At 61.9% G+C, this 223,238-nt stretch carries 225 protein-coding genes (1 of these 225 cut by a window edge); 117 read left to right on the top strand and 108 right to left on the bottom strand.

Translation table 11 applies throughout. The features are described 5' to 3' along the window. From O3300_RS03980 to O3300_RS03960, 5 genes are all read left to right on the top strand, one after another. Positions 1-587, top strand: partial view of an MFS transporter gene (locus O3300_RS03980; protein ID WP_305052113.1) — the 3' end only. Its footprint begins 628 nt before the window's first position; the window shows 587 of its 1,215 coding nt (coding positions 629-1,215); its start codon lies beyond the left edge, outside the window; its stop codon occupies positions 585-587. Positions 588-600: 13 nt separating this feature from the next. Then, on the top strand, positions 601-996 hold the full coding sequence (locus tag O3300_RS03975) for a DUF5071 domain-containing protein (RefSeq protein WP_305052112.1): 396 nt from the start codon (positions 601-603) through the stop codon (positions 994-996). Positions 997-1,136: 140 nt separating this feature from the next. After that, the gene (locus tag O3300_RS03970; RefSeq protein ID WP_305052111.1) at positions 1,137-2,009 is read left to right on the top strand and encodes a hypothetical protein; all 873 of its coding nucleotides are present in this window, start codon (positions 1,137-1,139) and stop codon (positions 2,007-2,009) included. Positions 2,010-2,088: 79 nt separating this feature from the next. Continuing rightward, entirely contained in the window at positions 2,089-2,415 is a 327-nt protein-coding gene (locus tag O3300_RS03965) for a hypothetical protein (RefSeq protein WP_305052110.1), read from the top strand. A 98-nt stretch (positions 2,416-2,513) separates the two neighbouring features. Further along, positions 2,514-3,155, top strand: a complete 642-nt coding sequence (locus O3300_RS03960; RefSeq protein WP_305052109.1) for a CatA-like O-acetyltransferase — start codon at positions 2,514-2,516, stop codon at positions 3,153-3,155. On the opposite strand, the gene O3300_RS03955 is transcribed toward O3300_RS03960, so the two are convergent. After that, positions 3,152-3,910 carry a helix-turn-helix domain-containing protein gene (locus O3300_RS03955; RefSeq protein WP_305052108.1) on the bottom strand — a complete coding sequence of 253 codons (759 nt, stop codon included), beginning with the start codon at positions 3,908-3,910 and terminating at the stop codon, positions 3,152-3,154. The genes O3300_RS03960 and O3300_RS03955 overlap by 4 nt on opposite strands. A gap of 85 nt (positions 3,911-3,995) precedes the next feature. On the opposite strand from O3300_RS03955, the gene O3300_RS03950 reads away from it, so the two are divergent. Beyond that, positions 3,996-4,763 carry an alpha/beta fold hydrolase gene (locus tag O3300_RS03950; protein WP_305052107.1) on the top strand — a complete coding sequence of 256 codons (768 nt, stop codon included), beginning with the start codon at positions 3,996-3,998 and terminating at the stop codon, positions 4,761-4,763. Here O3300_RS03950 and O3300_RS03945 read toward each other — a convergent pair whose 3' ends face one another. Next, positions 4,764-5,405, bottom strand: coding sequence for a LysE family translocator (locus O3300_RS03945; RefSeq protein WP_305052106.1), 642 nt, complete (start codon positions 5,403-5,405; stop codon positions 4,764-4,766). Between the two features lie 105 nt (positions 5,406-5,510). Beyond that, on the bottom strand, positions 5,511-6,593 hold the full coding sequence (locus tag O3300_RS03940) for a YeiH family protein (RefSeq protein ID WP_305052105.1): 1,083 nt from the start codon (positions 6,591-6,593) through the stop codon (positions 5,511-5,513). Positions 6,594-6,698: 105 nt separating this feature from the next. Here O3300_RS03940 and O3300_RS03935 point away from each other — a divergent pair, with 105 nt between their 5' ends. The 3 genes from O3300_RS03935 to O3300_RS03925 are packed head-to-tail and all read left to right on the top strand — an operon-like array spanning position 6,699 to position 8,756. Continuing rightward, on the top strand, positions 6,699-7,601 hold the full coding sequence (locus O3300_RS03935; protein WP_305052104.1) for a LysR family transcriptional regulator: 903 nt from the start codon (positions 6,699-6,701) through the stop codon (positions 7,599-7,601). A gap of 50 nt (positions 7,602-7,651) precedes the next feature. Beyond that, positions 7,652-8,224 carry a helix-turn-helix domain-containing protein gene (locus O3300_RS03930; protein WP_305052103.1) on the top strand — a complete coding sequence of 191 codons (573 nt, stop codon included), beginning with the start codon at positions 7,652-7,654 and terminating at the stop codon, positions 8,222-8,224. Positions 8,225-8,231: 7 nt separating this feature from the next. After that, on the top strand, positions 8,232-8,756 hold the full coding sequence (locus O3300_RS03925) for a GNAT family N-acetyltransferase (protein WP_305052102.1): 525 nt from the start codon (positions 8,232-8,234) through the stop codon (positions 8,754-8,756). 34 nt (positions 8,757-8,790) lie between these two features. On the opposite strand, the gene O3300_RS03920 is transcribed toward O3300_RS03925, so the two are convergent. Next, positions 8,791-10,179, bottom strand: coding sequence for a methyl-accepting chemotaxis protein (locus O3300_RS03920; RefSeq protein WP_305052101.1), 1,389 nt, complete (start codon positions 10,177-10,179; stop codon positions 8,791-8,793). 321 nt (positions 10,180-10,500) lie between these two features. Here O3300_RS03920 and O3300_RS03915 point away from each other — a divergent pair, with 321 nt between their 5' ends. Further along, positions 10,501-10,764 (top strand): DUF378 domain-containing protein, encoded by a 264-nt coding sequence (locus tag O3300_RS03915; RefSeq protein ID WP_218965320.1) that lies wholly within the window; start codon positions 10,501-10,503, stop codon positions 10,762-10,764. Between the two features lie 183 nt (positions 10,765-10,947). On the opposite strand, the gene O3300_RS03910 is transcribed toward O3300_RS03915, so the two are convergent. Both O3300_RS03910 and O3300_RS03905 read right to left on the bottom strand, forming a co-directional pair. Then, positions 10,948-11,355, bottom strand: a complete 408-nt coding sequence (locus O3300_RS03910) for a cytochrome c family protein (protein ID WP_305052100.1) — start codon at positions 11,353-11,355, stop codon at positions 10,948-10,950. A 167-nt stretch (positions 11,356-11,522) separates the two neighbouring features. Then, the gene (locus O3300_RS03905; RefSeq protein ID WP_289897765.1) at positions 11,523-12,401 is read right to left on the bottom strand and encodes an EamA family transporter; all 879 of its coding nucleotides are present in this window, start codon (positions 12,399-12,401) and stop codon (positions 11,523-11,525) included. 330 nt (positions 12,402-12,731) lie between these two features. Here O3300_RS03905 and O3300_RS03900 point away from each other — a divergent pair, with 330 nt between their 5' ends. Both O3300_RS03900 and O3300_RS03895 read left to right on the top strand, forming a co-directional pair. Then, on the top strand, positions 12,732-13,241 hold the full coding sequence (locus tag O3300_RS03900) for a hypothetical protein (RefSeq protein WP_305052099.1): 510 nt from the start codon (positions 12,732-12,734) through the stop codon (positions 13,239-13,241). Between the two features lie 112 nt (positions 13,242-13,353). Next, positions 13,354-13,806, top strand: coding sequence for a hypothetical protein (locus O3300_RS03895; protein ID WP_305052098.1), 453 nt, complete (start codon positions 13,354-13,356; stop codon positions 13,804-13,806). A 29-nt stretch (positions 13,807-13,835) separates the two neighbouring features. Here O3300_RS03895 and O3300_RS03890 read toward each other — a convergent pair whose 3' ends face one another. Beyond that, positions 13,836-14,996 (bottom strand): IS30 family transposase, encoded by a 1,161-nt coding sequence (locus O3300_RS03890; RefSeq protein WP_305052097.1) that lies wholly within the window; start codon positions 14,994-14,996, stop codon positions 13,836-13,838. 809 nt (positions 14,997-15,805) lie between these two features. Here O3300_RS03890 and O3300_RS03885 point away from each other — a divergent pair. The 7 genes from O3300_RS03885 (at position 15,806) to O3300_RS03855 (ending at position 19,410) form a co-directional block, all read left to right on the top strand. Then, positions 15,806-16,201 (top strand): hypothetical protein, encoded by a 396-nt coding sequence (locus O3300_RS03885; protein WP_305052096.1) that lies wholly within the window; start codon positions 15,806-15,808, stop codon positions 16,199-16,201. A gap of 58 nt (positions 16,202-16,259) precedes the next feature. After that, positions 16,260-16,547: a hypothetical protein gene (locus O3300_RS03880; RefSeq protein WP_305052095.1), complete on the top strand. Its 288-nt coding sequence runs from the start codon at positions 16,260-16,262 to the stop codon at positions 16,545-16,547. 298 nt (positions 16,548-16,845) lie between these two features. Beyond that, positions 16,846-17,178: a DUF6572 domain-containing protein gene (locus O3300_RS03875; RefSeq protein WP_305052094.1), complete on the top strand. Its 333-nt coding sequence runs from the start codon at positions 16,846-16,848 to the stop codon at positions 17,176-17,178. A gap of 115 nt (positions 17,179-17,293) precedes the next feature. After that, complete coding sequence (locus O3300_RS03870; protein ID WP_305052093.1) at positions 17,294-17,704, top strand: hypothetical protein; 411 nt, start codon at positions 17,294-17,296, stop codon at positions 17,702-17,704. 215 nt (positions 17,705-17,919) lie between these two features. Beyond that, a complete protein-coding gene (locus tag O3300_RS03865; RefSeq protein ID WP_305052092.1) occupies positions 17,920-18,234 on the top strand; it encodes a hypothetical protein in 315 nt (104 codons plus the stop codon). Positions 18,235-18,351: 117 nt separating this feature from the next. Further along, on the top strand, positions 18,352-18,768 hold the full coding sequence (locus O3300_RS03860; RefSeq protein WP_305052091.1) for a hypothetical protein: 417 nt from the start codon (positions 18,352-18,354) through the stop codon (positions 18,766-18,768). Between the two features lie 228 nt (positions 18,769-18,996). Next, positions 18,997-19,410 carry a hypothetical protein gene (locus O3300_RS03855; RefSeq protein ID WP_305052090.1) on the top strand — a complete coding sequence of 138 codons (414 nt, stop codon included), beginning with the start codon at positions 18,997-18,999 and terminating at the stop codon, positions 19,408-19,410. Between the two features lie 82 nt (positions 19,411-19,492). Here the strand turns inward: O3300_RS03855 and O3300_RS03850 are convergent, their stop codons facing one another. Both O3300_RS03850 and O3300_RS03845 read right to left on the bottom strand, forming a co-directional pair. Beyond that, positions 19,493-21,352, bottom strand: a complete 1,860-nt coding sequence (locus O3300_RS03850) for a phytase (protein ID WP_305052089.1) — start codon at positions 21,350-21,352, stop codon at positions 19,493-19,495. Between the two features lie 17 nt (positions 21,353-21,369). Further along, positions 21,370-23,907, bottom strand: a complete 2,538-nt coding sequence (locus O3300_RS03845) for a TonB-dependent receptor (RefSeq protein WP_305052088.1) — start codon at positions 23,905-23,907, stop codon at positions 21,370-21,372. Positions 23,908-24,212: 305 nt separating this feature from the next. Here O3300_RS03845 and O3300_RS03840 point away from each other — a divergent pair, with 305 nt between their 5' ends. The 6 genes from O3300_RS03840 (at position 24,213) to O3300_RS03815 (ending at position 31,253) form a co-directional block, all read left to right on the top strand. Then, positions 24,213-25,121 (top strand): GGDEF domain-containing protein, encoded by a 909-nt coding sequence (locus O3300_RS03840; protein WP_077404925.1) that lies wholly within the window; start codon positions 24,213-24,215, stop codon positions 25,119-25,121. Beyond that, complete coding sequence (locus O3300_RS03835) at positions 25,121-26,146, top strand: AraC family transcriptional regulator (protein ID WP_305052087.1); 1,026 nt, start codon at positions 25,121-25,123, stop codon at positions 26,144-26,146. The genes O3300_RS03840 and O3300_RS03835 overlap by 1 nt, the downstream gene beginning before the upstream one ends. Before the next feature lie 264 nt (positions 26,147-26,410). Further along, positions 26,411-27,805: a class I SAM-dependent methyltransferase gene (locus O3300_RS03830; protein WP_099667840.1), complete on the top strand. Its 1,395-nt coding sequence runs from the start codon at positions 26,411-26,413 to the stop codon at positions 27,803-27,805. Continuing rightward, a complete protein-coding gene (locus O3300_RS03825; RefSeq protein ID WP_099667841.1) occupies positions 27,805-29,148 on the top strand; it encodes a sensor histidine kinase in 1,344 nt (447 codons plus the stop codon). Before O3300_RS03830 ends, O3300_RS03825 begins: the two co-directional genes overlap by 1 nt. Before the next feature lies 1 nt (position 29,149). Further along, a complete protein-coding gene (locus O3300_RS03820; protein WP_305052086.1) occupies positions 29,150-30,247 on the top strand; it encodes a hybrid sensor histidine kinase/response regulator in 1,098 nt (365 codons plus the stop codon). After that, positions 30,240-31,253 (top strand): response regulator, encoded by a 1,014-nt coding sequence (locus O3300_RS03815; protein ID WP_251348576.1) that lies wholly within the window; start codon positions 30,240-30,242, stop codon positions 31,251-31,253. Before O3300_RS03820 ends, O3300_RS03815 begins: the two co-directional genes overlap by 8 nt. A gap of 76 nt (positions 31,254-31,329) precedes the next feature. Here O3300_RS03815 and O3300_RS03810 read toward each other — a convergent pair whose 3' ends face one another. Further along, positions 31,330-31,857 (bottom strand): SRPBCC family protein, encoded by a 528-nt coding sequence (locus O3300_RS03810; protein WP_077404908.1) that lies wholly within the window; start codon positions 31,855-31,857, stop codon positions 31,330-31,332. A gap of 227 nt (positions 31,858-32,084) precedes the next feature. On the opposite strand from O3300_RS03810, the gene O3300_RS03805 reads away from it, so the two are divergent. Together O3300_RS03805 and O3300_RS03800 are read left to right on the top strand one after the other, a co-directional pair. Further along, complete coding sequence (locus O3300_RS03805; protein WP_305052085.1) at positions 32,085-32,870, top strand: DNA/RNA non-specific endonuclease; 786 nt, start codon at positions 32,085-32,087, stop codon at positions 32,868-32,870. Between the two features lie 20 nt (positions 32,871-32,890). After that, positions 32,891-33,145, top strand: coding sequence for a hypothetical protein (locus O3300_RS03800; protein ID WP_077404902.1), 255 nt, complete (start codon positions 32,891-32,893; stop codon positions 33,143-33,145). Between the two features lie 15 nt (positions 33,146-33,160). On the opposite strand, the gene O3300_RS03795 is transcribed toward O3300_RS03800, so the two are convergent. The 4 genes from O3300_RS03795 to O3300_RS03780 form a co-directional block, all read right to left on the bottom strand. After that, positions 33,161-35,512 carry a M28 family metallopeptidase gene (locus O3300_RS03795; RefSeq protein ID WP_305052084.1) on the bottom strand — a complete coding sequence of 784 codons (2,352 nt, stop codon included), beginning with the start codon at positions 35,510-35,512 and terminating at the stop codon, positions 33,161-33,163. Between the two features lie 170 nt (positions 35,513-35,682). After that, positions 35,683-38,559 (bottom strand): pitrilysin family protein, encoded by a 2,877-nt coding sequence (locus tag O3300_RS03790; RefSeq protein ID WP_305052083.1) that lies wholly within the window; start codon positions 38,557-38,559, stop codon positions 35,683-35,685. A 249-nt stretch (positions 38,560-38,808) separates the two neighbouring features. Beyond that, positions 38,809-39,795, bottom strand: a complete 987-nt coding sequence (locus O3300_RS03785; protein ID WP_305052082.1) for a diguanylate cyclase — start codon at positions 39,793-39,795, stop codon at positions 38,809-38,811. 101 nt (positions 39,796-39,896) lie between these two features. After that, positions 39,897-40,802, bottom strand: a complete 906-nt coding sequence (locus O3300_RS03780; protein WP_305052081.1) for a sensor histidine kinase — start codon at positions 40,800-40,802, stop codon at positions 39,897-39,899. 282 nt (positions 40,803-41,084) lie between these two features. Here O3300_RS03780 and queE point away from each other — a divergent pair, with 282 nt between their 5' ends. From queE to O3300_RS03740, 8 genes are all read left to right on the top strand, one after another. Next, positions 41,085-41,720 carry a 7-carboxy-7-deazaguanine synthase gene (queE, locus tag O3300_RS03775; RefSeq protein ID WP_034785949.1) on the top strand — a complete coding sequence of 212 codons (636 nt, stop codon included), beginning with the start codon at positions 41,085-41,087 and terminating at the stop codon, positions 41,718-41,720. A gap of 10 nt (positions 41,721-41,730) precedes the next feature. After that, the gene (gene queD / locus O3300_RS03770) at positions 41,731-42,177 is read left to right on the top strand and encodes a 6-carboxytetrahydropterin synthase QueD (RefSeq protein ID WP_034755997.1); all 447 of its coding nucleotides are present in this window, start codon (positions 41,731-41,733) and stop codon (positions 42,175-42,177) included. After that, entirely contained in the window at positions 42,170-42,679 is a 510-nt protein-coding gene (gene tadA, locus O3300_RS03765) for a tRNA adenosine(34) deaminase TadA (RefSeq protein WP_305052080.1), read from the top strand. Before queD ends, tadA begins: the two co-directional genes overlap by 8 nt. 245 nt (positions 42,680-42,924) lie before the next feature. Beyond that, on the top strand, positions 42,925-45,288 hold the full coding sequence (locus O3300_RS03760; RefSeq protein ID WP_305052079.1) for a TonB-dependent hemoglobin/transferrin/lactoferrin family receptor: 2,364 nt from the start codon (positions 42,925-42,927) through the stop codon (positions 45,286-45,288). Positions 45,289-45,349: 61 nt separating this feature from the next. Next, a complete protein-coding gene (locus O3300_RS03755; protein WP_289914645.1) occupies positions 45,350-46,504 on the top strand; it encodes a hemin-degrading factor in 1,155 nt (384 codons plus the stop codon). Between the two features lie 163 nt (positions 46,505-46,667). Further along, positions 46,668-47,585, top strand: coding sequence for an alpha/beta fold hydrolase (locus tag O3300_RS03750; RefSeq protein WP_251348585.1), 918 nt, complete (start codon positions 46,668-46,670; stop codon positions 47,583-47,585). Between the two features lie 37 nt (positions 47,586-47,622). Next, on the top strand, positions 47,623-48,540 hold the full coding sequence (gene ldcA / locus O3300_RS03745; protein WP_305052078.1) for a muramoyltetrapeptide carboxypeptidase: 918 nt from the start codon (positions 47,623-47,625) through the stop codon (positions 48,538-48,540). Between the two features lie 14 nt (positions 48,541-48,554). Beyond that, positions 48,555-49,733: a DUF418 domain-containing protein gene (locus tag O3300_RS03740; protein ID WP_305052077.1), complete on the top strand. Its 1,179-nt coding sequence runs from the start codon at positions 48,555-48,557 to the stop codon at positions 49,731-49,733. Here the strand turns inward: O3300_RS03740 and O3300_RS03735 are convergent. Beyond that, positions 49,730-50,446, bottom strand: coding sequence for an SOS response-associated peptidase (locus O3300_RS03735; RefSeq protein ID WP_305052076.1), 717 nt, complete (start codon positions 50,444-50,446; stop codon positions 49,730-49,732). The two genes, O3300_RS03740 and O3300_RS03735, sit on opposite strands and share 4 nt — an antisense overlap. A gap of 144 nt (positions 50,447-50,590) precedes the next feature. Here O3300_RS03735 and O3300_RS03730 point away from each other — a divergent pair, with 144 nt between their 5' ends. Beyond that, positions 50,591-50,812, top strand: a complete 222-nt coding sequence (locus tag O3300_RS03730) for a hypothetical protein (RefSeq protein ID WP_305052075.1) — start codon at positions 50,591-50,593, stop codon at positions 50,810-50,812. Between the two features lie 13 nt (positions 50,813-50,825). On the opposite strand, the gene O3300_RS03725 is transcribed toward O3300_RS03730, so the two are convergent. The 6 genes from O3300_RS03725 to O3300_RS03700 form a co-directional block, all read right to left on the bottom strand. Further along, positions 50,826-51,071: a hypothetical protein gene (locus tag O3300_RS03725; protein ID WP_289914652.1), complete on the bottom strand. Its 246-nt coding sequence runs from the start codon at positions 51,069-51,071 to the stop codon at positions 50,826-50,828. Between the two features lie 72 nt (positions 51,072-51,143). Then, a complete protein-coding gene (locus tag O3300_RS03720) occupies positions 51,144-51,461 on the bottom strand; it encodes a hypothetical protein (protein WP_289904860.1) in 318 nt (105 codons plus the stop codon). 242 nt (positions 51,462-51,703) lie between these two features. After that, the gene (locus O3300_RS03715; RefSeq protein WP_305052074.1) at positions 51,704-51,910 is read right to left on the bottom strand and encodes a hypothetical protein; all 207 of its coding nucleotides are present in this window, start codon (positions 51,908-51,910) and stop codon (positions 51,704-51,706) included. Between the two features lie 101 nt (positions 51,911-52,011). Next, on the bottom strand, positions 52,012-52,581 hold the full coding sequence (mntP, locus tag O3300_RS03710) for a manganese efflux pump MntP (protein WP_070218395.1): 570 nt from the start codon (positions 52,579-52,581) through the stop codon (positions 52,012-52,014). Between the two features lie 192 nt (positions 52,582-52,773). Then, positions 52,774-53,628 (bottom strand): undecaprenyl-diphosphate phosphatase, encoded by an 855-nt coding sequence (locus O3300_RS03705; RefSeq protein ID WP_099667861.1) that lies wholly within the window; start codon positions 53,626-53,628, stop codon positions 52,774-52,776. A gap of 76 nt (positions 53,629-53,704) precedes the next feature. Then, on the bottom strand, positions 53,705-54,325 hold the full coding sequence (locus O3300_RS03700; RefSeq protein ID WP_305052073.1) for a LysE family translocator: 621 nt from the start codon (positions 54,323-54,325) through the stop codon (positions 53,705-53,707). A gap of 172 nt (positions 54,326-54,497) precedes the next feature. Here O3300_RS03700 and O3300_RS03695 point away from each other — a divergent pair, with 172 nt between their 5' ends. Next, a complete protein-coding gene (locus O3300_RS03695) occupies positions 54,498-55,385 on the top strand; it encodes a LysR substrate-binding domain-containing protein (protein ID WP_305052072.1) in 888 nt (295 codons plus the stop codon). 15 nt (positions 55,386-55,400) lie between these two features. On the opposite strand, the gene O3300_RS03690 is transcribed toward O3300_RS03695, so the two are convergent. Together O3300_RS03690 and O3300_RS03685 are read right to left on the bottom strand one after the other, a co-directional pair. After that, a complete protein-coding gene (locus tag O3300_RS03690) occupies positions 55,401-56,264 on the bottom strand; it encodes an alpha/beta hydrolase (RefSeq protein ID WP_305052071.1) in 864 nt (287 codons plus the stop codon). 97 nt (positions 56,265-56,361) lie between these two features. Beyond that, positions 56,362-57,003 (bottom strand): hypothetical protein, encoded by a 642-nt coding sequence (locus tag O3300_RS03685; protein ID WP_305052070.1) that lies wholly within the window; start codon positions 57,001-57,003, stop codon positions 56,362-56,364. A 162-nt stretch (positions 57,004-57,165) separates the two neighbouring features. Between O3300_RS03685 and O3300_RS03680 the strand changes: the two genes are divergently transcribed. After that, on the top strand, positions 57,166-57,594 hold the full coding sequence (locus O3300_RS03680; RefSeq protein ID WP_305052069.1) for an SMI1/KNR4 family protein: 429 nt from the start codon (positions 57,166-57,168) through the stop codon (positions 57,592-57,594). On the opposite strand, the gene O3300_RS03675 is transcribed toward O3300_RS03680, so the two are convergent. From O3300_RS03675 to O3300_RS03665, 3 genes are all read right to left on the bottom strand, one after another. Beyond that, a complete protein-coding gene (locus O3300_RS03675; RefSeq protein ID WP_099667867.1) occupies positions 57,591-57,923 on the bottom strand; it encodes a hypothetical protein in 333 nt (110 codons plus the stop codon). The genes O3300_RS03680 and O3300_RS03675 overlap by 4 nt on opposite strands. Positions 57,924-57,949: 26 nt before the next feature. Continuing rightward, positions 57,950-58,636 (bottom strand): hypothetical protein, encoded by a 687-nt coding sequence (locus O3300_RS03670; RefSeq protein ID WP_305052068.1) that lies wholly within the window; start codon positions 58,634-58,636, stop codon positions 57,950-57,952. A 98-nt stretch (positions 58,637-58,734) separates the two neighbouring features. Then, positions 58,735-60,405, bottom strand: coding sequence for a DUF6138 family protein (locus tag O3300_RS03665; protein ID WP_305052067.1), 1,671 nt, complete (start codon positions 60,403-60,405; stop codon positions 58,735-58,737). 397 nt (positions 60,406-60,802) lie between these two features. On the opposite strand from O3300_RS03665, the gene O3300_RS03660 reads away from it, so the two are divergent. Next, complete coding sequence (locus O3300_RS03660) at positions 60,803-61,495, top strand: DUF3334 family protein (RefSeq protein ID WP_289897809.1); 693 nt, start codon at positions 60,803-60,805, stop codon at positions 61,493-61,495. 59 nt (positions 61,496-61,554) lie between these two features. On the opposite strand, the gene O3300_RS03655 is transcribed toward O3300_RS03660, so the two are convergent. The 3 genes from O3300_RS03655 to O3300_RS03645 all read right to left on the bottom strand — a co-directional run bounded on the left by O3300_RS03655 (position 61,555) and on the right by O3300_RS03645 (position 63,335). Further along, positions 61,555-62,001, bottom strand: coding sequence for a GNAT family N-acetyltransferase (locus tag O3300_RS03655; RefSeq protein ID WP_305052066.1), 447 nt, complete (start codon positions 61,999-62,001; stop codon positions 61,555-61,557). A gap of 63 nt (positions 62,002-62,064) precedes the next feature. Beyond that, positions 62,065-62,727, bottom strand: coding sequence for a hypothetical protein (locus tag O3300_RS03650; RefSeq protein ID WP_305052065.1), 663 nt, complete (start codon positions 62,725-62,727; stop codon positions 62,065-62,067). A 65-nt stretch (positions 62,728-62,792) separates the two neighbouring features. Then, positions 62,793-63,335, bottom strand: coding sequence for a DUF2939 domain-containing protein (locus tag O3300_RS03645; protein WP_305052064.1), 543 nt, complete (start codon positions 63,333-63,335; stop codon positions 62,793-62,795). 223 nt (positions 63,336-63,558) lie between these two features. On the opposite strand from O3300_RS03645, the gene O3300_RS03640 reads away from it, so the two are divergent. The 5 genes from O3300_RS03640 (at position 63,559) to O3300_RS03620 (ending at position 69,247) form a co-directional block, all read left to right on the top strand. Continuing rightward, complete coding sequence (locus tag O3300_RS03640) at positions 63,559-65,157, top strand: ABC-F family ATPase (protein ID WP_034756044.1); 1,599 nt, start codon at positions 63,559-63,561, stop codon at positions 65,155-65,157. Between the two features lie 137 nt (positions 65,158-65,294). Further along, positions 65,295-66,428, top strand: coding sequence for a quinolinate synthase NadA (gene nadA, locus O3300_RS03635; protein WP_289904874.1), 1,134 nt, complete (start codon positions 65,295-65,297; stop codon positions 66,426-66,428). Then, positions 66,425-67,291 carry a carboxylating nicotinate-nucleotide diphosphorylase gene (gene nadC / locus O3300_RS03630; protein ID WP_305052063.1) on the top strand — a complete coding sequence of 289 codons (867 nt, stop codon included), beginning with the start codon at positions 66,425-66,427 and terminating at the stop codon, positions 67,289-67,291. Before nadA ends, nadC begins: the two co-directional genes overlap by 4 nt. Next, on the top strand, positions 67,291-68,049 hold the full coding sequence (locus tag O3300_RS03625) for an ABC transporter substrate-binding protein (RefSeq protein WP_305052062.1): 759 nt from the start codon (positions 67,291-67,293) through the stop codon (positions 68,047-68,049). Before nadC ends, O3300_RS03625 begins: the two co-directional genes overlap by 1 nt. 115 nt (positions 68,050-68,164) lie before the next feature. Further along, positions 68,165-69,247 (top strand): TIGR03118 family protein, encoded by a 1,083-nt coding sequence (locus O3300_RS03620; RefSeq protein ID WP_305052061.1) that lies wholly within the window; start codon positions 68,165-68,167, stop codon positions 69,245-69,247. A 55-nt stretch (positions 69,248-69,302) separates the two neighbouring features. Here O3300_RS03620 and O3300_RS03615 read toward each other — a convergent pair whose 3' ends face one another. Beyond that, positions 69,303-70,196: a neutral zinc metallopeptidase gene (locus tag O3300_RS03615; protein ID WP_305052060.1), complete on the bottom strand. Its 894-nt coding sequence runs from the start codon at positions 70,194-70,196 to the stop codon at positions 69,303-69,305. A 165-nt stretch (positions 70,197-70,361) separates the two neighbouring features. Here O3300_RS03615 and O3300_RS03610 point away from each other — a divergent pair, with 165 nt between their 5' ends. After that, positions 70,362-71,255 carry a GNAT family N-acetyltransferase gene (locus tag O3300_RS03610; RefSeq protein WP_305052059.1) on the top strand — a complete coding sequence of 298 codons (894 nt, stop codon included), beginning with the start codon at positions 70,362-70,364 and terminating at the stop codon, positions 71,253-71,255. 4 nt (positions 71,256-71,259) lie between these two features. Here the strand turns inward: O3300_RS03610 and O3300_RS03605 are convergent, their stop codons facing one another. Next, positions 71,260-71,958 carry a DAPG hydrolase family protein gene (locus O3300_RS03605; protein WP_180278785.1) on the bottom strand — a complete coding sequence of 233 codons (699 nt, stop codon included), beginning with the start codon at positions 71,956-71,958 and terminating at the stop codon, positions 71,260-71,262. A gap of 107 nt (positions 71,959-72,065) precedes the next feature. Between O3300_RS03605 and O3300_RS03600 the strand changes: the two genes are divergently transcribed. Beyond that, complete coding sequence (locus O3300_RS03600) at positions 72,066-72,740, top strand: TetR/AcrR family transcriptional regulator (RefSeq protein WP_305052058.1); 675 nt, start codon at positions 72,066-72,068, stop codon at positions 72,738-72,740. Here O3300_RS03600 and O3300_RS03595 read toward each other — a convergent pair. The 7 genes from O3300_RS03595 to O3300_RS03565 form a co-directional block, all read right to left on the bottom strand. Then, positions 72,703-73,383, bottom strand: a complete 681-nt coding sequence (locus O3300_RS03595) for a DNA alkylation repair protein (RefSeq protein WP_305052057.1) — start codon at positions 73,381-73,383, stop codon at positions 72,703-72,705. The two genes, O3300_RS03600 and O3300_RS03595, sit on opposite strands and share 38 nt — an antisense overlap. A 198-nt stretch (positions 73,384-73,581) precedes the next feature. Next, complete coding sequence (locus O3300_RS03590) at positions 73,582-74,358, bottom strand: peptidylprolyl isomerase (protein ID WP_034756072.1); 777 nt, start codon at positions 74,356-74,358, stop codon at positions 73,582-73,584. Between the two features lie 116 nt (positions 74,359-74,474). Continuing rightward, positions 74,475-75,254: a peptidyl-prolyl cis-trans isomerase gene (locus O3300_RS03585; protein WP_077404793.1), complete on the bottom strand. Its 780-nt coding sequence runs from the start codon at positions 75,252-75,254 to the stop codon at positions 74,475-74,477. Positions 75,255-75,366: 112 nt separating this feature from the next. Continuing rightward, positions 75,367-75,669 (bottom strand): BolA family transcriptional regulator, encoded by a 303-nt coding sequence (locus tag O3300_RS03580; RefSeq protein WP_251348613.1) that lies wholly within the window; start codon positions 75,667-75,669, stop codon positions 75,367-75,369. Next, complete coding sequence (locus tag O3300_RS03575; RefSeq protein WP_099411909.1) at positions 75,666-76,295, bottom strand: septation protein A; 630 nt, start codon at positions 76,293-76,295, stop codon at positions 75,666-75,668. Before O3300_RS03575 ends, O3300_RS03580 begins: the two co-directional genes overlap by 4 nt. A gap of 75 nt (positions 76,296-76,370) precedes the next feature. After that, the gene (gene msrB, locus O3300_RS03570) at positions 76,371-76,772 is read right to left on the bottom strand and encodes a peptide-methionine (R)-S-oxide reductase MsrB (protein ID WP_034756083.1); all 402 of its coding nucleotides are present in this window, start codon (positions 76,770-76,772) and stop codon (positions 76,371-76,373) included. A 9-nt stretch (positions 76,773-76,781) separates the two neighbouring features. Beyond that, positions 76,782-78,224 (bottom strand): YdiU family protein, encoded by a 1,443-nt coding sequence (locus tag O3300_RS03565; protein WP_305053129.1) that lies wholly within the window; start codon positions 78,222-78,224, stop codon positions 76,782-76,784. Positions 78,225-78,485: 261 nt separating this feature from the next. On the opposite strand from O3300_RS03565, the gene O3300_RS03560 reads away from it, so the two are divergent. Continuing rightward, positions 78,486-80,138, top strand: coding sequence for a 3-(methylthio)propionyl-CoA ligase (locus O3300_RS03560; RefSeq protein ID WP_305052056.1), 1,653 nt, complete (start codon positions 78,486-78,488; stop codon positions 80,136-80,138). Positions 80,139-80,144: 6 nt separating this feature from the next. On the opposite strand, the gene O3300_RS03555 is transcribed toward O3300_RS03560, so the two are convergent. From O3300_RS03555 to O3300_RS03540, 4 genes are read right to left on the bottom strand one after another with little or no spacing between them, the layout of a single operon-like run. Then, on the bottom strand, positions 80,145-81,671 hold the full coding sequence (locus O3300_RS03555) for a chemotaxis protein CheW (RefSeq protein ID WP_305052055.1): 1,527 nt from the start codon (positions 81,669-81,671) through the stop codon (positions 80,145-80,147). Continuing rightward, positions 81,658-82,191, bottom strand: coding sequence for a chemotaxis protein CheD (locus tag O3300_RS03550; protein WP_289910059.1), 534 nt, complete (start codon positions 82,189-82,191; stop codon positions 81,658-81,660). The genes O3300_RS03555 and O3300_RS03550 overlap by 14 nt, the downstream gene beginning before the upstream one ends. Then, positions 82,188-83,012, bottom strand: a complete 825-nt coding sequence (locus tag O3300_RS03545) for a protein-glutamate O-methyltransferase CheR (protein WP_099667882.1) — start codon at positions 83,010-83,012, stop codon at positions 82,188-82,190. Before O3300_RS03545 ends, O3300_RS03550 begins: the two co-directional genes overlap by 4 nt. Positions 83,013-83,015: 3 nt before the next feature. Further along, a complete protein-coding gene (locus tag O3300_RS03540) occupies positions 83,016-85,016 on the bottom strand; it encodes a PAS domain-containing methyl-accepting chemotaxis protein (protein ID WP_251348618.1) in 2,001 nt (666 codons plus the stop codon). Positions 85,017-85,643: 627 nt separating this feature from the next. On the opposite strand from O3300_RS03540, the gene O3300_RS03535 reads away from it, so the two are divergent. Continuing rightward, positions 85,644-87,731 (top strand): 3-hydroxyacyl-CoA dehydrogenase NAD-binding domain-containing protein, encoded by a 2,088-nt coding sequence (locus O3300_RS03535; RefSeq protein ID WP_305052054.1) that lies wholly within the window; start codon positions 85,644-85,646, stop codon positions 87,729-87,731. A 45-nt stretch (positions 87,732-87,776) separates the two neighbouring features. Here O3300_RS03535 and O3300_RS03530 read toward each other — a convergent pair whose 3' ends face one another. From O3300_RS03530 to O3300_RS03520, 3 genes are all read right to left on the bottom strand, one after another. Next, positions 87,777-88,625, bottom strand: coding sequence for an alpha/beta fold hydrolase (locus O3300_RS03530; RefSeq protein WP_305052053.1), 849 nt, complete (start codon positions 88,623-88,625; stop codon positions 87,777-87,779). A 107-nt stretch (positions 88,626-88,732) separates the two neighbouring features. Then, the gene (locus O3300_RS03525) at positions 88,733-89,131 is read right to left on the bottom strand and encodes a VOC family protein (RefSeq protein WP_289904888.1); all 399 of its coding nucleotides are present in this window, start codon (positions 89,129-89,131) and stop codon (positions 88,733-88,735) included. Positions 89,132-89,232: 101 nt separating this feature from the next. Continuing rightward, a complete protein-coding gene (locus tag O3300_RS03520) occupies positions 89,233-89,526 on the bottom strand; it encodes a DUF2798 domain-containing protein (RefSeq protein WP_305052052.1) in 294 nt (97 codons plus the stop codon). 97 nt (positions 89,527-89,623) lie between these two features. On the opposite strand from O3300_RS03520, the gene O3300_RS03515 reads away from it, so the two are divergent. Next, positions 89,624-90,529 carry a LysR family transcriptional regulator gene (locus tag O3300_RS03515; protein WP_305052051.1) on the top strand — a complete coding sequence of 302 codons (906 nt, stop codon included), beginning with the start codon at positions 89,624-89,626 and terminating at the stop codon, positions 90,527-90,529. Here O3300_RS03515 and O3300_RS03510 read toward each other — a convergent pair. Further along, positions 90,526-91,275, bottom strand: a complete 750-nt coding sequence (locus O3300_RS03510) for a nucleotidyltransferase domain-containing protein (RefSeq protein WP_305052050.1) — start codon at positions 91,273-91,275, stop codon at positions 90,526-90,528. The genes O3300_RS03515 and O3300_RS03510 overlap by 4 nt on opposite strands. A gap of 193 nt (positions 91,276-91,468) precedes the next feature. On the opposite strand from O3300_RS03510, the gene O3300_RS03505 reads away from it, so the two are divergent. After that, a complete protein-coding gene (locus tag O3300_RS03505; RefSeq protein WP_077404762.1) occupies positions 91,469-91,669 on the top strand; it encodes a hypothetical protein in 201 nt (66 codons plus the stop codon). Between the two features lie 97 nt (positions 91,670-91,766). On the opposite strand, the gene O3300_RS03500 is transcribed toward O3300_RS03505, so the two are convergent. After that, positions 91,767-93,467: an MFS transporter gene (locus tag O3300_RS03500; protein ID WP_099667890.1), complete on the bottom strand. Its 1,701-nt coding sequence runs from the start codon at positions 93,465-93,467 to the stop codon at positions 91,767-91,769. A gap of 233 nt (positions 93,468-93,700) precedes the next feature. Between O3300_RS03500 and O3300_RS03495 the strand changes: the two genes are divergently transcribed. The 4 genes from O3300_RS03495 (at position 93,701) to O3300_RS03480 (ending at position 96,862) form a co-directional block, all read left to right on the top strand. Then, entirely contained in the window at positions 93,701-94,879 is a 1,179-nt protein-coding gene (locus tag O3300_RS03495; RefSeq protein WP_289897828.1) for an acetyl-CoA C-acyltransferase, read from the top strand. A 125-nt stretch (positions 94,880-95,004) separates the two neighbouring features. Continuing rightward, positions 95,005-95,307, top strand: coding sequence for a Dabb family protein (locus O3300_RS03490; RefSeq protein ID WP_289897829.1), 303 nt, complete (start codon positions 95,005-95,007; stop codon positions 95,305-95,307). A gap of 64 nt (positions 95,308-95,371) precedes the next feature. Then, on the top strand, positions 95,372-96,373 hold the full coding sequence (locus tag O3300_RS03485) for an NADP-dependent oxidoreductase (RefSeq protein ID WP_369812259.1): 1,002 nt from the start codon (positions 95,372-95,374) through the stop codon (positions 96,371-96,373). A gap of 60 nt (positions 96,374-96,433) precedes the next feature. Further along, positions 96,434-96,862, top strand: a complete 429-nt coding sequence (locus tag O3300_RS03480) for a GNAT family N-acetyltransferase (RefSeq protein WP_289897831.1) — start codon at positions 96,434-96,436, stop codon at positions 96,860-96,862. Positions 96,863-96,921: 59 nt separating this feature from the next. Here the strand turns inward: O3300_RS03480 and O3300_RS03475 are convergent, their stop codons facing one another. The 9 genes from O3300_RS03475 to O3300_RS03435 all read right to left on the bottom strand — a co-directional run bounded on the left by O3300_RS03475 (position 96,922) and on the right by O3300_RS03435 (position 106,516). Next, entirely contained in the window at positions 96,922-97,932 is a 1,011-nt protein-coding gene (locus O3300_RS03475; protein WP_099408562.1) for a ribose ABC transporter permease, read from the bottom strand. Between the two features lie 173 nt (positions 97,933-98,105). Next, positions 98,106-99,605 (bottom strand): sugar ABC transporter ATP-binding protein, encoded by a 1,500-nt coding sequence (locus O3300_RS03470; protein ID WP_305052049.1) that lies wholly within the window; start codon positions 99,603-99,605, stop codon positions 98,106-98,108. Between the two features lie 82 nt (positions 99,606-99,687). After that, positions 99,688-100,623, bottom strand: a complete 936-nt coding sequence (locus O3300_RS03465; RefSeq protein WP_077404737.1) for an ABC transporter substrate-binding protein — start codon at positions 100,621-100,623, stop codon at positions 99,688-99,690. A gap of 64 nt (positions 100,624-100,687) precedes the next feature. Further along, positions 100,688-101,638, bottom strand: coding sequence for a transaldolase (gene tal / locus O3300_RS03460; protein WP_305052048.1), 951 nt, complete (start codon positions 101,636-101,638; stop codon positions 100,688-100,690). Between the two features lie 2 nt (positions 101,639-101,640). Next, the gene (xylB, locus tag O3300_RS03455; RefSeq protein WP_369812281.1) at positions 101,641-103,125 is read right to left on the bottom strand and encodes a xylulokinase; all 1,485 of its coding nucleotides are present in this window, start codon (positions 103,123-103,125) and stop codon (positions 101,641-101,643) included. Between the two features lie 32 nt (positions 103,126-103,157). Beyond that, positions 103,158-104,165: a LacI family DNA-binding transcriptional regulator gene (locus O3300_RS03450; protein WP_305052046.1), complete on the bottom strand. Its 1,008-nt coding sequence runs from the start codon at positions 104,163-104,165 to the stop codon at positions 103,158-103,160. Positions 104,166-104,374: 209 nt separating this feature from the next. Continuing rightward, positions 104,375-105,112: an NRDE family protein gene (locus tag O3300_RS03445; protein ID WP_070253757.1), complete on the bottom strand. Its 738-nt coding sequence runs from the start codon at positions 105,110-105,112 to the stop codon at positions 104,375-104,377. Continuing rightward, positions 105,103-105,393: a DUF4936 family protein gene (locus O3300_RS03440; protein WP_289897836.1), complete on the bottom strand. Its 291-nt coding sequence runs from the start codon at positions 105,391-105,393 to the stop codon at positions 105,103-105,105. Before O3300_RS03440 ends, O3300_RS03445 begins: the two co-directional genes overlap by 10 nt. A 7-nt stretch (positions 105,394-105,400) precedes the next feature. Beyond that, positions 105,401-106,516, bottom strand: a complete 1,116-nt coding sequence (locus O3300_RS03435) for a folate-binding protein YgfZ (protein ID WP_305052045.1) — start codon at positions 106,514-106,516, stop codon at positions 105,401-105,403. 176 nt (positions 106,517-106,692) lie between these two features. Here O3300_RS03435 and mltG point away from each other — a divergent pair, with 176 nt between their 5' ends. Genes mltG through O3300_RS03420 form a run of 3 tightly spaced genes read left to right on the top strand, consistent with a single transcriptional unit; the run spans position 106,693 to position 109,386 of the window. Then, positions 106,693-107,679: an endolytic transglycosylase MltG gene (gene mltG, locus O3300_RS03430; protein WP_305052044.1), complete on the top strand. Its 987-nt coding sequence runs from the start codon at positions 106,693-106,695 to the stop codon at positions 107,677-107,679. A 21-nt stretch (positions 107,680-107,700) separates the two neighbouring features. Then, complete coding sequence (gene tmk / locus O3300_RS03425) at positions 107,701-108,342, top strand: dTMP kinase (RefSeq protein ID WP_289897839.1); 642 nt, start codon at positions 107,701-107,703, stop codon at positions 108,340-108,342. A 15-nt stretch (positions 108,343-108,357) separates the two neighbouring features. Next, positions 108,358-109,386, top strand: a complete 1,029-nt coding sequence (locus O3300_RS03420; RefSeq protein WP_305052043.1) for a DNA polymerase III subunit delta' — start codon at positions 108,358-108,360, stop codon at positions 109,384-109,386. 63 nt (positions 109,387-109,449) lie between these two features. Here O3300_RS03420 and O3300_RS03415 read toward each other — a convergent pair whose 3' ends face one another. Further along, on the bottom strand, positions 109,450-109,803 hold the full coding sequence (locus O3300_RS03415; RefSeq protein WP_305052042.1) for a hypothetical protein: 354 nt from the start codon (positions 109,801-109,803) through the stop codon (positions 109,450-109,452). A gap of 209 nt (positions 109,804-110,012) precedes the next feature. Here O3300_RS03415 and O3300_RS03410 point away from each other — a divergent pair, with 209 nt between their 5' ends. The 6 genes from O3300_RS03410 (at position 110,013) to O3300_RS03385 (ending at position 113,811) form a co-directional block, all read left to right on the top strand. Beyond that, positions 110,013-110,399, top strand: coding sequence for a VOC family protein (locus tag O3300_RS03410; RefSeq protein ID WP_305052041.1), 387 nt, complete (start codon positions 110,013-110,015; stop codon positions 110,397-110,399). Between the two features lie 86 nt (positions 110,400-110,485). Further along, a complete protein-coding gene (locus tag O3300_RS03405) occupies positions 110,486-111,265 on the top strand; it encodes a TatD family hydrolase (protein ID WP_077404693.1) in 780 nt (259 codons plus the stop codon). A 16-nt stretch (positions 111,266-111,281) separates the two neighbouring features. After that, positions 111,282-111,932: an ankyrin repeat domain-containing protein gene (locus O3300_RS03400; protein WP_305052040.1), complete on the top strand. Its 651-nt coding sequence runs from the start codon at positions 111,282-111,284 to the stop codon at positions 111,930-111,932. A gap of 256 nt (positions 111,933-112,188) precedes the next feature. Further along, positions 112,189-113,112, top strand: a complete 924-nt coding sequence (locus O3300_RS03395) for a methyltransferase domain-containing protein (RefSeq protein WP_305052039.1) — start codon at positions 112,189-112,191, stop codon at positions 113,110-113,112. 100 nt (positions 113,113-113,212) lie between these two features. Then, complete coding sequence (locus tag O3300_RS03390; RefSeq protein ID WP_092708370.1) at positions 113,213-113,461, top strand: hypothetical protein; 249 nt, start codon at positions 113,213-113,215, stop codon at positions 113,459-113,461. Between the two features lie 152 nt (positions 113,462-113,613). Continuing rightward, positions 113,614-113,811 (top strand): hypothetical protein, encoded by a 198-nt coding sequence (locus tag O3300_RS03385; protein ID WP_305052038.1) that lies wholly within the window; start codon positions 113,614-113,616, stop codon positions 113,809-113,811. Between the two features lie 60 nt (positions 113,812-113,871). Here the strand turns inward: O3300_RS03385 and O3300_RS03380 are convergent, their stop codons facing one another. Continuing rightward, complete coding sequence (locus O3300_RS03380) at positions 113,872-114,990, bottom strand: phospholipase A (protein ID WP_251348638.1); 1,119 nt, start codon at positions 114,988-114,990, stop codon at positions 113,872-113,874. A gap of 284 nt (positions 114,991-115,274) precedes the next feature. Here O3300_RS03380 and fusA point away from each other — a divergent pair, with 284 nt between their 5' ends. Further along, positions 115,275-117,383 (top strand): elongation factor G, encoded by a 2,109-nt coding sequence (gene fusA / locus O3300_RS03375; protein ID WP_289904905.1) that lies wholly within the window; start codon positions 115,275-115,277, stop codon positions 117,381-117,383. 3 nt (positions 117,384-117,386) lie between these two features. On the opposite strand, the gene O3300_RS03370 is transcribed toward fusA, so the two are convergent. Genes O3300_RS03370 through O3300_RS03355 form a run of 4 tightly spaced genes read right to left on the bottom strand, consistent with a single transcriptional unit; the run spans position 117,387 to position 122,058 of the window. Continuing rightward, positions 117,387-118,556, bottom strand: a complete 1,170-nt coding sequence (locus tag O3300_RS03370; protein WP_305052037.1) for an HlyD family efflux transporter periplasmic adaptor subunit — start codon at positions 118,554-118,556, stop codon at positions 117,387-117,389. Positions 118,557-118,577: 21 nt separating this feature from the next. Further along, positions 118,578-120,047, bottom strand: a complete 1,470-nt coding sequence (locus O3300_RS03365) for an efflux transporter outer membrane subunit (protein WP_305052036.1) — start codon at positions 120,045-120,047, stop codon at positions 118,578-118,580. A 5-nt stretch (positions 120,048-120,052) separates the two neighbouring features. Continuing rightward, positions 120,053-121,627, bottom strand: coding sequence for a DHA2 family efflux MFS transporter permease subunit (locus O3300_RS03360; protein ID WP_305052035.1), 1,575 nt, complete (start codon positions 121,625-121,627; stop codon positions 120,053-120,055). Then, positions 121,624-122,058: a MarR family winged helix-turn-helix transcriptional regulator gene (locus tag O3300_RS03355; protein WP_305052034.1), complete on the bottom strand. Its 435-nt coding sequence runs from the start codon at positions 122,056-122,058 to the stop codon at positions 121,624-121,626. Before O3300_RS03355 ends, O3300_RS03360 begins: the two co-directional genes overlap by 4 nt. 130 nt (positions 122,059-122,188) lie before the next feature. Here O3300_RS03355 and O3300_RS03350 point away from each other — a divergent pair, with 130 nt between their 5' ends. After that, positions 122,189-122,719, top strand: a complete 531-nt coding sequence (locus tag O3300_RS03350; RefSeq protein ID WP_305052033.1) for an SRPBCC domain-containing protein — start codon at positions 122,189-122,191, stop codon at positions 122,717-122,719. Between the two features lie 256 nt (positions 122,720-122,975). On the opposite strand, the gene O3300_RS03345 is transcribed toward O3300_RS03350, so the two are convergent. Then, on the bottom strand, positions 122,976-124,163 hold the full coding sequence (locus O3300_RS03345; protein WP_305052032.1) for a hypothetical protein: 1,188 nt from the start codon (positions 124,161-124,163) through the stop codon (positions 122,976-122,978). A gap of 122 nt (positions 124,164-124,285) precedes the next feature. Further along, a complete protein-coding gene (locus O3300_RS03340) occupies positions 124,286-125,191 on the bottom strand; it encodes an alpha/beta hydrolase (RefSeq protein WP_305052031.1) in 906 nt (301 codons plus the stop codon). A 140-nt stretch (positions 125,192-125,331) separates the two neighbouring features. Here O3300_RS03340 and O3300_RS03335 point away from each other — a divergent pair, with 140 nt between their 5' ends. After that, positions 125,332-128,532: a PAS domain-containing protein gene (locus O3300_RS03335; RefSeq protein WP_305052030.1), complete on the top strand. Its 3,201-nt coding sequence runs from the start codon at positions 125,332-125,334 to the stop codon at positions 128,530-128,532. On the opposite strand, the gene O3300_RS03330 is transcribed toward O3300_RS03335, so the two are convergent. Genes O3300_RS03330 through O3300_RS03315 form a run of 4 tightly spaced genes read right to left on the bottom strand, consistent with a single transcriptional unit; the run spans position 128,529 to position 136,995 of the window. Then, on the bottom strand, positions 128,529-131,411 hold the full coding sequence (locus O3300_RS03330; protein ID WP_305052029.1) for a PAS domain S-box protein: 2,883 nt from the start codon (positions 131,409-131,411) through the stop codon (positions 128,529-128,531). The genes O3300_RS03335 and O3300_RS03330 overlap by 4 nt on opposite strands. 7 nt (positions 131,412-131,418) lie before the next feature. Continuing rightward, a complete protein-coding gene (locus O3300_RS03325; RefSeq protein WP_305052028.1) occupies positions 131,419-132,609 on the bottom strand; it encodes a hybrid sensor histidine kinase/response regulator in 1,191 nt (396 codons plus the stop codon). After that, positions 132,606-133,484 (bottom strand): protein-glutamate O-methyltransferase CheR, encoded by an 879-nt coding sequence (locus O3300_RS03320; protein ID WP_305052027.1) that lies wholly within the window; start codon positions 133,482-133,484, stop codon positions 132,606-132,608. Before O3300_RS03320 ends, O3300_RS03325 begins: the two co-directional genes overlap by 4 nt. A 28-nt stretch (positions 133,485-133,512) precedes the next feature. Then, on the bottom strand, positions 133,513-136,995 hold the full coding sequence (locus O3300_RS03315; RefSeq protein ID WP_305052026.1) for a response regulator: 3,483 nt from the start codon (positions 136,993-136,995) through the stop codon (positions 133,513-133,515). A 282-nt stretch (positions 136,996-137,277) separates the two neighbouring features. Between O3300_RS03315 and O3300_RS03310 the strand changes: the two genes are divergently transcribed. Further along, on the top strand, positions 137,278-137,730 hold the full coding sequence (locus O3300_RS03310) for an Hsp20/alpha crystallin family protein (protein WP_289904919.1): 453 nt from the start codon (positions 137,278-137,280) through the stop codon (positions 137,728-137,730). Between the two features lie 102 nt (positions 137,731-137,832). On the opposite strand, the gene O3300_RS03305 is transcribed toward O3300_RS03310, so the two are convergent. Continuing rightward, the gene (locus O3300_RS03305) at positions 137,833-139,179 is read right to left on the bottom strand and encodes an MFS transporter (RefSeq protein WP_099667920.1); all 1,347 of its coding nucleotides are present in this window, start codon (positions 139,177-139,179) and stop codon (positions 137,833-137,835) included. 217 nt (positions 139,180-139,396) lie between these two features. Between O3300_RS03305 and cyoA the strand changes: the two genes are divergently transcribed. The 7 genes from cyoA to O3300_RS03270 all read left to right on the top strand — a co-directional run bounded on the left by cyoA (position 139,397) and on the right by O3300_RS03270 (position 146,180). Beyond that, the gene (cyoA, locus tag O3300_RS03300) at positions 139,397-140,380 is read left to right on the top strand and encodes a ubiquinol oxidase subunit II (RefSeq protein ID WP_251348654.1); all 984 of its coding nucleotides are present in this window, start codon (positions 139,397-139,399) and stop codon (positions 140,378-140,380) included. A gap of 84 nt (positions 140,381-140,464) precedes the next feature. Continuing rightward, entirely contained in the window at positions 140,465-142,468 is a 2,004-nt protein-coding gene (cyoB, locus tag O3300_RS03295) for a cytochrome o ubiquinol oxidase subunit I (protein ID WP_251348655.1), read from the top strand. Continuing rightward, entirely contained in the window at positions 142,461-143,099 is a 639-nt protein-coding gene (gene cyoC / locus O3300_RS03290) for a cytochrome o ubiquinol oxidase subunit III (RefSeq protein WP_086144570.1), read from the top strand. The genes cyoB and cyoC overlap by 8 nt, the downstream gene beginning before the upstream one ends. Beyond that, positions 143,096-143,482, top strand: coding sequence for a cytochrome o ubiquinol oxidase subunit IV (gene cyoD, locus O3300_RS03285; RefSeq protein ID WP_099667923.1), 387 nt, complete (start codon positions 143,096-143,098; stop codon positions 143,480-143,482). The genes cyoC and cyoD overlap by 4 nt, the downstream gene beginning before the upstream one ends. After that, positions 143,479-144,321 (top strand): SURF1 family protein, encoded by an 843-nt coding sequence (locus tag O3300_RS03280; RefSeq protein ID WP_369812258.1) that lies wholly within the window; start codon positions 143,479-143,481, stop codon positions 144,319-144,321. Before cyoD ends, O3300_RS03280 begins: the two co-directional genes overlap by 4 nt. Continuing rightward, complete coding sequence (locus O3300_RS03275; protein WP_289914753.1) at positions 144,305-145,654, top strand: ATP-binding protein; 1,350 nt, start codon at positions 144,305-144,307, stop codon at positions 145,652-145,654. Before O3300_RS03280 ends, O3300_RS03275 begins: the two co-directional genes overlap by 17 nt. Then, the gene (locus tag O3300_RS03270; protein ID WP_034788474.1) at positions 145,644-146,180 is read left to right on the top strand and encodes a response regulator transcription factor; all 537 of its coding nucleotides are present in this window, start codon (positions 145,644-145,646) and stop codon (positions 146,178-146,180) included. The genes O3300_RS03275 and O3300_RS03270 overlap by 11 nt, the downstream gene beginning before the upstream one ends. 13 nt (positions 146,181-146,193) lie before the next feature. Here the strand turns inward: O3300_RS03270 and O3300_RS03265 are convergent, their stop codons facing one another. The 13 genes from O3300_RS03265 to O3300_RS03205 form a co-directional block, all read right to left on the bottom strand. Next, positions 146,194-146,952 carry a hypothetical protein gene (locus tag O3300_RS03265; RefSeq protein WP_305052024.1) on the bottom strand — a complete coding sequence of 253 codons (759 nt, stop codon included), beginning with the start codon at positions 146,950-146,952 and terminating at the stop codon, positions 146,194-146,196. A gap of 259 nt (positions 146,953-147,211) precedes the next feature. Continuing rightward, positions 147,212-147,394 carry a hypothetical protein gene (locus O3300_RS03260; protein WP_305052023.1) on the bottom strand — a complete coding sequence of 61 codons (183 nt, stop codon included), beginning with the start codon at positions 147,392-147,394 and terminating at the stop codon, positions 147,212-147,214. Between the two features lie 98 nt (positions 147,395-147,492). Then, positions 147,493-147,981 carry an N-acetyltransferase gene (locus tag O3300_RS03255; protein WP_305052022.1) on the bottom strand — a complete coding sequence of 163 codons (489 nt, stop codon included), beginning with the start codon at positions 147,979-147,981 and terminating at the stop codon, positions 147,493-147,495. Positions 147,982-147,998: 17 nt separating this feature from the next. After that, positions 147,999-148,505: a hypothetical protein gene (locus O3300_RS03250; protein ID WP_305052021.1), complete on the bottom strand. Its 507-nt coding sequence runs from the start codon at positions 148,503-148,505 to the stop codon at positions 147,999-148,001. Between the two features lie 163 nt (positions 148,506-148,668). Further along, positions 148,669-149,034, bottom strand: a complete 366-nt coding sequence (locus O3300_RS03245) for a hypothetical protein (protein WP_305052020.1) — start codon at positions 149,032-149,034, stop codon at positions 148,669-148,671. A gap of 25 nt (positions 149,035-149,059) precedes the next feature. Next, a complete protein-coding gene (gene phnE / locus O3300_RS03240; protein WP_305052019.1) occupies positions 149,060-149,863 on the bottom strand; it encodes a phosphonate ABC transporter, permease protein PhnE in 804 nt (267 codons plus the stop codon). Then, positions 149,860-150,672, bottom strand: coding sequence for an ABC transporter permease (locus O3300_RS03235; RefSeq protein ID WP_251349215.1), 813 nt, complete (start codon positions 150,670-150,672; stop codon positions 149,860-149,862). The genes phnE and O3300_RS03235 overlap by 4 nt, the downstream gene beginning before the upstream one ends. Positions 150,673-150,689: 17 nt before the next feature. Next, positions 150,690-151,502 (bottom strand): phosphonate ABC transporter ATP-binding protein, encoded by an 813-nt coding sequence (locus tag O3300_RS03230; protein ID WP_099667935.1) that lies wholly within the window; start codon positions 151,500-151,502, stop codon positions 150,690-150,692. A gap of 67 nt (positions 151,503-151,569) precedes the next feature. Then, positions 151,570-152,448 (bottom strand): putative selenate ABC transporter substrate-binding protein, encoded by an 879-nt coding sequence (locus O3300_RS03225; RefSeq protein WP_305052018.1) that lies wholly within the window; start codon positions 152,446-152,448, stop codon positions 151,570-151,572. Between the two features lie 26 nt (positions 152,449-152,474). Continuing rightward, the gene (gene selD, locus O3300_RS03220; protein WP_305052017.1) at positions 152,475-153,539 is read right to left on the bottom strand and encodes a selenide, water dikinase SelD; all 1,065 of its coding nucleotides are present in this window, start codon (positions 153,537-153,539) and stop codon (positions 152,475-152,477) included. A gap of 45 nt (positions 153,540-153,584) precedes the next feature. After that, the gene (gene mnmH / locus O3300_RS03215) at positions 153,585-154,676 is read right to left on the bottom strand and encodes a tRNA 2-selenouridine(34) synthase MnmH (RefSeq protein WP_305052016.1); all 1,092 of its coding nucleotides are present in this window, start codon (positions 154,674-154,676) and stop codon (positions 153,585-153,587) included. A gap of 66 nt (positions 154,677-154,742) precedes the next feature. Then, a complete protein-coding gene (locus tag O3300_RS03210) occupies positions 154,743-155,432 on the bottom strand; it encodes an LrgB family protein (protein ID WP_289904934.1) in 690 nt (229 codons plus the stop codon). After that, a complete protein-coding gene (locus O3300_RS03205; RefSeq protein ID WP_305052015.1) occupies positions 155,429-155,887 on the bottom strand; it encodes a CidA/LrgA family protein in 459 nt (152 codons plus the stop codon). Before O3300_RS03205 ends, O3300_RS03210 begins: the two co-directional genes overlap by 4 nt. Positions 155,888-155,990: 103 nt before the next feature. Between O3300_RS03205 and O3300_RS03200 the strand changes: the two genes are divergently transcribed. The 7 genes from O3300_RS03200 (at position 155,991) to O3300_RS03170 (ending at position 163,430) form a co-directional block, all read left to right on the top strand. Continuing rightward, entirely contained in the window at positions 155,991-156,899 is a 909-nt protein-coding gene (locus tag O3300_RS03200) for a LysR family transcriptional regulator (RefSeq protein WP_305052014.1), read from the top strand. A 26-nt stretch (positions 156,900-156,925) separates the two neighbouring features. Continuing rightward, the gene (locus O3300_RS03195) at positions 156,926-157,750 is read left to right on the top strand and encodes a glutaminyl-peptide cyclotransferase (protein ID WP_305052013.1); all 825 of its coding nucleotides are present in this window, start codon (positions 156,926-156,928) and stop codon (positions 157,748-157,750) included. A gap of 39 nt (positions 157,751-157,789) precedes the next feature. Beyond that, positions 157,790-158,686 (top strand): hypothetical protein, encoded by an 897-nt coding sequence (locus O3300_RS03190; RefSeq protein ID WP_305052012.1) that lies wholly within the window; start codon positions 157,790-157,792, stop codon positions 158,684-158,686. Then, on the top strand, positions 158,683-159,330 hold the full coding sequence (locus O3300_RS03185; RefSeq protein ID WP_099667940.1) for a hypothetical protein: 648 nt from the start codon (positions 158,683-158,685) through the stop codon (positions 159,328-159,330). Before O3300_RS03190 ends, O3300_RS03185 begins: the two co-directional genes overlap by 4 nt. 287 nt (positions 159,331-159,617) lie before the next feature. Beyond that, positions 159,618-161,636 carry a ferritin-like domain-containing protein gene (locus tag O3300_RS03180; protein ID WP_305052011.1) on the top strand — a complete coding sequence of 673 codons (2,019 nt, stop codon included), beginning with the start codon at positions 159,618-159,620 and terminating at the stop codon, positions 161,634-161,636. Further along, positions 161,636-162,562 (top strand): DUF692 domain-containing protein, encoded by a 927-nt coding sequence (locus O3300_RS03175; RefSeq protein ID WP_289905580.1) that lies wholly within the window; start codon positions 161,636-161,638, stop codon positions 162,560-162,562. The genes O3300_RS03180 and O3300_RS03175 overlap by 1 nt, the downstream gene beginning before the upstream one ends. Beyond that, complete coding sequence (locus O3300_RS03170) at positions 162,552-163,430, top strand: DNA-binding domain-containing protein (RefSeq protein ID WP_305052010.1); 879 nt, start codon at positions 162,552-162,554, stop codon at positions 163,428-163,430. The genes O3300_RS03175 and O3300_RS03170 overlap by 11 nt, the downstream gene beginning before the upstream one ends. A gap of 65 nt (positions 163,431-163,495) precedes the next feature. On the opposite strand, the gene O3300_RS03165 is transcribed toward O3300_RS03170, so the two are convergent. The 9 genes from O3300_RS03165 to O3300_RS03125 form a co-directional block, all read right to left on the bottom strand. Next, the gene (locus O3300_RS03165) at positions 163,496-163,744 is read right to left on the bottom strand and encodes a DUF3297 family protein (RefSeq protein WP_010398340.1); all 249 of its coding nucleotides are present in this window, start codon (positions 163,742-163,744) and stop codon (positions 163,496-163,498) included. A 109-nt stretch (positions 163,745-163,853) separates the two neighbouring features. Beyond that, the gene (locus O3300_RS03160) at positions 163,854-164,255 is read right to left on the bottom strand and encodes a GFA family protein (RefSeq protein WP_251348675.1); all 402 of its coding nucleotides are present in this window, start codon (positions 164,253-164,255) and stop codon (positions 163,854-163,856) included. An 11-nt stretch (positions 164,256-164,266) separates the two neighbouring features. Beyond that, positions 164,267-166,039 carry an ABC transporter ATP-binding protein gene (locus tag O3300_RS03155; protein ID WP_289904943.1) on the bottom strand — a complete coding sequence of 591 codons (1,773 nt, stop codon included), beginning with the start codon at positions 166,037-166,039 and terminating at the stop codon, positions 164,267-164,269. Further along, the gene (locus tag O3300_RS03150; RefSeq protein ID WP_305052009.1) at positions 166,036-166,590 is read right to left on the bottom strand and encodes a hypothetical protein; all 555 of its coding nucleotides are present in this window, start codon (positions 166,588-166,590) and stop codon (positions 166,036-166,038) included. The genes O3300_RS03155 and O3300_RS03150 overlap by 4 nt, the downstream gene beginning before the upstream one ends. Next, positions 166,590-167,111, bottom strand: a complete 522-nt coding sequence (locus O3300_RS03145) for a MauE/DoxX family redox-associated membrane protein (RefSeq protein WP_289904945.1) — start codon at positions 167,109-167,111, stop codon at positions 166,590-166,592. Before O3300_RS03145 ends, O3300_RS03150 begins: the two co-directional genes overlap by 1 nt. Continuing rightward, positions 167,105-167,971, bottom strand: coding sequence for a hypothetical protein (locus O3300_RS03140; RefSeq protein WP_305052008.1), 867 nt, complete (start codon positions 167,969-167,971; stop codon positions 167,105-167,107). The genes O3300_RS03145 and O3300_RS03140 overlap by 7 nt, the downstream gene beginning before the upstream one ends. Continuing rightward, positions 167,953-168,966 carry a RimK family alpha-L-glutamate ligase gene (locus O3300_RS03135; protein ID WP_305052007.1) on the bottom strand — a complete coding sequence of 338 codons (1,014 nt, stop codon included), beginning with the start codon at positions 168,964-168,966 and terminating at the stop codon, positions 167,953-167,955. The genes O3300_RS03140 and O3300_RS03135 overlap by 19 nt, the downstream gene beginning before the upstream one ends. A gap of 64 nt (positions 168,967-169,030) precedes the next feature. Beyond that, positions 169,031-169,216 (bottom strand): hypothetical protein, encoded by a 186-nt coding sequence (locus O3300_RS03130; protein WP_099376727.1) that lies wholly within the window; start codon positions 169,214-169,216, stop codon positions 169,031-169,033. Positions 169,217-169,421: 205 nt separating this feature from the next. Then, entirely contained in the window at positions 169,422-169,607 is a 186-nt protein-coding gene (locus O3300_RS03125) for a hypothetical protein (protein WP_251348681.1), read from the bottom strand. A gap of 307 nt (positions 169,608-169,914) precedes the next feature. Between O3300_RS03125 and O3300_RS03120 the strand changes: the two genes are divergently transcribed. From O3300_RS03120 to O3300_RS03110, 3 genes are all read left to right on the top strand, one after another. Next, positions 169,915-170,289, top strand: a complete 375-nt coding sequence (locus O3300_RS03120; protein WP_305052006.1) for a hypothetical protein — start codon at positions 169,915-169,917, stop codon at positions 170,287-170,289. A 7-nt stretch (positions 170,290-170,296) separates the two neighbouring features. Then, positions 170,297-170,626 carry a hypothetical protein gene (locus O3300_RS03115; protein WP_305052005.1) on the top strand — a complete coding sequence of 110 codons (330 nt, stop codon included), beginning with the start codon at positions 170,297-170,299 and terminating at the stop codon, positions 170,624-170,626. An 85-nt stretch (positions 170,627-170,711) separates the two neighbouring features. Then, positions 170,712-172,184 (top strand): serine hydrolase, encoded by a 1,473-nt coding sequence (locus O3300_RS03110; protein ID WP_305052004.1) that lies wholly within the window; start codon positions 170,712-170,714, stop codon positions 172,182-172,184. A 5-nt stretch (positions 172,185-172,189) separates the two neighbouring features. Here O3300_RS03110 and O3300_RS03105 read toward each other — a convergent pair whose 3' ends face one another. Continuing rightward, positions 172,190-173,536 (bottom strand): S41 family peptidase, encoded by a 1,347-nt coding sequence (locus tag O3300_RS03105; RefSeq protein WP_305052003.1) that lies wholly within the window; start codon positions 173,534-173,536, stop codon positions 172,190-172,192. Between the two features lie 105 nt (positions 173,537-173,641). Further along, a complete protein-coding gene (locus O3300_RS03100) occupies positions 173,642-174,232 on the bottom strand; it encodes a type 1 glutamine amidotransferase family protein (RefSeq protein WP_305052002.1) in 591 nt (196 codons plus the stop codon). A 217-nt stretch (positions 174,233-174,449) separates the two neighbouring features. Here O3300_RS03100 and O3300_RS03095 point away from each other — a divergent pair, with 217 nt between their 5' ends. Next, positions 174,450-176,102 (top strand): phosphoethanolamine transferase, encoded by a 1,653-nt coding sequence (locus O3300_RS03095; RefSeq protein ID WP_305052001.1) that lies wholly within the window; start codon positions 174,450-174,452, stop codon positions 176,100-176,102. A 66-nt stretch (positions 176,103-176,168) separates the two neighbouring features. Here the strand turns inward: O3300_RS03095 and O3300_RS03090 are convergent, their stop codons facing one another. Next, positions 176,169-176,942: a ferredoxin--NADP reductase gene (locus O3300_RS03090; RefSeq protein ID WP_035818959.1), complete on the bottom strand. Its 774-nt coding sequence runs from the start codon at positions 176,940-176,942 to the stop codon at positions 176,169-176,171. A 233-nt stretch (positions 176,943-177,175) separates the two neighbouring features. Then, complete coding sequence (locus O3300_RS03085) at positions 177,176-178,315, bottom strand: acyltransferase (protein WP_305053127.1); 1,140 nt, start codon at positions 178,313-178,315, stop codon at positions 177,176-177,178. A 270-nt stretch (positions 178,316-178,585) separates the two neighbouring features. On the opposite strand from O3300_RS03085, the gene O3300_RS03080 reads away from it, so the two are divergent. Continuing rightward, the gene (locus tag O3300_RS03080; RefSeq protein ID WP_305052000.1) at positions 178,586-180,091 is read left to right on the top strand and encodes an anion permease; all 1,506 of its coding nucleotides are present in this window, start codon (positions 178,586-178,588) and stop codon (positions 180,089-180,091) included. Between the two features lie 18 nt (positions 180,092-180,109). Here O3300_RS03080 and O3300_RS03075 read toward each other — a convergent pair whose 3' ends face one another. Together O3300_RS03075 and O3300_RS03070 are read right to left on the bottom strand one after the other, a co-directional pair. Beyond that, complete coding sequence (locus O3300_RS03075) at positions 180,110-180,757, bottom strand: hypothetical protein (RefSeq protein WP_305051999.1); 648 nt, start codon at positions 180,755-180,757, stop codon at positions 180,110-180,112. Between the two features lie 243 nt (positions 180,758-181,000). After that, entirely contained in the window at positions 181,001-181,405 is a 405-nt protein-coding gene (locus O3300_RS03070) for a ribonuclease domain-containing protein (protein WP_099667959.1), read from the bottom strand. 418 nt (positions 181,406-181,823) lie between these two features. Between O3300_RS03070 and O3300_RS03065 the strand changes: the two genes are divergently transcribed. Then, positions 181,824-183,686 carry an amidohydrolase gene (locus O3300_RS03065; protein WP_305051998.1) on the top strand — a complete coding sequence of 621 codons (1,863 nt, stop codon included), beginning with the start codon at positions 181,824-181,826 and terminating at the stop codon, positions 183,684-183,686. 77 nt (positions 183,687-183,763) lie between these two features. Here the strand turns inward: O3300_RS03065 and O3300_RS03060 are convergent, their stop codons facing one another. The 5 genes from O3300_RS03060 to O3300_RS03040 form a co-directional block, all read right to left on the bottom strand. Further along, positions 183,764-185,713, bottom strand: a complete 1,950-nt coding sequence (locus O3300_RS03060; protein WP_305051997.1) for a cytochrome c/FTR1 family iron permease — start codon at positions 185,711-185,713, stop codon at positions 183,764-183,766. A 158-nt stretch (positions 185,714-185,871) separates the two neighbouring features. Beyond that, positions 185,872-186,576, bottom strand: a complete 705-nt coding sequence (locus O3300_RS03055) for a hypothetical protein (protein ID WP_305051996.1) — start codon at positions 186,574-186,576, stop codon at positions 185,872-185,874. A gap of 100 nt (positions 186,577-186,676) precedes the next feature. Continuing rightward, on the bottom strand, positions 186,677-187,711 hold the full coding sequence (locus tag O3300_RS03050; protein ID WP_218965372.1) for a zinc-dependent alcohol dehydrogenase: 1,035 nt from the start codon (positions 187,709-187,711) through the stop codon (positions 186,677-186,679). 196 nt (positions 187,712-187,907) lie between these two features. Continuing rightward, positions 187,908-188,918 carry an acetoacetate decarboxylase (ADC) gene (locus O3300_RS03045; protein ID WP_305051995.1) on the bottom strand — a complete coding sequence of 337 codons (1,011 nt, stop codon included), beginning with the start codon at positions 188,916-188,918 and terminating at the stop codon, positions 187,908-187,910. Positions 188,919-188,956: 38 nt separating this feature from the next. Further along, positions 188,957-190,186, bottom strand: coding sequence for an NADH:flavin oxidoreductase/NADH oxidase family protein (locus O3300_RS03040; RefSeq protein ID WP_305051994.1), 1,230 nt, complete (start codon positions 190,184-190,186; stop codon positions 188,957-188,959). Between the two features lie 252 nt (positions 190,187-190,438). Here O3300_RS03040 and O3300_RS03035 point away from each other — a divergent pair, with 252 nt between their 5' ends. The 4 genes from O3300_RS03035 (at position 190,439) to O3300_RS03020 (ending at position 194,440) form a co-directional block, all read left to right on the top strand. Then, the gene (locus tag O3300_RS03035; protein ID WP_305051993.1) at positions 190,439-191,248 is read left to right on the top strand and encodes a type 1 glutamine amidotransferase domain-containing protein; all 810 of its coding nucleotides are present in this window, start codon (positions 190,439-190,441) and stop codon (positions 191,246-191,248) included. Next, positions 191,248-191,661, top strand: coding sequence for a MerR family transcriptional regulator (locus O3300_RS03030; RefSeq protein ID WP_305051992.1), 414 nt, complete (start codon positions 191,248-191,250; stop codon positions 191,659-191,661). Before O3300_RS03035 ends, O3300_RS03030 begins: the two co-directional genes overlap by 1 nt. A gap of 462 nt (positions 191,662-192,123) precedes the next feature. Next, positions 192,124-194,157, top strand: a complete 2,034-nt coding sequence (locus O3300_RS03025; RefSeq protein WP_305051991.1) for a hypothetical protein — start codon at positions 192,124-192,126, stop codon at positions 194,155-194,157. Beyond that, positions 194,138-194,440, top strand: coding sequence for a hypothetical protein (locus O3300_RS03020; protein ID WP_305051990.1), 303 nt, complete (start codon positions 194,138-194,140; stop codon positions 194,438-194,440). Before O3300_RS03025 ends, O3300_RS03020 begins: the two co-directional genes overlap by 20 nt. Before the next feature lie 330 nt (positions 194,441-194,770). On the opposite strand, the gene O3300_RS03015 is transcribed toward O3300_RS03020, so the two are convergent. Next, the gene (locus O3300_RS03015; protein WP_305051989.1) at positions 194,771-195,082 is read right to left on the bottom strand and encodes a helix-turn-helix transcriptional regulator; all 312 of its coding nucleotides are present in this window, start codon (positions 195,080-195,082) and stop codon (positions 194,771-194,773) included. Positions 195,083-195,225: 143 nt separating this feature from the next. Here O3300_RS03015 and O3300_RS03010 point away from each other — a divergent pair, with 143 nt between their 5' ends. The 10 genes from O3300_RS03010 to O3300_RS02965 all read left to right on the top strand — a co-directional run bounded on the left by O3300_RS03010 (position 195,226) and on the right by O3300_RS02965 (position 203,900). After that, positions 195,226-195,489: a hypothetical protein gene (locus tag O3300_RS03010; protein WP_305051988.1), complete on the top strand. Its 264-nt coding sequence runs from the start codon at positions 195,226-195,228 to the stop codon at positions 195,487-195,489. A 21-nt stretch (positions 195,490-195,510) separates the two neighbouring features. Further along, complete coding sequence (locus O3300_RS03005; RefSeq protein ID WP_305051987.1) at positions 195,511-195,837, top strand: hypothetical protein; 327 nt, start codon at positions 195,511-195,513, stop codon at positions 195,835-195,837. A gap of 69 nt (positions 195,838-195,906) precedes the next feature. After that, complete coding sequence (locus tag O3300_RS03000) at positions 195,907-196,134, top strand: hypothetical protein (protein ID WP_305051986.1); 228 nt, start codon at positions 195,907-195,909, stop codon at positions 196,132-196,134. A 357-nt stretch (positions 196,135-196,491) separates the two neighbouring features. Further along, on the top strand, positions 196,492-198,021 hold the full coding sequence (locus O3300_RS02995) for a virulence factor TspB C-terminal domain-related protein (protein ID WP_305051985.1): 1,530 nt from the start codon (positions 196,492-196,494) through the stop codon (positions 198,019-198,021). Next, entirely contained in the window at positions 198,018-198,305 is a 288-nt protein-coding gene (locus tag O3300_RS02990) for a DUF2523 domain-containing protein (protein WP_305051984.1), read from the top strand. The genes O3300_RS02995 and O3300_RS02990 overlap by 4 nt, the downstream gene beginning before the upstream one ends. A gap of 16 nt (positions 198,306-198,321) precedes the next feature. Continuing rightward, positions 198,322-199,239 carry a zonular occludens toxin domain-containing protein gene (locus O3300_RS02985; RefSeq protein WP_305051983.1) on the top strand — a complete coding sequence of 306 codons (918 nt, stop codon included), beginning with the start codon at positions 198,322-198,324 and terminating at the stop codon, positions 199,237-199,239. A gap of 29 nt (positions 199,240-199,268) precedes the next feature. After that, positions 199,269-200,489, top strand: coding sequence for a type II secretion system protein GspD (locus O3300_RS02980; protein WP_305051982.1), 1,221 nt, complete (start codon positions 199,269-199,271; stop codon positions 200,487-200,489). 426 nt (positions 200,490-200,915) lie between these two features. Beyond that, positions 200,916-201,821: a hypothetical protein gene (locus tag O3300_RS02975; RefSeq protein ID WP_305051981.1), complete on the top strand. Its 906-nt coding sequence runs from the start codon at positions 200,916-200,918 to the stop codon at positions 201,819-201,821. 536 nt (positions 201,822-202,357) lie between these two features. Further along, a complete protein-coding gene (locus O3300_RS02970; RefSeq protein WP_305051980.1) occupies positions 202,358-203,176 on the top strand; it encodes a hypothetical protein in 819 nt (272 codons plus the stop codon). Further along, the gene (locus O3300_RS02965; RefSeq protein WP_305051979.1) at positions 203,166-203,900 is read left to right on the top strand and encodes a hypothetical protein; all 735 of its coding nucleotides are present in this window, start codon (positions 203,166-203,168) and stop codon (positions 203,898-203,900) included. The genes O3300_RS02970 and O3300_RS02965 overlap by 11 nt, the downstream gene beginning before the upstream one ends. Positions 203,901-203,916: 16 nt before the next feature. Here O3300_RS02965 and O3300_RS02960 read toward each other — a convergent pair whose 3' ends face one another. Both O3300_RS02960 and O3300_RS02955 read right to left on the bottom strand, forming a co-directional pair. Then, positions 203,917-204,309, bottom strand: coding sequence for a hypothetical protein (locus O3300_RS02960; protein ID WP_305051978.1), 393 nt, complete (start codon positions 204,307-204,309; stop codon positions 203,917-203,919). 71 nt (positions 204,310-204,380) lie between these two features. After that, positions 204,381-204,677 (bottom strand): hypothetical protein, encoded by a 297-nt coding sequence (locus O3300_RS02955; protein WP_305051977.1) that lies wholly within the window; start codon positions 204,675-204,677, stop codon positions 204,381-204,383. Between the two features lie 19 nt (positions 204,678-204,696). Between O3300_RS02955 and O3300_RS02950 the strand changes: the two genes are divergently transcribed. Together O3300_RS02950 and O3300_RS02945 are read left to right on the top strand one after the other, a co-directional pair. Then, a complete protein-coding gene (locus O3300_RS02950) occupies positions 204,697-206,274 on the top strand; it encodes a PA domain protein (RefSeq protein WP_305051976.1) in 1,578 nt (525 codons plus the stop codon). A 247-nt stretch (positions 206,275-206,521) separates the two neighbouring features. Next, complete coding sequence (locus O3300_RS02945; protein WP_305051975.1) at positions 206,522-207,901, top strand: chitinase; 1,380 nt, start codon at positions 206,522-206,524, stop codon at positions 207,899-207,901. Between the two features lie 36 nt (positions 207,902-207,937). Here the strand turns inward: O3300_RS02945 and O3300_RS02940 are convergent, their stop codons facing one another. Beyond that, positions 207,938-208,522 carry a TetR family transcriptional regulator gene (locus O3300_RS02940; RefSeq protein ID WP_305051974.1) on the bottom strand — a complete coding sequence of 195 codons (585 nt, stop codon included), beginning with the start codon at positions 208,520-208,522 and terminating at the stop codon, positions 207,938-207,940. 92 nt (positions 208,523-208,614) lie between these two features. Between O3300_RS02940 and O3300_RS02935 the strand changes: the two genes are divergently transcribed. Next, entirely contained in the window at positions 208,615-209,013 is a 399-nt protein-coding gene (locus O3300_RS02935) for a nuclear transport factor 2 family protein (RefSeq protein WP_305051973.1), read from the top strand. Between the two features lie 164 nt (positions 209,014-209,177). Then, positions 209,178-209,600, top strand: a complete 423-nt coding sequence (locus O3300_RS02930) for a DUF2061 domain-containing protein (RefSeq protein ID WP_305051972.1) — start codon at positions 209,178-209,180, stop codon at positions 209,598-209,600. A gap of 9 nt (positions 209,601-209,609) precedes the next feature. On the opposite strand, the gene O3300_RS02925 is transcribed toward O3300_RS02930, so the two are convergent. Then, on the bottom strand, positions 209,610-211,055 hold the full coding sequence (locus tag O3300_RS02925) for an amidase (protein WP_305051971.1): 1,446 nt from the start codon (positions 211,053-211,055) through the stop codon (positions 209,610-209,612). Positions 211,056-211,156: 101 nt separating this feature from the next. Here O3300_RS02925 and O3300_RS02920 point away from each other — a divergent pair, with 101 nt between their 5' ends. From O3300_RS02920 to O3300_RS02890, 7 genes are all read left to right on the top strand, one after another. Continuing rightward, positions 211,157-212,065: a LysR family transcriptional regulator gene (locus tag O3300_RS02920; RefSeq protein ID WP_289914858.1), complete on the top strand. Its 909-nt coding sequence runs from the start codon at positions 211,157-211,159 to the stop codon at positions 212,063-212,065. Between the two features lie 130 nt (positions 212,066-212,195). Further along, positions 212,196-213,545 carry an MFS transporter gene (locus O3300_RS02915; protein WP_305051970.1) on the top strand — a complete coding sequence of 450 codons (1,350 nt, stop codon included), beginning with the start codon at positions 212,196-212,198 and terminating at the stop codon, positions 213,543-213,545. After that, a complete protein-coding gene (locus O3300_RS02910) occupies positions 213,538-214,050 on the top strand; it encodes a MarR family winged helix-turn-helix transcriptional regulator (protein WP_099667977.1) in 513 nt (170 codons plus the stop codon). The genes O3300_RS02915 and O3300_RS02910 overlap by 8 nt, the downstream gene beginning before the upstream one ends. Then, positions 214,047-215,246, top strand: a complete 1,200-nt coding sequence (locus O3300_RS02905; RefSeq protein WP_305051969.1) for an FAD-dependent monooxygenase — start codon at positions 214,047-214,049, stop codon at positions 215,244-215,246. Before O3300_RS02910 ends, O3300_RS02905 begins: the two co-directional genes overlap by 4 nt. 221 nt (positions 215,247-215,467) lie before the next feature. Then, entirely contained in the window at positions 215,468-217,477 is a 2,010-nt protein-coding gene (locus tag O3300_RS02900) for a c-type cytochrome (RefSeq protein WP_369812280.1), read from the top strand. 59 nt (positions 217,478-217,536) lie between these two features. Then, positions 217,537-218,313: a class I SAM-dependent methyltransferase gene (locus tag O3300_RS02895; RefSeq protein WP_305051968.1), complete on the top strand. Its 777-nt coding sequence runs from the start codon at positions 217,537-217,539 to the stop codon at positions 218,311-218,313. Next, on the top strand, positions 218,314-219,621 hold the full coding sequence (locus tag O3300_RS02890) for an NRAMP family divalent metal transporter (RefSeq protein WP_305051967.1): 1,308 nt from the start codon (positions 218,314-218,316) through the stop codon (positions 219,619-219,621). A 3-nt stretch (positions 219,622-219,624) separates the two neighbouring features. Here O3300_RS02890 and O3300_RS02885 read toward each other — a convergent pair whose 3' ends face one another. Further along, a complete protein-coding gene (locus O3300_RS02885; protein ID WP_305051966.1) occupies positions 219,625-220,419 on the bottom strand; it encodes an SDR family oxidoreductase in 795 nt (264 codons plus the stop codon). A 71-nt stretch (positions 220,420-220,490) separates the two neighbouring features. Here O3300_RS02885 and O3300_RS02880 point away from each other — a divergent pair, with 71 nt between their 5' ends. The 5 genes from O3300_RS02880 to O3300_RS02860 all read left to right on the top strand — a co-directional run bounded on the left by O3300_RS02880 (position 220,491) and on the right by O3300_RS02860 (position 223,135). Continuing rightward, positions 220,491-220,898 (top strand): MerR family transcriptional regulator, encoded by a 408-nt coding sequence (locus O3300_RS02880; RefSeq protein WP_305051965.1) that lies wholly within the window; start codon positions 220,491-220,493, stop codon positions 220,896-220,898. Beyond that, a complete protein-coding gene (locus tag O3300_RS02875; protein ID WP_099667982.1) occupies positions 220,895-221,548 on the top strand; it encodes an SMI1/KNR4 family protein in 654 nt (217 codons plus the stop codon). The genes O3300_RS02880 and O3300_RS02875 overlap by 4 nt, the downstream gene beginning before the upstream one ends. Before the next feature lie 100 nt (positions 221,549-221,648). Beyond that, complete coding sequence (locus O3300_RS02870; RefSeq protein ID WP_305051964.1) at positions 221,649-222,200, top strand: DUF4142 domain-containing protein; 552 nt, start codon at positions 221,649-221,651, stop codon at positions 222,198-222,200. A gap of 103 nt (positions 222,201-222,303) precedes the next feature. Continuing rightward, positions 222,304-222,684 carry a hypothetical protein gene (locus O3300_RS02865; protein ID WP_305051963.1) on the top strand — a complete coding sequence of 127 codons (381 nt, stop codon included), beginning with the start codon at positions 222,304-222,306 and terminating at the stop codon, positions 222,682-222,684. A gap of 13 nt (positions 222,685-222,697) precedes the next feature. Then, positions 222,698-223,135 (top strand): hypothetical protein, encoded by a 438-nt coding sequence (locus O3300_RS02860; RefSeq protein ID WP_305051962.1) that lies wholly within the window; start codon positions 222,698-222,700, stop codon positions 223,133-223,135. The last annotated feature ends 103 nt before the right edge of the window (positions 223,136-223,238 follow it).

The following is a 223,238-nucleotide window of genomic DNA, read 5'->3' as shown; positions in this document are numbered from 1 at the left end:
CGGGCAAGACCATCGCCGGCAGCGGCTCGAAGGCGAGCTTTCGCGCCTTGCTGGCCACGGGCACCCTGGACAGCGCCGTGCGCATGGGTTTTCTCACCTTTTTGCCATTCTTGCTGAAAAGCAAGGGAGCGGGCACGGCCGGCATCGGCGTGGCGCTATCGCTGCTGTTCGTGGGCGGCGCCTTCGGCAAGTTGCTGTGCGGCTACCTGGGCGCGCGCATCGGCATGATGAAGACCGTGTGGCTGACGGAATCGATGACCTCGCTGCTGATCGTGCTGGCCCTGTGGCTGCCGCTGGCCGGCGTCATGGCCATGCTGCCCCTGCTGGGACTGGCGCTCAATGGCACTTCATCCGTGCTGTATGGCGTGGTGCCGGAACTGGCCGAATCCGGCAAGCGCGAGCATGCGTTCGCCCTGTTCTACACGGGCAGCATCGGCGGCGGGGCGCTGTCCCCCGTGCTGTTCGGCGCGCTGGGCGACCAGACGAGCGTGCACACGGCCCTGCTGGCGCTGGCGGCCGTATTGCTGCTGACCTTGCCGCTGGCGTGGAAGGTGCAGCGGGGCCTGGCGCACGGCGGCACCGCATGAGGGGACGCTTCGCATGAGCCTGCCATTGCCGCGCGATAAACACGATACGCGCAACGCGCGAGCCCTGATCGCCTTGAGCTGGGAGGAAGTCCGTCCAGCCATGCCGCAGATCCTGGAATGGGTGCAGGATGTGAACTGGCCGGTGGCCGCCGTGCTCCTGCCTTACCTGGCCGGCATCGGGCCGCGCCTTGCCCCCTATATAAAAACGGTGCTGGCCGGTAATGACGAACAATGGAAGTATTTTGTATTGCAGGGCATCGTGCGCCATTCACGGGAGCTGGCATTCGAATTGGACGGGGAATTGCAACGCTTCGCCCATGCACCGACAATGGGAGAACGGGAAGAAGGCGTGGCCGAGGTGGCCCGGGAAATTCTGCAATGCCAGATAATAACTGTGGCCGGCCAGTAATCAGGGGCATTATTGTAGGAAATCAGTATTGAATGTGCGTGCGTGTGGCCATTCCTGTAATAGATAGGAGACAATCCGGGCCGAATATATTTCGACCTCCGGGTTGTAAAACCCTCCCTATCATTTAACAGGAAGATTACATGGGCAATTTTAGTATCCCGCAAACCAATAAAGCACTCGCCGTGTATTTTCATGGCAAGACGGTGCCTAGGCTGTTTGCGGTATTTGCGGCGATCCTGGCGGCAGTGGCAGGTTTTGTCTTGTACCTGAGCACGACTATCCCTCAGAAAACACTGACCGATACGCAGGCCATGACCTTGCGCAATGGCGCCAAGCTGGGCACGCACAGCAATTTGACTATTCTGTACGGCACGGCGGCTTTTCTATTGCTGCTCGCCGTGCTGGTACTGGTCATGCGCGCGATAATGCTCAAGCGGCGGAAAAGCCGTTTTGAATTGCATGAAGACGGTGTGGTGCATGAATTGAACGGTATTCGCAGCTATGCCGCCTTTGCCGATATCGAGGACCTGTATCTGTTTGCCGGCGGCTCCACCGCCATGACAGGCATGATCAATAACTTTGCCTACCGCACGGGCGCCGACCAGCCCTGGATATGGGCTACCGGAGAACTCAAGCGCTTTGACGAATTCATGGACGAATTTCGCTCCCGTTACCTGGAATACCGCATGCCCGTCTTGAAGCAAAAGCTGGCGGACGGCGAGCGCGTGACTTTCCGCTACATCAGCAGCGGCGAGGTATACAAGAAACGCTTCTTCGGCAATTTCCTGAATGTCAAGACACAGGAACTGGCCTTCTCGGCGCAGGGCTTGCATGTGGACGGCGTCACCTGGCCTGGCGCCAGCCTCAAGTGCATGAATCAGAATGACTGGACCGAGAGATTGACGATCAAGGATGCGGCGGGTACGACAGTCTTTTCATGCATCGGCACGGGTATCCTGAGTTTCGACCTGTTCGCCAATATGATAGACGACGAGATTAATCAAGCGTCGTAATTCCGGCGGAAATAAGCCTCCCGATACGGGGAGGCTTGCGACCGGCTTATCCCGGTCGGCGGCCAAATGCAGATAAAAAATGAAAACACAGTTACTGTCGAATGACGAATATCAAAAAACCTTCCATGCGCCTATGCTGAAGGTGACCGAGACCGCCAGGGAAGTCGTCGATCTTTGGGCATATGCCGATCTGGTCATCGGGAGTGACTTTGGCGACGCCGCGGACTGGAATTGGCAGGTCGCGCATATTTATGAGTCGTCAGATGGAAAGTTTCAGCACATCGGCATTCCCGTTCCCCGCGATGATACTTATCTGACGGTGATCGTCGATATACACGGTAAAAAAATCCTGGGGCATGTTTTTCTTGATTTGCGCGCCAGGCAGTCAAGCCGCAGTGAGGAATAACAGGCAGCGATTGGTGCTCCATGTCGCATTGATAAGTTACTGGCAAGCCGATACGGCATGACTTGCCCGCCAGTCCCCCCATCGTCTACACTCGCCGCATGAAAAATTTTGAAAAGCGGCGCGACCGCTATGACTTGTTCCGGGCGTTTGACAATCCCCTCGTCAACATCAACTTCCAGCTCGACGTGCCGGACTTCCGGCCCTGGTGCAGGGAACGGAAAATCCCCGTGTTTCACTTTTTCCTGTTTTGCCTGCTGAACACGGTGCGGGAGATCGATCAGTTCATGTACCGCATCTACCAGGGCGAAGTGATCAGGATCGACGATTTTCCCGCTTCCTATACCGTCATCAACGGCGACGATAACCTCAATTACACGCGTTTCACGATGACGGACCAGTTAGACCTGTTCATCGAACGCAGCCTGGCAGCCAAGCGCTTCGCGGAAGCCAGCTCCGCGCTGATCAATACGGGCGAGGGGGAAACCGAGCGCGAGCAGCGCAACAATATCTTCATCACCTGCCTGCCGTGGCTGGAGCTGGCGGCCATCGAACACCCGATCCACCGCCACCGCGATGCCGATATCCCGACCTTTACCTGGGGCAAGTTTGGCCCCGCGCAAGAGGATGGCCGCATGCGGGTGCCGTTTTCCGCGCAAGCGCACCATGGCTTTGTCGATGGCTACCACGTGCAGAAACTGGCGCAGGCATTGTCGCAGCGCATCGCCGCCATTATTGCCTAGGCCAGATAGTCGCTGGGCGCCTGGCCCAGTACGCGGCGGAAGGCGGCCGTGAAGGCGCTGGGGCTGGCATAGCCGAGGTCGAGCGCGACACGGGTGACGGCTTGCCCGTCCGCCAGCCGCGTGATGGCCGCCAGCAGGCACGCTTGCTGGCGCCATTGGGCAAAGGCCAGCCCCGTCTGGGCGCGGAATTGCCGCGTAAAGGTGCGCCGGCTCATGCCGGCCTGCGCCGCCATCGCATCCAGGCTGCTGTCCAGGCTCGGTTGCCGCAGCATGTCCATGCACAGGCGCGCCAGCCGGGGTTCCTGCGGCAGCGGGGCGCTCAGGGGCAGGGGGCTGGCAGCGGCAATTTCGTCGAGCAGCAAGGCCATCAGTCGTCCGGCACGCGATGCTTCGATGTACAAGGTTTCCACGGTCACAGCCTCGGCCAGCAACTGGCGCAGCAGCGGCGAGGCGTCCAGCACCTGGCAATGGGGCGGCAAGCCCATCCCGGCGATGGCCGGTGCGTCGATAAACACATTGTGCATGGTCACGGCGCCATGCATGCGCATGCCGTGCGAAAGCCGGGCCGGTACCCAGCAAGCCCGCTGCGGCGGCACCAGCCAGTTGCCTTGCGGTGTGTGCACGCTGATGACCCCGCGCGCCGCATAGGCGAATTGCCCGCGCGCATGGCTATGGCTGGGAAAGACGGCATCGGCGGCATGGTCGCGCGCCGTGGCGATCAAGGGGCGGGGCACTTCCGTATAAAAATCATCCATGGCCCATACTCTACAGCATTTGACCTGTCATCGAAGGCGGGCCGCTTGCCGCCCGCTTACCATCACACTCTTTTCAGGAGTGAACATGCACAATACCTATCATCGCGTGGGCCATGGCCCGCACGCCGTCATCGTCCTGCACGGCTGGTTTGGCGACGCCCACGCTTTTTCTCCGATGGAAGCGGGTCTCGACGGCGGCGCGTTCAGCTATGTCTTCATGGACAATCGCGGCTATGGCGGCATGCGTGGCGCGGCCGGTGAGTATTCGATGGAAGAGGTCGCCCGCGACGCGCTGGCCTTGGCCGATGCGCTCGGTTTTGCCACCTTCAGCGTGGTGGGCCACTCGATGGGCGGCATGGCGCTGGAACGGCTGGCCTTGATGGCGCCCTTGCGCTTGCGCAAACTGGTGGCCGTGGCGCCCGTGCCCAGCTGCGGCGTGGCGTTCGACGGGGCGGCGCGGCAATTGTTTCTCGACGCCAGCGGCAACCAGCAGGCGCGGCGCGCCATCATCGACCGCAGCACGGGTGGACGCTTGCCTGCCGCCTGGCTGGACTGGAAGGCGCAATATTCGTGGGAGAGTGCGGATCGGGCCGCGTTTGCACGCTACTTCCTCGCGTGGAGCGGGACGGATTTCAGTGAAGAAATCAAGGCGGCGCGCGTGGCACTGCCGTTGCTGGCGCTGGTGGGGGAGCACGACCCCCGTTTTGACGCGGCCCTGATGCGCCGCACGTATCTGGCGTGGTACCCGCAAGCCCGGCTCGAGGTGCTGGGCAATGCGGGACACTATCCGATGAATGAAACGCCGCTGGCCCTGGCGGCCAGCATCGAGGCGTTCTTGACGGAAAAAGACTAGTTACGCTGCCTTGCTGCGCAGACGCAGCAGGCTCAGGCCCAGCAAGACGAAGGCGCCGCCGCAGATGCGGTTGAACAGCTTGGCCCGGCCCGGCGTGGCCAGCTGGGTTTTCAGCAGGCGCGCCAGGTTGGCGTAGAACAAGTGGGCCAGCATGGCGCAGGCGACAAACGAGGTCGTCAGCACGGTGAACTGGATGGCCACCGGTTCGCCCGGCGTGATGAATTGCGGAAACAATGCCGAGAAGAACAGGATGGCTTTCGGATTCGTCAGCGCCACCGTCAAGCCCTGGCGGAACAGTTTCCAGAATGTGTTGGGATTCGCCGCGCCGGGTGCCACGGACGCATCGGCCACGACGCTGGTCTTGCTGCGCCATTGCTTGATGCCCAGGAACACCAGGTACAGGGCACCAGCCAGTTTCAGCAGCATGAAGGCCGTGGCCGAGGTGGCCAGCACGACGCCCATGCCGGCCATGGCCACGCCGGAAATGATGAACAAGCCGAAACCATTGCCCATGCTGCTGATCATGGCGCGGCGCGGTCCGACGGCGATGGCATTCGAGATGGCCAGCAGGACGGCCGGGCCGGGAGAAAACGTGACGAGCAGGGCGACGCTGCAGAAAAGCAGCCAGTTCGAGAGATGCATGGGTGTTCCTGGGTGGGGCCGGAGCCGGATTGAGAGTCAAAACACGCTTATTGTACGAAGTTTTCGACTCCCGTGTCGGCTACCCCGGCCCGACACGGGCGAGTGTCATGCAAACAGGCTGGCGACCACATGGTTGATGGCGGCGCCACCGGCGATCAGCCAGCAGAACAGCAGGCCGGCCAGCAGCAGGGGCTTGATGCCGGCGCGGCGGATGGCCGACATGTGCGTCGTCAAGCCCAGGGCCGCCATGGCCATGGCGAGCAAGGCCGTGTCGATATCGGTGATGGTGGCCACCATGCTTGCTGGCAGCAGGCCCAGCGAATTGAATGCGACCACGCCGATGAAGATGAAGGCGAACCAGGGGATGGCCAGCTTGGCCGCCTTGTCGTGGCCGCCGTTGCCGCTCCTGGCCTTGCTGCGCGCCAAGACCGCCGACAGGATGACGAGAAACGGCGCCAGCATCATCACGCGCACCATCTTGGCGATCACGGCCGCATTCGCCGCCTCTTGCCCGATCGACTTGCCAGCCGCCACCACTTGCGCCACCTCATGCACGGTCGAACCGATGTACACGCCGAACGCGGTGGGCGTGGCGCCCAGCACATGCCAGTCCAGGTTCCACCGGTACAGCAGGGGATACAGGAAGATGGCGATGGTGCCGAACACAACAACGGTGGAGACTGCCACGGTGACATCCTCGCTGCGCCCCTTGACGACGGGCTCGGTTGCCATCACGGCCGCCGCGCCGCAGATCGAGCTGCCCGCGCCGATCAGAATGGCGCTGTTGCGTTCCAGTTTGAACACCTTGGTGCCAAGGAACATGGCCAGGCCAAACGTGGACGCCAGCACCAGCGCGTCGATGACGATGCCGGCCAAGCCGACCTGGCCGATATCCTGGAAGGTCAGGCGGAAGCCGTAGAGGATGATGCCGAGTCGCAATAATGTCTGCTTGGAAAAGGCCACGCCCGCGCCGCAGGTGGGCGCCAGGCGGCCATACACGCTGTTGCCCAGCACGATGCCGAGCATGATGGCCAGGGTGAGCGCGCTCATGCCGTGGCTTTGCATCCATTCCAGCTTGCCCAGCGCAATGGCGCCATAGGCGATCACGCCGCTGAGCAGCAGGCCCGGCAGCAGGCGGCCGTAGCGGTCGCTGAAACTTGTTGTATTGGTGCTTGAGAGGGAAGACATGCCGTACTCCATGTTTTTATGCGTATGGCATGACTGTACAGTTCGTCGATTAAATGGTAAAACGGATTGTTTTTGTATGTTTAACCGATAAAATAGGTAAATAAAATGGCGTTGACCTTGCGGCAGTTACAGATTTTCCTGGCCGTGGCGGACACGGGCAGCACCAGCGCGGCGGCCGAACACATTGCGCTGTCGCAATCGGCCACCAGCGCGGCCCTGAATGAACTGGAAGCGCTGCTGGGCGCGCAACTGTTCGACCGGGTGGGCAAGCGTTTGCTGCTCAACGACAATGGCCGCCTGCTGTTGCCGCAGGCGCGGCAGATGCGCGACGGGGCCGCCAGCATCGAGCGCCAGTTCGCGGGCGCCGACCCGTCCGTGCCCGTCAGCCTGCAAATCGGCGCCAGCACGACCATCGGCATTTATCTGTTGCCGCAGATCCTGGCGCAGGCGGCGCAGCAGTACGGCCGCAGCATCCCGCAAGTGACGATTGCCAACACGGCCGACATCGCGGCCGCCGTGGCGGAATTCCGTGTCGATATCGGCCTGATCGAAGGGCCGTGCCACGAAGCGGGCTTGCTGGTGGAGCCGTGGCTGACGGACCAGATGCTGATCGTGGCCGCGCCCACGCATCCGCTGGCGAAACTGCGCCATCTGCTCAGTTTTACGGAACTGAACCAGGCGGGCTGGCTGCTGCGTGAAGCGGGCTCGGGCACGCGTGAAGCCGTGGAACAGGCGCTGGTGCCGTATTTGCACTACCTGCGCGCCGCAGGCGAGTTCAGCAACTCGGAAGCGATCAAGTATGGCGCGGCGGCCGGGCTGGGCATCGCCTGCCTGTCGCGGGTGGTGGTGGCCGATTTGCTGGCCAGCGGGCAATTGGTGGAACTGGAAACCATGCTGCCGCCATTGGAGCGCAACTTTTACCTGATTCGCCAGTCTAAAAAGATCCTTTCGCCCCGTTTGACGGGTTTCCTGGAATTGTGCCGCCACGCGTCGCGCATGGCGGGCTAGCGCGCTCAAACAGCTTGACTGTTTTTCATATGAGGGATAAATTCCCATATATGGAAAATTCAGCGCTCACAGAGAACGATACGGAACAGCGGCTGGCGGCGCGTTTAAAACAGTTGCGCGTGGAGCGGGGCTGGTCGCTGGATCAGCTGGCCAGTGCCAGCCAGGTCAGCCGCGCGACTTTATCGCGCCTGGAAAATGGCGAAGTCAGCCCGACGACAAACGTGCTGGGCAAGCTGTGCGCCGCGTATGGCTTGGCCATGTCGCGCCTGCTGCGCATGGTGGAAGACGATTTCCCGCCCCTGCTGCGGCGGGCCCAGCAAAGCGTGTGGACGGACCCGGACACCGGTTTTATCCGCCGCTCCGTCTCGCCCCCGGCGCGGGCGCTGGCCGGCGAAGCGCTCGAATGCGAGCTGGGCGCTGGCGTGACGATCACCTACGCGGCCTCGCCCCGGCCCGGCATGGAACATCATCTGCTGCTGCAGGAAGGCAAGCTGAACGTGACCGTCGACGGCCGCTCGCACGACTTGCTGGCCGGCGATTGCCTGCGTTATCAGCTGCACGGCGCCAGCGCCTTCATCACGCCGCCGGACAGCGGCGCCCGCTATTTTCTCTTTCTTGTCTGAGGTCGCCATGCCCGCATCGCTGCGCCATTTTTCATCCGCCGATATTCTCGAACGCTTGCCGGAGCTGGGCGCGCTGCTGCAGGCATGCGTGCACGACGGCGCCAGCATCGGTTTTATCTTGCCGTTCGACACGGCGGCCAGCCAGGCGTTTTGGATGGATAACGTCTTGCCGGCCGTCACGCGCGGCGTGCGCCTGTTGCTGGTGGCCGAGGTGGAAGGGACGGTGGCCGGCGCCGTGCAGCTGGACTGGGATACCAATCCCAACCAGGCGCACCGGGCCGAAGTGCGCAAGCTGCTGGTCGCACCCGCTTTTCGCCGGCGCGGCCTCGCGCGCCAGCTGATGCAGGCGCTGGAAGAGCAGGCGCGCCTCTTGCCGCGCAGCCTGCTGACTCTGGACACGCGCAGCAGCGACCATGCCGAACCGTTGTACTTGTCGCTCGGCTACGTGGCGGCGGGCAGCATCCCCGGCTATGCGCTGGCGCCGGCCGGCGACCGGCTGGACGCCACCACGGTCATGTACAAGCAGCTATAGCGAATTTATCGCGGCGCGGCGATGAGCTGGGAACTCAGGCTTTCAGCCGCGCTCTAACGCTTGCGGTAGTGCGGTTTGCCGGCGCGGTGACGGCGTGCGTGGTCTGTGCGGCTACCAGGCTGATGCCGTGCGCGGCTTGGGCTGACACTTGATCACGGCTCAGCTTGAAGATGCCAACCGTGCCTGACAGTAGAGTGGCGCGCTGCTGCATGCTGGCCGCCGCGGACGATGCCTGTTCCACCAGGGCTGCGTTTTGTTGCGTTACCTGTTCCATTTGCACGATGGCGGCATTGACTTGTTCGATGCCGGACAATTGCTCGCCGCTGGCCATGCTGATTTCGCCTATGATGTCCGTTACGCGGTGCACGCTGGCCACGATTTCGCGCATGGTGGCGCCGGCCGTATCGACCAGGCGCGCGCCTGCATCGACCCGCTCGACGGAGTCGCCGATCAGTTGCTTGATTTCCCTGGCCGCGCCGGCCGAGCGTTGCGCCAGCGTGCGGACTTCAGCGGCCACGACGGCAAAGCCGCGCCCTTGCTCTCCGGCGCGGGCCGCTTCCACGGCCGCGTTCAAGGCCAGGATATTCGTCTGGAAGGCGATGGCGTCGATGACGCCGATGATGTCAACGATCTTTTTCGACGAAGCGTTGATCGAGCTCATGGTATCGACTACTTGCGCCACTACCGTGCCCCCTTTGCCTGCCACAGCGGCGGCCGATTGCGCCAGCTGATTGGCCTGCCGTGCGTTATCGGCATTTTGCTTGACGGTGCCCGTCAGCTCGTCCATCGAGGCGGCCGTGCGTTCCAGCGAACTGGCTTGCGCCTGCGTGCGCTGCGACAAGTCCAGGTTGCCGGCGGCGATTTCGCCCGAGGCGCCCGCGATGTCGTGCGTGCCGCCGCGCACCTCGCCCACGATCGTGATCAAGCTGGCATTCATGTCTTTCAGGGCTTGCAGCAGTTGCCCCACTTCATCGCGGGAATCGACGCGGATATGTTCGCTCAAGTCGCCGCCAGCCACCTTGCGCGCCACTTTGACGGCATGCCGCAAGGGCCGCACGATGCCACTGCTGATGAACCAGGCCGTCGCCAGGCTCAACACGCCGCCGACCAGGCCCAGCGCAATGATCAGCACGCTGGTATCGTGCGCGCGGGCCATGGCCGCCTCCGCCGCCGTGCGCATCTGCGCCGATTGCGTGGCGATCTGCTGGTCGAGTTCACGGAGGGCGGCTTGTTCTTGCGTACTGTTGCGCGTGGCCTGCAATTGCGCGATGCGCGCATAGCGCTGGTTCACGCTGCTATCGATTTCCCCGCTCACGGTCGACAACTGCCACGTGCTGATGACCACTACCACGGCCAGTAAAAGCGAAGTGAGCAAAAAGCCTGTGGTCAGGCGCACACCGATACGTATGTTTGAAATATTCATGTCCCCTCAGCTGTTGTCCCATGGTGGCCGTCTCCCATGCCTGCGGCATGGCGTGGCGCTTGTCCCCTGAAGTTGCTGGGGTGAAATGAGTGTAGCAGTGCGGTACTAAGTAATCTATTAATATTTCCATATTGGAATTAGTCACTGCCTGTTTAGCAACAGCGGCATGATTTGTTGCCAGATAAAATCACTCGCCGTATTACAGACGCGTCCTACCTCGATACCCGGTATCGTCCGACTGGCGCATGCCGGTGCAGCGCCTACACTGTTTCTTGCACAGACCCGACGGCGGGTCTTTCTTCTTATTCACAGGAGGCTGACATGGCGAATATCCAGGCAGGATCGGACGGTGCGGCAAATGAGGAAATGTCGGCCAAGCGTCTGAACGTGGTCGACTGGATCTCGATGATCCTGCTGATCGTGGGCGGTTTGAACTGGGCGCTGGTGGGCTTGTTCGATATCGATATCGTGGCCCGCATCCTGGGCGCCATGTCGACGGCGTCGCGCGGCGTGTACGTGCTGGTAGGGCTGGCGGCGCTGTATTCCATCTATCTGTGCGTGCGCAAGCTGCCGGCCAAGCCTTAGAGTCGTCTGCGCGACTATGAGGCGGCGGACAAGAAGCGCAAGGGCGTGCTGCAAGCGCCGGGAATTGGATCTGGCGTCACGGGCCTGATGCCGCCTTGTGCGCGTGCATGTGCCAGCCTGCGTGCAGGCTGGCGCACAGCCAGCTTGCACGCTGACGTTGTTGCATATGTTTATTGCATGCGCTTACTGGGTGCGCAGGTAGGCCAGCAAATCGGCCACTTGCTGGGCGTTGCCGATGCCCCAGAAACGCATGTTATTGCCAGGAATGAAGTCGCTCGGTGCTTTCAGGAAGCCGGCCAGGTTTTGCTCGGTCCAGACGATATTCGCGTTTTTCATGGCCGCCGAGTATTTATAGTCGGTGGTGGCACCGGCCTTGCGGCCGATCACGCCCGTCAGCTTGGGGCCGAAGCCGCCGCGCGCCGATGGTCCCACCTGATGGCAAGAGGCGCACTTGCGAAAGGCCGCCTTGCCCGCTTCGGCATTGCCCGTGGGGGCGGCAGGAGCGGCCGCCTGTGCGGCGGCGACTGGCGCCAGCAGCAAGGCTGCGGCGGCGAGAGGGGAAAACAAGCGAAAAAGAAATGGATAGGTCATCGTTGAGGCGGAAGTGCACGATATGGCAAGCAATGACGTATTTTACAGGCGGGCATCAAAACCTATCCGTCAGCGGCGCAGCAATGCCAGGCGGCGCAGGAATGGCTGCGGGAATGGCGGCAGGAAGGGAAGCGCGCAGGAATCGATACGGGATGGCCTGAAGGCCGCTAGCGCTTGCCGCCCTGTGCGCCCAGCGCCGCCATGGCCGACGCGAACACGATGCAGGCGATGGCCAGCCATTGGGTCAGGCTCAGCAGTTCTCCCAGCACGGCCATGGCGGCCAGTGCGCTGACGGCGGGCGCCGCGCTGCTGAACATACCGAACACGCCTTGCGGCAAGCGGCGCAAGGCAAAGATTTCCAGAGAGTACGGCAGGGCGCTGGACAGCATGGCAATGGCCAGGCCCATCAAGGCAATCGACGGCGCCAGCAGGGCCGTGCCCGAGTAGGTGATGCCGATGGGCACCGTCACCATGGCCGCCACCGTCATGCCCCAGGCCACGGCTTGACCACCTTGCAAGGTCGAGGCCCGCTTGCCGAAGATGATATACAGCGCCCAGCACAGCGCCGCTCCCAGCGCATACGCCACGCCGACCGGGTCCAGGCTGCCTGGACTGCCTTGCAGCGGCAGCAGCAGATATAAGCCGAACACGGCGCACGCGACGGCCAGCAAATCGCGCGGCCGGCGCGACGACAGCATGGCCACGGCCAGCGGCCCCGTCACCTCGATGGCGACCGCGATACCGATCGGTATCAGCGCAAACGCCCGGTAAATGAGCAAGTTCATCAACCCCAGCACGGAACCGTAGACCAGCAAATTCAGCACATCCTTGCGCGTCAGCCGGTAGCGCCAGGGCCGAAAGATGGCCAGCAGTATCAGCGCCGAAAACCCCACCCGGTACGCCGTAATCCCTTCCACGCCAATGACAGGAAACAGATTCTTCGCAATCGCCGCCCCCAGATTGACGGAAATCTGCCCTCCCAATACGGCCAGGGAAGGGAGCAGGATGCTGTCGGGGAGGGAGGAGGTCGAGGCGGGGGAGGTCATGGGACGGTATTTTAATATGCCTGAGGCTGGCAGTCGCTGGCAGATTGGTAAGCCGAGGAGATTTAACGAGGTAGTTGCTGACATGACTGGTGCATTGCGGCTTGTTTTTCGATATCATGTTGCAAAATACGCTACAGTTGCGGAATTGTTTACGAATGGTCAGAAGTAGCCGCTCCTAATCGAACAGCCTTTACCATTAGCACGTTAAAGATTGATACTAATGCTAATCGGCATTTTGACTAAAAGAGTCGGTAATCGGCCAGAAGCGGTCGTTCGACAAAGAGTTCGGGGATAGAACGGTCGAGCTTTTTTGAATACTGGAGAATTTCAATGGCAGTATGGCAATTCAAGTTCACCTTGATTCCCGCAAGAAGGATTGTCGAAATACATGGCAAAATGCCTGATTTCCTGCTTCAGTTTGCTGCTGTTGTGCCAGACGCAAGTTTCGATGATGAAATGGTTTGGCCAAATTATTGGGAAGGCGTAGACAAATCTGCCATACATGCCCTCGCGAAGAGTGTTTTGCCCGTAGCTGATTCTTGGAGCGCTGAGGCGACTATGTATGGCAATTCTAAAACAGACGACATACAGGTTTGGGACGATTCCGTTGACGTTCGTCTGGATTGTTCAAATCTGAATATCAGGCTGCTCGAAAGCATCGTTGCTATTGCTGATGACTGTGGGTACTGCATAGTACTGTGCGAAGGGGGACGAGTTATCGCTCCCATAGTGGAACAAGTGACAGAAGCCCTGAAAGCATCGTCTGCATCCAGATTCGTCAAGGATCCAAACGCATTTCTCGCTTCCAGCGATCGAATTTTCCAAGCTAGCATTGGTTAAGAAAGGTCGGCTGTGGGGCGGAAGCCACCAACGACAGCAGCCGGCCAAAAGCGGCCCTTCAACTGCATAGTTCGAAACGCGGTGGAAAATCACTCATGAACGGAGACCCAGTATGAATGAGGAATTAACCCTCCAACGTTTCGAGCGCGTCGTCAACTATGACGATTTCGTTGCCTTGGCTCTGGAGCTGAGTACAAGTCCACAGCAGGAACTCTTCAATTTTCTTTTTACTCAGTCGATCTCAAGCGGGAGAGGCGCTAGCGTAGCTGCTTGCCTATTGGTTGAGATCGACCCCACTCCCACTCGGAGCTGTGAGGAACTTCTAGCCGAAATTGCAAAATCCAAGTGGAATGTCAGCACTAAGGAAGTGCCATTCTTTTTGATTTCATGGTTCTGCAAGCACTTTCTGAATGATGCTTACCGGTCGTTCATGCAGGAAGCAAGTTTGACGCATGAGCAAAAGCAGCGGGTAGGCACCATCATCTATTGGACACTTAGCCCGACCGCTAATCTCATCCGTTCATTTCATGACTGGCCATGGCATGAAACAAACGACTCAGAGTGATTGGCCAACGTCCGGAATGGGTTGCGGATTCAATCGGTCAACGCAACACACTGTTCAAATCGTTGAGCCGGTGTTTGGTAGTGTGGCGTCTTCCTGGGGCGCTCGTTGAGTCGTCTGGCTACCGCATCGAGTTGCTCTTGTGAATAAGTAGAAATATCCAGCCCCTTGGGGAAATACTGGCGCAACAGGCCATTGGTATTTTCATTTGAACCGCGCTGCCATGGATTCTGTGGATCGCAGAAGTAGACCTGGATGTCGGTGGCCAAAGTAAAACGCTTGTGGCCAGCCATCTCTTTGCCTCTGTCCCAGGTCAGTGATTTATACAGTTCGTGGGGCAGCCTGCAGGCATTGTCGATCAGCGCATTTACAACCGTTTCGGTGTCCTTGGCGGCAACTTTCACTAGCATGACGTACCGCGTCTGGCGCTCGACCAAGGTGACGATCTGGCTGTTGTGGCTGCCGCAGAGCAGGTCCCCCTCCCAATGCCCGGGCACTGCTCGATCCGCTGCAGTCGCTGGACGCTCGCTGATCGGCACGGCGTCGACAATTCTGCCGTGGTTGTCCGTTTTTGGGGTGTGATGACGTGAGCGGCGCATAGCGCGCGTCCGGCGCAAGTGTTCCAGCAGCTCTTTCTTTAAGGCGCCTCGGGCCTGGATGTAGAGGCTGCGGTAAATGGTTTCGTGCGACACGTGATACTCCTCGTGGCTCGTGAACAGCTGCTTGAGCCAGCCAGCAATCTGTTCCGGCGACCACTGCAATTGGAGCTTGCTGGCAACCATGTTGGCCAGCATGCGGCTCTCCGTCAGCTTACAAGGTTTGGGGCGATGCGCCTGATCCCAAGCATGCTGATCCGCCTGAATCGCACGATATGCTTCGCGGCCACCATTGCGCCTGAGTTCCCTGCTGATGGTCGATGGTGCACGTCCAAGGCGCCTGGCAAGTGCGCGGATGGATACGCCGGTAACGATGGCGCGCGAGACCTCCTCGCGTTCGGCCAGTGTCAGCGCCAGTCTGGAACGGCATCGCTGCGCTGGCCGTATGCCACCAGATTCAGCCAGAATCCGCTGTATCGACGAGTGATTCCGATTAAACAGCTGGGCTATCATCTGCAGAGAGTCGCCTTGCTTCCAGCGTTCCCACATCAAGGCCTTCTGCGTCTCGGTGTAATAAATGCGTGGTTTCTGTTTCATCTTCAACACTCCTGTAACCTAGGAATTTAGGTTTGAGTGTTGCGACCACCGATTGAATCCGCAGCCAATACCGGCCATTGAGATACTGAGAGATTTTTATGAAGACTCGGCATATTGCGCTTGCAGCCCTTGTCGCCATTTTGTTGCAGCCACTGCTCGGGTTAGCTACGTTCTCTCTGCTCTTTTTAGGCGAATTTCATCTAGTCAGTTTTCCCCTTGATGTTCTTATTTTTTACTTTGCAGCGGTCCTGGTCATTTCGAGTCTGGTAATACTCTTATTCGGAATCCCATGCTTTGATGCGCTTCATCGGACACAAAAACTAAACTTCTTAAGTCTAAGTTGCTGTGGTAGCCTCCTCGCGATGATTCCCTACTTTGTCATAGGGCGTCCCCAAAACCTTGATGGTTCTACTACAAATAGACAATGGGACGGACATGCCCTTATGCTTTATGAAAATAGCCATCCGACGGGGTTAGCGTGGGTAGACTACGCTGTAACTGCTCTAGGGTTCGGAGTGCATGGTTTCGTTTGTAGCTTGATTTTTTATTTGTTTTGGCGACGAGATAAAGTGTAACAAGCCACCGCAATGCGAAGGTCCGCTATGGGGTCATCGGTCGACTGTGAGAATTGGTGGGTTTTGCAGCTGGGCAAGCTGCAATGCTAGGGGCCGACGGCCGCGTTCGGCCAGAAGCAGACATTCACGTTGACGTGACAATGTGTGACTTTTCTCGCTTGGTAATTCGTTATGCTCACGGACCGCTGCCGGCCAGAACCGGACGGACAATGAATTTAATAGGAGGCAAACTGGTTGAAATTGGATATGGAGTTTTCTAAAGAATTCGAGAGTTGGCTTGCATCGGCGCTGGCGCCAGAGATACCAAGCATTGTAGTAGCATTTTCCTTCAACATCTTTGAATTGGACTCGGCACAGGCAAATTACGGCATCGAATTAGTAGGATGTGACGAGTTTGATGCGGGAGATTCAGACTGGGCCTGTGGTGAGGTATGGGTCGCGAGTCCACGTTCTATATTTATTCCTCGTGGGTTTGTTAGTGGTGGTTGGGAGGCATGCTTGCACGGCATAGAGCAGCTAGTTTTGAGTGTGATGGAAAAGTCTTCGGTCGCCACAAAGAAGCTGAAAGAAGCAAAGGCCGTTGCCGTCGGCTTTGTCGACGGAGATTTAAAATTGATTTGGCAACGTTAGACGGCAGTCGGCCAAAAGAAGACCTTCCAAGCGGAGTGCAAACAAAGGAAACAAAGATATGAAATTAGACGAATTTGCTGGTATTGCACGAAAAATAATCAGTGAACAGGGTTTCGATGATTTCATTCCCATCGCATGTCTCCCTGAGCGTCGAGAACTTCGAGCCCTCGCCGATATTGAACCTGGTGAAGAAACTGAGGTAGCTGTGGTTGAGTGGGCGAAGTCTTTAACGGAGTCAGTAGAAGAGTTGCTGGTTGCTTTCAAATTCTCCGTGTCTCAGTTCAAGGTCATCCGCATCAGAGGACCTGAGGAAGAGTCTGCGATTTATGAAGTTGCGTGTGATTGAACTGGCCGTAGCCGGCCATTATAAGCCATTCCATTTTTTAGAAATCTGGAGATTGCTATGTGTCATTTGATTACCGCCGGGTTCGTTGCTGCTGCCCTCATCGCTTACTCCTTCGGGTTTGAGTCGGGTGCAGGAATTCTCTTTGTCGCGGGAGCAATATTTGAAATAGTATCGATCAAGCGCCTTCGTAGTCGTCTGCGAATTGAGACTTGACTGCAACCGGCCAAAAGCGGACGGTCCATTTCCGCTCCCAGAGCATTAACTATTACTTTGGTACCTGTGACCAGAAAGAAAGACGATGAGTATTGATAGTTCTGACGTTGTCGATGGGTTAGGAATATCGAAGGCTGATGGAAAAGCCGTCCTTATAATTTCGGATCACCTTCCTTGGGACGATCAAGAGGCGCACTTCAGTCTGATCGAGAGAAAAATCGGGGCCTATCTCGCGTTTATTGCCAGTGGACAGGTGGTCGAAACGTTGCCAGCAGCAAAGGGCAAAGCTGTTCGAATTGAGCTGGTCTACGAGCATGTACCTACTACGGCAGCAGGACGATTCTTGACGGCGACCCGAACCCAACTGCAGTCCAATGGAGTCGAGTTCATTGCAATGAGTCTGCCCAACGGCTATTGATGCCAGTTGCAATCAGTCAAGGGAAGGTCTGCTGTGAGGCGAAAGCTGCCAACGACGGCAACCGTCCATAAGCAGACGACTACGGACAGCAATCATCAAAGAACGAGCTTTAAAAATGAAACTTAAGTATGCCGCCTTGTTGATTTTCATGCTTGGTTGCTCTACTCAGGCCTGTGCGCAAGACTCGCGATGTGATGGCGACGAAGGAAAGGCAGTGACATCCTTGGATAAACTCCCTGCTCAGATTTTGGATTTATTGGGGCATGATAAGACTGGCACCTCGGGTATTGCCGATATTGGTGGAAAATTCAATCCGACTGACGCTATCATCGATGATTCTGTACCGATGCGCAGGCTTATTAGCGATATCGCCGGCCATCATTGTATTTGGCTAACAGTCGAATACGGTGGCATGGGTCATTATCAAAAGAAGCTGGAGTACCGATTTAGTGAGAATAGCTGGGTTCAGGTGAAGACTGCGAACTCGGGATGGGCGCCCTCCGTCCTTCCTGCTACTGTACGTTGATTTTGATTCGGCGTTGACGCCCCAAATAACAGAAATCGGCCGCATCAAGCGTCTTCTTGAATGACGGCTTCGGGGCGGCTTCTGCCTCATGGTGACAAACCGTGAGCTTTGCACGAAGGCAAGATGCTATCCTCACCTGTTCGGCCGCGTTCGGCCAAAAGCGGACCTAGCCAAATACGTGAACAACGCCAGGAATATTAAAGGAATGATCGTGCATGAAGATCGAAGACCTAGCTGAGACCTACGTGCTCTCCTTCTACCTGGAGCAGCGCCATTCCTATTTTCTGACGAAGTTGATTGACTATGACGGGACACGATTTGAGTTGCTGGCGACAAATTCCGATGGCTCGCCAATTGGATTTGAAGTTGGCGAACTTCGTTTTGCCGGGAACTTCACAACTCGTGAGAATGTTCCAAGTCTTGGTGAGCTTGAAGGTGCGGCGACAACTGAAGATGGTGCAATCCTTGAAGGTGACTTCGGCGACATCAGAATTCGCGCAAACAACATTACCATCAAGAGGGAATCCTAGTTCTCGATGGTCCGCTTTGGGGCGGAACCTGCCAATGACGGCAACCGGCCAAGAGCGGATGAATGGGAATCCAATCCACATGGCGAATAACGCTAATTTTGTGAATGTGGCGGCAAGATGAAATGTCTCACCTGCGGAAATTCCAGCTTTGATAGACCAGTGGACAAATCGAGCTTGGAGATTTGGTACTGCAAAGTGTGTGGCAATGAGTGCGCCGTACGTTGCCACTACATCCCGGATCTATCGGAGATGCAAATAAGTGATCTCTTCATTGGAACAGCCTGTATCGATCCCGGACCTAACGCTCTGAAATCTCTTATGAAGTTAAAGAAGGTACTTGCGTTTTCCGAGCGATTTGAGCCTGCTCTACTTGAAGCGCAATACAAGGCAGGCAAGCTTAAATGGGAGCTTGGCTACTTCTTGGATTTTGAGGTCGCGCAAGCATTCGCGATGAGCCAAGCTATCGGCATTCCAGTAACGTTTGAAATTGTTCGCTCACCACCGTATGCGACTGCGGCCGGCGAAACGCAATGATCTGTCTATGTCCGCTTTGGGGCGCAAGCGGACATTACAAGTTTTACCTGTTTTACAGAGTAAACGCCCCTTTCTTGCATTCATTGGCATTATTAAAGGTGGTAAAGTTTAATGTCATTGCTGTGCGCATTGACAATAGTTAAATTAATATGGTGAAGACACGGCAATCCTGCATTTCTTGCTGTTTATCGCGCCGTCTATTTGCTTGTAACTCAGGAGAAGTATTGAATGACTGTTTTTAGTATCGGCAACACCAATTTTGAAGTGGATGTAGCGAAATCAAGCATTAGTCTGGAAGCGCATGGCAGCGGCATGCTGGAGCTGAATATCGATATCCATGGCGACGATGAGGTGTTCATGCGCTTGACCGAGCCGGAGGATGCGGAATGGTCGTGGGCGCTGTATCCGCCGGCTTTTTTCCTGCATGGCTTGCGCATACCGGAAGGGCAGGGAGGAGCGTTTGCGATCGGGATGCTGGATATGCATCCCGAGGCGGAGGAATCGGGTATCTATATGATGGAATATGGTGACGTGTCGGCCGTCAACATCATTGAATTGTCGGCGGATCGACTAGCCGTGTCGGGTAGGGTGGACTTGTGCGGCAAGCGCCTGCCATTTCATATCGATATGCCGCGCGGATAGTATCGGAGCCCGGCTCCTCGGGATTGGAATGCGCCCCATTGGTGCGCATTCCTCCGGCGGGGCCGGCCCCGCTCCAGTCTGATTAGTCCAGCTTCAACGCCTTCGCCACATCCCCCCACGCCACATACTTGAAGTTCTGCGGTCCATCGGGCAGGCGCTTGTAGCCGTCCTGAATTACCAGCATGCCTTGCGCGTACGCGCCGCCCAGGTTGGCGGAGGTGACGTCGAGGCCGTCCGTTTCCGAGGTGCCGTCGATGCCGGCGGGCAGGTTGAATCCCACCTTGACGCGCCCGCGCACTGCATATGGCGCTTGCGCGTCGAGCACCACGTAGCTGCTGTCGCCCTGGCTGGAAACGATCAGGTAGCCGGTGTCCGGCTTGGCGCTTGGCTGGCGGTAGATGGCCATGCCTTCCACGTCGGCCGTCAGGTTCGCGCCCACGGGCAAGACCATGGTGAGGGCGTCCGGTTTGGCGGCGTCGGCCGAGGTGGTCCAGATGCCGCGCGTTTCTTCGCCCAGGAACAAGCGGGCGTTGGCGTCGTCGGCCACGCAGCCTTCCGGTTGGGTGGCGACCTTGAAGCTGCGCAAGAGGGTGGCGCTGAACTTATTTCCTTCCAGGCCGATGCTGTACTGCTGGAAGGTGCCGTCCTTGTCGTTGATGAACGCTTCCACGCCGCCGCTGGCTGGCTGGTACAGACACATGCCGTAGATGCTTTTCAGGCCAGTAGGGAAGCGGCCCGCTTCCGCCACGTCGCCGCTGGCGTTGATGGTGAACAACATCATGCTGTTGTCGTCGCGCTGGGTGGCCACGGCCAGGTCGACCTTGTTGCTGCCGAACTGGATGTTCTGCCGCACGTCGACGTTGTTCAGGCGTCCCACTTCCAGCAACTGGGTCTGCTTGCCTTGCAGGTCGTAGACCAATAAACCCTGTTTCTTGTTGGTGCCGAGGATGCGCGCGTCGGCAGGGTTGCTGGACAGCCAGATGGCTGGATCGTCGGCCGCGTCGCCCTGGCGCGCCATCGGCTCCGTCTGGGCTTGCGGGGCGATGATGGCCACGGCAGGCTGCGTTTCCGCTTTGCCAGCCCATTTCAAGGGCCGCGCCTGCCAACCGTTCTTGCCGCGCAGCAGCAAGGAGTCCCTGTCCAGCGCCAGCTGGCTTTCACCCTTGCGCACGTTCAAGGCGACGGCTTGGGCTGGCTGCGCCGTCCATTGACTTCCCTGGCGGGAGAACAGATGCAGCTTGTCTGCCTTGCCGTCGAGCACGGCTACGCCGCCCGGCAGCACGGCCAGTGCACCGGCGCCACCGTCCAGCTGGCCATACGGCTTGCGCAGGGCGACTACTTCGCGCTTGCTCATGCCTTCGGACTCGGCGTCATACGCCCACACGCCCATGTTGGACTCGCTCACCAGCAGGCGCTGGGCGCCATCGTCGACCCGGCAATGCTTGGCGTGCGGCGGCAAGGCCAGTTTGCGCACCAGGCTGCGCTGCTCGCCCTGCATCACCCACTGTTCCGCTTGCCCATCCTTGCCGATCAAGAAAAGATGGGCCAGCTGCTGGGCGTCGCGGTACAGGCATGACGCTTCCACGGAAAATGTGGGAACGGGAAATGGCGCCAGGCGGTTCAACTTGCCGGCCTGCACGTCGATGGAGACGGGCAGGGGGCGCTGCGTGTCCGCCTCAAGGAACACGGCCAGCACCTTGCCGCCATCGCTGCGCGTGTCCAGTTGCTTGGCGCGCACGGCGATGCGGTCCTGTTCCTGGCCGGCTGCGTCAAACAGGCGCAAGCCGTGCTTGTCGAGTAGCAGCCACCCGCCGCTAGGCAGGCGCGACAGTTCTTCCGCTTCCTGCGTGAAGGAAGGCGCAGTGTTGGCAGGCGCGGCTTGCGCCGTGCCCGCGAGGCAAAAGGCAGCCAGCAGGGCGCTGCAGAGTACGGTTTTTTTCATATTGTTGGAAATCATCATCAGAAGGCGCTGGCTTTCAGGCTCACTTTAAAGGTGCGGCCATATTGTTCGTTTTGCACGTTGTATTGCTTCGTACCCTGGTAAACATAGTATTTCTCGTTGTTCAGGTTGGCCGCCTCGAACATCAGCTGGAACTGCTTGTTGATCTGGTACGACAGCGAGAAATCGAGCTGTTTCTGGCCGGCGACGATATGGTCCTGGCTTTGGTCGAGGATGTCGTTGCCCATTTCCAGCAGGTAAGGCGACTTGTAGTTGAGGGCCAGGCGGGCGCTGACCGGGCCCGTTTCATAGCCCAGCATCAAGTTCATCACCTGGTTCGACTGGCCCGGCAGGCGGATGTCGCGGTTCAGCTGCTTGTTGCTGGCCTTGTCGAAGCGGCCGATTTGCGCGCTCGAGGTGCTCAGGGTGCCGTTCACGCCGACGAGGAAACGATTGAACGGCGCCGGCAGCATGCGCAACGGCTGCATGTAGGCCAGTTCGATGCCTTTCACTTTGGCTGCGTCGCCATTCGCATACGAGGTGGCCGTCGTGTAGCCGGCCCACTGTCCCGTGCCGGCCAGGTTCGTCGTGTACGTGAAATTCTTGATGTCCTTGTAGAAACCATACGCCGACATCACGCCGTCATTGCCCAGCACGCGCTCGATGCCCAGGTCCAGGTTGTTGGCCTTCAGCGGCTTCAAGTCCGGGTTGCCGATCACGGCTTCCGTGTTGCTGGCCAGGCTGATGCCGGGCGCCAGCTGGCTGAAGTTGGCGCGCACGACGGCTTGCGTCCAGGCGGCCCGCACGCTGGTATGTTGATCCAGGTCATAACGGGTTTGCAGGTTTGGAAGCCAATTGGTGTACGAGCGTTCGCGCGTCAAGGCCGTGGCGACGCCGGCGCTATCCACCTGCGAGCCGGCCGCTTCGAAACTGGTGCGCTCGGCGCGCACGCCGCCCAGGATGTGCCAGGCGTCGAAGTCGTAGCTGTTTTGCACATACATGGCGTTGATGTCTTCATGCATGCGGTAGTCGTTGATGATGGACTCGGTCGCCAGGCGCGCCTTGGTGCGGTCCAGTCCCGCTACGCGGGCGCGGATGAGGGCCGGGTCCAGGGCCACGCCGATGTTGCCCAGGTCATAGTCGAGATTGTGGCCTTGCACGAAATTGCTCATCGACGTGGAACCGGCGCCCCAGTAATTGCCGCTGGAAGCCTTGCTGCTGTTATATGCCCATTGATCCGTGTCATTGGTTTTTTCGCGGCGGCTGACTTTTGCGCCGAACTTCAGGGTGGCGATGTCAAACTTGCGGGCCAGGTCAATGCGCGCGTGGTGTTCATTGTCCTTCGAGTAGCGCTTTTGCAGGGTGATGGCGTTGAGCGCGTAGCTGGCCGGGTCGTACAGCGAGGCGGGGCCGCTCAATTTCGGTTCCTGCGTATCCGTGAAACTGATGCCGGCGAAATTGCTGGTGCCGCGGAAACGGCCGTCGTTCAGGGATTCCGGCGTGTCTTCCGTGGCGCGGCTCAGGCCGCCTTTCACATCCAGGGTCCAGTCGCCCGATTTCTGTTGCGTGCCCAGCACCAAGGAACGCACTTGCTGCGTGTACTTGCGCTGGCGGATGCGGCGCTCGGCGCGCGCGCTGGCCGTCTGGCCTTCGGCCAGGCTGCCGCCCGCGATATTGCTGATGGTCAGGCGGTCGCGTACTTCATTGTCGGAAAATTCGCTGAGGAAGGAGCGCAAGAGCCAGCTGTTGCCCGCTTCGGGACGGTAATCGAGGTTGACGGCCAGGGCGCCGCGCTTGCGCACGGGCAGGTAGTCGCGCAATTCCAGGCCCGACAATTTACCTTTGCTCCAGGCGCCGCCCGTTTCCACGTCATCCGAGCCGAACGAGCGCTTTTCCGCGCTCAGGCCGGCTGCCACGCCCAGCTTGCCGTCGAGGAAGCGCTGGGCCCACAGGGCGCCGCCGCTTGGGCTGGTCTTGCCCGTCTTTTCATCGTAGCTGGCGCCCACGTTGGCCGACAGCAGCTTGCCCGGCAAGTCGAAGGCGGACAGCGATTTGACTTCGACGGTGGCGCCCAGCGAGTTGGCGTCCATTTCAGGGAGTAAAGTCTTCGAGACTTCCAGCGTGCGGATCAGGCCGGCAGGCAGGATGTCCAGCGCCACGGCGCGGCGTCCCGCTTCCGGCGACGGCACCAGCGCGCCGTTGATGGTGACGGCGTTCAAGTCCGGGCCCAGGCCGCGCACGGTGATGTAGCGGCCTTCGCCCTGGTCGCGCTGCACGGACACGCCCGGCAAGCGGGCCAGCGCCTCGGCCGCGTTTTTGTCCGGCAAGCCGCCGATATCGTCGCTGCTGATGACGCTGATGATATTGTCGGCTTTCTCTTGCGCGGCGATGGCGTTGCGCAGGCTGGCGCGCTGGCCGCTGACGACCACGGTGGCGGCCGGCTGGCCATCCGCATCTTGCGCTTGCGCATGGCTTTGGCCGCTGAAGACGGCCATGATGCCGAGGGCCACGGCCGTCAGACGCAGCGGAGAGGGGAACGATATGTGCATGGTTTTCATGAAGAGCTCGGTTAGGGGAGGGAACCGGGCGGATTCTAGGCAGCAAATATGACGGTTGCGTGACAGGCAAGGGCTTGCCACCTTGAAAACAACGGCCTGTGAGCGCTTTCCAGCTGGAAATGAATCATGGTGAGCTGAAATGACCTGCCAGCGCAGGGCGCATGGGATGCTGCTTGCCGGATTTGCATCGGCTGCGCTGCTAATGATGAGCCGTTTGCACCTGCCGCACGGGCGTGGGGCATGTCATCGTGCCGTCATGGGCGGGCGCTATCGTGGCGACAGCACCACTTTTAAAGGTTTCCCACATGCTGCCGTTGCACCGTAACAGCCTGATTGCCGCCGCGCTCGCGTTGCCCTTGTTCTTGTTCCTGTACGCCACACTGGGGCACCTTAAACCGTTTGCCATCTGGAAGTGGATGGATATCGTCTGCGAAGGCGGCACGGCCGTCATGGCGGGCATCTGGTTCCTGTTCACTCTCAGCAGTCGTCCCCGCGGGCTGGTGACGCGCCTGATTGCCGGCGGCCTGTGCGCCATCATGCTGGGCTCCTGGGCCGATTGCCTGGACGAATTCTTTGCCGTCGATAAGAGCGCCGTGTGGGATAACTGGCTGGAAGCCTTGATTCCGTTCGGCATGCTGGTGCTGACGATCGGCATGTATTACTGGCGCCAGGAACAGTTCCGCCTGAACGAGCACCTGCAAAAGCGCGAACGCCTGTTCCGCGACCACCGCGCCTTCGACCGCATCACGCAGCTGGCCGACGCCAGCTACCTGCGTACGCAGATGCGCCTGGAACAGGAGCGCCGGCCCGGCCTCGATTGCGCGCTGGTCTTGCTCGATATCGACAGCTTTCACTTGATTAACCGCGAATACGGCCACCGCGAAGGCGACCGCGTGCTGCAAGCCGTGGGCCACATGCTGCTGTTGAACTTGCGCAATGACGACTTGCTGTGCCGCTATGCGGGCGACCGCTTCGCCGTGCTGATGCCGGGCGTGTCGCGCGAGGATGCGGCCGCGAAGGCGCGCCACCTGTGCGCCATGGTGGGGCAGATGCGCCACCACGCCAACGACAACCGCGAAATCCGCCTGAGCCTGCGGCATGCGTGCGCGCTCACCGATGGCGTGCCGGAAGTGGTGCTTGCCGAGCTGAGCCGGGCCGTGGAAACGCCCGGCCGCAGCGCCGGCCCCAGGGCCAGTTCCGCTGCGCCCGCCTGATGCCGCTGAACCAGCAAGGCGACCCCAGCATCGCGGCCCATCACCAGCCGGCGCTGGTGCTCGATTATGCGCGCAGCCGCGAACTGGCCGTGGCGCCGCTGCTGAAGGGCACGGGCCTCGATGGCGGCGCGCTGCCGTCCGCGGAAAGCCAGGTCAGCGCCGCGCAATACCTGCAATTGCTGGCCAACGTGGCGCGCGGCCTGGACAGTGCCGATACCAGCTTCATGCTGGGCCAGCAAATGCTGCCCGGCCATTACGGCGCGGCCAGCCACGCCTTGCTGCAGGCGCAGAATCTGCGCCAGGCGCTTGGCATCCTGTGCGAATTCCACACCTTGCTGTGTCCGCTGCTGCAGCCGCGCTTGCGCGAGGCGGGCGACATGCATGTGCTGTACTGGGTCGATGCGTTCGGCGCGCCCAGCCAGCTGCCTTTTCTGGTGGAGATGCACATGACGGCGCTGGCGGCCATGTGCCGCTGGCTGGCGGGCGAAGCGTTGCCGTGGCGCTTTTGCTTCAACCGGGCGCGGCCCCGCCACGTCGAGCAGCACGAAGTGCACCTGGGCCAGACGCTGCGCTTCGATTGCCAGGTCGACGCCATGCTCATCGATTCCAGCTGGCTGGATAAGCCCTGGCCGCGCGGCAATGCCACGGCGGCGGCGCTAGCCTTGCGTGCGGCGGCCGTGGCACCCGTGCCGGCCGCGAGCCTGCTCGGCGCGCTGTACGACTATCTGCTGGCCAATATCCGCTGCGCGCCGACCCTGGAACGCACGGCGCAGGAGTTCGGCGTCAGTCCCGCCACCCTGAAACGCCACCTGGCGCGCCATGGCACGCATTTCCAGGCCGAGCTGGACCAGGTGCGCGCGCACAAGGCGATCTATCTTTTCCAGGCGCATGGCTACGACAACGATGCCGTGGCCGCCTATCTTGGCTTTCATGATGCCACCAACTTCCGCCGCTCGTTCAAGCGCTGGACGGGCCAAACGCCGCAGTTGCTGCGCCATGCTTTGGCCCTTTTTGTGGCAGGTTGACCGCCGGCGTTGCGCGCCAGCGCCACGGACAGTCGTTCCTGAGGGAACAATTGCCCGTTCTGCTACATCCATAGTACACTCGATCAGAGAGCGAACAGACGCGCTTTGAGGCGCTCCGGCACGGCGTCAAACGACGCCGCAATACCGTCATCTTGATGGCGGTGCCGGCGGCAGACGACCGGTGTGCCGTGCCTTAACCCAGCCTGGAAACTGGCGTCACCCGTGGGGTGCGCCGGAAACCGGGCAACTTGATAATGCTCAATCGTGTATTCACAATCGCAGATCGATCCAGTCGTCAGTTTCCGCAACACCCAGGGTGAGGCGGTGCGCGGCACGATTTTCAACTTGCAGCGCAATTCGCTGGTCATGGAAATCTATAATCCATACTCGATTGTGCAGGTCAGCGAGGTGCTCAATGACGTGACGGTGCGCATGGGGGCGAAAAATGCCTACGTGGGCAAGGCCGTCGTCATCAGCAGCGTCAACACGGGCCTGACCGCCATCGTTTCCGTGACCCTGATCGACGAGTGGCGCGAGCTGAGCGACGTGGTGGTGGTCAAGGGCGCCGTGCAGAAAGAGTCCAGCGCCTTTGTCGCCGGCTGGGGCGAGCGTTTCCGCATCCGCCGCGATTACCAGATCGTCGTCAACGAAATGCGCGCCTTCCTGTCGGAAGTGTCGCGCTGGGTCGAGCAAGTCGACTTGTCCGACTCGCTGCCCAAGGAAAACGGCCGGCTGCGCCCCGATATCTTCGACGAGCTGGCCTTGCCACTGATGGAGCAAACCCAGCTGTACCTGCGCCAGCTCGAGGTGGAAGCCTCGCTCGTCGAGGAAGAGCGGGCGCCCGCGCACCGCGCCTTCGCCCAGGCGGCGCTGCATCCCTTGATCCTGCGCGCGCCCTTCGTTTTCCGCACGTTTACCAAGCCGCTCGGTTACGCGGGCGATTACCAGATGGTCAACCAGCTGCTGGACGACCCGCGCCAGGGGCCGAGCACGTACTTTCAGATCGTCAATGCGGCCTTCTTGCAGGCGGCCGTGGCCACAGCGCACCGCAACCGCATCGATATCCTGACGGAATTCCTGTCGCAAAAGGCGGCCGCGGCGCGCGCTGCCGGGCGCGTGTATAAAGTGCTCAACGTGGGCTGCGGCCCGGCCATCGAGGTGCAGCGCTTCCTGGAAACATGCCCGGACGCGCAGTGGCTGGCCTTCGAACTGGTCGACTTCAGCAGCGAAACGCTGGACTGGACGCGCGCGCGGCTGACCACCATCATGCAGCGCACGGGGCGCGTGGTCGAGATCGATTATGTGCACGATTCCGTGCACAACCTGCTCAAGCGCCGCCATGGCGCCGGTATCACGGGCTTGCCCGGCAGTTTCGACGCCGTGTATTGCGCCGGCCTGTTCGACTATCTGTCCGACAAGGTGTGCGCGCGCCTGCTGATGCATTTCGCCTCGCGCGTGGGGCCGGGCGGACGTTTGCTCGTCACGAATGTGCACGCGAACAACCCCGGCAAGTTCGGCATGGAGCATTTGCTGGAATGGCATTTGATCTATCGCAATGAAGAGGGCTTGTCGGCCTTGCTGCCCGAGCACGCGACGGACCCGCTGATCTATGTCGATGCCACGGGCGTGAATGTGTTTGCGGAAGTGAGCATCCCTTGATGGATACGCCAGGCCTGCACGCCGGCTACACGGCCGTTTTGCGCGACTTCCGCCTGGAATTCAGCCGCGGCGGGGCGTACACGGGCATCGTGCTGATCCTGCTGGGCATGGGCCTCGATTCGGCCCTGTATCCGGACAAGCAGTCGGCGTTCACCAGTGCGCGCATCCTCGTGTCCGTGCTGATCTTTTGCGTCGTGCTGGCCATGCGCACGCGCTGGGCGCAGGACCGCATCCAGGGCTTGACCTTTGTCTGGCTGATCCTGCCGCAAATCATGATCGCCTGGATGATCGCCGTCACGGAGGGCGCCACCTCGATCTATTACGTGGGCATGACCCTGGCCATCTATTCGTCGGGCATCGTGCTGGCCTTCGGCTTGTGGCAGAATATGGTTTTCGGCGCCATCTCCTGCCTGCTGTATGTGGGCGCCTGTGCCTGGCATGCGGGCGGCTTCGACCTGGCGGGTACGTTTGTCGTCAACTGTTTGTTCCTTATCATGTCGGCCAGCATCAGTGCCGTGTTTACCTATTTCAATGAGCGCGCCCGCTTCATGCTGTTCCAGCTGAAGGCGGAAGTGGCGCAAAAGAACACGCAGCTGGAAGAAACCAACAAAAGTCTGGCCGATATCAAGGGGCAGATGCTGCAGCAGGAGAAAATGGCTGCCATCGGCACCCTGGCCGCCGGCATGCTGCATGAAGTCAATAACCCCGTGAATTTCTGCATGATGGCCATCGAGGTGGCCATTGAAGACCCGGCCGCCAAGCAAAGCGCGCTCGTCAGCGAATGCCTGGCCGACGCCAAGCAGGGCATGCTGCGCGTGCAGCACATCGTCTCCGACTTGAAGACCTTTGCCTACCGCAAGAGCGGCAACCAGCTGGAAACGGGACACTTCCAGTTCCGCAGCGCGCTCGACGCGGCCATCCGCCTGGTGGGCCATGAAACGAAGAATGTCAGCATCAGCCACGACTTGCCGGTCGACACCCTGGTGCGCGGCGACGAAGCGGCCATCGTGGGCGTGCTGATCAACTTGCTGGGCAATGCCGTGCTGTCCATGCGCAAGGGCAATGCGCCGCCGTTCGAGATCCGCATCACGGCCCACTGGGACGAGAACCGCCTGCGCATCAGCGTGCGCGACAACGGTCCCGGCATCGCCCCGGAAAACCTGGCGCGCGTGTTCGAGCCGTTCTTTACCACGCGCGAAGTGGGGCAGGGCCTGGGCCTGGGCCTGAGCATCAGCTATGGCGTGATCGAGCGCCACGGCGGCACCCTCACGGCCGAAAGCGAGCTGGGCGCGTGGGCCAGCATGAATTTCGACTTGCAGCGCTCCGATTGGGAGGGCCGTTAGCATGGATAACGATAGCCGCGCCAGCGTGCTGTACGTGGACGATGAAGCGCTCGCCTGCAAGTATTTCGAACGCGCCGCCGGGGCCCGCTACCGCGTGCTGACGGCGCTCAGCGTCGATGCGGCGCTCGCCTTGCTGGCAGACGAGGCCGGCCAGATCGACGTGCTCGTCACCGATTACCGCATGCCGGACCGCCTGGGCAGCGAATTGCTGCAGGAAGTGGCGCAGCGCTATCCGCACATCGTCTGCATGCTCGTCACCGCGTATGCGGACAAGGATGTGCTGCTCGAACTGATCAACGGCGGCGCGGTGTTCCGCCTGCTGGAAAAGCCGCTCGACCTGGCCGCCATGCAGACGGCGCTGCAACTGGCCGTGCAGACGGGACGCGAGCGCGCCGCGCGCCGCCAGGGCCTGGTGGCGATGGAGGAATCGCTGGCGTTTCTTGCGCATGAATTGAACACGCCGCTGGCGGCCATCGCCAATTTTGCGCGCGGCATCGCCCGGCGCGCGCAGGCGGAATCCGCGCCGCAGGCCGAGATCGGCGAAGCGGCCGCCTTGATGCACGACAATGCGCGCTATTGCCTGTCGGTGCTGGCCAGCTTTGTCGACACGGTGCGCCTGGCCAGCGCCGGGCCCGGCATGCAGGGCGGACGCCGCGCCGGCAGCGCGCGCCAGCTGCTGACCACCTTGCTCGACAGCTATCCCTTGAGCACGGCCCAGCGCGCCGCCATCACGGTGGACGTGGGCGACGATTTCTCCATTGCCGAGTCCCCCAATTGCGTCGCCCTGATTTTATCGTCCGTGCTGGCGAATGCCTTGCGCTCGGCCGGTGAGCAGGCTCATCCGGCGATCGGCATCCGCATCGACGCCGGCCGCATCAAGGTGCGCGACAATGGCGCCGGCATCGCCCCCGAGATTGTCGAACAGCTGTTGATCGACCCCGTCAGTGCCAACGGCGACGAAGGCAAGGGCTGGGGCATGGTGTTTTGCCACCGCATGATGCAGTCGTTCGGCGGCAACCTCGACATCGCCACCGAGTTTGGCACTTCCACCACGGTAACCCTGAATTTTCCAGTACATATAAGGAACGAGCATGATTGACGCCAATCTGCGTTTACCGGCTCAGCGTGAGCCGGCGCAAGGCTTGCCGACGATACTCTATGTCGATGACGAGGCCAACGCCCTCAAATACTTCCAGCGCGCCATCGCGCCGCTGGCCGACGTGCTGACGGCGACCTCGGTCGAGGAGGGCAAGCGCATCCTGGACGAGCAGGCCGACCGCATCGCCGTGCTGGTGTCGGACCAGCGCATGCCGGGCGCCTATGGCAATGAGCTGCTGTCGTACGCCTGGGACCGCCATCCGCACATCGTGCGCATCCTGACCACCGCGTACTCCGAGCTCGAGCACACGGTGGAAGCCGTCAACCAGGGGCAGATCCACCGCTACATCCAGAAACCGTGGGATATCGCGGCCCTGCGCATGGAACTCAAACAGGCGCTGGAACTGGCGCGCTTGCGCAACGAGCACGCCCAATTGCTGCGCGAAAAGCTGATGGTGCGCCAGCGGCAAGCCGTCGCCAACCGCATCGGCAGCCTGTACGCGCTGTGCGCCAGCCTGGCTGGTCCGGAGCAGCAGCTGCCCGTGGAAGCGTATTTGTCGGCGGCCCTGACGGCTGGCGTCACGCCGCCGGAGCCGGACTGGCTGTTGATGGATTATGCTGACCTGGTCAGTTCGGAAGCCTTCCGCGGCACGGCCTTTGCCGCCGCCGTGCGCCAGCAGCTCGACACGCTCGAGCGCGAGCATCCTGGGCGCGGCGTGGAGCAGGCGATCGACATGCTGCTGCCCGTGTTCGGCGCGGCGCTGCAAAACCAGGGCGGCACGGCGCTGTTCCTCGATGGCCGCCTGCTGACGGAATTCCTGGAAACGCCCACCACCACGCCCGTCTCGGCCATTCACTCGTTCTGGCTGGCCAGCTTGCTGTGGCTGGCGCGGCGCGGCTGGTCCTTGCAGCTGAGTAAAACGGAAATGGGCTTGCAGGGCAAGGTGGTGCAGGCTGAACCGGCGCTCACGCCGGACCACCTGGCGGCCTGGATCGAGCAGTTCTGAGCCGGCTGCCCCGCAAGGGGCGGCGCCAACGACAACAGGGCCGCGCGGCCCTGTTTTTCATCGCGACGGGGAAGGCTTAGCGCTCCGCCGCCGCCTTCAGGTTGTTCAAGCCCTTCTCGAAATCCTTGCCGATCATGGTATCCATGCTGACGAAGACCGTCATGACCTTGCTCACGTAAGGGCTGGGACCCGTCATGGTCCAGTTCACCTTGGTGCTGTCGCCTTCTTGTGTCATGGCAAACGTGGTGGTGTTGTGGCTTTCGAACGGCTTGAGGAAGTCCAGCTTGATGACGGTGCGTTCGGGCTGGGCCGCTTCCGTGATTTCCATGCGGCCGGCGCCCACCTTGTCATTGCCCGTCCAGGCATATTGCGCGCCCAGGCCATTGGCGGGGCCCGTAAACGTGCGGCGCATGGCCGGATCGAGCTTTTCCCACGGCGACCAGGCGGCCCAGTAGTGGAAGTCCGTGATCAGGGCGGCGATTTTCTCGGGCGGTGCCTTGATGGTGATTTCGCGCTGGACACTGAAGGTGTCGGGTTTGGTGGTGGCATAGCCGAGGATGGCGGCGACGACGACAACGATCAGCAGCAGGGTTTTTTTGATCATATGCTCTCCAAATCTTGAATGGTCGATGCGAACGAATCAAGGCAATCTTAGCAGATATGAATGGCTGTGCGCGGCCTGTTGGCCTTTATTTGCGCCAGCTCTGCACAGGGCCGCCCGTACGCCCGCCTGCACGCCCGTTCGCCGCCGCGCACGCCAGGTTGGTGCGGGTTTGTGGCGAGGGCCGCCGTCCGCTAGAATGCTGGCCTGCAAAGATTTCAGAGGGAAATATGTTTCAACGATCGATCGCCGGGCTGACCCTGGTGTGCGGCTTGCTGGCTTCCGCCTTTGCCGCGAACCTGGCGCATGCCGATGCCTGTCCCGCCCACTACGTCGATGGCCGCAAGCCGGAAATCACCAACCCCAAGCTGGACGTGGCGACCAGGGAGCTGTGCTACAACGTGTTTGGCGTGATGCATTCGGGGATTACGCGCACGCCCCTGTGGTCGGCTGAACACTTGACGGCGAACAACCTCGAAGCGGCGCAGGACTTGTCGCGCGAAAATTCCTTCCACGCCGAACGCAAGCTGCCCGCCGCCCAGCGCGCCGAGCTGGCCGACTATGCGCGCAGCGGCTTCGACCGTGGCCACATGGCGCCCAACGGCGACATGCCGGACCGCCAGAGCCAGCGCGACAGCTTTACCCTGGCCAACATGGTGCCGCAGGATGCGCGCAACAACCGCTATGTGTGGGCCGGCATCGAGGGCGCCGTGCGCAAGATGGCGAAGAAAGAGGGCGACCTGTACGTGATCACGGGCCCGGCTTTCATTGGCGGCAACCTGCGCAAGGTGGGAAGAGTCATTGTGCCCAGCCATCTGTACAAGGCCGTGTACAGCCCGCGCCAGCGCGCCGGCGCCGCCTACTTCATTGAAAACATCGATACCAAGGCGTATGAAGTGCTGAGCATTGCGCAACTGGAAGACAGGATAGGCATCGATCTGTTACCGTCGCTGACGCGCCAGCAAAAGTTGCGCATGCTGAGTTTGCCCAAGATCAATAGCAAGTCGAAAAAATAATCCCTTTGAAAGGAAATCCCATGTGCGCAAAGAAATTCGTCCCGTACGCCAATGAAAGCGATGTGCTGGAGATCGGCAGCCTGAGCATCGAAAACAGGATCGACCGCATCAGCATCAGCGGCGACATCGACCTGACCCTGGACAAGCCGGGCCTGGCGCTGGCGAAACAGTTGCAAAAACTGCTGGGCGACGTGGTGGCGCAACTGGAAAAGCAGGACTTGCCCGACCAGCTGCCGCCGCCCGAAGTGACGTCGGTGGCCAATCCCTTCGAGTGATGCTGGCGGGGACGTCTACGGCGCCGCCTTGGCGGCGCGATAGTAGCCTTTCCTGTTGATCTCTTCCGGCGCGTTCGCCACTTCATACGCGGTCAAGGCGATGGCGATGGCCGAGTATTGCTGCGCCGCGCTGAAAGGCTGCACGTTGTCGTAGGTGTCGAGCACCGTGTGATGCACGCGCGCATAGTCGAAATCGCCGAGCACGGTAAATTTCGGCGTCGGCACGCCATGCAGGCTGAAGACGGCGTCATCGCTGCCTGCCCGTGCGCTCATCGCCTTGCTGGCGTCGCGCGGCACGTCATTGATGCTGCTGGCGAAGCCGAACACGGGGTGGATGTCTTGCAGGGCCAGCTCGACCCGGCCAAACACGCTCTTCCAGGCCGAGGGAATGGCGATGCCGTCGATGGCGCCGGGCCGCCCGTCGCGGTTGAGCATCATGACGATATGCTCCAATTGCCCCGCATGCCGCTCGGCGAACGCGAACGATCCCTTGCGGCCGATTTCCTCCGCGCCGAAGGCCACCAGCATGATGGTGCGGCGCGGTTTCGCCCCGGAGAGCGCCAAGAGGCGCATCGCTTCGAGCATCGTGGCCACGCCGCCGCCATTGTCGGCCGCGCCCGTGCCGCCGTCATAGCTGTCGAGGTGGGCGCCGATCAGCACGATTTCCTCCGGCTTTTGCGTGCCCGGAATGCGGGCGACGACGTTGTGATATGTCACCGGGCCAGGATAGAACCAGTTGCGGATGTCAAACTCCAGGGTGACGGCTTCGCCGCGCGCCAGGCGCTGGCGGATGTCGGCGTACTGAGGCGCGGCCAGCTTGATGTCGGGCAAGGTCGGCAGGGCCGCCCAGGTGGCGGGCGCGGCGCTGGCGGCATACAGCGGTTCTTCGCCGGACTGGATGGTGCCGAGGGCGCCCGCCTGCATCAGCACGCGGGTGATGGCCCTGGGCTGGTGGATGGTGCTGCCATCGCGCCCGCCGCCCCCGTTTTCACCGCCGATCAGCACCCATTTGCCCTTGAATTGCGCGGCGCGCGCCTGCGCCTCTTCCAGGGTGGCCGGTCCCATCATGGCCAGGCCCTGCTGTACGCCACGCGTGCCGGCCGAGTAGGCGGGCGTCGCCAGGCGCAGCGGCTGTTCCTCGGGCGCCAGCATCTTGCCCGACCACGGGCCGCGGTTGAAGCCGACGGGCACCTGGCCCGCTTCTTCCAGTTCCGCTTGCACGCCCCATTGCCGCAGTTGCAGGCGCGCCCATTGCGCCGCATGCGTGTAGGCGTCGCTGCCGGCCATGCGGCCGCCGAAGCGGTTGCTGAGGATGTCGAGCCAGTCCATCGCGTGCGGCTCGCCGGTGCCCAGCGCCACGATCCGGCGCGCCGTGGCGTCGCCGGACGGCGACGTGGCTGCTTCGATGCCGGCATTCCTGCCGGACAGCGTGGCGAGGAAGGCGGGCAGCCTGTCTTGCCGGCGCGCCGCCAGCGCCGCATCCAGCTTCGCGGAACGGTTCAGCTTATCCTGGCGCAACAGGGTTTCGTAGGCGCGCAGCACGCCCTGCATGCCCGCCAGGTCGCTGGCGCTCTGCTGCCCGGCCTGCTCCGGGTGTTCGATCTGGAAGGCCATCGCGCTGGCCAGGTATTGAAAGACCGTTGCCTCGCGGATGGCTGGCCGGCTGGCGATGGAGAGCCAGCTTTCCAGCGCGCTGGCCGGTAAGGTGAAGTCGGGAATCGCTTCTATCCATGCGCCCAGCCAGGCGCCGTCGCGCTGTTGTACGGCCAGGGGATCGCGCTGCGCCTCGTTCGCCATCTGCACCACGCGCGCGCGCTCGGCCGGCGTGGAAGGGCCGCGCGCGGCGCCGCTTGCCGCTGGCGGTGTGGCCGGCAGCGTGGGCGGCACGTAGCGTTCCTTGAGCCGCGTGCCGCTCACGGGCTTGGGTTCGTTCTCATCGGTTTCGACCAGGCGCTCGCCGCTCAGCACGTTGCCTTTGGCTTGCAGGGTCCAGCGTATCGTCACGTCGGTGCTGATCTCCTTGCCGTTGCGCCCCGTGCTGACGCGCTTGCCGCCATGCCGGAAGACGGCGCCGGCGGGGCCGGCCGTGCCGTTGACCGTGCGGCGCGGCGTGAGCTGGCCCCCTTCGTCGAGCCACGCGATCGTCGCGCGCAAGCCGCCTTGCTCTTCGCTGATGTCGAGGATGCCCGTGTCGATCAGGTCGACCTCGACGCCATTCGTCGTGGTCGTGCCCGTCGCCGTCTGGAATTGCCACTGTCCGGCGAGGGCCGGCGCTTGCGCGTACAGGGCGCCCGGCAGCGCGGCAGCGGCGAGGAAGCAGGTGGCGTAAAGGTGAGGATGGAACAGGTGCATGGTTGTCCTTGTCATGGTTTTCACTCGGGAAGAGTCGAAAAACAGTATGGGGAAAACCAGATTGCCAAGATGCTACTTTCCGACCAAGGCCGGGATTTGCGGAATGAAGGCGGGTTTGGCCGCGCCGAATGCCAGGCCAACCCCATCCGGCAAGCTGCACCGGACGAGGTTGATCTGGCACAAACTTACCTGGCGAAGGCCTGTGCCGCCGGCGTGACGGTGACGGCCGCCGGCTTGATGTCCAGCTTCATCGCGCCGATGACCTTGTCTTCATCGAGCAGCGCCTGCGGCTTGTTGCCGTCGTACTTGATGGGAGAGAACGCGTCGCTGACGAGCTTATCCTTCAAGCCGGCCGCATCCTTGGCAACGATCACCACGGACAGGTTCTTCGCCGACAGGTGCTGCTGGATGGCGCGGTTGACGTCGGCCAGCGTCAGTTTCGACAAGCCATCACGCATCAGCTTGGTAAATTCCGGCGTGCCATACCATTGCGAATCGAGCGCATAACCGAGTTGCTGGTCCTGCGTCGACGTCATGACGAAGACGTTCTTCATCAGGTAGTCGCGCGTGGTGGCGAAATCGTCCTGCGTCAAGCCGTTGTCGACCAGCTTGCCCAATTCCGTCAGTGCCACGCGCAGGGCGAAATGGGCGTTGTCCGGCGCCACGGGGCGGATCCAGATTTCGAACAGCTGCGCCTTGCGGCCCAGGTTCGGGTTCGGGAAGAACTGGTACATGCCGCGCGGGAAGGCTTCGATGTACGCGTAATCGCCATAGTTCATGCCGCGGATTTCGCGGATGCGCTGGTACAGGTAGGAATTCGAGGCGCGGTGCTCGCCCAGCCACGTCTTCGCCAGCCACAGGGCGGGGAAGTCCGGGTGCGTGCGCGTGACGTCCAGCGGCAAGCCGAAGGAAATGGCCGTGGCGCGCGTGTTTTTCTCGATGATTTCCACTTCCAGGCCCTGCGCCTTGCGGCCCGCGGGTTTCACGGTGGCTGGCAAGCCCGGGCCGGCCGGCAAGCTTGCCAGCGCCTGCGTCAGCGAGGCCGTCATGGCGTCCGACACGTCGCCGGAAATGCCGACCTTGACGGCGCCTTGCGCATACGCGCTCTTCCAGAACTGTTTCACGTCGTCCAGGGTGATGGCGTCGATGCCGGCGACCGTGCCCAGCACGGGGTGGCCGTACGGCGTGCCCGCATACACATTGGTTTGCAGGCGTTCCTTGGCGAATTCCTCTTCGTTATTGTCCTTCAGGTCCAGCAGCAGCGCGTTCTTTTGCGCATCCTTCAGGCGGCGGAAGTCGTCTTCGCGGAAACCGGGCGAGAGCAGCAGCGGCAGGGCGATGGCATTGAACTGGGTCCAGTTATCCCGGTGGATGGAACCCGTAAACGTCGTCATTTCCTTGTCCGTCTGCTGGCTGAAACTGCCGGCCAGCGGGAACAGGGCCTGGTTGACTTCGTCGATCTTGCGCTCGGACGAGCCGCCCGACGCCACCATGGACGCCGTCAGCGCGGCCAGGCCTTCCTTGCCTTGCGGGTCTTGCGCGGAACCTGCCATGAACAGCAGCTTATAACGGATTTGCGGCAGCGCCGACTTTTGCACCAGCACGTCGAACTTCGCGGTCGAGGCGGCCGGCAGCAGGCTGGCCAGCTTTGGCGTGGCGGCGATGGCGGCGGCCATCGGCTGGTGCGACAAGGTCGTCACCACCAGGCCCTCGTCCGTCAGGTATTTGCGCGCGGCCGCCTGCAGGTCGGCCGGCGTGAGCGTATCGATCAGGCGGTAGTACTGGTTGATGGTGGCATACGAGCGGTCGAAATGCACGAAGGAAGCCAGGGTGCCGGCGATCTGCTCCGTGTTGTCGAGCGAGCGGATCAAGCCGTATTTTTCCGCCGACTTGGCGTCCGCCAGGTCTTTGTCGCTGACGGGCGTGTCGCGCAGCTGCGCCACGGTGGCCAGGATGGCGTCGCGCACGTAAACGGCGTCGTCGATGTTTTTCACGCGCGCGCCCAGCACGGCCAGAGTCGGGTCGACCCGGTCCGGCGTCATGTCGAACAACTGGTCGACCTTTTGCTCGTTCTGCACCAGGCGTTTATACAGGGGCGAGGTGCGGCCGAACGACAGCGACAGCAGGGTGGCCAGCGCCGCCTGGTCCTTGTCCTTCGCGGAAAACGCGGGCGCGTGGAAGCCCACGGCCACCCACGGCAGGGTCGGCGTGGGCCAGGCCACATGCTTGTAGACGGGGCCGCGCGGCTTTGGTTCCACGGGCACGGCCGCCTGCTGCTTGCCGCGCTGCCAGCTGCTCCAGTATTTTTCCACCAGCGCGATCGCTTGCTGCGGTTCCACGTCGCCGGCGATGATGATGGTGGTGCGCTCGGGACGGTACCAGCGGTCGAAGAAGAGCTTCGAATACGCGTACTGGTTCGGCATGTCTTCGATGTCCTGAATGAAACCCATCGTCGTGTGCTTGTAGGTATGCGTCGTGTAGGCGCTGTCGCGCATCACTTCAAACAGTTTCGACACGGGATTGGCGCTGTTCTTGTTGTATTCGCCCAGCACGGCCCGCGATTCCGTCTTGAACGCGTCTTCCGCATAGTCGAGGTGCTGGAAGCGGTCCGCTTCCACCTTCAGCACGGTTTCCAGGTCTTGCTTGGCAAACGTCGTGTGGTAATTGGTCAAGTCGTCGCTCGTATACGCATTCTGGCGCGCGCCGGCGCGGGTGATGACTTCCTGGTATTTCTCTGGCGGATACGCCTTGGTGCCGCGGAACATCATGTGTTCGAAGAAGTGGGCGAAACCGGACTTGCCCGGCTCGACTTCGTTGCGCGAACCCGTCTGCACGGGAATCTGCAGCGAGACGAGGTTCGGGAAGCCGGTCGGCACGATGATGATTTTCAAGCCGTTGGGCAAGGTCTTTTCCGTCGCCTTGAATGGCAGCAGATCGGCCTTGCTGGCCGCGGCGCCATGGGCGGCGGCCGGTTTGACGGGCGCGGCGCCCAGGTTCGACGAGGCCATGGCCGACAAGGCCAGGGCGAAAGCGGGTAATAAAGCGGGCATGATTCTTGACACGAAGGCTCCTTCTTTTTTGGATGTTATGAAAGTGCAACGCCGCAGCATAGAATATTCACGCCGCCCTGCATAGGGGCTAAGAGTCGGGCCGCAGGATGCGCGCCGTCAAGTGGGCGAGGAAGTCGCGTTTGGTGGGCAGGAACATGCGGATGTGCACGACGTCGTGCACGGCGTCATGTCAATCCTGGTCGAGGCGGGACAGGGAGTCTTCTTCGGATACCACGTCGCCGCGTGCGATGTCCTGGCTGCCTACGTGAGCGTCGTTTCCGGCAGGCTGATGCGGTTGCGGCCCAGGTGCTTGGCGCGGTACAGGGCGCAGTCGGCCGTGTGGATCAGCTGTCCCAGTTCCGTGCCGGGGCCGGGCAGGGCCGTGGCGGCGCCGATGCTGACGGTGACGCAGGCGCCGTCGGGACGCTTGCGCGGCAGTCGCAGCCGTTCCACGCGCTGGCGGATGCGTTCGGCCACGATGGCCGCGCCCTTGAGCGACTGGTTCGGCAGGATGACGGCAAATTCTTCGCCGCCATAGCGGGCCACCAGGTCGTTCGTGCGCATTTCGCTGGCCACGGCGCCGGCCACCTTGCGCAGGCACAGGTCGCCGCCCTGGTGGCCGTGGCTGTCGTTGTATTCCTTGAAATTGTCGACGTCGACCATCAGCAGCGACAGGGCCTGGCCCTGCCGCTGGGCGCGCTGCCACTCGGCCAGGACGGTGTCGTCGAAGCAGCGCCGGTTTGCCAGGCCCGTCAGGCCGTCGCGCGTGGCCAGGCGTTCCAGTTCTACGTGCGCGCGTTTTTCATCCGTCATGTCGCGCAGGGTTTCGACGACGGCGATCAGCTCGTCGTGATTGCCATAGATGGGACTGGCATCGACGGCCAGGTAGCGCCGCCGCCCCGTGCGTGGCATGTCGCACCAGTTTTCCGCGCACAGATTGCCGCCCGTGCTGCTGCGGTACTGCTGCTGGGCGTGCAGCGCGCGCATGTCGCCGCCGCGCCCGGCCAGCAGCAGGTCGGCCAGGGTGGGGCGCTCGTCGTTGTAGAAGCAGCGGCCCGGCTCGCGCGTGCGCAGCACTTCGGCCGCCGGCACGCCCGTCAGCTGCTCGCAGGCGCGGTTCCAGATCATGACCTGGCCATGCACGTCGAGGACAAAGGTGGGCACCACCAGCAATTCCATCATCTTGACGGCGAAACCCTGGGCTGCATCGCAGGGCGATGCGCTGGCATGAGCATGGCTATCCGGCATGTAAGCATCCTTCTTGGGGTGAATGGGGCTGGCTCGTTGGCCATGATGCAGCGCAGCGGGGCGGAAGGTGTTGATATTGAGCAATATTTATGGCGCCACGATCAGTCATGCAGCAGGGGCGCCTCCTCGCAGGCGGCCAGCGGCAGGGACAGGCGCAAGGTGGTGCCGGCGCCGCTGCGGCTTTCGATGTGCAGGCTGCCGCCGGCGGCGGCCACGCGCTCATGCATGCCGGACAGGCCGCAACCGAGGCGCGGTGGCGAGCCAGACAGCCCGACGCCGTCGTCGCTGATGCGGCATGCCAGGGTGGCCCCCGCTTGCTGCAGGCTCAGCTGGACATGCGTGGCGCGCGCATGGCGGGCGATGTTCGCCAGCGCTTCCTGCAGCACGTGATACAGCAAAGGGCCGTGCGCGCTGCCGGCGGCGGCGTCGAGCCGGTAGTCGCAGCTGCAATCGATGCCCGTGGTGCGCTTGAAATCGGCCAGCAAGCCGTCGCACGCCGCTTGCAGGCCCGCGTCGAGGGCGGGCGGGCGCAGGTCGTGGATGACGCAGCGCAGCGCCGCGATGCTGAGGTCGATATTGCGCGCCATCATGTCCAGTTGGCGCGCCAGCAAGGGGGCGGCGTCATGCGTGCTGGTCTGCAGCATGGCCAGGTCGATTTTCAGGGTCAGCAGATGCTGGCCCAGGTCGTCGTGGATGTCGCGCCCGATGCGCAGGCGTTCCTGCGCGCGCGCCTTGTGCTGTTCGCCGGCCAGGCGCGCCTGTTCCGCCTCCGCGCGCAACTGCTCCAGTGCCTGCAGGCGCAGCGCCAGGCGGCGCTGGCGCCACAGCAGCAACGCCAGCGCGCCGAGCAGGACGGCACAGGCCAGCATCAAGGGGGAGGGCGTACCGGCCGGCTGCATCGGCCCGGCGGCATGGCCGGCGTGCAGGGCCGCGAGTGCGGCCGCCGCCAGGCAGGCCAGAATACTCAGGCGGTACGGCGGGCGTAGCCAGCGTTGCAGCATGTCCATGCTCCCTTAATGTTTTCCATCAGGCAATGTTCTTACAGAAAATATATTAACTTGGGATCATTTACATTGTCTAAACGCAAAAGCCGCGCAGTTATGCCTGCCCATGTCGATTTCCTGCCCCGGACGCCGCAGCGGCAGGCGGCGGGCACGGCATTTGCACGGGAAGTGTCGCGGCGGCATATAATAGAGGGTTGTCAATCGGCTTTTGCGGTAACGGCGCCGCGCGCCAGCCCCGATGCGTTCGCCCTGCGCGATGACGCCAGCCAGCTCTTAGGAAATACAGTGACTTATAGCATCAAAGAGATTTTTTATACCCTGCAGGGCGAAGGTGCGCACGCGGGCCGTCCGGCCGTGTTTTGCCGCTTTTCCGGCTGCAACCTGTGGACGGGCCGCGAAAGCGACCGCGCCACGGCCGTGTGCCAGTTCTGCGACACGGATTTCGTCGGCACGGACGGCGAACTGGGCGGCAAGTTCAAGACGCCGCAGGAATTGGCCGCGCTGATCGACAGCCTGTGGCCCGCCAGCTACGCGCCCAGCAAATACGTGGTGTTTACGGGCGGCGAACCGCTGCTGCAACTGGACACGGCCCTGATCGACGCCATGCACGCGGTCGGCTTTACCATCGCCATCGAAACCAATGGCACCTTGCCCGTGCCGGCCGGCGTGGACTGGATCTGCGTCAGCCCGAAGATGGGTTCCACCCTGGTGGTGCACAAAGGCAATGAAATCAAGGTGGTCATCCCCCAGTTCCAGCAAGACCTGGCCGCCTACGAACAACTGGACTTCGAGAACTTCTTCGTGCAGGCGATGGACGGCCCCCTGGCCGCGCACAACATGAAGCTGGCCATCGAAACATGCAAAAGCAACCCGAAGTGGAAGCTGAGCCTGCAAACCCATAAACTCCTGCAAATCCCTTAAAACAAATAATATGCTGACTATCACACGCAAGCTCGAATTCGACGCGGGCCACCGCATTCCCGACCACAAAAGCCAGTGCCGCAACCTGCACGGCCACCGCTACACGGTGGAAATCACCCTGGTCGGCAAGGTCATCGAAGCGGAAGGCAATTCCGACAATGGCATGATCATGGACTTTTCCGACGTGAAAACCCTGGCCAAGCAGCACCTGGTCGATGTGTGGGACCACGCCTTCCTCGTCTACGAAAAAGATACGGCCGTGCGCGACTTCCTGGCCAGCCTGCCCGACCATAAAACCGTCGTCATCGACCGCATCCCGACCGTGGAAAACCTGGCGCGCATCGCCTTCGACATCCTGAAAGCCGCATTTACCGATCATTTCGGCACGGGCTTGCACCTGCATAAGCTGGTGCTGCATGAAACGCCGAATTGCTGGGCAGAAGTGACCGATGACTGAAATGCACGCTAGCGCGCAGGACGCGCGCTACATGCAGCTGGCCCTGGAACAGGCCCAGCACGCATGGGACCTGGGCGAAGTGCCCGTCGGCGCCGTCGTCGTCAAGGATGGGGAAGTCATCGCCGTCGGCTACAACCAGCCCATCGGCCGCCACGACCCCACGGCGCATGCGGAAGTCATGGCCTTGCGCGCGGCCGCTGAAAAGCTGGGCAACTACCGCTTGCCCGGCTGCGAGCTGTACGTGACCCTGGAACCGTGCGTGATGTGCTCGGGCGCCATGCTGCATGCGCGCCTGGCGCGCGTCGTGTACGGCGCGGGCGACCCGAAGACGGGCGCCTGCGGTTCCGTGCTGAACCTGTTCGAGCAGCCGGCGCTGAACCACCAGACGGCCATCGCTGGCGGCGTGCTGGCCGACGAGTGCGGCGCTTTCCTCAAGCGCTTCTTTGCCGAGCGCCGCCGCGCGCAGGCGGAAGCGCGCAAGCTGGCCCATCCTCCGGCCTGATTTCGTCCCAGACAGGGCAGGGCCGCCATGGCCTTGTCCCGCGCGTCAGCCATGCCAGCCACCCCGGCTGGCATTTTTTATAACTGTTGCGAAATAACATCTGTCTAGACCACTTTGCCATTCTCAAATGAGAATGATTCGTGTTACAGTATTGTTTTCGCCAGCAAACTTTCCTTATGCATCGTTAACACTTTCGTTATCGATCCGGGTTCAAGAGCCAGCCTTTACTCTTCCACCGGATCATCATGAATACTGTGCCTACGCAGCGCCTCGCTGCACCCGTCGTATCCCCAGCTCACCTGCCTGTCCGCCGCCATAACCTGGTGCTGCGCGCCGCCTTGCTGGGCCTGTTCGCCGCGCCGCTGCTGCCCGTGGCCGCGCAAAACGCCGCCGTCAATGCAGGCACGGCCGCGCAGGAACCGGCCAAGCTGCCTGTCTTCCCGGAAATCGTCGTGAACGCCAAACAGGATTACGAGCGCCGCGCGGGCACCAAGACGGTGATCCGCAGCGACGACCTGGAGCGCCGCAACGTGACGGACATGGCCGGCGTGGTGCGCTATCAGCCGCTGATCAGCACGTCAATGGCGGCCTCGGGCGGCGGCGGCATGTGGGATGGCGCGGGCAATACCGGTTACAACATCCGCGGCCTGGAAGGCAACCGGGTCAGCCTGGAACTCGACGGCATTTCCCTGCCCGACGCGGCACCCAAGCCGGACAGCAGTAACATGAACGCCTTCGGCATGGGCCGCGATTATTTTGATCCGGAAACTTTCCGCGAAGTGCGCATCGATTCGGGCACGACGGCCGTCAGCGGCGCCAATCCCGGCCTGGGCGGCGGCGTGGCCTTCATCACCAAGTCGCCCGAAGATTACCTGGGCGAAGGGGTGGACCATTATGTGGCGTATAAATACGGCCGCGCCACGGTGGACCGCAGCAATGCGCACACCCTGACGGGCGCTGCCAAGATCGGCGCCAGTCTGCAAGGCCTGGCCGTGTACGTACACCGCGATGGCGAACAGCTGGACAGCCGTGGCAGCGCCACCGTCAACCCGGACGACTGGCATTCGAACGCCTTGCTGTCGAAGCTCGTGTGGGCCTTGCCGGGCGAACAAAAGCTGGACTTGACGGTCGACATGTTCGAACGCAAGAACAAGCGCGACCTCAACAATAAAGTCAGCGCCATGTACCCGGATGGCGTGCAGCAGGATTCCACCACCAAGCGCACCCGCGTCAGCCTGGGCCACGAGGTGGTGCTGAAGGATTTCGCCCTGTTCGACCGCCTGACCTCGAAAGTCTATCTGCAGAATGCGAAGATCGAGGACAAGAGCAAGGGCCGCTATGTCTACCGCGGCAACTTCCAGCGTGCCATCGACACCAGCTTCAAGAATGACAGCATCGGCCTGAGCTCGGAAGCGTTCAAGCAGCTCAACGCGGACAACGCGCTGCTGTACGGCGTGCAGCTGGAACAGGCCAAATCGCGCCGCCCCTGGATGGAAGACCGCACCCTCATCGCCACGGGCGAGCACCAGATCACGCGCAAGAACCGCATGGCCGACATGGATGTCACCAAGCTGGCCCTGTATGTGCGCGACGACCTCAGTTTTGACCTGGGCGGCAAGAAAGCCGTGCTGACGCCGGGCCTGCGTGCCGACTACCGCAAACTGGAGCCGAAAAACCTGCAGAACTACCTGATCGGCGTGCCGAATGCGGCCAAGGAAGTGCGCAAGGAGAGCGATTCCTACTTCACGCCGAGCCTGAGCCTGTCCGTGGAAGTGCTGCCGCAAATGCAAGCCTACGCCACGTTCACGCGCGGCACGCGCCTGCCGACGGCGATCGAACGCACGGGTACCTATGATTCCATCAGCTATACGGGCACGGGTAATGGCTATGCCGTGCTGGGCAATCCGAATCTGGGCAAGGAAACCAGCAAGGCATATGAACTGGGGCTCAAAGGCGACGTGACCAGGGGCTTGAGCATGCAGGCGTCCGTCTACCAGACGGAGTACAAGAACATGATCGAGTACGTGGCGCAAGAGCTGGATCCGGTGAATTACCCGACCCTCACCCTGGGCTTGTTCCGTCCGGAAAACATTGGCAATGCGCGCACCTGGGGCGCCGAGCTGAGCCTGCGCGCGGAGCTGGGAACCTGGTTGCCGGCCATGCAGGGCTACCGCGTCGACCTGGCCACGGGCGTGGCCAAGGGCCGCTCCTTCAATACCCTGACGGGCGAGAGCGGCGGCCTGGCCTCGGTGGCGCCGGCCAAGACGGCGCTGACCTTCGGCTATGACCATACGAACAAGTTGTTCGGCCTGGAACTGACGGCGCTGCATGCCGGCGAGAAACAGGCGCCGAACGATTTGCTGATGGGCGGGACCGCGCCGCTCTTCAAGGTGCCGTCGTACACCATCTTCGACGTGTCGACCTACTGGAACGTGCACAAGAACGCCAAGATCATCGTCGGCGTGTACAACTTGACGGATCGCAAGTACTGGGATTACGCCGCCGCGCGCAGCCTGGCCTCCGGCACCACGGCTGCCAGCCGCCTGGAGATCGAGCGCTACGCCAAGCCGGGCCGCAACGTCGCCGCCAGCCTCAGCGTCAACTATTGATTTTTACCGGGGAGGGGTGCTTGCCCCTCTTTTTTTCCATGTTTGATTGAATGGTCTCTCTATGAAGTTATCCAAACTCGTTCTATCCCTGCTAGGCAGCCTGCTGATCGCAAACGCATACGCGGCCCCAGCCACTTTGGCGGAACGCTGGTCCACCTTGCGCACGGAGCAGCCGAAGCTGCAGATCCGCGACGCGGCGCGCGCGCTGGGTGTATCCGAAGCGCAATTGCTGGCAACCAACATCGGCAAGGGTGTCACGCGCCTGCAGGCCGACGGCAACCAGCCGCGCGAAATCATGCGCGCCGCGCTGGACCTGGGCATCGTGCAAGCGATCACGCGCAATGAAAACGGCGTCATCGAAACGACGGGCGTCGCCAGCAAATTCAAGCAGGCGGGCGACAAGTCCGAGCAGGCCGACGCCAAGGACCCGGAAACGGAAGCGCGCCAGCGCAATATCGCGGGCGGCTACCTGGGCGGCCAGATCGACCTGCGTTTCCACTTTGAAAACTGGAAATACGCATTTGCGGTAGAACAAGCAGGCCGCGATGGCAAGCCGACGCGCAGCCTGCAATTTTTTGACGCCAACGGCACGGCCGTGCACAAGATCTACCTGCGCAACGAGCCGGGCGTGGCCGTCTACGATAAATTGGTGGCGACCTTCCGCATGCCCCAGCAAAGCGCGGAGCTGAACGTGCTGGCCGTGGCGCCGAAAGCGGCGGAAAAGCCGGATGCCGAGATCGACGTCAAGGAATTCCAGCTGGCCTGGAAAGACATGACGGACGTGCACCAGTTTGCGCAAATCATGCGCGAATTCCACCTGTCGCGCGAACAGGCCCTGCGCCTGGCGCCGGCCGGCGTGGTCGAGCGCGTGACGCCAGCGGCGCTGCGCACCCTGCTGGAAAACGCGGCCAAGGACAAGGTCGCCATCATGGTGTTCCTGGGCAATGAAGGCTTGACGCAGATCTACAGCGGCAAGATCGAGAAAACCATGGCCGCCGGCGGCTTCTTCAACGTGCTGGACCCGGACTTCAACCTGCACATCCGCGACACGGCCCTGCGCAGCGGCTGGATCGTCAAGCGCGGCGGCGTCACTTCCGTCGAGTTCTTCGACAACGACGGCACGCAAGTGGTCTCCTTCTTCGGCGTGCGCGAGCGCGGCAAACCGCAGCCGCAAAGCTGGGTGGACCTGGCCGATTCCTTGCCTAAGGCCAAGTAAGCAGTAGCGATGATTCTGCACGGTTGCCGCGCGCCGTACCGGCGCGGCAACACTTCAGCTTGTGTACCGCGTGCCGGTCTCATGTCTGAAGCACAATAGTGGTATGCTGATTGCAAGGCCGCAGCGATCGTGCCTGCGTGCTGGTTCCTGAAGAGAGGCAATCATGGCAACCATCATGGCGAACGGCCTCAACATAGCTTATGAGAGCCACGGCAACCCCGATGACCCGTGCGTGCTGCTGGTCATGGGCCTGGGCATGCAACTGATTGCCTGGCCGGCGGACTTCGTCGAAGGCATCGTCGAGCAAGGCTACCGGGTGGTGCGTTTCGACAACCGCGACAGCGGCCTGTCGAGCAAGATGGCGCTGGCGGGCAAGCCGTATCTGCCGCTGGCCTACGTGAAAAACCTGCTGGGCTGGCCCCTCAAGACTTCCTACACCCTCGATGACATGGCGGACGATGCGCTGGGCTTGCTGGCGTCCCTGCGGATTGCCCAGGCGCACGTGATCGGCGTGTCGATGGGCGGCATGATCGCACAAGTGATGGCGGCGCGCGCGCCGCTGCAGGTGCTCAGCCTGACGTCCATCATGTCGAGCAGCGGCCGGCGCGGCTTGCCCGGCCCCACGCGGGCCGCGCGCAATGCGCTGCTGCAACGTCCGAAACGCAACGCCAGCCGCGCCGAACTGATGGCGCACATGGCCGCCACCGTGCGCGTGATCGGCAGTCCCGCCTATCCCGTGTCGGAAAAACTGCTGTACCAGCGCATCGAAGCGGCGCTGCAGCGGGGCAGTTGCCCCGAAGGCGTGGCGCGGCAAATGGTGGCGATTGCCGCCTCGGGCGAGCGCACGGCCTTGCTGCCAAGCATCAGTTGTCCGGCGCTGGTGATCCATGGCGCGGCCGACCCCTTGATCCCCGTCGCCTGCGGCATCGATACGGCGGCGCTGATCCCCGGCGCCCGGCTGGAAGTGATCGAAGGCATGGGGCACGACATGCCGCCCCAGCTGATCGAGCGCCTGCTCGCCTTGATCGATGTGCATCTGCAAGGTAAGATGGCGCCCCAGATGCGCTCCCAGCCAGCTTGAGCCAGGCGCGCCCACCACTTGACTAGCCAGGCATATTTTGAAGACACCTGAGATTGGCATCGCCATCGTCGCGCCGGGCGGTTGTGCGCCCGACGAGGCGGCTTTGGCGCGCGGCATCGCCCGCTTGCAGGCGCAAGGCGCCACCGTCCACAATTACTACGACCCCGACCACACATTCCAGCGCTTCGGCGGCACGGATGCGGGCCGCCTGGCGCAGCTGAACGCGGCGGCCGCCGACCCAGACGTGCAGGTGGTGATCGCCTTGCGCGGCAGCTACGGCATCAGCCGCATCCTGCCCGACATCGATTTCGACCGCATGGCCGACAGCGGCAAGCTGTTTGTCGGCTACAGCGACTTCACGGCCTTCCACATGGGATTGCTGGCAAAAACGGGCCGCGCCAGCTTTGCCGGCCCCATGATCTGCGACGATTTCATCCGCGACGAACCCGAGCAATTTACGCTGGATCAACTGTGGTCGTGCCTGGCCGGTCCCACGCACACGGTCACGGGCGCGGCGGCGGGCAATCCGCAGGTCGAGCTGAGCGGGCAACTGTGGGGCGGCAACCTGGCCATGCTGGTTCACTTGCTGGGCACGCCGTATTTCCCCCAGATCGATGGCGGCATCCTGTTCCTGGAAGACGTCAACGAACACCCGTACCGGGTCGAACGCATGCTGCTGCAACTGCTGCACGCGGGCGTGATCCAGCGCCAGCAAGCGGTCGTGCTCGGTGACTTTTCCGGCTATAAACTGAGCCCCATGGACAAGGGCTACGATGTCGACGCCATGCTGGCTTATGTGCGCGAGCGCCTGCCCGTGCCCGTGTTGACGGGACTGGAATTCGGCCACATCCGCCGCCGCGTCACCTTGCCGTTCGGCGGCCAGGCGCGGCTGCAATCGGATGCGTCCGGTTTCAGCCTGCAGGTGGGCGATTACCCGACTCTGGCGCGCCCCTGAACGTCCTGAACTCCGTGGGCGCCAAGCCTGGCAGGTTGCTGCAGCTCGATGTGCTGCGCGGCATCGCCGTGTTTGGCATCTTGCTGGTGAATATATGGTCGTTCGCCTGGGGCAGCCTGTCCTTGCGCTACGGCACCTTGCCGGCGCAGCCGCCCGTGCTCGACCAGCTCGTCATTTTTGGCGTGGCGGCGCTGGCGCAATTCAAGTTTTACCCCATCTTCGCCTTTCTGTTCGGCGCCGGTTTTGCCTTGCAGACACGTTCTCTGCGGCGCCAGCTGGGTAGCTGGGAAGTGGCGCAAGCGGCTTACCGGCGCCGTTTGCGCTGGCTGCTCGTGTTCGGCCTGCTGCACGGCTTCTGCATCTGGAGCGGCGACGTGCTGACCTCGTATGCCGTCGCCGGCATGCTGGTCCTGCCCCTGCTGTCCGCCAGGCTCAGCCGCGTGCGCAACCGCGCCTGGCTGGTGGCGGCCGGTTTTCTATTATTCATGTGCCTGTTGATTCCTGTGGGCCAGCAGGGCGGCGCGCCGGACATCGCGCGCGACCTGCAAGCCTTTGCGGAGCGCTACGCGGTCTATACGCAGGGCGGCGCATGGGCCGTCGCCAGGCTGCGCGCCAACGATTTCCTCGTGTCCTTGCTGTACTCGGCCGTCATGCTGCCGCATATCATCGTGCTGTTCTTGCTGGGCATCTTGTCCGTGCGGTTCGGCTGGCTGACGCAGCCGCAGCGCCACCAGCGCCTGTGGCGCAGGGTGCGTGCCGTGGGCCTGGGCGCGGGCTTGCCGTTCAACCTGCTGGCGGCGGGGGCCGTCGCGTGGCAGGTGGCCGATCCGTATCAAACCGTGTTTGACACGGCCCTGTTCGAAGTGGGCCTGTTCGCCGGCGGCCCCGTGCTGGCGGCCGGCTATGTGGCCGCGCTGATGCTGGCCGGCCCCTTCATGCTGCGCTGGCTCGGTGCATGGCTGGCGCCCGTGGGACGCATGGCGCTGAGCAATTATCTGCTGCAATCGCTGATCGGCACCTGGCTGCTGCAGGGGCCGGGCCTGGGCTGGGGCGCAACACTGCGTCCCGCCGAGATGCTGGGCCTGGCGGTCGTGATGATGGCGGGGCAGGTGCTGCTGAGCCGTTACTGGCTGCGCCATTTCAGGCAAGGTCCCATGGAAGCGCTGTGGCGCCGCCTGGCGCACCTGCCTTAATCCGTACCCCAGTCGAAGGCACTTTGCGCCGCGGCCGGTGGCGGCGCCTTGGCCTTGGCGGACGGTACCAGCGGATTGTCGACGGCATGCCATTCGAACAAGTCCACGTCGAGCATGCAGGTGCGCGCCAGGTGCAGCGCTTGCTCGGGCGTCAGGGCGGGGTCCAGCCAGCGGTGCGCGTCTTCCCGGTTGACGGCTACGGGGCGGCGGTCGTGGATATCGACCATGCCGCCCATGCTGTCGGCCGTCACCAGCACGAAGCCCGCTTCTTCCCGATTGACCTTGTAGGGACCGAACTGGGCCAGCGCCAGCAGGAACAGGGGCGCGCGGTCCTTGCGGTGGATGTGCCACGGCTGCTTGCCGCCTTTCTCGCCCGTCCATTCATACCAGCCGGAAACGCAGACGATGCCGCGCCCCGCGCGCAGCAAGGGTTTCCAGTAGGCGCCGGCGAGCTTTTCCAGGCGGGCATTGATGGCGATGGGGATTTTTTTCTTGCCGGGAGCGGGCACGGCCGCGGCGGCCCAGGCGGGCCGGTAGCCCCAGAAGACATCGTCGACCCGGTGCACGCCATCCTGGATGTGCAGGATGGGCCGGTAGGTGCCGGGCGAGACGTTCAGGTGCGCTTCCGCCTCGCTGTCGAACACCGCGTCGGTCCAGCCGAAGGATGACGCCAGCACGCGCGCCGTGTCATTTTGATCGAATCGTCCACACATGGGGAAATCATACCCGATCGCCTGCCGGCGCGAGCGCGGCGCGCGCCCTTTTCGTGAGTGTGGTCAAACGTACAGACGTGGGCGGCCGCAAGGCGCACAGTGGAAGCCAGTCAGATCCCTGACGCTTCTTGCATCGGAGGAATTATGCCTTTTGAAAATCCCACCATCCACAAGGGTTTTACCATCAGCGCCACGGCCAGCCAGCGCCGCGATGGCCGCTGGGTCGGCTCGTATGTCAGCCAGAACCAGGCGTGCGGCGCGTATGCGGATACCTGCGATTACGACGATTGCAGCAATGAAAAAGAGGCGCAGCAACTGGCGCTGTCCGTCGGCTGGCGCCTGGCCGATGGCGCGCCGGCACGCTGAGACCGCTTGCGGGTCAGTGTTTTCGCCGCAGGGCCAGCAGCAAGCCGGCCACGGGGAACAGCAGGGCGGTACCCAGCCGGACGGAGGTCAAAGAAGCGGCTTCCACGCCCACCACATGGGGCAAGGCCAGCAGCAACAGGGGCGTGGGCACGGCGATGGCGAAGAAAAACAGGTACCACGAATAGCCATTCTTCTTGGCCAGCAAGGCAATCAGGGCGCAGCCGACGAGGAAGACCAGCGGCAAGTTCACATATTCCATGGTTTTGCGTTTTCATCCGGGAAAGCGCGTCATTATACGCGCGCCCGGGTGGGCCGGACGGGCTTGCCGGCGTCAGTTGCCGACGAAATCCGGCGGTTGCGGCGCCTGCGTACCGGCCTGCGTGTCCGCGAGCGGCGCCTCGGCCGGCAGCAGCGCCTTGATGGCGCCGTTATAGATGAGTTCCTGGGCGTACGCCGAGGCCTCGATCAAGGCCGCATGCACGGATTTGAAACTGCTCGGCGTTTCAATCAGCACGGGCTTGGCATACGCCTGCAAGGTATCGCCGCGTTTGCTGATCAAGATCATGCCCCGGTAGCGCCCATCCTTCTCCAGCGCCCCCGTCACATGAAATTCATAACCCCTGATCTGGTGTTTTTGTTCCTGATCCATGTCTCCCGCCTCCAGACCTGATTGTCGTGGCCCAGACCTGCTTACGCGTATCGAACAGCAGAGTGTTTGACCTGAATCAAGCCCCAAATTCTTGACCACGATCCAACCAACGTCGCGACGGCAGCGGCAAGCGTAGCGAGCGGAGCGGAGCGGATGTGTGGCTGAGAAGCGCAACCGCACTGACGCGCGGTGAGCATCGCCAGCCGCAAAGCCGCCCGCGCAGTAGCTTGCGGCTGCCGTCATCATCCAGCGCGGATGGCACGGATCTGCTGGGCCGTTTCTTCGATTTCCCGATACGCTTCCTGGATGTAGCCATCGATCGGATGCCCATCCATCCACTCGAAATAGGCGCGCTCGTCGTGTTTGATGGCAAAAGGGACGTGGTGGTCGCGTATCGATTCGGCCGTTTCGCGCACCAGCGCGGCAAAAAGCAGCTCCAGAGTTTCCATGATGGTCACCTTGCGGGACAGGAATGCAGAGCCTTGAATGTAGCACAAAGTGGCGCGTCGCCTGCGCCGCCGGCCATGGCGTGCGCAGGCCTTGCCCGGCCTCAGGCCGGATGGCCGATATGCTCGTACAGGATCACGCAGCCGATGACGATCAGCACCAGGCCGCCCACCAGCTCGGCGCGCCGGCCCGCCACCGTGCCCAGCACGCGGCCCAGCATCACGCCCAGGGTCACCATGACGAAGGTGGAAAAGCCGATGGCGGCGGCCGTCACGACGATGTTGGCGCCGAGCAAAGCCAGGCCCGCGCCCACCACCATGGCGTCGATGCTGGTGGCCAGGCCCGTCACGGCCAGCACCCAGAACGAGTGCGACTGGGCCGGCGCCTCTTCCTCGTCGGCATCGGAAAGGGCATTGCGTATCATCAGCAAGCCGATGATGCCCAGCAGGCTGAAGGCGATCCAGTGGTCCCACGCTTCCACGTAGGGCGCGGCCACGCTGCCCAGGGCCCAGCCGATGATGGGCGTGATGGCTTCGATGACGCCAAAGATCAGCCCCGTGCGCAGCGCTTCGCGCCATTGCGGCTTGTGCAGGGCTGCGCCCTTGCCCACGGCGGCCGCGAAGGCATCGGTGGACATGGCAAGCGAGAGGGCGGCGGTGGCGGCGAAATTCATCGTTGGCTTTCAGTAAAACCTGGCTGGGATAATAAAGCAGCAACGCCGAAGAAAACCGTAGCGAGCGGAAGGGAGGCTCGGCGCCCCCGTTGGCCCGAGAAGCGCAACTGTACGCAGGTACAGTGAGCATCGCAGGCCGTAAATCACGACGCGCAGTAGGTTTTATAGGCGTTTAACGCAAACCCGGCGATTTTACCCTACGTACAGCACCACCAAGGAGGCCAGCAGGCAATATGCGCCAAAGAAATGCCAGCGTCCCTGTTCCAGCCAGCGCGACAGCCAGCGCAGGGCCAGCAAGCCGGCCAGGAACGACAGCAGCATGCCCAGCAGGCTGGGGCCGAGCAGGTGCAGCAGGCTGTTGCCGTGTTCCAGATGGTCGAGGCTGCCGTTTGCCACGGCCTGGTAGAAGCGCCAGCCTTCCTTGACCAGCACGGCCGGCGTCAGCACGACGGCCAGGGCGAAGCTGAATTCCTCGGCGCGGCGCTGCGGCACGCCCATGGCGATGCCGGCGGAAATGGTGGCGCCCGAGCGGGAAAAGCCCCGGAAGGGCAGGCACAGTCCCTGCACGGCGCCGATCACCATCGCCTTGCCGATGGACAAGGTGCCATGCTGGCGCGCCTGCAGGCGCGAGGACACAATGATCAGCACGCCTGCGGCGGCCAGGGCGGCGGCCATCAGTTTTGCGTTGCCGAACAGGTGCTCGATTTCAAAGCCCGGCGCATCCTTGCTCATGACGTGCGTAATGCCTTTCAGCAAACCAAAGCCGACGATGCCCGTCAGGGCCGTGGCGGCCACGAGCAGCAAGGCATTGCTGCGGAAGGCGGTGGCCGAGCTGAAATACGTGGCGCGCCAGGATTTCCAGAAATACACGATGACGGCGAACATGGTGCCCGTGTGCAGCATCACCAGCAGCATGGTCAGCTCCGGCGACGTCGGGTCCAGGCCCATCAGCTTTTCCGCCATGATGACGTGGGCGGAGCTGGACACGGGCAGCAGCTCGGCGAAGCCCTGGACGATGGAAAGAATAAATAGTTGTAAAAAACTCATGGGTATCTGTACTCGGCGGGGGGAGAAGGGTCGCCGATTTTACCCGCCGGATGCGGCGGGCACGTCCCGCGCCAGATTACAGTTTGTCCATGTTGGCGCAGGCGAGCGCAACGCCCAGCGCCATCAGGACCGCGCCGATCAGCCGGTCGATGGTCCGCTGGTGGCTGACCATGCGCATGCGGAAGCGCGCTTGCGAGAAAAAGACGGCCACCAGGGCGAACCAGGCCAGGTGGATGGCGGACATGCACAGCCCGTAGCCGAACTGGACTGCCAATGGCGTGCCGGGCTGCACCACCTGGGTGTAGGTGCTGATGACAAACAGGGTCGTTTTCGGGTTCAGGGCATTGGTCAGTAAGCCGTTGAGCAAGATTTGACGCCGTGGCACGCTGGCGCCGCCGTGCAGGTCGATGACGAGTCCGGCGCGGTTGGTCCAGGTTTTCCAGCCGATCACGGCCAGGTAGAGGGCGCCGGCCAGCTTGATCGCCGTAAATAGTCCAGGCGAACCGGCGATGAGCAGCGCTACGCCAAACATCGTATAGAACACGTGCACTTGCACGCCCAGCGCGATGCCGAGCGCGGCCAGCAGGCCGGCACGGCGGCCATGCAGGTAGCTGTTGCGCGTGACCATCGCGAAATCGGGGCCGGGGACGATGGAGGCCAGCAGGGTAATCAGGGCAACGGCAAGCAATGCAATCATGTGTCTTCCTTGGGCAGTGGTGGCGCCCGCACGGCCATCGGTGACTATTTCTCGCCTGTTGGGCAAGGGCGCGGCGCGCATGCGGGCTGCCGGAAGACAAATTATCGCTAGAATGGCGTTCCATGAAAAACGATGATATCTTGCGGATATGTGTGAGAAAAAGTGACAGATCATGACTAGGCAGGCGGCGCTGGGCACCTTGCGGTTCTTCGAGGCTGCGGCCAGGCTGGGCAGTTTCGTCCAGGCGGCCGCGGAACTGCACGTCACGCATGGGGCCGTCAGCCGTCAAATCCGCCTGCTGGAAACGTCGCTGGGCACGCCCCTGTTCGAACGCCGCAACCGCGGCGTGTTCCTCCTGCCGGCGGGCGCGCAGCTGCGCGATGCCGTCCAGCAAGCATTCGAGCGGCTCGACGCCGCCCTCGACGCCGTGCGCCAGCCGGTGCGCCAGGGGCCGCTGGTGGTGTCGTGCGAGCCGACGATCGCGATGAAATGGCTGATACCGCGCCTCGGCGACTTTTACCAGCGGCATCCCGAGGTGCCGCTGCACCTGTTCGCCTCGGGCGGGCCGGTGGCGTTCCAGCGCGACGCGGTGGACGTGGCGCTGCGCCGCAACGACTTTCTGTGGGATGCGGGCTTGCATGCGGAAAAGGTGTGCGATGAATGGATCGCGCCCGTGTGCGCGCCGGCCCTGCTGCGGCAAGGCAGGCTGGACCTGTCCGCGCGGCGCCTGCTGCACACGGCGTCGCGCCCGGCCGCCTGGACCCACTGGCGCGCCGCCGGCAAGGATGCCGACGGCGGCGGCCAGGGCGGCAGCCAGACCTACGAGCACTTCTATCTGAGCCTGCAAGCGGCTTGCGCCGGCCTCGGCGTGGCCATCGGCTCAGTCCTCATGGCGCGCGAAGACCTCGACAGCGGGCGCCTGGTCGCGCCCTTCGGTTTCCGGCGCGACGGCAGCGCCTATTTCCTGCTGTCGCCGCTGCCATTCGATGGCGACGCGCGCCGCACCACCTTGCTGCACTGGCTGCGCGAGCAGATGGGGCAGGCGCTGCCGGCGCCGTAACCGTCCCCGTTCCCCTTATTGCGGCGGCGTGGCCGGCTTGAAGACGCTACGAAACGCTTTCAGGGCGGCCGGGTGATAGATCGTGCCGTGGGTTTCTTCCGGCATCTTTTCCACATGCCATTGCAAGTCGCGCGGCGCCTGTTTTTCCAGCACGTCGGCCAGGCGCTGCACTTCCACGGCGATGCCTGCCTCGCTGCTGGACGCCAGGTACAGGCTGTGCTTGCCTGGCGTGCCTTTCGCCAGCAGGGCTGCCGCCTGGCGCGGCAGGGCGCCATGATTCCACCACAGGCTGGGGTCGAATGCCACGTAATGGTCGAACAGTTGCGGCTCCAGCAGATAGGTTTCCACCACGAACAGGCCACCCAGCGATTCGCCGACGATGGCCGTTTCGCCCGTCGTGCGGTAGCGGCGCTTGATTTCTGGCATCAGCTCATCGCGGATGAAGGTCCGGTAGGCGGCCGCGCCACCCACGACGGGGGCGATCTTGCGGTCTTCCGCATTCCCGGTCGGGCCCGTCAGGTCGCGCCGGCGCTGCGTGTTTTGCATGCCGACCAGCATGAAGGGGCGCATCGTGCCATTCGCCACGGACACTTGCAGCAAGCCGGCCACGTGCAAAAAGTCTTCGGCCACGCCGCCGTCCGGCATGTACAGCACGGGCAGCGGAGCGTCGGGCGGCGTATCCCAGGCGCGCGCCATGTACACATTGATGTGGCGTTTTTCTTTCAGCGCCTGCGAATCGATGCTGAAACTTTCGCCGATGACGAGCGGCGTGGCTGCGCTGGAGGAAGCGGTAGCGGCGGACGCGGCAGTGGCGAGGTGGAAGGGGCTGGACAGCAGCAGGGCGGCGGTGAGGTGCAGTGCAAGGCAAGAGCGGCGCATGGTTTCCTGTGATAAGTAAGTTTGGATCGATGGCATGTACTCGTATAGACATGCCATCAAGCAATTCTATCTCATCTTTCTTGTCTTTGATGCAGCCTTACTTGATCGTCAATAGTTTTCTCTCGCGCACGATACCGGCCTTGTCGATCGTGTAGGCGACCAGCAGGGCGCCATCGTCGGCGCAGGCGTGGCAGGTGATCAGGGGCGTGGAAAACAGCACGCTCTGGCCGCCATCGCCGGTGGCCGTGCTGCCGACGAACTCGGCGGGCGCGAACGGCATGGCGTCCGGGTGGGCGGCGGTAAACGCTTGCCAGGCAGGCGTGGCCCGGTCTTCCTCGCGCACGGAGTGCTCGTCGACATCGATGGCCGCGCCATCGCTGCCGATCAGCAAGGTGCTTTCATTCGTGTTGGCGCGAAACGGATAGGTGACGGTGGCCAGCGCCACCTTGCCCAGCGGGCGCCAGGCAGAGATGTAGCCTGGCATGTTTGCCCCGACCAGCATCCTGGCGGCGGCGATGGCTTGCGGGGGCGCACCGGTACGCTTCATGGTGCGCAGCAGGCAGACGTCGGGCGCGGAGTGCGATTGCCCGGTGCGGCAGGCCGACAGCGAGCGTTCCTGCCAGACGGCACGCGCATCGATGGGCCCCGTCTCTTCGGCATGGGCGGCCTGCATGGCGGCCAAAGCGGAAAAGGCCAATACGGCGCAACCGATTACATGGCGGGGAAATTGTATGGACATGGGGAACTTTCTGTAGCGGAAACAATAGAGCCTCAGATTATAGGAGGGGGCCGACGAGCTTGCGCGCACGGCTGGATGGCCGCTTGACGCCCGGCGTCCGCTCGCCGATGATGGCGCGCTGAGGTAGCCCGCCGCGCGCCCATTCAAAGGAAACCCATCTCTATGCGTCTTGCCCCAGTCATCGCCGCCGTCGCGCCGTACTGGCGCGCCAGTCCTGGCGCCACGCCGGCATCCCTGGCTGCCATCGAACAGGCCATGGGCCTGCCGTTGCCGCCGGATTTACACGACTTCCTGTGCTGGTCCGATGGCGGCGCAGGGGATGTCGATGGGCAATCGCTGTCGTTGTGGCCCGTGCGCGAGCTGGTGGCGCTGAATGGCGCGTATCAACTGCAGCGCTACCTGGGCGGCCAGTGCCTGGGGATCGGTTCCGATGGCGGGCCGCTATGCCTGCTGCTCGATTATCGCGCGGGCGCGGCGCCGGCCCTGGCGTACGTCAACTTCGGCGACCTCGATCCGGCCGAGGTACGCGTCATCGCCCCCGCGTTCGGCGAGGGCATGGCCTTGCTGGCGGCCGGCTTGCGCCTCGATTAACGCTTTTTGGCCGCCGCCTGGCGCAAGGCCTTCGCTTCCTGCTTGTTGGGGATGTGCGGGCGCGTGGCCAGCACCGCCTTGACGGCGGCGATGGCGGCGCCGAACTGCTGCTCGGCCTGCTCTGGGGTGGCGCCTGCATAATCCTGCTGGTTGGATTGCGCGGCACGCAGCCGGCGCAGCAGCGCCAGCAATTGCTTGCCGTGCAGGCTGGCCAGGTCTTGCGCCAGTACCTGCTTGCTCAGCGCACCGTCCACGTGATCGGGATCGAGCAGGCGCAGCAGGGCCAGGCCTGCCGGCTGGGCGACGGGTGTCAGTTTGGGTTTATCCACCGGCAGCCTTAGGGATGAGTGAAGGATTACAGGTATTCCCAGATTTCATCGAAGGTTTCACGCGCGAAATCGTTGCGCCAGGCTTCCGAATTCTTTTCGCGGCTGACGGCAAACACGGCGCGCCAGGTCTGTTTCGGCGAGCTCGTGTAGGTCGCGGCGATCTTTTGCAGGCCGGCCTTGCATTGCTCGGCCTTGCAGCCGCTCTTCGCCAGTTGCTGGGCGGCAGGCGCCCATGCCAGCGGTACCTTGACGATCTGGCATTCGAAGCTGACGGCGGCCGTCTGGATGCCGTTTTCCACCGTCACCGGGTCCGCCTTGGTGGCCTGGCACACGGCGCCCTTCTTGGCGGCGATGACGTTTGCCGCCAGCAATTCGGCGGCCGGCGTCACGGCCGCGCGCATGGTTGCGGGGAACAGGTCGGCGATCAGCTTGCCCGTCTCCGTTGGAAACTTGGCGTCCGCTTCCTTCATGTCGCCGTACGACGCGTATTCGGCGCTCTGGTGGCCGGCCAGGCGGGTGGGGCGCAGGTAGGCGTTGAGCTTGGCGACGCTGGCTTCATCCAGGTTGATGATGGTCTTGATGTACAGGTTGGCCGCATCGAGCGGGGCCAGTTCCGCGGCGTCGGCGGCGATGGCGGGCTGGGCCAGCGCCACGGCGGCGGCAAAGCTTGCTGCCAGCAGGACGGTGCGCGATGTTTGTTGTGTTTGATGCATGTATTTTCTCCACGATTCAATGTCAGGCGCCAAAAGATGCCTTAAGGCAACTCTGGCGCCGCGCATTATATATGGTGAAAGTCATAACGTTGCGCACATTAGGCGCCGGTCTTGCTGGCCGCTTCCAGCAAGGCCAGCAGCAGCTCCTTGCGCCGGCCTTGCGCCTTGCGCGCCAGGGCCGCCAGTTTTTCCAGCTTGCCCCAGATGGGGTACAGCATGTGCTCGACCAGATAGCCTTCCAGCCCTTGCAGTTGCTGGCAGAACAGTTCCAGTTTCTCCACCTCTTCCAGTTCCGCCTGGATTTTGACTTTGGCGTTATCCGTGCACGCGCGCAGGCAGGCCGCCAGCACGGGGATGGACTCCGTCGTCACGCCATGCCGTTCGGCGAAGGCGGCCGTGAACTGATCCTGCACGGACTGGTGCTCCTCGTCGACGTTGGCCATGTAGTGCTGCACCAGCGGGAAATGGCGTGCGTCGAGCAAGCCCAGGCCAAACGTGGCGTAACTGCCGGGCATGCAATTCTTTTCGCCTTCCGTGTCGGCATAGAACTCGTATTGCTCGATGGCGGCGCGCGCATACGCTTCCAGTTGCGGCTGCAGCGATGCATGGGCGAGGGCGTTGGCAAAGAAGCGGTGTGTGTCGGAGCGGGCCAGGCCTTTCAAGGGCAGATATTCCTTGACCTTCGATTTGAGCTTGATCTGGTAGCTTTTCGGGAAACCGTTGTTCAGCAGGTGCGTGATGAACGCGAGCGCCTGCGCATACGCGCCTTCTTCTTCCTGGGCAATCGTGATGCTGATCGTGGCAAATACGTCGTTGGCGCGGCATTCCAGCAGCGCATTTTTCACGTGGATGTCGCCGTCGGGGAAGGTGCCGCTGCCTTCCTTGAGCATGCGCACGGCCCGTTCGCTGCCCAGTTCGCGCGCAATTTCCAGGAATTTCAGGCCCGTCGACTTGGCGTAGCTCGGTTCGTGGCGCAAGATCATCACGGCCCCGTACAGCAGCAGGTCGATCGGCGCCAGCGCCTGCGCATCGGGCACCGCGCCCGTTTTCAAGGTGTATTCCGTGCCGCTGTAGCTTGAGGTTTGCACGTCATAGAACTGCGGCAAGAACTGTTTTTCCGCCCAGGCCGACACGGCCTGGATGATGTCACTGCGATGTTCGGCCAGCGCTTGCGGCCGCGACTTGTTCAGCTGCTCGATGCGCTCGAATTGTGCGATGGTCCAGGCGATGTCGGGCTGCGGAAACAGCTGGGGATCGAGCAGGTGGCGCGCCAGGAAGAAGGTTTCCAGCTTTTTCGTCGGCCGGTTGCCGCGCTCGAGTTTTTGCTCGACGTAAGTGTGGATGCGCGCGAGCAGGGCGCTGCGCTTGCCTTCGTTGACATGATCGAGCAGATTCAGGTGCAGCGTGCCCTGTGCCGTCTGGAATTTGCCGCGAAAGCTGAAGCGGTAGTCGATCAGGGGCGTGTCGGCCAGCGTTGCCAGTTTCGCTTGCACCATGGCAACCAGCTGGGGCGCGATGCTGTCGCGCACGACGGCTTCATCGAGGCGCGATGGCGTCCTCTGCGTGAAATCCCCGGCATCGGCCAGATGGTAATCGTCGGCCGTGGTGCGGCCGGGTTTGTAGTCGAGCAAGAGATCGTTAAAGATACCCATTTGCAAGGTGGTCCGATTCACGGCGCTTTCCAGATCGGTGCGCTTCAGGCGCTCGACAAACCACGCCTCCACGGCCGCCATCATTTCCGCCGTTGCCTGTTCCTGCAGTGTACTCATCCTCTCATGCCTTTCGGTAGTTGCGTCCCGCGGGGCAGTATACGTGATGCTGCCTTTTCGCCATGGTTTCAACCGTGCCAGCCTGATTCTTCCTGCATGCTTATCTTCCGCATAATGTTGCATTGCAGTGTATTGGTATTTCCGCACAGATCGTCAAGTAAATGCAGGTATGGCTGGACGGAAATGTTACATCTGGGTATTCTGCGCATGATACTTATTTCTATACAGAAAAAGGTAAGAGGGCGGTTCGGAGCGGCGGCAACGCGGCGCGCGCCGCCACGCAAGGTCAGGCATGCAAAGGTGAAGTCGTCCGCCAGCTGAGCGAAACTGTCAGGTTTCGGCTCGCGGCGGGCAGGGAACAGTGCTGTCATCTTTAAAATAGTAGGAGAGGTTGCTCATGGATGCAGAAAAGGATGTTGTGTACGGTACAGAAGATTTGTTGATGAGTTTGTGCAACTCGGTGGTTCGGGTGCTCAACGTTGCAACGCAAAGCAAGGTCAATTATTCAGGCATGGTGCAGCGCATCACCAAGACGGGCCTGAAGCCGGATATCGGCTGTTTCGTCATGTTCGATGGCGGTTTCACGGGCCTGGTGGTGCTCAATTTTGCCGCCGATACGGCGATGGAAATCTACGAGCGCTACATGTTGCACATGGGTATGCCGAAGTCGGAGCTGGCCAGCTTCTACACATCGGACGAAGTGTCGAACATCATGGGCGAGCTGATGAACCAGATCGTGGGCGACTTCACGGGCAAGGTACGGCGCGAGCTGCAAACGAATATCACCCAGAGCCAGCCGAAGATGCTGGTGCTGAACAAGCAGGTGATGCTCAGCGTCGACACGCCGCTGGACCGCCCGGAAATGCGCCGCGTCACTTTCTACACGGAAAAGAACAATATTTTCTACCTGGAACTGGCGATCGACCGTACCGAGTTCATCAAGTTGCATGATTTCGATTCCCGCGAAGTCGACGCCGACTCGCTGATGGATGGCGAATTCGCGAACCGCGAACGGGACGCCGCCCCGGCGCCTGCCGTGGAACCGGAAGACGACGATAACGCCGACTTGCTCAAGTCCCTGGGCATGTAAGCAGAGGTCGCTGACCAGGGCTGGCGGCAGGTTTGTCGCCAGCCCTGGTCGCATGCCGTCTACAGGGTCTTGCTCATGAATACCCGGCTCGTCCCCTCGGGACTGCAGGCAATCTCGCCGAAGCGGCGCCAGCCGCGCCGCTCGTAAAATTCGGGCGCCTGGAAAGTGATGGTGTACAGCACCGCCGAGGCGCAGCCGCGCCGGCGTCCTTCCTCTTCGAACTGCGCCAGTATCCGGCTGCCCAGTCCCAGTCCCCGCAAGGCGGCGGGCAAATAAAACAAATCGAGAAACAGCAGGCCCAGCGAAGTCCGGCCCATGGCGCCGCCCAGCACCCGCTGGCTGTCGCGGTCGCGCACGACGACGCTCAATACCTGCCTGTCGCTATAGCCGGTGATGGCATCGTTGTAGGCATTCAAGCCCTCGAGGATGGTTTGCTCGACTTCCGCGTCGATCGTGGCGCTGACGCAGATGGTGTAGGGTAATTGGATGGGCGGGTGTGCAGGCATGCTCGAAAAGGGGATAATAGATAACTGTATGAATATACAGTATTTCACCTGTTCTTGCCTGTTTTATTGCGGCAACGTCAATGTTTCCATCCTGCGAATGCCGACCATGCCGCGTTGCTGGCTGTCATCGAGCGACCAGTACTCGAGCGCATACGCATAACTGCCGTCGATGATGGTCAGCGACTCCTTCTGGCGGCCGTTGGGCGCCTTGTAGTACAGGCGCCGCGCGGGCCTGCCATCGACCTGCTGCTTGAACGATTGCGGCGAAATATGGGCGCGCTTGCCCGTCTTGCCTGCCATCGACATGGCCGTGATCGTCACATAGGCCCGGTCCGGGCACCGCGCCAGCAGGTGCGCGCCGCTCAGGACGGTCGCTTGCGCTTGTTCCAGCGGGAAACCGAACGGCTGCATGCCGACGATGTCGTCGCAGCCCATCTGTTGCGCCAGGCTGCTCAGCACGGCCGGATCGAGCGCGCTGGTATAGTGTTTTTCAGCGGCCTGCGCCTGTCCCAGCGCCAGGCGGCGCTCCAGTTCGGCCAGCGAAATGTCGCTGGGCACGGGCAGCAGTGCCGGGACGTCCGGATCGGCGGCGCTGGACGTTTCCGCCTGCATGCGCGCGGCAACGGAGTGGCTGCGCTCGGCGGCGGCGATCCCATCGTGGGCATGGGCGGATGGTGCGGCGCCGGCAAAGGCCATGGCCAGCGCCAGGGTCGTGTGTTTCAGCATGAAATCTCCTGCAATCGGATACAGCACGCATTGTGTATCAGATTGCCTGCCCATGCGCGCTTCTTCTAGCGTGCGGCCATCGCCGATGCAATCTCGATCGAACTCAGCTTCCAGCCCCACACGCCATGGCGCAGCAGGACCAGCGCGCCTTCCTGCGCATTGCCATCCTTCGCCCGCACGATGAAGGTGTTCAGGCCGGCATAGCCGGCTGAATAGTCGGCCTGCTTGCGCGCGCCATCGGCGGGCGCATCTGGATTTTCCTCTGCTTGCGGGCTGACGGCGCTCTTGTTGACCAGCGCCACCACGCCGGCGGGCGAGACCATGGTGTCGACCATCTTGCCCAGCATGGCGCTGGCGATCGACTGGCCCAGCGCGGCCAGCGGGTTGCCGCTGCCGGCGGTCGCTTCGATGCTGCGCGCCATGCTCGCTTCCAGCTGCGTCTTGACGCTGGCGCGCAGGGCGGGGAAGTCCACGTGTGCGGCCAGGGCGTCGGCGTTGCGCTCGGCCAGCGCGGTTTTGATCTGGTGCAAGGTGTAGTAGGGCGAAGCGTAGGCGGTGACAGCGACGGCAATGACGGCCACGGCGGCGGCGATGGTGATTTTTTTCAAGTGATGCCTGTGAGGTGAAGGGTAGAAAACAATGCCACGCAGCGTAGCTGCTAAATGGGAATACGGCAATCATATTTTCTTGCCATTATTTCTGCGCCGTATGCCTGCGCATGGGTTCCGGCTGCGCTTGCCGGGCCACTATAGAGTGGAAGAGGGTGGGTGCTGTATAATGGGGGAAAAGTACTTAACTAGCTGTTTTAACTGAATAAAGACCTAATATCACATGCTTTCAACCGCAAATATTACGATGCAGTTTGGCGCCAAGCCATTGTTTGAGAATATCTCCGTCAAGTTCGGCGACGGCAACCGCTATGGTTTGATCGGCGCGAACGGCTGCGGCAAGTCGACGTTCATGAAGATCCTGGGCGGCGACCTGGACCCTTCGGGCGGCAACGTCATGCTCGATACCAACGAGCGCCTGGGCAAGCTGCGCCAGGATCAGTTTGCGTTTGAAGACATGCGCGTCCTCGACGTCGTCATGATGGGCCATACGGAAATGTGGGCCGCCATCCAGCAACGCGACGCGATCTACGCGAACCCGGAAGCGACGGACGACGACTACATGCAGGCCGCCGAGCTGGAAGGCAAAGTTTCCGAATACGACGGCTACACGGCCGAATCGCGCGCCGGCGAACTGCTGCTGGGCGCCGGTGTCGCCATTGACCTGCATCAAGGCCCGATGAGCAATGTCTCGCCAGGCTGGAAGCTGCGCGTGCTGCTGGCGCAGGCGCTGTTCTCGAACCCGGACATCCTGCTGCTCGACGAGCCGACGAATAACCTGGACATCAACACGATTCGCTGGCTGGAAGACGTGCTCAACGAGCGCAATTCCACCATGATCATCATTTCCCATGATCGCCACTTCCTGAACCAGGTGTGCACCCACGTGGCCGACATGGACTACGGCACCCTGAAGATTTATCCAGGCAACTACGACGAATACATGTTCGCCTCGACCCAGGCGCGCAACCAGCAGCTGGCCAACAACGCGAAAGCGAAAGACAAGGTTGCCGAGTTGCAGGAATTCGTGCGCCGCTTCGCCGCGAACAAGTCGAAGGCCCGCCAGGCGACGTCGCGCGCCAAGCAGATCGAAAAGATCAAGGTCGACGATATCAAGCCATCGTCGCGCGCCTATCCGTTCGTGCGTTTCGACGGCGAAAAGAAATTGCACCGCCTGGCCGTGGAAGTCGAGAATATCTCGAAAGGCTTCGACCGCCAGCTGTTCAAGAATTTCAGCATCATGGTCGAAGCGGGCGAGCGCATCGCCATCATCGGCGCCAACGGTGCCGGCAAGACCACCATGCTGCGCTGCATCGCGGGCGACATCGCCGGCTTGCAGCCGGACCAGGGCCGCGTGAAGTGGGCGGAAAACGCCAACGTGGGCTACATGCCACAAGATCCGACGGAAGATTTCGCCAAGGACACGAACCTGACCGACTGGATCGGCCAGTGGACGAAAGAGGGCGACGACGACCAGGCCGTGCGCTCCATCCTGGGCCGTTTGCTGTTCGGCGGCGACGACGTCAAGAAGGCCGTCAAGGTACTGTCCGGCGGTGAAAAGGGCCGCATGATGTACGGCAAGCTGATGCTGGGCCGCCACAACGTGCTGATGCTCGATGAGCCGACCAACCACATGGACATGGAATCGATCGAATCCCTGAACATCGCGCTGGAAAAATACGCTGGCACCCTGATCTTCGTGTCGCATGACCGCGAATTCGTCTCTTCGCTGGCCAACCGCATCATCGAGATCAAGGAAGATGAAGTGGTCGATTACCGCGGCAACTACGAAGACTATCTGAAGAGCCAGGGTATTGACTAAATTCTGAGGCAAGATGCCGGATGGCGCGCCAGTCGCCCATCCGGCAGCACCACACCGACGCGCCGCGGTCCTTTCGTTCCGGCGCACCTGCTTTATTGCAATCGTGCCGGTCTATCCCGTTTTTGTTTGACACAGCCATGCAAACTTTAGCCATCAAATCCGTCGAGTACGAACATCCACAAGACGGAGCCAGCTGCACTGCCCATGCCTGGGCACGCACGCCAGCGACGCCTTCCCCGGCCGAAAAAGCCGAACTGATCACGCGCATCAAGCGCTTGCTGATCGAGCGCGAAGCCGTGCTCGTTGCCCACTACTACGTTGATGCTGACCTGCAAGACCTGGCGGAAGCCACGGGCGGCTGCGTCTCCGATTCCCTGGAAATGGCCCGCTTCGGGCGCGACCATCCGGCCAAGACCCTCGTCGTGGCCGGCGTGCGCTTCATGGGCGAAACGGCGAAAATCCTCAGTCCCGAAAAAACGGTCTTGATGCCCGACCTCGACGCGACCTGTTCGCTCGACCTGGGCTGCCCGGTGGATGAATTCACAGCCTTTTGCGACGCTCATCCGGACCGCACCGTCGTCGTCTACGCCAATACCAGCGCCGCAGTCAAGGCGCGCGCGGACTGGATGGTGACGTCGTCCATCGGCCTCGACATCGTTGCCCATTTGCATGCGCAGGGCAAGAAAATCCTGTGGGCGCCGGACAAGCACCTGGGTTCGTATATTCAGAAGGAAACGGGCGCCGACATGCTGCTGTGGCAGGGCAGCTGCCTCGTGCACGACGAATTCAAGGGCATCGAACTCGATTTGCTCAAGGAAGAGTATCCGCAAGCCAAGGTGCTCGTGCATCCGGAGTCGCCCGCCAACGTGGTGGCCTTGGCCGACATGGTGGGTTCCACGTCGCAAATGATTGCGGCAGCGCAAACCATGGATACGGACACTTTCATTGTCGCCACCGACAACGGCATCCTGCACAAGATGCGCGCGGCCGCGCCGGGCAAGCGTTTCATCGAAGCGCCCACGGCCGGCAACAGCGCCACGTGCAAGAGCTGCGCGCACTGCCCGTGGATGGCTATGAACGGCTTGCTGAACCTGGCCGAAACGCTGGAAAACATGCACAACGAAATCCACGTCGATCCTGCCGTCGGCCAGCTGGCCGTGCGTTCGATCAACCGCATGCTCGACTTCGCCGCCGCCAAGAAGGCGGGCCTCAAGCCGGGCGCGGACCTGGCAAAAGAAACTAAATTGTTCCAAGGAATCGGTCCAGCATGAGTACCCTCGTTAATTCTTTCGCCCCTTTCGATCCCGCCCTGGCGCGCGCATTCGAAGGCAATTTGCTGGCCGCCTTGCTGGAAGACGTGGGCCAGTGCGACCTGACGGGCGAACTGGTGCCGCCCGACCATATCGTCACGGCCCGTGTCATCGTGCGCGAAGCAGCCGTGTTGTGCGGCGCGCCTTGGTTCGAAGGCATCATGAAAAGCCTGGACCGCAGCATCGACATCGTTTGGCATTACGCGGAAGGCGACATGATGACGGCCGACAGCGTCGTCTGCACGATCGAAGCACCGGCCCGCGCCTTGCTCACGGCCGAGCGCAGCGCCCTCAATTTCCTGCAGTTGCTGTCGGCGGTCGCCACGGCCACGCGCCAGTATGTGGACGTGGTCGCCGGTACCAAGGCGTCCATCCTGGACACGCGCAAGACCCTGCCGGGCCTGCGCCTGGCGCAAAAGTATGCGGTGCGCGTGGGCGGCGGCAAGAACCAGCGCCTGGCCCTGTATGACGGCATCCTGATCAAGGAAAACCATATCGCGGCCGCGGGCGGCGTCAGCCAGGCCCTGGAAAATGCGCGCAACCTCGACGCGGGCGTGCCCGTGCAAATCGAGGTGGAAACCCTGGCGCAATTGCGGGAAGCGCTGGATGCGGGCGCTGTTTCCGTGCTGCTCGATAACTTCAGCAACGACATGATGCGCGACGCCGTGGCCTTGACGCATGGCCGCGCCTTGCTGGAAGCGTCCGGCGGCATCAATTTCGACACCGTGCGCGCGATTGCCGAAACGGGCGTGGACCGCATCTCGATCGGCAGCCTGACCAAGGATGTGCGGGCCACCGATTACTCCTTGCGCATCGTCGGCTGATGAGCGGAGCAGGGCGGCGCCTGCTGGCCTTGGCGCTGCTGTGGCCGGCATTCGCCGCGCCGCTGCAGGCGCGCGAGCTGCTGGCCGTGGGCGCGCAGTTCGAGCGCGTCTTCGAGTACCAGGACAGCGGCGAGTATGGCGGCCTGGGCGCGGAACTGCTGCGCCTGATGGCGGCACGCACGGGCAATACCGTGCGTTTTCGCATGGTGCCGTGGGCGCGCGCGCAAGCCATGCTGGTACAGGGCCAGGCCGATATCCTGATCGGGCCCTACAAGACGCCCGAGCGTATCGCCAGCATGGCGTTTGCCGACAAGCCGTTTTACCAGGACCAGATGGTCTTTTACACGCGCCAGGACGCCAGCTTCGGCTGGGATGGCGACTACGCGGTGCTGAAGAGCCGCCGGGTGGTGCTGCTCAATGGCTGGGCCTATGGCGCGGACTGGGAGCGCGTGCGGCCCGGCTTGCAGGTCAGCGTGGCGAATAACGTGGAAAACGGCTTGAAGATGCTGGTGCACAACCACGTCGATGTGTTCGTCAGCAACCGCCGCAATACCGACCCCGTGATCGCCCGCCTCGGCTATGGGCGCCAGGTGAAACCCTTGCCCAAAGTCATAGAAGTGCAGAACGGCTATTTTGCCTTTCCCCGCTCGCCCGCCTTCGACAAGCTGCGCCTGCAGTTCGACCAGGAATTGAATAGCCTGATCGACACAGGCGAACTGAAAAAGCTGGGCAAGCGCTACGACGTCGGCATACCCTGACGGGGCGCAAGCCCTATCTGCGCTGCGCTTGACGCGGCTCAAGCGCCCGGCACGGTCCGCTTATACCCTGATGGCAGGCAGCGCAACTCTGCCGATCACGCAGAAGGGGAACGCCATGAAAACGCATACCACCAGGCAGATTGTTTGCGCCTGTCTCGCCGCCGCGCTGGCCACCGCGCTGTTTGCCTGCGGCGGCGGCCACCACCATCACAAGCCGCCGGCCCTGAACGCATATGCGGCGACCAGCCTCGTGTCCGATACGGCCGCGCTGCCGGCCGCGCACACGGACCCCAACCTCGTCAATGCCTGGGGCGTGGCGTTCAATCCGCGCGGCTTCGTCTGGGTGGCGGCGAATGGCACGGCGAAGTCGACCTTGTACGATGGCAACGGTGTGCCGCAATCGCTGGTGGTCAGCACGCCGGCAGGGCCGACGGGCATCGTCTTCAACGGCACGCAGGATTTCAAGCTGAGCCAGAATGGCGTGACGGCGCCCAGCCCCTTCATCTTCGCCAGCGAAAGCGGCAGCATCTCGGCCTGGTCGCCCACGGTCAGTCCCGTCACGGCCCTGGTCGTGTATGACGGCAGCGCCGGCGGCAGCGTCTACAAGGGCCTGGCGATTGCCGCCTATGCGGGCGCCAACTACCTGTATGCAGCCGATTTCCATAACGGGCGCGTCGACGTCTTCGATGCCAGTTTTGCCAGGGCCAGCTGGCCTGGCGCGTTCAGCGATCCCGGCTTGCCGGCCGGCTATGCACCGTTCGGCATCCAGGCCATCGGCGAGCGCATCTATGTCGCCTATGCCATGCGCGAAGCCAGCGGCGACGATGAACAGGCGGGCGCGGGCCTGGGCATCGTCAATGTGTACGACACCGGCGGCACGCTGCTCAAGCGGCTGGTGAGCGGCGGGGCCTTGAATGCCCCGTGGGGCATGGCGCTGGCGCCGGCGGACTTCGGCTCTGCCAGCAATATGCTGTTGATCGGGAATTTTGGCGATGGCAAGATCAACGCCTATGACAGCGTCACGGGCAAGGCTGGCGGGCCGCTGCTCAAGCCTGACGGCACGCCGCTGGTGATCGATGGCTTGTGGGGCATCGCCTTCGGCAATGGCCTCAACAGCCAGCCCGTCAATACCCTGTTCTATGCGGCAGGGCCGGCTGACGAAGCGCACGGACAATATGGGCGCATCGACGTGAAGTAGCGTGGCACGGGCAGGCGCGCTGTGCCCAGCGCGCCTGCAACCGGCCGGCAAGGGCCTACAGCTGGCGTGCCTCGAAGGTGTTGCACTGGGCAATCTGGCCGCTCTCGATGCCCTTGCTGAACCAGCGCACGCGCTGCTCCGAGGTGCCGTGCGTAAATGAGTCCGGCACGACATGGCCTTGCGACTGCCGCTGCAGCGCATCGTCGCCGATGGCCGTGGCCGCTTTCAGGGCCGCTTCCACGTCGCCCTGTTCCAGGATCTTGCGGTCGGCGTTCGCGTGATACGCCCACACGCCGGCAAAGCAGTCGGCCTGCAATTCCAGGCGCACGGACATGGCGTTGGCCTGGCGCTCCGATTGCGTGCGGCGGGCATTGTCGACCTTCTCGGACAAGCCCATCAGGTTTTGCACGTGGTGGCCCACCTCATGCGCGATCACGTAGGCCTCGGCAAATTCGCCCGAGACCTTGAAGCGCTGCTGCATCAGGTTGAAGAAATCGAGGTCCAGGTAGACTTTCTGGTCTCCAGGGCAATAGAAAGGCCCGCTGGCGCTCTGGCCCGTGCCGCAAGCCGTCGGCGTGCTGCCGGAAAACAGCACCAGCTTGGGTTTCACATAGCTGCCGCCTTCCGCCTTGAACAGGGCGCCCCAGGTGTCTTCCGTATCGGCCAGCACGGTTTTCACGAAGCGTGCCATCTCGTCCGATTCGGGCGGCTGGCGCGCGGGCGACTGGCTTTGCTGGGTGCTGATCTGGCCGCCACCGCCGCTGAGCAGGTTGAGCAAGGTCAAGGGATTGACGCCCAGCACATACGAGCCGACGAGGGCGATGACGATGGTGCCGATGCCGATCGAGCGCCCGCCAAACCCAAAGCCGCCACCGCCGCCGCCCCCACCGCCGTCTTCGCCACGGCGATCTTCCACATTGTCGCTTTCGCGATTGCCTTCCCATTTCATGATATCTACTCCTGCTGCGATTTGCGATTGATTGGTGACGCCGCAAGATGTCTCTTGCGGTGAGTCTTATAACGAATCTTACAATTATCGCAGCAAACCGCGCCGCGACAGGAGCGACAGTGTTACGCTTTGCAACTTTCCACCCACATCACAACAGGTACACGCATGGCGCTTGCCAACGATACACGCATTTCTCCCGTCGCGGTGGTCCAGGCCCAACTGGACGCCTACAATGCCCACGACGTGCCGGCCTTGCTGGCCATCTATGCTGATGACGCACAGCAATTCCAGCATCCCGATACCTTGCTGGCCACGGGCAGCGGGCAAATCGGCCCCCGTTTCACGGCCCGCTTCGCCGCCAGCAAACCGCACGCGCAGTTACTCAACCGCATCGCCTGCGGCAAGCTGGTGATCGACCATGAAATCGTCCATGGCGACACGGACGATGGCGTGTCGGCGCAGGAATTGGTGGCGACGTATGACGTGGAGCAGGGACGCATCAGCCGCGCCTGGTTCAGCTTTGGCGCTTTGAGCAGCTTGCGCGTGGCGCTGCCGGCCGACGTGCCTGCCATGAACACGCTGATCGCCCGTTCCGGCGTGGCGCTGAGCGCGGGGTTTTATACGCCGGAACAGGCGGAGTCCGTGACGCGCCACGTGTTCGGCGTCGATACGCAGCTCGTTGCCGACCAGACGTATTTCGTCATCGAACGGGAGGGCGCCATGCTGGCTTGCGGCGGCTGGAGCCGGCGCGCCACCCTGTATGGCGCCGACCGCGCCAAGAGCGGCCCGGACCCGCTGCTCGATCCGGCCAGCCAGCCGGGCCGCATCCGCGCCTTCTTTGTGGAGCCTGGCGCCGCGCGCCAGGGCCTGGGCAGCATGCTGATGCGCCATTGCGAACGCCAGGCGCTGGCCGCCGGTTTTACTGCCCTGGAACTGGCCGCCACCTTGCCTGGCGTGCCGCTGTACCTGGTCAGCGGCTTTGCCGTGACGGAAGAGTTTTACCTGGACTTGCCCGATGGCGTCAAACTGCCGCTGGCGCGCATGCACAAGCGGCTGTAATGTTTTACCAGGGCAACGGTGCTTGCTCTCCATTCGCGTGCTCGCCGTAATACAGCGAGGGCAAAAAGCGCGACAGGTAGGTAAATTCGCTGTAGCAATGGCGCAGCAAGTTCAGGCCCAGCACGTCGGGCACGTCGCGCACGGGGTTCAGGCTATTGCGGCCTAGCAAGAAGCGGCTGCGCAGCACGCAGCCCGTGGGGGTGTCGCGCGTCAGGTGCAGCATTTCGCCATCGAGCGGGTCGCCCTGCGGGTCGAGCACCACGTGGTCGCCGAAGCCGATGCGCGCGCAGATGGCGGCCGACAGGGCGCCGCTGTCCCTGGCCTGTTGCAGTTGCGCCGTATCAAATACATCCTTCGGATCATGGAACTTCAGCTTGGCTTTCACGGGTGGAATGTCGCCCAGCGATTCCACTGCCTCGATCGAGGCGCCGTAGTAACTTTCTCCCTTTTTCCACGCGCTGTTCCAGCCATGATGGGCCACGTGATCGTGCGGGTGCCACCATTTGATGTGCTGCGTCGTCTCGAAAAACGTAAACCACCAGTCCAGCATGCGTCCGCTGCAGCCGTGCAGTTCCGTGCGCGCCGCCACCAGCAGGCAACCGTTTTCCAGGCGCGTGACGCCCGTTTCCAGGTGCAGGGGAAATGGGTCGAGCAAGTCGCCCGTGCTGGTAATGCTCCATGGGAATTCAATATGCTGCGTCATGTCGTTCTCCTTTGTTGAGGTGAGCCAATTATATATTAAAGAAACGTTTAACGTTTCCTAAATATGTTTCAGTGTAAAATTGCTCATCGATCAAGCTTGGAGCTGGCATGCAGGAAGAAGAGAGCAAGGCCTTGCGCGGGCGGGGCCGTCCGGCGCGGCCTCCCGAGGAGGCACGCGAGGCGGCCGTGCAGGCGGCTACCTGGCTGCTGCTGAACGAAGGCTATGCGGCCACGACCATGGAAGCGGTGGCGCGCCACGCGGGCATGGCAAAGAAATCGCTGTATCAATACGCGGCCAACCGCGAGGAACTGGTCGCCCTGGTGGTGTGCGGCTGGACGGACGCTTTCCTGCCGGCCATGGCGCACGATGCGGCGGGGCCTGGCGAGGTGTTGCCGCTGTTAAAAGAGATATTGCAGGCGATGGCGGCGCGCGTGCTGACGGCGGACGCCGTCGGACTGTTCCGCCTGCTGTGCACGGAGTTTCCCGCCCGCGCGGATTTACTTGCCGTGTATCAGCGCAACGGCATCGAGCGGGGCACGGCCCTGCTGGCCGACTGGCTGCAGCGTCAGGCCGCGCGCGGCCATCTGGCGTTGCACGATGGGCGGGAGCTGGCCGGCTTGCTGCTGGCCATGGTGATTGCCGAGCCCCTGCGGCAGATGGCGCTGGGCTTGCTGGCGCCCGCGCCGGCCTGGGATGCCGCGCCGCGCATCGATGCCGCGCTGCGCCTGCTGGGCGGCTCGGCCTTCAGCGTGGCTGGTGCTTCAGCGCTTCGCGGTAGCTGAGCGCCGACAGTTGCTGGCGGTGCGCGTTGGCAAACGCCGTCACGGCCTCGGGCGCGTGGCGCGCGTAGTCGCGCAAGGCCCAGCCGATGGCCTTGCGGATGAAAAACTCGTCTTCGTGGGCCAGCGCCAGCGCCGCGCCGAACAGCCAGGCCGCATCCGTGTCGGCCCGCCAGCCCAGCTGGTGCAGCATGGCGATGCGGCGCAGCCAGAAGTCCTTATGGCGCAAGGCGCCCTCCATGTGCGCATGGCCGTCGCCGCCGCGCTGTTGTTCCGCCTGCAGCACCTCGCCGACGATGCCCGCCATGCCGTCGACGCTGTCCCACCACGCGCGCTGGCGCGCCAGTGCCAGCAGGGCGGGGAGGTGTTCAAGGCCCAGTTGGCGCCGGTGCAGGGCCAGCATGTCGAGCGCCACGTGCTGGTATTCGCGTTCCGGCTGTTGCCACAGCAGTTGCGCATGTTCCAGCAGGGCATCGGCACCGATGCCTTGCAAGCCCGCCAGCAAGCCCCTGGCGGCCAGCCGCCGCTGCGGCGCTGCCACGCCCAGGAAAACGAACTGGTCACGCATATAGGCCTGCATGGGCCCCGCACGGCCCGGTTCGGCAACCGCTTCCAGCGCCGCCTTCAGTTCTGCATGTAAATCCATCGCATCTCGCTTTTTTCAGACGTAAAAAAAGCGCTCCGAAGAGCGCTCTTGTCCAGCCATCCAAACGGCTGATAGAAGCGTAGCGAGCGGCAGCGATTTGTGGCCGAGACGCGCAACCGTACGAAAGTACGGGGCCGCCGAGGCGGTGAGCATCGCAGGCCGCAAAGCGCGACGCGCAGTAGCTTATATCAGGCGTTTTTATTGGATTTTTGCCTTCTTCATCAACTCATCGCGGTAGGCGGCGAGTTTCTTCTGTTGCAGCGATTCGGCCACCTGGCCCTTGACTTCTTCCAGTGCCGGCAACTTCGTCGGACGGGTTTCTTCCAGCTTGATCACGTGGAAGCCGAATTGCGATTGCACTGGCGTTTGCGTGACCTGGCCTGGTTTCAGGGCGACCATGGCGTCAGAGAATGGCTTCACGTACGAAGCTGGGCTAGCCCAGTCCAGGTCGCCGCCATTGGCTGCGGAACCGTCTTTCGATACTTTCGCCAGTTCTTCGAACTTGGCGCCGCCTTTCAGCTTGGCGATGATGTCTTTCGCTTCCGCTTCGGTGGCGACCAGGATGTGGCGTGCATGGTATTCCTTGTCGCCCGCTTGTGCCTTGAACTTGTCGTATTCGGCCTTGATTTCAGCGTCCTTGACAGGGTTTTTCTTCACGTAGTCGGCCAGCAGGGCGTTGATGATGATGCTTTGACGGGCATTGTCGATCTGCGACTTGACTTCCGGACGGGTGCCGTAGCCTTGCTTGTCGGCTTCCTGGATCAGCACTTCACGGCCGATCAGGTCTTTCTTGATGGCTTCGCGCAATTGCGGCGAATCCGCTTGTTTGCCTTGGGCGACGACTTGCTTGACGACCTGGTCGACGCGCGACGAAGGGATGGCCTTGCCGTTCACGGTGGCCACGTTTTGCGCGAACGCAGGGATCGCTACAACGGCGACCAGGGCTAAGATCAGGCGGGCTGGCTTCAAAATCATGTTCATTCCTAATAAGTATACAAAAACCGATACAAAAGATCGCGACTGCCGTGCAGTACGCATTCAGGCGCAGAATACACGACCGGCGCCGAAAAGGGCGCCGGGGAGGTCAGTTCTTACTGAACTTTCGCTTTTTTGATCATTTCTTCCTGATACGCTTGCAGTTTCTTTTGCTGCAGCGCTTCGGCGATCTGTGGCTTGACTTCTTCCAGAGTCGGCAGTTTTGCCGCGCGGGTGTCGTCCAGCTTGATCACGTGGAAACCGTTAGGCGTTTGCACCGGGGTGTCGGTGACCTGGCCTTTTTGCAGTTTCACGAAGGCGTCGGAGAAGACTTTCGGGAAGGACGATGGTGCTGCCCAGTCCAGGTCGCCGCCGTTGTCGGCCGAACCGGCATCTTTCGATTGCTTGGCCAGGTCTTCGAACTTGGCGCCGCCTTTCAGCTTGGCGATGATGTCTTTCGCTTCCGCCTCGGTAGCTACCAGGATGTGGCGTACGTGGTATTCCTTGTCGCCGGTCTGGGCCACGAAACGGTCGTATTCCGCCTTGATTTCAGCGTCGTTGACGGGGTTCTTTTTCAGGTAGTCGCCGACCAGGGCGTTGATGACGATGGCCTGGCGTGCGTTCTCGATTTGCTGCTTGACTGCTGCATCTTTACCGAAACCTTTGTTTTCCGCTTCTTGCATCAGCACTTCACGGCCGATCAAGTCCTTCTTGATCATTTCGCGCAATTGCGGCGAATCCGGTTGCTGGCCTTGGGCGACGACTTGCTTGACGACTGCATCAACGCGCGACGATGGGATAGGCTTGCCATTAACAACGGCAACATTTTGCGCAAAAACAGGTACCGCGACAACGGCGAGTAGTGCGATCAGCAAGCGGGCTGGCTTAAAAGTCATTATTAAATCCTGTTAGGGAAAGTTTCGTAAAAAACGCATGGAAAGAAATCCAGGCATGGCGCCAGAAGCAAGGGCATACCCAAGTAATCCGGGTACGCCAAAAACGCCATCCTTATGCTACCTCGGACGGCGCCAATGCCACAATCGCCAATGCATGTATCTCATTATGCATCATATCGTGCACGGAATCATACACCAGTCGATGGCGCATGACGAGCCTGAGCCCTTCAAATTGACTAGAAATAATGCGTAGATTGTAATGGCCGCCGCCCGAGGCAGCGCCCGCATGGCCCCGGTGGCGCGCCGAGTCGTCTTCCAGCACGCATTCCAGAGGGGAAAGTGCCGTTTCCAGGCGGGTACGAATGCGCTGCATGCGCGTTTCCGGCGAAGTATTTTCGGTGGTGGTGTGCATCATGCGTCTTCCTTGATATGTTTGGCCAGGAACAGGGTTTGCGCCACGATGAAGGCAAAGAAAATACCCGTCGCGCCAAACGCCTTGAAGCTGACCCAGGCAGCCATGTCGCCCTTGTACAGCACGAAGGCGACGAACAGGTTCAGTGCGCCGATGGCGCCGAAGAAAATGATCCATGCGGCCAGCAGCTGGTTCCAGACGGCATCCGGCAATTGCACTTGCGCTTCCATGGTCTTGCGGATCAGGTTTTTCTTGAAACCCACGTGGGCGATCAAGAGGGCCAGGCCGGACAGCCAGTAGATCAGGGTCGGCTTCCATTTCAGGAAGAAATCGTCATGTAGGTAAATGCTGGCGCCGCCGAACACGACAAAGATGAACAGCGACAGCCACAGCATGCCGTCCACCTTGCGCCCGCGCAGCAGCAGATAGCTGACCTGGCAAGCCGTGGCGACGATGCCGACGAGGGTGGCAAGTATCCACGGCGCCTGGTCGGCCTTGATCAGGCCGCCAGACACGAAGCCGGACAGATATTGCTGCACGAAATCGTGCGTGGCCGCTTCATACATGCCGCCCAGTTTGAAGGCGGTGAAGAAGGCGATCAGGGGGAAGAGGTCGAATAGAAATTTCATGGCGAGACTTTACACTGGTCTTATTAAAATCATCTTAGGAATGGCTTAGGAGCAAGGCCCAAGCCATTGCCAGCATCACGGCTGCGGATCGAAGCGCAGGGAAGCCGAATTGATGCAATAGCGCAAGCCGGTCGGCGGCGGGCCGTCCGGAAACACGTGGCCCAGGTGGGCGTCGCAGACGGCGCAGACGATTTCCGTGCGCACCATGCCGTGGCTGCGGTCGACGATTTCCGTGACATTCGCCGGGTCGAGCGCCTGGAAATAGCTGGGCCAGCCGCAGCCGGAGTCGAATTTCGTGTCCGAGGCGAACAATGGCGTGTTGCAGCAGACGCAGGTGTAGACGCCGTGTTCATGGTGGTCCCAGAACTTGCCCGTGAAGGCCCGTTCCGTGGCCGCGTGGCGCGTGACTTCGTATTGCATCGAGTCGAGCATGGCGCGCCATTCGGCGTCGGTTTTCTTGACTTTATTGGTGGTCATAAGGACTCCTCAGGATGAGCAACTGACTTCAAGGTGGCTGGCCCAGTCGGGCGGCAGGGCCGCATAGTGCTGGTGTTCGGGCTGTTCGTCAAATGGCTTTTGCAAAACTTCCAGCAATTTCGCCACTTCCGTGTAATCGTGCTGCTGGGCTTTCTCGATGGCCACTTGCGCCAGGTAGTTGCGCAGCACGTATTTCGGGTTGACCAGGTTCATGGCGGTGCGGCGCTCGGCATCGATGCTGTGTTCCTGCAGCAGGCGTGCGCGGTAGGCGGCAGCCCACGCATCGAATGCGGGGCGGTCGATGAACATGTCGCGCAGCATCGTGTCGTGTTCGGGAGCGACCACTCGCAAGGTCGCCAGCGCGCGGAAAAAGTTGGTGAAATCCACGTGATTGGCTTGCATCAGCGCAAACATGCCGTCGAACAGTTGCGTATCGTCGTCGTGTTGCGTGCGCAAGCCCAGCTTGGCGCGCAGCAAGGCATTCATCTTCTCCGCAAACGCGGGCTGGTAGCTGTCCAGCGCCGCCTGCGCCTCGGCCACTTCACCGATCAGCGGCAGCAGGGCCTGGCCCAGCGCATAGCAGTTCCAGTGGCCCACCTGCGGCTGGTTGGCGTAGGAATAGCGGCCCTGCTGGTCCGTATGGTTGCAGATGTGCTCGGCATCGAACGCTTCCATGAAGCCGAAGGGGCCGTAATCGAGCGTCAAGCCCAGGATGGACATATTGTCCGTGTTCATAACGCCATGCATGAAGCCCACGGCTTGCCATTGCGCAATCATGTGCGCCGTGCGCACGCAGACTTCGGCCAGCAAGGCTTGATATGGATTTGATGCAGCGCGCAAATGGGGATAAAAACCGTCGATGATGTAATCGGCAAGGATTTTCAGCTCTTCCGGCTTCTTGCGGTAAAACCAGTGTTCGAACGAGCCGAAGCGCACAAAACTGGGTGCCATGCGCGTCACGACGGCTGCAGTCTCGACGGTTTCGCGCATGATGCCTTGCTGCGAACCCATGATGGAGAGCGCGCGCGAGGTGGGAATGCCCAGCGCCGCCATGGCTTCCGAACACAGGAATTCGCGGATGGACGAGCGCAGCACGGCGCGGCCATCGCCCATGCGCGAATACGGCGTGGCGCCGGCGCCTTTCAGCTGCAGTTCCATCGGACCGTGTTCGGTGGCGATATCGCCCAGCAGGATGGCGCGGCCATCGCCCAGCTGGCCAGCCCAGACGCCGAACTGGTGGCCCGAATACACGGCCGACAGGGGCAGTGAACGCTCGGCAACCGTATTGCCGCTCAGCAGCGCCACATAGTCGGGCTCGGCCAGGCGCGCGCCATCGAGGCCGATGAGGGCTGCGGCCGGTGCGCTGGCGGCCACGAAATATGGGGCGGGCAGGGGCGTGGGCATCCAGCGCGTATAGAACGCGGGCGGCAAGGCCGCAAAGGCATTATCCAGTGGTAAGGTATGAGCGGTGATGGCAATTCCAGTCAGTAAGATGGACCGGCAAGGTGCGCCAGCCTGGAATGCGATTTTACCGCACAGCGCCAGGGCGCGTGGCGGGCGCTGTCGTGGGGAGCAATGGGGCAAAAAACGGAATCAAAAATTCCATGCTGCAATGCAATATCGAAATGCGTTGACGATTTCCGCACGACCGTACGAAACTAAGGAAAATCTTTAACTTCCAACAATAACCGAGTATCCAAACCAGGAGACACGATGTCGGCATTTCCCTTGAGTCCAGTGATGGGCCAGATGATGAATCAGCCCCTGCTGATTTCCAGCATTATCGAGTTTGCAGCGCGTCATTATGGCTGCGGCGAAATCGTGTCGCGCCGGGTGGAAGGCGATCTGCACCGTTATACCTACCGCGATTGCCACCAGCGCACGCGGCGCCTGGCGAATGCCTTGCACGGCCTGGGTATAGGCATGGGCGACCGGGTCGCCACCCTCGCCTGGAATGGCTACCGCCACCTGGAAGCGTACTATGCCGTGTCCGGCTCGGGCGCCGTGCTGCACACCATCAATCCGCGCCTGTTCCCCGACCAGATCGCCTACATCTCGAACCATGCCGAAGACCAGGTCTTGCTGTTCGATTTGACCTTCTTGCCCGTGGTGGAGAAAATCGCCGCCGACTGCACCTTTGTCCGTCACTTCGTGCTGATGTGCGACCGCGAGCGCATGCCGGCCAGCAGCACGATCCCCGACCTGCTGTGCTATGAAGACTTGATCGCCACGCATTCCGACGATTACGCGTGGCCCCTGTTCGACGAAAATGCAGCCGCCACCCTGTGCTACACGTCGGGTACGACGGGCAACCCCAAGGGCGCCCTGTATTCGCACCGCTCGACCGTGCTGCACGCGTACGCGTCGGCCATGCCCAGCGCCCTGAACGTGCGCGCCTCGGACACCGTGTTGCCCGTCGTGCCCATGTTCCACGTGAATGCGTGGGGCTTGCCGTATTCCGTGCCCCTGTCCGGCGCGCGCATGGTGTTTCCCGGCGCGGCGCTCGATGGCAAGTCGCTGTATGAACTGTTCGAGGCGGAAAAGGTGACGTTCTCGGCCGGCGTGCCCACCGTCTGGCTGGGTTTGCTCAATCACGCCTTGCAGAATAACTTGCAGTTTTCCACCTTCCGCCGCACGGTGATCGGGGGGGCCGCGTGCCCGCCCGCCATGATGGATACCCTGATCGACAAGTTCGACATCGAGGTCATCCACGCCTGGGGCATGACGGAAATGTCGCCGCTGGGCACGGCCGGCGGCTTGCAGACCAAGCACCTGGACTTGCCGAAGGAGGAACAGCGCAAGATCCTGCAAAAGCAGGGCCATGCGATTTATGGCGTGGACATGAAGATCGTCGACGACGATGGCAAGGAATTGCCGTGGGATGGCGTGGCCTACGGGCATTTGCTGGTGAAAGGGCCGTGGATCATTTCCTCGTACTACAAGAACGAGGGCGGCGAGGTGTTGCAGGATGGCTGGTTCCCCACGGGCGACGTGGCTACCATCGATGCGGACGGCTACATGCAGATCACGGACCGCAGCAAGGACGTGATCAAGTCGGGCGGCGAGTGGATCGGCACCATCGACCTGGAAAACCTGGCCATGGCGCACCCGGCCGTGCTGCAGGCGGCCTGCATCGGCGTGTTCCACCCGAAATGGGACGAGCGCCCCGTGCTCGTGGTGGTGTTGCGTCCCGGCATGACGGTCACGCGCGACGCCTTGCTGCAATTTTTCGAAGGCAAGATCGCCAAGTGGTGGACGCCGGACGACGTGCTGTTCATCGACGCCCTGCCCATGGGCGCCACGGGCAAGATCCAGAAAAACAAGCTGCGCGAGCAGTTCAAGGGCCACCAGCTGCCGGGCATGTAAAGCAGCCTAGGCCGCCTGAGGCAGCGCCGACCCCAGTTTTTCCAGCAAATGATCGCACTGGAAGACGGACAGGGTCTGGCGCTGCTTATCCGTGCCGATATCGATCATTTCATCCATTTCGCTGCGCAAGTCGTCATGTTCTCCCGTGCGGATGATTTGCGGCGCCGCAAAGCGCTGGCTGTCGGAAATCGTCATGATGTTATCGACATGGTCGACGAGAAAACCGTAGCGCTCGTCACCCCGTTCCACGATCAGAATCTTGCCCGCGCTGGCGTCCGGCAAGGCCGGCATCGCATACAGCTGGCGCAAGTCGATGATGCTGATCATTTGCTGGCGTAAATTCAGCATGCCGCGCATGCAGGCCGGCATGCCCGGCGGCGTGGTGATGGCGCCGCTGAAATCGATGATTTCGCGCACTTGCCCGATTTCCACGGCGAAGCGGGTTTCCACCGTAAACGTGATGTAGACGCGGCGTTGCGCCTTGCGCGTGGCGGCGGTGGCCGTTTCCGGGTCGCTGGGGTACAGGCGCGCGTGGCCGTCGCGCATCTCGACGATCTCCGCCTGCGACAGGATTTCCTTGTGGTCCAGGAAAATGATGTCGCCCAGGCCTTCTTTCGTGATGCAGCCGGCAAACATGGCGGCGCGCGCCTTGCTCAGCAGGGGAATCGGCAGCACTTCGTCGCCAAAGAAATGCACGATGCTGTCGACGGAGTCGACGAGGAAGCCCACGGTCGTGTCTTCCAGGCGCACGACGATGATACGCTGGTCGCCGGTGGCGGCCTTGCCCGGTTCGCCCGCCTGCAGCAGGGCGCCGAAATCGACGACGGCCACCTGGCTGCCGCGAAAATGCATGCGCCCCAGGCACAGTTCGCTGTTCAGCAGGGAACTGTGCAGTTCCGGCACCCGGATGATTTCCTGGATGGCCAGCATTTCGAAGGCAAACGTGGCGCCCGCCGCATGGAAGCTGACGCACTGCCGGCGTTCGCTTTGCGCGTGATAGCGGGACGTGCTGAGCCTGGCGCCCGTCGCCTGCAGGGCCAGCACGTGGGGCACGTTTTCGATGCGCAGCAGGGCGTGCGGGTCGAGTACCTGCAGCAGGCGCGCGCCGCCGTCCTGCAGGATCGTGCCGGCGATGACGGCGTGGCAGTCGCCGGCCGCATAGTGCAGGGCGCTGCGGGCGCTGGCGGGCACGCGCAGGATTTCGCCCGTATCCTGGAAAACGATGCCGATCAGCACTTGCTGGAAATCGAGGATGGCGATCTTGTCCGTGGCCACGGCGCGCGGCGCGTCGGCGCGGAACAAGCGGCCCAGGTTGACCACCGGAATGACGCTGCCGCGCAAGGTGAACATGCCTTCCAGGTACGCGGGCGACAGGGGCAGGGCGGTGACTTTGGCGGGGTAATTGACGACCTCGCGGATGCAGCTGGCGGGCAGGGCGAATTCATCGTCGCCCAGGTGGAAGGACCCGAACAGTTCGGTGGCCGTGTCGCTGGCGCCCTGCGCTTGCAAGCCCGTTGCTTCATGCATATCCATATGCGCCTTCCTTGCGTGGAATCAATTCGGGTTGCGCCACCACATCGGTGACGGCATAGCTGTGCCGGGCGCAATCGATCAGCAACTGGCGCCCGTGGCGGCCGCCCAGCGCGCAAAAACTGACGTGCAAGCCGCACTGGTCCAGGTATTTTTGCGCCGCTTCCGCGTTTTGCCTGCCCACTTGCAAGCGCCCGTTGCGCGGGCCAAACATGCTGGCTCCGCCCGCCAGCACTACTTCGATATCGGCGTAATCGGCCTGGCGCACGCCCATCAGGCGCAGCAGCGAGGGCACGGCCTGGCTCACATAGCGTGCATTCTGGGCGCCAGGGGCGCCGGCGGTACCGGGCGCTTCCGGCAGCAGGCAGTGGGCCAGGCCGCAGCACGGGCCATTCTTCCAGATGAAGCCGATGCCGATGCAGGAACCGAGCAAGGCTTGCAGCTGCTCGCCCTGCGTGCCCACGCTGAGTTGCCCCATGCCAACATGTTGCAGTGGCAAGTTATGCTCGATGATGATGCTCATGCGGTACCCGCCTTATAAATCATGGGAAACTCGAATTGATAGCCGGTGCCGAGGCGGGCGATGGTTTCCGACTCGCCCAGGATCAGCCGGCCCTCGTCCTTCAGGCTCAGGCGTGCCTGGCGCAGCACGGTTTCCTGGTGCTCGGCGTCGAAATAAATCAGCACATTGCGCAGGAAGACCAGGTCGAAGCGCTGGGCCGGGCGCAGCGCTTCCAGCAAATTATGCTGGGCAAAGCTGACGTGCTGGCGCAACTCCTCGTTGACCTTGACGCCGTACGGCGCGGGCGTGAAATATTTGCGCAGCAAGTCCGGGTGCGACAGGCGGATGCGCTCGACGGAGCGGCCGCTGTACTGGCCGGCCCGCGCCGCGCCCAGGATCTGCTGCGAAATGTCGCTGGCCAGGATCTGGTAGCGGAAGGCGGGCGCCTGCAGCTTGAATTGCTCGCACAGCATGGCGATCGAATACAGTTCCTCGCCGCTGGCGGCGGCCGCCGACCAGATGGCGAGGCAGCCGCCCGGATGCGCGCGCGCCCAGGCGGGCAGGTAGCGGTCGCGGAAGTAATCCCAGATGGACGGCGTGCGGAAGAACAGGGTGTCGTTGGTGGTCACCAGGTCGATGAAATGGGCCACCTCGTCGCGGTCGCTGGCCACGCGGTCCAGGTAAGCCTGGTAGCTGTGCAGGGACAGCGCCTGCAGCCGTGGCTGCAAGCGCCGTTCCAGCAAGACGCTCTTGCGTGCCGTCATGGCGATGCCCGTATGCTGACGCACCAGCGCGATCAGGGTCGTCAGCACCTCGGGCGTCAAGGTGGCCGCGTGGCTCATGGCCTACACCACGAAGCCGGAGACAGTCTGGTTCAGGCTGCCCGCGCGCTCGTTCAAGCCATCCGTCGAGCGGGCGATGCTGTCGCAGTTGGCGGCCGACTTTTCCGTTTCCTCGGCAATGTACTGGATCGCCGTGGACACTTCGCGCGCCGTCAGCAGCTGCTCGTTGGCCGCCTTCGAGATATCCGAGATGGCCAGGGTGGTCTTCGCCACGCCCGAGACGATCTTGTCGAAGGCGTCGCTGGCCTGGCGGGAGATTTCGCTGCCCGTCGAGACGCGCTTGACGGATTCGTTGATCAGCTTGGAAATTTCCTTGGTCGCCTGCGAAGAGCGCTCGGCCAGCTTGCGCACCTCGTCGGCAACGACGGAAAAGCCCAGCCCGTGCTCGCCCGCGCGGGCCGCCTCGATGGCCGCATTGAAGGCCAGCATGTTCGTCTGGTTGGCGATTTCGCTGATCACCTTGACGATTTCGCCGATGTCTTCCGACGAGCGGTTGATCAAGTCCATCGCTTCGATCGACTTGGCGACGGCGCGCGCGCCCGCTTCCGCTTCCTGCTGCGTGGCTTTCGCCAGGTAATCGGCGTTCGAGGTGTTTTCCGCGATGGAATTGATGGAAAAGGTCAGGCCGTCGATGGAGGCGTTCATTTCTTCCACCGTGGCGCCCAGCGCCTGCGTGCCCACGGCCACGCCCGTGGCCCGTTCGGCGATCGCGTGCGAGGCGTCGGCAAAGCCGTTCGCCGCCGACACCACGTTGCCGATCACGCCGCGCAAGTCGATGATCATCTTGCTGATGCCGCCGGCCAGCAGGTCGATCGGCTCGTCGCCCTCGGGCACGATATTGCAGGTCAGGTCGCCTTGCGCCGCGCGCGCCACCGACTCGAGCAAGGCATTGACCTTGCGGCTGTCGTTGGCGGCCTTGGACTGGATGCTGTTTTCCAGGTTCACCTGTTCGCTGATGTCGATGGCGAACTTGACCACCTTATACGGCTTGCCGTTGAGGTCCAGGATGGGGTTGTAGGTGGCCTGTATCCACACCACCTTGCCATGGTTGCCCAGGCGCTTGTAGCGGCCCGCGTCGAATTCGCCGCGGTTGAGCTTTTGCCAGAATTTCTTGTACTCGGCGCTGCTCGCATATTCGGGTTCGCAAAACATGCGGTGGTGCTCGCCCTTGATATCGCTCAAGTCATAGTCCATGACGGCGAGGAAATTGTCGTTCGCATCCAGCACATTGCCCTGCATGTCGAATTCGATCACGGCCTGCGCCTTGCCGATGGCGCTGACCTTGCCTTCGTATTCGGCGTTGCGCTTTTTCAGGGCCGTGACGTCGCTGGCGAACTTGACCACCTTGAAGGGCCGGCCTTCCGTATCAAAAATGGGGTTGTACGAGGCGTTGAGCCAGATTTCGCGGCCGTCCTTGGTGACGCGCTTGTATTCGCCCGCGTCGAACTGGCCTTGCCCCAGCTTGTGCCAGAACTGCGCATAGTCGTCGCTGTTGGCGTAGTCGGGCAGGCAAAACATGCGGTGATGCTTGCCCTTGATCTCGTCGAGCGTGTAGCCGACGGACTTGAGGAAATTGTCGTTGGCGTCGAGGATGGTGCCATCGAGCCGGAATTCGATCACGGCCTGGGCCTTGCTGATGGCGTCGATCTTGCCTTCGTAATCGGCGTTGCGGCGCTTGGTGGCCGTGATGTCGGTGGCAAACTTGATGACTTTATACGGTTTGCCGTCCGCGTCGAGGATGGGGTTGTAGGATGCGTTGATCCACACTTCGCGCCCATCCTTGGCGCGGCGCTTGTATTCGCCATGGTCGAACTCGCCGCGTCCCAGCTTGGCCCAGAAGTTGCTGTATTCATCCGTCTTGACATACTCGGGGTCGCAGAAGATGGCATGGTGCTTGCCTTGCACTTCCGCCAGGGTATAGCCGACGACGCGCAGGAAATTGTCGTTCGCATGCAGGATGGTGCCGTCGAGTTCGAATTCGATCACGGCCTGGACACGGTTCAATGCAGTATTTATCGCTTGTAAGTCCAGATCCTGGGAGTGGCTGACATGGCTGGCTGCGTCCATAGTATTTCCTTCGGGGTGAGAAGAGGAATGGGAACGATAATGCCGCTGCTATTACTTTTACTGCTATCCATAAAAGGCAGCAATGTTATTGCCGCGGTCGACATCTGGTGATAATCGGTGAGAATGTGCGCGCAGAACGGCCGCCAGTGTTTTTCCTGCGGTATGCCTTATTGTAGATAAATTGTAGAGTATTGATTTGTATCAACAATTTTATTATTCCCCAGCATCTGGCGAAAAACAAGGGGCGGGAATAAATAATGTAAAAACTGTCGCAATTGGCCCATGCCGGCATATAACAAACGCATTTTCTTACATAATAAAACGGCGTTATTATTATTGTGCTTTTATTATTTAAATGAATATTCAAGTGATAGCTTCTACTGGACCTTGCTGCATGCAGCAGAATCTTTCCGCAAATGATGTTGTACCATGGCGTACCATGCTGGCGCCTGCGCGCGCACGACAAAAATAATACGAGCGTTCTTTTATGCGGTATAGTGCAGCTTCATCCCTTGCAACCACCTCATCGCCAAGCAAAAACCTATAGACCAACAAGGAAGAGACATGAGTGCTGAATATCAAGTGAACGGCGCCGTTGCCGTCATTACCCTGGCCAACCCGCCCGTCAACGGCCTGGGCCTGGCGACGCGCACGGCCGCCGTGGCCGGCATCCGCCAGGCGCTGGCGGACGAGTCCGTCAAAGCCATCGTCATCACGGGCGCCGGCAAGGCCTTTTCGGGCGGTGCCGATATCAAGGAATTCAATTCGCCCAAGGCGCTCACGGAACCAACGCTGCACACCTTGATCAATGTCGTCGAGCAATCGACCAAGCCCGTGGTGGCAGCCATCCACAGCGTTTGCATGGGCGGCGGCCTGGAGCTGGCGCTGGGCTGCAACTATCGCGTGGCCGCGCCTGGCGCGCAGATGGCCTTGCCTGAAGTCAAACTCGGCATCTTGCCGGGCGCGGGCGGCACGCAGCGCCTGCCGCGCGTGCTGGGCCTGGAAATGGCCTTGAACATGATCGTCTCGGGCACGCCCGTGGCGTCGGAAAAACTGGCCGGCACGGCCCTGTTCGACGAAGTCATCGCGCCCGGCGCGGACTTGCTGGCCGCCGCCGTGGCCTTTGCCACGAAAGTGGGCGACGTGCGCCCGCTGCCGAAAGTGCGCGAGCGCAAGGTCGATTACCCGAACCACGAAGCGTTCCTGCAATTTTCGCGCAATACCGTGAAAGCCATGTCCGGCCCGTTCCCCGCACCGCTGAAATGCGTCGATGCCGTGGCGGCCGCAGTGACGATGAAATTCGACGAGGGCTTGAAGTACGAGCGCGAACTGTTCATGCAGCTGGTGCAGTCGCCGGAATCGAAAGCCCTGCGCCACGCCTTCTTTGCCGAGCGCGTCGCCAGCAAGGTGCCCGACGTGCCGGCCGACACGCCCGTGCGCACCATCGCCAGCGCGGCCATCGTCGGCGCCGGCACCATGGGCGGCGGCATCGCCATGAATTTCGCCAACGCGGGCATCCCCGTGACCTTGCTGGAAACGAAGCAGGAAGCGCTGGACAAGGGCCTGGCCACCATCCGCAAGAATTATGAAAACACGGTCAAGAAGGGCAAATTGACGCAGGACAAGGCCGAGCAGCGCATCGCCTTGGTCAGCGGCACGTTGGCGTATGCCGATATCGCGCAGGCGGACATCGTCATCGAAGCCGTCTTCGAAGAGCTGGGCGTGAAGGAAACTGTCTTCAAGCAGCTGGACGCCGTCATGAAGCCGGGCGCCATCCTCGCCTCGAACACCTCGACCCTGGACCTGGACAAGATCGCCGCGTTCACCCAGCGCCCGCAGGACGTGGTCGGCACGCATTTCTTCAGCCCGGCGAACGTCATGAAACTGCTGGAAATCGTCCGCGGCAAGGAAACGGGCAAGGATGTGCTGGCCACGGCGCTGGCGCTGTCGAAAAAGCTGAAAAAGACGGGCGTCGTTTCCGGCGTGTGCGACGGTTTCATCGGCAACCGCATGATCGAGCAATACAGCCGCCAAGCCGGTTTCCTGCTGGAAGAAGGCTGCCTGCCGGAGCAGGTCGACAAGGCCGTCGAGAAATTCGGTTTTGCCATGGGCCCGTTCCGCATGGGCGACCTGGCCGGCAACGACATCGGCTGGGCCATCCGCAAGCGCCGCTACGTGGAAAAACCGGAAGTGACGTATTCGAAGACGGCCGACCTGCTGTGCGAACTGGGGCGCTATGGCCAGAAGACGGGCGCCGGCTGGTACGACTACAAGCCGGGCGACCGCAAGGCTTACGCCTCGGAACAGGTCAACGCCATGATAGTCCAGCATTCCGCCGACATCGGCGTGGCGCGGCGCAAGATCAGCGACCAGGAAATCGTCGAGCGGCTCGTGTATGCGCTGGTCAACGAAGGCGCGCGCATCCTGGAGGAGGGCATCGCCCTGCGCGCCTCGGACATCGACATGGTGTATCTGACGGGCTACGGCTTCCCGCTGTTCCGCGGTGGCCCCATGTTCTACGCGGACACGGTCGGCTTGCCGAACGTGCAGGGCGCGATCGCTGGCTACGCGAAAGGCCGCCACGGCGAAGCGTGGACGCCGGCGCCCCTGCTGGTGAAGCTGGCGGGCGAAGGCAAGGGTTTCAATAGCTGATGTTGGGCTGTTGAATGACAAAGGGCAGATTTCTCTGCCCTTTTTTTATTTCTTCTTCGCTACCATCTTGACCGCTTCGTTGACGATGACGGGGTTGTCCTTCTGGATGTAGTAGCCGGCGCCCGTGATGCGCTCGATGGCCGGCGCGCCGGACAGGCGCTGCCAATCCTTTTCCTGGGCCCGTACCACGTTTTCAAACGAGCCCATTTCCTCGATGCCGAACTTGTCGCGCACCAGCAGCATGGCGGGCACGCGCAGCGGGCTGCCCATGTCGACGTGCTGCAGACATTGCGTCTGGGCATCAAATTCGGCCGATTCCGTACTGTTGAACATCAGCTTGCGCCGCGTCTTGACGAGCATGGCGTAGGTGGATGCGTCCGTCTGCAGGCGGTTCCATTGCTGCGGGTGCGTGGGATCGAGCAAGACCAGGCCGGCCACGTCCTGCGGGTACAGCCTCGCATACACATACTGGTACAGCCCGCCCAAGCCATGGCCGACCAGCACATACGGCGGTTTCAAGCCCGCTTGCGCCAGCAGGGCGCGCTGCTGGGCAGCGATGGTGCACGGGTCGCGCGGCGTGGTGGTTTTCTTGCTGTCGCCGTAGCCGGGGCGGTCGTACACGAGCACGCGGTGCTGCTTGGACACTTCGGGCGCCACCTTGGCCCACACATCCTTGCCGTCGCCCATGCCAGACTGGAACACGACGGGCACGCCGCCCTGGCCGCTCACGGTGTAGGCGATGCTGGCGTCGGGCAGGGCGGCGGTAGCCGGCACGCCGGGCATGACCGGGGGCGATGGCAACAGAGAGCAGCCGGAAAAACAGCCTGCCAGCAGCAAGCCGGCGCTGGAGAGGAGCATGGTGCGCGCGGGGCGGCCGACGAATAGATGATGCATGAATCTCCTTCTTGGTGCAGGGACCGGGGACCGGTATGGCGTGCCAGCCATTATAGGCAAATCGTCACGAAGTGGAAATGCCGAACAGAGGCGGATTTCCCGTCCTGTCAGCCGGCGTCGGCGCGGTGGCAGACGGCTTCGATGCGGTTGCCGTCCGGATCGAACAAAAAGGCCGCGTAATAGCTGGCGTGATAGTGGCGCAAGCCGGGCGCGCCCAGGTCGATGCCGCCCTGCGCCAGTCCCGCGTGCCAGAACGCTTCCACTGCCGCGCGCGAGGGGGCCTTGAAGCAGCAATGGCGGCGCGGCGCGTCGTCGGGCGCGGGGCCCAGGCGCACGGAAAAATAGCTGCGTTCGGGGTGTTCGGCATCGCTGCGTTCGCCATAGCCTATCCACGCATTGGCATGGTCGCTGCCCACCTTGGGCACGCCGAGCGCGGCGAAGATGGCGTCGTAGAAGCGCTCGGCGCGTTCCAGGTCGCTGACGGTGAGGGAAACGTGGTCGAGCATGGTCACTCCGCAGTAAAAACAAGGACGGCCATAGCATAGCCCGGATCAGGGCGGCCGTGGGCGGGAGTGACCGAGTGATACTGCCGGTGGCCGACTTCCGGTTAAGGGCGGCGGACGCACGCACATGGCGCATCGGCCGGGCAGGCGGGGCAGCGTGGCGCCGGACGCGCCAGGCGGGCCACAATCGTGCGGCTGAACAGCTGCACGCGGGGCGCGAACAGCATCACGGCGCAGAAGGCCACGGGCCAGGCGGCAAAGAACGCATGGCGCCAGCGGGGCAGGAAGTCGGCCTGCAGGCCGATATTCAGCCAGGTGACCCAGGCGCTCATCAGCAGGGTCATGACCAGCGACATCAGGAAGGCAAATACACAACGCAAACGCAGGGCTTCGGACATGGGACACTTTCAAAATGGTAAGGAAAGGGCAGCGTAACAACTTGCAGCAATCTATACTAGAGCCATATTTTTAATTTCAAATTCCGAAAATGCAATCATGCTCGATGATTTAGCCCTGTTTGTTTCCATTGTCGAGGCGGGCAGCCTGCATGCGGCGGCCGTCAAGGAAGACTTGCCCGCCGCGACCGTCACGCGCCGGCTGCAAAAGCTGGAAAGCCAGCTCGGTTACCGCTTGCTCAACCGCAGCGCGCGCCGCTTGCAGCCGACGGCGGAAGGCTGGCAATACTACGAGCAGTGCCGTCCTTTGGTCCATGCCCTGCGGCAAGCCACGCAGCAGCTCGACGCCAGCCTGTCGGCCGTCTCGGGCAGCATCCGCGTGCTGGCGCCCGTCAACTTCGCCAGCGGCTTGCTGACGCCGGCCTGGGTCAGCTTCATGCAGAAGTATCCTGACATCCGCCTGGAGCTGGAACTGTCGAACCTGCTGCAAGACCTGGTGGGCAGCGGCGCCGACCTGGCCATCCGCGTGGGCGCGCTCGACGATTCTTCGCTGATGCAGCGCCGGCTGGGCAGCGCCGCGCTGGTGATGGTGGCCGCGCCCGGCTACCTGGCGCGCGCCGGCGTGCCGCGCGACTTGCAGGAGCTGGAAAAGCACGAGCTGATCGTGGCCGAACCGCTGCGCACCTGGCGCTTGCGGCGGCCCGGCGACGGCGCCGAAATGGTGATCGAACCGCAGGCGCGCCTGCGCGTGAACGAGATGCGCCTGGCCGTGGAGATGGCCGACGCGGGCATCGGCATCCTGCTGTGTCCGCTTCTGCAATGCCGCGACGAAGTGGCCAGCGGCAGCCTGGTGCGCGTGCTGCCCGACTGGATGCCGCAGCCGCGCCACGTGTACGCCGTGTGGACACAGCGGCGCTACCTGCCGGCCCGCGTGCGCGTGCTGCTCGAGCACCTGGCGGCGTTTGCGGCCGGCAATCCGCTGTTGAACGAGGAGCCGGGCGTTTAGCTTGTCTGTTGCTGCGCCAGCCACAGCGTGAACTGGCGCAGCGCTGGCGTAAAACCGCTGGCTGGCGCGGCACCGGGCCTGGCCTGGGCCAGGAAATACGCGATGGGCGCCTGCATGGCGGGATAGCGGCGCAGCAACAGCGCGACATGCTCGTCCAGGCTGGCGGGCCAGCCGGGATCGCCATCCTGGCGCAGCAGGTTGCAGGAACGGATCAGCTTGCGCGACGCTTCGCGCTGCAGGCGGGCGATGGCGGCAGGGTCGCGCTCGTCATCGAGGCGCCGCGCATAATCGTCCAGCACGCGGGCAAAGTCGCCATTCACGGCCAGGGCGATGGCGCGCGAGGGTGCGAACGGCGCAAAGTGCGGCGCCAGGTCCTCGCCCCACAGGCAGCGGCACTGGTGCTTGAGCCAGTAGCCCCAGCTGTACAGGTGCTCCGGCGCCAGCACCTGGGCCCGGTGGCCGATATCGAAATCGATTTTCAGTACTTCCCGGTGGCGTGCCTGCAGGGCCAGGCGCAGCGCTTCCAGCGTTTCCAGTTGCGGCGGCGTGGGCGGCTGGCGCAGCACCAGGGTCAGGTCGAGGTCGGACACGCCCGGTGTGGCGTCGCCGCGGGCGATGCTGCCATACAGATATATGCCGTCCAGCAAGTTGCCGGCGTGCGCAGCCAGGCTGGCGCAGACGTCTTGCAGCAAGGCGTCGAAATGCTGCTGCAGCGGGCCGCAGGGGGCGGGAGGAATGGTCGGCATGCCTGGGGACGAGTCCGGTAAGAGAAACTTCCACCATAGCATGCAGTGGCGCGCGCGCAGGTAATCCTTTCTAATAAGTAATACCGAGCGCTTGTACTTTTCGCCAGGATCGCGTTAAGATAAAGCTGCCCGCTTATCCAGTGGGCAATCTGGTGTTTTTCGCGCAATCCCGTCCCTATCCATGAGAGTAGCAATGAAATATCTGATCATTCCCTTCTTGCTGGCCATTACTGGCTGTGAAGTACTGTATGACGCAAACCGGGACAAGATCGGCGAGTATTGCAACAGCCTCAATAATTTTGACGACCGCAACGCCTGCCGCAAGCGCAACCAGACCAGCTACCAGGAATACGTGCAGCAGCGCGACCAGCTGAAAAAGAAAAACGACAAGTAAGCCTGCCGCCATAGACGCCACATAAAAAAACGCCGCTGACCAGTCAGCGGCGTTTTGCTTTGCAGACCCCGGTCTTGCGGCCGGGGCTTGCATCCATTTAATCGTCGGCGTAGATATTGTTGTCCTTGGTTTCCTTGACGAACAGGGTGCCGATCACGACAGTCGCCAGGGCGACGACGATCGGATACCACAGGCCATAATAAATGTCGCCCTTGAAGGCCACCAGCGCGAAGGCCGTGGTCGGCAGCAGGCCGCCGAACCAGCCGTTACCGATATGGTAGGGCAGGGACATCGATGTGTAGCGTATGCGCGTCGGGAACATTTCCACCAGCATGGCGGCGATCGGGCCATACACCATGGTCACGTACAGCACCAGGATGAACAGCAGCAAGACGACCATCGGCTTGTTGATCTGGTCCGGATCGGCTTTCGCAGGGTAGCCCGCTTCCTTGATGCCGGCGCCCAGTTCTTTCTTCAGCGCCGCTTCGTGGGCCTTGCTGTCCGCATCGAAGTTCAGGCCGTCCGGCGTCATGACGGCGTTGAACGAGCTAAATTCCTTCGTACCGATGCGCACCTTGGCGATACTGCCGGCCGGCGCGTCTTCCTTCGTGTAGTTCACCGAGCTGTTCGACAGGAAGCCCGTGGCGATGTCGCACGACGATGGGAACTTCTTGGTACCCGTCATGTTGAACTGGAAGTGGCAGGACGCCGGATCGGCGACGACCACCACTGGCGAGTTCTTCAGTGCCGCTTCCAGCTGCGGGTTGGCGAAGTGGGTCAGGCCGTTGAAGATCGGGAAGTAGGTGGCCGCGGCGATCAGGCAGCCGCCGAGGATGATGTACTTGCGGCCGATGCGGTCGGACAGGCTGCCGAAGAACAGGAAGAACGGCGTGGCCAGCAGCAGGGCGACGGCGACGAGCACGTTGGCCGTTGCCAGGTCCACTTTCAGGGTCTGGATCATGAAGAACAGGGCGTAGAACTGGCCCGTGTACCACACGACAGCCTGGCCGGCGGTCAGGCCGATCAGGGCCAGGATGACGATCTTCAGGTTTTTCCACTTGCCGAACGCTTCCGTCAGCGGGGCTTTCGAGGTCTTGCCCTCGGCCTTCATCTTGGCAAACGCCGGCGATTCATTCATGGCCAGGCGGATCCACACGGAAATACCCAGCAGGATGACGGAGACGAGGAAGGGAATGCGCCAGCCCCACGCTTCGAAATCCTTCTCGCCGGTCGCCAGGCGGGTGCCCAGGATGACCATCAGCGACAGGAAGAAGCCCAGGGTTGCCGTTGTCTGTATCCACGCCGTGAACGCGCCGCGCTTGCCTTCAGGCGCATGCTCGGCCACGTAGGTGGCTGCGCCGCCGTACTCGCCGCCCAGCGCCAGGCCTTGCAGGATGCGCAGGATGACGAGGATGATCGGTGCGGCGATGCCGATGGACGCATGGCCCGGCAGCAAGCCGACGATGAAGGTGGAGCCGCCCATGATCAGAATGGTGATCAGGAAAGTGTACTTGCGGCCGATCATGTCGCCCAGGCGGCCGAAGACCAGCGCGCCGAACGGACGCACGATGAAGCCGGCGGCAAAGGCCAGCAGCGCGAAGATGAAGGTGGTGGTGGGGTCGCCGATGAAGAATTGCTTGGCGATGATCGATGCCAGCGAACCGTACAGGTAAAAATCGTACCATTCAAAGACGGTGCCCAAGGACGATGCAAAGATGACCTTGCGTTCCTCTGGCGTAATCGGCGTTCCTTTGGTGGAAATTTTCCGTACGTCGGCAGAGCCGGATGGTGATGCCATGGTTTGTCTCCCTATGTTTTATAGTGAACCATTGCCGCGGTCTTTTTGACCATTCTTGCAACAGCTGGAGGCGAGTGTGTTCTCCGAACCTTACGTCATGCTTGCTTGAAACTTACAGCAAGCTTACAAATTGCCATTCATTTCAACTTTGCGAACGACCGTACTTAAATGTGCTATTCTGATTCCGTAGATATACCACCCGACCATATAACATTCCCACAAGGAGACACAGCATGAATGAAGCCGTCATCGTATCGACCGCCCGCACGGGCCTGGCCAAGTCCTGGAAGGGCGCGTTCAACATGACGCATGGCGCCACCCTGGGCGGCCATGTGCTGGCGGCCGCCGTCGAGCGCGCGCGCATCGAGGCGGAGGAAGTGGAAGACGTGCTGGTCGGCTGCGCCTTTCCCGAAGGCGCCACGGGCGGCAACATCGCGCGCCAGGTGGCCTTGCGCGGCGGCTGCCCCGTCACGACGGCCGGCATGACCGTCAACCGGTTTTGTTCCTCGGGCTTGCAAGCCATCGCCCTGGCGGCGCAGCGCATCATCGCCGGCGAAGGCGACATCTATGCGGCGGGCGGCGTGGAATCGATTTCCTGTGTGCAAAACGAGATGAATACGCATATGTACCGCGACGTCTGGCTGCAGCAGCACAAGCCGGAAGTGTATTGGCCCATGCTGCAGACGGCTGAAACCGTGGCCAAGCGCTACCAGATCTCGCGCGAACGCCAGGATGCCTACGGCGCGCAAAGTCAGCAGCGCGCCGCCGCGGCCCTGGCTGCCGGCCTGTTCGATGCGGAAATCGTGCCGATGACCACCGTCATGGGCGTGGCCGACAAGGCCAGCGGCATGCTGGTGTCGCGCGAAGTGACGATCTCGGCAGACGAAGGCATCCGCGCGGACACGACGTATGACGGCGTGGCGAAGATCCGCCCGGCCATTCCGGGCGGCGTCATCAGCGCCGGCAACGCCAGCCAGTTTTCCGATGGCGCGGCTATGGCCATCGTCATGAATGCGAAAGTGGCTGAAGCGAAAGGGCTGCAGCCGCTGGGCATCTTCCGCGGCTTCGCCGTGGCCGGCTGCGAACCCGATGAAATGGGCATCGGCCCCGTGTTTGCCATCCCGAAACTGCTGAAAAAGGCGGGCTTGACTGTAGCTGACATCGGCCTGTGGGAACTTAATGAAGCGTTCGCCGTGCAAGTGCTGTACTGCGCCGACACCCTGGGCATTCCCATGGACCGCCTGAACGTGAACGGCGGCGCGATCGCCGTCGGCCACCCGTACGGCGTGTCGGGCGCCCGCCTGACGGGCCACGCCTTGATCGAAGGCAAGCGCCGCGGCGTCAAATACGTGGTGGTGACCATGTGCATAGGCGGCGGGCAGGGCGCGGCCGGGCTGTTCGAAGTGCTGTGATATAGGTAAACCTAGTCTGTGGGCGGCTTCCAGGGCCGCCCGTTTGCATTTCGCACCCTGTTCCTGCAAGACGCGCCGATAGCGGTTACAGTAATGCTTCATTAATAAACAAGCAGCCTGCCGCCATGATCAAGCACATCGTTTTCTGGAAACTCAAAGACCACGCCGAAGGCGCCGACCGCGCCACCAATGCATTGAAACTGAAAGCCCTGCTCGATTCCTGCTCGGACCTGGTACCCGGCATCCTGAAATTCGAGGCAGCCGTGGCCCAGCCTGGCCTGGAAGCGACCTACGACATCGTGCTGTACAGCGAATTTGCCAGCCGCGAGGCGCTCGACGCTTACCAGAACCACCCCGAGCACGTGAAAATCAAGCCATTCTTTGGCGCCGTGCGGGAAGCGCGCCAATGTATGGATTATGAGATTTAGTCCTTACGCAGCAGACACCTTGTTCATTAGCATGTAACTCTCTCACTTTATTGACAGGAGCATCATGACCACCTACCAACGCATCGTCCTCGCCTCGCGCCCCGCCTCCAATGAGGAAGTGCAGCCGGCACATTTTCGTCTGGAAACTAAAGCCATTCCCGCCATCCAGGATGGCGAATTGCTGGTGCGTAACCAGTACCTGTCGCTCGATCCCTATATGCGCGGGCGCATGAGCGCCAATAAAAGCTATGCGGCGCCGCAGGCGCTCGATGAAACCATGATCGGCGGCACGGTGGGCGTGGTGCTGGAATCGAAGCATCCGAAGTTTGCCGTGGGCGATACCGTCGTGGGCACTTTGGGCTGGACGGAAGTGGCCGTATCGGACGGCACCATGCTGCGCAAGGTCGATACGACGCACATTCCCGCTTCCGCCTACCTGGGTTCCGTCGGCATGCCGGGCATGACGGCGTGGTATGGCTTGAACCAGATCATGGCGCCGAAAGCCGGTGAAACCGTGGTCGTGTCGGCCGCCAGCGGCGCCGTGGGCAGCGTCGTGGGTCAGTTGGCGAAATTGAAAGGTTGCCGCGTGGTCGGCATCGCCGGCGGCGCGGACAAGTGCGCGTATGTGGTCAATGAGCTGGGTTTCGACGCCTGCGTCGACTACAAGGTGGGCAACTTGGAGGCCGACTTGGCGGCGGCCACGCCGGACGGTATCGACGCCATCTTTGAAAACGTGGGCGGCGCCATCTTCGATGCGGCCTTGGCGCGCACCAACGCGTTTGGCCGGATCGCCGTGTGCGGCTGGATCGCCGGCTACAACGGCGAACCGACGCCGCTCGACAATGCGCGCCTGATCCTCACCAACCGCCTCACCGTGCGCGGCTTCATCGTTTCCGAGCAGCCGGAATTCTGGCCGCAGGGACTGGCGGAACTGGGTTCACTGGTGGCGACGGGCAAGCTGAAATTCCGCGAATCCGTGGCTGACGGCCTGGCCAGCGCGCCGGAAGCGTTCATCGGCCTCTTAAAAGGGCGCAACTTCGGCAAGCAGCTGGTCAAGCTCAGCTGATCTCTCTGTGAAAAGGCAGGTCGTGCGACAATTGCGGCCTGTCTCTTTCTACATTACACCATGACCAAGCACACCATCCGCCTCGGCGACTGGGCCACCCTGGGCCCTGACGCCACCGCCATCCGTTTTGAAGTTTTCGTCGATGAACAAAAAGTGCCGGCCGAGATCGAACTCGACGACATGGACGCCGTCTGCCTGCACGCCGTGGCCTATGACGATGCCGGCAACGCCATCGGCACGGGCCGGCTATTGCCTGACGGCCACATCGGCCGCATGGCCGTGCGCCAGCCGGGCCGGGGCACGGGCGTGGGCGGCGCCATTTTGACCTTGCTGATGGACAAAGCCCGCGAACGGGGCGACAAGGCGGTGGTGCTGAACGCGCAAACCGTGGCCGCGCCGTTCTATGCGCGCCACGGTTTTGTGCAGCAGGGGGAAGTATTCGAAGAGGCGGGGATTGCGCATGTGGAAATGCGCCTGCAGTTTGCTTGATTAATCAAGCAGGCGTGGTTCGCACGGCGTCCGCGAATACGGACGCCGCGCGGCTACGCTTAATTTTGCGCGTGGCTCTGGCGCCATTTGTCGAGAATCACGGCCAGCACGATCACGACGCCCTTGGCTACATACTGCCAGAACGACGACAGTCCCAAAATCGTCAAGCCATTGTTCATCACGCCGATGATCAGGGCGCCGATGACGGTGCCCCAGACGGAACCCACGCCGCCCATCAGGCTGGTGCCGCCCAGCACGACGGCCGCAATCGCATCGAGTTCATAACCGGTCCCCCAGTTGCCGTTGGCCGCATACAGGCGGCTGGCCGACATGGCGCCGCCGAGGCCCGCGAACAGACCGCTGATCGTGTAGACAAACATCAAGACGAGACCGACTTTGATCCCCGTCAAACGGGCCGCCTGGATATTGCCGCCGACGGCGTAGATATGCAGGCCCAGGGTGGTCTTGCGCAAGATGAACCACGTCAGCACGACGACGGCCGCCGCCAGCCAGATCAGCCAGGGCACGGCCAGGAAGCTGCCGTTGCCCATCCATTCGAAGCTTGGGATTTCCGTGTTCAGCACGCTGGTGCCATCCGCCAGCAGGTAGGCGGCGCCGCGCAGGGCCGTCATGGTGCCGAGGGTCACGACGAAGGGGTTCAGGCCGACGAGGGCCACCAGCACGCCGTTCAGCGCGCCCAGCAGCAGGCCGACGATGAGGAAGGCGGGAATCGAAAAGCCGGCGAACTGGGCCGACAGCGACATCAGCATGCCTGCCACGGCCGAGACGGCCAGCACGGAGCCGACGGACAGGTCGATGCCGCTGGTCAAAATGACGAAGGTCATGCCGGACGCCAGCACGATGTTGATCGACACCTGGCGGAAGATGTTCATGGTGTTATTGCTGGTCATGAAGGTGGACGTGCCGTCGGCCGAGAAATACACGGTCAAGCCATACATGGCCAGGTAGAGCACCACCAGCACGGGCAGCATGCCCAGGCGGCGCATCAGGTTCGAGGCATTGAAGGGTTCGCCGGCGCGCGCGGCGCCGCGGGTGGTGCTAGTTGTCATCATGAGTCTCCTGAATGATTATTTAAGACGTATTCTTAAAACGCCTGACAAAACCGTAGCGAGCGGATGTGGGTTGTGGTTGAGACGCGGAACTGTGCGAAGCACGGGGACGCCGAGTCAGTGAGCATCGGAAACCGCAACCCGCGACGCGCAGTAGGTTTTGACAGGTGTTTTTATGCCGCTTCCAGCTGGGTGGCATAGGCGAGGATGTTTTCCTGCGTGATATCGTCGCCCGTCACTTCGCCCGTCAGGCGTCCTTCGCACATCACCATCACGCGGTCGCAGATGCCGACCAGCTCGGCCAGTTCGCTGGAAATGCACAGCACGGCCGTGCCCGCATCGGCCAGCTGGTGGATGATCTTGTAGATTTCGCTCTTCGCGCCCACGTCCACGCCCCGCGTCGGTTCGTCGAGGATCAGCACTTTCGGCGCGATGGCCAGCCAGCGCGCCAGCAAGACTTTTTGCTGGTTGCCGCCAGACAATCCGCCGACGATGCCGTCCGGCCCCGATACCTTGACGTTGAGGTTGCTGATCGCCTCGCGCGTGAGCTGGGTCAGGGCGCCACGGTTGACGACGCCCGCCGTCGCATGCTTGGACAGTATATTCATCGACATGTTTTCCATGGCCGACAATTGCATGAACAAGCCCAGGCTCTTGCGGTCCTCGGGCAGGTAGCCGATGCCGTGGCGGATGGCCGCCAGCGGGCGCTGGATATGCACTTCCTGGCCGTCGAGCCACACTTGCCCCGTTTGTTTCTTGTCGGCGCCAAAGATCAGGCGCGCCAGTTCCGTGCGTCCCGCGCCGACGAGGCCTGCCAGGCCCGTGACTTCGCCCGCATGCAGGGCGAACGAGGCGGGCTTGACCTTGCCGCCGCCCACGTTTTCCACGCGCAAGCGCTCGGCGCCCCGCGTGGTGCGCCGCTGGTGCGCATAAAAGTCGTCGGCGGGGCGGCCCACCATCATTTGCACGACTTTCTTTTGATCCAGCTCATCCTTGCCCAGCTCGCCCACATAGGCGCCGTCGCGCAGCACGGTGATGCGGCGCGCCAGGCGTTCCACCTCGGCCATGCGGTGGCTGATGTACAGCACGGCCAGGCCCTTGTCGCGCTGTTCTTCGATGATGCGGAACAATTGTTCTGTTTCCCGGTCGGACAGGGCGGCAGTGGGCTCGTCCATGATCAGGATGCGGCTTTCGTGCACGAGGGCGCGGGCGATTTCCACCTGCTGCTGCTCGGCGATCGACAGGGTGGACACCATGGTGTCCGCGTCGAAGCGCGAACCGAGGTCGGCCAGGATGGCGTTCGTGCGCGCGCGCATTTCGCCGCCCTTGACGGTCCAGAACGGTCCTTGCGGTTCGCTGCCCATGAAGACGTTCTGCGCCACCGTCATGTTCTTGGCCACGCTCAATTCCTGGTAGATCAGGTTGATGCCCAGCGCGCGGGCCTCGCCCGGGTTGCGGATGCGGATCGGCTTGCCGTCGAGAATGATTTCGCCCGCGTCCGGCGTGTACACGCCCGACAGAATCTTCATCAGGGTACTCTTGCCGGCGCCGTTTTCGCCCATCACGGCATGGATTTCGCCGCTGCGCACCGTCAGGTGCACGCCGCGCAGCGCGCGCGTGGCGCCAAAGCGCTTCTCGATGCCGCGCATTTCAAAAATAATATCGTCGCTCATGACTGTCCTTCCTTGCTTTTGAAACTGTCGCCCGCCACCGGCCGGGGCCGGGACGGGCAACACGTGGTTCAGGTCAGGCAGATCAGTTCTTTACCCAGCCCGTGTAGGTGGCGACGTTTTCCTTGGTGATGGCCGGGGTCGGCAACAGCACCATGGTCTGTTTCGGCGTGCGGCCGTTCATGATGTCGTAGCCCATCTGCACGGCGTCCGTGGCCATGCGGTACGGGTTTTGCGCCGAGGTGGCGGCAAACAGGCCGGCCTTGTTTTTCAGGGCGTTCTGGCCATCGGGCGCGCCGTCGACGGCCGTGATCAGTTTCACGTCCGTGCGCTTCGATTGCTTGATGGCCAGTTCGGCGCCGATGCCCGTCGGATCGTTGATGGCGAACACGCCGTCGATCTTCGGATGGGCCGTCAGCAGGTTCGACATCACGGTCATGCCGCCGTCGCGGCTGCCGCCCGCGTTCTGGTTGTCGGACAGGATCTTGATATCCTTGAACGCGGCCAGGGTTTTCTTGCAGCCATTCACGCGGTCGATCACGGACGTGACCGGCGGGCCGTTCAGGATCACCACATTGCCCTTGCCGCCGATCTGCTTGGCCAGGTAGGCGCACGACACGTCGCCCGCCATGGTGTTGTCGGACATCACGGTGGCCGAAGCGCCCACGGCGCCCACGTCGACGGCGATCACGACCACGCCCGCATTGCGCGCTTTCTTGATGGCTGGCGCGATGCCCTTGGAATCGACGGCGTTCAGGATGATGATGTCGGTCTTGTTGGCGATGAAGTTCTCGATCTGGTCCACCTGGGTGTTCAGGTCATACTTGCTGGACACAGTCGTGACTTTCACGCCAGGGCCGCCCAGTTTTTTCGCGCTTTCTTCCGCGCCGCGGCCGATGGCGACAAAAAACGGGTTGGCCAGGTCGCCCACGCTCACGCCGATGGATTTCAGCGGTTTGTCGGCGGCGAAGGCGCCGCAGGCGGCGGACAGCAGCAGGGAGGCGGTAATGACTTTTTTCATGAGGATCTCCAAGGGTTTTTATTGTAAAAAACAAACGGTGCTACGGTAAAAACTGGGTGAAAACTTAGCGAGTGCGCAATTTCTCGATCATGGCGTCCAGCTTGCCCGCATCGACGGCGAAGCCGCGGATGCCTTCGGCCAGCTTTTCGGTCGCCATCGCGTCGTCGTTCAAGGCATAGCGGAAAGCGGCTTCGTCATACGTGACGGCCGGCTGCGCCGCGCCCAGGTCGCCACCCAGCGCGCGCTCGAACGGCGCATCCGCCGCTTCCAGCTTGGCCAGCAAGTCCGGGCTGATGGTCAGCAAGTCGCAACCGGACAGGGCCGTGATCTGGCCCACGTTGCGGAAGCTGGCGCCCATCACCTGGGTGGCGATGCCGTGTTGTTTGTAGTAGTTGAAGATGCGCGTGACCGATTGCACGCCCGGATCGTTGGACAGGCTGCGCGCCGCTTCGTCCCATGCCGCACCCTGCGACTTCTTGTGCCAGTCGTAGATGCGGCCGACAAACGGCGAAATCAGGCGCACGTTCGCATCGGCGCAGGCGACGGCCTGGCAAAACGCGAACAGCAGGGTCAGGTTGCAAAAGATGCCATCTTTTTCCAGCTCGTGCGCGGCCTGGATGCCTTCCCAAGTGGCGGCGACCTTGATCAGCACGCGTTCGCGGGCCACGCCGGCTTGCTCGTACAGGGCGATCAGGCGGCGACCGCGGGCGACGGTAGCGTCGCGGTCAAAGCTTAAACGGGCGTCGACTTCCGTCGAGACGCGGCCCGGCACGACTTTCAGGATTTCCAGGCCGAAGCGCACCAGCACCTGATCGACGATATCGTCCAGGCTGGCGGATTGATGCGCGGCGACCGTGCTTTCCAGCAAGGGCGCGTAATCGGGCTGCAGCACGGCCTTCAAGATCAGCGACGGGTTGGTGGTTGCGTCTTGCGGCGCGAAGCGCGCCAGTTGCAGGAAGTCGCCCGTGTCGGCGACGACGGTGCTGTGTTGCTTCAATTGTTGCAGCTGATTCATTACTATTCCTTATCACTGAGTTGGTGCAAGGCTTGCACGGCGGGAAACAGGCTACGGTAGCGGCCGTAGCGGATGCTCAAGGCGGCGCTGTGCGCGGCATCGGGCAGGAAAGTGTTTTTGATGGGCAAGCCGGTGGACAGCAGCTGGCGCTGGCCGATGGCGGCAAAGCCCAGCTTGGCCGCGCCCAGGCTGGCCGACAGTTCGCTGTTGTGCAGGGTGCGCATTTCGCGTCCCAGCACATTGGCCAGCAATTGCGCCCAGTACTGGCTGCGCGCGCCGCCACCCACCAGCATGCAGTGGGGAACGACGGCGCCCGTCGACGTGACGGCCGCCATGGCGTCGCGCAAGGCAAAGGCCACGCCCTCGAGCACGGCGTAACCGAGCTGCGCCGGCGTGCTGTCGTGGCCCAGTTGCAAAAAGGCGCCGCGCACTTGCGGGTCGTTATGCGGCGTGCGCTCGCCCGACAGATACGGCAGGAACAGGGGCGCGGACGGGGCGATGGTGGCGTCCAGCGGCAAACCCGCTTCCACCAGCGCCAGCAGGGCCGCTTCGTCGGGCTGGCCCAGCACGCCGGTGGCCCAGCGCAAACAGCTGGCGCCGGACAAGATCGCGCCCATCGCATACCAGCGGCCGGGCAAGGCGTGGCAAAAGCTGTGCACGCCGCCGGCCGGGTTGCCCAGGGGCGTTTCGGTCACGGACACGATGGCGGCGCTGGTGCCCAGCGAGATAAAACTGTCGCCGCCGTTGACGGCGCCGATGCCCACGGCCGAGACGGGATTGTCGCCGCCGCCGCCCGCCACCACCACATCCGCCGGCAAGCCCAGCTGGTCGGCGATGGACGCCAGCACGGTACCGGTGGCGGCGTCGCCTTCAGCCAGGGCCGGCATCTGCTCCGGCGTCAGGCCGCAGGCGGCCAGCATGGGTGCGAACCAGGCGCGTCGGGCCTCGTCCAGCCACAGGGTGCCGGCCGCGTCGGACATGTCCGTGAGTTTGATCCCCGTCAATTGCAGGCGCAGATAGTCTTTCGGCGACAGCAGGCAGGCGATGGCGGCGAAGGCGTCGGGCTCGTGCGTTTGCAGCCACAGCAGTTTCGGCGCCGTCAAGCCCGCCATGGGCAGGCTGCCCGTCACATCCGCATACGCGGGATAGTCGCGCGCCAGGGTCGCGGCCTCGGCTTCGGCGCGCGCATCGTTCCACAGGATGGCGGGACGGATGACTTCATCGTTGGCGTCGAGCAGCACGGCGCCGTGCATCTGGCCCGACAGGCCGATGCAGGCGATCTGTGCATAGTCCTGCGGCCAGCCGGCGCGCAGCTGGGCCAGCGCCTGGATGCAGGCGGCCCACCAGTCCTGCGGCGCTTGTTCGGACCAGCCTGCTTGCGGGCGGCTGGTATCGATGCGCACGGACGCCTGGCCGCGCACGCTGCCTGCGCTGTCCATCAGCACGGTTTTCAGTTCGGAGGTACCGAGGTCGATACCGAGGGAAATCGCTGGATGCATGGTGTGTCTATATGTAAAGGTCAGGGGCAGCCGCAGGAGTTGCGTACGCGCAAGGTTGGCGACAGGCGCTGCACGTGCTGGGCGCGGCCCGGATTGGCGATGCGGTCGATCAACAGGTCGACGGCCATGGCGCCCAGCTCTTCGAGCGGCTGCGCCATCACGGTCAGGCGGGGGCTGAAATAATCGGCCCAGTCGAAATCATCGAAGCCGGCCAGCGCGACGTCTTGAGGTACCGCAATGTACGCGTCGCGCAAGGCATGCATGGTGCCGATGGTCATCAGGTTATTGCCGGCGACGATGGCCGTGGGACGCTGTGCGGCGGGCAGGGCCAGCAATTCGCGCGTGGCCGCGCCGCTGCGCTCCAGGTTGGAGTCGCCCGAGCGCAGCAGCTCGGGATCAAAGGCGATATCGGCGCGCTGCAAGGCCAGCCGGTAGCCGTCGATGCGCTCGTCCGTCGTGGACAGGCCGGGCGCACCCGCGATGAAGCCGATGCGGCGGTGGCCGTGGACCGTGATCAGGTGGCTGACCAGCTCGGCCGTGGCGTGTGTGTTTTCCACGCCCACCTGGTCGAAGGGCTGGGGCGACATGCGGTCGACCAGCACGGAAGCGATCTTGTTGCTATTTAAATAGTCGAGGGCGCGGTTGTGCGGATCGCCGGACGGCGCCAGCACGATGCCGTCGACGCGGCGCTGGTGCAAGTTCTGTACCACTTTCAACTCCTGTTCGGGGTCGTCATGCGTATCGGAAAACAGCATCATCAAGCCATGGCGCGTGCAAGCCGCTTCGATGGCGCGCACGGTTTCGCTGAAGTAATGATTGGTGAAGGCGGAAATGGCCACGCCGATGGTGCCCGACGAGGAGCCGGCCAGCGCGCGCGCCAGCATGTTCGGCACATAGCCGATCTGCTGCATGGCTGCGTTGACGGCGGCGACGGTTTTCGGGCTGACCTTGCGGGTGCCGTTGACTACGTGAGAGACGGTCGACAGCGATACGTCCGCCGCCCGCGCTACATCTTCCATGGTGGCCATGGTGTCTCCTGAGGTTTTTTTTATTATTGTGTACTGCGATTGGGTACGGCTGTGTCGCCGCGATTGAAGCTATCGTAAACAAAAGAAAGCGCTTGCGCAAGCGCTTTCTTTTTTTGCGCGAACGATATTTTGCCAAGGCAAGCAAGCCGCGCGGGAGGGAATGGATGAGGGAAACAGGGCGGAGCCGGACGGTGCCGGCCCCGCTGCAATTACTGAATCACCAGCTCGTGCAATTCGCCGGGAGAGTCCGGGAACAGTTTCACGACGGTGGACGTGCGCGTGCCGTAGCCCGGCGTTTCGATGCAGACGGCGGACAGCACGCGCTCGAGGTCGAGCGGCACGCCCGTGTCCGGCAAGCGGAAGTCGGGCGCGCGCGTGGTGTCGGCGAGCATGTCGAAGTACGCTTCGTCGGGCGCGCCCTGGCACAGCAGACTGGCGAACTGGGCCTTGGTTTTCAGCACCTTCGGCCACGGCGCGTCGAGCAGGGCGTTCGACAGGCCGTAGATGCCCGGTTCCAAGGGCTGGCCATTGCGCGCATCGCCGTCGCCCCGGTTGGAAAACCAGATCAGGGTATCCGCGTCGCCCAGCACCAGGTTGAAACCGTTGTAGGCTGTGCAGCCGGGACGGATTTGCGCGATGTAATCCTGTGGCGACATGTCGCCAGCCAGATAGTCGGCCACCAGGGCGCCGCGCGAGGGGGCGTCCGGGTTGCGGTCTTGCGGGCTGCGGATATTCGTGATGGCGGCAAAGCGCGAGCTGCCGCTGCCGGCCTGGGTGATGCCCATCCAGCTGCCGCCCGCCTGCAAGTCGCGGCCCGCATACACTTGCGGGTGCTCGGGCCAGGCGCCGGCGGGGGCGCTGGCGCGTTCATAGAATTCGTCGCGGTTGGCGGCGGCAATCAGCGGGATGTGCGGATTGACTTTCCAGGCAAAAACGATCAGGCACATGGGGGCAAATCCATGAACACTTCCGTATGCCGCGCGCCAGCCGTCAGGGACAGCAAGCCCGCTTCTTCGGCCACGCTGGCCAGCAGTTCCGTAAAGCCTTCGCCGACGACGGGGTAGATTTCCATCCACGTCTGCAAGCCGTCCTTGGCTTCCGGACGGCGCTTCAGTTGCGGCGCCACGCCGGAAGCGGCCGCCAGCTTGCCTTGCAGGGCGCGGACCCGCGCTTCCAGCGCCTGGGCGTGCTCTTCTTTTACCTGATAGTAAACGTACAGATCTTTCATGGCATTCTCACAAGTCGAGTGCGTCGAGCACGTAAGGCATGGACAGGAACTGCACGGCGGCGCCCTGGGCCGAGCCGTAGCGCACGGCGCCGGCGGCGCTTGAACCTTCTTCGATCGCCCCCAGCTTCATTTCGACGAGGGCGTCGATGCCGCCGTCGCCGTTGGGCGCCGCGTTGACGACCATGCCGCAAGGCTGCTCGGGGTCGCTGACGGCAAATAGTTCGCCACCGGCGGCGACGCTTGCGTCAGCGATGCTGACGAGGGTGGTGCGGCGCTTGAGCTTGCCCAGATACTGGCTGCGCGCGACGATTTCCTGGCCCGGGTAGCAGCCTTTCTTGAAATTGACGCCGCCCAGCAGCTCGAAATTGACCATTTGCGGCACGAATTGCTCTTGCGTGGCGGCCGTGATCTGCGGGATGCCGGCGTGGATGTCCGACAAATGCCAGGCGTCATTGCCGCCCTTGGCCAGCTGCGTCGTCAATGGCGTCCACGCGTCGCGCGCCGTGGCGGCCGACGTCAGCCATTCATAGCGGGGGCTGCCGAAGGCGTCGGCCACGCGCAGCAGGGTGCCGGACGCGTGTTCGACCTTGCTGAACGGCGTGGCGGGCAGGACGGGGAACCAGGCGGACAGGGCCGCGTTGGCGTGCTTGCCGCCCAGGCCCAGCACGACCTGGTTCGCTTCGTCGCCGGAGGCATCGTGCAGCTTGGCCTTGGCGCGCAGCACGAACATCTGCAGCCGCTTCTGGATGGCTGGCTGTATGGCGCGCGGCAATTGCAGATAAATGGTGGTGGCGTTGCGCCACATCAGGAAACTGGCCAGCATCCGGCCTTTCGGCGTGCAGTAGCCGGCCAGGCGCACTTGCTCCGGGCTCAGGTGTTCCACGTCGTTGGTCAGCTGGCCGTGCAGGAAACTGGCTGCCTCGTCGCCGTTCAAGCCGATCAAGCCCTGGTCCGTGATGGCCGCGACAAAACCTTCTTGCAGTTGGGGCACTGTCAGGGACTGGCCGAAGTCGGCGATAGGGGGGGCGGCGATGGGGGCGGTGCTGTCAGGCGCGCCATCGGTGGCAACGGGGCGGGCGCCTTGTGCGGTTAAAAATTGATTCCAGTTATTCATAATTTCCATTAGATCAGCGATTAAGCATTATCATTACGGGTTCATTATAGTGATGTCGGGCAGATTGCGTCGGCAGCGGCAAGATTGCCAGTGTTGGCGCCGCTTTGCGCGCACTTGCTTCACAAATGAACGATCATAACAAGCGGACGTTGGCCATCAGCGCCCGCATCACAAGAATCGGAACAATGGCTTTCTTTAAAAAACTTGTAGTCAGCTCGGTCATCGCCGCCATCGGCGTCGGTGGTACTTTTGTGTACTGGGCGCAGCAGCCCATCACCACGGACGGCGACGCGATTCCGTTTACGATCGCGCCGGGCAGCGGCGCGCATGCGGCCGGCCAGCAGATCGCGGACGCGGGCGTGCCCATCGTGCCCATCCTGTTCAACATGCTGGCGCGCATCGAAGGCAAGACCTCGAAGATCAAGGCCGGTTCCTACGAATTGAAACCGGGCACCACGCCGCAGCGTTTGATCACGCAACTGGCGCGCGGCGAGTTCGCGCAAGAATCGCTGACCATCATCGAAGGCTGGACTTTCAAGCAGATGCGTATGGCCATGGCCAACCATGCCGGTCTCAAGCACGATACCGTGGGCCTGTCCGACAAGGAACTGATGGCGAAAATCAGCCCGGAATATGTGTTGCCGGAAGGCTTGTTCTTCCCGGATACGTATCTGTTCGCCAAGGGCGCCAGCGAAATGCAGATTTTCAGGCAGGCGCACGCGGCCATGATCGGCCGCCTGTCCGAAGCGTGGGACAAGCGCGATCCGGCCTTGCCGTATAAAAACCCGTACGAGGCACTGATCATGGCCTCCATCGTGGAAAAGGAAACGGGACAAAAGTCCGAGCGCGCCATGATCGCCGGCGTGTTCGTCAACCGCCTGAAAACAGGCATGCTGCTGCAGACGGACCCGACCGTGATCTATGGCATGGGCGACAACTACCAGGGCAAGATCCGCAAACGCGACCTGGAAGCGGACACCCCGTACAATACCTATACGCGCGGCGGCTTGCCGCCCACGCCGATCGCCCTGGCTGGCGCGCAATCGCTGACGGCGGCGCTGGCGCCGGCCCGCACGCAGGCGCTGTATTTCGTCGCGCGCGGCGACGGCACCAGCCAGTTCTCGGCCAACTTGCCCGACCATAACCGCGCCGTGAATCAATACCAGCGTTAATTATTTCAAACTAGAAGCTTCATGACACCACACTATCAACCCCGTTTCATCACCTTCGAAGGCATCGATGGCGCGGGCAAGTCGACGCATATCGGCTTTGTCACCGACTACCTGCAGCAGCGGGGCGTGACCCTCGTCTCGTCGCGCGAACCGGGCGGTACCAGCTTGGGCGAAAAGCTGCGAGAACTGCTGCTGCATGAAAAGATGCACCTGGAAACGGAAGCCTTGCTGATGTTCGCCAGCCGCCGCGAACACATCGCGCAAGTCATCGCCCCCGCGCTGGAGCGCGGCGAATGGGTCATTTCCGACCGGTTCAGCGATGCCAGCTTCGCCTACCAGGGCGGCGGGCGCGGCATGGATTTGCGCAAGATGGAGCAACTGGAAGCGTGGGTGCACCCGCACCTGCAGCCGGACCTGACGTTCCTGTTCGACGTGCCGCTGGCCGTCGCCCGTGCCCGCCTGGACGCCACGCGTGCGCTGGACAAGTTCGAGCAGGAGCGATCGGACTTCTTCGCCGCCACGCGCAACGAGTATCTGCGCCGCGCGGCCCAGTTCCCGCAGCGTTTCCGCATCATCGATTCCACGCAAAGCATTGCCGATATTCAAGTACAACTGGCGCAGCTGCTTGACGTGTTACTTGAGAAAAGCATCGCAACGTGTTGATTTGCAAAGAATAAAATGACGATTTCTCTCTATCCGTGGCAACAGGACGCCTGGCAGCAATTGCAAGCCTTGCGCCCGCGCATGCCGCACGCCATCCTGTTCCATGGCGCCCAGGGCATCGGCAAGGCCGACTTCATCGAGCATTTCGCGCAAGCATTGCTGTGCGAAGACGTGCGCGCCGACGGCCATGCCTGCGGCGCCTGCGCCTCGTGCGGCTGGTTTAGCCAGGGCAACCATCCCGATTACCGCCGGGTCCGTCCGGAAGCGCTGGAAGACGACGTGGCGGACGATGGCGAAGAGGGCGAAGGCGCGAAGAAAAGCGCCAAGACCAAGACGCCGTCGAAAGACATCAAGATCGAGCAGATCCGCAACCTGGCCGACTTCATGAACATTTCCACGCACCGCCAAGGCTTGCGCGTGGTGGTGCTGTACCCGGCCGAGGCGCTGAACACGCCCGCCTCGAATGCCTTGCTGAAGACGCTGGAAGAGCCGCCGCCGGGCACCCTGTTCCTGTTGGCATCGAACAGCCTGGACCGCCTGCTGCCGACGATATTGTCGCGCTGCAGGAAATTTGCCTTGCCGATGCCCAGCCACGAGCAAGCCTTGACGTGGCTCAAGCAACAAGGCTTGAACGATGCGGACAGTTGGCTGCGCGAGCAGGGCGGCGCGCCGCTGGCCGCACTGGCCCAGTCCGAATCGGGTGGCCGCGAAGAGACGGAACAATTGTTGCAAGTCTTGGCCAATCCTGGCGTGGAAGCGGCCCTGAAAGCGGCCGATAAATTGCAGAAAGCGCCGCTGGCGCCGCTGGTCGCTTCCTTGCAGCGCTGGCTGTACGACGTGTTTTCAGTCAAGCTGTCCGGCACCATTCGCTACTACCCGCGCCACCGGCGCGAACTGGAAGCGTTGGCGGGACGCATCAACGTGAGCCGTTTGATGGCCGCCATCAAGGCCGCCAACGAACGCCGGGCGATTGCCGAGCATCCGCTGTCGCCCAAGCTGTTCCTGGAAGACATGCTGCTCGACTACGCATCCAGTTGCCAATAAAATCAAACACTTGCGCTGCCAAGTTAATCCGGATTGTGCGTTTTTTTGCCGGTTTGGAATGACTTAGCCGCAGGTGCGCGTGCAACTGCGGTACTGCACTTCGCACGCTTGCTGGCGCTCGGCGCGCCGGGCGCGGAAGGCTTCGGCCTCGGTCGGGCGCAACTGCTGCGACTGGGCGCCGGCTTCTTTGCCAGCGGCAACGTAGGGATTGCTGCTCGGCTTCATCAACAGCATGGGGCTGGTATCGTTTTCCGTGGCGCCTTGCGCTTGTGCGCGGCAATCCTGGCGCGCCGAGGCGCAGACGGGATGGCACAGTCCGGCATCGGGGATGGCCTTCGGCGCATCGCGCTTGTCTTGCGCATGCGCTGTCAGGGCCAGGCTGGCCAACAGTATCAAAGGGCCGGCAACTTTCAGCATGAACACTCTCCACGGTTCCGCGCGCAACCCCATGGTTGCACTTCGGCAAGCCACTATACATCTTGATAATATTTTTGCCTAGCCTAGCCTAGCCATGCCAGTCAAGGCTGGCCACTTCCCCCGCCAGGTCCGTTTGCCATGCCGGGAACGCGGTGTTACAGTCAGTCATCCTTGCAAACCACGCGGCAGCGCCGCACCGGAGGCGTCAAATGAAACGAGTCACTGGCATCGGCGGCATCTTTTTCCACGCGCAAGACCCGGCCGCGCTGCGCGCCTGGTACCAGCGCCACCTGGGCCTGGACGTGCAGCCTTGGGGCGGCGCCGCCTTCACCTGGACGGACGCCGACGGCAAACCCAGTGCCGGCACCACCATCTGGTCCGTCGCGGCCAAGGATAGCGAGCAATTCGCCCCCGGCAAGGCCTCCTTCATGATCAACTACCGCGTCGACGACCTCGACGCGCTGCTGCAAGCCTTGCGCGACGAAGGTTGCAACGTGCTGGAAAAGGCGCCCGATTCCGAATATGGCCAGTTCGGCTGGGTCATCGATCCCGAAGGCAATAAGGTGGAGCTGTGGCAGCCGCCGGAGGGGCAGTAGGCGAACCACGCGGGAGCAGTCGGCGGCAGCACGGATTTGCGTCTTCCCCCTGCCAGTTTTCCCGTGCTCCGGTACAATCCCGCCTTATGTATATCGATTCCCATTGCCATATCAATTTCCCCGAGCTGGCTGCTCGCATGCCCGAGATCCTGGCCAAGATGGCCGAGAACAAGGTGACCCATGCCTTGTGCGTGTCCGTCGACTTGCCGGACTTTCCACAGGTGCTGGCCCTGGCCGAGCAGTATCCGCATATCTTTGCTTCCGTCGGCGTGCATCCCGATTACGAGGACACGCCTGAACCGTCCGTGGAAGACCTGGTCCGTCTGGCCGATCATCCGAAGATCATCGCCATCGGCGAGACGGGCCTCGACTATTTCCGTTTGACGGGCGACCTGGAGTGGCAGCGCGAGCGTTTCCGCACTCACATCAAAGCTTCAAGAATCACGCGCAAGCCCTTGATTATTCACACAAGAGCGGCTAGCGAAGACACCATACGCATCATGCGCGAAGAGGGTGCGGGCGTGTCGGACGGCGGCGTGGCCGGCGTCATGCATTGCTTTACGGAATCCCTGGAAGTGGCGCGCGCGGCCATCGACATGGGCTTCTATATTTCCTTTTCCGGCATCGTCACGTTCAAGAGCGCGAAAGACTTGCAGGCCGTGGCCCTGGAAGTGCCGCTCGAGCGCATCCTCATCGAGACGGATTCGCCGTATCTGGCGCCGGTGCCGTTCCGCGGCCGCATGAACGAGCCCGGCTATGTGGCCCACGTGGCGGAATACCTGTCGACCTTGAAAGGCATCCCCCTGGACCAGGTGGCGCGCCAGACGACGGATAATTTCTTCAAGTTATTCAATCAGTTGCCGTAACTTCTTAAGGTCAGACATGATGAAAAAACTCGCGTTGGCGATGCTGCTGTGCTGCACCACCGCCAGCCACGCGGCGCCGGAACCCGATGCTTTTTTCCGCGCCGTCTCCGTCAATAATGTCAGCGGCGTGCGCAGCATGCTGGCGGAAGGCATGAGTCCGAACCAGCCTGACGCGCAGCGGGGCGACATTCCCCTCGTGCTGGCCTTGCGCGACGATGCGGACCGGGTGTTCCAGGTATTGCTCGATGCGCCCGGCATCGACATCGAAGCCCGTTCGGCCAACGGCAACACGGCGCTGATGATGGCAGCCTACAAGCACAAGCTGGAAGCCGTGAACGCCTTGCTGGCCAAGGGCGCCAAGGTCAACCAGAGCGGCTGGACGGCGCTGCACTATGCGGCCTCGGCTGGCGACTTGCCCATCATGAAGATATTGCTCGACCGCGACGCCATGGTCGATGCGCGCGCCCCCGCGAATATCACGCCGCTGATGTTTGCCGCCCGCGAAGGCCAGGAAGGCGCCGTCAAGCTGCTGCTGTCCTGGGGCGCGGACGCCAGCCTGAAAAGCGACCATGGGTGGACGGCCGTGCAGTTCGCCCAGGCGGGCGACAAGCCCGGCGTGGTCGCCATCATCGAAGCGGCACAGAAGGCGCGTGCAGCCCGCAAGTAATGTTTTAATTTCAATACTTTCCATGCCAGCGCTGAAACTGGCATGGAATTGCCTCTCACCTCAGCCCTTTGTTCTCCCTGCCGATTAACGATAATGATTGTGTCGCATTAATCAGGAGATACCTCGCATGGGTCATCACATCACCGTCAGGCGCCGGCTGTATTGTCGCCGCCCCTCGCGCAGCCCGTGCGATATCACTGCTTTCTGGAATGACAAAACCGATCGGCCATCGGAGCCAGACTCCAAGAGGACAGACATGCTGAATGAACGAGAAATCGAGAGTTGTTACCTGGGGCAATTTATCCCCGTCCATTACCACCACAATATGTTGATGGACCAGAATCGCATGCACGGGTTCAAGTCGGCGATCGATTATGCGGTAAAACCCGGCATGAAGGTGCTGGAACTGGGCGGCGGCACGGGCGTGCTGTCGTGGTTTGCGGCCGCGCGCGCCGACAAGGTGTGGTGCGTGGAATTCAATCCGGACATGGTCAAGGAAGCGCGCAAGATGCTGGCGCTCAACCCCAACGGTGAAAAAGTCGAAGTCGTCCACGCGGACGCCTTCGAGTACCTGCCGCCGGAGCCCGTCGATGTGGTCATTTGCGAAATGATCCATGTCGGCATGCTGCGCGAAAAACAGGTGGAAGTGATCGAATCGTTCAAGCGCCGCTACCTGGCCCGTTTCGGCGGCCCGCTGCCCATCTTCCTGCCCGAAGCCGTCATCATGGCCGTGCAGCCGATGCAGCAGGAATACGATTTCGAGGGTTTTTATGCGCCCATCGTGCAATTCCAGGAAACCACGGCCATCCACCCTGGCGTACAGGAACTGGCGCCACCTTCCGTCTACAGCATCATCGACTTCAGCCAGCCGACGGACAGCGTGTTCGGCTTCGACGGCAAGTTTGTCGTCGAGCGCAGCGGCACCCTGAACGCCTTGCGTTTCGTCACCAAGAACATCCTGGCCGTCGTGCCCGAGCGTTCGACCACCATCGACTGGCTGAACCACTACATGTGCTTGCCGCTGTCCACGCCGATCGCCGTGAAGGCGGGCGACGTGCTGCAGGTGAGTTTCCAGTACCGTGCGGGCGGCTCGATTCCCTCGCTGGAAGCGTCGATCCGCGCGCAGGTGATCTACGATGTCAACTTGCAGCCGGTGACGCAGAGTGCCGTGTATGCGTAAGCATCATTAATGTAAAGGCAACGCCGCAGCGATTTCATCCTGCGGCGTTTGTCCATTCAGGGTATATTTCGTCTTTTACCCACTGGACAGCTTTACTATCATGGAACAGATCGATCAGCGTTACCTCGTGCAACAGAACAAAATCAGCGATGGCGAGACCAGGCCGCCCGTGTTTGCCAAGGTAATGCGCAGCAAGGAAGGCGTGTTTGAAGGCGTGTCCTTCATCAAGTCGAAGGACAAGGCCACCGTCATGACCATCGAAGATGCCAACCAGGCCATCAAATGGGCCACCAGCAAGAAGCCGAATGCGCATGAATACGTCACGAAAGTGATTTGCGTCGGTCAATAAGCCCCGTTCATTCCCGTTTTCGTACCGTTCATCCCCGCTGTACGCAGTTCATCGCATGGCCGTTGCCGCCGTCGCGGCGCTTTACTATAGTGCTTTCACGGTAGCGGGGCAAGCACGGCTTGCTCCGCACATTTCATTCTAGGGGGAACGCAATGCTGGGATTCGTGCTGTGGCTGCTGCTCTTGCTGGTGTGCTGGCCCCTGGCCTTGCTGGCTCTCGTGCTGTATCCGCTGGCCTGGCTGCTGTTGCTGCCATTCCGCTTGATCGGCATCGGCATGGAAGGCGTGTTCGAATTGCTGCGCGCCATCGTCATGCTGCCGGCCCGCGTGCTGGGCGGCGGGCGGCGTTGAGATTTACGTTTCCGCAATAAAAAATGGCGCCCTCGGCGCCATTTGTCGTTGAGGTGCCGCTTACAGGTCAACCATGAAGCCGGCGCCGATCGATTTCTGCGAATAGTTGTAGTCGATCAAGCTCTGGCCATAGCCGGAGAACAGCTGCAGATAGCCTTTCAGGTTGGCCTTCAAAGGGAAAGCCCAGCTTGCCTGCATGGAGCCATGCTTCTTGCTGAAATTGCGGCGCGCCGTCACGGCGTACTCGTGCCCCTTGTTGCGGTAGCTCACGCGCAAGTCGCCATGTCCCAGGTAATCGGTGATGTCGATATTGTCATTGTCGACCGCGCTATTGTCGAGGCGGTGCCAGACGCGCGCCGCGACGGCCAGGTTATCCTTCTCCATGCCCAGCTCGGCATACACGCGGTTCCAGCTGCGCGACAGGGTCGACGTCTGGCCGTTGGACTGGTGCACGAGGCCGAAGTTCAGGTAATTGAATTCGATGCCCGCGAAATTCTTGTTGATCGGCATGACCAGCATCAGTTCCGGCTGGTAATTGGTCTCGCGGAACGGACTCGACGCCTTGCGGTTGTATGCCTGCCAGAAACTTTGCTGCGTGTAGCCGAACCACATGTCGATGGGCGTGCCGGCGATGTCTTCCAGCAGCTTCATCTTGAAGCTCAGCTGGAACGTCAATTCCACGTGCTGGCTCTTGATGCCGGCTGGCGTGAAATCCTGGAACGGTTCGTCATTGGACGCGTCACTGTAATTGGCCAGCAACAGATAGGTGTCGCGGTGGGGGCGGAAATTGAACAGTCCCCGTTTCGAGGCGTCGTTCAGCTCCCAGGACTGTTGCGTGCGCGAAATCGGCGCTTCCGGCGGCGCCGCGCCAGCCTGCGCGATGGCCGGAATGGCGGCGTTGACGGCGTCCGGCGTGGCCACGCCAGGCGGGCTGACAAACGTGAGGGGGGCGACTTCGGCGGCTGCCGCCAGGGTGACCGCCGCCGTGGCGGGATCGCCGCCGGCGGCGATGGTGGCCTTTTCCGCCGCCTTGGCCAAGGTGTCGAAGCAACCGAGGCGGGCGCTGGCGTCACCGAGCACGGCGCAACGCTGCATTTGCTGTTCCAGTTCGCCGGCCATGGCCAGCGCCGGCGACGCCAGCAGGGAAGAGAGAATTATTTTTCTTAGTCGGATAGTCATAGGCTGAGTGGGGCATGTCGTTCGGTGCGCACCTGGGCTGCATGCCGGCGGCGTCGCCTTACACGATAAATTACCGTGCGTCTTGATCCTGATTAATCTTTATTAGATTAATACTTATGAAAGTATAGCGGATTACCTTGTTTTCCCCGTGCGGCTACCGTGCGCGCGGCCGACAGTGTTGTGCGCCTGGTAAACGGTTTGCCGCCGTGCCGCCCAAATCGATGTCTGCTACACTGGAAAACCGGTGCTGACACTGGCGCGCCGGGCTAGCCATGGAGATTGTGATGACCCGCAAAACACCTATCGAGCGCTACCGCAACATCGGCATCAGCGCCCATATCGACGCCGGCAAGACCACCACTACCGAGCGCATCCTGTTTTACACCGGGGTGAATCACAAGATCGGCGAAGTGCACAACGGCGCCGCCACCATGGACTGGATGGAGCAGGAGCAGGAACGGGGCATCACCATCACCTCGGCCGCCACCACGGCCTTCTGGAAAGGCATGGCCGGCAACTTCCCCGAACACCGCATCAACATCATCGATACGCCGGGCCACGTGGATTTCACGATCGAGGTCGAACGCTCGATGCGCGTGCTCGACGGCGCCGTGATGGTCTACGACGCCGTCGGCGGCGTGCAGCCGCAATCGGAAACCGTCTGGCGGCAAGCCAACAAATACCATGTGCCGCGCATCGCCTTCATCAACAAGATGGACCGGGTGGGGGCGGATTTCTTGCGCGTGCGCAAGCAGATCGCCGAGCGCCTGAAAGGCGTGGCCGTGCCCATCCAGCTGCCCATCGGCGCGGAAGAGCATTTCACGGGCGTCATCGACTTGCTGAAAATGCGCGCCATCACCTGGGATGACGCCAGCCAGGGCGTGCAGTTCAGCTATGGCGAAATTCCCGCCGAGCTGCTGGCCCAGGCGCAGGAATGGCACGAGCACCTGGTCGAGCAGGCGGCCGAAGCCACGCTGGAGATGACGGAACGCTACCTGAATGGCGATACGTTCACGGAAGCGGAGCTGAAGCAGGCCTTGCGCGCGCGCACCATCCGCAATGAAATCGTGCCCATGCTGTGCGGCAGCGCCTTCAAGAACAAGGGCGTGCAGGCGATGCTCGACGCCGTCATCGAATACCTGCCGTCACCGATGGAAGTGCCGCCCATCATGGGCCACGACGAGCACGACAACGAGGTGGAGCGCCACCCGACGGACGACGAGCATTTCTCGGCCCTGGCCTTCAAGATCATGACGGACCCGTTCGTGGGGCAGCTGACCTTCTTCCGCGTGTATTCGGGCGTGGTGAATTCGGGCGACATGGTCTACAACCCCACCAAGAGCGCGCGCGAGCGGCTGGGGCGCATCCTGCAGATGCATGCGAACGAGCGCAAGGAAATCAAGGAAGTGTATGCGGGCGACATCGCCGCCGCCGTGGGCCTGAAAGCCGTCACCACGGGCGACACCCTGTGCGCCATCGACCACATCATCGTGCTGGAAAAGATGATTTTCCCGGAACCCGTGATTTCCCAGGCGGTCGAACCCAAGACCAAGCCTGACCAGGAAAAGATGGGCATCGCCCTGAACCGCCTGGCGCAGGAAGATCCGTCGTTCCGGGTGCATACGGACGAGGAATCGGGCCAGACCATCATGTCGGGCATGGGCGAGTTGCACCTGGAAATTCTGGTTGACCGCATGCGGCGCGAATTCGGCGTGGAAGCCAATGTCGGCAAGCCGCAAGTGGCGTACCGGGAAACCATCACGCGCGCGGTGGACGATATCGAGGGCAAGTTCGTCAAGCAATCGGGCGGACGGGGCCAGTACGGCCACGTGGTGCTCAAGCTGGAACCCTTGCCGCCAGGCACCGGTTATCAATTCGTCGACGCCATCAAGGGCGGCGTGGTGCCGCGCGAATTCATTCCGGCCGTCGACAAGGGCATCGTCGAAACCTTGAAGTCGGGCGTGCTGGCCGGCTATCCGGTCGTCGACGTCAAGGCGACGCTGACCTTCGGTTCCTACCACGACGTCGATTCGAACGAAAACGCGTTCCGCATGGCCGGCTCCATCGCCTTCAAGGATGGCATGCGCAAGGCCCATCCTGTGCTGCTGGAACCGATGATGCAGGTGGAGGCGGAAACGCCGGAAGAGTTCATGGGCAACGTCATGGGCGACTTGACGGCCCGGCGCGGCATGGTGCAGGGCGTCGACGACATTCCCGGCGGCGCGGGCCGCATCGTCAAGGCCCTGGTGCCGCTGGCCGAAATGTTCGGTTACTCGACAACCTTGCGTTCGCTGACCCAGGGCCGCGCCACCTACACGATGGAATTCAAGCACTATGCGGCCGTGCCCAAGCATATACTGGACCAGGTGGCGGCGGCGGGGAAGGCGAAGTAGGCGTCAGTGGCTTAAGTTCTGCGCAATGATGGCGTCCGCCATCTTCTCCGCCTCATCCACGGGCTGGCTCAGCGCCTGGGTCGTGTAGACCGTGCTGGCCACCATCGGCTGGTCCAGGGTGGCTCCTTCGCCATGGCTGGTATCGACCGTCACCGTGGTCGACAGGCCGATGCGCAGCGGGTGGGCGGCCAGTTCCTTCGGATCGAGCGTGATGCGCACGGGCACGCGCTGCACCACCTTGATCCAGTTGCCCGTGGCGTTTTGCGCCGGCAGCAGGGAAAACGCGCTGCCCGTGCCGGCCGACATGCCCAGCACCTTGCCGTGGTAGACCACCTTGCTGCCATACAAGTCTGTTTCGATGGTGGCCGCCTGACCCACACGGATATTGCGCAATTCGGACTCCTTGAAGTTCGCATCGACCCATAATTGGTCCAGCGGTACGATGGACATCAAGGGCGTGCCCGGCGTCACGTGCGTGCCCAGCTGCACGCTGCGCTTGGCCACATAGCCCGAAACGGGCGCGATCACGGCGTTGCGGCGCACGGCCAGCCACGCCTGCAGCACGTCGCCCCTGGCCGACAGCACGGCCGGATGGCTGGCCAGGCTGACGCCGGCAACGCCCGATTTGGCCGACTCGGCCTGGCGCTGCGCCACCGTCAAGGCTGCTTTCGCATCGTCGACGGCCTGTTTCGCATGGGCCAGGTCTTCGCCCGAGATGGTCTGGTCCGCCGCCAGCGGCGCGCGGCGGGCCAGGTTGCCCTGCGCCGTGGCCAGGGCCAGGCGGCGCTGCTCGATGACGGCATCGTACTGCGCCACGTTCGCATAGCGTTCGCGCTCCTGGCGCACGACGTTGCCCAAGCGTGCCTCGGCCTGGCTCAGGGCCAGTTCCGCATCGATGGCATTGAGGGTGATCAGCGGGGCGCCCGCTTTCACCATTTGCGTCTCGTCGGCGCGGATGGCGTCGACATTGCCCGTCACTTGCGCGGACAGGGTGACCAGGTTGCCGCCCACGTAGGCATTGTCCGTGACTTCTTCCCTGGACAGCACCAGTTGATAGTAGGCGGCCCAGGCCGCGCCAGCCACGAGGAAGGCGGCCGTGATGGCGATGAGGACGGTCTTGCGCTTGCCCGGGTTGTCGGTAGGTGCGGAGGTGGAGGTGGTATCGCTGCTCATGATGTGTTCCGTAATCGTTGGTTATTGTTTGGTGGTGACGGTGTCGGCGCTGGCGGCGAAATCGCTGCTGCCACGGTAGCCGCCGCCCAGGGCCACGGTCAGGTTGATTTCCGCGTCCTGGCGCTGGTTTTGCAGCTGCATACCCAGGTCCACCTGGCCGCGCACGGTCATTTCCGCATTCAGTTGCGTGGCGCGGTCGGCCAGACCTTGCTTGAGTCGCGCATTCGCATTGCGCAACTGCGCTTCGCTGGCGCGCAGGTTTTCCTGCTGCAGGCGCAGCTGGTTTTCCACGCCCTGCACCCTGGCGCCCGCCTGCGCCACGTCGCGCACGACATTGAAGACGTTCTGGTTGTAGTCGGCGATCAGTTCATTGCGTTCGCTGCGCGCGCCAGCCAGCTGCGCCTGCAGGCGGCCGCTGTCGAACAGGGGCAGCGACAGGGCCGGCCCGATGAACAGGGTGCGGCTGCCGGACTGCAGCAGCTTGCCCAGCTTTATCGCATCGAGGCCGAACGAGGCACCCAGGTCGATATCGGGGTAGAACGATGCCTGCGCCGCCTCGATCGTGCTCATGGCAGCCTGGACTCGCCAGCGGGCCGCCTGCAAGTCGGGCCGGCGCGCCAGCAATTCCATGCCCAGCTTGCCGGGCAGGGCGTGCGGCAGCGCCTGCGCCTCTTTCGGCTGCAGATTGGCCAGGGCCGAGGCATCCGCACCCAAGGATGTTCCCAACAGCGCGCGCAAGGCTTCCCGCTCCGTGACGACTTGCGTTTCCAGCAAGGCGATCTGCTGCTGCAGCAAGCTCAAACGCGTTTGCGCGGACAAATGGTCGTCGCTGACGCCCAGACCGTTGGCGATGCGCTTTTCCTTGTCGACCACCAACTGTTGTTGCAGCTTGACCAGCGCATGCAGGTTGTCCATGCGTGCCCAGCCATTTTGCATGCTGAAGTAGTGGCGGGCGATCTCGGCGGCCAGCATCTGTTCCGCCATCGCATACTCGGCGCGGCGCGCGTTGACTTCGCCCAGGCTGGCCGCGATCTGCGCCTTGTGCTTGCCCCACCAGTCGAGGTCGTAATGGGCTTGCACGCCCACGGTGGTTTCATTGTAGTAATTGCCGCCGATGGGGGCGGGCATCAGGCCATTGCCCGAATAGCGCTGGCGGCTGGCATTTGCGCCCAGGTCGATCCTGGGACCGCGCTGCGCATGCTGTGCGTCAAACGCGGACAGGGCCGAGCCGATGCGGGCATTCGCCACGTCCAGGTTCGGGCTGCTGGACAGGGCGTGTTCAATCAGCTGGTCCAGCTGGGCGTCCTGGAACTGGCGCCACCACAGCGCGGCGGGCCAGCCTTCGCTGGCCAGGTGGATGTCGGCCGCCATCTGTATCGTGGCCAGGTCTTGCTGCGGCAACTGCTGCGTGTCGGGCGGGATGCTGGCGCAGCCGGCCAGGGCCAAACTTAGCGCCAGGACGCTCAGGGAGAGTTTCATAGGTGTGTGCATGAGGGTTATTCCATGGCCGCGTGGTCGACCACGACGGGCGCATTCTTCTTCGGTGGTTTGATCAGGAGCAAGAGCGGCAGCACGAGGATGGTCAGCCACATCATCAGCCAGAAGTCGTCGAGGTAGGCGATCATCGATGCCTGCCGCGTGATTTCGCCATTCAGGGCCGCCATGCCGGAAGCCGTCCCCAAGTTGTAGACGCTGGCAATGGCGGGGTCATGCAGGGCCGGGTTGGCGATAGTGATGTGTTCCGTCAGGGATGCATGGGCGATCTGCGTATTGCGCACCAACAAGGTCTGCACGAGGGCAATGCCGATGCTGCTGCCGATATTGCGCACCAGGCTGTAGATGGCCGTGCCTTCCGCCCGCATCTGCGGCGACAGGGTGGCAAACGTGGCCGCGCTCAGGGGCACGAAGACGAGGCCCAGGCCGATGCCCTGGATGATGCCGTTCCACACGACCGTCTTCGGCACCAGGTCCAGGGTGAAATTGGCCATCTGCCACAGCGAGAACGCGGTAATCGAAAAGCCCACGCCCAGCAGGATGCGCGTATCGATCTTGCCCGTCAGCCTGCCGACGATCAGCATGGCCAGCATCGTTCCCAGGCCGCTGGGCGCCGTCACGAGGCCGGCGATGGCCGCCGGATAGTTCATCAAGCCTTGCAGCATTGACGGCGTCAGCGCGCGGGTGGCGAACAGCACCATGCCGACGATGAAGATGAACAGCAAGCCGCTCACATAGTTCGAGTTTTTCAGCAATCGATAGTCGAGGAAGGACTTGCCGGCCGGACGCAGGGCCGTATGGGCGATGAAGTAGCACAAGCTCATGGCCAGCACGATGGCTTCGATCCACGTTTCCGTGGAAGAAAACCAGTCGTTCTGCTCGCCACGGTCCAGCAGCATCTGCAGCGCGCCAATGGACAGGCTCAGGGTGGCAAAGCCGAACATGTCGAAGTTCATGCGGCGGTTCGGCGGGTCCTTGCGGATGTAGCGCCAGATGCCATAGAAAGCCATGGCGCCGATGGGGATGTTGATGAAGAAGACCCAGCGCCAGCTGTAGCTGTCCGTCAGCCAGCCGCCCAGGGTCGGTCCCAGGATGGGGCCGATCATCACGCCCATGCCCCAGATGGCCATGGCCGAGCCGTGTTTCTCGCGCGGATTGATGTCGAGCAAGACCGCCTGCGACAGGGGCACGAGGGCCGCGCCGAACACGCCCTGCAGCAAACGGGCGGCGACGATCTCGGAAAGGGTGCCGGACAGGCCGCACAGCACGGAAGCGAGCGTAAAACCGGCCACGGAAACGAGAAAGGTGTTTTTCTGGCCGAAGCGGTCGCACAGCCAGCCCGTCAGGGGCGTGGCGATGGCGGCGGCGACGATGAAGGAGGTGAGTACCCAGGTGATCTGGTCTTGCGAGGCGGACAGGCTGCCTTGCATGTGGGGCAGGGCGACGTTGGCGATGGTGCCGTCGAGCGCCTGGATGATGGTGGCGAGCATGATCGAAATCGTGATCATGCGCCGGTTCAGGCTGGGGTCTAGTGAAGCGGGCAGCGCCGGTGTGGCGCCGGCTGTGGCCGAACTCATGCGGATTTCTCCGTGGCCGCCTGCAATGCTTCCAGCAGTTCGGTGGCGGCCCGCAATTGATCGGGATCAATGCCCTGCAGCAGTTCCTTGCGGAAACCATCCGCTTCCTTGCGCACGGTGTCATACACCTGCATGCCCGCCTCGGTCAGCACGACGAGTTTCACGCGGCGGTCAGTTTCCGATGGCTGGCGCCGCACGAAGCCCGATTTCACGAGCCGGTCCAGCATCGACACCATGGTGGGGTTTTCCACGCCCAATTGATGGGCCAGTTCGCTTTGCGAAGGCGGCTGGGGCGACTTGGCGATCATGGCGATGCACATCCAGCTCGCTTGCCCCAGGTCCAGGTCTTTCAGGCGCCGGTCGATGGCATGGCGCCAGCCGCGCGCCGTCTTGTGGAGGGCGGCGGAAAAGCGCTCTTCGATAGAAGTCATAAGGTGAGTCGTCTAATGGTTAGGTATCTAACTAATATTTTAGCATGCTGGTTTGACAGGCGTACAGGCCTTCCCGTTTATCTGCGTCGCTGGTACATTAGTGCCAGACCATTACCCTGAGGAGACCGCCATGACCACCGCAGAACAGAAGCAGGACGGACAGCACCGCGACAGCAGCGACTTTGTCATCACGCAAACTTTCGACGCGCCGCGCGAACTGGTGTTCCAGTCGTGGGTGGAGCCGGAGCGCCTGGCCCAATGGTGGGGCCCCGTCGGCTTCGAATTGAGCGTGCTGGCGCTGGACTTGCAGCCGGGCGGCATTTTCCACTACGGCATGCGTGCCGACAATGGCTATGAGATGTGGGGCAAGTTCACCTACCAGGCGATCGAAGCGCCGGAAAAGATCGTGTCGATTTTGTCATTCGCCGACAAGCAGGGCAATGCGGTGCAGCATCCGGTCAGCGCCACCTGGCCTTTGGAGTCGTTCAATACCATGACGCTCACCGAAGAGAATGGCAAGACGACGATGACCTTGCGGTCGACGCCGCACAAGGCGACGGATGAGCAGCATGAGACTTTCAAGCAGGGGTTTGAGTCGATGAAGGAGGGGTTCAAGGCGACGTTCGGCCAGCTGGCGCAGTACCTGGCGCGGGTTCAGTAATATTTAAGAACGGCGGGCCAGAGCCGCGGGCCTGAGAAAATGGCCATGGCTGCGTTGCTTGGGCTCGCCGTACATGCGTACTGTCTTCGCCCGCGCGCCTTGCCCTGGCCATTTTTCAGGCCCGCTGGGCCCGGGGAGCCTTGGTTGGCAGCGGTGGCCTACTCGGCTTGATCTTGTGCTCGTGGGTGCTGATGAGCGTTTACACCAAAGCGGTCTGGCGGGAATAACTGGAAGAATTATTCAACATCGCTGTTTGCTATTTCACTTTTCGAGCTTCTAACAACTCATCAATCTTGACGGGAAGTTGTAGAAATTTATCCACAATTACCGTTGACAATGGTATTTTGCACTCGCGAAGCATTCCGGCTATAAAACCATCAGCTCGAAAGACATCAACGTACGGTAGATAAATTGCATGATAGCAATCGGGGAAGTCACTAGACTTTGGACTTCTCGGCAGCTTAGCTGCGACTGACCGTCGCGCTATATGCATTGCCAATGTTACAGAACAAGTCAAACCCGGTGATGTTTGCCAGATATCTTCTGTAAGCTTCGGAGTCGCTCCAATTTGTAGTGCCAATTTATTTACTAGACGACTACTGCTGTTGGCCAGAACCTCATGGAACGCACGCACTGACAAGTCAAGTAGTTTCTTAGAATCGCCCACCGCTTCAGTTTGCTCCAGCATCATGAATTCGAACTGCTTACGTGCCTCATTAAGTGCAGTTTCAAACTCTTCTCCGATATTGCGTAGATGACGAGAGATATCAGAGGCTCTTTCCCAATCTTTTTTATACCAATTTCCAAATACTTCTAAGTCAGTTATTGATTCATGTAATGCTTTTAAAACCTCTTTGCGGGAAGCATTCCCGATAAAATATCTTCTAAATATGCGGATGGCGTCAGTTGTCAAAGGGAGGCTATTCAACATGATGTTTTCTGTTGTATTATTCGCCGCCCGCATTTCGCCATACCAAAGTGCTGAGGGTTTTCCATTTTTTAGATATTTTCTTCTTTCAATCCGCCCCATTTTTTCAATATCTTGCCGCACAGATTCTTCTACGTCAGGGATGATTTCAGAGAAATCAAATAAGGCTGGCAACCAATTGGCGTCACTTCGAAAAATGTGAGAGCGGCCATCGTTTGAATCTGAAGTTGCATTGGATGAGACTTCATAAGCCATTAAATCAATAGGGTGAACTAAGGAGTTATTTCTGCAAATTTTATGAATGGTCTTCAGTCTTTCAACTGCCGCTGGAATGGAATCCGGAGTTGTGGGGGCCGCCTCAACGACATGTGCTTCACTAAAGCGAATTTGAATTAGGCCTCCATCACGTTTTTTTAGTAGATAATTCAATACATCGCTATATCCGGATGACTTTTTTTTGATATTCGCGATATCGGAAAAATCGCTGCTGTCTAGATAAACTTGAATGGGTTGCAAAATAAAACCTTTGCCGTTAATTAAAATAAGTTTTATTGCTTAAGATGTTAATTATGGTGGCGTAACTTCCATTATTTGATATGCTTTTGCTGTTATGTCGCACGCTTCAGGCTGCACTTTCATCATTTCGCCTCCATCCCCAACATCCCCCGAACCACCGGCAAAATCATCCCCCAAGCATTCGACGTCGCCGCAATCTCGTCATAATGACTGGCACCGGGCAAGATCAGCACTTCCGCATGGTCGCCGGCTTTGATTGCCTTGGCTGCATAGTCGTGCGCGACTCTGGGTGGGGAGATGGTGTCGAGTTCGCCTGTGATCAGGACGGTGCGGCTGCCGTTGGGCATCAGGTCGGCGGCGTTGGTGTCGCTGTAGATGTCGGGGCGCTCGGTGCTGGCGCTGCCTGCCAGCTGGGCGATGTCGCGCTCGCAGCTGGTCTTGATCAAGTCTTTTTCATGGCGCAGGTCGGCCAGGCCGCCCAGGCTGACGATATTTTTCACTGGCAGGAACTGGTCGCGGTACAGGGGGCTGGTCTTGGGCAGCTTTTCCCTGCCTGCGATCCACTGCACCAGCTGGCCGCCGGCCGAGTGGCCCATGGCGACGATGCGCTTCACGTCCAGCTGGTATTGGGGCGCGTGCTGTTGCAGGCTGTCGAGCGCCGCGTGCATGTCTTCATAGGTGCCCGGATAGCCGCCGCCCGGCTCGTCCACGCGCCGGTACTCGACATTCCACACGGCGATGCCTTGCGCGACGAGGGCGCCAGCCACGTTGCGCATCTGTTGGATGCCGCCGAAGGCCACCGTCCAGCAGCCGCCATGCACGAGCACGACGACGGGAAACGGTCCGCTGCCGTCGGGCCGGAACAGCTGCGCGTATTGCGACGGTGCGGAGCCATACGCGATCTGCACCGTGGGCGGGGGGCCGTTCAGGGCCAGGTAGTCGTCCAGGCTCATGGGGGCGGCGACGGTGCCGTGGGCAGAGGCGAGCAGGGCGGTGGCGATCAGGGAGGAGGGCAAGGAGGTAGGCATGCTGGAATTCGCTTGAGAAGAGAGCAACACTTTAGCATAGGCCCGCGTGGGCGCAGAGATCAAGCGCTGCGCTGTTTTCCTCCTGCAAGAGGGGTGCCCCATGGTATATTTCGGGCATCAGTTTTCCCCTTATCGACACGGTGCACGCAAACAACATTCTTTCCTTGCTGGACGCCGAGCATACTGCGCTGGGCAGCATCGCGGCCGGCGCCGACCTGGCTCATGCATTGGAGCATTTGTTGCTGGCGCTGCAAGACCTGGCCGAGGGCGGCGCGCATGCCTGCCTCGTGCTCATCGACGAAGCCGACCGCTTTTGCGGCCTGTCCGCGCCCAGCCTGCCGCAAGACCTGTGCCTGGCCCTGCGCCACGGCGGCGACCAGCCATCCCCGTTCGGCACGGCGGCCTTTTCCGGCGCGCCCGTGTATTGCGGCGACATCACGCGTGACGTGAACTGGAGCGCCGGACGCAAGGAAGCCATGCTGCACGGCTACCGCGCCTGCTGGGTCGCCCCCGTCTTTGGCGCCAAGGGACATATCCTGGGCGTGCTGGGCCTGTTTTTCCAGGCGCCATGCCATCCCACGCAACCCGAGACCGAATTGCTGGCGCTGGCCGCGCGCGTGGCCGCGCATGTCATTGAGCGGGGCCAGCTGGAACAATCGCTGCACGACAGCCGCGAACATTTTCATTACGCCATAGAATTGAACACGCAAGTGCTGTGGACGGCCGACGTCGACGGCAAGCTCGATTATGTGGCGCAGCGCTGGCGCGAATGGACGGGTGGCAGCGGCCTGGGCACCAGCTGGCTGGACGCCATCCACCCCGAGGACGTGCCCCATTCCCTGGCGGCCTGGAGCGAAGCCGTGGGCAGCGGCCAGCCTTTCGACCAGGAAATGCGCGTGCGCCGGCAAGACGGCCGCTACCGCTGGATGCACTCGCGCGCCTACTGCCGCCAAGACGAGCGCGGCCAGCCCGCGAAATGGTATGGCTCGTGCGAGGATATCGACGAACACTGGCAGGCGCGCAACGCCTTGCTCGACAGCGAAGCGCAGTTCCGTTCGCTCGCTTCCACCATGCCCAACCAGGCCTGGCTGGCGCATGGCAGCGGCGCCACCTACTGGGTCAACGAGCAGGTCTGCGAATACACGGGACAGTCGCTGAAGTCGCTCGTCACCAGCGGTTTTCGCCATTGCGTGCATCCGGACGACGTGCAGGCCACGCAAAAAAGCTGGGAACGGGCCGTCGCCACCGCCAGCGCCTACGAACACGAGTTCCGCATGCGCCGCGCCAGCGACGGCGCCTACCGCTGGTTCCTGGCGCGCGCCTTGCCCCTGTTCGACGAGGCGGGCACTGTGCTGCGCTGGGTGGGCACGAATACGGACGTGCAGGAACAGAAGAACGTGCTGGAAAAGATGGCCTATCTGAATTCCTCGCTGGAAGTGGAAATGGCCAACCGCACGGCCGACCGCGACCGCATGTGGCGGCTGTCGACCGATATCATGCTGGTGGCGGACCTGGCCGGCATGATCATCGCCGTCAATCCCGCCTGGAGCAAGATCCTCGACCGGCCGGAAATTGAGTCGCTGGGCATGGATTTCATCAGCCTCGTGCATCCCGACGACCGCATGGCGGCCTTGAAGGACTTGTCGCGCCTGGCCCATGGCGCGCCCACCTTGCGCATGGAAAACCGCTACCGGCGCCGCGATGGCGGCTACCGCTGGATTTCCTGGACGGCCGTGCCGGCGCAAAAGCTGATCCACGCCATCGGCCGCGACGTCACGGACGAGAAGGAGGCGCGGCTGGCACTGGTGCGCAGCGAGCAAGCTTTATTGCAGGCACAGAAGCTGGAATCGATCGGCAAGCTGACGGGCGGCGTGGCCCACGATTTCAATAACGTGCTGCAAATTATCTCGGGCAATCTGCAGTTGCTGAAACTGACCGTGGCCGACAATCCGCAGGCGGCCAGGCGCCTCGCTTCGGCCGCCTCGGCCGTCGAGCGGGGCGCCAAGCTGTCGTCGCAACTGCTGGCCTTTGCGCGGCGTCAACCTTTGCGGCCGCTGGTGACGGACCTGGGACGCTTGCTGCGCCGCATGCATGAGCTGATCCGCCGTGCCCTGGGCGAAGCGATTGCCGAGGAAACCTTCATCAGCGAAGGCTTGTGGCATACCCTGGTCGACCCGAACCAGATGGAAAACGTGCTGCTGAACATGGCCATCAACGCGCGCGACGCGATGGAGAAGGGCGGGCGCCTCACTTTTACCTTGAGCAACGTCACGCTCGATGCGGACTACGCCAGCCGGCATGCCGACGTGCTGGAAGGGCAATACGTGCTGCTGACCATCACCGACACGGGCCACGGCATGGCGCGCGACGTGATCGACCAGATCTTCGAGCCCTTCTTCACCACCAAGCGCGAAGGCGAGGGCACGGGCCTGGGCCTGTCCATGGCCTACGGCTTCATCCGCCAGAGCGCGGGCCACATCAAGGTGCACAGCGCGCCGGGCGCCGGCACGACGTTCAAGATTTATCTGCCCCGTTCGCTGGAAACACTGGCCGAGCCGCCGCCGGGCCTGACGGGCCCCGTGCTGGGCGGCAGCGAGACCATCCTCGTGGTGGAAGACGATGCTCCAGTGCAACATACGGTGGTCGACATGCTGCGCGGCCTCGGCTACGACGTGCTGCATGCGGATGACGGCGCCTCGGCCCTGGCCCTGCTGGGCACGGGCGTGGCCATCGACCTGCTGTTTACGGACGTCGTCATGCCGGGGCCCGTCAGCAGCAAGGAACTGGCGCAGCAGGCGAGGCTGCTGCTGCCGGAACTGGCCGTCTTGTTTACTTCGGGCTATACGCACAATGCCATCATGCAGGGCGGGCGGCTGGATCCGGGTGTTGAATTGTTGAGCAAACCGTATCAGCGCGAAGACCTGGCGCGGCGCATCCGCCACGTGCTGGCCGACCGCCGCCTGGTCGGCGCACCGGACCCGTCCGGGCGGCGCATCCTGCTGGTGGAAGACAATGACGATGCGCGCGAAATGACGACGGAAATGCTCAATATGCTGGGCCACACCGTGCACGGCGTGTCCAGCGCCGAGGAAGCCTTGCCCCTGCTGGCCTTGCCGGGCCTGGACGTGCTGGTGACGGACATCAGCCTGCCCACCATGTCCGGCCTGGAACTGGCGCGCCATGCGCGCGCGCACTGGCCGCAGCTGGACGTGGTATTTGCTTCCGGGCACGATTGGGGCGCCAGCCTGATGCAGGACGCCAGCGCGCGCTTCCTGCGCAAGCCGTTTGGCCTGGAAGAGCTGGCCGGCGCACTGAAGGCGCGCCGGCTCGACGTTTACTAGCCTGTCGGCAGCAAGGCTTGCTGCAATTGCTCGACGGTAAATGGTTTCACCAGGAAGCGCGCTTGCGGGTCCAGCACGCCGGAATTGGCCGGCGCGTGGCCCGTGGAAAACACCACTTCCAGCCGCGGATGGTCGCGCGCCACCAGTTCGGCCAGCTCGGCTCCCGACATCCGGGGCAGGCTGATATCGGTCAGCAGCAGGTCCAGCCCCGGCGTGTCCAGCAGGGGCAAGGCTTCCTCGGCCGTGCCCACGGCCAGCACCGTGTGTCCCAGCATGGACAGCAGGTCGCCCGTCATGGCGCGCGCGTCCGCATTGTCTTCCACCAGGAGGATGTGACGCATACCCGGCGGCGCTGTTGCCGGCTGCGGCGGCAGCTGCGCGCGGTACTGGTGCAGGGCTGTCACGTGGCGGCCATTCGCCAGCAAGTGGCGGATGCGCCGCGCCAGGTCTTCGCGCCGGTATGGCTTGCTCAACAATTCCACGCCCGGTTCCAGCCGCCCGCCCTGCATGATGGCGTCCTGCGTATAGCCCGAGGTGAACAGCACGGCCAGCTGCGGCAGCAGCACGCGCGCCTGGCGCGCCAGCGCCGTGCTGGCCACCTTGCCTGGCATCACCACGTCCGTAAACAGCAGGTCGATGGGCACGCCGCTGCCGATGATGGCCAGCGCGCTTTCGCCATCGCTGGCGCGCAGCACGGCATAGCCGAGGCCGCGCAACATGTCCACCACCGTCGTCTGCACCTGCACGTCGTCTTCCACGACGAGGATGGTTTCCTTGCCGCCCAGCACGGGGCCGCCCAGCTGCAGCGGCAGTTCCGTTTCCGCTTCGAGCGAGCGCGGCAGATAGATGCGGAAGGTGCTGCCATGGCCCGGCAGGCTGTCCACCGTCAGGTGGCCGCCGCTCTGGCGCAGGAAACCGTACGCCATGCTCAAACCCAGTCCCGTGCCTTCGCCTTCTTTCTTGGTCGTGAAGAACGGCTCGAAAATCTTGTCCAGCAGTTCTGCGGGAATGCCCGTGCCCGTGTCGGACACGGCCAGCTGCACGTAGTCGCCGGGCGCCACGTCCGCATGGCGCGCCGCGTAGTCGCTGCCCAGCACGCTGTTGCTGAGTTCGATGGTCAGCTGGCCCTGGCCCTCCATGGCGTCGCGCGCGTTGATGGCCAGGTTGAGGATGACGTTTTCCAGCTGGTGCGGATCGACCAGGGCGCGCCAGCAGTCGTCGGCCAGCAGCAAGCGCGTCTCGATGGTTTCGCCGGTGGCGCGCCGCAGCAGCTCTTCCGTTGCGCGCAGCAGCTGCGCCAGGTCCGTCACCAGCGGTTTTAGCGGTTGACGCCGCGCAAAGGCCAGCAACTGGGCCGACAGCTTGGCGCCCCGTTCCACGGCGGCCGAGGCGCTGGCGATGCGCTTGGCGGTCAGCGGGTCGTTGTCCAGGCCCAGCTGCAGCAATTGCAAATTGCCCGAGATAATTTGCAGCACGTTATTGAAGTCGTGGGCCACGCCGCCCGTCAGCTTGCCCAGCGCTTCGAGCTTTTGCGATTGCAGCAGGGCCATTTCGCTGTGGCGCAACGATTCCTGCATGCGGCGCAAGGTATTCTGCGCTTCCTTTTCCAGGGTGACGTGGCGTCCGGTGGCAAACACCAGGTCGCCTTCGATTGCCGCCACCCACGACAGCCAGCGGTGGCCGCCGTCGCGGTGCCGGTAGCGGTTTTCAAAGCTGGGCATGGATTCCTTGCCGACTTGCAGCAAGGCCTGGCGCGTGGCGGCGGCATCCTCGGGCAGCACGAAGTCGAAGATGCTGCGGCCCAGCATTTCCTCGGGCAACCAGCCCAGGATGGCGCCAGCGGCCGGGTTGACGGCGGCAAAGCAGCCTTCGCCATCGATGGCCACCATCAAGTCTTGCGCGCTGCGCCATAGCCGCTCGCGCTCGCTGTTGCGCGCGGCCAGGTCCGCTTCCAGTTTCTTTTCCACGGTGATGTCGCGCGCGCTGCAATACACCTTGTCGCCTTCTGGCACGGCCACCCACGACAGCCAGTGCCAGCCGCCCAGCTTGTGGCGGTAGCGGTTTTCGAAGCGCAAGGCGGGCTGGCCCTGGTTGGCCGCCTCCCAGGCCGCATGGGTGCGCGGCAAGTCGTCCGGATGGATCAGTTCGAGGAATTTCGTCGTGCGGATTTCCTCTGCCGACCAGCCCAGGGTGGCTTGCCAGGCGGGGTTCGAGTGTTCGAAATAGCCGTCGAGGTTGAGCACGCCCAGCAAATCGGGGCTGACGTTCCAGGTGCGGCCGAACTCGCGCGTGCGCTCGGCCACCTGCGTTTCCATGCTGGCACTGAGGGCGCGCAGGCGCGCTTCCGCCTGGGCCCGCAAAATGGTCGACCAGACCCGTTCCGACACTTGCACGGCCAGTTCGATCTCGTCCGCATGCCACAGGCGGGCCGCGCGGCTGTGCACGACGAACAGGGCCGCCAGCTGGCCATCCTTGGCAATGGGAATGTTCAGGAAGGCACGGATGCCCAGGCGCGCAAACGTGGCTTGCGCGGCGGGCTGGGCCGTGCGCGGGTCATTCATCACGTCGCTGACGGCAAGCGCCTGGCCCGTGGCAAGCGCCTCGGCCAGGCCTGCCGCGCAATCGCCGAGGAAATATTCGCCGGCGGCGCCCGGCGCCAGGCCATCGCTCCACGCATGCTGCAGGGTGGGGCACTGCAGGACCTGGTCAATATCGAAACACGCCACTTGCTGGGCGCCCAGGCGCTGGCCCAGCAGCTGGGCCGACAGGGCGAGGATCTCGCCCGTGTCTTGCAGCAGGCGCAGCCGGCGTTCCAGTTGCAGCAGGAAGGCCACGCCGCTGGCGCCGGCCTGGCTGCTGGTGGCAGGGGAGCTGGTCATGCGGGCCTCAGCTTCCGGCCAGTGGCAGGGTGACGCTGAACAGGGCGCCATTGCCGGGCTGGCTTTGAAGGGTGATGGCGCCGCCGTGCGCGTCGACCAGCTGCTTGGTGATGAACAGGCCCAGGCCCAGGCCGCCCGTGCGGTCCTGGTGGATGACGCGCTCGAAGGCGTCGAAGATGCGTTCCTGGTCGCGCGCATTGATGCCGATGCCATGGTCGCGCACTTCGATGACGGCGCTGTTCTGCGTGTGCGCCAGGCTGATTTCCACAGGCTGGCCCTGGCCGTAGCGCACGGCATTACTGATCAGGTTGACAACAATTTGCTCGACGCGGAAGGCATCCCAGAAACCCTGGATGGGTTCGAAGGCCAGCACTTCCAGCACGCTGCCCGTCGTGGCCGCATACGGTGCCAGGTCGTCAGCCACCCGGCGCACGAGGCTGGTCAGGTCGACGGCTTCGCGGCGGATCGACAGCTTGCCGCTGGTGATGCGCGACACGTCGAGCATGTCGTCGATCAGGCGCACCATGCTGCGGATTTGCCGCCCGTCGCGCGCCACCATCTTGCCCAGCTTTTCCGGTTCGAAGGCGGCCAGGTTGCCCCGTTCCAGGTTGACGGTGCGCATCTGCGTTTCCAGGAACAGCGTGTTCAGCGGCGTGCGCAGCTCGTGCGCCACCATGGACATGAATTCGTCGCGCAGCCGTAGCGAACGCTGCAGTTCCGCCTGGGTGGCGCGCAATTCTTTCAGCAGCGCTTCCTGCTGCTGGCGGCTGTGCTCGAGCGCCTGCACCTGGCGCCGCGTTTCGCTGCGCTGCTGGTGCAGGGCAACGAAGACGTTGACCTTGCTTTGCACGGCATTGATGTCGAGCGGCTTGTGCAGGAAATCGACGGCGCCGCTTTCATAGCCCTGGAAGGCGAAATTCATTTCCTTGCCGGCCGCCGTGACGAAGACGATGGGGATGTGGCGCGTTTTTTCCGTGCCGCGCATCAATTGCGCCAGCTCAAAGCCATCCATTTCCGGCATTTGCACGTCGAGGATGGCCAGCGCGAAATCGTGTTCCAGCAGCAGGGCCAGCGCTTCTTCGCCCGAGGATGCCTGGTAGACGCTGCGGTCGCTCTCGCGTATCAACGCATTGAGCGCGCGCAAGTTTTCCGGCAAGTCGTCAACGATCAGCAGTTTGGTGCTTGTTTCATTCATCATGTTTCATTCCTGGCATGGCTTTGCCGTCCAGCGTAGTGGGAAGCGGCGTGCGACGGCGCACGCTTGCGGTAGAGCTTTTCGGGACCCGGCAATGGCTCGAATTCGGCGGCAAAGCGGGTGAAATGCGTGCTTTCCTTGCTGCCCAGGCCCAGGAAACCCCGGTGGCACAGCGAGTCGTGGAACAGGCCCAGGGCCCGTTCCTGCAAGGTTTTGTTGAAGTAAATCAGCACGTTACGGCAGCAAATCAATTGCGTTTCAATAAAAACACTGTCCGTGGACAGGCTGTGGTCGGCAAAGTTGATCCTATCGAGCAGGCGCTGCTGGAAGCGCGCTGTCGCATGCTCGGCCGTGTAGTAATCGGCCAGCTGGCCCAGGCCGCCCGCGGCCAGGTAGTTGGCGCCGTACTCATCGAGCCGGTGCAGCGTATACACGCCGCGCGCGGCCGTGGCCAGCGCTTGCGGATTGATGTCCGTGGCGTAAATCGTGCTGCGTTCGAGCAAGCCTTCCTCGTACAGCAGGATGGCCAGCGACAGCGCTTCTTCGCCCGTGCAGCAGCCGGCCACCCAGATGGTCGGCGACGGGTAGGTTTTCAGCACGGGCACCACCTGTTCGCGCAAGGCGCGGAAAAACGCCGGGTCGCGGAACATTTGCGTGACGGGCACGGTCAAAATCTGCAGCAGCTTGCCAAAGGCGGCGGCATCGTCCAGCACCAGCTGCTGCAAGGCGGGCAGGTCGGCGCAATGCAGGCGTTCTAGCGCCTGATGCAGGCGCCGCCGCTGCGAGGGTAAAGAGTAGTCGCGGAAGTCATAGCTGTAGCGCTGATAGATTGCCTCCATCAGCGCCTGCAGTTGTGCGTCCGTGGTGCGCTGGGACATCAGCGCCGCTCCCGGGCATGGCGTGTCATCACATGCGTTCCATCTTCGGCATCCACACGCGCAGCAGCGAATACAAACGGTCCAGGTCGATCGGCTTGGCCAGGTAGTCGGACGCGCCCGCCTGCAGGCATTCTTCCTGGTCATTTTTCATGGCCTTGGCCGTGATGGCGATGATGGGCAGCTTGTTGTAGCGGCCATCGGCGCGGATCAAGCGCGTCGCTTCCAGGCCATCCATGCCCGGCATCATGACATCCATCAATACGAGGTCGATATCGTCCACGCTGTTGAGCTTGCTGATGGCTTCGAAGCCGTTGCGGCCGATTTCCACCACCACGCCTTTCTGTTCCAGCGCATTCGTCAGGGCAAAGATATTGCGCACGTCGTCGTCCACCAGCAAGATCTTGCGCCCTTCAAACACGCGTTCGCGGCTGCGCACCTGCTGCAGCATGCCCTGGCGCTCGCTCGACAGTTCCGACTCCACCTTGTGCAGGAAGAGGGTGACTTCGTCCAGCAGGCGTTCGGGCGAGCGGGCGCCCTTGATGATGATGGAGCGCGAATACTTCATCAGGTCCGCTTCTTCTTCGCGGCTCAGGTTGCGGCCCGTGTAGACGATGACGGGCGGGAACGAGCACAACTCTTCATGTTCCATGCGTTCGAGCAATTCGTTGCCCTGGATATCGGGCAGTTTCAAGTCGATGATCATGCAGTCGAAAATCTGTGTTTTCAGCAATTCCAGCGCCTGCTCGCCCAGCGCCACGGCCGTGATTTCCACGTCGTCGTCGCTGATCAGGTGCACCACGCTTTCGCGCTGGCGTTCGTCGTCCTCGACCAGCAGGATGCGCTTCATCTTTTGCGTGAACTTCGATTCGAGCTTGCGGAACACTTCCTTCAGCTGCTCGCGCGTGCGCGGCTTGGTGGCGTAGCCGATGGCGCCCAGTTGCATGGCTTCCTGCATCTGGTCGTTGCCGGAGACGATGTGCACGGGAATGTGGCGCGTCAGCGGGTTTTCCTTGAGCTGCTGCAAGACCAGCAAGCCCGGACGGTCCGGCAAGCCCATGTCGAGCAGGATGGCGTCGGGCAGGAATTCTTGCGCCAGGCGCAAGCCTTCGTCGGCACCGTGCGCCACCAGGCAGCGGTATTGCATTTCATGCGCGAGGTCGAACAGGATGCCGGCAAACGACGGCTCATCCTCGATCACCAGCACGGAACGCTGGCCCGTCTTGGCTGCGGGCACGCTATTCCTGTCATCCTCGAAGGTGGGCAGCGGCACGGGCTTGGCGGCAGGCGCCGCCTTGGGGGCGGCGGCCGCGATTCTGGCGGGGGGCTGCGGCGCGGCGGCGGGCACGGTGACCGCTTCCGCCGCGCGTTCCGGCATGACGGCCGGCAGCACGAGGGTGAACGTGCTACCCTGGCCGGGCGTGCTGGCCAGCTCGATGCTGCCACCGAGCAAGGCTGCCAGGTCGCGCGAAATCGACAGGCCCAGGCCCGTGCCGCCGTAGCGGCGGCTGGTGGTGCCGTCGGCCTGGTGGAAGGCGTCGAAAATCTTGTGCTGCTGGTCGCCGGCGATGCCGATGCCCGTATCCTGCACCTGGAAGCGCACCTGGCCGGCCGCAGCGGTGCTCACGTGCAGGGACACGCTGCCCGTGTCGGTAAACTTGATGGCGTTCGACAGCAGGTTTTTCAGGATTTGCTCGAGGCGCTGGCGGTCGCTGACAAACGATGGCGGGGCGTCCGGCGCCACCTTGACGTCCAAGGCGAGTTTCTTTTGCTGCGCCTGGGCGCCGAACAGCATCTTCATGCTGCTGAGCAGCTCGTCGAAGGGCACGGCTTCCGGCGTCAATTCCAGCTTGCCCGCCTCGACCTTGGAAATGTCGAGGATATCGTTGATGAGGGTCAACAAATCGTTGCCGGCCGAATAAATGGTTTGCGCAAACGTCACTTGCTCCGGCGTCAGGTTGCCGCTGGTATTGTCCGACAGCAGCTTCGACAGGATGAGCGAGCTATTCAGTGGCGTGCGCAGTTCGTGCGACATGTTCGCCAGGAATTCGGATTTATAGCGGCTGGCCCGCTGCAGCTCTTCGGCGCGCGCTTCCAGCTGTGCATGGGCTTCGCCGATGGCCATGTTTTTCTGGTCCAGCGACAGCGCCTGCACGGCCAGCTGCTCGTTCGACTGTTCCAGTGCCGCCTTTTGCTCTTCCAGGTGGGCTTGCGACTGTTCCAGCACGCGCGACTGCTCGCCCAGCTCCTCATTGGCCGTACGCAATTCTTCCTGCTGCACTTCCAGTTCTTCATTCAATTGCTGGGTTTCTTCCAGTACATTTTGCAGGCGCTGGCGGTACAGGGCCGCTTCCAGCGAGGTGCCGACATTCGCGGCAATCAGGCTCAGCCATTCCTTGGCGCGGGCACTGACGGGATGCGTGAAGCCCAGTTCGATGACGCCGTTGACGACGCCTTCGTTATTGACGGGCGTCAAGACCAGTTCCAGCGGCGTGCCGTGGCCCAGGCTCGACGTCACGGTCAGGTAATTCTCGGGTACTTGCTGCACATGCTTGAGGCGCTTTTCGCGCGCCGTCTCGCCCACCAGGCCTTCGCCTAGCTTGAAGACGGGCTTGTCCTTGACGCCCTGGTCGCTGAAGCCGTACACGGCCGTGCGGCGCAGGCTGCCATCCTCGTCGACGACGTACAGGGTGGCGACGGCCACGTCGAGGCGGTGGGCCAGGAAGTCCAGCACGTGCCGTCCCAGTTGCGGCAGGCCCAGCTGGCCGCTCGTGTGGGCCGCCAATTCCGTCTGCCCAGTGCGCAGCCACGCCTGCTCTTGCAGCACGTCGTTATCCTTGCCGCGCTGCTCGAGCGCATCGTTGTAGATGTCGGACAGGCGCAGCAGTTCGCGCCGTCCCAGGTAGGCGAGCAAGCCCGACAATCCCAGGCTGAGGATGAGGAAGACCACCACGGCCAGCATGGTGCGGCTTTCGGCCGTATCGGCCCGTTCCTGGCGCAAGCGCTGCTCCATGGACAGGAAGGCGAGGAATTCGCGGCGGATTTCGTCAAATTCCAGCTTGCCTTCGCCCTGGCGCACGCGCGCGAGGAATTCCTGGTTGCTGCGGCGCTGGGCGATCACGCCTTCGGCATAATCGAGCCACTGGCCTTGCAGCGCGCGGATGCGGCGCAGACGGTCGACCTGGATGGGGCTGTCGGACACCAGTTCCAGCAGCGTGTTCATTTCGACGGCGATCTTTGCCTTGCCTGATTTATATGGCGCCAAAAACGTTTCGTCGCCCGTCAGCAAGTAGCCGCGCATGCCCGTTTCCAGGTCGACGGACAATTTCATGACTTCGTTCGCATTGCCGATCACCCGTTCGGAATGCTCGACCGAGCGCAGGGCCGACAGCAGGTAGGCGATCAGGGCGACGAACACGAGGGCCGTGATGACCCCGATGACCAGCGGCAAGGTGACGTTGCGGGCGAGGATGCGGCGAAAGCTGAAGGAATCGATCGGGGTCTTGGTATTCATCATGTCCGTGTAAGGCTGTCGCGAAAGAATCAATTTTAATTGAAATGCAAGTTTTCTGGTGGTCAAGCATGGCGTGCGCTAGCATAACAGTCTTGTGCCCAATTGCCGACTCGCACGCCTGTGCAAGGCGAGGCAACGCACAGATCAAAGTGGCGGGAAAATCAAGCTGGCCACGATTGAGGCAGATCAAAGAGATTGGCTGTTGTCATCCTAAGATGCAGGAGGTGGCGGCGTCCTTGCAGGCGGCCGCCGTGTGCAAGCCAGCCCATGCAGGAGGACATCATGGCCAATCATTTGATCCACCGCGATCCGCAGCACCCGCTGGGACGTTTCGACCCCTTCAGCGACATGGAAGAATTCATGCGCGACTTTTTCGCGCCCGCCTTGCATGTGCGCGACGTGGGCAATGGGCGCATGCGTGTCGACATTGCCGAAACCGAACAAGCCTATCTGTTGCAGGCGGACATTCCAGGCGTGAATAAAGACGATATCCAGGTGTCCATCGATGGCAACCGCGTCTCCATCAGCGCCGAACTCAAGAATGAAAGGGTGACGCGCGACGGCGGCGGCAAGGTCGTGCGCAGCGAACGCGAGTATGGCCAGCAATACCGCAGCTTCGTGCTGCAGCATGAGGTGGACGAGGCCGGTGCGCAGGCCCGCTATGAAAATGGCGTGCTGCTGCTGGACTTGCCGAAGAAGGAAGGCACGGGCGGGCGGCAGCTGGCGATACAGTGAGCGTGACCAGGAAGCGTGGCGTCAAGCTGGCGCGGGGATGAAAAAAACGCCGGACGGAGCCGGCGTTTTTCAGTGCTGTGCGTACTGCACACTATATATATGTCAGTCGCGGATTTCCAGTGCCCGGTTCAGGCTCAGGGCGGCCAGCGAGGCGACGGCGCCCGACAGCAGGTAGAAGCTGACGTAGGCAAGGCCGAAGTTGGCTGACAGGCCCAGCGCCACCAGCGGAGCGAAGCCGGCGCCGACCAGCCAGGCCAGGTCGGACGTCAGGGCCGCGCCCGTATAGCGGAAGCGGGCAGGGAAGTTGGCCGTCACGGCGCCGGCTGCCTGGCCATAGGACAAGCCCAGCAGGCTGAAGCCAACGAGGATGAACACGTCCTGGCCCGTATTGCCGCCACCCATCAGGGTCGGCACGAAGGCGCTGAAGATGGCGATCAGCACGGCCAGCACGCCCAGGGTGGTGCGGCGGCCCACTTTATCGGCCAGCAAGCCGGAAATCACCACGCCGACGGCGGCCAGCACGGCGCCCAGCATCTGGATTTGCAGGAAGTCCGGCGCGGAACGCGTCTGGTAGACGGAAATCCACGACAGCGGGAACACGGTCACCAGGTGGAACAGTGCATAGCTGGCCAGCGCGGCGAGGGCGCCGATCAGCACGTTGCGGCCCTGGCCGCGGCTCATTTCAAATACGCTCACGGGCTGCAGTTCGCGTTCGTCGAGCAGGCGCGCATATTCATTCGTCGACACCAGGCGCAGACGGGCAAACAGGGCGACCACGTTGATGGCGAAGGCCACATAGAAAGGATAACGCCAGCCCCAGTCGAGGAAATCTTCATCCGTCAGGGTGGTCAGCATGAACCAGAACAGGCCGGCGGCGATCAGGAAGCCGGCGGGCGCGCCCAGCTGGCCCAGCATGGCGTACCATCCCCGCTTGTTTTCCGGCGCGTTCAGGGCCAGCAGCGACGGCAAGCCATCCCACGAACCGCCCAGCGCCACGCCCTGGCCGATGCGCAGCACGGACAGCCAGATGATGGCGGCAAAACCCAGGTGGGAATACGTCGGCAGGAAGGCGATGCCGGCCGTCGACACGCCCAGCAGGAAGAGGGCGAAGGTCAGCTTGGCGCTGCGTCCCATGCGGCGCTGGATCTCCATGAAGATCACGGTGCCGAACGGACGGGCGATGAAGGCGAACGAGAAAATCAGGAAGGCATATAAAGTCCCTTCCAGGCGCTCTTCGAATGGGAAGAAGACGCGCGGAAACACCAGCACCGAGGCGATGGCGTAGACAAAGAAGTCAAAGTATTCGGAAGCGCGGCCGATGATCACGCCGACGGCGATCTCACCGGGGTCGATATGCGATTCGACCGTGCCGGCCCCGCTTGCGTCGCGCAGGGAGTGAGGGGAAAAGTCGGCGGGTACATCCCCGCTGTGTATGCGCGTGCTGGACATGATGATCGTCTCCAATATAGTTTCGAGTTCGGCCAACGCGTAACATACCCCGGGTGTCTCACGCCCGGAGTAGGACTATTCAATAGATAGCTGTAGGAAAACTCCGCAACTACCGAGTGAAAATCCGAGCAAGGGGTAGGACAAAACGTCCAATTGCCAACGCGCTCCAGTGAGAATACAGTACCATATCTTCATCCCCTGTACTGGACTTTCCTGTATGTTTTCATTAAAAGTTCGTCGCGGACTGCTTCTTTTACCTCTCGCATTGTTGGCTGGTTGCAATACGGTGGTACTGAATCCGTCCGGAGACATCGCAGTTCAGCAAGGCAATCTGATTGTCATCTCGACATTGCTGATGCTGTTGATTATCGTTCCGGTAATCGCCCTGACCCTGCTTTTCGCATGGCGCTATAGAAAAAACAACACCGCGGCCAAATACGAGCCGGACTGGGACCACTCGACTCGCCTCGAGCTGATCATCTGGGGCGCGCCCCTGCTGATCATCATCGTGCTGGGCCTGCTGACCTGGATCAGCACCCACACCCTCGATCCTTATCGTCCGCTGAGCCGTATCGACGCCAACCGTCCGATTCCTGCCAGCCACAAGCCGATGATCGTCGAAGTCGTGGCGCTGGACTGGAAATGGCTGTTCATCTACCCGGAGCAAGGCATCGCTTCCGTGAATGAACTGTACGCGCCAGTCGATCGTCCGATCCGCTTCAAGATCACCGCGTCGTCCGTCATGAACTCGTTCTTCATCCCCGCACTGGCAGGTCAGATCTACGCCATGCCTGGCATGGAAACGCAGCTGAATGCCGTCATCAACAAGCCTGGCGTCTACAAGGGCTTTTCCGCCAACTACAGCGGTGCCGGTTTCTCGGGCATGCGCTTCAAGTTCCACGGCGTGAATGATGCGGACTTCGACAAATGGGTGGAATCGGCACGTGCCGGTGGCGGCGCGCTGAACCGCGACGACTACCTGTCGCTGGCCCAGCCTAGCGAACGCGACCCGGTCCGCCGCTACAGCGCCGTACCTAGCGATCTGTACAAGGCAATTCTGAACCGCACCATCGTTTCCGACGCTCTGTGCGTGACGCCGGTCGAGCCATACAAATTGACGATGGCAAATAGCCCGGTAGCGGCCGTAACGGCAGTAGTCGCTAGCGATGCAGTAGTTGAAAAGGGCGTTCAAGCCAAGTAACGACTGCATGAATCCCGCAGCGCATTGCGCTGCAGATACTGGCGCCGCTTGCCTGGCGCCTCCCTTTTTTCTCTGAGAGTAACAATGCTAGACCATATTGATCTGACGAAGCTTATATTCGGCCGTCTGACTTGGGATGCAATTCCATTTCACGAACCTATCCTGCTGGCGACCTTTGCCATGGTCGCCCTGGGCGGTATCGCACTCGTTGCGGCACTGACGTATTTCCGCGTCTGGGGTACCCTGTGGCGCGACTGGATCACCAGTATCGACCATAAAAAAATCGGTATCATGTACATGATCCTGGGCCTGGTCATGCTGCTGCGCGGCTTTGCCGACGCACTCATGATGCGCACCCAGCAGGCAATCGCCTTTGGCGACAATGCCGGCTTCCTGCCACCGCATCACTACGACCAGATCTTCACCGCCCACGGCGTGATCATGATCTTCTTCGTCGCGATGCCTTTCGTGACGGGTCTGATGAACTACGTGGTGCCGCTGCAAATCGGCGCGCGCGACGTGGCTTTCCCTTTCCTTAACAACTTCAGCTTCTGGATGACCACCATGGGCGCCGCCCTGGTCATGGCTTCGCTGTTCGTCGGCGAATTCGCCCGCACGGGCTGGCTGGCGTATCCGCCGCTGTCGGGCATCGTCGGCAGTCCGGACGTGGGGGTAGACTATTACATATGGTCCTTGCAGATTGCCGGGGTCGGGACGCTATTGTCCGGTGTCAACCTGATCGCCACCATCGTCAAGATGCGCGCGCCAGGCATGACCTGGATGAAAATGCCGGTCTTCACCTGGACCGCACTGTGCACCAACATCCTGATCGTCGCCGCCTTCCCGGTGCTGACGGCCGTGCTGGCCATGCTGTCGCTGGACCGCGTTGCAGGCTTTAACTTCTTCACGACGGAACTGGGCGGCAACGCCATGATGTACGTCAACCTGATCTGGATCTGGGGTCACCCAGAGGTCTACATCCTGATCCTGCCGCTGTTCGGCGTGTTCTCGGAAGTCGTTGCCACCTTCAGCAGCAAGCGCCTGTTCGGCTACGCTTCGATGGTGTACGCCACCTGCGTCATCATGATCCTGTCGTACCTGGTATGGCTGCATCACTTCTTCACCATGGGTTCGGGCGCCAGCGTCAACTCCTTCTTCGGCATCACGACGATGATCATTTCGATCCCGACGGGCGCGAAGATATTCAACTGGCTGTTTACCATGTACCGCGGCCGTATCCGCTTCGAACTGCCCATGCTGTGGACGATCGGCTTCATGGTCACCTTCACCATCGGCGGCATGACCGGCGTATTGCTGGCCGTACCACCAGCGGACTTCGTGCTGCATAACAGCCTGTTCCTGATCGCCCACTTCCATAACGTGATTATCGGCGGCGTGGTCTTCGGTGTCTTCGCTGCGATTAACTACTGGTACCCGAAAGCCTTCGGTTACAAGCTCGACGCGTTCTGGGGCAAGTGCTCGTTCTGGTTCTGGTTCGTCGGCTTCTACCTGGCCTTCATGCCGCTGTACGTGCTGGGCCTGATGGGCGTGACCCGTCGTGTCAACCACTTTGAAGATCCATCGCTGCAAATCTGGACCATCATCGCCTGGTTTGGCGCCGTCTCGATCGCACTGGGCATCGCGTCCATGCTGATCCAGTTCTTCGTCAGCTACCGCAACCGTCACGCCCTGCGCGACGTGACCGGCGACCCATGGGGCGGCCGTACGCTGGAATGGTCGACGTCGTCGCCACCGCCAGACTATAATTTCGCCTTCACGCCGCAAGTGCATGAACTCGATGCATGGACTGACATGAAGAAACACGGTTACCAGCGTCCGACGTCCGGTTTCACGAAGATCCACATGCCGAAGAACACCTGGGCTGGTTTCGTGATCGCCGCACTGTCCGCACTGGTCGGTTTTGGCCTGATCTGGCAAATGTGGCTCGTCGCCAGCATTGGCTTCGTGATCATGATGGTCACCATCATCGTCCATACCTTTAACTACAAGCGCGATTACTACATTCCTGCGGAAGAAGTGGTCCGTACCGAAGACGCTTATACTAAATTGCTGAGCAGCCATGTCTGATACCATCGCCCATAACACCGGCGCCGCTGGCGCCGCACCAAGCACGCGCAGCTACTTTGTGCGCGAGCACCACCCGGAAAACGGCAGCTTGCTGGGTTTCTGGCTCTACCTGATGAGCGATTGCCTGATCTTCGCCTGTCTGTTCGCCACGTACGCCGTGGTCGGCCGCAGCTACGCGGACGGCCCGACGGGCGCCGCGCTGTTCGACCTGCCGCTGGTGGCCGTCAACACGGCCATGCTGCTGTTGTCGTCGATCACCTACGGCTTCGCCATGCTGACCATGCAGCGCAAGCAATTGCGCAGCACCCTGGTCTGGCTGGGTATCACGGGCCTGTTCGGCCTGGCCTTCCTGTCGCTGGAAATGTATGAATTCATTCATCTGATCCACGAAGGCGCCGGTCCGCAGCGCAGCGCGTTCCTGTCGTCGTTCTTCGCCCTGGTCGGTACCCACGGCTTGCACGTGACGTTCGGCGTGATCTGGCTCGTGACTTTGATGTTCCAGTTGAACAAGCATGGTCTGACCCCGGAAAACGGCCGTCGCATGATGTGCCTGTCGCTGTTCTGGCATTTCCTGGACGTCATCTGGATCGGCGTCTTCACCTTTGTCTACCTGATGGGAGTGCTGCCATGAGCGACCACCACACACACGGCGATAGCCACCACCATGACGATCACGATCATGGCAGCCTGAAAAGCTATACCATCGGCTTCATCCTGTCGGTGATCCTGACGGCCATTCCTTTCTGGCTGGTGATGACGAAAGCCATCACCAACTCGGGCACCATGGGCCTGGTCCTGTTGGCGTTCGCGGCCGTTCAAGTCGTGGTGCACATGGTGTACTTCCTGCACATGAACACCAAGTCGGAAGGCGGCTGGAACATGATGGCGCTGATCTTCACGATCATGATCGTGGGTATTGCCATGGCCGGTTCCCTGTGGGTCATGTACCACATGAACCACAACATGATGCCGGATCTGATGCCTGAGTACATGCATACGAAAACGGCTCCATGATGAGTAATACGCGCCCAAGCAACACCGGGCGCGCCCCTGGCGCCGCATCGCAAGATGCCGCGCCAGGCCCACGCGGCATGGCTGTGCATTATTCAAAAATTGCACTGGCCTTGCTGGCGGGGATCTTGTTTGCCGGTTTCTGTGCCCTGGGCACCTGGCAAGTCAAGCGCCTGTTCTGGAAGCTTGACCTGATCGAGCGCGTCGAACAACGCGTACATGCGCCCGCAACGGACGCGCCTGGACCCGCAGCCTGGGCCAGTGTCACGCAGCAAACGGATGAATACCGCCATGTGCGACTCTCCGGTACGTATCTCCCCATTTTCAATACCCTGGTGCAAGCAACGACGGCACTGGGCAGCGGTTACTGGCTGGTGACGCCCTTGCGCCTGGCCGATGGCAGCACCGTGCTGATCAACCGCGGCTTCGTGCCGAAACGCGAAGGCATCGCCGCCCGCACGCCGGCCGGCATCGTCCACGTGGACGGCTTGCTGCGCGTCAGCGAGACGGGCGGCGGTTTCCTGCGCGAAAACAGTCCAGCCACGCAGCACTGGTATTCGCGCGACGTGGCCGCCATCGGCGCCTCGCACATGCTGACCAACGTGGCGCCATACTTCGTCGATGCGAAGGCAAAGTCGGAAACGGCTGCGGACGCCCCCGTCGGCGGGCTGACCGTGATTTCCTTCCACAACAGCCACCTCGTGTACGCCTTGACGTGGTTCACCCTGGCCTTGATGGTAGCCGGTATCAGCTGGTGGATCGTGCGCGAAGACAAACGTCGCCGCGCGCGCAAAGCAGGTCTTGATCTATCACAAGAAAGCGACCATGCCGGGCAGGATTGAGATCCTGCCCAACCGCGAGGTGCTAGAACGCGGTGCGGTGGCGGCCGAGATGGAACATCCGGCCGGCCACCAGAACATGAAGCTGCTGATCCAGCTGCGCTGGCTGGCCGTGATCGGCCAGATCAGCACGATCTTCGGCGTGGGCGTGGGACTGGGCATCGCCTTGCCCGTGCCCTACATGCTCGAAGTGCTGTCCTGCCTCATCGCTTTTAATTTAGCCAGCCTGCTGCGCTGGCACGAACGCCAGCCCGTGTCCAACACGGCCCTGTTCCTCGCTCTGCTGGTCGACGTCACCGTGCTGACGGCCCAGCTTTACCTGAGCGGCGGCATCAGCAACCCGTTTGCCTTCCTGTACTTGTTGCAAGTCATCCTCAGCGCCGTCCTGCTGGAAGTGTGGTCGACCTGGATCATGGTGGCCATCACCAGCTTGTGCCTGGCGGGCCTGGCCTTGCTGCCCGGCCCCTTGATCCTGCCGATCGACCCGGAGCGGGGCTTTTCCAGCCTGTATGTGCAAGGCTTGCTGATCTGTTTCATCCTGAACGCCGCCTTGCTGGTGGTGTTTATTACGCGCATCAACCGCAACCAGCGCGCCGGCGACGCCAAGGTGGCCGACTTGCGCCAGCGCGCGGCGGAAGAGGAGCACATCATCCGCATGGGCTTGCTGGCTTCGGGCGCCGCGCACGAGCTGGGCACGCCGCTGGCAACCCTGTCCGTCATCCTCGGCGACTGGCGCCGCATGCCGGAACTGAGCAAGAACAGCGAATTACTGGAAGAAATCACGGAAATGCAGGCGCAATTGCAGCGCTGCAAGAGCATCGTCAGCGGCATCTTGCTGTCTGCGGGCGAGGCGCGCGGCGAATCGTCCGTGAAAACGACGATCAACACCTTCCTCAACGACCTGGTCGACGAGTGGCGCAGCAGCCGCCCGATCCAGGATTTCGAGTACGATAACCGCATTGAGCACGACGTGCCCGTCGTTTTCGATTCGACCCTGAAACAAACCATTTGCAATGTGCTCGACAATGCACTGGAAGCGTCGCCCGACTGGCTGCGCTTCGAAGCGACGCGCGAAGCGGATGCCTTGCACCTGGTCATTACCGATGCGGGCCCCGGCTTCGAGCCGTCGATGCTGACGCACCTGGGCAAACCGTATCAAAGCAGCAAGGGCAAGCCCGGCGGCGGCCTCGGCCTGTTCCTGGTGGTGAATGTCGCGCGTACTTTAGGCGGTACGGTGACGGCGCGCAACAGGGTGCAGGGCGGGGCGGTGGTGCACCTGGCCTTGCCGCTGGCGGCCATCAAACTGGAAAGAGAAAGCGACCACCATGCAGGATGACCGTCTGTTACTGATCGTGGAAGACGACGCCGCGTTTGCCCGCACCCTGGGCCGCTCGTTCGAACGGCGCGGCTACCAGGTCATCCTGGCCACCAATTTCGATGAAGCGAGCGCCTTGCTGGAACAGCATTGCCCCGACTACGCCGTCGTCGATTTAAAACTCAATGGCAATACCTCCGGCCTGGCTTGCGTGCAGATGCTGCACCAGCACGACCCGGAGATGCTGATCGTCGTGCTCACCGGTTACGCCAGCATCGGCACGGCCGTCGAAGCCATCAAGCTGGGCGCCTGCCAGTACCTGGCGAAACCGTCGAACACGGACGACATCGAAGCGGCCTTCGGCCACGTGGCCGGCAACGCCGACATCGAACTGACGAACCGCGCCACCAACATCAAGACCCTGGAATGGGAACGCATCCACGAAATGCTGGCCGAGACGGATTTCAATATCTCGGAAACGGCACGCCGGCTGGGCATGCACCGGCGCACGCTGGCGCGCAAGCTGGAAAAGCAGCGGGTGAAGTAGGGCGCCGCGCCAGCTAGTCATCGGCGAACGTCAGTTCGAGCACGCTGTCGTCGCCCCAGTCCTGTTCCCGCAGCGGCGGCGTGAACGACGTTCCGCTGAAGGGCACGGGTGCGCTCTTGCCGTTAAAACTGATCGTTGCCGCCGTGATGCGCCGTGGTTCGGAAAAGCTGTAGGTGCCCTTTTGCGACACGAAATTGCAGGGCCCGCCCAATGCGCTCATCGTGGTACGCATCGCAAACGGCAAGGTTTCCTTGTCGATGGCCCAATGCACTTCGCACGCCAGCCGCAGGTCGCCCAGGCGGCGCAGCGTGTCGCTGGTGGCCGCGCTCCTGACGTAGGGTATCCACCTGACGGACCCCGCCTTGCGGTTCACGGTCAGCTCGGCCTTCTCATACAGCGGACCCTGTTCGACGGGCAGGCTGAAGATATTGCGCTCACCCAGCGGTATCGCCATACCCGCCTCGTCGCTTTCCAGCCGCAGCGCGATGGCGTGCATGTCGACATCGGCATGGCGCGGCTCCAGGATGAAGCGCAATTCGGCGCCAGGCGCCAGACCGTGTTTTTCCTCGAAGCGTTTCACCCCCTTGAGCATGGCGCTGTAGGGTTTCCAATCCGGATCCCGGATGCCTTTGACATTGACGGACGCCGCCGCAGCGGGTTCAGTTTGTTCCACGGCTTGCTCCACGGCCGTCGCCACGGCTTGTTCCACATCGGCCTGGGCGTGGACGGCGGCGCCGCATGCACACAGCAGAAGTCCGGCGATTGCACGCATATTCATCCTGTTCATTTGCCTCTCACGTCATTGTTTATCAAGTCAGAGCAGTCTGTTTTTCCTGCCCATTCAAGGAAACATGAGTGTAGAAAAGAATGGCGATGAATGGGGATTTTTAGGACAGAGTGTCAATCTGGAGCAATGGAATGCTTGAATCAGCTGTTTTTTTAGCGGCATTGGGGAAAGAAAGCAACGTTGTGCCGATGCCGCGTCGATGCGCGTATCTGCCATGAATGATTTACTCGCTAAAACACTGTATTTACGTCAATGCCATCAACAGGCCGGAAGCGATGACTACCGCAGCAAACAGGGCGACGGCAAAGCGATTATGCGGCAACGCTCTCGCCGGCGGGTAGTGGCCCAGCGTGAGTAGCCGTAGTATTGCCCAGCCCGGCCAATAGAACAGCTTTTCAATGACCGTTCCTAACAGGTTATAGATCAACAGACGAACGATCTAGACGATGCCGTCAAAAATCCAGTCAAACACGATTCATTCTCGGGGGGGGGCGCAAGAATGGCCGCTACGCGCAGTGATCGAACTCATGCCACCGCCAGCCATTCCATTTTCTGCACGCGGATATGGGGATGGCTTTCCAGCGCTTCCCATTCCGGTAAAAAGACAAAGCCCTGTTTCTGGTAAAACGCGGCCGCGCGCGCATTTTCCGGCGCCACGTCGAGCACCAGCCGCGCGTGGCCATTGCCGACGGCGCATCGTTTCACGGCCTCGACCAGCCCTTGCGCCACGGTCAGGCCGCGATATTCGGAATGTACCCACATGGCGATCAGGTGGCACTCGCCATTGCCGGCCAACACTTGCGCGGCCAGGCCGATGGGTTGTTCTGCGTCAAAGGCAAGGAAAAACGTGCGCTGCGGCGTGCTGACGGCGCGTTGCTGCCAGTCGGCGTCCGAAAAAGCGGCCGCGCTGGCGTGGCTGGCGCCAAAGGCCGTGGGGGCGTCAAGCAGGGCGGCCAGGCGCGTGGCTTTTAGGGCGGGCCAGTCGCTGGCGGTGGTAGGACGGATGAAGTACATCAAACTATATTGAAAAATTACTCTACGGAGTTATGTTTTGTGCCAAAGGTTTCATAATTATCACTCGAACTATATCGATTCGAATATCGCATCCCAGAGACTTCAGGCAATAAAGAGCAGTATGTCCCCCAGTTTAAGATATGCGTATCGTAAAGATCTTTGCCGAACTGCACATTCAGGCCAGATGAATTTCCGGCTGGCCAATGCGAATAAATTAAGAGGCGCTCGACCTTTGTCAGTTGTGCGGTCCACTCATCATCCGTTGGTGTTCCTTCGTATCCGCCGAGGCGCCCAATATAGACGCGAAGGCGAGAGCAGTCCTGGTTGAGATAATTCCAGCTTTGCTGTGAAAGGCGTTTTCCAATAGTCTGTTGTACAGCCTTCCCTATATATATCAAAACATCTGCTCCATATACAGGATGAGCGCCGTATATTTGGTATACGCCGTAATCCACATTGGTATCGCGAAAAGCTAGCGCCTCTTCATAGTCATGTGGCCCAGTCCAGTCGACGTGAATGTGCATAATCTCTATTTTTTAGAATCGAAGCTTGCATGATAGCCTTTTCTCTATTGAAAATGGAGTGTTGATATGTAAAACTTGAAAATATTCCAAAGACCCGTTTGGCAGAAGCACGACGCTCCCTTAGAGTTAATCCAGTACTGATGCGGATGCTAGGGACGGTGTACTAGGACTGATCCCACACTTCGATGGTAAGTAACTGTCCTGGCACGCAGGCGGCGATGCGCTCCGGATGCACGGTAATGCTGCCGGGCCAGCCCGTCAGCGTATCTTGCGGAAATTCCCCATCTTGCGCTTCGGCAATGCCTGCCTGCAGCAGTGGCGCGATGACGTCCGCCGAAGCCGTGTAGCGGTTGGGAAAGCCGTTCGACGACAGCTGGGTCGCCTTGCCTTGTGTGCACAGCTGCGCGATCCAGTCGGCGCCGAACAGGCCTGCTTCCCAGGTGGCGAGAAACGCGTCCTTGTTGATTTTCGTCATGTCGGCCAGCTGTTCCGGCGTTTCTGTCGAGATAATGGTCCACCAGCCTGACATGGGCGATCCTTGCGAAAAGTGACAATTAACGGGTCATGGCGCGGCGCAGCAGGTAGCTGAGGCCATCGACGGCGGCCACCATCAGCAGCATGGCGACGATGACGGTGGCGGCGTTCTGCATCTGGAACAGCGACAGATGGTATTTCAGCATCTGTCCCAGGCCACCCGCACCGACGACGCCGAGGATGGCGGCGGCGCGGATATTGTTTTCCCAGCGGTACAGGGTATAGGACATCATTTGCGGGCTGCATTGCGGCAAGGTCGCGTACAGGAAGGCCACGGCGGGCCGCGCGCCGTTGATGCGCAAGGTCGCCGCCGGCAAGGGCGGGCAATTCTCGAAGGCGTCGGCAAACAAGCGGCCCAGCACGCCCACCGTGTGCAGCGCCAGCGCCAGGGTGCCCGCGAACGGGCCCAGGCCGGCGGCGATCAGTAAAATTGACGCCCAGACCAGTTCCGGGATCGAGCGCAGCACATTCAACACGCCGCGCGTCGCGTTGCGCGCCACGGTGCCAAAACGCCCGCTGGCGGGGAGGGCCAGCAGCGCGCCAAATACGGCCGCGATGACCGTGCCGATGGCCGACATGGCCAGGGTCTCGAACGTGGCCACGCCGACTTTCATCAGGAAGGGGCTGGCCAGCTCGGGCGGGGCGAAGCCGTGCAGGAAGTCGGCGCTCGTGCGCACGGCGTCCGCGCTGAAAAACTCGCCCCATTTCAGGGGCAAGGTGGCGAAGCTGGCGATGACCAGCAGCAACAAACCGGCCAGCAAGGCCCAGGTGGACCAGCGCACGGGAGCAGGCGCGGGCATCGCCGCGAAATTCTGATGCTTCATGCCAGCCTCCGGCGCAGCATGGCCGAGACGGCGTCGGCGCCCGCCACCAGCAGCACGAAGACCATCAGCATGGTGGCCAGCTCGCTGCCCGCCATCATCTTCATCGATTCATCCATGCGCTGGCCCAGGCCGCCCGCGCCGACAAAGCCCATGACGACGGAGCCGCGGATCGCGCACTCCCAGCGGTAAATCGTGTACGACACCAGTTCGGCGGCCGATTCGGGCAGGGCGCCGTACAGCAAGGCTTTCAGGCGGCCGCTGCCGTTGTGCAATAGCGCGTTGCAGGCGGACGCATCCGACGATTCGAGGATTTCCGCGTAGACCTTGCCCAGCATGCCGCAATAGGTGAGCGCGATGGCGATCACGCCCGCCGTCGGCCCCAGTCCCACGATACGCACCAACAACAAGGCCCAGACCAGTTCCGGCACGCTGCGCAGCAGCACCAGCAAGGCGCGGACCGCGTGGCGCAGGGCGGCGGCCAGGGGCGCCACCCGGCCGGAGCCGAGGCGCGAAATCGACAGGCGCTCCGTCACCAGCAAGGTCAGGGGGATGGCGCCCAGCATGGCCAGCGCCATGCCGGCCGTGGCCATGGCGATGGTTTCCCAGCTGGAAATGGCCACCAGTTGCAGGAATTCCAGCGAGTGGGCGGGCGGCACGAAGCTGGCAAGGAATTGCCAGGTGGCCGCCAGGCTTTGCGCATCCCATAAAATCCACGGCTTGAATTCCGCCTGCACCAGCATCGGCCACAGCACGAGCAGCACGATGGCGGCGCCGGTCAGGCGGCCGCGCCAGGCGGGGTCGCGCGGCATCGCGGCGTTGGCGGATTTCAGCAAAGGGGCCTCGCGGCGTCCAGCTGCGTTTCCACGGCCTCGAACTGCGGCGCCGTATCGGCCTTGTTGCGGTACAGTTCGGCGATCATGGCGTCGCTGACCTGGGCGCCGGGCAAGTCGAAGACGATCTTGCCGTCGCGCAAGGCGACGATGCGCGTAAAGCAGGCGCGGGCGATTTCCACCTGGTGCAGGCTGCAGATCAGGGTGGCGTTGCGCGCCGTCGCTTCCGCTTGCAGCACGTGGATCGTTTGCAAGGCGAGCGTGGGGTCGAGCGCGGACAGCGGTTCGTCGACGAGGAACACTTGCGCATCCGACACGAGCGCGCGGGCCATGCCGCAGCGCTGGCGTTCGCCGCCGGACAGGCGGTCGACCCGTGCATACAGCTTATCCTGCAGGTTGAATTTACCTAAAGCTTCCCATGCGGCGCGCGGATCGACGGGCGCCAGCAGCGAACGGATGGCCGTCCACAAGCTCCATTGGGGCAAGCGGCCCGCCAGCACGGCGTTGACGACGCGCTGGCGCGGCGGCAGCGGCGGCGTTTGCGGCGCCAGGAACAGGCGCGCGCGCAAGGCGTGGCGCTCGGCGCTGCCGATTTGCCAGGGAGAAATACCCAGGATGTCCAAGGTGCCGGATTCGGGACGCAGCGCGCACGCCAGTGTGTGCAGCAGGCTGGTCTTGCCGGCGCCGGACGGGCCGATCAGGGCGATTTGCTCACCCTGGGCCACGTCCAGGTCCAGGTCCCGCAGGGCCAGCGCATTGCCGGCGGCGCCCGCGTGGTGGACGCTGACCTTGTGAAGTTGGAATGTCATGCGAGATTTCGGTGTGGGGGAGTGTGCCGGATGCGTCCGCAGGACGCCATCCGGCAAGTTTCAGCAGTTACTTCAACAACTTGGCATCGCGCGCAGCCGCTTCGATATCCTTGTAGTTCTCGGCCTTGGTCGGGATGAACTTGGTGGCGCGCTGCAGTTCGAGGATTTCCTTGCCTTCGGCCGTCGATGGGTCCAGCGCCAGGAAGGCGTCCGTCAGCTTCTTGCGCACGACGGGGTTCATGTCGGCGCGCACGCTCCAGTTGTAATCGTAGTAGCCTGGCGTCGTGTAGAACACGCGCACCTTGTTTTGATCGACCTTTTTCGCTTCGACGAGCTTTTCCCACACGGAAATGTTCAAGGTGCCAGCATCGACCTTGCCGCCGGCCACTGCCGCCACGGTGGCGTCATGCGCGCCGGAAAACGCGATGCGCTTCATGTCCGTGTCCGGGTTGATCTTGGCGGCCAGCAAGTAGTAGCGCGGCATCAAGTGACCCGAGGTCGACGATTCCGAGCCGAACGTGAAATTCTTGCCCTTCAGGTCGGACAATTGATTGATGTCCTTGCTGGTGGTCACAAACACCGAGCGGAACTTCGTGTCTTCCTCGCGCTGCACCAGCGGCACGATCTTGCCGCCGCTGCGCACGTTCGCTTGCACGAAGGTAAAACCGCCGAACCAGACCATGTCCAGCTTGTTATTGATCAAGCCTTCGACGGACGCCGCGTAATCGGTGACGGGCGTAAATTCCACCTTCATGCCCAGCTTTTTCTCCAGGTAGCTGCCCAGCGGCTTGAACTTGCGCTGCAATTCCGTCGGCGCTTCGTCGGGGATGGCGGAGACGCGCAGCACTTGCTGCGCTTGCGCCAGGCCGCTGTGGATGGCCAGGGTGGCGGCGACGGTGGCCAGGATGGCGGGGAACTTGCTAAATGAGTTCGAGAATGTGGTCATGGGACTGCCTTTGCAAAAAATATTCATTAGATTACGGAAACCCCGGTACTGCCTTCCTGCATCTCGCCGATGACGACGGCGTCGCCAAAGCCTTCGGCGCGGAAAATCGCCAGCACTTGCTCGACGGCTTCCGGCGCGCAAGCCACCAGCAGGGGGCCGGCCGTTTGCGGGTCCGTCAAAATCGCCTTGTCGATGGCGCTCAGGCTGTCGTCCAGCGCCACTTGCGCGCCATAGCCCTGCCAGTTGCGGTTCGAGGCGCCCGTGATGTTGCCGTTTTGCGCCAGTTGCTGCACTTGCGGCAGCAGCGGCACGTCGTCCATGGCGATGCGCGCCTGCAACTTGGCGCCGCGCGCCAGTTCCAGGGTGTGGCCCAGCAAGCCGAAGCCCGTCACATCCGTCAGCGCATGCACGCCGTCCAGCAGAGCCAGTTTCTTGCCCGGGGTATTCAATTTGGTGGTGTTGTCGATTAAAGAAGCGTAGCCATCCGCGTCCAGCGCGTTCTTTTTCAGCGCGGCCGACAGGATGCCCACGCCGATCGGCTTGCCCAATACCAGCTTGTCGCCGGCGCGCGCGCCCGCGTTGCGCTTCACTTGCGACGGGTGGACCAGGCCCAGCACGACCAGGCCATAGATCGGTTCGACGGAATCGATGGTGTGGCCGCCCGCGATGGGGATGCCGGCCTGGGCGCAGATGGTTTCGCCGCCTTTCAAGATGAGACCGATGGTTTCCACGGGCAGCTTGTTGATCGGCATGCCGACCAGGGCCAGCGCCATGATGGGCGTGCCGCCCATGGCGTACACGTCGGAAATGGCGTTGGTGGCGGCGATGCGGCCGAAGTCGAACGGATCATCGACGATGGGCATGAAGAAATCCGTCGTGGCGATCAGCGCCTGTTCGTCGTTGAGCTGGTAGACGGCCGCGTCATCCGAGGTTTCTATGCCGACCAGCAATTCCTTCGGCAGGGGAAAGCCGCCGCTGCCCTTTAAAATATCGGCCAGCACGCCCGGCGCGATTTTGCAGCCGCAGCCGCCGCCATGGGCAAATTCGGTCAATCGGATGGGGGTATTGGGTGTTGCTGCGCTATTGGACATGGTCGTCATTCTGCTCAAAAAGGTCATCAAAAGCTGCGCCGGCGCTTACGCGGCGCTGGCGGCACGGTGTTCGCCGACGATAGCACATAATGCGCGCGCGGCTTGCTCAAAGGCATGTTCTGAAATGTCGGGCAAGACCAGCGGCGTCGCCTGGGCGTAGCGGCTGAAGTTGCGGGCGATCGATTGCCGGTAGACGGGGTCGTAATGCTGCACCAGCAACTCTTCCACGAGCTCGGCCATGCGGCCGGAAGTGGCCAGCTGCTGCCAGTGGGCAATTTTCTCCTTGCCATGCAGCTGCGTCAACAGGGCCAGCTGCACGTTCAGGCGCGCCGCATCGCCGACGAAATGCTCATAGTCCTGCATCAGCAATTGCACGCGCTGCTCCGTGGCCAGGCGCACGTCCGTGCAGGCGGCCGCGCGCATCTTGTCCATCAGCGCATCGGGCACGCGCAAACGGCCCACTTTCTTGCTTTCCGATTCGATGAAGACGGGGAGTTGCGGGTCGAAATGGCGCAGTTGCTGCCACAGCGCGCTTTCAAACGCTTTTTGCGCCGGCTGGTCCGCCTCGGGCAAGCCGCCCAGCACGGAGCCGCGGTGGGCCGCCAGGTCTTCCAGGTCGATCACTTGCGCGCCTTGCTTGTCGAGCACTTGCAGCAAACGGCTCTTGCCGCTGCCCGTGGGGCCGCACAGCACGTTGATGAAGTCGAAGCGTTCGGGCAGGGTGGCCAGTTCCGCATTCACGTGGCGGCGGTAATCCTTGTAGCCGCCCTCGAGCTGCGTGACGGGCCAGCCGATGCGCGCGAGGATGTGCGCCATGGCGCCGCTGCGGTTGCCGCCGCGCCAGCAGTACACGAGGGGTTTCCAGTGCTGCGGATGGCCGAGGAAACCGTCTTCGATATGCCGCGCGATATTTTTCGCCACCAGCGCCGCGCCCAGCTTCTTCGCTTCGAAGGCGCTGGTCTGCTTGTATAAAGTGCCGACGCGCACGCGTTGCTCGTCGTCCAGCACGGGCAGGTTGATGGCGCCGGGCAAGTGGTCTTCCGCGAACTCGGACGGGCTGCGCACGTCGATGATGGCATCGAATTCATTCAGGCGCGGCAGGATGTCGCTGAAGGGAAGCACTGCAGGGTATTTCATCGTGGCGCGGCTGCTTGGAATGGGGAAAGACGTATTATCCCCGATAAACGCCTTTCCCGTGGACCGTTAGCCCAACAATCTGCCCAGCAGCGGCGCCAGCAATACGGTCACGACGCCCGAGAAAATCATCGTCAGGCTGGCCACGGCGCCTTCTTCCGTGCCGACCCGGCGCGCCACGGATAAGCCAAAACCGTGCGCGGCCGCGCCATACGGGGCGCCACGGGCGATGCGCATGCGCAAGGGCAGCAGTTTCAAGAGCGGTTTGCCCAGCATCAAGCCGAACAAGCCCGTCATCACGACGAAGATGCCCGTCAACTGGGCCGAGCCGCCCATGTGGCGCGACGCTTCCAGCGCGAACGGCGTCGACACGGAACGGGCCAGCAGGCTGCGCGCCATGTCGCCATGCACGCCCAGCAGCCGGTCCAGCAACAGGGTGGCGGCCATCGAGGCAACAATGCCGGCGCAGCTGCCCAGCGACAGGGCCAGCCAGTGTTTGCGGATCAGCTTGCGTTCCTGGAAGATGGGCAGCGCAAACGCAATGGTGGCCGGGCCCAGCAGCCACGGCAGCCAGCGCGTTTCGCCGAAGTACGTGGCGAACGGCGTCGACGTCGCCTGCACGATGACGATCAATATCGCCGAGGTGCAGATGGCGGGCGTGAGCAGGAAATGCGGATGGCGGCGGTGCAGCGCCTGGTTGGCGTAGAACAGCACCAGGGTCAGCAGCAAAAACAGCAGCGACAACAGCAGGGTATTCATGCCGCTGTCCTCGCGGCGCGGCGGCGCAGCAGTTTCTGCAGGCGCAACTTGCGCTCATAGCGGCACACCCATTCCACCGTCAACGCCGTGGCCAGCATCACGCTGGCAAAGCCCAGGCCGATATTCACGAACAGCATCAGACCTTGCGACTTCAACAGTTGCGTAAATTGCACCACGGACACGACCAGCGGAATGAAGAACAGCAGCATGTTGGCCAGCAGCCAGTTCGCGCCCAGTTCGATGGCGGTTGGCCGCACCCAACCCGCCAGCAGCAGGGCCACCAGTACGAACAGACCCACGACCCCGCCGGAAAATGGCAGGTGCAGGGCAGAGGCGGCCTCATCGGCCAGCCACCAGGCGGCGATCAGCACGCCCACTTGCCACACGGTGTGCACGGGCTGGCGCCAGGCAGGGATGGCGGGCAGGGCGGCGGTGGAACAGTGCAAGGCTTTCACGGCAGGCTTTCAAACGGCAGGGGGAAGTTTTCATTGTAGAGACCCCACATCAAAAGATAAAATGACTTAAACTCATGAAAATCATTCGATATTGGAATGCATCATGGATATCCGTTCGCTGCGCTACTTCGTCGAAGTGGTGGAACAGAACAGTTTTACGCGCGCGGCCGCCAGGCTGCACGTGACGCAACCGACAGTGAGCAAGATGATTGCCCAGCTGGAACAGTCGCTGGACCTGGCCTTGCTGGACCGCGCGGGCAAACGTTTTACCCTGACGGACGCGGGCAAGGTGGTGCTGTCGCGCGCGCATACATTGCTGGCCCTGCACGCGGAACTGAAGGTGGAGTTGCGCGACCTGCAACATCTGGAACGGGGAGAATTACGGGTAGGCGTGTCGCCGCAAACCCATTCCACCCTGGCACCGTGGCTGGCCGAGTACCACCAGCGCTATCCGGGCATCGAGCTGAAAATGTACGAAAGCGGCACGCAAGCGATCGAGCGCGACTTGCGCACGGGCACGGTGGAGCTGGGCACCATGCTCGACTACCCTGGCAATGCGGCCACCTGGCAGGATTTCGAGGCGCTGCCCCTCGTGCGCTCGCCGCTGTGCCTGCTGGCCGCGCCCGGCTCGCCGTGGCAGGGACGTGCTTCCGTCGCCCTGGCCGAACTGGCCGACAGCCCCTTCATTTTCTATGGCGCCGCATTTGCCTTGAACGACATCGTGCTGGACGCCTGCCAGCGCGCCGGTTTCGCCCCGCGCATCACGGGCCGCAGCGGTCAGTGGGACTTTATTGCCTCGCTGGTGCGGCAGGGCGTGGGCATCTGCCTGCTGCCGAAGATGTACTGCGACACCCTGGAGCCGTCGCAGTTTGCCGTCATTCCCCTGGACGGCCCGCCCGTGGAATGGAATCTGATGCTGGCCTGGCGGCGCGGCGGGCGGCTGTCGTTTGCCGCCCGCGCCTGGCTGGAGCTCGTCAGGGCGCGCATGACGGACGCGGCACGTTTACAATAGGCGCTCGCCAACTTCCGTCCGACCAGATGAACATCAACGCCAAGGTTACAGCCAAAATCAAACGCACGGCCGGCTCGCTGCTGCTGGGATTGTTATGCACCGTGGGCCTGATGAGCGAAATGGGCTACGCCCAGGCCGCCATCCCCGTGTATGGCTATTTCGTCAAGAATACCTATCCGCACGACCCCCAGGCGTTTACCCAGGGCTTGCTGTTCAAGGATGGCCATCTGTATGAAAGCACGGGCCAGAACGGCCAGTCGTCCTTGCGCAAGGTGGAATTGACGACGGGCAAGGTGCTGCAGAAAAGCATGCTGGACAAAACGGTGTTTGGCGAAGGAATCACGGATGTGGGCGATGAAATCCTGGGCTTGACGTGGATTTCGCAGACCGGTTATGTGTTCGACCAGAAAACGTTCAAGCTGAAACGCAAATTCAGCTACCAGGGCGAAGGCTGGGGCCTGGCCAGCGATGGTCATTTCGTCTACATGAGCGACGGCACGGCAGCCATCCGCGTGCTCAATCCGAAAACCCTGGCCGAGGTGCGCCGCTTCGAAGTGAAGGCCGAGGGCCGTCCCATCGAACGCCTGAATGAACTGGAAATGGTCGACGGGCAATTGTTTGCCAATGTGTGGGGTGCGGACGTGATCGCCCGCATCGACCCGGCCAGCGGCAAAGTTGTCGGCTGGATCGACCTGACGGGCTTGCTGCCGTCCGAGCAGCGGGGCACGGCCAATCCCGACGCCGTGCTCAATGGCATCGCCTGGGATGCGCGCGGCAAGCGTTTGTTTGTCACGGGGAAACTGTGGCCCAAGCTGTTCGAGATCGAGCTGATCGAAATCCAGCGCCACTGATGTTTCCTATCGGACAGTGTTGCTAGCGAAGAATCGTCTATGATGCTGTTCCTTCGCCCCGTGCGACTCTTGCAGGATGCCATGCTGTCCCTTCCTTTATGCCGCCTGGCGGCCGCTGCCAGCTTGCTGGCCGCCGTCTTGCCCGCCGCGCAGGCGCAAACGCCATACGTGCCGGTGATGCAGCAATACGGCGACTTTGTCGTCACGCGCGACCGCCACGACCCGCTCGTCAACTTGTCTTTCCGTAAGCACGGCTATTGGCCCGGCGGCGCGCGCGAAGTGGTGGAAGTGCGGCCCCTGAAGGCCAGGCGCGAAGGCCAGCCCATGCTGCTGGCCTTTACCAAGGGCTATACGGGCCAGGGCACGATATTGATCGGCGTGCAGAACGGCGAACCGCTGATGCGCCCCGTCAGTCCTTTGCGGCGCGACGACATGGTGCGCACGGAGCGCGACCCCGAATGGGGCGTGCCGCAGCCGGGCCGCAGCGAAATACTGCTGTTTGCCCGCGACGGCCGCGCGCTCGATACGGACACGGGCGAACTGCTGTGGTTTGACATGCCGGGCATCGTCACGGGCGATTACGCGCCCGCCATGCTGGTCTCCGTCTCGCCCGACAGCCGGCGCGGCGCCTATCTGGTCCGCAGGGCAACCAGCGTGGAGGTCGTCGTCGCCACGCGCGACGACGGCGTGGCCGGTGTCCTGACCTTGCCGGCCGACACCTATCAACGGTGGCTGAAGCCCTTGTCGCAGGCCGCTTCCGAACAGGCGGGCGCCGCCATCAAGGCGCGCCAGGGCCGCACGGATTCGAACCGCATCCGGCGCGAGCTGGAACTGGCCTGGTTCGGCCAGCAATTTCAATGGAAACAGGGCAAGAACGGCTTGCAGGTGACGGGGCTGGGCCTCATTTCCGCGCCGCCGGAGGGGGAACAGCCATGAGCATACCTGGACTGATCGCCGGCTGCTTCGCCGCCTCCGCGCTGGCCGGCTGCGTGCACGGGGAAATATTCGCCCAGGATTATCTGGCGCAAGACATCGACAAGCAACAAGCCTTGCTGGAACTGGACGTGGTCTTCGGGCAAGCGCCCGATGACAAGCTGACGTCGCGCGTAACGGCCCGCAATACCGTGGAATACACGGGCGCGCCGCATATCGTCGTGCCGTTTTACCAGAAGGGCCTCGGCTTCGACCAGGGTTTTGCCGGCACCTACATGTTTGCCGTGCCCTATCCGATCGCCAAGGTCGAAACGGCCACGGCCAGCAGCCGCGTCTTCGGCCAGAAACTTGACGGCCAGCAGCAGGGCAGCCCGCGCTACCGCTTCCGCGTGCCGGGCAAGGCGCAGTGGAACAGCAATGAAACCTTCATGCTGGGCTTTGAGCGCAAGGGCCGCCGCGAAGAAATCACTTTCCGTTTCAGCAACGAGCAAAGCTGCCCGTCCGCCTTCCTGGCCACCACGCCAAAATACGGTTTCCACATCAAGGTGGTCGCCACGTTCAAGGATGACAAAGGCTGCCTGAAAGTATGCGACAGCCGCGACCAGTGGCCCGGCTTTTGCGCCTTCCAGCCGCCGCCCGGCACCTGACTATCACCATGCAAGCCATGCGCCGGCGTTTGCCGGCGCGCCGCTTATACACGCGCGCGTTTTGCCGATTCTATTCAATTGTCATCGAATGACCGCCTGAAACGCCTATTTTCACGGCGTAAGGGTGGCGATATTGACGCAGGTCAATGTCTGGATCGGCGCATAAATCTTGCCGCAAAAGTATCTTTCTCAGGCGTATGATTTCTGTGCCGTGATCGGCGCACGCAGATGGCGCGGCGCGGCCCGATATCCGAAACGCATCCTTCCTGTGGAGATACAGAATGAAAATGCCCGTTTTAGGAAGCACCCAGCCCGCCATCACCGGGCGTCCGCTCGACATGCTGGACACCGACAAGGCCGCCGTGCGCGCCATCGCCCAGGCGGCCGTCAGCGTCGAACTGTTCACCATTCCCCTGTACATGGCCACCATGTATTCGATCCAGGGCACGCACCAGATCAACTCGAAAGGCATCACGTATTACGAAGGCCGCCAGTGGCCGGGCATGGGCACCACGGCCCGGCCCGAGCTGGCGGAGCAAAAGGCCTTCAATATCATCTTCAGCGTTTTCATCCAGGAAATGCTGCACCTGCAGATGGCGGCCAACCTGGCCACGGCCATCGGCACGGCGCCATGCTTCACGGGTTCGGAGCTGCAATCGCAGGACCACGGCTGGACTTGCTATGGCAAGAGCTGCACGGTGATCCCGCACATCGTCGACTTGCAGGACACGTCCGGCTACCGCCACGTGCGCGTCAACCTGGAAGAGCTGAACGCCAACCAGTGCGACCTGTTCCTCGCCATCGAGCAGCCGGAGGAGCAGGCCCGCGCCCAGCTGGCCGAGTTCGACAAGCACAACCACACCAAATATTTCCCCGAGGTACCGTTCGTGGGCTGGACGCCGGGCAAGCACGTGCATGATCTGCCCCTGTTCGGCACCATCGGCTACATGTACGAATGCTATGCGCGCTACATCGGCATCGAATACGCGGATGGCCAGACCTTGTGGCAAAAGCTGTTCGTCAACGGTTCGGTGCAGCAAGACATGTTCAACAGCCAGGTGCAGGGCCATGCGCGGGCGGAATTTCCCAAGTTCGACACCTGTTTCGGCCCGCAAGACCAGGATGGCGGCCAGACGGGCTCGTTCAACAAGGCCATCGACATGATGGCGGCCATCACGGACCAGGGCGAAGGCAGCGCAACGGCCATCCAGCGCTACCGCCGCGACGCGGCGCAGCGCCTGATGGCCGTGCAGCCCGATTACCGCGAAGACCTGGCCGCCCTGAAGTGCGATTATCCGTCCTACGCGAACAATGGCAAGGATGCCGAATCGCGCGACGCGCAGGCGCGCCACGACAGCGCCCCGTTCGACCACTACGAGCGTTTCGGCCAGGTGAAGGCCATGCTGCCCGTAAAAACCTGGGCCGGCTGGCACCAGGACGGGGGACGCTGGAGCGAGGCCATGCTGACCAACGAGCGCTACAACCCGGCCACCGCGCCCAGGAATATCCCGGCTCCGGCGGCCGTGGCCGGCGCCCTGAACCGCCTGAAGGATAGCAGCGGCACCTTGGGGATGCTGAGCACGGTCGCCACGGGCGCCATCTATGGCATCACTTCCGTGCTGGACAAGTACTGGCTGAACCAGGACCTGGACTTCCCGTATCCGTCGATGGTGGGCGCGGGCGACCGCATGGCCATCTGCTGGGCCGTGCTGGGCCAGGCGCCGAACCTGGCAACGGGCGTGCCGCTGGCCGAGAAAAGCGTGCTGTACCACGCCTGCCAGGGCATGCACCTGGAGGGCGAAGCGTCGTCCACCTGCGCCGCGCTGGCCGTCTACCACACCTGCCGCGGCTCCAACGGCTGCCACGCCCAGGGCGGCTGCGGCTTTGCCCAGGCCGACACGGGCGGCTCGTCCTGCGGCCACTCGGTCAAGCTGGCCGCGTCGCCGGGCACGCCGTGCTATGTGCCGCCGCCTCCGCCGCAGCCCGACAAAGTCTACAGCGCGCCCAGCGACAACAAATGCGGCGGCTTCGGCGGCTGCGCCGTGCCGATTTCGGCCTCGCAGCTGTATCCGAACACCTCGGGCAAGGAACCGCCCGAGCCCGCCACCATGACCCTGTACGATTTCGGCCCCGCGCCCGACCACCGCAGCATTCCGCTGGGCCAGAGCATGAGCTTTGCGCTGGGCGACAATGTCTACGACAAGGCATGGGAAGCCTATGGCAAGGTGATGGCGGCGCGCGGCACGCCGGTGGGGGCGCCGCCGCCGCCCACCGACCTGCGCCTGGCCTTGCCGCCGTCGACCTGATGCGGGCCACGCACGGGGTGCCGCCACGCCTGGGCTTGCCGAACCTGGGCCTGGGCGTGGGGCTGCGCCCACCGCATTATGAACACATCCTGCGCCACGGGCCGCAGGTGGACTGGTTCGAGATCATCAGCGAGAACTTCATCGACAACCACGGCTATGCGCGCCACGTGCTGGAGCAGGTGGCGGCGCAGGTGCCCATCGTCATGCATGGCGTCTCGCTGTCGATCGGCAGCAGCGATCCGCTCAATCTCGGCTACCTGCGCAAGCTGCGCCAGCTGGCCGAGGAGATCCGGCCCGTGTGGATTTCCGACCACCTGTGCTGGACGGGTGCCGCCTCGCTCAACAGCCACGACTTGCTGCCGCTGCCGCTGGACGAGGCCAGCCTGCGCCACGTAGCGGGACGCGTGCGGCAGGTGCAGGAATTCCTGGGCCGTCCCCTGGTCCTGGAAAACCCCAGCACCTACGTGGAATTTGCCCAGTCCAGCATGCCGGAATGGGAATTCCTGGGCCGCCTGGCCGAGGATACGGGGTGCGGATTCTTGCTTGACGTCAACAATGTCCACGTCAGCGCGCATAACCACGGCTATGACGCGGCCGCCTACATCCGCCAGTTGCCGCACGCGCACATCGTGCAGATCCACCTGGCCGGGCCGACCGTGTGCGGCGCCGTGCTGATCGACACCCACGACGCGCCCGTGCCGGCCGCCGTCTGGCGCCTGTACGCGCTGGCGCAGCGGCTGACGGGCGGCGTGTCGGCCCTGCTGGAATGGGATGCCGGCATTCCCCCGTATCCTCAGCTGCTGGCCGAACTCGACAAGGCGCGCGCGGCCGAACGGGGAGAATTCGCGGATGCGGCGCCCGCCACGGCTGCCGCCGCCGTGTCCGCGCCGCTGGGCTTTCACCTGGAGGCGGCCCATGCCCCGTAGCACCGCCGCAGGCGAATCTGGCGACGCCCGCGCGCCGCTGGCGCAATTGCAGGCGTGGTTCCTGACGGCGATGACGGCGCCGGGCGGCGCGGCGCGCGGCGTCCAGCTGGCCAGCGAGCGCCATGGCTTGACGCAGGAGCAAGTATTGAAACGGGCCAGGGGCGGGCCGGCGCCGCTGCACATCCATGCGGATGGCTATGTGCTGCGCCTGCTCGAATGCCTGCAAGCCGACTATCCCGTCTTGCGCAAGGTCATGGGCGACGAGCTGTTCGCCTTCTTTGCGCGCGCCTATGTCTGGCGCCACCCGTCCGCTTCCCCGACCTTGTATGACCTGGGCGGCGGCTTTGCCGATTTTCTCGCCGCCAGCCAGCGTGCCGCCGGCGCGCAAGGGGCAGCCTTGCGCTTTCCCGTGGAACTGGCGCAGCTGGAACGGGCACGCAGCGAGGCGGGCAGGGCGCCGGGCCTGGAAAAGCTGGCGCCGCCCATGCTGCCTTCCGGATTGGACTTGCTATTAGGAAATACACCGGCCTGGCGCCTGGCGCCGTGCACGCGGCTGCTGGCCCTGTCGTTCCCCCTGTGCGACTACTGGCAACGGGCGCAGGCCGCACCCGGCGACGCCGTGCCGGCCCAGCCGGAGGCAAGTCCCGCCTTTGTCGCCATTACGCGCATGCATTACCGGCTCGTCATGCAAGAGTTGCAGCCTTGGCAATTTTATTGGCTGCAAGCGCTGGCCGGCGGCGCGCCGCTGGCGCAGTGCGCGCGGCAGGCGGCGCAGTCCAGCGGCAGGGCGCCGGACGAGGTGCTGGCCGACGCCATGCTGTGGCTGCCCATGGCGGCCGCGGCCGGTCTGGTCGCCTGCGATGCTTGAACAACAAGCGGCGGACGCAAAAAAGGCCGATGAAAATCGGCCTCGATGACAGTTGAATGCGTTGCTTAGCGGTAAAACGCTTCGACTTTGCCCTTCAGCTTGATCTGCAGCGGACGGCCGCGGCGATCCAGCGACTTGGTGGAAGCGACCTTGATCCAGCGTTCGCTGATGCAATATTCTTCCACGTCAAGACGCTCCTTGTCGTTGAAGCGGATGCCGACGTCGTTCTCGAACACGGCTGCAACGTGGTAAGGGCTGCTGGGGTCGATCGACAGGCGATCGGGCAATGGGGGTAAGGTGGTGGTATCGTTCATGGCCGTAATTATCGCCCAGAATGCCGATCCAGACAACGGGGTGCGCGTGCTTATCTGGCCGGCTGCGGCGCGGCGCTCCCGCATTTCCCTTCCCAGCGATGCCTACGCCCTACAGATGCCGTGTTTCCTGCGGCGGCACATTCCACTCGTCATGCAAGCCATCGACAAAGGTGACGGGCACCCGGGCCAGTTCGGCCGCCGAGGCATCGTCGAGGCAGTTGACGCCGATGCCGACAAACGCACCGCTGCGGGCGGAATCGCCACGGCCGAACAGGCGCACGCCGCAGTGGCGGCAAAAGTAGTGGCGTTCGCGGCCGGCGCCGAAGCGGTATTCGCTCAAGTCCGCCTCGCCGGCCAGCAGGCGGAAGGCCGTGGGCGGCACTTGGCTGGCCCAGCAGCGGATTTTCAGGCAATAGGAACAGTTGCAGCGCAGGCTGGGCGCCGCCAGGTCGATCTCGGCCGCGAAGCGCACGGCGCCGCAGTGGCAACTGCCATGACAGGTTTTTTTCATCGTGACTTACTTTACAGTGTTGCCGTGCTGTCATGCAACTGCTGGAATTGCGACAGCTGCTGCTGCATCAGCCGCGCATACTGGCCGCCCGCGCGCAGCAGCTCGGCGTGCGTGCCTTGCTGGCAAATCCGGCCCTTGTCCAAGACGATGATGCGGTCCGCTTTGACGATGGTGGAAAAGCGGTGGGCGATGATGATGGTGGTGCGTCCTTGCATCAGGGTATCGAGGGCGAGCTGCACCTGCTGTTCGCTGGCGGCGTCGAGCGCGCTGGTGGCTTCGTCCAGGATGAGGATTTTCGGCGCGCGCAGGATGGCGCGGGCGATCGCGATGCGCTGCTTCTGTCCGCCGGACAATTGCACGCCCCGTTCGCCCACCAGGGTTTCGTAGCCGTCTGGAAAGGCCGTGATGAAATCGTGGGCGTGCGCCAGGCGCGCCGCCGCCAGCATCTCGTCGCGCGTCACCCGGCGGTCCGGCACGGCAAAGCCGATATTGTCGGCGATGCTGCCGGAAAACAGGGCCGGTTCCTGCTCCACCACGGCCATCTGGCGGCGCAGCTGCGTCACGCCCAGCACGTGCGCATCGATGCCGTCGAATTGCAGGCTGCCCCCGTCAAGCCGGTAATGGCCAAGCACCAGGCTGGCGATGGTGGACTTGCCCGCGCCCGAGGCGCCCACCAGGGCGATTTTTTCGCCCGCGCGGATGGACAGGCTGACGCCGTCGAGGGCCATGACCTGCGCGCGCTCGGGATACGAAAAACGCACGTCGCGCAGCGCGATATGGCCGGCCAGCGGCGGCTGCGGCGGCGCCTCGGGCACGGCGCGGTGGCTGCGCAGGATGTCGAAGATGCGGTCGGTCGAACCCATGGTGCGCATCCACGTGTTCCAGAACTCGCTGATGGAGCCGGCCGTGTCCGTCACCATGCTGGCATAGATGACGAAGGCCGTCAGTTCGCCCACGCTCAAGCGGCCCTGGCCGATCAGGTGGGCGCCGAAGCACAAGGTAGTCAGCAGGGCAACGAAGGCCAGCAAGCCCTGCGCGCCCTGGAACACGGCCAGCAGCCGCGTGCCGGCCAGGGACACGTCCAGCAATTGCCGCATGGCTTGCGCGTAGCGGGCCATGGCGCCGCCTTGCTGGTTGAATGCCTGCACCAGGCGCGCATGGGCAAAGTATTCCTGCGCCACCTTGCCGCTGGCGGCCAGGCTGGCGGAAATGGCCCGCGCGCGCAGCCGGTAGTTACTGCCAGACAACTTGCCCAGATACAGGCTGACGGGAATGAACAGGGCCAGCGGCAGGCTCAGCATCGGTGACAGATGCAGCAGCATGGCGATGCCGCCCACGAAGACGCACAGCGAGCGCAAGGCGTTGGCCGCGCCGATGGTCAGGCTTTCGTGCAGGGCCGACACGTCGGACGTGAGCCGGCTGTTCAGTTCGCCGCCATGGTGCTTGTCGAAGAAGGCGATGGGCTGGTTGATCACCACGTCGAACAGGCGCCGGCGTACGCCCATGACGATCATGTGGCCGCCCGACTGCAGCAGATAGAAGCGCGCGGTCGTGATCAGCGCATACAGCAGGCTGAAGGCCAGCATGGCGGCCACCATGCCCGGCGTGACGCCGCGCCGGGTCAGTTCCGCCACGTTGTCGATGAAATACGCGATGGCTTGCGGAAAGGCCAGCTGCGCACCCACGGTGAGGGCCATGCACAGCAAGCCGGCGGCGATGCGCCAGCGCACGGGATACAGCAGGCGCAGCCGTTCGAGATGGGGACCGACATTCAGATGGCTCATGCGGCGCGCTCCTGCGACGGTTCGGCGTGCAATTGCCCCACGAGGGCCAGCCAGTCTTCGTCGCCGATCAGGCCGGCAGCTTCCACTTGTCCCTGGTAGTTAATAAAGACATAAGATGGCGAGCTCATCAGGGGATTCACGCGCCGGTAGTCGCGCAGGGCAAGCCGCGCCGTGGCCGAGCGCAGGCTGTCGCCGGGCAAGAAGGCGCGCAGCCGGCGGGCCGGCTCCTCGCTGAGCAGCCACAGGGCCAGGCCCGCTTCCTGCGCCAGCGGCAGCAGTCGTTCGATGCCGGCCAGCTTTTCCCCGCATTTTGGGCAGCGGCTGGCCAGGAACAGCAGTACGGCCGCCTGGCCGGCCGCGCCCGGCTGGAAACGCGGGCCGCCAGCCAGCGGACGGGCTTGCACGGCGGGCAGGGGCTGGCCCGGCTCCAGGGCCATGGGCGCGAGGCGTTCGCGGCGGCCGGCGCGCAGCACGGCCAGGCTTAGCCAGATATTGCCCGCAACGGCAAACGCCAGGGCCGCCAGCACCCATTGCAAGGTCGTGGCATCCATCAGTCGGCCTTTGCCAGGGTGGCGATGTCGTGCAGGGAAATCGTGGCCACGCAGACGATGGCCGCCAGTCCGGCTGCCAATGCCGTGGTGGCGACGGGCAAGGTCGTTTCTTGCGCGAGCGCAAAATAGGCGCCGTTGATGCCCACCGCCAGCACGTTGCGCAGCAAGTCGTACCGCGACACGGGCCGCGCCGCTTCGCCAAAGCAACTGCAGCGCACCACGCTGTGCGTGAAGTAGCGCCAGGCCAGGACGGCCGTGAGGGTAGTCAACAGCAAGAGCGACAGCAGCATCGGTATGTGGGTACCGCCGGCCAGCAGCCAGCCGGCGAGCGATAATTCCGCCATCACGAGGGCCGGCGCGGCCAGGCTGGCGGCGCCGGGCGGCACGCCGAACGAGGTGGCCAGGTTGCCGCGAAAGTCGCCGTAGCTGCGCAGCTTGCCCACGCTGGCCGCCAGCAGCAGCAAGGCGATGCAGTAGCGCGCGGTATCGGCCAGTAACGTGGCCAGCACGGACGTCAGCATTGCGTGCTCCACACGGGCGCAAAGCCGCCCGGACGCTGGCGCCGCAGCTGCACGCCGTCGCGCGTGGCCAGCAGAGCATCGTTCCACGGCTCGTCCGGTGCGCTGCGCAGGGCGCCGCCTATGCTGGCCTGTAATTGCGTCGAAATGGCCCAGCCCAGCCGTTCCGCATGCGCGTCGCGTTCCATGCGCAAGCCCAGCCGGGCCAGCTCTTCGCGCGTCAACGCATAGTTGTGCGAGTGATAACCCGTCACCAGTTGCGCGACGATGGCGCGCCGCGCCTCGGGTGTGGCATCGGGCAATTGCCAGGCGATCAATTCCTCGCCGATCTGCGCCAGTTCCAGGGTGGTGCGGTAAAAGGCCGTCAGGGAAGGGGGAAAGATGCTGCCGCACAGCAGGGACAGCGATTGCTGGCGCGCTTCAGCCGCATCCACGCCGAACCATTGCTGCGCCATGTCGCCGAAAACCTTGATGTCCAGGCTGGAAAACGCGCCGCCATCCGCGCCTTCGAGCTGCGGGTCGATGGGCGAGAACAGGGCCAGGTCGCCCGCGATGATGTCATCCGCGCCCAGGGCCAGCAGGGTGGCGGCCGATTCGCAGTGGAAAGGCACGATAAAGCTCAGGTGGCGCGCATGCTGGCGCAGCAGGAGGGCGATGCGGCGCGCCGCGTTGACGATGCCGCCGCGTCCATGCAGCACCACGTCGAGGCGGGCCACGGGGCCGATACCCTGGCACAGCTCGTACAAGGCGGGCAGCAGTTCCATGTCCAGGTGCGATGCGGCCAGGACGATGGCCCGGCTGTCGCGCACTTGTTCCAGCTCGCGCAGCTGGACGGGGATCCGGTTCAGGTCTGGCTGCGGCATACGGCTCCTTCGATCAGGGTATCGGCCACGCTTTCCAGCAGGGGCAGGGCGGGCACCAGTTGTTGTACGTACAAGAATTGACCCACAGGATTGTTTTCCAGGAAAACATACTCGCCCTCGGGCGTGACGATCAGGTCCAGCGCGCCATATTCGAGGCCATAGCTGTGCACGAAGGCGAGGCAGCGCTGCTGTATTTCCGCAGGCAAGGTGCAGGCCTCATAGCGGATGGGGGCCGACATGTCGCGCGAATCGATGGCCGTGCGGGCATCGTCCTGGGAATACAGGCGCGCGGCAAACAATTGCTTGCCGATCACGGTGATCCGCAGTTCGTATTGCTTGGCGATATATTCCTGGAACTGGCAGCTCAGTTCGCCGACGGCGTCCAGGCTGTCGAGCATGGCGTCGTCGACGATGGTGGTGCCGATGCCGGCGCTGACCCTGTCAACCTCCTCGACCGTTTCGGCGGCCAGGCTGGGCGTGGACATGGACTTGAAAATGATAGGTCCCTTGACGGCCGCGCGGAAGGCGCGCACGTCGTCGGGCACGTTGGTGATCACGGTGGCGGGCACGCGAAAGCCCATGCGCGCGGCGCGCGCAAGCTGTTCGCCTTTCCATTGGGCGCCGCGCAAGGCCAGCGGATGGCTGAGCCAGTAGCAATCGAGACCGTACAGCACGCTGAAGACGGCTTGCTCCGTTTCCAGCTGGGCGTAAGCGCGTTCCTGCGGCGTCAGGTCGGCGCTGGCATAGGCATAGTCGGCCGCCTTGCGCAGCCAGACGGCGCCCACGTCCTGCAAGTCAAGCCAGTCGCCGCCGGGCAGGCGGCGCAGGCGCGCGCTGGCGCGGCCGTCCTGCACGCGCTGGCACAGCTGGTAATCACGGGGAAAGGCGTCGAGGTCGATACGGAAAGGGGCATGGCCGCGGGCGGCGAGGAGCGATCCGACCAGGTCGGCGTGCAGATCGCCGCTATGGCTGATGATCAAGACCTTTTTGTGCATGGAGGGGGCCTGCGTAAGGGAAGGAAAAAAGCCTTGCCGCGGCAAGGCTTTCAGCTGGAACGTATCAGCAGAACTCGCCGCCATCGCTGGAACCGATGCGCGAATAGCGGTATTGCTCTTCGCTGTCGACCGCCGTGCAGCCGGCCACGGCGACGCCGTCGCGCACCTTCCAGGGCGCGGGAAGGGCCGGCTTTTCCTGTTCCTTCTTTTCCGCCAGTTTGAATGCGAACAGTTTGGTTTCTTTATGCATGGGAATATCCTCTATGAATGGTTATGTTCCGATGTTTACCGATAAATACATATTTTAAAAAATGGAATCGCCAATTGAAAGGCGATCATATGGCTTTATGCATTGCGCGCAGAAAAGCCGCGCCGGAATTGGCGCCGGCGCCAGTTTGAATATGGAAGATTGAATGAAACCCCCACGCCTGGCGGGGGTTATGGCGTGCCGGGGATCAGCAATACTGGCCGCGGTCGTTCGGCTGGAAGCGCGAAGAGTCGCGGTATTGCTCAGCTTGCACCGCGGTGCAGCCGGCCACGGCGACGCCGTCGCGCACTTTCCAGGCGGTGGCGGGCACCGCCGGTTTTTGTTCCTGTTTCTCTGCCAGTTTGAATGCGAACAATTTGGTTTGATTTTGCATTGTACTATCCTCTTGTGATGGTTAAGTACTGCTTGCGTTGTATGCCATGGTATATGGCCATTCGATCTTAGCGCTGGAATAAATAAGCGTCAACTTGAATTGAATCGTATTCGCTATTATCTTTCTGAAATACTCACCAAATATCACGCAGGCCATTTATATTATTGCAGTGCGATAAATAATATCGGCCCATTTTAAATGGGTGGCAATATGCCTGATTATCGATGGAAAACGGATCGACCATGCGCGCGGGCACGCACTATAATGGCGCCTGTTGAATGGATAAGGCAGGAATCGCTCTATGGACATGGCCATCACAGACAGCTTGCGGCAGCTGGCATATGCGCAGGCCGCCGCGTTCGTGCAGACGCTCGACCGGCGCGATCCTGTTGCGCTGCAACGCGACTGGGGCCTGTCGCCCGGCGTGGCCGACGAGATCATCGAGATGCTCGACAGTTATTTTGCGGCAAACCAGGCGCTGTCCCTGGCGCCGCTGGCGCAAGCCTTCGTGCCGGGCAAGGGTGGCCGCGTGGCCGTCGATGTGTATGCCACCGATGCCGGGCCGCTGGGCGTGGAATGCCTGCTGCTGGCCGATGGCCAGCCGGGCGAGGCAACCTTGCACCTGGAAATGTCCGGCCACGACGGCGCGCTGCGCCTCCATTACCACTACATCGGATCCTGAGAACACCATGACCGCACCGATCAGCGACACACAGCAGCGCATCTGCGACAAATTCGGCATGCCCGCGCAAGCGCCCGAGCCCATGGTGGCCCTCGCCATCGGCAGCCTGAACCAGTCGCCCATCTACGGCACGCGCATCGTGCTGCCGGAAAACGGCACCATCAGCTGGTTCATCCACTGCGGCGAGCACGACGATGCCAGTGGCTTTTACCAGCCCCTGCATGCGGACCACCTGCACCAGATGCTGCCGCAGGTGGTCGATTACCTGGCCTTGCCCAGCGGCGCCAGGTTCATCCTCGACCGGCAAGGGTATGAGGATGTGTGGCTGGAAGAGTAACTTTCCGACCGGCAAGATTGTCGTTGACGTTGATAAATAGGTATGGGATGCTGCTGTTCCGTTTTCAACTGTCGAAAGCCTTATCTTGAAGCCACGCCTCCCGTCTTTCCTGCTCGTCATGGCGCTCGCTGCCGTGGCTGCTCCCGTCACCGCGGCTGCCGCTGCCACCAGCCAGCCGCAAGCCTTGCGCGCGGAACAGGATATCGCCGCCTTTGTGCGCAGCGAAATGCAGGAGCGTCAGATTCCTGGCTTGCAACTGGCAGTGATTCAGCATGGCAAGGTTGTGCTGTCGCGCAATTTCGGCCTGGCCAGCCTGCAATACCAGGTGCCGGTGACGGACGCCAGCCTGTTTTCTATCAATTCGGCAACGAAGGCGTTTGCGGGCGTGGCCGTGATGCAACTGGTGCAAGAGGGCAAGATCGACCTGGCGGCACCCATCGGCCAGTACCTGACGGGCTTGCCTGCCGCCTGGCAAGCCGTGACGGTGACCCAATTGCTCAACCATACCTCGGGCTTGCCCGACGTGCTGGACCAGCGCAGCGGCAAGCTGGTGGGGCCGCAGCCGGACGATGCCGCTGCGGCGTGGACTGCCGTGCAGGCGCTGCCCGTGGAAGCCCAGCCAGGCGAGCGCTACCGCTATAACCAGACCAATTACGTGTTGCTGGCGCAATTGATCGAGCTGCAAGGCGGCCAGCCGTTTACCGCTTTCATGCAGCGCCGGCAATTCGACGTGGCCGGCATGCCGCACAGCGGCTTTGGCGATGCGAAGGACGTGGTCGCCAACAAGGCCAGTTCCTACGTGCTGGACCGGGGAGGCAAGGGCTACCGCAACGTGATCGAGGATTTCCCCGTGTTCATGCGGGCCGGGGCCGGCATCAACAGCAATGCGGGCGAACTGGCCAACTGGCTCATCGCGCTGCAGTCGGGCCGCTTGCTGGCGCCCGCCAGCGTGGAACGGCTGTGGCAACCGACCAGCCTGAAGGATGGCAAGCCGGGGGCGTGGGCGCTGGGCTGGCCCGCCATCGGCCGCGATGCGCACCGCGCCGTGGCCGGCATCGGCGGCGCCCGCTCGGCTTTCTATGTGTATCCGGACGATGACCTGGCCGTCATTATCCTCAGCAACCTGGCCGGCGGCCAGCCGGAACAGCTGATCGATACCGTCGCCGGCTTCTACCTTCCCGCCCTGCGCCAGCAGCGGGGCGGCGCGTATGCTGCGCACTTGCTGCGCAAGCAGGCGGCCAGCAGCGGTTTCGACGGGCTGGAGCAGAAGCTGGTGGCCATCCGGCGCCAGCACGGCTTGTCCGCGCCCACGGAAGGCGACTTGAATGCCTGGGGCTACCGCCTGCTGGCGCAGCAGCGGACGAAACAGGCTCTCGCCGTGCTGCAGCTGGCCGTGCAGCTGGCGCCGGGCAGCGCGAATGCCCACGACAGCCTGGCCGAGGCGCATGAGGCGGACGGCGGCACGGCACTGGCCGTCGCGCACTACCGCCGTACGCTGGAGCTGGACCCGGGCAATACGCACGCGGCGGCGCGCCTGCGCAGTCTGGCCGCCCGTTAAGCTCGTCAAGTGCCCAGCTTCAGCACGGCATCGATCAGCGCGCGCGGATCGTAGAGGTTGTCCGGCATCACGATGTCCGGCTGCAGCAGCACGGGCGTGGCCGCGCCCGACGGGCGCTGGAACAGCAAGCGGGGCACGCCCAGCTCCAGGCCGCTGTTGGGCAGCACGAAATTCTGCGTGCCGCCGCTCTGGCGCGTGCGCGCCTGGCCCGCCGCGCCCACCACCTTGCCAAAGCCGAAGTCCTGCATGACATTGCTCAACAGGATGGAGGAGGAATACGTGCGCCCGCCCACCAGCAGATAGGTGTTGCCCGAAAAATGCAGGGGATCGTCCAGCCGCGGCTGCTGCCAGGAGGTGATCTCGCCATCGATGACGTCGCCCAGCTTTTCGCGCGCGCTGTCGCGTCCCCGTATTACCTTCTTGCGGTAGGTCGAGGCCCAGCGGTAGGGCTTGTCCGCGATATAGCGCAGCACGCCATCGATCCACATGTCATCATTGCCGCCGCCATTCCCCCGCACGTCGATGAGCAGGGTGCGCACGTCCGCCGCGCGCATCTGGCGGAAGGCATCGGCCGTGAACGCCGTGAATTGCGCTTTGTCAGGCCAGGCAAAGGTGTTCAGGGTCAGCAGGGCGGCCTTGCCGGGCAGCAGTTCGAAGCGGAATTGCTGCGCGAAACTGCCATCGCTATCCAGATAGGCGGGCAGGGCGGCGGTGCCGGGCACCGTCAATTCCCGGCCGTCGTCCAGCTGCAAGGCATGGCTGGCCGGCGCGCCCAGCACCTTCCAGTACAGGAAGGGCCAGCGCAGCGACAGCAGGCTGGCACGAAATGCGGCCGTGTCGCCGTGGCAGCGGGCCAGCAAGTCGGCGACGATGCGGCTGGCCGGCACGCCATTGATGCGCGTGATGCGTGCGCCTTGCAGCGGCGTCGGCGCGCCGCCCAGCAGGGCCCGGATGTACAGGCCGCCAGCGCCATCGAGCGTGACTTCATAGGGGAAGAAGCGCCCTCCCTCGTCGAGGAAGGCCTGGCTTTGCGCCCGCGGCGCGGCCGGCGTGATGGCCAGGTGGCCATCGGCATACAGGGGATTGAGCGTGGCGAGCAAGCGCCAGGCCTGGTCGGGCGACATCGGCGCCCGCATCTGTTCCGCGATGGCGGCGTAGGCGTGGCCCACAGCGGCGGGATCGGCGGAAAAGCCCGGCTCCGGGTGCGTCGCGGCGATCGCGTCCTGGACGAAGCGCAGGTCGGCGCGCAGCTGTTCCGGCGTCAGCGGGGGAACGGTGGCGCCCCGGGCCAACGCCAGCGGCGCACAGCACGACAGGATCAGGCAGGCTGACAGGTACTTCAGGCGGTTCATGGCATCCTTCCCCGGTGTCGATGAAGGATGCACTTTAATCAAGTCTGGCGCAGAACGCCAGTCATTCCGTGACGTGCTGCAGAAATTGCCGGGCAGGGAGCGGCATCAGGCGGCCAGGTGCGCACGATCCGCCTGGCCATGTTCGGCCCCGTGCATGGCCAGGTAGGCGGCCAGGTTGTCATCGGCGATGCCCAGGGCGCGCAAGACTTCCCGCGTGAAAGTGACGGGCGCCGTGCCGGGCGCCGTGATGATGCGCTGGTCGGCCACGGCCCACGGCACGTCCTGGTACAGGGCGGCGCCCGCATAGCCGGTACTGGCCAGGTTGTCGGTGGAATTGGAGGTGTGGCGCACGGTGTCGAGCACGCCGGCTTGCGCCAGCACGCGCGTGCCGTCGCAAATGCCTGCCAGCACGACATTCTTGTCGCGGGCGGCGCGCAGCAACGGGCCCAGGTCGGGCGCCTTGCCGCTTTGCCAGTGGCTGCCGCCGCACACCATCAGCAAGTCGAGTTCCTCGAGATTGATTTCTTCCAGCGCCAGTTGCGGCGTGACCAGCATGCCGCCGGACGAAGTGACGGGCAAGCCGCCCGGCGTGGCGAACTGCGTGTAGAAGCCGTAGTACAGGCGCGCCGTGGAATTGATCAGGGCGGTTTCCCAATCGGCAAAGTTCTCGGTCAGAATGGTAATGGCACGTGTCATGAAAAGTCCTGTCGCAGGTGGAGATATCGATATGAATACAGGCTGGCTGGCCTGCTGGTGCCGAAAGCATAATAAAAAGCACTGACAATTTCTGTCAGGAGCCCACGCAAAATGATGGCACGAGTTGCAACAGCCTGCGCTACAATCGCAGGCCCGTTACCGCGGGCATGACACTGTTCCATGTACGCCTGTTGATTACCTCCTACTTGCCGCCGCCATGCTGATTCTGTTTTGCCGTGTCCTGTTCAGCATTGCTGGCCTGCTGCTGTTCTTCCTCTTCGATCAGTTAAGCGCGAACGAATGCCTGAAATTGAGCGTCTTGCTGGCGGCCTTCCTGCTGGGCGTAGGCGGCGTGCTGTATGCGTGGCGCGGCAATGCCAGCGCCAGCGCGATTACCGTGCTGGTGCGCGTCGTCGTGCCCGTGTTTTACCTCGATGTCGCCATCAAGGGCTTCTTGCGTGGCTATTTTGGCATGCGGCCGAATCCCAATGCGGTTTTACAGGCGATGTTTGCGACAGATCAAGCCGAGACGGGAGAGTTTTTCCTGCACAACAGCGTCGCCCTGGCGCAAGCGGCCGGCTGGTTCGTGCTCGTGACGGCGGCGGTGCTGCTGGCCGACCGCCAGCTGCAGCGCTGGCAGGCCGGGCGCGACAGTACGCCGCCGGGCTTGCCGCAAAAGGGCTTTGCCGTCTTCATGGCCGCATTGCTCGTGTCCTTGCACGTCAATACCACCATGCGGCGCGAAAATCCGGCCCTGTTCTGGCCGCTGCGCTACCAGCAATACAGCGCGCAACTGGCGGTGATGAAGTCCATGCAGCACGCGCTGACGGCGGCCATGGCCGCGCCGCGCGACTGGAACGTGCGCTATGCGGGCGAGGATGCCCGCACCGTCATCCTGGTGATCGGCGAGAGCACCAACCGCGCCTCGATGTCGCTGTACGGCTATCCGCGCGCCACCACGCCCCAGCTCGACGCTCTGCGGTCGAAACTGCTGGTATTTAACGATGTGATTTCGCCGGCCGCCAGCACGGTGGAATCGATGATGACGATGCTCACGCCGGCCGATATCGGCAACCCCGATGCGTGGATGGCCAAGCCGAACTTGCTGATGCTGGCCGAGGCGGCCGGCTACAAGACGTTCTGGGTGTCGAACCAGACGCGCAACGATGGCTGGATCGGGCTACTGGCGGGCGAGGCCGATGAAAGCGACTTCATCAACTACGGCACCGGCCGTGGCGAAAACAATTTTGATGGCAACCTGTTCCAGCCATTCGCCCATGCGCTGCGCGACGAGGCGCCGAAAAAGCTCATCGTCGTGCATTTGCTGGGCGCGCATCCCAGCTATGACATGCGCTACCCCAGCCGCTTTGCGCATTTCGACAGGGCGCACGACGCCGTCAGCGCGCAGATGGAACACCAGGGCAGGTCAAGCTGGATACGCAGTCAGCGCGACGAGTACGACAACGCCATCCGCTATGGCGATTATGTGCTCGGTACGCTGATCGGCATGACGGAAAAGGCCAAGACCGACCGCGCCGCGTCGCTGCTGTTCGTTTCCGACCACGGGCAGGAAGTGGGCTACAACCGCAATCACGCGGGCCATTCGGCCTCGGACAAGAGCGGCTATGAAATTCCCATGTTGATCTGGAATAACCGGCAGGCGCCGCAATCGGCGGCCGCGCGCGCCGCGCTGGAAAACCGGCCCTACCAGACGGACAAGCTCGATGCGACCGTGCTGGGCTTGCTGAAGATCGAGACGCGCTATTACGCGGCGCAGGACGATATCCTCAGCAGCGCCTTCTTGCCCGTACAGCGCTTCATGAATGGCTTGCGCTACCAGCGCGCCGCTGGCCCGCTGACGCGGCAATGAAAAAGGCCCCGCGCCGCCGCAGTGTGCGGCGGGACCGGGCCTCGGGTCTTGCGGATACCTTGCGGATTACTTCTCGGCGAACGCGCGCTCGACAACGAAGTCGCCAGGCGTCGAGGTATTGCCTTCCTTGAAGCCACGCGCTTCCAGCATTTCTTTCAGGTCGCGCAGCATGTCCGAGCTACCGCAGATCATGACGCGGTCTTCGGCAGGATTGAGTGCCGGCACGCCCAGATCTTCGGCCAGCTTGCCGTTTTCGATCAGTTCGGTGATGCGGCCCATGTTGCGGAAGTCTTCGCGCGTCACGGTCGGGTAGTAGCGCAGCTTGTCGCTGACCATTTCGCCCAGGAACTCATGCTTCGGCAGGTGCTCTTCCAGCAAATCGTGGTAAGCCAGTTCATCGACCTGGCGCACGCCGTGCACGAGGATCAATTCGTCGAAGCGCTCATAGATGTCCGGATCGCGCACGATGCTGAGGAAAGGCGCCAGGCCGGTGCCCGTCGACAACATGTACAGGCGCTTGCCTGGCAGCAGGTAGTCGGACACCAGGGTGCCCGTCGGCTTGCGGCCGACGATGACGGTGTCGCCCACTTGCAAGTGTTGCAGACGCGACGTCAACGGACCGCCCGGTACCTTGATGCTGAAAAATTCCAGGTGGTCTTCGTAATTGGCGCTGGCGATACTGTAGGCGCGCAGCAATGGCTTGCCGTCGACGCGCAGGCCGATCATGGTGAAGTGGCCATTCGAGAAACGCAGCGACGGGTCGCGCGTGGTGGTAAAGGAGAACAGGGTATCCGTCCAGTGGTGCACGCTTAAAACGCGCTCTTCATTCATCGAACTCATAGTATTTGTTGGCTGGTCAAAAAAATGGTTAGTTGCTGGCAACTGCTGGCAAAAGTGAAACCCTGTGTAGGCCCAGACGCTATTGTACCGGCCTCCACACGAAATTGTTACCGTCTATCGCCGCCAATGCTGCCGCACACGGTGCCAACATTATAGTGCGGCTGGCAAGATCGGGCTGGAATTCGCCCGTAAACGGGCTGCGGGCATGCGGACTCTTGACCTGGCTCAGTTTTTCAGGGCGCCGCGCCAGGGCTGTCGCCAGCGCACGCCGGCGCGGCCGTGGCGGCGCCCCGGAAGCGCCGGCGCAGGGCGGCATTGGCCGGGTCGGACACGTAGCGGGCCACGAGGGCTGCCGCCAGCGCCGTCGCTGCCAGGAACAGCGCCAGCCAAGGCAGCCGTTCCGCGTAGCCCAGGCCCGCCTTGTCGACCACATTGCGCATGCCGGCCAGCACGATGATATGGAACAAATACAGCTCATAGCTGTGCCGTCCCAGCCATTGCAGCGGGCCGGGGCGGGCCCGGCCGGCCGCCTGGCCCGCCGTGGCGCCCGCGATGAAGGCGGCGCCGGCCACGGCGACCCACGTAAAACCGAACACCTCATGGCCGCCGATGCCGCGCACGTACAGGGCCGCCAGGGCCAGGCCCGCCGTCCAGCGCAAGAATCGCCCCGCCCGCGCGCCCGGTTGCCAGTGTTGCGTCAGCAGGGCCGTCAGGCAACCGATGGCGATGGCGTCGAAACAGGCAAGGTAGCCGTACATGAAGTAAATCTCGTTGCCCACATGCAGGCTGCGGTACACGGGGCCGGCGGCGATGGCGGCGCCGCACAGCAGCATGATCCAGTGCCGCTGGCGCAGCAAGCGGCACGACAGGGGCAGCAGCAGATAGAACATTTCTTCAACGGATAGCGACCAGTACACGTTCAGGCAGTAATTGAAATAGCCGGCGCTTTGCATCAGCACGTTGTGCCAGAAGGTCAGGACGGAAGCGATGGCGATGACGAAGTAACTGGCGGGCAAGTCCTTGCCGCCATCGGAATTGGCAAAGAAGGGCACGTCGAGCACGCCCAGCAGTACGATAGTGGACAGGGCCAGCAGCAGCGCGGGCAGCAGGCGCGCGATGCGGTAGGCATAAAACGCCGCCAGGTCGATGCGCGCCAGGTCGCCCCAGCGACGCAGCGAGGTCGAGGTGATCAGGTAGCCGGAAATGACGAAAAACACGGTCACGCCGTAATTGCCCTGGTAGGCGGCGCGCAGCAGCCAGGATGGCAGGACTTCGAGCGGGCTGTTCTTCAAACCGTAGGCGAGCGCAAAGTGCAGCACCAGCACGCACAGGATGGCGGCGCCGCGCAGCGCGTCGATATGGCTGTTCCGGATATTCAATATGAGTCCTTCGCAAGATGGTTGGCGACGCAAGGGGCAATTATGTGACAAGTGTCGCTTGCCGGTCAATGATTTTGAAGATAAGGACGCGCGCTGCCGTAACGGAGCGGGGGGCGGGGAAGTCTTGCGTGTATGATATTGCCGAACAGAATTGTTGGGCATCTGTCATCTCGCGGGGGCGTTTTGTGGCCTTCCAGCCCCATGAATCTGCGTGCACGATTGCGTGTTGCCACGATGCCCGGCCCACAGCGAAAGGTAATAAAGATGTATAAAACAGTGCGCGACATGTTCCTGCATTTCAAGGAAGCCGTCCCATTCCGCCTCGTCCCCGCCCTGATTTGCACGGTCTTGCTGGTGAGCATGTTATTGCTGCCGGCGCCCGATGGCTTGACGCCCAAGGCCTGGGGCCTGGTGGCGATCTTCCTCACCACGATTTTGGCGATCATCCTGAAAGTCATGCCGATCGGCGTGATGGCGATGATGGCCATCGTCATCGTGTCCTTGTCGCAAGTGACGTCGACTTCGTCCAAGGGCGCCATCACGGATGCGCTCAGCAGTTTTTCGAATCCCCTGATCTGGCTGATCGTCGTGGCGATCCTGATTTCGCGCGGCTTGAAAAAGACGGGATTGGGCAGCCGCATCGGTCTGCTGTTCATCTCGCTGCTGGGCAAGCGCACCATGGGCATCGGCTATGGCCTGGCGATTTGCGAACTGGTGCTGGCACCGTTTACGCCAAGTAATACGGCGCGTGGCGGCGGCATCGTCCACCCCGTCATGAAGTCGATCGCCAACGCCTTCGATTCGGACCCGGCCAAGGGCACGGAAAAGAAAGTCGGCACCTATCTGGCCCTCGTCAACTACCACGCCAACCCGATCACCTCGGCCATGTTCCTGACGGCCACGGCGCCGAACCCGCTGGTGGTCGACTTCGTGGCCAAGGCCAGCGGCCAGGCTTTTCACCTGACGTGGACCACCTGGGCCCTGTGCATGCTGCTGCCGGGCCTGGTCTGCCTGCTGGTCATGCCGCTGATGATTTATTGGCTGTCGCCGCCGGAACTGAAAGCTACGCCCGACGCCGTCACCTACGCCAAGGCGGAACTGAAAAGCATGGGCCCGCTGTCGCCGTCGGAAAAAGTCATGCTGGGCACCTTCGCCCTGTTGCTGCTGCTGTGGGCAAACGTGCCCGCCATGCTGTTCGGTCCCGCGTTTTCGCTCGATGCGACGGTGGTCGCCTTTGTCGGCCTGTTTGTACTGATCATTACCGGCACCATCGACTGGGACGACGTGCTGTCGGAAAAGAGCGCCTGGGATACCCTCGTATGGTTCGGCGCGCTCGTCATGATGGCCGAGCAATTGAACAAGACGGGCGTGATCGCCTGGTTCTCGGCCGGCATGAAGGCGGCGATTATCGCCAGCGGCATGGACTGGCTGCCGATCGCCGGCGTCCTCGTGCTGGTGTTCGTGTTTTCGCATTACTTCTTCGCCAGCACGACGGCCCACATCAGCGCCATGCTGCTGGCTTTCCTGACGGTGGGCCTGCACCTGATCCCGGCCGAATACCATGTGCCGTTCATGCTGATGATGACGGCCGGCTCGGCCATCATGATGACACTGACCCACTATGCCACGGGTACGTCGCCCATCATCTTCGGCAGCGGTTTCGTGACCATGGGTAACTGGTGGCGGGTCGGCTTCATCATGTGCGTGGTGGAACTGCTGATCTTTGCCGTCGTGGGCACCACCTGGTGGAAAGTGCTCGGCTACTGGTAACGCAGGCTGTCACCGCCGCTACAGCTGGCGCGCCAGGCTCTGCACCGTCGCCAGGCAGTGCTTGAGCTCGCCGCCCGCGGCGCGTTTCCACAGGGCGGCCGCCTGCGACCACGCCTTTTGCGCCAGCAAGTCCTTGATTTCGCTCTGCAATTCGCCTGGCAAGCCGCCGAACTGGCGCAGTTCCAGTGTACGGGGCTGGCCGTGGCGGCCCGCCGGGTCGTTCTCTTCCAGCGCATCATGCAGGCTGCCGTAACGGTGCGTGATGCCGGCGTCGTCCACGGCCGCCAGCGCCAGATCCGGCGTTTCCTCCAGATCGTAGCCGAGGTCGCGGCAAGGCTCGTCGATCAGCTGGGCGATGTTATAGATCGTCAATACCTGCGCGGAACGCACGACGTCCGTCAGGTCGTGCACGTCGACGCCGGCGTCCAGCAGGCGCTGCAGGGCAGGGGAGTTGATGAAGGGAAAGCCTGATTCTCCCAGTTCGCGCCAGCGTTCCAGCCACAGCGGCTGCGGCATGGACTCGTCGATGACGTCGGACCACAGGCCGCGCAGCAGCAACTGCTGCAGCAAGGGACCATATTTCTTGTGTTGAATATCTTGCGCGAGGGCGTCTGCCTGCGCCGCATCGATGCCGCATTCCTGCAATCGCCCGGTGATCGTTGTCATTCCCGCCGCCAGCCTTTCCATTTCATCTTGTCCAGGCGGCATCATATACGCAAGCGGGCGGTTCCCGCATGCACGCTTGATGTGTTGTTGCAGATCAAAGCCTGTTTTGCGGACCTGCGCTAATATCTATTAAATAAGCGCAGTCGGCGAAGTTGAATATCGAGACTGATATGCGGGTATTTCAAGCGGCACCAGGAATTTACCGGAGCCGCTTGAATAATGCAGGAAATTAATAAAGAACGATTAGTTCTTCAGGCTGCAAAAGGAAGCATAGTGGTCTTGCGTGTAATAGCGTTCCACCAGCTTGCGTTTGCCCGCCGGAGTCTGCACGAGCAATACCGCGCGATGCGAACCTGCTCCGCCATCGCCGCCGATACCCAGATAATATTCATAATAAATCTCGTCCTTGCCGGCGGCAGGGAGACGCTTTTCATTATTATTGAACACGGTATTGCCCGGACCGCCCGCCACAGCGCTCGTTTTCGCGTTGCGGTATGCGTCGTATTCGCTATTTTGCGGGGTGGGCAGGGTTTTGCTCGGCTCCCTTTTGCCGCAATCGGGGATTTTCGCCGCATAGGCTTGGGAAGAGAACAGGGCGCCTGCCACGATAAGACCAAGCGACCAGGTTGTTGCGCGTTGAATTTTCATCGGTAAGCTTTCGTTGGTGCTGCGTTCAATGGATGGGCTATTGCGGATGCGGCCGGAATCCGGGCGGCCGGTGTCATCACTGCAATGCTGAATATAGTTGGATTTTTAAAAGATTTACTATTCAATTGTCACAGGCCGATAAATAGCCATATATTTCCTTCAGGGGAACTATATGGGAGGCATTGCAGAAAATAAATGCAAGGCAAGGAATGGAAAGCAGCCGCGCCGCCATTTGCATTAACGTGACAATGTTTGAGTTTTTTTGATCGGCAATTCGTTATGCTTCGAAGAAGTTACTGGCAACAAGCAAGCCAGTCCAGGCGTCGCGTTTTCCCGATATTCTGTTGTTGGATATATTCGAGCCGGAATAAAGGATGACTTCATTGATTTAAATCATTAACCTCTGATAGGAATCTGCATGAGCCATGACCACCTCGGTTGCGCCTGCTGCAACCTGCCTCACCTGCCTACGCTGACAAGCGGCCTGTTGACGGGAACCGCACTCAGCGGCGAACTGGACACGGCGTTCCAGCAGGCATATCCCCAGCACGCCCAGAAACTGACGCCGCAAGCGACGATTTTCCATAACGGTAACATTCATACCATGGCTGCGGATGGCAGCGACCAGGTGGCGGCGCTGGGTATCGCCGGCGGCACCATCATTGCCACCGGCACGCTGGACGAGGTGCGCCAGGCCATGCAGCCGCATCAGGCAAGCGAGGTGGACCTGGACGGCCGCACCTTGCTGCCGGGCTTCGTCGAACCCCATATGCACATCCTGCCCAGCGCGCTGTACAAGAGCTGGCTGTCGCTCACGCCGTTCCTGAGCGCACCCCGGCAGCAGGAACTGGATCCGGAATACAGTTTCAAGAGCATCAGTTGGCGGATTGGCGCGGCGCTGGGGCAGCCGGACCAGCTGCCGAAAGACAAGAAAGGCAACCCTTGGGTGCTGGGCTTCGGCGTCGATCCTTCACTGATGCAGTCGTGGGAAGACATCACCGCCAGCGAGCTCGATAAGCTGAGCAGCACGGTGCCCATCCTGCTGATGAACTCTTCCGGCCACCTGGCCTATCTCAATACCGCGGCACTGAAGGCGGCGAACATCGAGGACAGCCCTTCCGGCGTGCTGACCGAAATCAGGATCGCCAAGGCGCTGCTGGTTGCGCCGCTGCCCAAGCTGCCGGAATTTATCGCGTGCCTGAAGCAGGTGCTGGACAACGCCTCGGCCATGGGCTTTACCAGCGTCTTCGACGCGGGCCTGGGCGCCACCGATGCGCCGCTGGTGGAAATCGGCTTGCTCAAGCTGGCGGCCCATCTCGGTCCCGTGCGCATCGGCGCCGCGCTGTTCACCAAACCCGACGAAAAAGCACTGGACAATTGGCTCGATCATTACAAGCCGGACCTGGACAACCACGGCGACCAGCGTTTCAGCATCAAGGCGATCAAGCTGATCGCGGACGGCTCCAACCAGGGCTTGACCGGTTACCAGAGCCAGCCCTATGCCTGCTCGGACGAGCACGCGATACCTGAGGTGCCACCCACCGGCTTGAGCAATTACCCCGACACGTCCGTGTTTTCCCGCATGCTGGACAAGGCGGTGGGGCGCGGCTGGCCCGTGCTGGTGCACGCCAACGGCGACAAGGCGGTGGAATATGTGCTGCACAGCTACGACAAGGTATTGACGCCACGGCCAGGCGGCATCAGCGAAGAGGAAGCGAAAAAGCGGCGCCAGCTGCGCCTGCGCGTCGAGCACGCCTCACTGCTGAATGATGAGGCCATCACGAAAATGGCGACACTGCAGCTGAACCCCAGTTTCCTCATCGGCCACGTCGGCTATTGGGGACACACGTTCCAGCAGACCATTTTTGGCCAGGAGCGGGCCCAGTTGCTGGACCGTTGCCACTCGGCATTGAATGCGGGCATGCACATCAGCTTGCACTCGGACCATTTCGTCTCGCCGCTGGGGCCCTTGCGCATGATGGAGCAGGCGGTGTTCCGCACCATGGAAGGTGCGCCAGGGAAAGAGGTGCTGAATCCGGACGAGCGCATCAGCCGCATGGCGGGATTGCGCGCCGTCACGCTCGATGCCGCCTGGCATTGCCACATGGATCATCTGGTGGGCTCGCTGGAAGCCGGCAAGCGGGCCGACCTGGTGATCCTGGCGCAAGACCCGCTGGACGACAACGTGCGCAAGCTGCGCGACATCGTGGTGGAGGAAACCTGGCTGGCAGGGGTGAAAGTGCACAGCGCCGCCACATCCGCAGGGGCAGTGACGCGCTAGGCGGCTATAAACGTAACAGCCCCCGATAGCTGCAGGCAGCTATCGGGGGCTTTCAGTTACTGCGGGGCGTCACAGGGTCAGGCCAGCTTGTGCTTGCCTGCCGAGAAACGGTTCCAGCCATAACCGGCGACGATGATGGCCAGGATGGCGGCCTGCGCCAGCAAGGTTTCCAGGGTCGGCAGGATGCCCAGCAAGTCGATACGCATGAAATTGACGGGGGTGACGCCGACCCAGCCCGCTTCCTGCAGCGCGGCCACGCCTTTGCCCATCAAAATCACGGCCAGCACGGCCACGAAGGCGGACGTCCACGAGAAGAATTTGCCGATCGGCATGCGGGCGCTCGTGCGCAGCAAGGCCCAGGCGATCACCACCAGCAGCACGATGGCCACGAGGAAGCCGCCCAGCAGGGCGCCGCCATTGCCGTCCGCCGCCAGGGCGGAATAGAACAGCACGGTTTCAAAGACTTCGCGGTAGACGGCGATGAAGGCCAGGGCGAACAGGCCCCAGGCGGAGCGCCGCGACATCGCCGCCGTGAGTTTTTCGTGCAGGTATTCCTGCCAGCGCCCGGCGCTGCTCTTCTGGTGCATCCACAAGCCCACGCTGAGCAAGACCAGGGCTGCAAATACGGAACCGAGTCCTTCGCTCACTTCACGGCTGGCGCCGCTGATGGTCACCAGATACGTTGCCGCCACCCACGTCAGGCCGCCTGCCACCAGTGCGCTGGCCCAGCCCGCATGCACGTAGGGCAGCACATCGTTGCGCTTGGCCTTGCGCAGGAAGGCGATGATGCCGATCACGATCAGCAGCGCTTCCACGCCTTCGCGCAGCAGGATCGTCAGGGCGCCGACAAAGGTCGTCATCGGCTCGGCCTTGGCGTCGCCCAGCTCCGCTTCCACGTGGGTAAACAGTTGCTGCAGCTTTTCTCCCGCCGCCTCGGCCTCGGCCACCGTGCCCTTGGCCACGGCGGAACGGTACGCCAGCATGGCGTTTTCCACGGCCAGCAGCAAGGATTTGTTGCGCGCGCCGACCATCGGCTCGATCGGCTCGAAGCCGTCCAGGTAAGCGGACAGGCCCAGGCGCGTCGCGCCCGCGCGGTCGCCCGCATGCATGGCGGCCAGGCTTTCCGCCAGACGCAGGCGGGACAGGGCCAGGCCGGCCGGCTTGTGCGCCTCGGCCTTGTCCGGGTGGCTGCGCAGGTAGGCCGTCAGCGCCTGCGCTTCGTCCGCGCCCAGCTTGGCGGCCACGGCTTCCTGTGTCAGCGTCGTCACGGCAGCCAGGTCCGCGTACAGTTTTTTGCTGCGCGGATCGTCCTGCCACAGCTTTTCGCCGCGCGCGCTTGCCGCCGCGTCGTGCGACATGCCGCCGATATAGAACGCCAGGTCCCAGCGTTCGTTGTCGGACAGCTGGCCGAAACTGGCCATCGAGGTGCCGGACACGCCTTGCGAAATGACCTGGTACAGCGCCATCAGGCTGCGCGACTGCGCCCGCTCGGCATCCGTGAAGGCGATCGGTTTCGGTTCCAGGCTGGCCGCCAGGGGGCCGTCGCCGCCGCCGGCCACGCCGTGGCAAGACGCGCACTGGGCCGCGTACAGGGCCGCGCCGCGCGCCAGGTTGGGCAGCACTTTGGGCGCCACGGGAATCGGGTAGGCGGCAATCAGCAAGCCGTTCGCGTGGTGCGCCAGGCGCTTGACTTCCACGCCGTCCGCCTTGGCGACGACGGCCGCGCGCAGGTCGGCGATGGCGGCGGCAATGGCCGCCTTGGAAGCGTGGGCGGGCAGGGCGGCGATCTGCGTCGTCGCGTTGTCCGTGAAATCGAGCATTTCCGCGTATTCCGCTTCGCTGACCACTTTGCCGTGCTCGACGGCGCCGCTGTAATCGACGGCAACATAATCGATCAATTGCCACAACTGTTTGGCGCCGCCGCCCTGGTCGGCCACTTGCGCTTGCGCGCCGCCTGCCAGTAAGAGGCTGAGGCTGGCGGCCACGAGCGGATAGCACACGAGCCATTTCTTGATAGAACTGAACATGATTCTCATTCTCATTTGTCGTTAACCCGGCGACTATAGGACAGACAGTGCGGGGTGTCAACGGCGCACGGGCGTGCGCGGGTGCAAACAGCGTCGTCCGGGTCAATGTTCTTGACCCGGACAAGCCGAGAGGAGAATGGAACGAGGGTGAATAAAGGTTATTGCTTCGATGCCGCTTTCGCGTACAGGCCCCTGGCCAGTCCGTTGTCCGCATCGTCGACCTTCAGGCCGCCCTTGACGACGCGCAAGGCCAGCTTCTGGAAGGCCTGGCCCCGCAACCACTGGGGATCGGTGACGGCGAACGCGGCGATGCGCTCCTGCGCGCGCGCGGCCGGCACGGCCAGCCATTGATAGTCGGCCTTCGAGTCCTGGCGGCGCAGGCCGGCGCGCACCCAGCGTTCCGACGCCGGCATGCGGACGATGGCGTCGCCGTTCGCCACGCTGACGGCCGTGGCCGTCTTGCCGCTTTGCGCTTCGAACTTCACTTCCACGCCGGGCATCGGCCCGACCTGTGGGTAGCCGACGATGGCCACCCACATGCCCGCTTCGGCGGGTTTCTGGATGCGAATTTCCGCTTCCTCGAACACGCGAAACTGCGGCTCCTTGCCGCCGTTGCCCGTCTCCAGGGTCACCAGGTCGCCGGCAACGCGCCACTCGCCGCTGGCTTGCTCGTCGGTATTGCCATAGCTGAGCATCCATTCGAAGGTGCCGTCCTTTTTCAGCAGCAGTTCGGAGCCCGTTTCCATGACGCCTTGCAGGTAATAGTGTCCGGGCAGCGTAGCCGCAGCCGAGTCTGCCGCGCTGGCCGAAAACGACCAGGCGAGGGCGGCGCAGGCCAGCAGGCGGGAGAGGGATTTCTTCATCGGTGTATCCTCGGTGTGTCTTTTAGGAAATGCCATCATAGCAACATCAATCTCATTGCCGTCGCACGACACACCGCGCAGCCTGCCGGCGGCGTGCCGCTCAGCTGCCGCTGAAATCGAGCACCACGCGCGAGGCAACCTGGCCATGTTCCAGCCGGCTGAAGATCTCGTTGATGGCTGACAGCGGCTGCAATTCCACGCCGGCCTTGACCTTGCCCGTGGCGGCGAAGGCGAGCGCCTCGGCCATGTCCTGGCGCGTGCCCACAAAAGAGCCGCGTATCGTCACGCAATTGGCGACCACGTCGAACAGCGGCGTCGGGAAGTCGCCCGGCGGCAAGCCGACCAATACGCAGGTGCCGCGCTTGCGCGTCATCGCCACGCCTTGCTGGAAGGCATCGATCGACGGCGCCGTGATCAGCACGCCGTGGGCGCCGCCCCCGGTCGCTTCGCGCAAGGCCGCGACCGGATCGCCCTGGCGCGCATTGATGGTCACTTCGGCGCCCAGGGCGCGCGCATGCTCCAGCTTGCCTTCATCGATGTCGACGGCCGCCACGCGCAAGCCCATGGCCACCGCATATTCGATGGCCAGGTGGCCCAGTCCGCCGATGCCGGACACGGCCAGCCACTGGCCCGGCCGCGCGCCCGTTTCCTTGATGCCCTTGTAACTGGTCACGCCGGCGCAGATGATGGGCGCCGCCTGCACGGCGGACAAGCCGGCCGGAATGTGCGCGACGTAGCGCGGGTCGGCCAGGATGTATTCGGCAAAGCCGCCATTCTTGGTGTAGCCGCCGAACTGCGCCTCGGCGCACACGGTTTCCCAGGCTGCCAGGCAATGTTCGCAATGGCCGCACGCCGAATACAGCCAGGGCACGCCGACCCGGTCGCCCAGCTGCACTTCCGTCACGCCCGTGCCCATGGCCACAACGAGGCCGATGCCTTCGTGGCCGGGAATGAACGGCGGCGTCGGCTTGACGGGCCAGTCGCCGCGCGCCGCATGCAAGTCCGTGTGGCACACGCCGCACGCTTCCGTCTTGACGAGGATCTGGCCGGGGCCGGGCACCGGCACGGCGACGTCGCGCAGCACCAGCGGTTGACCCAGCTGTTCGACAACGGCGGCTTTCATGGTGGTGGGGATCATGTTATTCCTTATGTAGTGGCAAATGCAGGACGCAGGCGCTCTGCCATGGTTTGTTCAACAGAGGCTTGCGAATGATCATATTCTGCTGCACACAATAGGAAAATTGATTGATCTACATCAACATATACCGGGAGGGGAGGCGATAAAAAAAGCACCTGAAACGGTGCTTTTTCGCTGCTTGCTGTTTAGCCAATCACTTGCCGGCACCGAGGGTTGCCAGCGGCTGCGGGGCATACAGTGCATTCTGGAAGGCTGGCACGTATTCATAGCTCATCATCTTCCCCAGCTTCAATGATTTCATATACGTGGAAAAACTGCCGTCGCCCAGTTTCAGGTCGACCGATTCCGCGCGCGTGCTCGATGCATGGCTCAGCAGGCGGGAAACGGCATAGCCATACGTCAGCTTGCCGGCGCCATCCTTGTTGGTGAAGCTGTTGCTCACCACCTCGGCCTCGTGCGACAGGTCACCCAGCTTTTTGCCTTCGAAAACAAAATCCAGCTTGCCCGTCGCGCTGTCCGTGACGGCAAAGGAAACGCTTGCTTCAGTTTCCTGTATGTCGATACCGGTCAGCCACTTGGGCAGGTTGTAGCCAACTACGCCACGCACCCTGGCCAGTTCCGTGTTGACGGGAAGCTTGAGCACATAGCCCCAGAAATCATGGGACAGCGATTGGCCCAGCAAGGTCAAGGGGCCAAAACTGGTGGAGCCGGGCTTGTTGGTCACAATCGCCAATGAAATTTCATTGTAGCTGTCGTTGTCGCAGTATTCGTAGGCGTAGGCCGTCAACGCCACGGCCCCCCGGCCTGGCCACACTTGCAGCGGCTGGACTGCTTTCAATATGTCTTCCGGCATCAATTCCTTCAAGCGGGCAAGGTCGGCCGTAAATACCGCCGTGATCTTGCGGTTCTTGTAATAGAAATTCGGCGAATACGAGGCAAAGCCGATGTCGACCTTTTCTTTCCGCATGCCCTTGAACCAGCTCAGGTCAAGGTCCGGCGCTTCCGACGCAATGACCGATAAGGGCGGATTCGAGCGGAAGCGCTCGTACAGGCCGCCAGCGGCCACGGGGACGGCATGGCCGGCGATATCGATGATGACGGGCGTGTTTTCGGCAGGAGTTTCGGCCCGCGCCGGGCTTGCGGCTAGACTCAGCATCAATGTCGATACTGAGGCGGCTGCTGCCGCGGCAATTTTCATGTTCATGGCTTGCACCTTCAATGTTGGATGTGGAAAAATTCAGTTCAAATCCCGCTATTCATCCTGCGGCGATACTGCCGGCTCCTGATGGCGGTTTCCCATTGCTGCATCAGCAGCGCCAGGGCAGGCGCCACCTGGGGCCTGGTATGCTTGCCCTGGCTCAGGCGCCGCAGCTGGTACTTGACCATCGCCATATACGCGATGGACGACAGCACCTTGTTTTTCCACGTGATGGCCCTGAGCAGGGGGCTCGCCGATGGATCGGCACGCCATGCCTTGGGCAACTGCGGATCGATCGCCAGCGCCGTTCCCATGCCGGCCATGGCGATGCCGCTGTCGAGCACTTGCTCGACCACCTGGTAGCGGCGTATGCCGCCCGTCACCATCAGGGGCATGCTGGCCACCGTGGCGATCTCCTTGGCGAACTCCAGGAAATAGGCTTCGCGTGCCAGCGTGCGGCCATCGCGGGTCTGGCCATGCATGGCAGGCGCTTCATAACTGCCGCCGGACAACTCAATCAAGTCCACGCCCAGGGTGTTGAGCATGGAAACGACCCCCTTGGCATCTTCCGAACTGAAGCCGCCTTTCTGGAAATCCGCCGAATTGAGCTTCACCGCGACGGCAAAGCCCTTGCCGACGGCTTGCCGCACCCCGTTGACGACGTCGACCAGCAAGCGCGCCCGGTTTTCCAGCGATCCGCCCCAGCGATCCGTGCGTTGATTGGTCAGCGGGGAGAGAAATTGGCTGATCAGGTAACCGTGCGCCGCATGGATTTGCACGCCCGTAAAGCCAAACCGCTCAGCCAGCCGGGCGCTGTTGACAAAGCGCTGCTTCACGTCGGCAATATCGGCCTCCGTCATCTCGCGTGGCGCCGAAAATTGCCTGGAAAAGTTGCCCATATCCATAGGCACAGGAGAAGGCGCGATGGTTTCCTGCCCCAGGGCGGCGGGCATCTGGCGCCCTGGATGGTTGATCTGCATCCAGATCTGCGCCCCGCGTGACCGTGCGGTGCGGGACCACTGCTCGAAGCGGGTGCCAAATTGCTCGGACTCAAGCACCACGCCTCCGGGGCCCGTCATGGCGCGGCGGTCGATCATCACGTTTCCGGTGATCATCAGGCCAACGCCGCCGTCCGCCCACGACTGGTACAGGCGGATCAGTTCCTTTGACGGGGCGTGGTCCTTGTCGGCCATGTTTTCCTCCATGGCGGCTTTGGCAAGGCGGTTCGGAATGACTGTCCCATTGGGCAATGTCAGTGCGGTAAAGGGTTTCATGCTGATCTCCAAGGTTGCGATAGCCTCACGATAAGCTTTAAGCTAACTTGAAGGTCAAGCCCTAAAATGAAAAAAAATCGCACTGTCGCGTTCGGGACACTGGTTGGAAGAAGGGTCGCTCCCCTCGAACCACAAAAATCCCGTGGCAGCCGATCTGCCGCTTGACATTCAAGTTGGCTTTAAGCTTATAGTTGATCACGCTGTGTTCGGCGGACATGGCCCAGACTACTCAACTATTCGGAGGACGATCCCATGTCTGTTTTCAAGAAACTGCTCCTGGCTGTCATGCCCTTGCTGTTCCTGCAGATGGTTGCTGCTGAACCGGTGTCCCCCATGCGCGATCCGGCCATGGAAAAAGTGCTGATAGTCATGACCAATCATTCCCGATATCCGAGCAGAAACGACCATACGGGGCTGTGGCTCACGGAATTGACGCATGTGTATGATGTGCTGCAGGAAGCCGGGTATGGCATCGACTTCGTCAGTCCCAGCGGCGGTGTGGTGCCGCTGGATGAACGCAGCCAGGGATGGCTGTACATGGATGAGGCAGCAAAAAGTCACCTGAGTGATCCTGCTTTCATGGCATTGCTGCAATCGACAAAAGCTGCGGCCGACATCGATCCCGCTGCCTATGGGGCTGTTTTCTACACGGGCGGCCATGGAACGATGTGGGATTTCAAGGGCAACAAAGACCTCAAGCGCATTGCCGAGGCCATCTACCGCAACGGCGGCGTCGTTTCCTCCGTGTGCCATGGCGCCGCTGGCTTGCTGGATCTGGAGGACGAGAAGGGCGAGCCACTGATAAAAGGGCGCAGCGTGACAGGATTTTCCAACTTGGAAGAATCGCTTGCCGGCATTAAGGACCAGGTTCCCTACCTTTTGCAAAGCGAGGTAGAGAGCAAAGGGGCGCTGTATGCCAAAGGTTTTTTCCCGTTTGGCAGCTTCGTGCTGACGGACGGCCGCCTCGTCACCGGCCAGAACCCTGGTTCCAGCAAGGAAGTGGCGCAAGCTCTGCTCAAGGCTTTACGGAATAACAAACTACAACTTCAGCGGGAAAAATAATGAAAATTGGCGAATTGGCCAAGCGCAGCGGCTTGGCGGCGTCCACGATCCGGTTCTACGAATCCAAGGGCTTGTTGAAAGCCGTGAGCCGCCAATCGAACGGCTACCGCGACTATCCGCTGGAAGCGGTGGCGGTACTGTCGATTATCAGCGACGCGCAGCAGGCGGGCTTTTCCCTCGACGAAATCAAGCAAGTCTTGCCAGAGGACAGTTCATCATGGAAACATGATGAATTGATAGCTGCGCTCAAGAAGAAGATAGCCGATATCGAATCGCTGGAAGTGCGCCTGGCGCAGAACAAGGCCCATCTTTTGTCGTTGATTCAATTGATCGATGCAAAACCGGAGGATGTGGACTGCAAGGACAATGCCGCCAGGGTCATGGAAAGCTTGGGTATTGCCAGTAAAAATTAATACACGGCAGCTGCGGGGGCCAGGTATTCGAACGCGGACCAGGGGAGGGGGGGCTGCTCGGCCAGGTGCTTTACGGTCATTAGGCGCATGATAACCTTGCGTCACTGCTTCGCATTCAGGGGTGCAGAAAAACGTTGAAGCTGACCATTTACGCGTATTCCTAGCTAAGCTTAAGTGCCCGCTTCTTTGAGTGTGCTCTGGACAGACGACCATCCGTGTCCGCGGGATGCACTGGCAGCCACCACCAATTTTATCAGTACTTGCATTGTGGCTCTCAAAGTTCCACACCGTAACATCGGAGCGCCAGCGCCTTCCAGTCATTCGCCGATATCCTGGGGGTTGAGTTGCGAAAATTCATAAAATACAACAAATTAGTCGAATTCAGTTTTCATATTTGCAATATCAAGATAATATTCTCAGGAAAATCTTGTTGATTCTGCGTAAGCCTACACGGAGATCGCGTTGAAGAAAATAGACCTGCATATTCATACAGTACCCACTATTAGTGATGCGCACTTTACGTTTAGTCTTGAATCGTTCAAAAGCTATGTGAATGAGGCACAACTGCATGCAATAGCAGTGACCAATCACGATGTCTTCGACGGAGACCAGTTCAGGACGATAAGACACGAACTTGGCATACTGGCGCTTCCAGGTATTGAGGTGAATCTGGCCAATGGCCATGTCCTTGTCATTAGTGATGGAAAAAATTTGCCTGACTTCCAAGAGAGGTGCGATCTCATATCGAAGAAAGTGGTCGCTATAGGAGACAGCGTCACGTTTGAAGAATTCGAGGCCATTTTTGGTGATCTGCGGCGCTATATTATCATCCCGCACGCGGATAAATCACCCGCTATTTCTGGCCTAACTTTACAGAAGATCACTCCCTTTGTGACGGCAGGAGAGGTAGATAGCCCAAAGAAATTTATCCGTGCTGTCAAGGATGACGATAAATTTCCTCCTGTCCTGTTTAGCGATACTCGGATACGGGAAGATAGAAACAAGTTTCCTTCACGCCATACATTCATTGATTGCGGCGAGCTTACGTTCGAAGCCATCAAAGCCTGCCTGTCCGATCGAACCAAGGTTGCGCTATCCGAGAAAGATGGCAACCGTCTTTGGCCTGTTTTCTTGGATGGACAGAAGATATCTACCGGGCTTAATATTTTGCTCGGTGAGCGATCCTCAGGCAAAACCCACACACTGAATAGGATCAAAGAGGCAGTAGAACACCCGAAGTATATCGCCCAATTTTCTCTTGTGCAGCAGGACGATAGTGCCTATGAGAAAGAGTTTAATGTTGAAGTGCAAAAAAAACGCAGTATCGTCATCGAAGAATACCTCTCGGGCTTCAAGTCAGTCCTCGATGAAGTGATACGCGTCGATCTGCATGCGAATGAAAAGTCTTTAGAACGTTACCTAGATTCGCTACTGAAGTCTGCGGACGAGGCCGACCGGCAAGATGCGTTTTCAAAGGTCAAGCTGTACAAGGAGTCGGAGTTTGCAGTGAGTGAACCAACTACCTTATATGAGTTGATCGAATCAGTCCGCTTACTGATTGAGAACGCTGAATTTCGCGACATCATTCAGAAATACGTCAATATGGAAGGCTTAAAAGGATTGATTCGGGAATTAATTGATAATCTTAGATTGAAATTTCAAGAAAATAAAAAGAAGAAAATAATAAATGGCTTAATCAAAGATGTTAAGCAGCAATTGGCACTCCGCAGTTCTTCAATTCAGATTGAAGATATCAATTTGTATGATTATAAGATCGCGCAAGAAAAAGTTAAAATATTTTTAAAAATCGCGGAAGCCATTAAAGTCTCGTCAATTATCTCCCAAGAGACTATCCAAGGGTTTACCATTGAGGCCAGAAAGGGGTCATATGCTCTCGCAGGTGAAGTGAAATCGGCAGCCGCCACGACGCTGGCCTATGGTACTGCCTTCAAGAAGTACGATCAACCGTATGAGTATCTTCAGGAGCTTTTACGAATCGAAGGTATAGTCCCATCAGAACTTTATAAACTATTTACGAAAATAAGTTACCAGATATTAAATAGTCACGGAGCACCTGTTTCTGGAGGTGAACGTTCTGAATTCAGGCTGCTACAGCATATCATTGATGCAAAAGATTACGATATTCTACTTATTGATGAACCTGAATCATCGTTTGACAATCTATTCCTAAAGAGTAATGTAAATAACATATTAAAGCATCTTTCGCAATTCATGCCAGTCGTAATAGTGACGCATAATAATACAGTCGGAGCATCAATTGGTGCCGATTATGTTTTATATGCAAAGAAAGAGTTAAGCATCATGGGTAACCGTCAGGTAACGTACCGACTTTACTCTGGGCACCCATCCGATAAGTTATTACATTCGCTTGACGGAGCAACAATCAATAGCCATGAAGTAGTAATGAACTCGCTGGAAGCAGGTTACGATGCTTATAAGGGAAGGAAAAAACAATATGAAATTATTGAAAATTGAGAATGGCCAAGGTCATTACTATACTTCGGCTACGGTCTATCATGCAGTTGACAAGATTAGTAAGGATGATCTATTGCAGTTGGTTAATTGGGCGTTAGAAAATGAAGTGGAGTTTGACGACTACAACGAGGAACTATTGAAAAATCAAGCTCACCAGATTGTGTATAAAAGCCTGCTTGAAAAGCTGCGCGACCTCACAAACCGACGCAGGGAGTTCCACGATGAAGCTGAGCAGCTCTTCAGCAAGGAGTATGATAAGTATGCGCCAGCCGTCAGTGACTAACGAAGAGATATACTGAGAATGCGGCCTATGATTAACAAGGCCCACGCGGCCTCGAGTGCCAAATGAAACTGACGGAGGTTAGGGGATACGTCGCCAACGTCCTGTCTTTTTTGGGCGATGGCAAGATTGCATGCGAGATTTCTCATGAGCGCAGGAGCGCCGCCCGGGATCGTCAAAAGATAGCCGTGGACCAAGCTGTTCCTGCATTCGTAGATGTCAATGGCCGCTTGGGCTGCAATGCACAGATTTGAAATGCTGTCCGCATACTTTAAAAGCGTCAGAAGGATGGGGTACGATGCACCAAAGTACGTTCATCCTCTACTATCAATTTTACATAATATAAAGAACTAGCATAGTTGCAGTGCCTATTGCCATAGAGAGGAGGGGGGTGATTTGTACAAAACCTCCCTGTAACTTAAAGTTCTTCGATTTCAAATTTCGTTGCTCTTCGGCTAGAGCAATGAAGGCTTCCCCAGGCTCCACGCCAGCCTCGATTGCAATCTTTAGGGCAAGATCATAGTCCGGCAATCTATTGCCCTGCATATACCGCGCTAAAGTTGGCTGCGGTACACCCCACGTTCTCGCCATTGAATTAACGGAACGCCCCTTTAGTGCCATTTCTATCAAGTCAGAATATTTCATAGATATTATCCATTTCAGTTATTCCGTTCGGAGTACTAACGTGTATTAGTACATCCGGTATAGCTACTCGGCTAGTACGTCTCTTCATCCTAGCACATTCGTAGATATTTCAAATCGCTCTAGTGGGCGAAATCGGGGGCAGCATGGCTAGCCAATTTGTCCTGAGTGATGACGCTGTGAACGAATCCATTTTGGCGCTCCTGTCGCGCCGTGCCGAAGGGCAGGAGCAACTTGCTCTTCTTCCTTTGCTGCCAGCGAACCTCACTCACCAGATTGACCTGCAACTTGCAGAGATAGCAAAGCTCGATGCTGTGATTGACGAGCTTTCCCGCTATCAAGCTTCCTCGGTAGCAGTGCGGTTACTACTGACTTCTCACGCCAATCCGGCATTTCATCAATCGCTCTAGCGGGCGAAAAAGGAGCAAGCCATGAAACACACTATCCAGATCCTGCACATTACTCAAGTTGCCGGCCGTTCCAAAAAAACGGGCAACGATTACGACATGAGGATGGCGCAGTGCATCGTCCATAAGATCAATCGCGCCACCAATAACGTTGAACCGCTCGTCGGTGAGCTGCTGCTCCCTGAAAAATTCAAGGACACGGTGCCAGGCATGTATGAGGTGGAGTTCGACGTTGCCATTTCACGGGATAAGCGCGTGGGTGCCGAAGTGTTCTCCATTGAACCGATGAAGGAAGAACCGCAAAAAACGTCCCATCGCCACGCGTCCAGCGCGCCGGCGGCCGCCACTTAATAAATCCACTTGTTTTGCGGCATTTTGCCGAATCGCGCCGGCGATCTCCGGTATAGAAGGGGAGTCATCATGTTGAAGAACCATCTGTCGTTGAAAACGGTTGTTCCTGCGCTGGCAGTTGCTGCCTTGTCCGGCCCCGCATTTTCAGCAGGTGTCGATACCGGTGCCATGACCGCTGGCATTGCCGAAGCGCAAACGGCCATTCTCGCCGTCGTCGGCGCGCTGGTCGCCCTGAGCGTCGCCATTTTTGGCGTGGTCAAGGTGTACTCGTTCATCAGCAAAAAAGCGGGCGCATAACATGGCTTACCAGGTCGGCCCGTGGTGCTACGCTACTACAGCGGATGCTGCGGTTGCCGCCTGTGCAGCATTTCCACCCGCTACCATCGTGCTGGCTGACGGTAGCGGAATTCAATCGGCCAGCTGTACCTCGGCCACGCCAGACGGCGGTCTCATGCTTCGCATTACCACCACACCTACCACCGGCGCCGCAGCGATCACTGTGTCAGCCGTCCACCATATCGATTTCCCGCCATGCCAAAACGATTCCGTTATCAGCGCCGGTATGCAGGTGTTTGGCGCCGCCCTTACTGCGGTTGTCCTTTGCTGGAGCGCTTACAAAGTTTATTCGTTCCTTGAATGGTCGAGGGCTGAGAAATGAAAACAATTCAAATCCTTTGTATTGTTGTCTTGTCGCTAGTGGCGCTGTGGATTCCGCCAGCCCATGCGCAAGGCACGGTTTTGCTCCCTCCAAGCAACGTGGCCGGACCATATTCCGCTTATTTCCCGGCAGGCCAGACCGGTTTCTCCGTGGCTAATGGCTCCACATCAGGATCAGCAGCAGGCGTCTCGGTGAACGCCAATGGCGTTGCCATCGCCGTCAGAAATGGCGTCCACATCAAGATTCCGGTTTCTTTGAGTACCTTGATTACCAAACCTAATGTTGCACTCGCTGCTGGCCGTGCGTTTAAGCTGGCTCGTGGATTGTCGGGCCCTGTCGGGTTGGCGCTCACGGCATGGGAAATCTACAACGTCGTTAAAGATTCCGGTCTGGCTCCTTGCCCGCCGCCAGACTTTCTATGCAAAGTTGCGCAAAATACGGTTGTCGCCCCTATAAGTGGGCAGTTTATCACCATATCAGGCCCGTATCTGACGGGGGCCTCTCCAGCTGCCGTTTGCGAGGCTTATGGCCCGATAGTTTCGTCGACCGGGAATCCTCGTGTCTACAAGCCGGTTGTTGTCCCCAATCTTGGAACCTTTTGTGTTGAGGTCGGTTTTCACAATACATATGTTCCAGAATTGAAACCCGACAATGTTGTTTGCCCTTCTGGCGCAGTGTTGTCACCGCTCGGCTGTGTCAACCAAACGGGTTCCGCTCCTGCCACCGATGCCGATATTGACGCGAAACTTGCCGAAGCCTTCGATTCGCCAACAACTGGCGCGGCTGCTGCTAAGCGCGCCTGGGATGCGGCGGAAGCCGTCAATGAAATTGCTCGCGCTAATGGCAAGTCGGGCGTGCCGGTCGATGTGATGATGCCTCCAACTTCGCAGACCACAATGAGCGCGCCGCCGGTCACTACGCCTCAAACCACCACCTCCGTGCAGAACTATACTGATGCAAGCGGCGTACCGCAGACCAAGACCACCCAAGAAAAAACGACGATCACGCCGACGCAGACGGGCACCAGCACCTCCACCGGCATTACCTACAATGCGCAAAACGTGACCACCACCACGGTGACCAACAATACCGGGCAATCCACGTCGAACCCGCCGACAACGACGACAACGACAGAAAACTCTAACTTGAATGTGCCGCCAGTAGTCCCGGCCACCGTCAATCTGCCGACAGACTACAACCGCGAACCGACGCAACAGGCGATTGCCGCCGATATCAAGGCGATGCGCAATGCATGCCAGGACAATCCGCGTAGGGCAGGGTGCGCGGAACTGGACGTTCCTCCCGTTGCAGACGTCATTCCGCGCCAGAACGTGCCGGTTACCTTCACGCCAGTTTTCTTCGCTTCCTCCGCGTCCTGTCCTGCACCGATCACATTTGATATGTACGGGCCGCGCCTGATTAGCTTCGCTCCGATGTGCGATTTGATGACGAAGTTGCGCCCGCTTTTCCTGGCCTGCGCCGCTGCGGGCGCGGCGCTTATCTTTATGCAGGGGTTAAAATCATGACGCAGGTTGCCGCTTGGTTACTGGCCTTGATCGGCCCCCTGGTCGTCAAGGCCATCATTGCGCTGGGCTTTACCGCGCTGGTCTTCACCGGCGTGACTGAGCTGGTCAATCAGCTGATAGCGTCTGCGCAGGCCAGCTGGTCCACGATTCCTCTGGCCGTTCTGCAGCTATGTTCCCTGTCCGGCATCCCTGAGTCGCTCGGCATGCTGTTTGGTGCGTATATGGCGCGTGTGGCTATGTGGGCCAGCGTCGGCGCGGCGCGTTATGTGCTGAAATCCAGCTGACAGGCCGGGATGCGCCATGATCGAGCTAAACACAGGCGTGCCCGGTTCGGGTAAAACGCTCTCCATGGTCCAGCAACTGGCCGCGCTCGTGGGCCGGTGGGAGCGGCATCCGGAAGAGGCCAGGCCGATTTTTGTACACGGCATTCCTGAATTATCCCTTCCACATGCGGCTATGCCGCTGCTTTCCGTCACCGTTGGGCAGCTTGGGCTATCGGAGGTCATCCCGGACTGGCAAGCCATGCCCCATGGCTCCCTCGTCATTATCGATGAATGCCAGTGCGCGTTTCCTCCACGCTCCACGCAATCAAAGCCGCTGCCGCATGTGGCGTGGCTGAACGTGCACCGGCACAGTGGTTTCGATATCTGGCTGACGACGCAGCATCCCAAACTGATGGACGGTTCCGTGCGCGCCCTGGTCGGCAAGCATAAGCATTTCCGCCGCCTGTTCGGTGGCCAGCGCGCCATGGTCTACGAATTTGATGCGTGTAATGACGGCCTGGGCGGGCTCAAGAACGCGGTCAAGAGTTACTGGGCCTATCCGAAAAAAGCGTACACCTGGTACAAGTCGGCCGAAGTCCACACCAAACAGCGCTTCCGCTTGCCGATATGGGTCTTTATCCCCGTGCTGGCCGTGGCTCTCGGCGTGGTGTTTGTTCCCCGTGCCTATTCCGCTTTGACGCGCACGATTAGCGGCAAAGGCCTGCATGATCCAGCATCCAGCGCGGCCACGCAAGTAAGTGCCGCGCCGGTGCTTGACATGCGCACCTTTTCCACCACCGTCACCGCGCGCGGCTATTTCAATCATGGGGGCGCGATTACCTTGCTCCTTTCAGACGGCCGAGTGATTTTCCAGCCGCAGCAATTCAAGGTTTTTCCGGGCGGGTATGAGGCGCAAATCGCGCCAGACTTATGGGTGAGGGGAGGTGTGCAATGAATCGGCTATTTCGGGTTCTGCTTTTTCCAATGATTTTTCTCGCAGCTTCGCTGCCCATCGCGGCGCAGCCGCTAGGGCCGTCCACCATTACCCTCAATTTTGCCGCGGTGCCTGTTGTAGCCTTTATGCAGGCGACGTATAAAAACCTACTGATGCGCGACTACGTGATTTCGCCGGAAGTACTGGCCCTGGACCGGCAATTCAGCATCAACATCAAATCCCTGCCTGTGGAAGAGGTGCCAGCGTTTGTCGATGGGCTGCTGAGGGCGCAAGGCATTCGAACCCGCATCAAAGACGGGGTGTATTACCTGGAAATGGCGCCAGCCAGCGCTGAAAAAGCCGCGACCGAACTACCGCAAGCAGCCCTTGCTTCCGCTTCCGCCGCTGGCTCACTGCCTGAACGCGACGGCGCCCCCTTCGATGTGGTTGAGCTTTATGCGCCTCGCCACCGGCCCGCCGAATTCCTTGTCACTGCCCTCAATGCGGCCTTTGGCGCGCCGTATGCGCGGCTGGCTGGTGTCGCCGTGGCGCTCTCCGTGCCCGCCGCACGATCAGCCGATGCGCGCCGCTTGCTCGAAGCCCTCGATGAACGGGGCCGCACCGTCGAGGTATCCGCATCGTTTGTCGAGGTGCTACGCTCTGACTCCACCTCAAGGGGCCTGTCGCTGGTCGCCTCCACGCTGGCCGCTCGGTTTGGCGCGGCATTTTCTACGTCCACCGGTTCGCTGAGCGTGTCAGCGGGCGGCTTCCAGCTGGTGCTTGACGCGCTGCGTGCTGACGGCCGCTTTAAGCAGGTGTCGAATTCGCGTGTCCTGGGCGATGAAGCGGAACACTTGTTGCTGACAGTCGGGGATGAAACTCCCACTATCGCCAGTTCGGGCCGCGACAATCAGGGCAACGCCGTGCAAAACATCGTCTACCGGCCATCGGGCGTGATTCTCGATGTGACGCCGCGTGCCGCTGGCCCTGGGCGATTGTCGCTGACCGTCGACGGGCAAGTATCGTCCTTTCAATCCACGGTCAATGGCGTGACGGGTTCGCCCACGCTGCTCAAGCGCCAGGTGAAAACCTCCGTGACCATAGCCGATGGCGAAGTGGTGATTATTGGGGGGCTGGACGATACGCGCTCGTCTACGGCGCACAGTGGATTCTCATTCCTGCCGCGCTCCTGGGGCGGCGGCACGTCTTCCGACTCGCATACGGATCTGGTGCTGATCTTGAGCGCCCGCGTGGCTTCCGCGCTCAATTAGCGGCCTGGAATGGCCTTGACAGTACAAGCGGCCCGCAGGGCGGGCAAAATCTTTTGGGTATCTGGAATCGGCGGTGGACGTTGGGGTAACAGCTTATTGGCTGAGGCGGTATTCGATGCGGGCGACCCGCATAGTTTAAAAAGTTTTAGCGGGCAGACTTTAGCGCTATTTATTTCTCAGATGTCTCACGTCGAATTCAGGCCCCATTCATGAAGACAACATTATCAGCAGGCAACGAGTGGCGGTCGCGCTGCTTGCAGCGGCGGCCGCCGCAAGGCGGCCTAAATTTATATTAGGGACACTTAAGCACACCACAGGAGATTCGGTACTTGCATTAAAGAACTCAATTCTCTTTTCCATAAAAAAACTCCAAGCATCGGCAAAATGCTTGGAGTCTTCGATAACCCTGCCACACAGGAGTACCGAATGAATGAATTAAATGATGAAAGCTCGATTTCGTCAATAGATTTCTCTTCTGTCGAGCAAGATATTGATATAAGCAGGCCCGACTATTGGAACGATGATGGTATTAAGAATACCTGGAACGATACCTACACGGCGCGACGCCGTGTATTTCCAGACGGACAGTGCGAAGTAACTGTCGTTAAGGAACGTTTCTTTATCGGTCCAGCGTTGCGGCGAAAACCACGAGCGAAACGCGGCGAATCAAGCCAGCGCGAAGCGAATGACGACGACGCCGGCAGACGCGCAAAAAAGAATGTGCGTCTTTGCTGCAAGCAAATCGGCGCTGATCGCATGGTGACGTTGACTTACCGAGAAAACATGCTGGACCGCGAACTTGCATTAAAGCACTGGAAGGCGTTTTGTCGAAAACTTGGTAAGCATAAACAATTTCATTATGTCGCGGTCATTGAGGAACAGGCCCGTGGCGCTTTGCATTTTCATGTGGCAGTCGCTGGACGGCAGATGTATGCGCTGCTTCGCTCGATCTGGCAGAGCATCCTGGGGCGCGGCCCGAACGGCGAACAGATGGGCCAAGTCCACGTGCGCGATCCGCACCGTTTCGGCTTCGGCGTGGCCGGGGCGCACAAGATCGCCAGTTACATAGCGAAATACTGCGGCAAAGAAATGCAGTGCAGGGCGCTTGACCAGAAACGCTACTTCCGCTCCAGAGGCATCGTGGTGCCGGAAGTCGATGTATGGCGGGTGCCGTTTTGTACAAACATGCTGCGCGCTGCGCAGGTCGCGTTTCAGGCGCTTTCGGGCCATTGCATGGACGGCTTGCAGACTTGGTGCAACAACAATCTCGGCGTCGTGTACCTGGCGACTGCACCGGGATTGCCACAAGTGGTGGACGATTGTCCGTTCTGACAGTTACTCCACCTTGATTGACGGGGAGGAGGGAACTGACATGGGAAAGTTTGATGCTAATTCACTGCGGATACTTGAACAGATAGAGGATGAATTCCGTAATCAGTACTGGATCATTCGTAACTCCCGGCGGACAAACTGGAAAGCAGTGAACCGTACGAGGATGCTAGGCGATTTTATGTACATGCTTGGGGTGCCTAAATGGGCAGTGCAACAGGCCCGATATTGTTTGCGTTTGCGTGTATGTGAGCGTTGTTTTAAGGACGAGATTCGCTGTCATGGAATCTGTGATCGTGCGATACGGGGAGACTTCGATAGCCAAAACTAGAATTGAAAAAGGAGATTTTCACAACTTATTTTGTAGGTTTGCAACATTTGAAGTAGCTTTTAAGCAATTTTTGCGGTTAGAATGCGAGAAGTACCGCAGAATTTCCTTAAAACACATGTCCATTGTGCCTTTTTAAGTAGCTGTGGCCATTTTAATCTTAAAGTAAGGCCAAGTGAAAAAACACATTTGATGCCTTAAAAAGGAATATATGTCAATGGAATTTGAGGTTGTAATAGATACCCAACAATATGCAGTAGACATGAAATCTGGATTGGATACATTGAAAGGTGTTTCTGATGCTACACGCTGTATTGCCCAGACTGTGCTTGAACGTAAAGTTCCTGTAAGGAAAACGGCACACGCACCAGTGCGAACCGTAATGAAACGCACGTTTGAAGGGTCCTACGGTCAAAAATTTAGCATTGATGTATTTGATGATATTCTCCAAGCTAAACTTACCGCTATTGGACAATCTGCATTTTCTGAAATTATTTCTTTCTATTTAAATGAATCTATATATATTGAGATAAAAGATTTGTCGGGCAAGGCGCAAGAGATAATAGATTCTCTCGGGAATTTATCGCAAGAACTTACTGATCGATTACGTATTACTGCAGTAACGAATATTCATGCAGTTACAAAAAATTTCGGCCACGATGTAAGAGTTCAATATAGACAACGTGATGGCATAAAGCTTTTAGTGGAATTCAATGGCGAGTCAGTAAGAACTCTTGATTTGGAGCGCTCTAACGAGGAAATTGAAATACTAGCTGCGATAACTCGATTTAATACTAAGACAGGAAATGGTAGGCTTCAAATAAAAGGGGCGAATGAAACCGTGGCCTTCGGATTTTCTACCGAGTATGAGAGTATTTCGATGATAGGGAAGAAGAAGTTTTCTATAAATTTGAATGATAACAATGGCATAAAGCCTGAATATCATTTACATATGAAGCTGAAGGTTTCCCCTGTTCGGATTCACAGTCAAAAAATAGTGAAATATATTGTGGAGGGTTATGAAAGTTAATTGGTATAGATTCTTCGCCATAACTGCTATGGTCCTGGTGGGATTGACTTATATAGTCAAATTCTGCGGCTTTGGGGCATCCACTGCTGAAGATTTTGCGGTATGGGGGCAGTTTGGCGACTATATGGGGGGATCGTTGAATCCCATATTAAGCTTCATATCTATTATGCTACTTATAAAATCGCTTAATCTGCAGAATGAAACAAATTTGGATTTGCGAAATGAATTAAGGGAGAACAAGCGAAATGAAAAGTTAAGATCGTTAGGGCTTCTATTTTTTAATATGATAAATTCGCAGAAATTATTGCTGGATAATTTCTCGTTTGATTTCCCCAATGGGATGATGCCTGAGAAACGTGGTGCGGCAGCAATAATGCACATTGAGGATGGAGTTCATCTTCTTCGGCAAATAGGGGCAAAAGATACTGCAATTACTAATTTTCTGGCGGCATTGGATTCAACTGATCAAATCTATGGGATTCTTCGCGCGTTTTATATCACTGTAAAAATGGTGACTGAGAAACTAAGTGATGAAAATGATTTTACAGCCAACGATAGAAGGGAGCATTTATTGACATTGATTAATTTTACGGACTACGCACAATTCAGACTTGTATTGATGGCCGTTCAATTTTTAGACGTTCATGGGGCGAGGTATCTCAAAGAGAATAAGGACTTTATGGCAACACTAAAAGAAGTTAAATCGGGAATCAATCTTTACTGAAGAGGAGTGGTTCAGATCAAGACCCGAAAGCATGTAGACCCAAGCATGGAGCAACCACAAGTATCTTCCACTCCGACTTCTTATTTGACATAATATAAATTATGCGAAATTGTGGATGGATTTGAGAAAACCTCCAGTTTGCCAGTTCCCCAATCGCAAATGCGATTTTCCCCCTCTGCGCGCCGCTGTCGCTGATGCTGCGCAGCCGCGCTTGAACGAGCTGCATGAAATACGGCTCGTCCTCGTCTGTGTGCGGTTTGTTCACGCCCAGATTCGCGCGCAGGTGCAAGTCTGGCGCTGCGATGATGTTGGCGACCAGGTCTGCCACGCTCCTGCGCAACACCACGGTGCCGTTGAGTGGCGCGCGGCGCGTCGTTCGTTCGTCGCCGACTTCGTCTTCGTTCGTCACCCAGGCTGGGTGCACGATGGCTTATGCGAGGCCCGGTGCTTCGATGGCGTCGGCGGCGCGGCGGAATGGTTTCAGGTGTTGCGCCAGCCTGGCGTTGGTCCATTCGCCGATGTGCCGGGACCTTCATCGTCGATGCCCATCGACAGGATGAAAACCAGGCGTTCAACACCGGAGGCCCGCATGGCGGCAATGATGCTGTTGACCTGGTCTCCCATGCCGTTGCCCAGCAGATTGGCGTGAATCAGGACATGGAATCCGGTGAGGCGTGCCGGCCTGGCGCCTTGTCTCGTGGTAAATTGCCGTCCGTGAGAAGTATCTCCAATACCTACAATATCAATGAAATCAGGCGTTTGCCGACTATTTTGCATGAGAAGTCTCAAGATCCGCATGACCCAGCAGCCTGCACGCACGGCGTTGCTTTTAGCGCCTTGCCGGCGTTTCCTGTCCCTTGCCGGCGCGCTGGCCATCGCGGCCGCCTTGTGCGGCTGTGCCAGCAAGCCTGGGCCTTGGCCTGCGCGCGCCCTGCCGGCGTCGGCTGCCGTGACGGTCGATGCCACGCAATTCCTGTCTAGAAAACAACTGGTGGACTGGCAAGTGGACCTGGACGAGCGCCGCCTGCGCGCCACGGGTTCGCCCCGGCATGAAGCATATATCGACGTCCTGCATGAACGCCTGGCGCGCGCCGGTGTCAAACAACTGCGCTTCGAGCCGGTCAGTTTCCGGCAATGGTCGGTGCAGCCGGAAGACTGGGGCCTGGAAGTGGTCCACGACGACAGGTCTGGCGTGCTGCCCACGGCTGGCTACATTCCGTATTCGGGCGTGACGCCGCCGTCTGGCATTACGGGGCGCATCGCCTATCTGGCGCCGGGGGCCAGTCCCGATGCCAGCCTGGCCGGCAAGCTGGTGCTCGTCGACATGCCCGCCGTGGCGTGGACGGGCAAGGTTTTCCATCGGTCCGCCGTGCATGTCCACGATCCGGACCACGCCATGGGGCCGGACACGCCGTATGCGCGCCAGTTCCAGATGTTGGGGCCGTTCATCTCCCTGCTGGACAGCCTGCAGGCAGCCGGTGCGGCGGGCGTGATCGTCATTCTCGATACGCCGCCCATGTCGATGAACGGCTTGTATGCGCCTTACGACGGCAAAGTGCGCCAGCTGCCCGGCATGTTTATCGACCGTGACCGGGGTCGGCGCCTGCGCGAGAGCGTGCTGGCGGGCACGGCGCCTGTCTTGCGGCTGACCATGGCTGCCACTGTGCGGCAGGTGCAGACGCGCAACCTGGTCGGCATCATTCCCGGCAAGTCCGCGGAATTGATGGTGCTGGGCAGCCACACGGATGGCACGAACGCGCTGGAAGACAATGGACCGAACGCCATCGTCGACATGGCCCAGTACCTGGCGCGCTTGCCGCAGGACAGCTTGCCGCGCAGCGTCATGCTGCTGTTGACGAGCGGCCATTTCGCGGGCGGCGTGGGCATGAAGCAGTTTATGGATCGCCACCAGGACGATGGCTTGATGCAAGGTATCGCCACGATGCTCACCATCGGGAACTTGGGCGCGTTGGAAGTGCTGTCTGACAGCAATGGTTACTTGCACCTCACGGGCAGGTTCGAGCCGGCCGCCGTGTTTTCGCCGCGCACGCCTGCCCTGATGGACGCCTCCTACGCCATGCTGAAGCAGGCCGATGCGGCGCCCGCGTTCGTGCTGCCAGCCTCCAGTCTTGCGGGCGATGGCGGTCCGAAGACTGCCGCCTGGCCTGGCGCAGGCCAGTATTTATGGGAGGCGCAGCGCATTCCCACGGTGCATTACATCACGCAACCGACCTATTTGCTCTACTATGGCATCGACAGCGTGACCCGGCTGGATTACCGGCTGATGCAGCGCCAGACCGTGGCCTTGACGCAAATGCTGCTGGACCTGTCGCGCGTGCCGTATGCCGATTTGCGCAAGGAAACGGTGCCATAGACCTTGCCTGGCGTCCACCGCCCTTCCCCGCCCTGCTTCCGGCGCATTCCGGACACCATACCAGCGCACTGGAAAACAGGCACTGGTATGGCCCGCATCGCCCATCTGCTGGGGTAATGCCGCAACTGGTATTGTGATCTTGCGCAAAGAATAAAACCAGTTGACTACCACCTGCAATGCTTGCACTCTGAAAAATCGGACGGTGTCCAGCCGCCCGGCCATGCTAAAAAATACACAAGGAGATGCAATGAACCGGACAGTCATGAATACCCTCATCCTTACCCTCTTCGGCGGCACCCTGGCGGCCTGCGGCGGCGGCAGCGGCGACGGATCCAGCGGCGGCGCGAGCCAGCTGCTGGCCGGCGCGACCGCAGCAGTGGCCTGCTACACGCCGTGGAATAGCGGCACCGCCTACAACGGCGGCGGCCAGGCCAGTTACAACAACGTCAATTACACGGCCAACTGGTGGACGCAGGGTAATAACCCGTCGACCAGCAGCGGCGGCTCCGGCAGCGGCCAGCCCTGGACGGCGGTGGGAGACTGCGGCACGCCGACGCCGACTCCTACCCCAACGCCGACACCCACGCCTACCCCGACACCTACGCCGACTCCCACCCCAACGCCGACGCCGACGCCGACGCCAACACCAACGCCGACACCTACCCCGACTCCAACACCCACCGGCCTGGCCAAGCACGCGCTGATCGGCTACTGGCACAACTTCACCAACCCCAGCGGCGCCACGTATCCAATCAGCCAGGTCAGCGATGACTGGGACGTGATCGTCGTCTCGTTCGGCGACAACGCGGGCGGCGGCAATGTCAGCCTGACCATCGATCCGGGTGCGGGCACGGAAGCGCAATTCATCGCCGACGTGGCGGCCAAGCGGGCCAAGGGCAAGAAAGTCATCCTGTCGCTGGGCGGGCAAAACGGTTCTGTTTCCGTCGGCAACACGGCCGAAGCGACGAATTTCACCAACAGCCTGTACGCCATCATCACGAAATATGGTTTCGACGGCATCGACCTGGACCTGGAAAACGGCGTGGCGCAAGGCGCGGCCATCCAGACGTATCTGCCGATCGCCGTGAAAAACCTGAAAACCAAGGTCGGCAGCAGCTTTTACCTGTCGATGGCGCCCGAATGGGTGTATGTGGAAGGGGGATACACGAGCTATGGCAGCATCTGGGGCGCCTACATTCCCATCATCAACGCCTTGCGCAGCGAGCTGACGGTGCTGCACCCGCAGTACTACAACAATGGCGACATTTACACGCCGTACGCGACGGGCGCCATCAAGGCGGGTTCGTCCGACCAGTTGGTGGCCACGGCGCGCATGCTGATCGAGGGGTTCAATTATGGCGGCAATACCTTTGCCGGCCTGCGTCCGGACCAGGTGGGCTTCGGCGTGCCGTCGGGGCGCAGCTCGGCCGGTTCGGGCTTTACGACGAATGCCGACGTCAGCAATGCCCTGAATTGCCTCACGCGCCTGCTCAATTGCGGCACCATCAAGCCGCTGCAGGCGTATCCGGACTTCCGCGGCGTGATGACGTGGTCGATCAACTGGGACCGCCACGACAACTATAATTTCTCCGTGCCGACGAAGAATGTGCTGAAAACCCTGCCGTAACGGCCCAGGCCCGACTGCGCATGCGAGCTTGGCCGCTCACATGCGCAGCAGCGCCGCGCCCAGCAAGCGCATGTGCAGCGCCACGCCCTGGCGCAACGCCTCCCCTCCTCCTTGCGCATGCTTGATACCATCCATGGTGGCCACCAGCAAACCGGCCACCTGCGCGGCGGTCGCGTCCACCCGGCGCAGCGCGATATCGCCCGCCGCCTCGGCCTGTTCCAGCGCGCCGGCCAGCGACGCCACCAGTGTTGCCCGCGCCGTCAAGGTGATGTCGGCGGCCAGGGTCATATTGGCGTCGAACAATTCCTGTCCATGGGCGCTGGCGGAAATTTCCGCCATCAAACCTTGCTGGAATGCCAGCAACGCCGTTTCGACGCGCGTGAAGACGGGGCCGGGTTCGGCCAGCGCCGCTGCCACTTGCGCCATGACAGTGGCATGGGCCCGTTCGGAACCGGCGCGGAACACGTCTTCCTTGTTCTTGAAGTGCAGGTACAGCGCGGCGCGCGACATATCGGCCGCCTGCGCGATGTCGAGCATCGATGTCTTGCGGTAGCCATAGCGGCAAAACACGGCCAGGGCCGCGTCGAGTATGCGCTGGGTCTTGAGGGTGTGGGGTGACATGCTGGCATATTGACATTTTATATATATAGTGTCAACATGGCTTTTGGACAAATTACGTCAAAGTGTCAATCTCCACAGCGAAGGATGGAATCATGCAAGAACAGCACCCTGGCTCCGAGGCGGCCATGCAGGAACAATTGCGCGACATCGAACGCGGCCGCCTGCGTGCGCTGGTCGACGGCGACGTGGCGCTGGCGCGCACCCTGCACGCTGACGATTTTCAGCTGGTCACGCCCATCGGCGGCTTGCTGTCCCGGGAAGAATACCTGGGCGCCATCGCGGCGGGCCACATGCGCTATCTGAGCTGGGAACCGGGCGAGATCGCCGTGCGCGTGCATGGCGATGCTGCCGTGCTGCGCTACCAGGCCCAGCTTGAAATCCATTTCGCCGGCCAGGCCGTGCCCCGCTCGCGCTACTGGCATATCGATAGCTATGAGCGGCGCGCTGGGCGCTGGCAAGCCGTGTGGTCGCAGGCGACGGCGATACGCTGACGGCCAGGGCGGCTGCGGGAAGTGTGCGCAGCAGGGGCAATTGATATTTCTCAAACCATAGCCTCAATCTATGGGTTCGGTTGAAATATTTTACTTCCTTTTGTAAATGAGAATCGTTACTATTTAAATCAAGGATAAGCGAATTCAACAGAAAGGAGCATCCCTTGTTCACAGCCATCAAAACATTCAGCCAGGTCTGCACGCACATGTCGATCGCCTTCGGCCTCGCCTACTTGCTGACGGGGTCCCTGGCGCTCGGTGGCTTGGCCGCGATCATCGAACCGATCATCAACGTAGCCCTGTTGCCGTGGCATGAAAAAGCCTGGCACGCGATCCGCCGCCGCTACGCCGCCAGCCGCCTGGGCATTGCCGCCCTGGCCGGCGAAAAGCTCAGCCAGACGACCTTGCACATGGGCGTGGCCTTCGGCGTCATGTACTGGGCCACGGGGTCCATGGCCTTCGGCGGCTTGCTGGCCGTGGTCGAGCCGATCTGCAATGTGATCGTCCTGCCCCTCCACGACCGGCTGTGGGAAAAAGCCCGCTTTCGCCTGGAAAGCCGCGGCGCGGCCCGCCTCGCCGCCCTGTAATCGTCCTTCTTAATTCCCTGCCCACACGGATGGGCGACGCTGCCGCCACGGCGCCGCCCGCTCCAGCTGCCCAGCCAGGCGCAGCAGCACGCCATCCTTGGCGTAGCCGGCCATGAACTGCATGCCGATCGGCACCCCCTCATTTGACATGCCCAGCGGCACGGACATGGCCGGCAAGCCCGCCACGTTCGCCAGCGGCGTGTACGGCGAATGTTCGAACAGGCGCGCCGTCCAGCCAATGCCGTCAAGCTGTTCCTCCTTTTCGCCATAGCGGCCCAGTTGCCACGGCATATCCGGCAAGGTGGGCGTCAGCAGCACGTCGTACTGGCCGAACAAGGCGCCCGCGTGGCGCGTGACCGTGTTGCGCACGTCGAGGGCCGCCACGAAATCGACCGCAGAGACCGTCTTGCCGTGGCGGTAACAGGCCAGGGTCGCCGCTTCCAGGGTCTCCAGCGACACGCCGCGCCCGCTCTCCTGCGCCAGGCCATCGATCCACGGCACCAGGTTGGCGCACCAGATGCCGGCATTCGCGTGCACGAACGCTTCCCACGACACGCCCAGCGCGGGCGCCACTTCTTCCACGTGGTGGCCCAGGCTTTCCAGCAGGCGCACGGTGGCGTCCAGCGCGGCTTCGATGGCGGGCACGGGCCGGGTGCCATTGCAGGCGGCGCGCTGCACGCCGATGCGCAACTTGCCCGGCGCCACGCCCACCTGCGACAGCCAGCTGTGGCCGGGCGGATTCGTCACGTACGGTTCGCCTGCCATCACGCCCTGCACAGCATCGAGCAAGGCGGCGCTGTCGCGCACGGTGCGGCTCACGCCCAGCTGCACGCCCAGCCCGCTGAAGATTTCATCCATGGCGGGGCCGTTCGAGACCCGGCCACGGCTCGGTTTCAAGCCGAACAGGCCCGTCGAGGCGGCCGGTACGCGGATGGAACCGGCCGCATCCGTAGCATGGGCCAGCGGTACGATGCCGGCCGCCACGGCCGCCGCCGCGCCGCCGCTGGAGCCGCCCGCGCTCAAGGCCAAGTTCCAGGGATTGCGCGTGGCACCGTAGAGCACGGGTTCCGTGGTGGTGGCAAACGCCATTTCCGGCGTGCTCGTGCGGCCGAACGTCGCCAGGCCGGCTGCGCGGAACTGCGTCATCAGGTGGGAGTCAAATGCGGCGACATGGCCGGCGCCCAGGCGGCTGCCCGCTTCGCTGCGGCGGCCCGCCATCGTGACGGCCACGTCCTTGATCAGGAAGGGCACGCCGGCGAACGGCGCAGTGCTGAGTGTGCTGTCGATGGCAGTCAAATCCGCCAGCCACAGCTCGACCACGGCATTGATCAGCGGGTTGACGGCGGCGCAGGCGCGCGCGGCCGCGTCGTGCAATTCGGCAGCCGAGACGTCGCCGTCGCGCAGCAGCTGGGCCAGTCCAAGACCATCAAAGCTTGTATATTCATGGAGTTGCATCAGTTTATTCCTGTAATGGATGAAGAGTGGATATCACAGGAACTACTCTAGGGCTTGCGCTATCATAGTGGAAATGAATAGTTGATATACGAGGTATAGTCATGAACAATTTGCACAAGCTGGACTTGAACCTGCTGCTGACCCTGAACGCCCTGTTGATTGAACGCAACGTCACGCGGGCGGCGGCGCGGCTGCATCTGAGCCAGCCGTCCGTCAGCGTGCAGCTGGGCAAGCTGCGCGCCGCCTTCGACGATCCGTTGCTGTTGCCCGGCCCGCGCGGTATGTTGCCGACGGCGCGGGCGCTGGCCCTGTTCGCGCCGCTGCAAGCCGTGCTGGCCCAGCTGGAGCAAGTCTTGCAGCCGGAACAGGCGTTCGACCCGGCCACGGCCGAGGTGCGCTGGAACCTGGCGGCGGCCGACGCCACCGAGTATGCGATTCTGCTGCCCATGCTGCCGTCCCTGCGCGCGCAGGCGCCCCTGTCGCGCATGGCCGTGTTCGAAGCCGTGCCGGCGCGCATGGCGCACGCGCTGGAAAACGGCCAGGTCGACCTGGGCTTTTTGGCGCAGGAAGAAGCGCCGCCCGGCTTGCGCCACCGCACCCTGTTCACCGAACATTATGTGCTGGCGGGCCGCCGCGACCACCCGCTGCTGCAAGCGCCGCCCGACCTCGAGCGGTTCTGCGCGCTGGAATTCATCGTCGTCTCGCCCAACGGCGGCGGTTTCCGCAGCAACGTCGATACGGCGTTGGAAACGCTGGGCCGGACGCGCAAGGTGGTGCTGTCCGTGCCGCATTTCCTCATCGTCCCTCCCCTGCTGGCGGCGTCCGACATGGTGGCCCTGCTGCCGTCGCGCCTGCTGAAAAACGCCCTGGGCGACCTGCGCACGTGGGAGCCGCCCGTCACCCTGCCCGATTACGAGATGGCGATGGTGTGGCACGAGCGCATGCACCTGGACCCGGCGCACCGCTGGCTGCGCGAGCGCATCATGGCGTGGAACGAAAAGCCCGCTTGAGCCATTGACAAAGAGCATCAGGCCGTATACTGTCTCGCTTTATTACTAACTAAGTTAGCTATTTATTTGTATGAAGACTGCTGCACTGCCTCGCTGGCCCATTTTACTGGTCATGATCGTTTCCGAGATCATGGACCTTGCCGCATCCACCATCGTCAACGTCGGCGGACCTGCCCTGATCGAGTCGCTGGGCGCCAGTTCCGCCCAGATGCAATGGGTCATCGGCGGCTATGCGCTGGCACTGGGCGCCGGCCTGGTGCTCGGCGGCAGGCTGGGCGACCGCTACGGGCGGCGCGCCATGTTTCTATACGGCCTGGCCGCCTTTACCATCGCTTCGCTGTTGTGCGCCGTGGCGCCGACCATCGCATTGTTGATCGTCTTTCGCCTGCTGCAAGGGCTGGCCGGCGCGATGCTGTTGCCGCAAGGCTTGGGCTTGCTGCGTGAAAACTACCAGGGACCGGCCCTGGCCAAGGTGTTTGGCATCTTCGGCCCCATCCTGGGCCTGGCGGGCATACTCGGCCCCGTGCTGGGCGGGATGTTGCTCGAAGCGAACGTGTTCGGCCTGGGCTGGAGAGCCATGTTCCTGATCAATATTCCGATCGGCATCGCCTGCTTCCTGGTGGCGCGCCGTTACCTGCCCCACCGTCCGGGAGACCGCTCCGTCCACATCGATGTCCCCGGCGCCAGCCTGCTGGTGCTGTCATCCGTATTCCTCGTCTTGCCGCTGGGCGAGGCGGGAGCGTGGCCGGCGTGGGGATGGCCGATGCTGGCGATGGCCGTGCTGGGTTTCGGCCTGTTCGGCCTGCGCCAGTCCGCGATGGTGCGCGCCGGGCAGACGCCGCTCATCATGACGTCGATCTTCCAGCGCTCCGCCTACACGGCCGGGCTGGCCGGCATTGCCCTGTTCTTTTGCTCGCTCGTCGGCATGCAGCTGGTGCTGACGCTTTTCTTGCAAATTGGACATGGATTGACGGCGGGCGAAGCAAGTATTGCCAATCTGCCATTCGCTGTGGGCACGGCATTCGGCGCCACCCTGAGCGGCGCCTTCCTGGCGGCCCGTTTCGGGCGCAAGGTGCTGCAACTGGGCGCCGGTGTCCAGCTTGCCGGCGTGGCGCTGCTGCAATTTGAACTGGGCAATACGGCGGTATTTTCTGCATGGCATGTCGTGCCCGGCATGCTGGTTTGCGGTATCGGCGCCGGCCTCGTGATCGCAGCCTTGTTCAGCATCATTCTGGCGTCGCTGGACAACAAGCAGATCGGCTCCGGTTCCGGCGTGCTGTCTGCCGTGCAATCGATCGCCGCATCGATCGGCGTGGCCCTGTTCAGCGGCGCATTTTTTGCCGCGCATCCCGCCCTGACGCCGGACCGGGCGCTCAGCGCCGCATTGACGATCCAAACCGGCATACTCATCGCCTTCATGGGCGTGACATTCTTCTTTCCCACTGCTGCAAAATCTGAACTTGAGGTAAATCATGCATGACCAGCCAACACACAATCAAGCATTCGCGGCCGACGATCCCCGCGGCATGCACATCGCCGGCGATGTCATCGGCCGCCAGTTGCAGGATATCGCGATCCTGACCCGTGAAACGGCATTGCACCTGAGCAACGCGATGGGCATCAACCAGACCGATTTGGCCCTGATGGAGCAATTGATCACGCACGGTCCTTTGTCTCCGAATGAACTGGCCGCGCGCCTTGCCGTCACCACCGCGGGCGTGACGCTCGTCATCGACCGCCTGGAACGGGCCGGCCACGTGACGCGCGTACGCCAGCAAGACGACAAGCGCCGCGTGCTCGTCCATCCCGTGCCAGCCTCGGTGGCGCAAACCTACACGCATATCGCGCCGATGCTCAACGGACTGGACGCGGTGCTGAGCGGCCTGTCCGCCGGCGAACGGACGACGATAGAACACTTTCTCCAGCAAGTGATCACGGTTTACCAGACCACTTTGCCAACCACAGCAGAAAAGAAAATCAAATGACGATCAAACGAAAAATCCTGATCACGGGGGCCAGCGTCGCCGGCCCGACCCTGGCTTACTGGCTGTCGCGCCTGGGCATGGACGTCACCGTTGTCGAGCGGGCGCCCGAGTTTCGCGATGGCGGACAAACGATCGACGTGCGCGGCGCAGGCAAGCTGGTGGCGCAGCGCATGGGGCTCGAGAGCGCCATCCGCGCCAGGACCACGCATGAGGATGGACTCCGGTTTGTCGACGCGCAAGACCGCACGCAGGCGGAATTCGGCATCGGGGCCTTTGGCGGCAACGGTCCCGTGGCCGAGCTGGAAATTTTGCGGGGGGAACTGGCCAAGCTGCTGATCGGGCATGGCCGCGACGCGGTCGACTACCGCTTTGGCGACAGCATCGCCGCGCTGGAAGAATTGCCCCATGGCGTCAAGGTGCGCTTCGAACAGGGCGGCGAAGCAGTGTTCGATCTCGTCATCGGCGCCGAAGGCGTCGGTTCGCATACGCGCAAACTCGTGTTCGGCGATGAAGTCCGACGCCGCTCGTTCAAGCTCTACACGGCCTATTTCACCATCCCGCGCGCGCCGGGCGACGAACGCCAGATGCGCTGGTTCAACGCCCCTGGCGGCTTGAGCGTGTGCCTGCGTCCCGATAACCTGGGCACCACGCGCGCCCTGCTGTCGTTCCAGGAAGTGCCCAGCGGCTATGAAAAACTGCCGATTGCCGAACAAAAAACCCTGCTGAAGCAGAAATTCGGCGCCCTGAAGTGGGAGACGCCGCGCATCCTGGCGGCCCTGGATGACGCTACCGACCTGTATTTCGACCAGATTTCCCAGGTCAAAATGCCGCGCTGGTCGAAGGGACGGATTGCCCTCGTCGGCGACGCTGCCTATTGCGCCTCGCCCATCAGCGGCATGGGCACGAGCCTGGGCATGTGCGGCGCCTACGTGCTGGCGGGAGAACTGGGACGTCACGACGATCACGCGCAAGCCTTTGCCGCGTATGAAGCGATCATGCGCCCGTATGTTGACCAGGCGCAAAGCGTGCCCACCTTCGCGCCTCGCCTGGCCTCGCCGCACTCGCGCGTGGGGATCGCCATCGGCCATGCGATGTTGCGCATGTCAAACGTGCCAATTATCAAGACGATCCTGGCCAGGTTCCTGACGCCCAAGGCGGATGCCATCGCGCTGCCCGAGTATGCATACATGGCCTGAGGCAGGCGGGCGCGGGCGTTGGCATACACGAATTGTTGCCGCAATGCACTAGGCAAAATTACCTAGTCGATCGAAAGAAACTCCCAATTTTCGCCTTGGGAAGGAATGCGTAAGCTTGGCCCGAATAATAAAGGGTCACCATGAACGTCATTTCCATCCTGCATCGCGGCTCGCGCCGCCCTCCTGCTTCCTCCCCCTCGCTGTTTGGCCGGCTTGTCGTCATGCTCCTGGGCATGCTGGCCTGCTGCGCCAGCGCCTGGGCCGCACCTGCGCCCATGGCCTCGGCCGAGCTGATCAAGCGCGGCGAGTATGTCGCCCGCCTGGGCGACTGCGTGGCCTGCCACACCAGCCCGAACGGCGCCGCCATGGCTGGCGGCCTGGAATTGAAAACGCCGTTCGGCACCATCTACAGCACGAATATCACGCCGGATGCGAAGACGGGCCTGGGCACGTACACCTTCGCGCAATTCGACCGCGCCATGCGCAAGGGCGTGGCGGCGGACGGGCACAATCTGTATCCGGCCATGCCCTACCCTTCCTACGCGAAGATCACGCCCGACGACATGCAGGCCCTGTACGCGTATTTGCAACGGGGCGTGGCGCCCGTGGCGCAGCAAAACCGCGAGACGGACATGAAATGGCCGTTCAGCATGCGCTGGGGCTTGTCGCTGTGGAACGCCGTCTTCCTCGACGACGCGCCATTCAAGCCCGACAGCGCCAAGTCGGCCATGTGGAATCGGGGCAGCTATCTGGCCCAGGGGCTCGGTCATTGCGGCTCGTGCCACACGCCGCGTGGCGTGGCCTTCCAGGAAAAAACCATGGGCCAGGATGGCGGCAGCGGCAAGCATTATCTGTCCGGCTTCACCTTCGACGGTTGGCATGCCGTCAATTTGCGCAATCTGTGGACGCCGGCCGACATCGTGCAATTGCTGAAAACGGGCCGCAACAGCTTCGGCACGGCGGCCGGCAGCATGACGGAAGTCATCACGCACAGCACGCAATACTTTACGGACGGCGACCTCGATGCGCTGGCCCACTACCTGCACGGCTTGCCGGCCAAGCCGGGCGCGGCAGTGCCGCAGGCAAAACCGGCGCCGGCTGTCGCGGCCAGCAACGACGCGCTGTACAACACGCGCGGCGGCCTCGGCTACCTGCAGTTTTGCGCCACCTGCCACCGCCGCGACGGCCGCGGCGTGGAAAACATCTTCCCGCCGCTGGCGCAGAATGATTCGGTGCAGTCGAAGGACTCCACCTCCGTCATCCATATCGCATTGACCGGCTGGCAGTCGGCCGTCACGCAACAGTCGCCCCGTTCCTTCGGCATGCCCGCATATGACCGCCTGTCCGACACGGAACTGGCGGAAATCCTCACCTTCGTGCGCGGCAAGTGGGGCAACCACGGCGCGCCCGTCACGCCCGCCCACATCGCCAAGGTGCGCAAGGAGCTCAAGCTCAAGGCGCCGGATGCGGGCGGCTTCGTCACGCCCCGCTTTGCCGCCCTGACGGCCGATCCGAATGCTAATCAATTGATTCACGGCATGCAGCTGATGACGGAAACGCGCGCGCGCCTGCCGCAAAACGTGGGCAACGACCTCAATTGCAGCAGTTGCCACCTGAATGGCGGCACCGTGGCCAACGGTTCGCCCTTCCTCGGCATTTCCGCCTTCTTCCCGGCGGAAGCGCCGCGCGCCGGCAAGGTCATCAGCCTGGGCGAGCGCATCAACGGCTGCTTCCGCCGCTCCATGCACGGCAAGCCCCTGCCCGTGGACGGCCCCGACCTGCAAGCCATGGTCGCCTATATCGACTGGATGAAGGGCGCCACGCAGGCGAACGACAAGGTGCCGGGACGGGGCGTGGCGAAGATCGACCGCAACCTGCTGCCTGACCCCGTGCATGGCAAAAAAGTGTATTCCGAGCAATGCGCCGTCTGCCATGGCGCGAATGGCGAAGGCATCCGGGGCGCCAACGGCGTGGTGGCTTTCCCGCCGCTGTGGGGCGACCGGTCGTTCAATATCGGCGCCGGCATGGCCCGCACCTACACGGCGGCCGGCTTCGTCAAGGCGAACATGGTGATGGGCCACGGCCAGAAATTCCCGCTGGGGCAAGGCAACCTGTCCGACCAGGACGCCGTCGACGTGGCCGAATATTTTACGCACATGCCGCGCCCGGACTTCCCCGACAAGGTCAAGGATTGGCCGAAGGGCGGCAAGCCCAAGGATGCGCGCTACTGACGCCCCATCGCGTTCGTAATCTGCTACGCTCATGCCACGACCACGCCAAGGAGTCTTGCATGAGCAGCAACATCCACCACGCGGCAGCCGGCGGTTATGCCACGGCGGCCGCCAGCTACGTCAAGGGCCGGCCCGATTATCCGCCCGCGCTATCGGCCTGGTTGCAGGATAGCCTGGGTCTGGGGCCGGGCGCCACCGTGCTGGACCTGGGCGCCGGCACGGGCAAGTTCACGCCGCGCCTGCTGGACACGGGCGCCACGGTGATTGCCGTGGAACCCGTGCCTGCCATGCTGGCAAGACTGGCGGCGGCCTTGCCGCAAGTCCAGGCGCTGGCGGGTACGGCAACGGCCATTCCCCTGCCCGACGCCTCGGTCGACGCCGTGGTCTGCGCGCAAGCGTTTCACTGGTTCGCCACCCCGGAGGCGCTCGATGAAATCTGGCGCGTGCTCAAGCCGGGCGGCAGGCTGGGCCTCGTGTGGAATCTGCGCGACGCCAGCGTGCCCTGGGTGGCAAGACTGGACACCATCGTCAACCAGGCGGAAGGCGATACGCCCCGCTACTACACGGGCGCCTGGCGCCGGGCCTTCCCCCATGCGGGTTTTTCACCCTTGCAGGAAACACATTTTTCCCAGGAACACACGGGATCGCCCGAAGACGTGCTGTTCAACCGCGTGCGCTCCACCAGTTTTATCGCCGCCTTGCCGCCGCAGGCGCGCCAGCGCATCGATGACGAGATTGGCCTGCTGGTCGCGTCGGAGCCGGCCTTGCGCGGGCGGGACAGCATCAGCGTGCCCTACCGGACGGCCGCCTTCGTGGCACAAAAACAGGCCATATAGATGTCTAGTGAACAAGACACAGAACCGCAGCAGGCCGCCCGCCAGGCGGCGGCCCCGTCCGACACCTGGCTGGGCAAGCTGGGCCCCGGCCTGATCACGGGCGCGGCCGACGACGACCCCAGCGGCATCGCCACGTATTCGCAGGCGGGCGCCCAGTTCGGCTTCGGCATGCTGTGGACCGTCTGCCTGACCTTCCCTTTGATGCTGGGCATCCAGGTGATCAGCGCCAAGATCGGCCGGGTCAGCGGGCACGGGCTGGCGACGAATATCCGCCGCCACTATCCGAAATCCTTGCTGTACGCCATCGTCGGCTTGCTGCTGCTGGCCAATGTCATCAATATCGCCGCCGACGTGGCCGCCATGGGCGACGCCTTGACCCTGATCATCGGCGGTCCCACCCACCTGTACGCCGTCGGTTTCGGGCTGCTGTCCCTGCTGCTGCAAGTGTTTATTCCCTACCAACAATATGTACGCATCCTGAAATGGCTGACCCTGGGCTTGCTGGCCTATGTGGCCACCGTGCTGACCGTGCACATTCCCTGGGGCGAAGTGGCGCTGCGCACCGCCTGGCCCCAGTTCGCCTGGTCGGCCGCCTCGGTGACCATGATCGTGGCCGTGTTCGGCACGACGATCAGCCCGTACCTGTTCTTTTGGCAAGCGTCGCAGGAAGTGGAAGACTTGCAGGCGGATGCCGGCGCGCAAGCCCTGCGCCGGGCGCCGGAACAGGCGCCGCGGCAATTCCAGCGGATCAAGATGGACACGGCCATCGGCATGGGCTTTTCCAACCTGGTGGCCTTCTTCATCATGCTGACGACGGCCGTCACCCTGGGCGCGCAAGGCATCACGCATATCGACACGTCGGCGCAAGCGGCGTCCGCCCTGCGCCCCATCGCCGGCGAGTTCGCGTTTGCCCTGTTCAGCCTGGGCATCATCGGCACGGGCTTGCTGGCCATTCCCGTGCTGGCCGGCTCGGCCGCCTACGCCATGGCGGGCGCCTTCCACTGGAAAAACAGCCTGGAACTGGCGCCCCGTGCCGCCAAGAAGTTCTACGGCATCATCGTCACGGCCACCGTGATCGGCGCCGCCCTGTGCTTCACACCGCTCGACCCCATCAAGGCCCTGTACTGGAGCGCCGTCATCAATGGCGTCATTTCCGTGCCCATCATGGCCCTGATGATGGTGATGGCCTCGCGCCCCGCCATCATGGGCACGCTCACCATATCAAGACGCCTGCGGGCGCTGGGCTGGCTGTCGACCATCGTCATGGCAACGGCCGTGCTGGCCATGTTTGCCACCATGGCGTTTTGAAGCCTAGGCCGTCTTCGGCTTGAGCATGCCTTCCACGATGCCCAGCACGGTCTGGCGGGGCAGCAGGCGCGGCAGCCAGGCCAGCAGCCGGTTCGGCCGGCCCGCCACATGGCTGCTGCGGCCCCGGTCCAGCGCGCGCAGCGCTTCATCGACGACGGCTTGCGGCGCCATGCGCTTGCCTACGGCCGCCTCGGGCGCGGCCACCACGTCGAAGAAGGCCGTGTCCGTGGCGCCAGGGCACAGGGCCAGCACGCGCACGCCGCGCTGGCGGTTTTCCGCCCACAGGGCTTCCGAGAACGACAGCACGAACGCCTTGCTGGCGCCGTAGATCGCCATGTAGGGATCGGGCTGCAGGGCCGCCGTGGACGCCACGTTGATGATGGCGCCCCGCCTCTGGGCCAGCATGTGCGGCAAGGCGCAGTGCGTGAGTTCCATGAGGGCCGTGCAATTGACGGTCACTTCGGCCGCCTGGCGCGCCAGGTCGATGCTCTCGAACCTGCCATGCGTGGCGAATCCCGCGTTATTGATCAGTACATCGGGCGGCATGCCCAAGGCGCAAGCCTGTGCATGGGCGTCTTGCGCGGCGCCGGGCAAGCCCAGGTCGGCCACCAGCGCGTGCGCGCGGATGCCGTGGCGCCGGGACAGTTCGGCCGCCAGCGCATCGAGCACGGCGCCGGAACGGGCCAGCAGCAGCAAGTGCGCGCCGCGCGCGGCCAGGGTTTCCGCAAAGACGCGGCCGATGCCGGACGAGGCGCCCGTGATCAGCACGGTTTGGTTGGTGTAGTCGTATGGGAGCATGGCAAACGTGTCGTAGTTGAGAGTATTTCTAATGTAAACTGTAGACTTTAGTCCACGGTCAAGAAGAAACTATGCGCATCGGTGAAATCACCCGCCTGACGGGCGTCAGCAAGGATACGGTGCGCTTTTACGAGCGCCAGGGCTTGCTGGAGGAAGCGCCGCAGCCGGGCGTGACGAATAACTACAAGGAATACTCGGCGCAAGCGTTGCGGCGCATCGAGCTGATCGGCCACGCCAAGGCGCTGGGCTTTACCTTGAAGGAAATCGCCGAAGTCATTGCTGTCTGGCAAGAAAACGCGCTCGATGCGCAGACCAAACGGACCATGCTGGAAACGAAAATTGCCCAGATCGATGACAAGGCCCGTTCGATGGCCGTGCTGCGCGCCGGCCTCGTCGATGCACTGGCCAAGGTGGAGACGGGTTGCGACGATGCGGCGCCAGTGCATATGAACAAGAATAACGACAAGGAGACTCAATGAGCAACCATTACACGCAGTACCGCCACCTGGCGCTCGAGGGCGCCAAGCCTGCCCCCACGGCGCAGCAGATCGCCGCCATCGAAACCTTGCTGGAAGCGCCCTTGCCGCCCGCCTTCCTGGCGTTCTTGCGGGTTGCCAACGGCGCCTGGTTCGATTACACGTGCGATGTGCCGGACGGCAATGGCGGCGTGGAAAAAATGGGCTTCAATACCTTTTTCAGCGCCGACGAAGGCGATTTCTGCGATGAAACCCTGGTCGGCGAAATCCGTGCCGCGCGCCAGCATGCGGACATGCCGGTGCGCATCCTGCCGTTCGCCCGCGATGGCGGCAATTCCATGCTCTACCTGGACTTGACGGAAGAAGGCGGCGGCCGGGTGCTGGCCTATGTGCAGGAATTGCCGGAGTGGACGGGCAAGCGCGCCCACGGCCTGATGGAACTGGCGCCCTCGTTCGACGCCTGGCTGGACAGCCTGTATATCGACCGCGACACGGTGCTGGAGGAACTCGAACACAGCGTTTCGGAACCCTCGCACCTGGAAGCGATGGCGCAGTGGCTCGATATCGGTATGCCCGCCTGGCGCCGCGATGCGGGCATCGCCGCTTTATTTGCTATTAAACAAGTCGAATTGTGCGCTAACGAACAGGACTAGTCCTACGGGCATGGCCGTGCCTGTCCTATGGGTGTGCGCAGGCTGAGGGCTTAATATTGTCATCAGCTTGCATAAAACGCCATAGTTGAAAGGATTTCCCATGCCTATCTCCACCACCAGTTCCCGTACCCCTTCCCTGAAAAGCGTGGTCATCGGCGCGGCCGTGGCGCTGTTGAGCGGCATCGCCATCAACAGCATTGCCGCCGCCGCGCCGGGCGCGTACGACAAGCGATTCCTCAGCAAGGCCGCCGATGCGGGCAGCACGGAAATCGCCGCCAGCAAGGTGGCGCAAAGCAAGAGCAGCAATGGGGAAGTGAAGCAATTCGCCGACGCCATGGTTACCGCCCACACGACAGTGGCCGACACGCTGAAGCAACTGGCCAGCAGCAAGCAGATCGAGGTCAGCGACCAGCCCGGTGCGAAACACAAGGCGCAGATCGACCGGCTGGGCCGCCTGGAAGGCCAGGCCTTCGACAGGGAATATGCGGCCACCATCGGCGTGGCGGCGCACAAGGAAGCCGTGAAACTGTTCACGGATGCCAGCCAGAAGGCGAGCGATCCCGACATTAAGGCCTTTGCCGCCAAGACCTTGCCAGCGTTGCAACATCACCTGGAAATGGCGCATGCGCTGCACGCGGCATTGGCGAAATAGACGGCCATACGCGGGGAAATACTTGCAGTACGTGCTGTACAGCAAGTATTTCTGCTCTTGACATACAATGCGGCAACTTCGTTTTCGGCCATGCCATGACCTCATGCAGCTACTCAAGAAAACCGGCTTGATCGCCGCCGCCTTCCTGCTCCTCATCCTGCTGGCAGGCTGGCTCTTCATCAAGGTGAGCGCGGCGCGCAATGCCACCGTGTATGCCCAGCAGTGGAATGACCAGGGCACGTGCGTGATCAAGACCTATGTGCCGCACTACGGCAACGGCGTGCCGAACAACATCGTGCGCGCGTTCAGCACGTCCACCTTCTTCCGCGTGTACCACAAGGATGGCACCATGCTGGAAAGCACGGAATGGGTGCTGGACATGCATGAAGACGGCATCCTCGACCACGCCCACTGGGGCCAGAACCGCGCCATCTACCCGACCGACCTGGGGTATGAAGGCTGGACCTTGCCTGAGTGCGCGTGAACGGAAAATCATCATGCAAGAACTGAAACAAAAGGGGTTGCGCGGCCCCTGGAGCGACGCCCCCTACCTTCCCACCTTGCACCATTTCCTCGGTCCCTTCGACGTGTATGACCGCGAAGAAACCCTGGGCGTGGAACTGGATGCCTGGGACATGAACGATCCTGCCCAGCGCGCGGCGTTGATACGGCGCGACATCACGTCGCAATACAAGGAACTCAGCTACCGCCACCGCCATGCGCTGGCGGCCGTGCTGGCGCAGGCCTTGCAAGACCCTGATTACGATTTCCAGGCCATCCTCGAACATGACCCGGAAAGCACGCATGCGCTGCCGGCCCTGTGGGACGAAATGCACGACCCGCGCGCGTTCTTTGCCGATATCTACCGCCTGGTGCGGCAAGACTGGCGCGACGACCTGGCGCGCGCGGCGGCGGAAGACCCGGCCAGCTGGTAGCGCGGCGCACGCGCCACACTATCGACACGATAGGCTGCGCCCTCCTTTCCCCTATGAAATATCCATTGCGGCAATGTGCACGCGCCGTTGCAAAAACGCCCGT

The organism is Janthinobacterium sp. SUN206 (assembly GCF_030587305.1).
Taxonomy (GTDB): Bacteria; Pseudomonadota; Gammaproteobacteria; order Burkholderiales; family Burkholderiaceae_D; genus Janthinobacterium; species Janthinobacterium kumbetense.
This window is presented reverse-complemented; position numbering and strand designations above follow the sequence as displayed.

What these genes read in the sequence shown, in the direction of transcription:
- O3300_RS03910 (WP_305052100.1), bottom strand. Translation starts at nt 11,355, where the DNA reads ATGACCTATCCATTTCTTTTTCGCTTGTTTTCCCCTCTCGCCGCCGCA.
- phnE (WP_305052019.1), bottom strand. Translation starts at nt 149,863, where the DNA reads ATGAAGCATCAGAATTTCGCGGCGATGCCCGCGCCTGCTCCCGTGCGC.
- cyoA (WP_251348654.1), top strand. Translation starts at nt 139,397, where the DNA reads ATGTTTTCATTAAAAGTTCGTCGCGGACTGCTTCTTTTACCTCTCGCA.
- O3300_RS02905 (WP_305051969.1), top strand. Translation starts at nt 214,047, where the DNA reads ATGACGATCAAACGAAAAATCCTGATCACGGGGGCCAGCGTCGCCGGC.
- O3300_RS02965 (WP_305051979.1), top strand. Translation starts at nt 203,166, where the DNA reads ATGAAAGTTAATTGGTATAGATTCTTCGCCATAACTGCTATGGTCCTG.
- O3300_RS03580 (WP_251348613.1), bottom strand. Translation starts at nt 75,669, where the DNA reads ATGATGCACACCACCACCGAAAATACTTCGCCGGAAACGCGCATGCAG.
- O3300_RS03135 (WP_305052007.1), bottom strand. Translation starts at nt 168,966, where the DNA reads ATGCACAAAAAGGTCTTGATCATCAGCCATAGCGGCGATCTGCACGCC.
- O3300_RS03200 (WP_305052014.1), top strand. Translation starts at nt 155,991, where the DNA reads ATGGATATCCGTTCGCTGCGCTACTTCGTCGAAGTGGTGGAACAGAAC.
- mnmH (WP_305052016.1), bottom strand. Translation starts at nt 154,676, where the DNA reads ATGAAATACCCTGCAGTGCTTCCCTTCAGCGACATCCTGCCGCGCCTG.
- O3300_RS02860 (WP_305051962.1), top strand. Translation starts at nt 222,698, where the DNA reads ATGCAAGAACTGAAACAAAAGGGGTTGCGCGGCCCCTGGAGCGACGCC.
- O3300_RS03735 (WP_305052076.1), bottom strand. Translation starts at nt 50,446, where the DNA reads ATGTGTGGACGATTCGATCAAAATGACACGGCGCGCGTGCTGGCGTCA.
- O3300_RS03040 (WP_305051994.1), bottom strand. Translation starts at nt 190,186, where the DNA reads ATGAAACCCTTTACCGCACTGACATTGCCCAATGGGACAGTCATTCCG.
- O3300_RS03065 (WP_305051998.1), top strand. Translation starts at nt 181,824, where the DNA reads ATGAGCCATGACCACCTCGGTTGCGCCTGCTGCAACCTGCCTCACCTG.
- O3300_RS03160 (WP_251348675.1), bottom strand. Translation starts at nt 164,255, where the DNA reads ATGAAAAAAACCTGTCATGGCAGTTGCCACTGCGGCGCCGTGCGCTTC.
- O3300_RS03080 (WP_305052000.1), top strand. Translation starts at nt 178,586, where the DNA reads ATGTATAAAACAGTGCGCGACATGTTCCTGCATTTCAAGGAAGCCGTC.
- nadC (WP_305052063.1), top strand. Translation starts at nt 66,425, where the DNA reads ATGAGTACCCTCGTTAATTCTTTCGCCCCTTTCGATCCCGCCCTGGCG.
- O3300_RS03315 (WP_305052026.1), bottom strand. Translation starts at nt 136,995, where the DNA reads ATGAATACCAAGACCCCGATCGATTCCTTCAGCTTTCGCCGCATCCTC.
- O3300_RS03405 (WP_077404693.1), top strand. Translation starts at nt 110,486, where the DNA reads ATGTATATCGATTCCCATTGCCATATCAATTTCCCCGAGCTGGCTGCT.
- O3300_RS03900 (WP_305052099.1), top strand. Translation starts at nt 12,732, where the DNA reads ATGGCAGTATGGCAATTCAAGTTCACCTTGATTCCCGCAAGAAGGATT.
- O3300_RS03895 (WP_305052098.1), top strand. Translation starts at nt 13,354, where the DNA reads ATGAATGAGGAATTAACCCTCCAACGTTTCGAGCGCGTCGTCAACTAT.
- O3300_RS03400 (WP_305052040.1), top strand. Translation starts at nt 111,282, where the DNA reads ATGATGAAAAAACTCGCGTTGGCGATGCTGCTGTGCTGCACCACCGCC.
- O3300_RS03385 (WP_305052038.1), top strand. Translation starts at nt 113,614, where the DNA reads ATGCTGGGATTCGTGCTGTGGCTGCTGCTCTTGCTGGTGTGCTGGCCC.
- O3300_RS03070 (WP_099667959.1), bottom strand. Translation starts at nt 181,405, where the DNA reads ATGAAAATTCAACGCGCAACAACCTGGTCGCTTGGTCTTATCGTGGCA.
- O3300_RS03020 (WP_305051990.1), top strand. Translation starts at nt 194,138, where the DNA reads ATGAAATTATTGAAAATTGAGAATGGCCAAGGTCATTACTATACTTCG.
- O3300_RS02935 (WP_305051973.1), top strand. Translation starts at nt 208,615, where the DNA reads ATGCAAGAACAGCACCCTGGCTCCGAGGCGGCCATGCAGGAACAATTG.
- O3300_RS03265 (WP_305052024.1), bottom strand. Translation starts at nt 146,952, where the DNA reads ATGCGTGCAATCGCCGGACTTCTGCTGTGTGCATGCGGCGCCGCCGTC.
- O3300_RS03660 (WP_289897809.1), top strand. Translation starts at nt 60,803, where the DNA reads ATGGATGCAGAAAAGGATGTTGTGTACGGTACAGAAGATTTGTTGATG.
- O3300_RS03560 (WP_305052056.1), top strand. Translation starts at nt 78,486, where the DNA reads ATGTCGGCATTTCCCTTGAGTCCAGTGATGGGCCAGATGATGAATCAG.
- O3300_RS03855 (WP_305052090.1), top strand. Translation starts at nt 18,997, where the DNA reads ATGACTGTTTTTAGTATCGGCAACACCAATTTTGAAGTGGATGTAGCG.
- O3300_RS03950 (WP_305052107.1), top strand. Translation starts at nt 3,996, where the DNA reads ATGCACAATACCTATCATCGCGTGGGCCATGGCCCGCACGCCGTCATC.
- O3300_RS03700 (WP_305052073.1), bottom strand. Translation starts at nt 54,325, where the DNA reads ATGATTGCATTGCTTGCCGTTGCCCTGATTACCCTGCTGGCCTCCATC.
- O3300_RS03555 (WP_305052055.1), bottom strand. Translation starts at nt 81,671, where the DNA reads ATGGATATGCATGAAGCAACGGGCTTGCAAGCGCAGGGCGCCAGCGAC.
- O3300_RS03055 (WP_305051996.1), bottom strand. Translation starts at nt 186,576, where the DNA reads ATGAAGAAATCCCTCTCCCGCCTGCTGGCCTGCGCCGCCCTCGCCTGG.
- tmk (WP_289897839.1), top strand. Translation starts at nt 107,701, where the DNA reads ATGACACCACACTATCAACCCCGTTTCATCACCTTCGAAGGCATCGAT.
- tal (WP_305052048.1), bottom strand. Translation starts at nt 101,638, where the DNA reads ATGAATCAGCTGCAACAATTGAAGCAACACAGCACCGTCGTCGCCGAC.
- O3300_RS03730 (WP_305052075.1), top strand. Translation starts at nt 50,591, where the DNA reads ATGCCTTTTGAAAATCCCACCATCCACAAGGGTTTTACCATCAGCGCC.
- O3300_RS03505 (WP_077404762.1), top strand. Translation starts at nt 91,469, where the DNA reads ATGAAATATCTGATCATTCCCTTCTTGCTGGCCATTACTGGCTGTGAA.
- O3300_RS02985 (WP_305051983.1), top strand. Translation starts at nt 198,322, where the DNA reads ATGATCGAGCTAAACACAGGCGTGCCCGGTTCGGGTAAAACGCTCTCC.
- O3300_RS03625 (WP_305052062.1), top strand. Translation starts at nt 67,291, where the DNA reads ATGAGCGGAGCAGGGCGGCGCCTGCTGGCCTTGGCGCTGCTGTGGCCG.
- O3300_RS03835 (WP_305052087.1), top strand. Translation starts at nt 25,121, where the DNA reads ATGCCGCTGAACCAGCAAGGCGACCCCAGCATCGCGGCCCATCACCAG.
- O3300_RS03325 (WP_305052028.1), bottom strand. Translation starts at nt 132,609, where the DNA reads ATGATGAATGAAACAAGCACCAAACTGCTGATCGTTGACGACTTGCCG.
- O3300_RS03585 (WP_077404793.1), bottom strand. Translation starts at nt 75,254, where the DNA reads ATGACTTTTAAGCCAGCCCGCTTGCTGATCGCACTACTCGCCGTTGTC.
- O3300_RS03840 (WP_077404925.1), top strand. Translation starts at nt 24,213, where the DNA reads ATGCTGCCGTTGCACCGTAACAGCCTGATTGCCGCCGCGCTCGCGTTG.
- O3300_RS03860 (WP_305052091.1), top strand. Translation starts at nt 18,352, where the DNA reads ATGAAATGTCTCACCTGCGGAAATTCCAGCTTTGATAGACCAGTGGAC.
- O3300_RS03010 (WP_305051988.1), top strand. Translation starts at nt 195,226, where the DNA reads ATGGCTAGCCAATTTGTCCTGAGTGATGACGCTGTGAACGAATCCATT.
- O3300_RS03100 (WP_305052002.1), bottom strand. Translation starts at nt 174,232, where the DNA reads ATGACACGTGCCATTACCATTCTGACCGAGAACTTTGCCGATTGGGAA.
- O3300_RS03365 (WP_305052036.1), bottom strand. Translation starts at nt 120,047, where the DNA reads ATGCACACACCTATGAAACTCTCCCTGAGCGTCCTGGCGCTAAGTTTG.
- O3300_RS03795 (WP_305052084.1), bottom strand. Translation starts at nt 35,512, where the DNA reads ATGACAAGGACAACCATGCACCTGTTCCATCCTCACCTTTACGCCACC.
- tadA (WP_305052080.1), top strand. Translation starts at nt 42,170, where the DNA reads ATGACTGAAATGCACGCTAGCGCGCAGGACGCGCGCTACATGCAGCTG.
- O3300_RS02995 (WP_305051985.1), top strand. Translation starts at nt 196,492, where the DNA reads ATGAAAACAATTCAAATCCTTTGTATTGTTGTCTTGTCGCTAGTGGCG.
- O3300_RS03865 (WP_305052092.1), top strand. Translation starts at nt 17,920, where the DNA reads ATGAAGATCGAAGACCTAGCTGAGACCTACGTGCTCTCCTTCTACCTG.
- O3300_RS03305 (WP_099667920.1), bottom strand. Translation starts at nt 139,179, where the DNA reads ATGTCCAGCACGCGCATACACAGCGGGGATGTACCCGCCGACTTTTCC.
- O3300_RS02880 (WP_305051965.1), top strand. Translation starts at nt 220,491, where the DNA reads ATGCGCATCGGTGAAATCACCCGCCTGACGGGCGTCAGCAAGGATACG.
- O3300_RS03350 (WP_305052033.1), top strand. Translation starts at nt 122,189, where the DNA reads ATGACCACCGCAGAACAGAAGCAGGACGGACAGCACCGCGACAGCAGC.
- O3300_RS03575 (WP_099411909.1), bottom strand. Translation starts at nt 76,295, where the DNA reads ATGAAATTTCTATTCGACCTCTTCCCCCTGATCGCCTTCTTCACCGCC.
- O3300_RS03875 (WP_305052094.1), top strand. Translation starts at nt 16,846, where the DNA reads ATGAGTATTGATAGTTCTGACGTTGTCGATGGGTTAGGAATATCGAAG.
- O3300_RS03945 (WP_305052106.1), bottom strand. Translation starts at nt 5,405, where the DNA reads ATGCATCTCTCGAACTGGCTGCTTTTCTGCAGCGTCGCCCTGCTCGTC.
- O3300_RS03190 (WP_305052012.1), top strand. Translation starts at nt 157,790, where the DNA reads ATGATGCTGTTCCTTCGCCCCGTGCGACTCTTGCAGGATGCCATGCTG.
- msrB (WP_034756083.1), bottom strand. Translation starts at nt 76,772, where the DNA reads ATGACCACCAATAAAGTCAAGAAAACCGACGCCGAATGGCGCGCCATG.
- selD (WP_305052017.1), bottom strand. Translation starts at nt 153,539, where the DNA reads ATGTCCAATAGCGCAGCAACACCCAATACCCCCATCCGATTGACCGAA.
- O3300_RS03370 (WP_305052037.1), bottom strand. Translation starts at nt 118,556, where the DNA reads ATGAGCAGCGATACCACCTCCACCTCCGCACCTACCGACAACCCGGGC.
- O3300_RS03170 (WP_305052010.1), top strand. Translation starts at nt 162,552, where the DNA reads ATGCCCCGTAGCACCGCCGCAGGCGAATCTGGCGACGCCCGCGCGCCG.
- O3300_RS03870 (WP_305052093.1), top strand. Translation starts at nt 17,294, where the DNA reads ATGAAACTTAAGTATGCCGCCTTGTTGATTTTCATGCTTGGTTGCTCT.
- O3300_RS03320 (WP_305052027.1), bottom strand. Translation starts at nt 133,484, where the DNA reads ATGTCCCAGCGCACCACGGACGCACAACTGCAGGCGCTGATGGAGGCA.
- fusA (WP_289904905.1), top strand. Translation starts at nt 115,275, where the DNA reads ATGACCCGCAAAACACCTATCGAGCGCTACCGCAACATCGGCATCAGC.
- O3300_RS03715 (WP_305052074.1), bottom strand. Translation starts at nt 51,910, where the DNA reads ATGGAAACTCTGGAGCTGCTTTTTGCCGCGCTGGTGCGCGAAACGGCC.
- O3300_RS02925 (WP_305051971.1), bottom strand. Translation starts at nt 211,055, where the DNA reads ATGCAACTCCATGAATATACAAGCTTTGATGGTCTTGGACTGGCCCAG.
- O3300_RS03355 (WP_305052034.1), bottom strand. Translation starts at nt 122,058, where the DNA reads ATGACTTCTATCGAAGAGCGCTTTTCCGCCGCCCTCCACAAGACGGCG.
- O3300_RS03890 (WP_305052097.1), bottom strand. Translation starts at nt 14,996, where the DNA reads ATGAAACAGAAACCACGCATTTATTACACCGAGACGCAGAAGGCCTTG.
- O3300_RS03515 (WP_305052051.1), top strand. Translation starts at nt 89,624, where the DNA reads ATGCTCGATGATTTAGCCCTGTTTGTTTCCATTGTCGAGGCGGGCAGC.
- O3300_RS03530 (WP_305052053.1), bottom strand. Translation starts at nt 88,625, where the DNA reads ATGCATCATCTATTCGTCGGCCGCCCCGCGCGCACCATGCTCCTCTCC.
- mltG (WP_305052044.1), top strand. Translation starts at nt 106,693, where the DNA reads ATGGCTTTCTTTAAAAAACTTGTAGTCAGCTCGGTCATCGCCGCCATC.
- O3300_RS03915 (WP_218965320.1), top strand. Translation starts at nt 10,501, where the DNA reads ATGGCGAATATCCAGGCAGGATCGGACGGTGCGGCAAATGAGGAAATG.
- O3300_RS03685 (WP_305052070.1), bottom strand. Translation starts at nt 57,003, where the DNA reads ATGTCCATACAATTTCCCCGCCATGTAATCGGTTGCGCCGTATTGGCC.
- O3300_RS03970 (WP_305052111.1), top strand. Translation starts at nt 1,137, where the DNA reads ATGGGCAATTTTAGTATCCCGCAAACCAATAAAGCACTCGCCGTGTAT.
- O3300_RS03480 (WP_289897831.1), top strand. Translation starts at nt 96,434, where the DNA reads ATGACCAAGCACACCATCCGCCTCGGCGACTGGGCCACCCTGGGCCCT.
- O3300_RS03850 (WP_305052089.1), bottom strand. Translation starts at nt 21,352, where the DNA reads ATGAAAAAAACCGTACTCTGCAGCGCCCTGCTGGCTGCCTTTTGCCTC.
- O3300_RS03650 (WP_305052065.1), bottom strand. Translation starts at nt 62,727, where the DNA reads ATGCTGAAACACACGACCCTGGCGCTGGCCATGGCCTTTGCCGGCGCC.
- O3300_RS03665 (WP_305052067.1), bottom strand. Translation starts at nt 60,405, where the DNA reads ATGAGTACACTGCAGGAACAGGCAACGGCGGAAATGATGGCGGCCGTG.
- O3300_RS03820 (WP_305052086.1), top strand. Translation starts at nt 29,150, where the DNA reads ATGGATAACGATAGCCGCGCCAGCGTGCTGTACGTGGACGATGAAGCG.
- O3300_RS03935 (WP_305052104.1), top strand. Translation starts at nt 6,699, where the DNA reads ATGGCGTTGACCTTGCGGCAGTTACAGATTTTCCTGGCCGTGGCGGAC.
- O3300_RS03960 (WP_305052109.1), top strand. Translation starts at nt 2,514, where the DNA reads ATGAAAAATTTTGAAAAGCGGCGCGACCGCTATGACTTGTTCCGGGCG.
- O3300_RS03475 (WP_099408562.1), bottom strand. Translation starts at nt 97,932, where the DNA reads ATGACAACTAGCACCACCCGCGGCGCCGCGCGCGCCGGCGAACCCTTC.
- O3300_RS03930 (WP_305052103.1), top strand. Translation starts at nt 7,652, where the DNA reads ATGGAAAATTCAGCGCTCACAGAGAACGATACGGAACAGCGGCTGGCG.
- O3300_RS02920 (WP_289914858.1), top strand. Translation starts at nt 211,157, where the DNA reads ATGAACAATTTGCACAAGCTGGACTTGAACCTGCTGCTGACCCTGAAC.
- O3300_RS03435 (WP_305052045.1), bottom strand. Translation starts at nt 106,516, where the DNA reads ATGGAAATTATGAATAACTGGAATCAATTTTTAACCGCACAAGGCGCC.
- O3300_RS03680 (WP_305052069.1), top strand. Translation starts at nt 57,166, where the DNA reads ATGCGTCTTGCCCCAGTCATCGCCGCCGTCGCGCCGTACTGGCGCGCC.
- O3300_RS03250 (WP_305052021.1), bottom strand. Translation starts at nt 148,505, where the DNA reads ATGCACATTCACGTCGACTGGACTGGGCCACATGACTATGAAGAGGCG.
- O3300_RS03420 (WP_305052043.1), top strand. Translation starts at nt 108,358, where the DNA reads ATGACGATTTCTCTCTATCCGTGGCAACAGGACGCCTGGCAGCAATTG.
- O3300_RS03155 (WP_289904943.1), bottom strand. Translation starts at nt 166,039, where the DNA reads ATGAGCCATCTGAATGTCGGTCCCCATCTCGAACGGCTGCGCCTGCTG.
- O3300_RS02950 (WP_305051976.1), top strand. Translation starts at nt 204,697, where the DNA reads ATGACCCAGCAGCCTGCACGCACGGCGTTGCTTTTAGCGCCTTGCCGG.
- O3300_RS03905 (WP_289897765.1), bottom strand. Translation starts at nt 12,401, where the DNA reads ATGACCTCCCCCGCCTCGACCTCCTCCCTCCCCGACAGCATCCTGCTC.
- O3300_RS02865 (WP_305051963.1), top strand. Translation starts at nt 222,304, where the DNA reads ATGCAGCTACTCAAGAAAACCGGCTTGATCGCCGCCGCCTTCCTGCTC.
- O3300_RS03955 (WP_305052108.1), bottom strand. Translation starts at nt 3,910, where the DNA reads ATGGATGATTTTTATACGGAAGTGCCCCGCCCCTTGATCGCCACGGCG.
- O3300_RS03060 (WP_305051997.1), bottom strand. Translation starts at nt 185,713, where the DNA reads ATGTTCAGTTCTATCAAGAAATGGCTCGTGTGCTATCCGCTCGTGGCC.
- O3300_RS03600 (WP_305052058.1), top strand. Translation starts at nt 72,066, where the DNA reads ATGCAGGAAGAAGAGAGCAAGGCCTTGCGCGGGCGGGGCCGTCCGGCG.
- O3300_RS03045 (WP_305051995.1), bottom strand. Translation starts at nt 188,918, where the DNA reads ATGAACATGAAAATTGCCGCGGCAGCAGCCGCCTCAGTATCGACATTG.
- O3300_RS03525 (WP_289904888.1), bottom strand. Translation starts at nt 89,131, where the DNA reads ATGCTCGACCACGTTTCCCTCACCGTCAGCGACCTGGAACGCGCCGAG.
- O3300_RS02870 (WP_305051964.1), top strand. Translation starts at nt 221,649, where the DNA reads ATGCCTATCTCCACCACCAGTTCCCGTACCCCTTCCCTGAAAAGCGTG.
- O3300_RS03690 (WP_305052071.1), bottom strand. Translation starts at nt 56,264, where the DNA reads ATGCGCCGCTCTTGCCTTGCACTGCACCTCACCGCCGCCCTGCTGCTG.
- O3300_RS03245 (WP_305052020.1), bottom strand. Translation starts at nt 149,034, where the DNA reads ATGTCAGGCTGGTGGACCATTATCTCGACAGAAACGCCGGAACAGCTG.
- O3300_RS02890 (WP_305051967.1), top strand. Translation starts at nt 218,314, where the DNA reads ATGTCTAGTGAACAAGACACAGAACCGCAGCAGGCCGCCCGCCAGGCG.
- O3300_RS03670 (WP_305052068.1), bottom strand. Translation starts at nt 58,636, where the DNA reads ATGCATCAAACACAACAAACATCGCGCACCGTCCTGCTGGCAGCAAGC.
- O3300_RS03105 (WP_305052003.1), bottom strand. Translation starts at nt 173,536, where the DNA reads ATGAACCGCCTGAAGTACCTGTCAGCCTGCCTGATCCTGTCGTGCTGT.
- O3300_RS03145 (WP_289904945.1), bottom strand. Translation starts at nt 167,111, where the DNA reads ATGCTGACGTCCGTGCTGGCCACGTTACTGGCCGATACCGCGCGCTAC.
- cyoD (WP_099667923.1), top strand. Translation starts at nt 143,096, where the DNA reads ATGAGCGACCACCACACACACGGCGATAGCCACCACCATGACGATCAC.
- O3300_RS03805 (WP_305052085.1), top strand. Translation starts at nt 32,085, where the DNA reads ATGTTTCAACGATCGATCGCCGGGCTGACCCTGGTGTGCGGCTTGCTG.
- O3300_RS02895 (WP_305051968.1), top strand. Translation starts at nt 217,537, where the DNA reads ATGAGCAGCAACATCCACCACGCGGCAGCCGGCGGTTATGCCACGGCG.
- O3300_RS03520 (WP_305052052.1), bottom strand. Translation starts at nt 89,526, where the DNA reads ATGTCCGAAGCCCTGCGTTTGCGTTGTGTATTTGCCTTCCTGATGTCG.
- O3300_RS03545 (WP_099667882.1), bottom strand. Translation starts at nt 83,012, where the DNA reads ATGAGCCACGCGGCCACCTTGACGCCCGAGGTGCTGACGACCCTGATC.
- O3300_RS03180 (WP_305052011.1), top strand. Translation starts at nt 159,618, where the DNA reads ATGCCCGTTTTAGGAAGCACCCAGCCCGCCATCACCGGGCGTCCGCTC.
- mntP (WP_070218395.1), bottom strand. Translation starts at nt 52,581, where the DNA reads ATGAATTTCGCCGCCACCGCCGCCCTCTCGCTTGCCATGTCCACCGAT.
- O3300_RS03495 (WP_289897828.1), top strand. Translation starts at nt 93,701, where the DNA reads ATGAATGAAGCCGTCATCGTATCGACCGCCCGCACGGGCCTGGCCAAG.
- O3300_RS03485 (WP_369812259.1), top strand. Translation starts at nt 95,372, where the DNA reads ATGACCACCTACCAACGCATCGTCCTCGCCTCGCGCCCCGCCTCCAAT.
- O3300_RS03975 (WP_305052112.1), top strand. Translation starts at nt 601, where the DNA reads ATGAGCCTGCCATTGCCGCGCGATAAACACGATACGCGCAACGCGCGA.
- O3300_RS03695 (WP_305052072.1), top strand. Translation starts at nt 54,498, where the DNA reads ATGACTAGGCAGGCGGCGCTGGGCACCTTGCGGTTCTTCGAGGCTGCG.
- O3300_RS03760 (WP_305052079.1), top strand. Translation starts at nt 42,925, where the DNA reads ATGAATACTGTGCCTACGCAGCGCCTCGCTGCACCCGTCGTATCCCCA.
- O3300_RS03095 (WP_305052001.1), top strand. Translation starts at nt 174,450, where the DNA reads ATGCTGATTCTGTTTTGCCGTGTCCTGTTCAGCATTGCTGGCCTGCTG.
- O3300_RS03490 (WP_289897829.1), top strand. Translation starts at nt 95,005, where the DNA reads ATGATCAAGCACATCGTTTTCTGGAAACTCAAAGACCACGCCGAAGGC.
- O3300_RS03465 (WP_077404737.1), bottom strand. Translation starts at nt 100,623, where the DNA reads ATGAAAAAAGTCATTACCGCCTCCCTGCTGCTGTCCGCCGCCTGCGGC.
- O3300_RS03410 (WP_305052041.1), top strand. Translation starts at nt 110,013, where the DNA reads ATGAAACGAGTCACTGGCATCGGCGGCATCTTTTTCCACGCGCAAGAC.
- O3300_RS03785 (WP_305052082.1), bottom strand. Translation starts at nt 39,795, where the DNA reads ATGCCGGATAGCCATGCTCATGCCAGCGCATCGCCCTGCGATGCAGCC.
- O3300_RS03920 (WP_305052101.1), bottom strand. Translation starts at nt 10,179, where the DNA reads ATGAATATTTCAAACATACGTATCGGTGTGCGCCTGACCACAGGCTTT.
- O3300_RS03605 (WP_180278785.1), bottom strand. Translation starts at nt 71,958, where the DNA reads ATGACGCAGCATATTGAATTCCCATGGAGCATTACCAGCACGGGCGAC.
- O3300_RS02955 (WP_305051977.1), bottom strand. Translation starts at nt 204,677, where the DNA reads ATGCAAAATAGTCGGCAAACGCCTGATTTCATTGATATTGTAGGTATT.
- O3300_RS03440 (WP_289897836.1), bottom strand. Translation starts at nt 105,393, where the DNA reads ATGAAAGATCTGTACGTTTACTATCAGGTAAAAGAAGAGCACGCCCAG.
- O3300_RS03845 (WP_305052088.1), bottom strand. Translation starts at nt 23,907, where the DNA reads ATGAAAACCATGCACATATCGTTCCCCTCTCCGCTGCGTCTGACGGCC.
- O3300_RS03015 (WP_305051989.1), bottom strand. Translation starts at nt 195,082, where the DNA reads ATGAAATATTCTGACTTGATAGAAATGGCACTAAAGGGGCGTTCCGTT.
- O3300_RS03595 (WP_305052057.1), bottom strand. Translation starts at nt 73,383, where the DNA reads ATGGATTTACATGCAGAACTGAAGGCGGCGCTGGAAGCGGTTGCCGAA.
- O3300_RS03880 (WP_305052095.1), top strand. Translation starts at nt 16,260, where the DNA reads ATGAAATTAGACGAATTTGCTGGTATTGCACGAAAAATAATCAGTGAA.
- O3300_RS03965 (WP_305052110.1), top strand. Translation starts at nt 2,089, where the DNA reads ATGAAAACACAGTTACTGTCGAATGACGAATATCAAAAAACCTTCCAT.
- O3300_RS03510 (WP_305052050.1), bottom strand. Translation starts at nt 91,275, where the DNA reads ATGCCGACCATTCCTCCCGCCCCCTGCGGCCCGCTGCAGCAGCATTTC.
- O3300_RS03705 (WP_099667861.1), bottom strand. Translation starts at nt 53,628, where the DNA reads ATGAGTTTTTTACAACTATTTATTCTTTCCATCGTCCAGGGCTTCGCC.
- O3300_RS03035 (WP_305051993.1), top strand. Translation starts at nt 190,439, where the DNA reads ATGTCTGTTTTCAAGAAACTGCTCCTGGCTGTCATGCCCTTGCTGTTC.
- O3300_RS03280 (WP_369812258.1), top strand. Translation starts at nt 143,479, where the DNA reads ATGATGAGTAATACGCGCCCAAGCAACACCGGGCGCGCCCCTGGCGCC.
- O3300_RS03150 (WP_305052009.1), bottom strand. Translation starts at nt 166,590, where the DNA reads ATGGATGCCACGACCTTGCAATGGGTGCTGGCGGCCCTGGCGTTTGCC.
- O3300_RS03720 (WP_289904860.1), bottom strand. Translation starts at nt 51,461, where the DNA reads ATGGATCAGGAACAAAAACACCAGATCAGGGGTTATGAATTTCATGTG.
- O3300_RS02970 (WP_305051980.1), top strand. Translation starts at nt 202,358, where the DNA reads ATGTCAATGGAATTTGAGGTTGTAATAGATACCCAACAATATGCAGTA.
- O3300_RS03940 (WP_305052105.1), bottom strand. Translation starts at nt 6,593, where the DNA reads ATGTCTTCCCTCTCAAGCACCAATACAACAAGTTTCAGCGACCGCTAC.
- O3300_RS03750 (WP_251348585.1), top strand. Translation starts at nt 46,668, where the DNA reads ATGGCAACCATCATGGCGAACGGCCTCAACATAGCTTATGAGAGCCAC.
- O3300_RS03640 (WP_034756044.1), top strand. Translation starts at nt 63,559, where the DNA reads ATGCTTTCAACCGCAAATATTACGATGCAGTTTGGCGCCAAGCCATTG.
- O3300_RS03275 (WP_289914753.1), top strand. Translation starts at nt 144,305, where the DNA reads ATGCCGGGCAGGATTGAGATCCTGCCCAACCGCGAGGTGCTAGAACGC.
- O3300_RS03075 (WP_305051999.1), bottom strand. Translation starts at nt 180,757, where the DNA reads ATGACAACGATCACCGGGCGATTGCAGGAATGCGGCATCGATGCGGCG.
- O3300_RS03270 (WP_034788474.1), top strand. Translation starts at nt 145,644, where the DNA reads ATGCAGGATGACCGTCTGTTACTGATCGTGGAAGACGACGCCGCGTTT.
- O3300_RS03000 (WP_305051986.1), top strand. Translation starts at nt 195,907, where the DNA reads ATGTTGAAGAACCATCTGTCGTTGAAAACGGTTGTTCCTGCGCTGGCA.
- O3300_RS03500 (WP_099667890.1), bottom strand. Translation starts at nt 93,467, where the DNA reads ATGGCATCACCATCCGGCTCTGCCGACGTACGGAAAATTTCCACCAAA.
- O3300_RS03120 (WP_305052006.1), top strand. Translation starts at nt 169,915, where the DNA reads ATGGCCATCACAGACAGCTTGCGGCAGCTGGCATATGCGCAGGCCGCC.
- O3300_RS03210 (WP_289904934.1), bottom strand. Translation starts at nt 155,432, where the DNA reads ATGAATACCCTGCTGTTGTCGCTGCTGTTTTTGCTGCTGACCCTGGTG.
- O3300_RS03810 (WP_077404908.1), bottom strand. Translation starts at nt 31,857, where the DNA reads ATGATCAAAAAAACCCTGCTGCTGATCGTTGTCGTCGTCGCCGCCATC.
- O3300_RS03415 (WP_305052042.1), bottom strand. Translation starts at nt 109,803, where the DNA reads ATGCTGAAAGTTGCCGGCCCTTTGATACTGTTGGCCAGCCTGGCCCTG.
- O3300_RS03115 (WP_305052005.1), top strand. Translation starts at nt 170,297, where the DNA reads ATGACCGCACCGATCAGCGACACACAGCAGCGCATCTGCGACAAATTC.
- O3300_RS03130 (WP_099376727.1), bottom strand. Translation starts at nt 169,216, where the DNA reads ATGCATAAAGAAACCAAACTGTTCGCATTCAAACTGGCGGAAAAGAAG.
- O3300_RS03445 (WP_070253757.1), bottom strand. Translation starts at nt 105,112, where the DNA reads ATGTGCCTGATCGTTTTTGCCTGGAAAGTCAATCCGCACATCCCGCTG.
- O3300_RS03255 (WP_305052022.1), bottom strand. Translation starts at nt 147,981, where the DNA reads ATGTACTTCATCCGTCCTACCACCGCCAGCGACTGGCCCGCCCTAAAA.
- O3300_RS03310 (WP_289904919.1), top strand. Translation starts at nt 137,278, where the DNA reads ATGGCCAATCATTTGATCCACCGCGATCCGCAGCACCCGCTGGGACGT.
- O3300_RS03030 (WP_305051992.1), top strand. Translation starts at nt 191,248, where the DNA reads ATGAAAATTGGCGAATTGGCCAAGCGCAGCGGCTTGGCGGCGTCCACG.
- O3300_RS03330 (WP_305052029.1), bottom strand. Translation starts at nt 131,411, where the DNA reads ATGACCAGCTCCCCTGCCACCAGCAGCCAGGCCGGCGCCAGCGGCGTG.
- O3300_RS03185 (WP_099667940.1), top strand. Translation starts at nt 158,683, where the DNA reads ATGAGCATACCTGGACTGATCGCCGGCTGCTTCGCCGCCTCCGCGCTG.
- O3300_RS03610 (WP_305052059.1), top strand. Translation starts at nt 70,362, where the DNA reads ATGGCGCTTGCCAACGATACACGCATTTCTCCCGTCGCGGTGGTCCAG.
- O3300_RS02875 (WP_099667982.1), top strand. Translation starts at nt 220,895, where the DNA reads ATGAGCAACCATTACACGCAGTACCGCCACCTGGCGCTCGAGGGCGCC.
- O3300_RS03725 (WP_289914652.1), bottom strand. Translation starts at nt 51,071, where the DNA reads ATGGAATATGTGAACTTGCCGCTGGTCTTCCTCGTCGGCTGCGCCCTG.
- O3300_RS03755 (WP_289914645.1), top strand. Translation starts at nt 45,350, where the DNA reads ATGAAGTTATCCAAACTCGTTCTATCCCTGCTAGGCAGCCTGCTGATC.
- O3300_RS03470 (WP_305052049.1), bottom strand. Translation starts at nt 99,605, where the DNA reads ATGAGCGACGATATTATTTTTGAAATGCGCGGCATCGAGAAGCGCTTT.
- O3300_RS03380 (WP_251348638.1), bottom strand. Translation starts at nt 114,990, where the DNA reads ATGACTATCCGACTAAGAAAAATAATTCTCTCTTCCCTGCTGGCGTCG.
- O3300_RS03360 (WP_305052035.1), bottom strand. Translation starts at nt 121,627, where the DNA reads ATGAGTTCGGCCACAGCCGGCGCCACACCGGCGCTGCCCGCTTCACTA.
- O3300_RS02885 (WP_305051966.1), bottom strand. Translation starts at nt 220,419, where the DNA reads ATGCTCCCATACGACTACACCAACCAAACCGTGCTGATCACGGGCGCC.
- O3300_RS03550 (WP_289910059.1), bottom strand. Translation starts at nt 82,191, where the DNA reads ATGAGCATCATCATCGAGCATAACTTGCCACTGCAACATGTTGGCATG.
- O3300_RS02975 (WP_305051981.1), top strand. Translation starts at nt 200,916, where the DNA reads ATGAATGAATTAAATGATGAAAGCTCGATTTCGTCAATAGATTTCTCT.
- cyoC (WP_086144570.1), top strand. Translation starts at nt 142,461, where the DNA reads ATGTCTGATACCATCGCCCATAACACCGGCGCCGCTGGCGCCGCACCA.
- cyoB (WP_251348655.1), top strand. Translation starts at nt 140,465, where the DNA reads ATGCTAGACCATATTGATCTGACGAAGCTTATATTCGGCCGTCTGACT.
- O3300_RS03655 (WP_305052066.1), bottom strand. Translation starts at nt 62,001, where the DNA reads ATGCCTGCACACCCGCCCATCCAATTACCCTACACCATCTGCGTCAGC.
- O3300_RS03175 (WP_289905580.1), top strand. Translation starts at nt 161,636, where the DNA reads ATGCGGGCCACGCACGGGGTGCCGCCACGCCTGGGCTTGCCGAACCTG.
- O3300_RS03535 (WP_305052054.1), top strand. Translation starts at nt 85,644, where the DNA reads ATGAGTGCTGAATATCAAGTGAACGGCGCCGTTGCCGTCATTACCCTG.
- O3300_RS03620 (WP_305052061.1), top strand. Translation starts at nt 68,165, where the DNA reads ATGAAAACGCATACCACCAGGCAGATTGTTTGCGCCTGTCTCGCCGCC.
- O3300_RS03225 (WP_305052018.1), bottom strand. Translation starts at nt 152,448, where the DNA reads ATGACCACATTCTCGAACTCATTTAGCAAGTTCCCCGCCATCCTGGCC.
- O3300_RS03235 (WP_251349215.1), bottom strand. Translation starts at nt 150,672, where the DNA reads ATGCCGCGCGACCCCGCCTGGCGCGGCCGCCTGACCGGCGCCGCCATC.
- O3300_RS03195 (WP_305052013.1), top strand. Translation starts at nt 156,926, where the DNA reads ATGAACATCAACGCCAAGGTTACAGCCAAAATCAAACGCACGGCCGGC.
- O3300_RS02980 (WP_305051982.1), top strand. Translation starts at nt 199,269, where the DNA reads ATGATTTTTCTCGCAGCTTCGCTGCCCATCGCGGCGCAGCCGCTAGGG.
- O3300_RS03395 (WP_305052039.1), top strand. Translation starts at nt 112,189, where the DNA reads ATGCTGAATGAACGAGAAATCGAGAGTTGTTACCTGGGGCAATTTATC.
- O3300_RS03140 (WP_305052008.1), bottom strand. Translation starts at nt 167,971, where the DNA reads ATGCCGCAGCCAGACCTGAACCGGATCCCCGTCCAGCTGCGCGAGCTG.
- O3300_RS02915 (WP_305051970.1), top strand. Translation starts at nt 212,196, where the DNA reads ATGGACCTTGCCGCATCCACCATCGTCAACGTCGGCGGACCTGCCCTG.
- O3300_RS03800 (WP_077404902.1), top strand. Translation starts at nt 32,891, where the DNA reads ATGTGCGCAAAGAAATTCGTCCCGTACGCCAATGAAAGCGATGTGCTG.
- O3300_RS03450 (WP_305052046.1), bottom strand. Translation starts at nt 104,165, where the DNA reads ATGGCCACCATGGAAGATGTAGCGCGGGCGGCGGACGTATCGCTGTCG.
- O3300_RS03005 (WP_305051987.1), top strand. Translation starts at nt 195,511, where the DNA reads ATGAAACACACTATCCAGATCCTGCACATTACTCAAGTTGCCGGCCGT.
- O3300_RS03390 (WP_092708370.1), top strand. Translation starts at nt 113,213, where the DNA reads ATGGAACAGATCGATCAGCGTTACCTCGTGCAACAGAACAAAATCAGC.
- O3300_RS02900 (WP_369812280.1), top strand. Translation starts at nt 215,468, where the DNA reads ATGCTCCTGGGCATGCTGGCCTGCTGCGCCAGCGCCTGGGCCGCACCT.
- O3300_RS02910 (WP_099667977.1), top strand. Translation starts at nt 213,538, where the DNA reads ATGCATGACCAGCCAACACACAATCAAGCATTCGCGGCCGACGATCCC.
- O3300_RS02945 (WP_305051975.1), top strand. Translation starts at nt 206,522, where the DNA reads ATGAACCGGACAGTCATGAATACCCTCATCCTTACCCTCTTCGGCGGC.
- O3300_RS03815 (WP_251348576.1), top strand. Translation starts at nt 30,240, where the DNA reads ATGATTGACGCCAATCTGCGTTTACCGGCTCAGCGTGAGCCGGCGCAA.
- nadA (WP_289904874.1), top strand. Translation starts at nt 65,295, where the DNA reads ATGCAAACTTTAGCCATCAAATCCGTCGAGTACGAACATCCACAAGAC.
- O3300_RS03340 (WP_305052031.1), bottom strand. Translation starts at nt 125,191, where the DNA reads ATGCCTACCTCCTTGCCCTCCTCCCTGATCGCCACCGCCCTGCTCGCC.
- O3300_RS03230 (WP_099667935.1), bottom strand. Translation starts at nt 151,502, where the DNA reads ATGACATTCCAACTTCACAAGGTCAGCGTCCACCACGCGGGCGCCGCC.
- O3300_RS03590 (WP_034756072.1), bottom strand. Translation starts at nt 74,358, where the DNA reads ATGATTTTGAAGCCAGCCCGCCTGATCTTAGCCCTGGTCGCCGTTGTA.
- O3300_RS02990 (WP_305051984.1), top strand. Translation starts at nt 198,018, where the DNA reads ATGACGCAGGTTGCCGCTTGGTTACTGGCCTTGATCGGCCCCCTGGTC.
- O3300_RS03090 (WP_035818959.1), bottom strand. Translation starts at nt 176,942, where the DNA reads ATGAGTTCGATGAATGAAGAGCGCGTTTTAAGCGTGCACCACTGGACG.
- O3300_RS03615 (WP_305052060.1), bottom strand. Translation starts at nt 70,196, where the DNA reads ATGAAATGGGAAGGCAATCGCGAAAGCGACAATGTGGAAGATCGCCGT.
- queD (WP_034755997.1), top strand. Translation starts at nt 41,731, where the DNA reads ATGCTGACTATCACACGCAAGCTCGAATTCGACGCGGGCCACCGCATT.
- O3300_RS03125 (WP_251348681.1), bottom strand. Translation starts at nt 169,607, where the DNA reads ATGCAAAATCAAACCAAATTGTTCGCATTCAAACTGGCAGAGAAACAG.
- O3300_RS03780 (WP_305052081.1), bottom strand. Translation starts at nt 40,802, where the DNA reads ATGGACATGCTGCAACGCTGGCTACGCCCGCCGTACCGCCTGAGTATT.
- O3300_RS02940 (WP_305051974.1), bottom strand. Translation starts at nt 208,522, where the DNA reads ATGTCACCCCACACCCTCAAGACCCAGCGCATACTCGACGCGGCCCTG.
- O3300_RS03925 (WP_305052102.1), top strand. Translation starts at nt 8,232, where the DNA reads ATGCCCGCATCGCTGCGCCATTTTTCATCCGCCGATATTCTCGAACGC.
- O3300_RS03165 (WP_010398340.1), bottom strand. Translation starts at nt 163,744, where the DNA reads ATGAACGATACCACCACCTTACCCCCATTGCCCGATCGCCTGTCGATC.
- O3300_RS03825 (WP_099667841.1), top strand. Translation starts at nt 27,805, where the DNA reads ATGGATACGCCAGGCCTGCACGCCGGCTACACGGCCGTTTTGCGCGAC.